Source organism: Alteribacter natronophilus (assembly GCF_006007885.1).
Classification (GTDB): Bacteria; Bacillota; Bacilli; order Bacillales; family Salisediminibacteriaceae; genus Alteribacter; species Alteribacter natronophilus.
This window is the reverse complement of sequence record NZ_VCRO01000001.1, coordinates 567337-798022: the sequence shown is the minus strand read 5'-3', so window position 1 is coordinate 798022 and position 230686 is coordinate 567337. Positions and strand designations below refer to the sequence as shown.

Here is a 230686-nt window from a genome sequence, read left to right as displayed (position 1 = left end):
TCATGCTCATAAGCCGGTCAGTGTACAGGGCCGGACAATGATGCAGATAACTAAAAATCAGGAGGCCTGTAAAATGGATCGTGATAAACTTGAAAGTATTAAAACAACCCTGGATGTTGTATGCGGTAAATGGAAGGGAATCATTCTGCTGGAACTGGTGGGCCAGACACTGAGATTCAATGAATTAAAGAAACAGCTTCCCGATGCTTCACATCAGACTCTAATCAAGCAGCTCAAAGAACTGGAATCAGATGGTCTCATTGAAAGAAAAGCTTATCCGGTGGTACCACCCAAAGTTGAATACTCTCTCACGCCTTACGGAAGAAACCTGGAGAGAATGCTTGAAGAGATGGCGGATTGGGGGAGGGATCACCAAGTAAGGAAAGAGCACCGTGAAACCTCATAACCAACCAGAAAATCCTGGACTCAGGTCCGGGTTTTTTCTAATTCACCCTGTTATATAACAGATGGCCGGAGCGAGAAAGATATATGTATTGAATTTGTATTAATGCGATTCTTGTTCTTTGCAGAGAACAGCAACCGATCGTTCTTTATTGAGGTATGAAAATGCGAGTTGCTTCAATATATACTGGCTTATTATTTGGGGCGGGGGATAGATCTGGAGTATTCAGCCTCAACATTGTTGAAATAATAACCCTTACAAATTATGATTAGTCATAGTTGGACTATGTTTATAACATAAATCATATAATTTTGAGTTACGTCGGGAGGAGATTACATGGCGCATACCCTTCATCATTCTTTGTCGCCTGACTTACTGATAAAAGCAATGGATTATACCCGTGTGGGGGTCATTATGACGGACCCGGATCTGGAAGATCATCCGATTGTTTACGCAAACAGGGCGTTTGAGGAAATGACAGGCTATTCTGCGGATGAATTTATCGGAAAAAACTGCAGGTTTCTTCAGGGGGCTGATACTGATGCAGACGAGGTAGCGAAAATCAGAGAGGCTGTAAATACGAGACAATCAGTTACGGTTACAATTAAGAATTACCGGAAAAACGGCGAGGCGTTCTGGAACGAACTTCACATTGACCCTGTTTTTGATGAGGCAAACAGTAAACGGTATTTTGTCGGAGTTCAAAAAGACGTGACGGACTACCGCACGGCTAAAGAAGAGCTTTTACTGTCAATTGATGAAGTAAGCCGGTTATCGACCCCTATTGTACCGGTGGAAGAAGGGGTATCTGTTCTGCCGCTCATTGGTAACATAACAGAAAAAAGACTCGAAACGATTCTAACAAACATTACTGCTGCTGTATCAGACACAAAAGATCACACCCTTATCCTTGATCTCTCTGGGCTGAATGATATTAACGAACATGTAATCCAGGGTATATTCAACCTGCATGATCTTCTCAGGCTTCTTGGGACTTCGCTTATTATCACGGGTATCTCCACGAAACTTGCCATAAAGGCGACAGGACTCCAGATCGATCTGTCACAGATCAGGACGTTCAGTACTGTTAAAGAGGCCATTCAGTTAAGGTGACAGGAGGAGTCGCATGACTGATACTGCGGGATAATACAGAAAGATCTTATTAGCAGGGAAGTATAAAAAAGCATTACAAAAGTGCCGCCTTTTTAAAAGAGATTACTCTTTTGGAAAGGCGGCTTTTTTGCACATATGCCCAGCCCCCTTCATATATTGTAAAGATATCCGAGTAATTTGATCAGGATAACCACGTGAAGGGAGGGTGATTGAACTGGGGATTGTAATTCGAAACGTCAGTAAAACGTTTTGCAGCGCCGAGGGAGACCGTACCTCCACAGAAGTCTTTTCTGATATAAATCTGGAAATTGGTCACGGGGAGTTTGTTACGCTGCTCGGTCCATCGGGATGCGGAAAATCCACACTGCTGAATATTACTGCAGGACTTGAAGAAGCGACTGAAGGATCTGTGACAGTGGATGGGAGGCTGGTGCAGGGTCCGGGGGCCGACAGGGGAGTTGTTTTTCAGGAGGCGGCACTGATGCCGTGGCTTTCTGTACGGGGGAATGTGCTTTTTGCAGTGAAGAAAAAGCTGTCTGCCGAAGAGGCTGGGAGAAGGGCTGACCACTACCTTAAAATGGTGCATTTGAGCCGGTTTGCGGACGCCTATCCCCATGAACTTTCGGGTGGTATGAAGCAGCGTACAGCGATTGCCAGGGCACTTGCCATGGATCCGGCAATTCTGCTGATGGATGAGCCTTTTGGGGCTCTCGATGAACAGACGAGAACTCTTTTACACAGACAGCTCCTTGAAATATGGAAACAGACTGAAAAAACAATTGTATTTGTTACACACAATATAAGAGAATCACTTCTGCTGTCAGATCGGATTGTGCTTATGGGCGCAAGGCCCGGTGGAATCAGGGAGGTTATCTCTGTTGAGTTAGGGCATCCGAGAAACCCTCTTGATAAGGAATTCGCCGCACTTGAGCGGAGGATTCTGGATCTGCTTTCGGATGAAATATCAAAAGTGGCAAAGGAGGAGTACGGAGATGCCTTTGCTGATTAAGCGACTTCTTTTCTTTGCAGCGCTGTTTGTTCTCTGGGAGTCTGTTTACCACCTGAATTTGGTCTATTCCTTCTGGTCGCCGACTCTCTTTCCATCTCCATCGGGGGCTGTAAGTCAGCTTTATATCGGTTTTTTTGAAACCGGCATTCTCAGGGTGGCTTTTTCAGAGAGTATGGGGCGTATATTCACAGGATTTATTCTTGCTGTCCTGATCGGCGGAGCGCTTGGTATTACTCTCGCCGTTTCCCGTCTCGCAGATGAGACGCTCGGCTCACTGGTTATTGCTCTCCAGCCTGTTCCGAGTATCGTGTGGCTGCCGATTGCTCTGATGATGTTTCAGGGAGGCAGTAGCGCTATTTTATTTGTAGTGGTGCTGGGTGGGACCTGGGCAATGACACTGAACATGCGAATGGGCATAAAGAATGTTCAGCCGCTTCTCATTCGTGCTGCCAGAACAATGGATTATAAGGGAGCTGAATTGATCTGGAAGGTTATGATTCCAGCATCGGTTCCTGCAGCACTTACAGGCGCCAGACTGGCATGGGCTTTTGGATGGCGCGCCCTGATGGCAGCGGAACTTATCGGGCGCGGGGGGCTGGGCCGGACTCTAATGGATGCAAGGGATTTTTATAATATGGATCTTGTTGTAGCGATCATGTTCATTATTTCGGCGGTTGGTCTGGCGGTGGAATATCTGTTTTTCAGCCGTGTTGAACGGAAAGTACTCAGAAGATGGGGGCTCCAGGAAAAGGGATCCGGGAGATAGAACAGAGGAGGTTTTATTATGAGATTGTTTGCGCTTTTGGGCAGTGCCGTACTGCTGTTTCTGTCAGCCTGCTCCGCGGGCGGAGGCGGCGGGACTGAAGAAGTGTCGATCGGGTATTTTCCAAACCTCGACCATGCTGCCGGTATTGTTGGAAAGGAAAAAGGCTTTTTTGCCGAGGAGATGGCAGGTACGGATGTTGATTTTGTTAATTTTCCAAACGGAAATGACTTCATTGATGCCCTGAGTACAGGGAATATTCAAATGGGTTACGTTGGACCGGGCCCTGCTATAAATTACTTCCTGCAGGGAGGGGATGTTGTTGTTCTCGCTGCAGCTGCCAATGGAGCTACTCTCATAGTCTCGAGGGAGGATTCCGGAATTTACACACTCGAGGACCTTAATGGCCATTCTTTCTGTACTCCGGGAAACGGATGTACTCATAATGTTCAGCTTGAGATCATGCTGGAGAGGATCGGACTCAAAACAAACAGGCTGGGCGGAACTGTTGAGCATCAGTCACGCGTTGCTCCTGCCAACATGGTGGCCATGTTTGAACAGGGGCAGATTGATGCAGCGGCGGCGCCTGAACCATGGGGGACGCTTCTGGAAATTGAGCACAATGCCAACGTGGTAGTAGAGTGGAACGATGTATTTCTCGGCGAGGATCTTGCAAGCGTAGTTTTTGTGACCACAAACGAGTACTTGCGGGAAAACAGAGAAGTTGTTGAACAGGCACTCCTTGCTCATTTAAGAAGCGTGGAGTACGCCCAGAACCATAAGGAGGAAACACTTAGTACTGTTAATGAGGCCATATACAATCTTACGCAGACCCGTCTTCCGGAAGAAGTGCTTGATAGAGCGTGGGGAAGAATGAATGTGACGGCGGAAACACATGCAGATGCACTTCAGTACTGGGCAACTGCCTCCTATGAGCTGAAGTTTATAAATGAAAGCCCGGATCTGGAAGGTTTCGCGGATACGGAAATTCTCGAGCAGCTGAAAAAGAAATAATCATCGATTCCTCATTGGCCTGCATGAAACCGCAAAAACCCGAAAAAACATCAGTATAGTCGAAATTCCCCCTAAAACACGGACATAAATAAGTTCTGAATTTTCTCATTTTAAACGATCGTTTAAAATTTGCGGTTTTTCAGCAGTTTTCTTCACTGATTCCCTCTGTTATGGTAAACTATCACCGTAATGAATGGAGTCGACCGGGGTGTTGTCATGTCTAAGCACAGAGAAAAAGCGGTTTTTGCGGGAGGGTGTTTCTGGTGTATGGTTAAACCATTCGACGAACTTCCCGGGATTGATAATGTAGTTTCAGGCTATACAGGCGGTCACAAAGTGAATCCTTCCTACGAGGAGGTTCAGACAGGTGAAACAGGCCATTATGAAGCAGTGGAAATTACCTATGATCCGGAATTGTTTTCCTACAAAGAGCTTCTGGATCTTTACTGGCCGCAGATTGATCCTACCGATGACGGCGGTCAGTTTTTTGACAGAGGGCCTCAGTACCGGACAGCAGTGTTTTACTTCAGTGAGGATCAGCGCGAAGCTGCACTGGCTTCAAGAGATGCCATCGATCAGAGTGGCAGGTTCTCAAAGCCTGTCGTAACAAAGATACTGCCGGCTCAAACATTCTATCCTGCTGAAGATAAGCACCAGAAATTCTACAGGAAGAACCCTGAGAAATACAGGCGGGAACGGACGGAGTCAGGCAGGGAATCATTTATACAGAATCACTGGAACGAAGAGTCTTCCTGACGGGGGACTTTTTGTTTTTTTGGGAGAACCATGCTGAAAGGCTTTGTTTTATTTTGGTACCTTTGAGGAATAGTAATCATATCTTTCTCAAGGAGTGGTTGGTCATGAATGAACAAAACCTGAAGGAACGTATTCTTGAAGTTCTTGACAGACATAAGATTGGAACGCTTGCCACGGTAAAAAACAATCGCCCCCATTCCCGATACATGACTTTTTTTAATGATGGGCTTGTCCTTTATACCCCTACAAACAGAAAAACGCATAAAGCCGATGAGGTGGCGGAAAATCCTTATGTCCATGTTCTGCTTGGTTATGAAGGGGAAGGCTACGGGGATACCTACCTTGAAGTTGAGGGAAAAGTTGAAATCAGGGAAGATGATGAATTAAAAGAGAAGCTCTGGCATGATCGGATGTCACGGTGGTTTGAGGGACCTGAAGATTCCGAATATGTTGTCCTCCAGATTTTTCCGACAGCCGTTCGTCTGATGAATGATGGAGAAGACACTCCGGAAACACTCGAGCTTTAAATAGACGTTATATAATCAAAGGCTGTTTTCGTATAGATTGTCTCTCTTACCTAATAATTATAGGGGAGCGAGAGGCCGAAACTCCGGCGATCGACGTATGTTTACTCTTTGAGTTATCTTTGAGCTGCATAGACTAGCCGGATTCGGAGCTAAAAGGAAAAAGCAGGAAACCTTTCCCGGCTGAGGCCCTGCCCGCGGAAAGCGTCCGCCTGCAGCGTTATAAAACAACAATCTTACAGAAAAAAATCGTAATTTAAGCTAAGAGAGGCTGGGACAGAAGTGTTTTTACAGACGAAAATCCGAACAAATAATATGCGATGCTGATAAATCGGGCCTGAAATATACGCCGCTTTCCGCGGGAAGCGGCTGAGCCTCCGCGTGCTTCGCTGCTTAAGGGGGCTCAGCTGCGCTTTTCCTCCCGCAGGAGTCTGCGAATATTTCATCCGCTTGTCAGCTTTTTGTTCGGATTCTAATCTAAATACTTTCTTTATGTCCCAGCCTCTCTTTCTATTTAAGCCCGGCCGTGGCCGGAAATCAGTTACGGCTGAAATATACGGGGATGATCACTTCGTTTTCCACCGAATTATCTACTGCACTTCGTGTAAACACTCTGATTAATCCTTCCTGTACAGCAGGAGTCCGGTCAAATTTGAGAATGGTCAGAAACGGGGCAAAGGCAGGTCCTCCTGCAGCCGCCGTTGTGAAACGCTCTTCTCCAATCACCCTTCCACCGGAATCTCTCACTTCAAAAAGCACCGTTCCTTCAAATGCCCTTGCAAAACCGCTGAGGATACTGCCTTCAGTAATTTCGGATCCTGGAAGAGGCTGAAAAACAGCAATATTTGCGGAGATCGGAAGCGGAACTATAAGCAGCGTGCCGCTATAAATGAGGTCGGCAGAAATGGAAGGTCTTCCTCTGTTGGCTTTCAGGATTGCCTCGGGAGATACCCCCATTTTTCGGGCGATACCGTAAATTGAGTCTCCTTCTTCAATTCTGTAGATGGCAGCGGGAACGATCACCTGCTGACTGGCAAAAATAAAATCGGGGTTTTGGATTGTGTCATTGATCCCTGCAATCAGTTCGGCGGAAGTACCGAATTTCCTGCCCGTCAGAGTAAGAGTTTCTCCCTGATTGACGGTGTAGAGGGTAACGGTCCGCCCTCCGGAAAGGGCAGGAACCACAAGAAGCTGGCCGGGAAAAATACGGAATTCCTCTGTAAAAGGAGGATAAAGCGCGTTAGCTGTAACAATCTGCTCTGGATCACTCTGATATCTGAGGGCAATGCCATACAGAGTTTCACCCGGGGCAACAGTGTGAAGCACAAAAGTTCCCTGAACGATAATTTTCCATCGCCTCCCCGCTTTCTTTTTGTCTGTGTTCGTATAAATTGTTGTTATTGACCAAATTAATGATGCAGCGAAAGGCGACGACTCCAGCGGGAATAGCATCAGGTGAAGACCCCGCAGGGCGTTTTTCCCGAGGAGGCTGAAGCGATGCCCGCGGAAAGCGTCCGCCTGCAGCGGAATAAAACAACAATCTTTCCGAAAACAGCTTTCTTTTTAATACTTATGATTTCCACGGCACAGTCATCCTTTTTATGTTTAAAAGGAAGAGAAAAAGTAAACATATATTCTGTATGGACTAACTAAAGGAGTGAGTGTATATGGCAGAAGTAATGTTTACATCCAAAGCAACAGCTGAAGGAGGAAGAGAAGGCCAAGTTAAATCTGCAAATGGCGTGGTTGATCACAATCTTGTAATGCCCAAAGGTGATTCCCCGACCACGGAAGGAACAAATCCCGAGGAACTGTTTGCAGCAGGATACGCAGCCTGCTTTGATGGGGCATTAAACCTGATTGCTTCCAAAGCGGAAAAGGAAATTGACTCCAAAATAACGGCAGAAGTGAGTCTGATGAAAGATCCTTCCGATGATGGTTTTAAGCTTGGTGTCCAGCTGAACGTACACATTAACGGCGTATCGCAGGAAGACGCGGAGGACCTTGCCCATAAGGCGCATGATTTCTGTCCTTACTCCAAAGCGACAAGAAATAACATTGACGTTAACTTGAATGTGGTAACCGGTTAAAAATGAAACCGCCCCCCTGAACATATGATGAACTATCCTATGTTCAGGGGGGCCTTTTATGTATAGCTACACGGTTAAACCAGGAGACACTCTTTTTTCAATTTCCGAAGACTTCCGCACACCATACCAGTCTATCCTGCAGGCAAACAGCCTGCCGGACCCGGATATGATTATTCCGGGCCAGCAGATTGCCATTCCCGGATTTCCGGATCCTGTCACTCTGCCGTATACAATTGAAGTTTCCATTGGCCGCAGGCAGCTCACCCTTCTGGAAAACGGGAGTGTGATAAAAACCTATCCTGTTGCTATAGGCAGGATGTTATTTGAAACACCGACAGGGGAGTTTATCATCGTGAACCGGGCTCCGAATCCGGGAGGCCCTTTCGGTGTGCTGTGGCTGAGTTTATCAAAAAAAGGATACGGCATTCATGGCACGAATGATCCCTCTTCGATTGGTCAGGCAGTTTCCAGGGGATGTGTGCGGATGTTTAATGAGGACGTACTGGAGCTGGGCTCACTTGTACCCAACGGCACAAAAGTGCTTATTAAAGCGTAGTGACGGATGGTGCTGCTGTTTTCAATCTGTGTGAGTAACGAACCTTTATCGGGGGTATAGGAGGTCAAGACCGAATTTTAGGAGCGTGTAACTCATGACAGAATATACAGAAGTTGAACCGATGCTAAAACAGGTGAAAACGACAAAGGAACTTTCGGAACTCGGGTTTCACTGTCTCAGCCACTTTCATGATCACAGCGGGGAGGCAGAGCCTGAAGATGAACAGTTTTCCCACTGCTGGATCTGGAGCAATGGATTTTTAAGAATTATTGTAAAAGAAAGAGATGATGCCTGCGAAATTGTAGGGGAGTTTACTGAGGAAACAGTCCAGGAAATCATTCGTAAGCAGTGGAAAAGAGCAGACCAGAAGCGCCTCATTGATGAAGCTGATTTTTCCGGGCTTGATGAAGGAGAGTTTATGAACGTAAACGTCCGTTTTGAACTGGGGGAAAAATACATCGTTGAAACAACGGTGGAAGTCTCCCATTACGACGATAAAATCACAGCCATCGATCTTGCTAAAGTAATGCTGTCATCCGATCTGGGTCTGAATGTGGACTTTATCTGCGAATCCATGAATATTAATTCCTATGATGAAAGATATGTAAAAGTTGAAAGACAGAAGGAGATGTCATCCTAAGTGCCGGCCGTGGCTCAGCAAGCCGGCTTTTTTCATTCGAATGTCATAGTCGGGGGAGGAAACGAGGGAACGTTTGTCGAATAAAATCCATTGGAGATATAACTAAAGATAACAATGAAGGAGTGCAGAGGCATGCAGGTTAAATCCAACTACATACCGAAAAGAGAAGTAAAGAACGTGCTGGAAACGATGTCCGTAAAGGAAACTCTGGACTTTATCCAGGAGACAGGATACCGATGCGTTCCTGTTCTCTCTGCTGACGGCAGGAAATATCTTGGAAATGTTTATAAAACTCACTTATATGAGCATTTGTACAGGGACGGGAAAGATCCGGCTGTATCTGTAACGGAAATTACAGTGGAAAAGGACAGGGCAGTTTCAGAAGATGCCTCTTTCTTTAATGTATTTTTTACAATTCGACAGGTACCTTATCTGGCTGTTACCGACAGTGACGGCGAATTCAAAGGTATTATGACGCACGGGAAAATCCTGGATATTCTTGAAAGTGCATGGGCAGTGGGGCACAGCAGCTATGCCATTACACTGTCTCTCGAAGAATATAAAGGCTCATTGCAGGATATCGTGACCACATTGTCAAAAGTAACGGATATCAGAAGTTTTATTACACTCGACAGTGACCGGACCTTTATGCGGCGGTGTGTCGTTACGCTTCCTGCCGAGACAACGGAGGAGGATCTTGAAAAAATCACCAGACACCTCGAGCACAACCATTTCCGGATTATTCACATTGAAAATGAAAAGTCCTTTGCCGGATAACATCGCAATACAAAAGAGGGTGCCCGCGTGTTTAGACGCGGGCACCCATTTTTTTATTACCGTTCATTACTTTCCTTTGCCTGCTTAAATTCTTCTTGAATCGTCTGAAGCAGTGAGTCGTCTTCAAGGAGTTTAACTCCGGTTACTGCCATGGCACAGGCACCCCGAAACATCCCCTCAAACCCTTCACGGCTGAGTGCGGCGTCCCTGAATTCAACTGTATGTCCGGTTATGGGGCTTCCGCTGATCTTGATATACGGATGGATGGAAGGGACGATTTGACTGACGTTTCCCATATCCAGTGAACCACCGCTTGTTTTTTCATAGATTTCACCCTCATCGGTTCCCAGTTCCATGAGAGAATCTGTAAATGAAGCTGAGAGAGTTTCGTTCGTAATCATATCATCATATGAAAATTCGTAATAGGAAATATCCAGCTCCGTTCCGGAGGCAAGTGCTGCTCCCCGTGCGCAGTTTTTAACTTTCTCAGCGACCTCGTTAACAGCCGTTCTTGTGGCAGCCCTTACGTAAAATTGGGCAATGGCAAGATCGGGCACAACATTCGCTGCTTTGCCGCCTTCGGGAATGATACCGTGGATTCGCACATCCGGTGTTGTATGTTCACGAAGGGCATTAATACTGTTAAATGTCTGAATTACGCTATCCAGTGCATTGATGCCCTTTTCAGGCGAGGCGGCTGCATGGGCTGTTTTTCCTTTGAAGGTAAACTGAAGCGCGTCCATCGCTAGGGAACTTCCGCTTTTTCTGTAATGACTGCCCGGGTGGCACATCAATGCAGCGTCCAGATGATCAAAGATGCCGTCTTCAGCCATTGTGACTTTCACCCCTCTGGTTTCCTCTGCAGGCGTCCCGTAGACGTAGACTTTTCCACCCGTTACTGAGGCAGCTTCCTTCAGGGAAATTCCAGCTGCAGCTCCCATCGTTCCGATCAGGTTGTGTCCACAGCCATGACCGAGTCCGGGGAGGGCGTCGTATTCACTCATAAATCCGATACTCGGTCCCGGCTGTCCGCTGTCGTATACCGCCTCAAACGCAGTGGGCTGCCCGCAGATCCCGGTCTTCACTGTGAAACCTGATTCCTCGAGTATTTCAGCAAGTGCAGCACATGCTTTGAATTCTTCGTTGCCGAGTTCCGGATTATTCCCTATGTATTGACTTATTTCGAAAAGCTGTTCTTTTATTTCCTCCAGTTTTGTTAATACCCGATCTTTATTCATTCGACCAAACACCTCTTTACATCAGATTATCTTTCTTATTCTATAGAAAAAAAGGTGAAATAAAAAGAGAAAAGGAGGGCGTCCCGTGAAAGTATTGCTCATACCTTCGGGGACACCCTCCTGCAGTTCTTCAGTGTGCTGGTTTCCATTTTATCCTTCCGACCTGTTCACTGCTGTTTACTTCCACTTGGAAATTATGCTTTCTGTAAAAGTGAATAAGACGGTCAATGTGATCCCAGTCTCTTTTTACCAGGTTGCCAGTAATAAAGTTTATATTCTGCTGCTGTGCTGTTTTTTTCAGGTAGTGCATGCAGACAGTACCGAAACCTTTATTCTCCTGTCCCTTAATATCGTCAATCTGAATCGTTCTGTCATCTTCATACGATGCCTGGATGGCAAAGTCCCAGTCTCCCCGGAAAGGAGCTGTACATTCATGAAGCATGATCTGACACACCCCATTTTTATCAGACCGGTATACAACAACCCAGTGATCTTCTTTCGTCTGTTCAATCCCAAGTACCTTCCAGTGCTTTGCGATCGACTTCATGTTGTCCTGCATACGGAAAAGCTGAAATTCAAGGTCGGATTTTTCACGGATAAGCTCATCTTTTGTTTTCGAGTCTTCATTTTGTAAGAGAAGCATCGAATCCCCCTGTATCTGTAATGTAAAACAGTCCTGAGGAATCAGAGTTCCGCAGGCTCCGTCATGCCAGGATGTTTTTCCTGACAGGCTTACAATTTTGCTATGATAACATCTCATGACGGACATTTCAACAGGGGAGAAGGCCTTTATTGATCAGCTGCTTCGACAACACCACAAGCTGCTCTGTCGCCAGCATCGCCGGTTCTTAACGTGTCCTCATCCGGACCGGGGCTGTCCTGCTTACTTGACTGGTACCTGTTCGGGATGTTGGCGAAGTTATCCGAATCTTCGTGAACAATCACAGCAACTCCATCTTTAAGCAATTGAGCAGGTGTGAAGCGGTCAAGGATAGCTGTTAGATATGCGGTTCCATTCTCAGTTACATACACTGAAGGCATATCACCTGCATGATGATCGTGATCCTTCTGCCCGGGGGTGTAATGGCCGCCGGCTGTCATAAAAGGTCCGTCCTCTGCTTCCGGTTCGCATACAGGATTTTCATGAATATGAAAACCTCGGAACCCTGAAGGGGAGAGGTTCTGAAGTTCGGCTCTTACCAGTACCTGCTCATTCAAAGTGTAAAATGATACTTTTCCTCTGCTTTGATTATCGCTTCCGATCATTCTGGCTTGTGCTTCAAGCCTGTCTGCATCCTGATTGGCGGCAAATGTAGTCAAAGCATCCTGATCCGTGTGCTCCTTAATTCCATGGTCCAGAGCAGTATTGCTGTTTGAGTATCCTCCGTTTGCATCTTCTCCGTCCTGATCTGCCGGTCCGCACCCGCTTGCAGACAGAATAAGAAAAGTGAAAACTGCCGAAAGAAAATAGCCTGCTTTCATATAGTAAACAACTCCTTTTTAGTTATCTCTAGCAGGATGGACAGGGAAGAAACAGTTTAATCACTGCTCAATAAAATAACATTTAGAGACAATGTGCAAAATAATTTGTAAATAAAATCTATCGCTCCAATCCGCATAAATACTGAGTTTCTCTTAAACTGCTGCAAAATAATTGTATTAAAATATAATATTTTGTTTTTCTAATATTGCTAATTGAAAGAATATTTGATAATATTAATTTTGTTCAGAGAATGTGAATGCAGCTGAGGGTTAAATCGGTTACTGCAGCAGGGGAGAAGCGGAACGATTCATTACATACTGGCCGTTTATTTCGTTTACTGAAAAAGTTCAGAATTTTCAGCATCCTTTCCTGTGTGACCATTTAATTTATTTTGATAAGGGGGTGAACGGCAGCCGGGGATTTGCATTCTTAGACGAACGACTGACATGAGAATAAGGGGGAAAACTTAAAATGAAAAAGTCTATGCTTTTATCTGTTCTTCTAACGGGGTCAATTGTTATGGCAGCGTGTGGAGATGACACAGAGCCTGCTGATGCAGATACTCCGGATGATGCCGGGGATACCGAAGAAACTGCTGACGATGACGGTGACGATGATGGTGCTGCCGAAGAGGATGATGAAGATGAGGAGGCAGCGCAGGAAGACGCTCCTCAGGGTGGTACAGTAACGTATGGTTACACGCAGCCATTTGCAGGGGTTTTTGACATCGCTCACTACGGAGGTCAGGATGATGCCCTTGCCCTCGGCCTGATGACGGAAGGGCTCGTTACAACCGATGACGAACTTATGCCGGAGCCGAACCTGGCAACATGGGATATTTCCGAAGACGGAAAAACGATTACTTTCAACATTGAGCCCGGGGTTAAATGGCATAACGGTGAAGAACTGACTGCACAGGATATGGCATATGCCTGGCAGGTTATTGCTCACCCTGACTACACTGCAACCCGTTTCTCCAATGTGGAAATGATCGTCGGTGCCCAGGAAGTTAAGGATCTCGAGGATTACGATGCTGAGGCCACTCATGAACTTGAAGGTGTGACAATTGTTGATGATCACACCATTCAGGTGGAGCTTACCGAAGCCGCACCAAACACGATTCTGAACCTCTGGACAAACCCTATCCCAAGTGCCCATTACGAGGGACTGGCTGTAGCGGATATGGAGGAATCCGATCAGGTACGTCGTGAGCCTGTTGGTCTTGGACCGTTCAAAGTAACAAACATCGTACCTGGTGAGCAGGTTGAGTTTGAAGCATTTGAAGATTACTGGCAGGGCCGCCCGAATCTTGATGGTGTAGTTTACCGTATTATCGATGGAGAAATGGCCGGAGAACTTGTACAGCAGGGCGAAGTGGATATCATCGACGTGCCGCCTTCACAGGCAGTGGACCTTGAAGGAGCAGATGGGGTGACACTGGAAGAGATCGAAGCCCTTTCCTACAGCTACATCGGATTTAAGCTCGGACACTGGGATGGCGATAAAAACGTAATGGACAATGAAAAGTTCGCTGATAAGAATGTTCGTCAGGCATTTGCACATGCAATTAACCGCCAGGGGATTATCGATTCCTTCAGTGAAGGATACGGCACGGTAATTAATGCACCTGAATCTGTAGTATCCTGGGCTTACCCGGATGAATCTACACTGACTCAGTACGACTACGATCCCGACCGTGCTGCCGAGCTTCTTGATGAAGCAGGCTACGAAGATGTAACCGGTGACGGGTGGAGAGACACTCCGGACGGTGAAGAGTTCACTGTAAACTTCATGGCCATGAGTGGAACGGATATTTCCGAGCCGCGTGCGACTTATATCGTTCAGAACCTGCAGGATGTAGGAATAAACGCCCGCCTTCAGGACGGTCAGCTGTTTGAATTCAACCTGTTCTACGACCTCGTGGAAGAAGACGATGCCGACATCGACCTCTTCATGGGTGCATGGGGACTTGCTGCGGATCCGGATCCAACCGGCCTCTGGAGAGAGCAGGACTTCTGGAACTTCCCTCGCTGGGTTAACGAGGAGTCAGAAGAACTGATTGTACGTGGACTGAGTGAAGAAGCATTTGATATGGATTATCGTCAGTCTGTTTATCAGGAATGGCACCAGCTTGTTAACGAAGAGCTGCCGCTTATTCCAATGTTTTCACCAACAACGGTTTATGCGATTGATTCCGAAGTTGGCGGTGTTACTGTTGGGGTGCGTGATGCAACGCGTGACTCACACCTTTGGTATCGCAACCAGTAATAAGTTATAACGAATAAAAAACCTCTGCGGGATAATCCGCGGAGGTTTTTTTCATTTAATTTGGCTGTGTTCTATAGATTGTTGCTAGTGGTCACATTATTAATGGAGCGAAAGGCGGTGACTCCAGCGGGAAAAGCATCAGGTGCGAGCGTTTACAGCCTGTGCTTGCTTCGAGCTGCTTCGAGGCATACAGCTTCGAAGCTTACCTTGCAGAGGAAGAAGCAGAAGCACTCCCCAGGAGGCTGAAGCGATGCCCGAGGAAAGCATCCGCCTGCAGCGCAATAAAACAACAATCTATCCGAAAACAGCTTTCCGAAAACAGCTTTTAATTTACAAAGGTGAGAATCCTCAGCGCTGAGCGGAACGCTGTAAACCAGCCTCACCGCTCATGTATAATACTTACTATTAAGGATTGCTATAATACACACAAGCAGCGGCACTAATATGAATAAGCCGGGGGCTGATCGATTGGATATCCAGGTGGATGTAACAGAAGGCAGAGGTTCACCATATAGATTCGGGGTTATGCAGGGCGAAAAAATAAAACACTCAAAGCTTTATCCCGTTCATGCAAAACGCCGGAAAAAATCCCTGAAATCCTATACCGCTGATATAAAGGAAGCGGAAAAGATGTTTATGCATTTTGCCCCTGAAATCTGGGAGGAACTTGAAGGAGCTGCCGAAGGACTCGGGTGGTCCCTCGAGGACACCGTCCACGAATACGGAGGGTATCAGCAGGACTGGGTTAAAAGCGGCTGCTCTTCCATTATGTATAACGGCTTATACGGCCGCAATTATGACTATCATCCCAAAACATATGACGGGAGATTTGTTCTCTGGCAGCCGGATAGGGGTAAAGGGTACAGCATCATCGGTTTTGCACAGAGAGTCGTGGGACGTATGGACGGCATGAATGAAAAAGGGCTTGCTGCGGGTTATCACTTTGTAAACCGTCTACGCCCGTCCGATGGCTTTATCTGCACGACAATCGCAAGGATGATCCTGAGCCGGTGCACCAATGTTGGAGATGCTGTTCACATGCTTAAGGAAATTCCGCATCGTCATGCGTTTAATTATTCTCTGATGGATTCATCAGGAGACAGGGCCGTTGTAGAAGCGTCCGGTAAGGGTGTTGAAGTCCGGAGAAACAGTTCATCCGGATGTACGAATCATTTCGAGGAGAAAAAAGGAGAGAACCGCCACCGGACAGGAGAATCTGTATCAAGACTCCACCTCCTGGAAGACTACTCAAGGGATTTTTCCGGCAGTAAAAGCCCTGCAGGAGATCTGTTTTCCGTTCTGAATGATGAAAAGCGCGGCGTTGCCAAGCGTGAATACGGTAACTGGTCCGGCACAATTCATACTGCTGTTTATGATACAGTGAACCTTTCCGCGACTGTGGGGGTGGGAATTGACTCTCATCCAGTCACAATTTCTTTTTCAGAATGGCTTAATGGTAAGCCGCTTCGGATTAAAAAGGTGAATGGTCTGCTTCCGTGGGACGGAGAAGTTACACACCTTCAAAAGCAGGGAGGAAGCTCAAGGTGATCGAAGCACCCTTTAACATCAACAGTCAGGTACTTAAAAACAGGATCATGAAAGCGGCCATGAGTGAAGCCCTCGGTACCCGTGATCACGCTCCATCGGAAAAGCTGGTTACCCTTTACCGGAGATGGGCAGAAGGGGGAGCCGGTCTTCTTGTTACGGGAAACGTAATGATTTCAGGAACTGCTATTGGAGAACCGGGGAATGTCGTGGTTGAAAACGAACGTCACCTGCCCCGACTAAAGGAATGGGCAGCTGCAGCAACAGGAAACGCCACGCAGTGCTGGATGCAGATTAATCATCCGGGGAAACAGGTGTTTAAGGGCGTATCCAATGAAGCTGTAGCCCCATCAGAGGTGCTGTTTCCAAAGGAACTTCAGCGTTTTTTTCCGAAAGCAAGAGCTCTTGCGGATGAAGAGATTTTGGACATAGCCGCTAAATTCGGGGAAACGGCCCGTATTGCGGAGAAAGCCGGTTTTACCGGTGTACAGGTTCATGCTGCTCACGGGTACCTCATCAGCCAATTCCTTTCACCGAGGCATAATATCCGGACAGACAGGTGGGGGGGATCGCAGAAAAACAGAACACGGTTCCTGCTGGAAGTTTTTCGCAGAGTGAGAAATTCAGTCAGTACAGGGTTCCCCGTTTCCGTAAAAATTAACTCCGCCGATTTCATGAAAGGCGGCTTCAGTGTCGATGAATCCCTGGAAACGATAAAACTGCTGGCCGGCGAGGGAGCAGATATGATTGAAATATCCGGGGGGACTTACGAAAGTCCGGAGATGACCGGTATTACCAGAGACCACCATGACCGGGAAGCCTATTTTCTTTCATTTGCAGAACGAGCCAGGGAAGCGGTGGATGTTCCTCTTGCTGTTACAGGAGGGTTCAGAACAAGGGATGGGATGGAGGAGGCTCTCCTGAAAGATCAAACCGATCTTATTGGAATGGCGAGACCTCTTGCTGTTTATCCTGATCTTCCTGTCAAGCTGATTCATGGCCAAACTGATGCAGTACGGATTGAAAGAAAAAAGACAGGCTGGCGCTTTATTGACGACCGCGCTATGCTGGAGCTTGTATGGTACAGTCTTCAGCTAGAGAGAATGGGCAACGGGAAAGAGACGCTGCCATCCCTGCCGGCAGGGAAAGCGCTTTTGAAGGCAGCAGTTAAATACGGTAAAGGAATTTATGCAAAACGAAGAGTATAGCCTGCTTTCAGAATAGACTAAGTATAAAAGCAATAGAAATGAGGTTTTAAGATGAAAGAAATCCCTGCAGCGTATGTAAAGGCCAATCAGACGATGCTTGTCCTCCTGACCGCATCTTCCATTCTTTTTCAGAGTGTTGTTCTTCTGGCTGTTACATTCGTTATTGCCTGTATCGTTCTTGTTTGCGGACCCAGATTCAACCCCGCGGTGATCGTTTATAAAAGCTTCTTTCGAAAGACACCGGGAACTGAAACCGAGGCCGCATCACTGACTCGGTTCAATCAGTCGATTGCAGCTGTTCTTCTTGGAACAGGTCTGCTGTTTACGGCTATAACCTCCCACTGGCTGGCCTGGCTGCCTGTCCTTGCAGTTACTTTAGCAGCTTCAGCAGCTCTTTGCGGGTACTGTATCGGCTGCGTGATGTATTATCAGTTCAATAAATTGAAATACAGAGCCGGCAGAATGAAAAGCTGACCGAAAAACGATGTGCAGCTGCCTGTCTGCGCATCGTTTTCATTTAGCAGCTGCCGGTAAATTGTGTACCTAATGAAGCTTTAGTATAATTAAAAGAATATTAAACCAATTCAGGAAATGTGGTGTAAAGAGTGTCGTATTCACCTTTTGTAGACCGGATGGACGAACGATCATTTAAAGGAAAGGAAGAGCTGGAAGAAATCCTCGCCAGTGAACCGGTTTCATCCTGTGCTGTTTCTGCAGCCGATCAGCTTGTATTCAGGTGGACCGGGAGAGGGATGGAGCTTGACACCCCTGTGAAGGTGAACTCTGTTACGAAGAGTGTTCTGTCTGCCCTGACAGGAATTGCAAGTTCGAGAGGGGAAATAGATCTTAACAGGCCTGTTTCCGACTATTTAGCAGGTAAAGATATACCGGCTCACTTTTCAAATATAACAATAGACCACCTTCTTTTAATGAGTTCCGGCTTACGCTGGCCGGGAAACAAAGCTTTCTTTGATTCCGGGAACTGGCTTTCGTTTATTCTCGGTCAGAACAGTCAGGACAGGCCGGGGGAGAAAATGTCCTATATCGAAGCCTGTTCCCATCTGTTGAGTATTATTTTAACAGAAGCAACCGGCAGACCACTCTCCCTGTATGCAGCTGAGCACCTGTTTAAACCTCTTGATATTCCTGCAAGGCAATGGGACACCGATCCGCAGGGGTATAATACGGGCGGGTTTGGTCTATCCCTTTCTCCGCTGGATATGCTTAAATTCGGAAGACTTTACGTTAATAAAGGTTGTTTTAACGGAAAAACCGTCGTTCAGGAGGAGTGGGCTGCTTCCTCCACAGAGCGTGGAATCAAAACAGGAAGAGGCCATCAGTGGTACGGAAGACACTGGTGGATAAATCCTGAATCAGGGCGTCTCCCTGAATTTCCGTATGCTGCCGGAAGTGGAGGCCAATATATATTCATTTTGCCTGAAAAGGAATTGATTTGTGTATTTACCGGCCGCTATTCCCGGAAAGAAGCTGTAAAGCCCTTCACCTATTTCACGAAGTTTATCCTGACGGCATTTGAGTAGAAAGGCGGAGACTGATGAATTTCTTTCAAGGCACGAGTGGAGAAACTCCTTTTGTGATGTTCTCAGCTGAACACTTGCTCATGATCGCTGTTCTTTTTGCCGGTATTGCAGCTATTGTTCTGTTTCGCCACAGGCTCAGAAAGAAACCTCTCAGGAAATGGGAGATTGGTACTGCCGTCACCCTGGTGCTGCTGGAAACAGGATACCATGTGTGGCTTCTTTTCACCGGCAACTGGGGTACACACCATGCGCTCCCTCTGGAACTGTGCAACATAAGTCTCATTATGATTATTGTCGTTCTGCTGACCAGACACCGTGCAACCCAGAATATTGTCCTGTTCATCGGGATCGCAGGGGCACTTCAGGCCATTATGACACCGGTACTGTCATACGGGCTTCCCCACTTCCGGTTTGTTCACTTTTTCTATACACATATTCTGATCATCTGGACCGCTGTCTACTTTGCCGCAGTAAGAGGATACCGGCCGGACTTTTCCTCTGTCTGGAAAGCCCTGCTGTTTCTCAATCTTCTGCTCCCTTTTATTTTGTTTGTGAATAGCAGAGTGGAAGGCAATTACTGGTTTTTAACAGGAAAACCGGAAGAAGGCAGCCTTCTGGATTTCCTTGGCCCTCATCCATGGTACATAGTTTCACTTGAACTTGTGGCCTTTGTGACCTTTGTCCTTATCTGGCTGCTGTTCAGGGAAAGAAAAAAAAATGAAGCAGGAGGCTGATTATGTTTGTCGTAAATGTTGAAGGAGCGGTACATAGTGATGGAAAGTGGCTGATGATCCGCAGAAGTGACAAAGAAGACCATGCATCCGGTATGATTGCACTGCCTGGCGGGAAAGCCGAACGGGAAGGAAATACTTCGGACATTCTTGAAAGAACGGTTAAAAGAGAAATCGAGGAGGAAACAGGGGTTCTTGTCCACGACAAGCTGACTTACGTACATAACACTTCTTTTGTGACGGAAAAGGGAATTCATGTCGTTGATATTGTCTTTCTGTGCAAATATAAAAGCGGCGAAGCCTCCGCTAAGGATCCGAATGAAGTTTCGGAAGTTCTCTGGATGACAGCTGAAGAGATTCTGGAAGACCCCTTCATTGAAATATGGCCGAAAAACAGTATCCGTTTTGCCCGTCAGAAGCTTTCCGGAAAAGAGGGGGAGGGGCAATGAATGGACGGTCTGTTCTGCAATCGGAAAATTACAGGCTGAAACCACTTTGCCGCGGGAATGCTTCCGAGCTTTATCCTCTTTTTTCAGACTCGGAGACAATGAGATACATCACGCCCCATCCAGTTGGGAGTCTTACCGAAATGGAACAGAAAATAGACAGGTTTACCGGGAAGAACGATCTCAGCTGGCTGATCACTGATCGCCGTTCCGGAAATTTTGTGGGGGTATTCCGCTTTCATAAGATTCATTCCTTTCACAGAAAAGCGGAAATGAACGCCGTCATCAGCAGGGATTACCGGCGAACAGGTGTGATGACCGAACTGATGCCTGTGATACTGGATTATGCTTTTAACTCTCTTCATTTAAACAGGCTTGTTGGTGATCTCTTTGAGCAGAACGAAGGTTCAAAAAGGCTGATGGAAAAGTTCGGTTTTCATCTGGACGGTGTACTCAGAGAGACGGATTTTGATGGAGCGGAGTTTCATAATACGTATGTCTATTCCCAGCTGCGAAAAGAGTATTTGCAAAAATATAAATCGCCCGGTTCAACAATCTATCTCGTAAGACACTGTGAAACAAGTGGTCAGGAACCTGAAGCACAACTTACCGCCCGGGGTCTGGCCGATGCAGAGCTCCTCGCTGATTTTTTCGAAGACAAAGAGATTACCAGGATACTCACCAGTCCTTTCAGACGAGCGGTGGATACGATTAAACCTGCAGCCGTCCGACTGAAACTGAAAGTGGAACTCGAGGAGAGACTCAGGGAAAGAAAGCTGTCAGGGACAAATCTGCCGGAATGGGAAACCTGGCTGCGCCGGTCGTTTGAGGACCCGGATCTCGTGCTGGAAGGGGGAGAAAGCGGGAACGCTGCGGCCTCCAGGGGATATGAAGTAATACAGGAGGCTGAGGGGGATGGTCCGGTGGTCATTGTCACTCACGGAAATCTGCTGGCCTTCCTGCTGCGAAACTGGCTGCCGGACTTTGGTTTTAAACAGTGGAGAAACCTGAAAAACCCGGATGTTTTTGCACTGCGGGTCAATGGAACAGAGGCATCACTGATGCCGCTGGAAATAAGGAATAAAGACTAATCGGGTAACGCCTTCAATTCATGGTACAATGGTAGCCGCAATTTATTTCTTTAGGGGAAACCTTAATGCAGAAGAAGGAGATTGAAAATGTCACAACAGAATTTACTGCTGATCGACGGCTTTAACCTGCTGAGCCGCGGTCATTTTGCAACAAGCTACGGGAGACCGGATGATAAACTGAAAAACAGTAATGGTGTCTATACGAACGCTTTGAGGGTGTTTTTCCAGAAACTGTTTAACCTTATTGACCAGCATGGCATAACCCACCTTGCTGTTGCCTGGGATGTGAAAAGAAATGAAACGACGCGAAGCCGGGAATACGACTTTTATAAATCACAGCGCGAAGACCTTCCTGCGCCGCTGATTGAACAGTATGAAACACTTACACAAATGCTTGAGACGATGAATATTAAACAGCTCACAGTCCCTTCCTATGAAGCTGATGATGTGATAGGGACACTCGCAACCCGATGGTCTGCCGAGGGGGCCGGGAACTGTTTTATTTACAGTAATGACCGGGACCTTTTCCAGCTTCTTGACGAGCGTGTCTCACAGATTATTAACCGGAAGAAAGAAGAACTTGTCTACTCCCACCAGGATTTTCAAAATGAATTCGGTATTTCATCCAGTCAATGGGTGGACGTTAAAGCACTTCTGGGGGATAAAAGTGATAACATTCCGGGGTGTCCGGGAATCGGTGAAAAGTCAGCACTGCCCCTGATCCGGGAATACGGGTCCATTGATGCGGTGTTTGAGCAGATTGAACAGCTCGATAAAAAGTATAATCGCTACAAAAAGAAGCTGGCTGCGGGCAGGGATACAACATACATTTCCAGGGATCTATCAAAAATCATCTGCGATATAGCGGAACTGGAGAATTTCCTGTTTGACTCACTGGAACTGGAAATCGATAAGGAATCGATCCTTCAGGAGCTTAATCGCATGGAAGTAAGAGTCCGGCTTTCAATATAAATTGTTCTGATCGAAGGGGAGGAGAAATATGAGTGCAACGCTGACATTATTTCATTTCTGGAGGGAACGGCTAATCCAGTCACTGGAGGCCGTTGACACTGAAACTGCTGAGCGTATTCCGCAGGGGTTCAGCAACAATATAAGGTGGCATGCCGGTCATATCCTTGTAAATTTTAACGAAAAGATCAATCCCCTGTCAGGTGAAAAGGAACATTTCAGTCCGGACCTGCATCACGCATTTACGAAAGGCTCCGCCCCCGGGGACTGGGAGGGACTTCAGATACCGGAACTGGAGGACTTAATAAGTTTATTGAAGCAGCAGAATGAATGGGTGGAACAGAATGCACCGGCCATTTTTGCCGCTCGTATGGATAATCCCTTCAGAGGAATGGAGACAGGAGAGCAGCTGGTTCAGTTTCTCACTGTTCACGACGGCCATCATCTGGGGACCATAAACAGTCTGAAAAAGGCACTGGGCATCCAGAACGTCTGGGGCTGAATAAAGCGGGGAGGAGTACGGTAACAGGATAGCGATAAAAAAATACTGAGGCTGTGACACAGGAAAATTGTTTAGATTAGGATCCCTGCAATGGTCGAACAAGCGGAGCAAATTTCAGAAGCGATTTACCGCATTGCATTATGTCAGTTCGTATTCCGGCTTTAATAACTCTTTTGTCCCAGCCTCCCTGTTATTTTAAAGCCGTTGTTCTATTGAATGGCGAATACACCACTTTCTGTAATCCGTATTTCAGGACATTTAATAGGAGTACATCTAAATTGACAAAGCCGTAAACGTGGTGTACCCTTATACTTACAAAAAGTAAGTTAATTGCATACAGTAATAAAAGTCTTAATACGGCCAATTGAAAAACAAGGAGGAGATTGAATGCATGTAAAAGGCATACATCACGTGTCTGCCCTCACAGCAGATGCACAGGAAAACTACCGTTTTTACACAGAGGTAATCGGAATGAGACTCGTTAAAAAAACGGTTAATCAGGATGACACTTCCGTTTATCACCTTTTCTATGGAGATGAAAAAGGAAATCCCGGGACTGAGCTGACTTTCTTTGAGATTCCAATGGCTGCGAAAGCGCACAGAGGTGTCAGCAGTATCTCATCAATCGGCCTGAGGGTAAAAGATGACGAAGCACTTTCCTATTGGGAAAAACGGCTTGATGATCATGGGGTAACACATGACGGAATCGTAACCAGGTCGGGCAGGAAGTATCTCGACTTTGAGGATCCCGAAGGACAGCGTCTTTCATTTGTATCCGATCAGAACAACGAAGGAGTCAGTGCAGGAACCCCGTGGGAGTTCTCTCCTGTAAGCCGGGAGGAAGGGGCGGGGGGCCTCGGACCGATCAGACTGACAGTAAGAAAACCCGAAGGGACAGTACGCGTACTTACGGAGATCCTCGGATTCAGGGAAACGGACCGTTCGTATGCCCCGCAGATTGATGGCCAGCCTGAAATAAGGGTTTTTGAATCGGGACTGGGAGGCAATGGAGCAGAGGTACATCTGGAAGGACGTACAGACCTTCCTCCCGAAAGGATGGGTCGTGGAGCAGTACACCATGTAGCATTCCGTGTCGATGACGAAGAAGAACTTCGACAGTGGGTGGAGAAAATAAACGAACTGCAGATTCCCAACTCCGGCTTTGTAGACCGCTTTTATTTCCGTTCCCTTTACTTCAGGGAGCCAAATGGTATTCTTTTCGAACTTGCTACAGACGGACCAGGCTTTGATACAGACGAAAGCCTTGACAGTCTCGGGGAAAGTCTGGCTCTTCCACCTTTCTTTGAGAACCGCCGTGAGGAAATTGAAGCGAAACTGAAACCGCTGGATACGAAAAGAAAATAAAATCAGGGCCGGCTGTCCGTTGGGGATGGCCGGCCTCTTTATGATGATGTAAGTAAGTTGGAAGAATGCAGTTTTTTAGAGGAAATGAAGTTTCTTATAGCGAAAGGACTCTAAAGAGGGATGCCCGATCAATATCCCAAACTCATATAAAGGACTGGAGATACTATGAAATCTTCGTTTCCCTATCCATTCAGTAAGGAACAGAGAACGTACAGCTATTCAAACGACGCTTATCCCATAACGGGTAAGCCCTGTATAGAAGTGAACGACTCGTACATAGAAGAGATAAGTTATAAGAGGCAGCTGATAAAAGAGCAGCCGGGCAGGTGTTTCAGGTCACTTCCCCATACACATGAGGCTCAGTATGAAGCCGCTAAACTTACTGCAGAACACCTGGTAAATGTGAGCGAAGAAGAATTCAGTATTGACGTGACAACAGGCGGTTTCACCCTTTACAACAGTATTCTAAACGAACAAGTAAGCGTGGAGGAGTTTTCCGGAGACGCTCTGAGGGTGATTGGAGATCATGTACAGGAAGACTTGATCCTAATGACGGAACGTGACCAGGATATTTATATGGATGCGGGATACGTTTGTTTTCCCGCAGGCTGGTCTCTGACATTTAACCTGGGTATGCCGTTCCTTCAAATTCATGAGCCTGTCCCCGGCTTTACTCATCAAGGCCTGGACAGAAGAATTCTCCGTTTTCTCCGTGGGCTTCATGCAGACACGCCGTATGAACGTCTGAACTGGTCGCTGTCAGCCGGCAGACGCCTTGACCATTCCCTTGAGACAATAACGGAATGGAAAAGGGAAAGACAGCTTGTGTCTCCGGATAATGCAGGAAATAAAGTCCAGCTGCGGGTTGAAAGGCAGCGGCTTTTCAGACTGCCCGAAACACAGGCAATTCTGTTCACCATACATACTCATCATTGTGCTCTGGACGAACTCGATTACCCTCTGGTGGAGCAGTTGTACAAAATCCTTGAGTCGATGCCCCGTGATATCCTGAAATATAAGGGGGTTTCAGAATATGAGGAGCCACTCAAAGAATACCTGGAGCGTAAGCTCGATTACGGGAGGGAACCTTCTTGAACTCTTTTCACTTTGCGGCAGGACATCTCAGGTATCTGCTCATTTTTGACAGCAAGGGAGCTGAACCGGCTGCCTCTCTCAGAAACAGCCTGATAAATGAGGGAGCTGAGTTTAAAGAGCTTTATGCAGGAAGCGGCCGGGACCTTAAATGGATCTCAGAGGAGATCTCCAGCCAAAAAAACGGTACGTGTCTGTATGCTGCCCTTGAAACCGGTCTTCTTGAAAAGCTGGAAACTGCAGCAGTCTGTGCAGGATACCTGCCGGAAGAGATACAGTTTATCCCCTCCGGAAGCAGAAGGAGAATCTTCTGCGCTCACTGTCATCATATCTCGATTACTGACTGTGAAAATCCCCCAGTCCAGTGCAGCAGCTGCGGACGCTATCTGAAGGTCAGCGGTTCAAGATCAGGGTACTGGCAGGCGTACCTTGCTGTTGACAGGGAGGCATTCTGATGATCAGTGCGGTGATTAAGGAAGTGATATGTGAAACGGCCACTGTTAAACGATTCAGAATCGGTGATATCAAAGGACGGCCTCTTGTCAAATTCACTCCCGGTGCCCATCTGGTAACTGAAATCGGCAGCAGTAAAAAATGGGTTAGACCTTATTCGATTGTCCGTTATACAAGAGATGGCAGCTATGAGATCGCCGTTTTAAAAACAGAACGATCCCGCGGTGGTTCAAGATACTGGCATGAAAAGGTGAGAAAGGGGGACGGACTGAAGATCAGTCTCCCCAGAAACGGAATGAAACCATCCTTTTCAGCACGTCATCATGTGTTTCTGGCAGCCGGGATCGGAATAACGCCGATAATTGGCATGGCCCGGTGGTGCAAGGAACGAGGGATTGGTTTTGAGCTTCATTACACAGCCCGCACTAAAGCTCAATGTGCTTTTTACTCACATTTGAAAACGAATTTTCCAGGACAATGCCATTTTTACTTTACGAGGGAAACGGCAGCGGAACGCCTGACACCCGAACTGCTTTATCAGTACCGGACAGGTACGGCTGTTTATATTTGCGGACCGCCGGCATTTAACCATCAGTATAAAGCGGCGGCTCTGGCAGCGGGATTCCCGGACCGGGCTGTTTACACAGAGATGTTTGTCCCTCCTTCATCAGAGGGACGGAAACCCTTTGTCTTCAGCACCAGTCACGGATCATACCGTGCCGGAGCGGAGGAGAATTTTCTTGATTTACTTCTTGAGAAAGGTTTTCAAATACCCTATTCCTGCCGGTCCGGTCAGTGCGGAACGTGTGAGATCTCGGTTAAGGGCGGGGAAGTTGATCACAGGGACCAGTTTCTTACGGCAGAGGAAAAAATGGAAGGCCGGATGCTTCCCTGTGTATCCAGAGGCAAGTCAATAACTTTCCCACTTATAATTGAACTGTGACTTATAAACTCCGTTCTTAGGGAAAAAATAATTCCGGAACAAAGAATGGAGTGATTCGATGAAAATTGCAGTTCTGTATGCCAGTATGAATGGTCACACAAAAGTTCTCGCTGAGGGTGTGGCTGAAGGCGCAAAACAGGTAAATGGAGCCGAGGTGATTCTCAGTGCCGTGGAAGAGACCGATCCGGATACCCTTAAGGAGATGGCCGGTATTATCTGGGGATCTTCAGGTTATTTCGGGGAGCCTAACCCGAAAATGAGTGAGTTTTTAGGAAAGCTCGGAGGACTTTGGTTTACAGGTGCACTGCAGGGGAAAGTCGGGGGCGTTTTCGCCACAGCCTCCACTCAGCATGGAGGGGTTGAGAATGTATGCCGTGCCCTGCAGACTCCGATGCAGCACCATGGCATGGTGATTGTGTCCAATACCGGTCCACTAAATGAAGACCGGGCAAACTACGGAAATCCATATGGGGCCAGTGCAGTAATCCCTGTGGAAGAGTCAAAGGATGCCCCAATGAATAAACCGGTGGAGGCAGAAATGAAACTCGCTTCGGAATTTGGTAAAAGAGTGGCAGAAACAGCTGCAAAAATCAGTTCAACATAACAAAAAGCGTGGACCCCTCAGGGGGTTCACGCTTTTTGTCTTTTGCTTGGTTCATATAGATTACTGCTATTGATTCCGGTCCCGGCAAGTTGTTCAGCGTGCCTTAATCCTGTAACGTCTGCCTATTCATCTTTCTGCGAAAAAAGCATTCATTTAGCAGACTTTCAAAAAAATGGTTTACAGCCCCGCTGTTTAAGGTATTTGGATACTGGAAATAAAATTTTCCATAATTCAGGCAGCTTCTGCTGCCTAAAAAGGAGAGGGACTATGAAGACAGTAAAGAAAACCGCTGCTGCCGCACTGTCAGTTTCCGTATTGTTTGCAGGCTCGGCCATGACAGGTCATGCCGGGGACAAGAGTGCCGAGGAAGTACTGAACCATGCCAACGATGCGATGGCAGACCTTGAAAGCTACTCCGCCTTAATTGAAACACATCAGACGATCAGTGATGATGTTATGGGGGAAACAGAGGCGCATACAACAACAGAGCAGGATGTCATCATGAATCCATTCAAACTGCGGGAGGTAATGACTGTTTCAGCCGAAGGTGAAGAATTTACTGTAACCACTTACTGGACGGAAGAAGGCCTGTATATTGGCGATGAAACAGGTGAGTGGATAAAGATTGAAGATGACGGTCTTTATGAGGTCATGTTTGATCCTGATCATCAGCTTGGAGGTGTAAACGGCTACGGAGAAGACCTGTCACTTTCCGAGGAAGACGGCTATTATGTGATTACATATGATGGCGATGGGGAAGAACTGATGCATCTGTTTGAAATGGGCGGCACAGGCCAGGAAGGCGAAGGTGACTTCATGGCGGAGCTTGGAGGAGATATGGAGATCAGTCATTTCTGGTACGAGCTCCAGATCGACTCGGACACTCATTACCTTACGGGGATCGAGATGGAAATGGATATTACATTTAACTTTGAAGATGAATCCCAGACAATCGAACAGTTGATTGAAGTAACCTATCATAATTTTAACTCAGTGGAAGATTTTGATGTTCCGGCAGACGTAAGGGAGCAGGCTGAGGATCTTGAGGAAGCCATTGAGGAAGAAATGGAGGAAGATGGCGATGAGCTTCCTGCCACTGCCACGAATACTCCAATGATGGCTCTTGCGGGTCTGTTAACCGCAGCCGGGGCTGCTGCAATTCTGGCCGTCCGCAGACGTTTGATTAACACATAAAACATCACTTAATTTAACAGAGGCTGTCCCTGTCAAATAAGGGATGGTCTCTTTTTTCTGTGCAGACATGCTCTCTTTTGATAAAATAAAGATTCTGAAAAAGAATTTCTGATTAGCGCAAACCTGTTTCCAAATATGTATTTAAGGGAAAACCTTTTCTGATTGGCGGCATGGCAGTGAAGTAGTATAATATTTCGAAATGAAGATTGAATACAGACATTTACAGAGGTGATCCTGAAAATGACCAGGAATCTGAAACTGTGCCCTGCACATAAAAGAAACTGCGTTTCCTCCCTTGATGATGAATCGGATAAGCACCGGACAGAGTCCATTCCCGCAGCCAAATCACAACAGCACACATACAGGACCATTATCAGCGTCCTTGAAGAAAACAGTGAGTGTACGATTGAAACAGAGGATGAGCAGTATATTCACGCAGTTTTCAGGACAAAGTGGCTTAAATTCAAGGACGATGTGGAATTCCTTTATAATGATGAGAAAAAAGCCTTTGATGTCAGATCCGCTGCCAGGGTGGGCCACTATGATTTTGAAGTTAACCGCAGGAGGCTGGAAAAACTGAGAAGCCGCATTACTGAAAAGCAGCAGGGGACAGGTGACCAGTAAAGCATGGCATGGACTTATGTGACCCGGATGTGCATACAAGTTCCCACTTCATGAAAAAAGAACGCGCCGGTAATTAATCGGCACGTTCCTTATCGCGTGAGCCGGAACCGTCAGTGGTTTCGCCCATTTCATATACGGGATGTTCATCGTTTTTCCTTACGGCCTTTCTGTTTGATCTTTTAAGAAGGAAGATCGTAAGCCAGGCAAAGAAAAACAGACCGATCATGACAAAGTAGGCGTAGGTAAAATCCTGCGTTCCATCAGGAAAAGTAAAAATATCCAACGCAAGTCACAGCCTTTCAGTAAACTAACAGCAATTTTATTATAACAGAGCTTACCCGCGTTTTCACTCCTCGGAAATTTCATCAAGAGTTTTCTCAAAACTCGGGGCAAAGTGCCGGAGGAAATAATCCACTTCCTCCATATCGAGGCGATCAAGATTTTCCTGAATCTGGTTTTTTGCAACTGCGAACTCGCGGTTTCCTGCAAGCAGTTCACTCGTACACTTTAAGTAGGCATCCAGAAGATCTGCTGCTTTAATATAGGATGCAATTGCCTCATCGCCTTTGTGCCCGATCAGACTGCTGTAGACGTCCTTCAGCTCACCGGGAGCTTTTGAAGCAAGCTTCTCAGCTGCAAGAGCTTCAATATCCCGGAAGTTTTTCAGCATATCGCTGTTATGGTGTTTGACCGGTGTGGGGATATCCCCGGTGATTACTTCCGTTACATCATGAAAAAGAGAATGGGTGACCGCTTTCTCTGTATCGATTTCTTTCCCGTAAACGTGATTCGCAATTGTACATAATGTATGTGTGATGAGGGAGACATGAAAGGAATGCTCAGCCACGTTTTCCTTCATTACATTCCTCATCAGGCTCCACCTTTCGATGTATCGGAGCCGGTAAAAATAAGCAAGCAGATGACTTTCCAAAACTTTCACTTCCTTTTCAGCACTGTATAAAGAGTCCGAAATTGATCGTACACCAGGGAGAGGAAGTAAGCAACTGTAATAAAAAGGCTGTGTTCGTCTAGAGTGCAGTTATTGACCAAATGAATTATGCAGCGAAAGACGGCGACTCCAGCGACGAGCGTTACTCCGTGATTAATCTTCGAGTTGCTTCGACGTGCCCGACTGCAGAGCTTAACTGGCAGAGGAAGAAGCAGGAATTTCTCCCGGCTGAAAAGATGCCCGCGGCATAGAAGACACCGTGAAGCATGAACGGATGTCGCACTTGTGCCTGTGGTGAAAGCGTACGCCTGCAGCGTAATAAAACAACAGTCTTTACGAAAAGAGCCAATAAAAAGGGCCGGGTTATAAGAGAAATTGTCTAAAAAACCCGATTGCGGTTGCCAATTGCCCTGAAATGCATAATACTAAAATAGTAAATTCATGAGGTAAGAGGGATCTTAAATGACATCAAACGAAATCTACAAAGCTTTACTTTCCATATGTAAAACAGAAAACGTGATGAGAAATGAACCTATGAAAAATCATACGCTGACAAAACTCGGCGGTAGCGCCGACTTTTTTGTTACACCTGAATCCTACGGTGAGATGAGTGAAATTGTACAGCTTGTAAACCGGGAGAATATTCCGTTTATGCTTCTTGGGAATGGTTCAAATATGGTCGTGAGAGACGGAGGTATCCGGGGCGTTGTTGTTCAGTTCAGTAAACTTCGCGATCTGAATGTAGAGGGAACGAAACTGATTGCCCAGGGCGGGGCAAATATCATCGATGCATCACGTCTGGCTCTTAAAGAGGAACTGACAGGACTGGAATTCGCCTGCGGAATTCCCGGGTCCATTGGAGGCGCAATGGTTATGAACGCCGGAGCCTACGGCGGTGAGGTAAAAGATGTTATAGATCATGTCAAGGTTGTTTCAAAGGAGGGTGACCTCCTTACTCTATCCAGAGAAGAGCTTGATCTGAAGTACCGTTCAAGCATTATAGGCAAAAAAGGGTACATGGTTCTCGAGGCTGTTTTTGAACTGAAGAAAGGAAACCGGGAAGAAATTAAAGAAAAGATGGATGATCTCACTTTTCAGCGTGAATCAAAGCAGCCGCTGGAGTATCCCTCTGCCGGAAGTGTGTTTAAGCGGCCGCCTGGTTATTTCGCGGGGAAACTGATTCAGGACAGCGGACTTCAGGGGAAAGGTGTAGGCGGAGCGGAAGTCTCCACTAAACATGCGGGATTTATTATCAATAAGTCAAACGCTACGGCGACAGATTACATTTCAACGATCGATATGGTAAGGAAAACAGTGAAGGATACTTTTGGAGTTGAACTTGAACTTGAAGTGAAAATCGTAGGAGAAGAACCGGCTGAAAAATAAGCCGTATACAGCAGGAGGAGCTTCATCGGCCGTTACGATGAAGCATCCTCCTGTTTTTTTATCAGTTTTCTGACGTGTGACTTCGGCTCCCAGCAGTTAAATTTGTAGTGGGGACGTGTTTCAAAACCAAGACGGCTGCATCTGTACAGCGTCCGGGCTTCACTTCGGATTACTTCAAAATGAATGCATGTTGCACAGCAGTGAAAATCCTTCATCGATTTTTCCCTCTTTTCCTAAGGATGTGTTCGTATAGATTGTTGCGATTGATCAAATTAACTGTAGAGCGAAAGGCGGCGACTCCGGCGGGAAGAGCAAATAGCGTTTACTTCGTGAATATGCTGAATTCTGCTTCGACACAGACGCTTCATAGCGTTTCGGGCAGAGGAAGAAGCATGATAACTACTCTGCCGGCTGAGGCCCTGTCCGCGGAAAGCGTCCGCCTGCAGCGGAATAAAACAACAATCTTTCCGAAAACAGCTGTTCCTAAAAAACACTCAGTTTAAGTGTAAGTGAGTGGAGGGAGAGGTTCAAACATTTTTCAATGGAGAGCTGTTTCAGAATAACAACACTCAAAATTTTAGGAGGCTTGTGTAATGAAGCTTATTTCCATTTGTCCAAGCAGCACTGAATTTCTTGCCTACCTTGGCCTCACAGATTCCATTGTGGCTGTGGATGACTTCTCAGACTGGCCGGAAGGCATAAAAACCCTGCCCCGTCTCGGGCCGGATCTCTCAATTGACATGGACAGACTTGAGGCCTATAAGCCTGATCTTGTGCTCGCATCCTTGTCTGTACCGGGTATGGAAAAGAACGTTAGAGCACTCGAAGAGAGGCGCATTCCCCATATTGTTGTCCCCGATCCCGAAAACCTTGCCGGGATATCGGGTATTATCAGATTCGTGGCGGGAAAAACCGGTGTTTCACAGAAGGGAGACCTCCTGGCGGAAGCATACGACAACACACTAAGTCAGTACAAAGAGATCAGCAGATCCATAGCGTCAAAAAAATCCATCTACTGGGAATGGTGGCCGAAACCTGTATTTACCCCCGGCCGGAAAAACTGGCTTACCGAATTAAGTGAAGTGGCAGGAGGAAGAAATGTGTTTGCAGAAAAAGATGTTAAGAGTGTCCAGACAGACTGGGAAACCGTAAGAAATTACAATCCTGATATTATTGCTCTGGTCTGGACAGGGGTAAGACAGGAAAGAATCAACCTGAAAACAGTTGAAAGAAGGCCTGGATGGGGGGGCATGAAAGCCCTTAGGAATAATCAGATTCACGTTCTGGATGAACCGCTGTACTGCAGGCCATCCCCGAGACTCCTGGAAGGACTCGTCAAGCTGAGCGCGATTCTCCATCCCGATGCTTATCCACTTTACACGGGGGAAGACCCGCTATTGTATTCATGCAGAGGGTGAGGGGCGGCAGCACTAAAACTTTGTTAACTGCGGTACGTTCACCATTAAAGCAGAATAAAAAGACAGGGGGATGAGGAGATGACCAACCGGAGAATTGTAATCGCAGGTACTGAAAGCGGAGCAGGAAAAACGACCATCACACTCGGGCTGATGGCAGCCCTTAAAGACAGGGGATGGTGTGTGCAGGGGTTCAAGTGCGGCCCTGATTTTATCGACCCCGCCTTTCATACGGCTGTGACAGGCAGAGTATCCAGAAATCTCGATACAAGACTGCTTGGAGAAAACGCTGTAAAAGAGGTGCTCGATTTTGGAAGCAGGGGGGCTGATATTGCTGTCATCGAAGGAGTTATGGGGATGTATGACGGAGCGGATCCTCTATCGGATGAGGGAAGCACTGCCCATATTGCTGCCCTTACTGGAACGCCTGTAATCCTCGTAGTCAATTGTGAAGCCCAGGCAAGAAGCGCTGCAGCTGTTGTAAAGGGGTTCCAGCTTTTTTCGGATCAGCCTCGGATAGCAGGTGTCATATTAAACCGGGTAGGGGGAAGCGGCCATTATGAACTCGTCAAGGCAGCAGTGGAAAAGGAATGCAGTGTCCCGGTTCTCGGTTACCTAAAAGCAAATACAAAACTTCATCTGCCGGAAAGGCACCTGGGTCTTGTACCTTCACAGGAAACAAAGGATCTCCCTGCATACATAAAAAGAATCAGCAGCCGTATCTCTGAAACAGTTGATCTTGAGCGCCTTGCTGAGCTGGCTGTATGCCCGGAACCTGAGTACGAGCCTGTTCTGTTTCGCAGGAGGAAAGGAGAAGAAAGAAAGGGGGAGGGAGCGAAAATTGCCGTGGCCCGTGATGAAGCCTTCCACTTTTATTATGAGGAAAACCTAGATCTGCTGAAATCCTACGGAGCAGAGTGCATTCCGTTTTCGCCCCTGCATGACAGCAGACTTCCTGAAGAAGTGACGGGAATATATTTTGGGGGCGGGTTTCCGGAGGCTTTTGCCGCCCAGCTGGCCGAGAACAGGGAAATGCTTCGTTCCGTCAGGGAAAAGGTTGAGAACAACGTTCCTGTAATAGCCGAGTGCGGCGGCTTTATGTACCTGTGCAAAAAGCTGGTGGATATGAAAGGAAAAGCCTATAATATGGCCGGGGTAATTGAGGGTAATATACAGGTTCATCATACACTTCAGTCCATCAGATACCTGGATGTGACCGGAAATGATATCTCCTGTGTGGCTCTGGAGAAAGGAGAAAGTCTTGCTGCCCACGAGTTTCATTACTCGAGTTTTTCGGGCAGGATGCCTGACCGGAATGAATTCCCCAATTTATTTGCATCTTACAGCCACCTGCATTTTGGATCCTGCCCTGAAGCAGCAGGCCGTTTCGCGGCTCTATGCAGTCCCTTAAACCGGAACAGTAATTGAAAAAGGCTGACCTGAGTGGCCAGCCTTTTATTATTAGTTATTAGAAAAACCTTCGGCATTAGCCGCGGTAGTATTTCTGTGATACCGTTTAATCGTCTGTAAATCTTTAGTAATGAAAACCCTGCCTCTTTTTCATCCTTGCGGCTCCTGGGCCGCGCCAGTGTAAAAAAGAAATACAATGTTTTCACAGATGCCATCTCATTCATCCTTACTGGATCTGATTTTTTTACAGCGAAGATTTATTCATAACCTGCCTTCCCATGGAAGAAGGACAACTATTAGTGTACACGAATTCGCGTTCCGATGCAAATGTGGCCTGCAGACAAAAAAAAGTGCTGTTAAGTTTGCAAAGTGCAAAATTCCATGGTAAGATGAAGTTAATTATTTTTAGTTCGGAAAGATTCATGGTTCAAACATCGTAAAGTGTTTACACCCTTGAGTGAATTCGAAGAGCAAAAATAGTAATACAATGCGGAAAAAGTTTCCGCGCAGGAGGATTATACCATGGTTGAAGGTACAGTAAAATGGTTTAACGCAGAAAAAGGTTTCGGTTTTATCGAAGTTGAAGGACAGGACGATGTATTCGTACATTTCTCTGCCATTCAGGGTGAAGGTTTCAAAACACTTGACGAAGGTCAGGCTGTAACGTTCGAAATCGAACAAGGTCAACGTGGCCCACAGGCGGCTAACGTTCAAAAATAAGTAACCTTAAATCCCCTCCATGGTGAGGGGATTTTTTATTACCGGATTTCCTGAAACACTGTCTTACATAACAACGATTCTTTAATAACTCGGTATCTTCAAAGGCTGGTGTTAAATAATGACGAGTGATGATCAGTTCTATCGTAAATGGTATATAACCCGCTACAAAGGAAAGAAGCGGTATATGTGGCGGACAGGAGCCATTCAGGCTGCACTGTTTTTTGCTGTACTTACTGTATTTGCCGGTTTTATTGAACACGGCAGTATAACAGTTGAGTACTTCACATCAGGAGATGTTCTTTCATATGGTATGTTTTTTGCAGTAATAGCTCCTGTATATGGGTGGAGTGCAGCGAGATCTGCCTGGTACAGAAATGAACAGCGTTTTGATGATCTTGAAAAAATACGTGAAGACTAAAAGTCGGCTGGAACAGAACCCCGCGCCGGGAGAGGGGCCTTCAGTCACTGAGATTTAAACAGCAAAGAGGCCCGAGTTATCGTATTGCGATAACTCGGGCCTCTTTCACTTACAGGAGACTGATTTATTTCAGCATTTGTCCTGATTTAAACTTTAGATGCGAGCTTTTTGCGTTTTTCCTCACGTTCACGCATGGCTTTGTTTAAAATCTTCTTACGCAGACGGATTGATTCCGGAGTTACTTCACAATATTCGTCTTCGTTCAGAAACTCAAGTGCTTCTTCAAGAGTAAGAAGTTTTGGACGCTTCATTGTTACTGTGCTTTCCTTTGTAGCAGAGCGGATGTTGTTCTGCTGCTTCACTTTGGTAATATTGACGCTCAGGTCATTATCACGGTTGTGTTCGCCGACAATCATTCCTTCGTAAATCTCAGTGCCCGGTTCAACGAACAGGGTGCCGCGGTCTTCGAGAGCAAGCATACCGTAGGAAGTTGATTTTCCGGTTTCCATGGAAACAAGAACACCCTGGCGGCGTCCGCCAACCTGGCCTTCTGCGACCGGCCGGTAACCGTCAAAGGAATGGTTCAGGATCCCATATCCTTTTGTCTGTGCCATAAATTCAGTAGTGTAGCCGATTAGTCCGCGGGACGGGACGACGAAATCCATCCTGACCTGGCCGTCTCCTTTGTTGACCATATCAATCATTTCGCCTTTACGCTCACCAAGTGATTCCATAACAGCGCCGGTATAATCCTCAGGGACATCAACCTGGGCACGCTCAACAGGCTCACTTAATACACCGTCGATTTCTTTTACAATTACTTCCGGTTTTGATACCTGAAGCTCATATCCTTCACGTCTCATATTTTCAATCAGGATGGAAAGGTGCAGTTCACCCCGGCCGGATACCGTCCATACATCAGGAGAGCTTGTATTCTCGACCCTTAGACTCACATCTGTTTCGAGCTGTGTCTTGAGGCGCTCCTCAAGCTTCCTGCTTGTAACATAGTCACCTTCCCGGCCGGCAAACGGGCTGTTATTTACAAGGAAAGTCATTTGAAGAGTAGGCTCGTCAATTCTGACAGGTTCCATTGCTTCCTGATGCTCAACAGGGCAGATCGTGTCACCGACCATAATATCCTCAATTCCTGCAATCGCAATCAGGTCACCGGCTTTAGCCTCTTCGATTTCAAGCCGCTTCAGGCCCATGAAACCAAACAGTTTTGAAATACGGAATTTCTTAATCGATCCATCGGCAGCAATGAGAGAAGCCTGGTCACCGGTACGAATGGTGCCCCGGAAGACTCTTCCCACACCAATTCGACCAAGATAGTCGTTGTAATCGAGCATTGTGACCTGAAACTGGAATGGTTCTTCGCTGTTATCTTTTGGTGCAGGAACATTTTCTATTATTGATTCAAAAAGGCAGGTCATATCATCATCCTGCTTTTCAGGGTCCTCACTGGCTGTTCCCATAATGGCAGAAGCATAGACAACAGGGAAGTCGAGCTGATTCTCGTCTGCACCTAGTTCGATAAACAGATCAAGGACTTCATCTACGACTTCTGCAGGGCGGGCAGCTTCACGGTCAATCTTATTAAGAACAACAACGGGAGTCAGCTTCTGTTCAAGAGCTTTTTTCAGTACAAACCGTGTCTGGGGCATACATCCTTCATAGGCATCGACTACGAGAAGAACGCCGTCCACCATTTTAAGAATCCGTTCAACTTCACCGCCGAAATCAGCGTGGCCGGGTGTATCCATAATGTTAATTCGCTTATCGTTATATTTTACAGCAGTATTCTTTGCGAGAATTGTAATACCGCGTTCGCGTTCGATATCGTTATTATCCATCGCGCGTTCGTCAACGTTTTCGTTTTCACGGAATGTACCTGACTGTTTGAGCAGCTGGTCCACCAGTGTCGTTTTTCCGTGATCAACGTGGGCAATGATCGCAATGTTACGCAGGTCGTTTCTAATTTCCATTATTTATCACTCACTCTCTCGTACAATTTCACCAACTGTCCTATTGTACCACACTTCTATGGGTGGTTACACAAATCGTGCAATAAGCTTTGGCACAGGGGTAAAAAGTCCAGTAATGGATGATTGATTGAATTTTCAGACGTAAAGCCACCTGATGTTCTCCATATGTTAAGATAGGGTATGTATATGAAAGCACTTACAGAGGAGGTGGAAATGTGGAGGAGTACGGACTTACCGGGCCAACAGTTTTCTGGCTGTTCGTGCCAATGATCACACTAATTATTCTGTCAGTTATCACTTATTTTACCGAAAGGAGAGAGTAATTCCGTGAATACAGCTACTTTAATAACATTTATCGTCTACCTGATCGGTCTTCTGGCCATCGGTCTTTTCGCTTACCGGATGACAAACAACCTGTCCGATTATGTACTCGGTGGAAGGCGCCTCGGAGGCGGTGTGGCAGCCTTGAGTGCAGGGGCTTCTGATTTAAGCGGCTGGCTGCTTCTCGGACTTCCCGGCGCTCTCTATGTAAGTGGAATGGGCGAGATGTGGATTGGTGTCGGCCTTGCCATCGGAGCGTACATAAATTGGCAGTTTATTGCGAAACGGCTGAGAATCTACACTGAAATTGCCGGAGACTCCATCACACTGCCGGATTATTTTGAAAACCGGTTTCACGACCGTTCAAAAATACTGAGGGTTATTTCAGCCGTTTTTATTCTGCTGTTTTTTGCGTTTTATACGTCTGCCGGACTCGTGGGTGGCGCTGTACTATTTGAAAATTCATTTAACCTGGATTACACCGCTGCATTATGGATTGGGGCAGCCGTTATTATTTCATACACCTTCCTTGGCGGGTTTCTGGCAGTAAGCTGGACAGATTTTTTCCAGGGAATCCTTATGTTTCTTGCTATTATTATCGTTCCGTTTGTGGCCGTCTCCGAAATGGGTGGATGGAGCGAGACAATGAGTCATGTAGGAAATATTGATCCGGCCTATCTGGATGGATTTTCGGGAATGACAGCTGTAGGGCTTATTTCCCTTCTTGCATGGGGCCTTGGCTACTTTGGCCAGCCGCACATCATCACCAGGTTCATGGCCGTTAAATCGTCAAGAGAGATTCCAAAGGCGAGGCTGGTTGGGATGACGTGGCTTGTCATTTCACTCACTGGTGCCATGTTTGTGGGTCTCGTGGGGATTGCGTATTTTGAAAGTTTCACAGCCAGTCCTTTAAACGATCCTGAAACCGTATTTATTGCTTTCACACAGGTACTGTTTCACCCGGTTGTAGCAGGATTTCTGCTTGCTGCCATCCTTTCGGCCATTATGAGTACAATTGACTCCCAGCTTCTCGTTTCTTCCAGCGCGCTTACTGAAGATTTCTACAAAGCCATTTTCAGAAAAGATGCTTCACAGAAAGAGCTGGTCCTGGTCGGTCGTCTCGGAGTAGTCGTTATAGCGTTTATTGCCATAGCTCTCGCCTACAATCCTGACAGTACTGTACTCGATCTTGTAGCGTATGCCTGGGGTGGATTCGGTGCTGCGTTCGGGCCGGTGATCATCATGTCGCTGTTCTGGAAACGGATGACGCGAAACGGGGCAGCCGCCGGAATTATCACCGGAGGGCTCATGGTCATCATCTGGACAAACCTGGATATAGTCGGGCTAACAGGCGGAGTCTGGGATATGTATGAAATTGTACCGGGATTTGCTGCAGGCTTAATCGCCATTACAGTTGTAAGTCTAATGGGTGCACCGCCTTCCGATGAAATTCAGCAGGAATTTGATTCCGTTAAAACATCGGACATTTAAGGGTGAATGACTGCTGTTTGCCAACAGCCTGTGCACCACGTACAATGATACTTATCACAGAAGTTGCACAGGCTGTAGGTGAACGAGATGCTTCGACGAACAATTAGGATGACGATCCTGTTTGGAGTTATCATTTTTATGCCAATTATTTTGTGGATTAATCTGACCGGTACTACTGTATTTCAGCCGCCTACAACGTGGGAGGAACACGAATCCCCGGAAGAGGCCGGCTGGGATGAGGATAAGCTGCGGGAGGCCAGGACATATTTCAACTCACTCAATTCAACTGCCGGGATCGCAATTTATAAAGGTAAAGTTCTTTTCAGCTGGGGAGACACCGCCGGCACAACAAATGCCCATTCAATCCGCAAGAGTATACTGAGCGGCATGTACGGGGAATACGTTGAAAATGGTTCTCTCGATCTTGATGATACTTTATCCAGCCTCGGCATTATTGACTTTCCCCCATTAACTTCAACGGAGGCACAGGCTGAAGTCAGGCATCTGCTGACTTCACAGTCCGGCGTTTATCTCCGGGCAGGGGAAGAATCGTGGAATATGCGGAGGCAGCGTCCGAATCGCGAGAGCCACGAACCGGGTACGTATTTTTATTACAATAACTGGGATTTCAATGTCCTCGGGACCATTTACAATAACACGTCAGGGAGCGACCTGTTCGAGGACTTCGAAACAAAACTGGCAGAACCTCTTGAGATGGAGGATTTCTCAATGTCCCATACAGAATATAAAGAAGAGCCAAGCAGATCTCTTCATCCGTCCTATCTGTTTCGAATGTCTGCAAGGGATATGGCCAGAATAGGTCAGCTCTACCTTCAGAACGGAGAATGGAACGGCAGTCAGCTGATCTCACCTGAGTGGATTGAAAAAAGCACTTCAGTGCAGGCGAGCGTTCCGGGAAACAGTATATATGATTACGGGTATATGTGGTGGGTGGCAGAGGAGGAGCCGTGGAAAAGCCTCGGCCTCTATTCCGCTGTTGGAAGACACGGTCAGTCAATCGACATCGTCCCGGAAAAGGATCTCGTATTTGTCCACCGTGTAAATTCAAACCGTCTCCTGTTCCGGCTTTTCCCAAGAGGGGTAACCCAGTCACAGAGGCTTCACCTGCTTGAATTGATTCTTGATGCAAAAATTGAGTAGGCTGCGATGCCTGAATTGCATAATTAAACCGGAAGGCTGACTCAGCCTTCCGGTTTTTCGGTTATTATACTAGGTTTTCGGTTTCAGCCTGTTTTCAGATGAGTAGCCGGAAACACCTTCAGATGATTTTCCTTTCGCATCAGCACCCAGTTTCCCCAGAATATAAACACCGTATTTCCATTTATTAGCGAGCTTTATTGTATAAATAGAGGCATAAACACTGGCAATAAACAGGGCAAAGATATAGCCTGCTCCCAGCGAGAGTCCCGTCAGTCGCACAAGTGTGTCAATCGCGTGCAGATAAAAAACATGAATAAGATAGATCCCAAACGAATACTTACTGATCGAAACAAGGAACGGAGGTACGTGTTTCATCTTTCTTCCTGCATACATAATGACCAGGATAATGGCTGTTGTATGAAGAAGAATGTCCACCCGTTTTGAACTGTGAACCAGAAGCATATTGTTGTGGTAAAAGTAGAGAAGAAGCACAGTGGAGACAACCGGTGCAATCAGAATCGGCACACGGTGCCTGGTAACCCACGCTTTAAATTCCTCATAATAGTACCCGCAGTAGTATCCGAGGGTGAAGTAGAATATCCAGCCGAAGAACGGAATCCAGTAAAAACGTTCCCACAAATAAATCATGAACGTATTTGAAAAAGGTGCCGCTGTAAGGTTAAAAAGTGCCAGATAGGCGATGTTAATGCCCAGACTGAGCAGAATCATTGTTTTAGGATCAGCCTGCCGAAGATAATTGTGCAGCAGGAGATGAAGAAGATAAAACTGAAAAATAATAAGAACAAAATAACCGTGAAAATCACCAATAACAACATTGAGGAAAAACTTGGTTCCCCAGTCAGTAAGTGATACGGCGTAGGGAATTGAATAGAAAAAAGCCATCACAATAAAAGGAATAAAAATGAATTTAAACCGTCTGCTGAGAAAGTGGTCAGGTATATCCCGGTTCCGGTAGGAATAGGCAATAATCAGCTCCGAAATAAAGATGAAAACAGGTGTGCCAAAGTAAAGGAAAACCTGGATGGAATCAAAAAGAGTGACGATAAAAGGTCCCATACCGTGAAGGTATGAGGAGCGAAGGGCTATTTCAATAGCATGCAGAAATACGATGCACAGACAGGCTATGCTTCTTAATGCAAAGATCTCATTAATCATCCTCTTCTTATCCATACAAAGCCACCCCATAAAGGTAAATGTCCTTCAGATCTTAACAAAAGGCTGTGTTCGTATAGATTGTTGTTATTGAACAGATTAATTATGGAGCGGATAGCGTCCGCCTGCAGCGAAAAAAACAACAATCTTTCCGAAAACGTCTTAATAAAAACAGTAACGGCATTATCATATGTTTTCCCTGTAAAATCAAGGAATTCACATCAATTTATATAAATTTACAAACTTCCGGGCGCAGCCCTTTCCGATTGTCAGAGGAGCTGTCTATGTGTATGATGTAAAGATGTTATTCATCCCGCATGAAGAATACGCATAGTGAAAGAGGGAACTGTCTTGTCGAGGGGAACTACATATATTACTTTATTTCTCGTTATGATTGTCTGGGGTTTTAATGTTGTAGCAGTCAAGTATCTGGTAGATCATTTCCCGCCTGTTGCAATGCAGGGAGGGAGAATTCTGATCGCTGCCGTCTCAGCTCTCATTGTTCTCTGGTTTCTGAAAGATCTCAGGAAACTCAGGCTGAGTGAATGGGGTTGGATCGCCTGTGCCGCACTTTTCGGCCAGCTTGGCCACCATTCGCTGCTTGCAATAGGACTGACCGGTACAACAGCATCGAACGCTTCCCTTATACTTGGTCTGATTCCTGTTACAACTGCCTTACTTGCAATCCTGTTTCTTAACGATCGTCTCACAAAACTGCGGGGGATCGGTATTGCCGCAGGATTTGCAGGGGTGGCGGTTGTCGTTACCCAGAACGGCGACACAGCCTATATGGCCAGAGGTGATTTCCTGGTGTTTCTTTCCATGATTTCACAGGCTGTCAGTTTTATTTTTATTAAGAAAATTTCCGGATCCGTTTCACCAAGGCAGCTGACCGGGGTTATGCTCCTTATTGGATCGCTCATGCTTCTCGGGTTGAGCTTTCTGCTGGAAAATCCGGGGTCTGAAGCAGTTACCGGTCATTCAGGCCTTGTTTGGCTGGTGTTCTTTTCTTCAGCAGTGCTGGCTACCGGTCTCGGGCATATTCTGTACAACGCAGCAATTCACCGGATTGGAGCAGGTCAGACAGCAATCTTTAATAACCTTGTTCCGTTTTTTGCACTCGTGGGAGCATTCTTTCTGCTTGGAGAAACGATCCTGTTAACCCAGATTGCAGGTTTTGTATTGATTGTTACAGGTGTAATACTGGGAACAGGCTACGCCGATATGAAAATCCGGCAGCGTAAAAAAACAGGTAAGCCCTATCAGGCATAATGTCTGACAGGGCTTTTTACTGTTCCAGTGCATGAGCATTCATATGCTGGGCTGATTTGACAGATGGAAGGCTTTGTGCGCCGGCATAGCCAGCACACGTTCTGGTTTATTTCAGCATCCCTTCATTCTGAAGATAATGCCGGATATCCTCGAAACTGCCTGCAGGAATGTAAGGGACATTCCTCTCTGAAAGGATTGTCTGAAGTACGTCTTTGGCAAATGTGATATCAGCTTCGGTGGCGGGGTGGGAATCAGGCTCACTGTCCCCTGCAAAATAAACCCTGTCATACTTCTCCTTCAGTTTTCTTACTACTTTTGATTTGTCAATCCCGTAACGTTCGTGATAATGCCAGTCGGAATCATCCGTAATCATGCGGACGTTACGTTTTTCGTAAAATCCTCTGTTCGCATATACTTCCACGTTTTTAATTCCATGTTTTTCGAGCATGTGACGAATATAGTAGTCAGAACCCGCACTTAATATGTAAAAGTCACCGCCGGAGGCCTGTACCTCCTGAATAAAGGCAGGCACGTATTTATCAATCTCCATATTATAAATATCATCTATAATTGTCTGTTCATCCTGATTAATGGAGGAAAATACGGTGGAAAGAAAATCAATATCCTTCATTCTGCCGGCTTTCCAGTCGCGATAGAGCTCTCTTCCTTCTGGATAGTACTTCTCAATTACCATCCAGTAAAAATCCTGAAGTGAAATTGTTCCGTCAAAGTCTGATACAAATGCCCAATTAGTGTTCATTTTCTTTTCCCCCTATTACCGCTGTATTACCTAATTGTAGCATGTTTGCACTTTGAGGACAGAGTTCAGGGAAAGGAGATGAAAGCCTTCTCAACAGCAGCCTGTTCCGTTATAGTAGAAAATGAAGGCAGGAGGGAACAGCGATGAATCCAGCAGTAAATACAAACGCAGAACTGAAAGCTGATGTACCGCTTACACCTGAAGAAACGAAGCGGAAACAGAAGCTTAATGAAAAGAAGAATAAAAGTATGTTTGAAGCGGCTTTCTGCGGACATTTTTCCGCAGGCAAGTCTACACTGTTAAATAGAATTACCGGTGCAGAAGTGCTTCCCACAAGTCCTATTCCGACAAGTGCCAACATTATTTCAATCCGTAATGGAGATCCAGGACTTACCGTCTACAGTGAAGACGGTGGAGAAAAAGCATGGGATGGGGAAATTCCCTGGCCAAAGGTAAGGGAATGGGGGATGGACGGTGCAGAAATAACCGGGATGACACTGACAGCACCACTCCCTTTTCTCGGTTCGCATAGTGTGATACTGGATACACCGGGTGTGGATTCCACGGACGATGATCATAAAAAAGTGACGGTCGAGCAGCTTTATACAACCGATCTGATTGTATACGTCATGGATTACAATCACGTGCAGTCTGAAACCAATCTTCAGTTTCTTAAACAGTGCTCCATTGAAAAAAAACCGATCATCCTCGTTATTAATCAGATTGACAAGCATAATGAGAATGAGCTTAAGATCGGTGAATTCAGACAGTCGCTTAATGACGTACTCACTCAATGGGATATCTCGGTCCTGGCCCTGTACTTTACATCAATGAAGGATATGGATCACCCCCTGAACGAATATGCAGCGTTTGAAAAGTCATTTAAGGCCCTTGTTTACAATTCGGAAAGTCTCCTGGACACTTCGGCACTGAGACTTGCAAAAGGATTTTACCAGTCTGTCGACCAGCGGCTGGAAGAGGAGAAACTGGAGGAAATTCAGGGTATCCGGGATGAGCTTGTGGAGAGGGGTTTTTCCTTTTCCATGCTTGAGGAAAAAGGGACCCTTGAGGCTGAGGCAGAACGCCTGAAACAGCCGGAGAAAATCATGCTGGAGGATTTTCACGATACATTCAGGAGGACGTTTGAAAATATAACTCTATTTCCCTATACAGCAACCGATCTTGCCCTTAAATACATTGAATCGGTTAAACCCGGCTTTAAAACAGGAATTCTGCCAAGCCGTCGTAAAAAGGAGGCTGAACAGCAAAAAAGGCTGACTGCTCTTGCAGATGAAGTAAGTGACAGAGGAAAAACGCTTGTTCTGTATAAAGTCAAAGACTATCTCAAACAGCTGGAACAGTCGTCACTCACCAACCGTCAGGAAGTCCAGGAAGCACTGGCTGATATTGACCTCCCTGACCTGGAAGCTCTGTTTCGTTCAAACGTAAACACCGGACATACTGATGAGCAGTATGTAAGAACGTTTACTTCACAGATGAACAAGGCAGTTATGAAGGATGTTATAACCCAGGCCGAGCATTTTATCAGGTTATATGCAAAAGGCATGGAGAAAGAAAACGATAGAAAAAAGGAAGCGGTTCAGCAGAAGCTTCAATCACTGGGGGAACTGGCTTTCTATGAGGAGAAATACCGTGCCGTGGAAGAAGACACTGCCGGGTTAAGGACATCTGTATATGAAATACTGAACAGTATGCCGGCAGATGCTGAACTTGACCGGGGATTTAATGAAGCGATGAAGAAACCATTTCCCGAAGATCAGCAGCAGAACTGGGCAGTTGAGCTTCCGGGGGCAGGAGTCATAGATACTGCCGACGACCATGAAGAAGAAGTAATGCCTGAATTTGATGAAAAGAAAGCATCGGCCCGCCTTAACGGGATCGAAAGTACCCTTCGTCAGTTTGAGAATTCTCCTGTACTTGAAAGCGAGCGTCTTCAGCTTCTGAACCGTATTGAGCGATACAGGGACCAGACGTTTATGATATCCCTTTTTGGAGCGTTCAGTGCGGGTAAATCAAGTTTTGCAAACGCACTGCTCGGGCGAAATGTTCTGCCGGTTTCACCAAACCCTACAACAGCAACGGTGAATCTTGTCAGGAAAAGCACAGCTGAAAACGCTCATGAAACAGCTCTTGTATACTTCAAAACCCGTGAAGAACTTGAAGAGGAAATTAAAGCTGTTTCTAAGGAGATTGGAGAATCTGTTAACCTTGAATCACTGTCTTCCTGGAAACGACCGGCTAAAAAAGCCGAAACGAGCCGGATTCGGACATATTCCCACTATTTACAGACAATAAAAACAAGCTTGGCTGAAGAAAAACATGAGCCGGGGAGTGTGCAAAAAGTGGCTCTGGATGATCTTCAGGTTTATGTGGCTGAGGAAAAGACCGCTTGTCTGGTTGCAAAAGCGGAAATCTTCTTTGACTGTCCACTGACCGAAAAGGGATTAATCCTGGTTGACACTCCCGGGGTAAATTCCATTCACGGCAGGCATACAAATGTGGCATTCAGACAGATGCGCGAATCAGACGCGATCTTTTATCTGACCTACTATAACCACGCTTTTTCAAGAGCTGATGAGTACTTCCTTCAGCAGATGGGGAAGGTGAACGAAAGCTTTTCACGGGACAAACTGTACTTTGTGATCAACGCTTCGGACCTTGCTTCAGGCAAAGCGGAACTTAACGGTGTAAAAAAACATGTGAGCAGCCAGCTTGAGCGGAACGGGATTCAGTCTCCGCGAATACACACCCTTTCAAGCAGAAATGGACTGAAATGGAAACAGGGAAAGCTGGAGAACGAGCACTCGTTCAGTCGTTTTGAAGATACCTTTTACTCCAGGACAGTACTTGAACTGAAAAAACTCAGCTGCAGTATTATCGAAGATGAGCTCAGGGGATATACAAACCGGGTAAGAGAAAGCATCCGCTTTATGAATGCAGAAAAAGAAGAGCAGAAAAAGGAACAGCTCAGAATACAGTCAATCACAGCACGCTGCGCCGAGCGGATTGAGCAGTCTTCCTTCACATCCCTCCGTGTGGACGTGGAAGAGCAGCTCGACCAGCTGCTCATCTACCTGAAACAGAGAATGACTTATGTATTTAACGATTACTTCTCAACTTCCTTTAATGTCACCACTATAACCGGTTCATCACGCAGGCAGCTGTTTGCGCGGTTTTCCGAGGCAGTCAGTGAATGGCTTTCCTTTGGTGAGCAGTTCCTCCGCCAGGAGCTCGAGGCCACGTCCATCCGCCTTGAACAGCGCATACAGAGAAGGGTTGAAAAATGGATGGAAGAGGAAAAAGAGAGTATAAGAAGGGAACTTCCTCATCTCTCAGCAGAAAGCAGTATTAGCGTGGGCGGTATTGATACTGCCATTCACGCAGAGCTTCAACTCTCACCTGAAGAGTATAAAGATGAGGTGAAATCCCAAAAGGATTTCTTTGAAAACGGCAGAGTGAAGAAGGTTAAGGAAACAATAACGGCAGAAGCGGCGGCAAATGCAGCACGTGTTATTGACATGAACAGTCCACGCTTCCGGAAATCACTTGCTCACGAAATATTTACCGCGGAGCAGAATGTAAAGAGCATATTCCTTGAAAGTCTTGAGCGGGAAAAAGTCAGGCTTGAGAAACTTTTTGATCCTGCTGCCAGAGAATTTCTGGAATCCGAACTTAAATCACTTGAAAAACTGTAATTGCAATGAGGCTGGAGCATAAGAAATGTGTTTAGATGAGAATCCTGACAGAGTGCGGATAAAGCGGAGTATATTTCCGCAGTGAATTACCTGCACCGCATTTTGTCTGTTCCAATTCCCGTCTGTATACAATCTCTTGTACCAGCCTCACTTTTTTTATTTTCTCTGATTTCCTGCAGTGCCCACGCGGTGCCTCCGGAATGCCATGGTAAAGGAGTGGATGGGGGAGAAGTATGGCGGCGCGGATTTTACAGATTGCACATATTTCTATTTACCGGACGCATCATTTGGCCCGGGGTCTTCCTGGAGAGGAATAGGGCATCCCGGTAACGAATTAAAGTATTGAGGACTTACATAAAAGGAGAGAAACAGATGAAAAACAAAGTTGTTATCGTAACTGGTGGAGCCAGGGGGATCGGAAAAGCAGTCTCGAAGATGCTTGCAGAGGAAGAAGGCACGAAGGTTTTAGCAGTAGCAAAACACGAAAAATCCCTGGAATCACTGAAAGAGGAAGCTTCAGGTATTTTTGGATACACATGTGACGTGACAGATAGTGAGCAGGTAAAAAACCTCATTCACCGGGTAATGGAAGATTTCGGAAGAGTGGACGTACTTGTAAACAATGCAGGTATCGGGGTCTGGGAAACAGTAGAGGAAATGAGCGAGGAAAACTGGGATCTTCAGCTAAATACCAATCTGAAAGGAGTGTTTCTTTTAAGTAAACATGTTTTTCCGGTAATGAAAGAGCAGGGAGGCGGTCATATCCTCAATGTAGCATCGGATCTGGCCTACACCAGCAGGGAAAAAACAGGAGCCTACTGTGCGAGCAAGTGGGGCCTTCTCGGTTTAAGCGGTTCGCTTCTTAAAGAAGGGGCCCCGTATAACATTAAAGTTTCAACTGTATCTCCCGGCCTGGTTCAGACAGATTTTGGCGGCGTTCCGGCTGAGCGCAAAGAAGAAAAGGGGCTTAAGCCCGAAACCGCAGCTGCGCACATTGTCCAGGCACTGAGAACAGGTGAGGAAACGGGTTCAGTTGACATTATTGTCAAGCCGGCTCAGAAATAATTACTTGCCCATGCCGCCATAGTGGCATGGGCTTTTTTCTGCCCTCATACGGTTTAGATAGAGGGGGCGTCAATCTGGTGGATAAACGTCTGATTAAACCGGTAACACAATATATCGCTTCTGTATTAAATAGTAAAAGTATGCCGCAGACAGGGGCAATGACCGACTCGACTGCATCCGGGGAGGTCTCTATCAGGAGTCTGGAAGAAAGACTTCGGAATAAGACGGAATGGCAGCCTGCTGCAGTATATGGAGACAGTCTTACGTTAGTGAAACGGATCCGCAGGGAAACAAAAGAATTCAACCGGAACAATGTAACAAGGACGAGAGCCTACCTTGACTTTTACAGTAGAAATCCGGATCTTCACTGGGCTTTTCTGGCACATATGGTTTCCCGGAACGGTGGCTGGAATATGACCGATTTAAAAGGGTCCCTTCTCAAAGGTGTCATCGGAGAAAAAACCAGGGAGAGTTACTTTTCATTTCTTGAGGCTGCAAATTATCTTATTTTTAATGATGCATATCCTCAGCTAAGGCTGTATGAAGAAAGCAGGAAATCAGGTAACTCCTTTTCTGAACTTCTGCAGGTATTTTCGGTCTCATCGTTTATGAAGCCGGTATGGGACATTTTTTCCGAGACGGGTGACCGGGCATTTTTGACCGCTGGACTCATCATTAACGAACAGCATTATATACAGAAACGGATCGTTGAAAACCCGGGTTTTATCCAGAGTGTTTTTTCCGGCTGGCAGTTTCAGGTTCAGGAGATGTTCCAGCTTACATCCGTTATATTTCCCCGCAGGAAAAGAAAGCGTGTGCCGTTGTCCGGAATAAAAGTGTCTTCCTTCACAGAGCCGGGAAGCCGGATTAAAACCGGTCTTTCTCTTTACAGTCTGCTTTTTGGTAATCGTAAACGGCGTCTGGAAACGGAGATATTCGCCAAAGGTACACCCCATACGGGATCCCGTGAGGATTACTGGCCCCATATGTTTTCCGGCAGCAGTAAGGCAGCTGCCGGCCGGGGGTGGCACAGCTGTACACGAGTGGAAAAGCCGCCATTTTTATACAGCCCTTCATTGGAACAGGCATGGGCGGACAGCATTCACGGCACGCCTTCAAGAGATGACTGGTATGCCGGACAGGAAATTATTGAGTTTTTCAGATATCCAGTCAAGACTGAAACCCCTGAGTTATCAAAGGAATACTGTCTTGATCTTCATACAATGTGGCTTTTTCAGAAAGCAAAAAACCATCTTCAGTAGGAACGCTGGCGGAGAATAGGCATTGAACAGCATCTGAAGGAACCGCCTGACTTAATTATTTCCGAAATATCTACTTCAATTACCTGATAACCTTTATCCCTCATCTTCCTGTTTACATCTTTGTTAACAGGAAGACTGATGACGGTGCCGTTTCCGAGGGAGAGTACGTTTGTCCCGAGGGTGAACTGTTCTTCCTCCGAAACCTCTATACAGTCATAACGGGAGGTTAGAAGCTCCTCATCAAACTCATCCATTACCCCTTTAAACAGGATGGCGTGCTCCGGACTGAGAATATTAAAAATGCAGTCCAGGTGCAGATACTTGTGCGGGAAGGCAATTGGAACGACGGAATGGGAGGGAAGCAGGCTTTCCAGATGTTCCACTGAAGCCCTGTTTGTCCTGTCACTGATCCCCGCATAAATGTTTGAGCCGTCAACGATAATATCTCCGCCCTCTATTGTATCGCCAAGAATATTGTAGTAACTGATTTTCTCCTTTTTCAGCCAGTCCTTTAAGTGATCTTCCTCACCGATCCTTACCTGTGCGGCCATCTCGGCAACAAAAATGGTTTTCCCCAGTGTAAATGCTATATCCCGGGTAAAAACCTGCTCCGGATGTTCCTGAAGCGGGGAAAGGCGAATCACTTCGACACCATTATCCTCCATTACCCTGCAGAACTCACCATGCTGATACATTGCCTTCTCTGTATCGATTCCTTCTTTTGTATATTGTTTCTGGGTCTCGTTAATGGGATCACGGATTTCTATATGCTCGGGTTCACAGACGGCCACCCGGATCAGCTTTCCAAATTCCGAATCACAGAACGACTGCATGATCTGATCTGTCTTATTCAACGTAATCACCCTTCTTCTGTTTTTATTACTTTTTCCAATCCCCGTCGCTTTACCCAATTGATATGAGGGTAATGTTCAGGTAAATTATTCAGTAAATGTGGGGGAGAGTTGATAATGGATCAGGAAAAGCACACAATCACAGCGATCGGATGGGATGTCGGCGGATGGATGGGCTCCAGCCATGGTATTGCTGTAATGAAAATTAATAAAGGAAAACTCACCTGGGCTATGGAGCCGGCGGAGTACACTTTACCGGCCGGAGAGCTCTGGACACCGCTCGACATGGCTCGTGGAGCCCTTGCTGAAGAGGATCTGGCTGCCACGAGGATTGTAATCGGCATCGATGCACCTCTGTCGTTTCCTGCAGCTCTGACGCGATTTTTAAATGGGAATTTCACTTTACCAGGCAAGCCTGCAAAGGAAATTGAGAATCCGCTTGCATACAGGGATGCAGAGCGTTATATTCAAAGACAGTTCCGGAAAAAGCCTCTCTCCGCAGCCTTCGACCGAATTGGCAATAATGCAACAGTTGCCATGAGTCATGTAAGGACATGGGAAAGAGAGTGGGGATTTACTGCGAGACCCTTTGAATCAAAGAAATCCTTTAAGGAAATTATCGAGGTTTATCCTGCACTTGTAAAAAAGACGAGCAGTGCTTCTGCTATCCCGTTTATCCACAGTATTATTCCGGAGACGGCAGCACCGGGGACCGATGCTTATGATGCCTGTATCTGTGCTCTTCATGCAGCCGCGTTTGCATTGGACGGTGAACACTTCCCCCGGCTTGTCCACCCGCCCGAGGGTGGAATCTGGCAGCAGGAAGGATGGATTTATCATTTCCCGCCTGAGGAAGTAATCTTTCAGTCGTGATAAACTGGGGGGAGTGTCACGTACTGCACTATAAACGACCGCGCTGCACTTGATACGACCGAACTATACTATTAACGAAAGAAGGCGTAATAAATGGATACATTCCAGCCAGGTACAATTGAAACATTAACAGTCAGTCAGGAGATCGGCGGGGACTGCATACTGAGCGACGGAGAACGGATTGTCGTTCTTCCAAAGCAGGAAACCTCCAGCGTCCCGTCACCCGGGGACGAAGTAAGAGTGTTTATCTATAAAAATAAAAAGGGAGAAACCGTAGCTACTACAGTCATTCCAAGCATTACAACGGATACATATAACTGGGCAGCCGTTGTTGATACAGTGAAAGGACTGGGGGTATTTATCGATGCTGGATTAAAGGAAGACATACTTGTTTCCTCAGACGATCTTCCGCTCCTTGAAAAAGTCTGGCCCCGTAAAGGTGATGAACTGTTTGTAACCCTCAGTACTGATAAAAAGGGACGCCTGCTTGCAAAACCCGCAACAGAAACAGCTGTGGAGTCATCCTTCAGTACGGCTCCTGCCGGCATGAAACATCAGACTGTTGAAGGAAGAGTTTACAGATCCACAAAAGTAGGGTCGTTCGTCATTACCACGGAAGGTTACAGAGGGTTTATCCATTACAGTGAACGAAAAGAGGAACCCAGGCTTGGAGAATGGCTGGACGGACGTGTGATTGGAGTAAAAGAGGACGGGTCACTCAATATCACCCTGCGTCCCCTGAAACAGGATGCTCTGGACGAAGATACAGAGGCTGTTTTTGCGTACCTCATGCGTATGGGAGGAGAAATACCGCTTACCGATAAAAGCGACCCGGAGGAAATCCGCCAGATATTCGGGATAAGCAAAGCTTCTTTTAAACGGGCGCTCGGCAGACTGATGAAGGAAGGAAAAATCAGACAGGAAGCCGGCAGAACGATTGCTGTGACGGAAAGTGGTGACGAATAGTCAGTGGGAGGGTCTGCAGTGTTTAATGAATACGCCATTGTGTTTACACTGGTCCTCGTCCTGTCTTTTATTCCGGTCATCGGTCCGTATTTCAAACTGTTCAATACACTCGTACACGAAGTAATCGGCCACGCGTTTACCGCCCGCCTCACAGGAGGACGGGTAGAATCGGTCCACCTGTTTCATGATACAGGTGGGCTGGCCCGCTTTCATCACCATAAAGCAGGCAGGATCCTCACTATTCTTGCAGGTTATCCTGCAGCCTCATTAATAAGTGTACTTTATATTTACTTTCTTAAAAGCGGTTTTGTAATGGAACTGGCGGCTGCAGTGGCCGTTTTTTTATTGATCAGTGCGCTTTTTTATATACGGAACCTGATCGGTATGCTCTGGGTAATGTCCGTGCTTGGGTTCTCCGGTGCTCTATTTTATTATACTGGTACTGATTATCTAACTTCTGTCGTAATCATCATTGGAATGATGCTCCTCATTCAGGCACCTGCAAGTGCTCTGACGGTCTGTATTTTAAGTTTCTCCCGGTCCCATCATGCAGGGGATGCGGACTTTCTTGCTGCGGAAACAAAAATTCCCGCCCCATTATGGGGCATCGTTTTTGCAGGTCAGGCTCTTGTCTGTTTCGCTGCAGGGATGATCATCTGGTTTTCCGATGATCCTGCCGGATTGATTTCCACCATAATCTCCGGCACAGCACATTCCTTTCATACAATCCTCATACTATAAAAAACAGTTCTGTGGTACGTACGGAGCTTAATGCCGGCAATGAGACTCCTGCGGCAGAAGGGGCCAGGGTGAGCCCCGCAGAGCGCCAGCCCAGTGAGGCTCACCGCACTGCCGCGGAAAGCTAACAGACGGAGTGAAGCGGAGCGCCTATTCCACAATTTGAAGGGGAAGTGCAGTAAATTAAGCTGAAACAGTAACCAGAGGAGCTGCACGAAAAAGCCTCCCAGCCCTTAAGTTACAGGGGCTGAGAGGCTTTTTCATTGCTATGAAGCCTGTCCGGCAGGTTCAGTTTCAGCAGCAGGTGTATCTGCATTGTTCCTTGCGATCCGATTTTTCAGTAGGCTGATTATAAACGAAATAACGAGAACAGAAAGGATCGAATAGAGTCCCCGGACCAGTCCTACACTAATCAGGCCTGTCAGAATAACAAGCGTATCAAAAGCAAACAGTGTTTTACCCGGATCGATGCCAAATCGTTTCTGAAGGACGAGAGACAGTATGTTAGCACCGCCCAGAGAGGATTTATTCAGAAAAAGAATACATAGACCCGCCCCAATGACAGCGCCGCCAACGAGAGCCCCGGTGAGAGGGGACAGGCTGAATGATGGAAGATACTGCATCACTTCTGTCATGAGTGACAGGGTGGTCACTGCAAATAGAGTAGAAAGCGTGAAATTCCATCCCATTCTTATCGCAGACAAAACATAAAACGGCAGATTGATAAGGAAAAACGTTACCGCAAACGACCACGGTGTCAGGTATGACATACTGAGGGCAAGCCCGGCAGTACCCCCGGTTATAATTTCAGAACTCTGCAGGATAAGTACCCCAAAACTGACGATGGCACATCCAGTCATCATATAAAGTATTCTGAGCACACAATTCACACTCCCAAGTATGGAACTCATGATGTATTTGTGCAAAAACACACAAAAAAGATTATACCGCGCTTCGGTAAAGCGCACAAACACCCACATAAACGCGTTTACGCTTTTAAGCGATGAAGTGAAGCTGCTGAATAATGAGAATTCCGGACTGACTGTGATAGAATTGTGACAGGCGAAAGAAGAGCTGTGCAGAAAAAAATCCGCCGGAACCGGCGGATCTATCATTCCCGTGAAAACTCCAGGTTTCTTCTGAAGTACCATTTTAAAAACGGGGGTACAAGAATAATAATGACCATAAGTCTTGTAAGCTGAAGGGCACTGACGACAGCAGGATCACCGCCTACAGCGGAGGCAGTGAGTACCATCTCAATAAGACCCCCGGGGGCAACACTGAGAAGTGCAGTAGCAAGGTTTAGCGTGGTGATCCATGCAAGGCCTGCCCCAAGAACAAACGAAACGGCAATCAGTGCAATGGCAATACCAAAATAAACGAAGCAGTATTTACCGCCGAGCTTCAGGTCTTCAAATGATATTCTTTTACCCAGACCTGTTCCGACTGCAATCTGTGCAGCAATAATTAATAGAACTGGCAGTGATGGCAATGGTGTTACAGCAATATTAAGAGCGGCAGTCATAACCAGTGGAATAATAACAATTCCGGCTGGAATGCGGTCCTTCAGAAGAAGGCCTCCAATGACAGGGAGGACCAGCCACAGTGCTTCAGCTCCCCACGGGACAGCTCCTTCATGAACAGGCATACCCGTACCCTGTCTGCCCATACCATCGGAAAAAGTATAAATAATTACAAAAGGAACTGTGAAAAGAACCGCAATCAGCCGTACTGTCTGAAAGATGACAACAAGTGATGTGTTGGCTTTTAAAGCTTCACTGGCAATGGCCATTTCAGAGAGCCCACCGGGAATTGAGCCGAAAACACTTGTAATTCTGTCCACGGCTATAAACCTGGAAGCAGCTGATGCGAGAATGATACTGGAAATGATAAGAAGCAGTGTTGATACCACGTAGGGTAAAAGGTACGGGACAACAACAGCCATGGTCGCAGCTGTAAAATACATACCGAAATAGAGACCGAGGGTCAGAAATCCCGCTTCTTTTAAAGGGTCAGGCCAGAGTATCTTTCTTTTTGTGATTCCCTGCCATAACATAACAAAAGCAAGGGGACCGAGTACCCACGGAAGGGGAAAATCAAGGAGGACAAATAATGTACCACCGGCAAGACCAATCAGGATGGTTTCGAGAAACCTGACTGTACGTGTATTCATGACAGGACTCCAATCTATTTAGTGAAACGAATTGTCTGATAGAAGCATTGTATCATATTTAACATGAGACGCAGGAATATTCAGTTAAAGCACAGGGAAATGAGGCATGTTCATAATGGATGGGAAAATAAAAAAGACACTCAGGAGGCTTTACAGCAGAGAGGATATAAAGAAAACACTGGAGCTGATCGAAAAAACAGCAGGATATACACTTGATGAGCAGATTGAACTTACCAGTATACCTGCCCCGACTTTCAGTGAAAGTGAGAGAGGCACCGTCTTCGCGTCAAAACTGGAAAAGTACGGGGTTGAGGAAGTGACGACAGATAATGCCGGAAATGTGTTTGGTATACGCAGGGGCAGTGATCCTGATGCACCGAAGCTCGTCATAAGTGCTCATCTGGATACTGTTTTCCCCGAAGGTACTGCTATTGATCCTGAATGGAAGGATGGTAAAGTGTACGCTCCGGGAATAGCAGACGATGGAAGAGGTCTTGCCTGTGTACTGACGTTTGCACGTGCTGTAAACAGCACAGGGCTGACTTTCAGAGGTGACTTAATAATAGGAGCGACAGTGGGTGAAGAGGGACTCGGGGATCTTTACGGTGTTAAAAATCTCTTTAATACGAGAAGTGATATAGACGCCTTCATTTCCGTGGAGCCGGGCTCTCCCGAGCGGATTATTTTTCAGGGAACCGGCAGCAGAAGGTACAGGATTTCCTTTCATTCCCCGGGGGGGCACAGTTTTGGTGATTTCGGTGTGCCAAGCGCCAATCACGCACTGGGGAGAGCCGTTGCGAAGATTGCCGATCTGAATGTACCGGGTGAGCCGAAAACGACCTTTACAGTAGGAGAGGTTTCCGGGGGTACATCCGTAAATACAATTTCAGCCGAAGCGGTCATGGTTATTGACCTTCGCTCAACAGACCAGATGGAGCTCGTAAAACTTGAAAATAAAGTGCTGAAACTGGTAGATGATGCTGCAGCAGAAGAAAATGACAGGTGGAACAGAAAAGATATAACTGTTAAAAAAGAAAAAGTCGGGGACAGACCAGCCGGCAGTCAGTCGCAGGACAGCCCGATCGTGCAGGCTGCAGCCGCGGCAGTCAGTACTCTTGGTTTGACACCGGCTTTAAGCGGACCAATCAGTACCGACTCAAATGTTCCGATCAGCCTCGGTGTCCCCGCCCTTACTCTGGGAGGCGGCGGAGATTTTGGCGGAGCCCACACTCTGCAGGAGTATTTTGATCCCACAGACGCCCATTTGGGCCCACAGCATCTTCTCCTCACTGCCGCGGCACTGGCTGGTGTTTCAGAAGGTGAAGAGACAGTCCTTAATAAAACAGCCTCGAATTAAGACCGTGGTCTTAGAGGGTTTACTGTTTTTGTCCGATGCCTGAGACTTCATGGAGTTGTAAGATAAATCTGACTATAATAAAAAGCTGGTTTCGGATAGATTGTTCCTTTTGAGCGGAAGGCGGCGTCTCCTGCGGGAAAAGCACCTGAGGAAGACCCTTCAGGGCGTTTTTCCCGGGGAGGCTGGAGCGATGCCCGGGGAAAGCGTCCGCCTGCATTGCAATAAAACATCAATCTTTCCGAAAAGAGCCTAAAAAAAAGGAGCGGGTCAGATGAATGAAGTATATGCCGGAACGCTGGAAGAACTGAAAGAAAAGCATACGAAGGTCGTAAAGGGGGGCAGGCATGGTATTGCCGTCATCTTTCATGAAGATGAGGTTTATGCAGTTGACAACCGCTGCCCCCATCTCGGGTTTCCTCTTCACATGGGAAGCGTATGTGACGGTCTTCTTACCTGTCACTGGCACCATGCAAGGTTTGATCTGAATAGTGGAGGTACACTGGATCCCTGGGCCGATGACGTTCCCGTTTATCCGGTAAAAATAAATGACGGGGAGATCCGGATTATTCTGTCCCCGAAAACACCACCGTCCGTTGAAAAGCACAAAAACAGGCTGAAAGAGGGGCTTGAACAGAACCTGAGCCTGGTAATTGCGAAGTCCGTTACAGGACTCGTTCAGGCAGGTGTTCCTCTTGCAGATATTGCAGGAATCGGTGTTAATTTTGGTGTCAGACACAGGTGGAACGGCTGGCGGTCAGGGCTGACTATACTAACCGCCATGACAAACATGCTTCCCTTTCTGGACCGCAACGGACAAATACTGGCATTGTATCAGGGACTCGTTCATGTCGCCCGTGAAAGTGAAGGAATGGGAACACGTTTCCTGGCAGGACCGCTTCCGCTCTCAGATCAGGATGAAGCTCCCTCGTTTGAACGAATGGCCGGCTGGTACCGTCACAGCGTGGAAGTACGCGATGTTCAGGGAGCCGAAAGGATTCTGCTGACCGCTGCCCAATCGGACGCTGAAAACAGTCAGCTTGCCGGAATGATGATGTCAGCTATAACTGATCATTATTATATGAACACTGGTCATACACTGGATTTTCATAACAAGGCGTTTGAAATTCTGGAGAAGATAGGCAGTGAAAACCGGGGCCTTATCCTGACCTCCCTGCTTCCTGAACTGTCAGGTGCCCAACGAAGCGAGGAACTCCACAGCTGGCAGGCACCTGTTAACCTTACTGAACTTCTCGAAAGCGCTTTTACTGATCTCGAAACTATTGAGTTTGGCACCCGTGAAGCAGAGGATCCGGATCACATACTGGAAACGATTTTAAAAGATGATCCTGCACAGACAGTTAATATACTGACGGAAAAGCTCAGGGGAGGCACCTCTCCAGTCTCACTTGCCCGAGTTGTGACTGCTGCAGCAGGAGAAAGAATTGCACGCTTTCATGTTCAGAATGAGTTCAGGGACTGGATTACCGTACTTCATACCTTTTCCCACTCCCACGCGGTTCACATGTCCCTGAAACGGTCCTTGTCCCGGCCTCTTGTAAGAGGGATTTTCCACAGTGCCATGAGTATTTATCTTGACCGTTTTCTGAACACACCAGCCGCCAGGATTCCGGAGGCAGGACTGGAAAACGCAAGCAATCCTGACGACCTGCTCGATCTTCTCGACCGGCAGCAGCAGACCGGCGAGGCTGCACGCTGGCTTGCTGCATATCTTAAACAGGGGGGAGACCGCCGGGCCCTGTTTAATACGCTCGGTCATGCTGTTCTCAGGGAGGATGCAGAGTTTCATACTTTTCAGGTTCTGGAAGCCGCAGTTGCTGAACACGAGGAGTGGAATGGATTTTCAGGTGATTTTTCAGAACGGGCAAAAGATACAATGCTGTTTGCGGCAGTGAGATACATTGCCGCACATGCTCCAACATCACGGGAAATTCCGCATACAGCTAAAATTGCCATGCGTCTTTCAAAAGGTGAAAACCTTTTTGAAGAAGAATAAAACTGAACAGATAAGAAAGAACTGTCGGCTGCTTTATATGCCGACAGTTCTTTTTTAGTTTTGCCTCTTCTGGTGGAACAAAGTTCCGTTCAATTTTTCTTCTGCATTTCAATTTGTCTCGTTACTTCAAATGCGAGATCGTCATTACCGAACATGGACAGGACGCCAATAACGGTTTCATTTCCAATCTCACCGGCCTCCTCCTTGGGAACCGTCAGCTCCAGAGCATTCCCAAGGGCAGGATTTTTCACCTGATCAGGGTAGGCATTCCGGTAAATTTGTACAGGATCAAGGTCATGATTGACGCACCACTGTGCAAATACGAGGATCATCATATTTTCATCTTTCCGGTAGTTTTCAACGATCCGGTCTTCCATTTCTTTTCTGTTCAACGCTGTTCTCCCCTGACTTCGGATTTTACGCCCATTATAGCGTAAACAGGAATTACATCCAACTGTGTTTTGATAAAACCAACAATGCTATAATTCTCTGTGGAAACAAGACGATAAAAAAGGGTGAGGCATAGTGGACTTTACAATTGATTACGCGTCATTTTTTCTTGTACAGGTGACCGGAAGCGGGGAGCAGGCGGACAAAACATACCGTCATTTTCAGACGATGGACAGCGAGCAGTACTTTACAAGTCCGCTGAAGGAGTTCCTTGACGGGGAACTGATGAAAATCGCAAAAAGAAAAGTGGAGCGGAATCCTAAGTCCGATCAGGTGCCTACCAAGATTGGACACTTTGTGGTGGAACCGGGTCACGAACTGGACACCAACCCGAATTACAATCTTTTTAACCGCATACGCACTGCAGAAACGGCCGAGGACTTCCGGAAAAACAGTGAACAGCTTGTCACAGCTTATACGAATACGAGTGCGGTCCGGGGTGGAGCACTTCTCGTGATCCGTGCAAAGCTGACAAAATATATGGATGATAAATTCGTATTTGTACTAAAGTGTGATTTTGAGCCGAAAGTCGCTTCGATCACAGATGAGACAACGCTGATTCGTCATGTTGAAATGGCGATTACGACGCGAAACATGAAATCGATCCAATATCCCTTCATGCCTGAGGAAGGAATGACCGAGGAATGGGAACTGAAAATCCATCAGTCTTCACATGCCCGCTACTTTGAAGACTTTCTGAAGTACGTGGAATACAGCCAGTCCATGCCCGAACTGGTAAAAGAACAGATGATCGAAACAGCACAGCAGCACATAGCCGAAACATACGAACCGGAAAGTGAGGAGTGGATTGCTGAGGAAGAAAGTATTGAAGCCTGGGCGAACACGGAGAGCCGGCAGCTGCAGGAAAAGTGGACAGAGGAGCAGGTAATGGAAGCATCGGCCCCTATCATTGAGCATCAGCCGGAAATGGAAATGAAGCTGAAGCTTGATCACATTGATGTTAAGGGGCTTCTTTCGGATTTTGGCGAACACCTTCATATAGCGAAAGTCAACGGAAAATATGTCATTCTGATTGAAGGGGAATCATTCTCATTTGAGAAAGGCGCTTCCCCTGTGGAGTTTCTTCAGCCGGATTCCCTTGAAAACGTGCTGAAAAAGATTGGGAGATAACTGCACATACCACTTTTAGCCCGGGAAGAAAAATACTTCCCGGATTTTTTGTGCCTGCTATATCTGAACAAAAAAGAACATATATTGAAATGCAGTTATAATTCCCTCGTTCGGTGCAGCATCCGTGTCACAGCTCAGTATGGAAAGGAGGGAACAGAGTCATGCCTGAACTTCTGCTGCTTATTGCCTGGATTGTTGTCGGTGTACGGTGTACTTTAAGATTTGCCCGCCTGCTGAACAGCTTTGCGAAAAACTGGATGGAAGTGCTGTTTCACGTGTCCGTCGTTATAATTGCTTTATCCTTTATCTTAGGGCTTATATAGTCCGAAAGAGAAGAAGCTGAAAACTCCGGAAAAGGGATTTCCATTTTCATAGGATTCAGACAGAGGCGGCCGGGCTTCTGTCTTTTTTGCTGCATCAGGTGCCTGTCCGTGACTAAGGACGCTTAATTAGTATGAACGTTCAGAAATACATACAACTTTCTGCTTAAAAAAGAAATAGAAAAGCCCCGTTCCTGAAGTTTAGACTTTTATATTTTACGGATAACTTAAATTACGTGTAACTAAATATTCAATTTCCGCACTTCCGGCGAGCGAAAACGACAAAATTTAACAAGCTGTCCCTCGATTTCCTGAAAGAAATAAACATCATGATTTACATTACTAAGCCGATTGAAATCCCTGTCGAAAACACCTTCTGGATACGAAATATTCCGTCGACTATAATGAACGGGAAATCATATTCAGGGAGGACGAGGGAATGAAAAGGAAACAGCTTATCAGTTCGGTACTTGCAGGAACACTTGTACTGTCAGCGGGCACATCAGTGCTGGCTCACGATGCATTCGAGGGTGGAAACAAAGGGGAAGGGATCGTCTTTGATCACGATGCGATCGAGCAGCTGGATTCTCCTGTTGAAGAAGGGCATAAAAATGTAAAGCATCTTCACGAAGCAGCATCTGTACAGCTCAGTGAAAAAGACGGAGTGCAGAACAATACTGCCGATGTGTATGCCCATCAGGGTTTTGCCTACCTTGGCACACATACAGCAAACGGGGCGAACGGAGGAGTCCGTATCTTCGATATGAAGGATCCTGAAAACCCTGAGGAGATCGGGGTCATTGCAGATGATATTCCTCATACATGGCAGGAAAAGGTCATTGTAAAACGGGTGAATACACCTCACTTTAACGGAGATCTTGCTGTCGTGAGTCTGCAGCAGACTTCCCGCAACAATGCTGACCGGCCGGACAGCAAAGGCGGTATGCTTCTCTACGATGTATCGGACCCTTATAATCCGGAGCGGCTCGGGTTCTATGAACTCGACCGGACGATTACCGGAACACATGAGCTTTATCTGACTCGCCAGGGAAATAAAGCGATCGCACTTCTCTCCAATCCGTATGCAGACTTCTATACTGACGGTGCAGAAGAGGATTTCCAGATTATTGATGTCAGTGACCCTGCAAATCCGGAAAAACTCTGGGGATGGGATCCACGTGAACTGGAGGAAGTAAGCGAGGACTTTAACGGGTACCACTGGGATGCTCCGGACGGTCATACAAGACCGGTGTTCAACCACAGCGTCATTACAGACAATAATGGTCACTACGCCTACGTATCCATGTGGGATCTGGGGACGGTAATCTTTGATATCCGCAACCCTGAAAACCCTGAATATCTGGGAAGAACCGAATTTGCCGACGATCAGAAAGGCGCTGCCCATTCCGCTGCACTGGCCCGGGGCGGGAATATCCTGATTGAAACACGTGAGGTGGCAAACCCGCACGGGGAAGGCTATGAAGATGCTTATGGGTATACACGGATTTTTGATATCTCGGATAAAACAGACCCACAGCTTCTGAGCGAATTTACAACGGAACTGACTTTCGATTTTATTGGCAGTACATTCGCAAATACGGTTCATGATCCTAAAGTACATGGCAACACACTCTATCTGTCCTATTATTCAGGAGGAGTTCTTGCTGTAGATATTTCAAATCCTTCAGAGCCTAAGGAAATTGGCCGCTACACCCCTGAGCAGGGCAATGTCTGGGGAGTATTTGTTGACAGGAACTATGTTCTTGCTTCCGATATGGGCCAGGGGCTGAAGGTACTTCTAAAGAATAACGGCGGAAATAATGGAAATGGAAACAATAAGGCAAGTTACTGATAAATAAGCGTTTTAATTTAACAGAATCAGAACGAGGCCACCCTCTGCGGGTGGTCTTTTTCCTTATCATTTATTTCCATCTATAATCCTTAGCGTGGTTACGGAGACTATAGGCGATTATACAATGCTAAGGAGGACATAGAAGTGAAAAAAATTATTTTACTGCCCGTCATTGCAGCGATGCTGATGATCGTCATTGCTGCATGCGGCGGGAATATGGATCAGGAAGATGATTTCGAAGGACAGGGAATGTACAGAGAGGGTCCGCTTTCCGGTTTTGATCAGGACCAGCGCAATCCATTTGAGCAGAATCCAAATCAGATGTTTGAAATATCGGCGGAAAAAACGGAAGTAAACAGTAAGGATTTCCCACACACAAAAGCCATTCAGATTCAGGAAGCAAAATTCCTCTCCGATCTGGATATGGACCAGGTTCACCCGGAAGAACTGTACAGCATTGTTCAGGAAGAATTTGATATCAATCTGCCTGAGCTTCAGCCTGGACAGCAGCCTGAACTTGAAGGCCCGCAGGAGCCTCAGAATCCTCCTGTATCAGAGCCTGAGCAGGAAGAACCTTCTCCAGGCGGGCAGCCGCCGCAGCCGGATACTCAGCCGGCTCCGGAACAGGACCAGCCGCAGCAGGAAGAAACACAGATGGATGAAGAACCTCAGGATGAGCCTGCAGGCGACGGTCAGCTGAAAGATTTTGAACGACAGGTCATTGAACTTACGAATCAGGAACGTGCGAACAACGGCCTCGGTGAACTGGATACAAATATTGAACTCTGCCAGGTTGCCCGCCGGAAATCCCAGGACATGGCTGAAAATAACTATTTCTCTCACACAAGCCCAACTTACGGCTCCCCATTCGACATGATGCGGGATTACGGGATCAATTATAACGCAGCAGGAGAAAACATTGCCCAGGGACAGCAGACACCTGAACAGGTAGTACAGCAGTGGATGGAGAGCCCAAGCCACCGTGAGAATATCTTATCAGGAAACTACAATCAGATTGGTGTAGGTTACGAAAGCAGCGGCAATCACTGGACGCAGATGTTTATCAGTCAGTAGAACGACTAAATTAATTATTCAGACAAAAACATGCATCAACACACTGGTGCATGTTTTTGTTATAGTATGTGAGGGGTAACGCCAAAAGAAACAGGGTATGGTATACACAGCAGTTTATACCTTGCCGAAGGAGGTTCATGACCATGGCAGAAGAAGAAAAAAAACAGGACAATCCCATTCAGGTTGAAGCCGGGGATCAGGTAAATGTGACAAAAGGTGAATTTAAAGGCTCGAAGGCTGAAGTGATTGCCGTTTACACGAATTCCATTGCTGTTGAGCTTGATAAAAAACTCGAGGATGGGAGCTTGGCACGAACGGTACTTCATCATACTGAATTTAAATAACAGACTCCCGAAAACACACACCTTCCTGAAGGTGTGTGTGTTTTCTTACCCCGGATATTGTATCCGTAGGTCTTCATTCCTGAATTTTCGGAAAAGTTGGCATTTTACCCTTTAATCATTTAAAATATCACCTAAAACCTTTTGTGATACATTACACATTCCGGTTGAGAGGAGTTAATACCATTGCAGACATTTAAAAAAATTGACCAGCTTATTCAAGCAGAACAGAGAGGAAATCCGGCCGAATTTCTGAGCACTGAAACGGATTTGAAGGAAACGGATGCGTATGAGTTCCAGCAGAAGCTTGTCAGCAGAAAAAGCCGGACTGGTCACGTGCCGTCAGGATTTAAAATCAGTATGACAAGCCCGGAAACCCAGGCTCTTGCCGACACAGATGAACCGGCATACGGCACTCTTTTCAACAGGAGTTTGATAAAAAACAATGCCAGCGTGTCCCTTAGTGACCTGAATGAACCATTACTGGAACCTGAACTGATCTTTACATTTACGGAAGACTTATCAGACAGTCCATCTGCTGAAGAAATTATCAGTAAGTCTCTCGTTTCGCCTGGCCTTGAAATTCCCGACTCCCGTTTTCAGAACTGGTTCCCCCGTTTTAAACTCATGGACCTTATCTGCGACAATGCTTTTACTGGACGGGTTGTAACTGGAACAAAGGCTGTTCCTGCAAATACACTTGACCTGGCAGATATATCAATGAATCTCGAACGTAACGGCATCCCGGTCGCATCAGGTCATTCCTCATCAGTAATGGGAGATCCTGTTCTGTCTGTTCAGTGGCTTGCCGGAAAGCTTTGCAGTCATGGCTGCAAAGTGAAAAAAGGGATGATCGTTTCCTCAGGCACTTTTATCCCTCCCGTGAGGCTTACAGAAGGAAAATACACAGCTCACTTTTCTTCCGGTGGATCTGTTGGTGTAAATGCCGTTCCTTAATGGATTTTTCTTTTCTGGACACCCAGGCAGGAGTACAATTAAAGCAAAAGGGATGGGGTGTGGGAATTGATTGAGGATAAGCTGCTCTCCACATTTGATAACATTCTTGGGAAGCCCGGTGAGCCGGGATCGATTCTTTTTGGAAGGGCACCTGAAAATCATGTGAAAAACAGCCCGCTACTTGTATTTGTACCCGGCTTAACCAATAATTCCTCTATGTTCTATAAAGAAAATACGTGGTATGAAAAAGCTGTTAACGAGGGCTACCAGACAGCCTTTGTAGAACTGTATGATACCGGGGGAAACCCCCGCAGCTATTGGGATAATGGGGCTATGCTTGCCTGGCAGCTAGGACAGATTCATAAACGTTTCCCGGACAGAAATATCGCAGTAATCGGCTTCAGTAAGGGGGCAGTGGACGCACAGACCGCTTTGATTCATTACGGACGTTCCGAGCTTGTGCAGAATCTGTACGCAATCGGTTCACCGCATCACGGGAGTCAACTCGCCGATCTGGCCTTCAGTGCTAAAGCTTCCTGGCTGGCAGCGGTGACAGGCATGAAAAATGAAGGGACCAGAAGTGTACAGACCGGGTTTATGGCTTATTTCCGGTCAATTACAGATTCAAGGAAAGAAATTGAGTCCACTTCCTATCAGACCATTGCAGGTAATCATTCCGGTCCTTTATTCAGCAGATATTTTCTGGGAGGTCTTATTATTCCGGGTGACAGCGATGGGGTGGTCTCGGTGGAAAGTGCATCACTTCCATATGGGGAAATGATAAAGGTCGGGAGCTGGAATCACGGGGAGCTGGCGCTTGGCCGGCATCTGTTTCCGCTCATATCGGATCACATTAACGGGAAAGTTCACGTTCATCAGACGGATGCAGCCCCTGCGTTTTCAACAGACGGGAACCGTATTGTGAGGGGAGGTATAGGCAATAGAGAGGAAATGGAGTATTTTATTGTCGAAGATGAAATCCCGGACTTTACTGCAGACTGGCTGAGTACGGAACAGTCAGAGGAGATCATACTTATGGACCCTGATGGCAAACATTTTACGCCCCATACTGTTACAGAAGCAGATGAGGAGTTTTTCAGAGGTGCATGGCATCATACGTTTCGTGTAAAGGAGCCTGAAGCAGGGAAATGGGGGATCGGCTGCAGAAATTCTACATCAGGAGCCTACCTGCTCGTCATTTCCATTAACAGTCCAGGGAACCCGGCACTCCATCTCCAGCAGTCGGACAAACACCGTTTGAAAATTAAGTGCATGGACCCGCTTCAAACCGTCTCCTCCTCAACGATGCGGTGCACTTATACTCCCTGTGTAGATGGAATAAAGGCCGGTGACAAAAGAGAGGTCCTGTCACCGGCGACTTCAGAAGCAGGTCCGACTGCTGTACTCCCGGCCTACGGAGAAGGCATATATAACCTGGCCGTTGATGTAAGCGGACATACGTCCGGGGGAACCGGCTGTGAACGGACGATTATGAAAAGTGTTTATTGTGACAATTCCGGAAAATTATACGGATTATAGCCTGTCACGTAGTTCGGTTGTACTGGAACCTCTGCAGGTTTGACTTTACAGTCAGTCCTTCTAAATTTCGGATGTTTCCCCGTAATCGAGTATTTTTACATCCACCGTGGATTCATCTTTCAGGAGATATTTGAGTTCCTCATCCCTGCCGGTCATATTTTCAACTACCGGAAAGGCTGAAATCAGTGCTTTCATTCTGGCGGGATCTGCTGCCTCCTCCGGCTTTGGGAAGGTGTGGCACGGAATAACAGTCTTTACATTCAGGAGGTTTTTCACTGCATAAGCAGCCTCGCGGGGTCCCATAACAAACTGACCTGAACTTGAAAGAATTGCTGTTTTCGGATTGTATATGTCCTGAATGATTTTCATATCAGCCATGACTGTGGTATCCCCTGACAGATACACAGTCTCTTCTGATTCCGCTTCCAGAATAAAACCGCAGGGCAGTCCTGCAAACAGAGGAGAGCCTTCCGTTTCACCAAAAGTTGACGTATGAGCGGCCTGAACCATGGTGACCCTGAAACCGTCTATCGAGTACGAACCTCCAAAATTCAGTGGGAAAACGCTGAACCCTTTTTCCATCAGTGTAAGTGCAAACTCATACTGTGCCACAACCAGGACATTGGGATTGATCCTTTGCAAATCGGAAAGCCCGGATGCATGATCAAAGTGGCCGTGTGTAAGAAGGACCGTGTCGATCGTTTTTAAGTAGTCGTCCTCCAGAAATGACTTCGGACAGGCAGGGTTTTCACCAAGAAAAGGATCTGCCATAATTCTGTGGCCGTCTGCCAGCTCAAAGACAAAACAGGAATGACCCAGACGTGTCAGTTTCATAAAAAATACCTCCTAAATTATTTTATGGCAGTACCTATTTTAACACAATAGTCTGAAAATTATGTAAAGGTGGTTTTATCATTGCGCAATATCCTCGTTTCAAAGGAATGGCTGTACAGCACCCTTCACAGTCGGGACATAGTCATAGCTGACTGCCGCTTCAATCTTGGAAATCCATCGGCAGGGAAAGTGGAGTACGAAAACGGACATATTCCCGGAGCCGTGTATTTTCATCTGAATGATGATTTGTCGGGACCTGCGGACGATCCGGGAAAAGGCAGACACCCGCTCCCGGATCCGGCGGTTTTTGCAGAGAAGATGGCCCGAAGCGGTATTGGCAATGATACCACCGTAGTTGCCTATGATGATCAGGGCGGTTCAATGGCGGCAAGACTCTGGTGGCTTCTGACCTATACAGGAAACAGTAATGCCCGTGTCCTTGACGAGTCCTTCTCAAAATGGCTGGATAAAGGGTATCCTGTGGATACAAAAGTACCCGAGATCCATGAAAAAGCTCATTACAAAGTAAATATAAATCCTCACATGACCGCCTCTGCAGAAGAGGTGAAAAGAGCAGGTGTTTCAGGAGCACAGCAGCTGATCGATGCAAGATCCCCGGAACGCTTCAAAGGTGAGTACGAGCCGATCGATCCAGTAGCAGGGCACATCCCGGGGGCTGTTAATGACAACTGGGAAAACCGCCTGGACAGTGAGGGCCGCTGGAAATCAGCAGCTGAGCTGAAGAATGATTTAAAACAGTATGAAAGGAGCGGCAGTATCGTTTACTGCGGTTCAGGGGTAACAGCATGCGCAAATATACTGGCGTTTACGGCTGCCGGAAAGAGCGCTAAGCTGTTTCCCGAAAGCTGGAGCGGATGGATTGCAGATAATGACAACCCGGTAAATAAAGGATGACCCCCCGGCTCGCAAAAAGTGAGTGTTTATATTAAACTATTACCGGACGTATTCTTTGATAGAAAGAGGTTTCTTATATGGGAAATTATATTCCTGTCCTGATCATTGTGGCTGCCGTCTGTGTATTTGCACTTATAGCCACAATAAAAATAGGGCTGAACCCCGAGGACAAAACCTACAGTAAAAACGCCAAAAAAAGGTTCAGATTCCTCTCACTGCTTTATGTTATTACCTTTGTACCGGCCCTGATCTGGACAGTGTTATATTACTATTTCTTTTAAAGCACCCGGTTCAAGAGGTTTTACAGCCTTCCCTGTCGAAATGAGAAAGTATGACAATGAGGGAGGGCTGATTTGTTATGCGTGGATTAACGAAAGAACAGGTAAAAGGAGTAAGAAAAGTAAAAACGCGCCAGAATGAAAATCAATTGCTGAACAAAGAAAATGTGACAGGTATAGGTATCGGTGAAAAAGTGGTAAACGGTGTCCCCACCGGCAAACCGGCTTTACTTACGTTTGTCACGAGCAAACAGCCTGCAGCCATGCTGAAGCCAGCCGATCTGGTGCCGGAATTCATTGACGGTGTGCCTACGGATGTCATTGAAATTGGGTCCGTATCGGTGCAGCCTGATCTCCAGAGGGAAATGCGTACACTGCCGGGTAATGCCCTGACTTCAAGAATCCGGCCGGTAAAAGGCGGTTGGAGTGTTGGACACCCTGACATAACTGCCGGAACGGCGGGAGCAATTGTCACATCAGGGGAAGGTACACAGGAGGCAAAGTACTTTATACTCTCCAACAATCATGTACTCGCAAACAGCAATGAAGCAGTCGAGGGAGACCCTGTCATTCAGCCCGGTTCTGCCGATGGTGGCAGACTGCCTGATGATCAGGTGGCTGTCCTTACAAAATTTATACCAATCGATCTTACTCCGGATGTTCCGGCTGATGATCATGATAATTTCGTTGATGCGGCGATAGCGGAAGGGTCGCTTCAGGAACTGGACAGAGAGGTTTACTGGAGTGGCTACATTAAGGGAGCAGTTGCTGCAGAAAACGTGGCAACAGGCATGCGTGTGAGAAAAACCGGCAGAACAACCGGATACACTACCGGTGAGATTACAGCCGTGGAAGCTGTTATAGACGTAAATTTTGGCGGTGACAGAACTGGTCGCTTCCGTGATCAGATTGTAACTACTCCCATTTCCGAGGGAGGGGACAGCGGATCCGTGGTAACGGACCTCGACAGCAATGCAGTCGGTCTCCTGTTTGCAGGGAGCCCCCAGGCAACCATTCTTAACCAGATTGAACATGTACAGCGCCTGTTAAATATCAGGTTTGCCTGACAATCCGGCCGGATACCCCGGCCGGATTGTTTTTACCTGTTTTCCATAAAGAGATAACGAAAAACAGGGCCAATTTACTCCTGTCTTTAGTATAATAGACGTAGACAAGCTTATGGAGTGATAAAAATGGAAAAATATAAATCCCGCAATATCTCCATTCTTGAAAAGCATCTGGACCTTGGTACACTTATTAATTCACTCCCTATAGGGGTACTGATCGTAGACGCCGAGGGGAATTTCTGTTTTATCAATGAACATGTTTATCGTGCCTGGGGCGCGGATCCCGCTTCGAATACATCTGCTTCGGTTCATGAATCATATACCGGCTGGTGGCGTGATACAGGGGAACGGGTAGAAGACAATGACTGGGCGGTTGTCCGTGCATTGACCTCCGGTGAGTCCTCCTTCGGTGAAGTAATTGATATCCTTCGTTTTGACGGCCAGAAAGGTGCCATTTTAAATTCTGCAGTACCTGTGAAGGATCACGAGGGACGTATTATTGGAGCCATCGTCACGATTTCGGATATTACTCATATTCGAAAGCTTGAACAGGAACTGGAACTGCATAAAAACTACCTTCATGACCTTGTTGAAATTAAAACACAGGAGCTTACCGAAAAAAATGAACGGCTCAACCGTGAAATTGTGCAGAAGGAACATTATCAGAAAAAAGTAAGACAGCTCGATCAGCTCCACCTGGTAGGCGAAATGGCTGCAGGATTTGCACACGAAATCCGGAATCCGCTCACAACTGTGAAGGGTTATCTTCAGCTGATGTCCGGTAAAAACGATCTGGATGAATATAAGGGTTCGGTTAATCTGATGATTGAAGAGATAGAAAAGGCAGATCAGATTATAACCCGTTTTATTAAGCTTGCAAGAGACAAAACAAATTCCCCGGAGCCATTTTATATTAAAGATTTAAAAGATGAGATTCTCGCGGAACTCAACAGTACAGCTGCCCTTAAAAATCAGAAGATTGTTACACGGTTTAACAGAGATCTTCCAAGGATTCTTGCTGATCGGAGTGAAACTGTGGAAATGATTCTCCACCTGGCTCAAAATGGCCTGGAAGCGATGGAGGAATCGAAAGTCCTGACAATCAGGGCAACCGAACAAAATGGCCGGACGGTTCTGGAAATTATTGACCAGGGAAGCGGAATCAGCGAAGAGGTAAGAGAAAAAGCAGCCACCCCGTTTTTCTCCACTAAAGATGAAAATACAGGACTGGGTATGTCCATTGCCTACAGCATAGCAGGACGTAATAATGCAAGCATCGATGTGAGGACCGGCCCTGAAGGGACAACGGTCTCCATTACATTTGATACTTTAATTGAGTAAGGTACGGAATCTTCTATCCGTAAGCCTTACTCTTAATTTTTGTACTTAAAAACATGTTTTAATAATCCGGCATACAAACAGCTGTTTATTCGTAAAGTAAGAATTGGTATGATGTTGGTAACAGGGACTGCCATGCCCGGTGCACGGCTGAATGCTGCATGCCCTTCAAGACTGAACCGTAAAGGAGAAAGGCCATTGAAACTTACACCTGAGGAGCGTATTCAGCTTCATGATTTTAATAATCTGACGAAAAGCATGAGTTTCAACATGTATGATGTATGCTACACAAAAACGAAGGAAGAAAGAAAGGCATACATACAATATATTGACGAGCAGTATAACGCGGACCGCCTTACGAAAATACTGACGGATGTTGCCGATATAATTGGGGCACACGTCCTGAATGTAGCTAAACAGGATTACGAACCGCAGGGGGCAAGTGTCACGCTGCTGGTAGCAGAAGGACCTGTTGAAGAAGCACCAAAGACCGCGTTTCAGGAATCACCGGGACCTCTACCCGAGTCAGCTGTTTTTCATCTCGATAAAAGTCACATTACCGTTCATACGTATCCTGAATACCACCCCGATGAAGGAATTTCCACATTCCGGGCGGATATTGATGTATCAACCTGCGGGGAAATTTCCCCACTTAAGGCACTCAACTATATGATTCACTCTTTTGACACAGATATCATGACCATGGATTACAGAGTCAGGGGCTTTACCCGCGATGTAAACGGACATAAGCTGTTTATAGACCATGAAATTAATTCGATTCAGAACTTTATTCCAGATGAATTGAAAACCTACTATGATATGATCGATGTGAACATTTATCAGGAGAACATCTTTCATACTAAATGCAAACTGAAGAAATTCGATCTGAATAATTATCTATTCGGATATACAAAAGAAAAACTATCCGAAGAAGAACAGAGAGAGATTACGGAAAAACTTCAGATGGAAATGGATGAGATCTATTACGGCAGAAACATAAGTCGGTCATAACGGTTCTGAAAACACCCTGCAGCAGCAGGGTGTTTTCTGTTTGTAAGCGGGTTTTTCCTGCCGGAGTGGTACTCTGTCCAGTTTTTTATTGTGCAAAAATAATTTGTTCTAATTCCACCTGTTCGTTACAGCCTCAACGCATTACAGTGCAATAAAATGGTTATATAGTCCTGGGTAAATAATATTTTACTATTTAAAAATTTAATAATTTTCTAAATAATAAATGAATTTTATATCTATTTGTCGTATATTATTAGTGTACGTTCGTACTAATTCATTATTATTGGGGAGGTAAAAAGAGATGAGTGAGAGAGATTTACAGCCCGGGGGACGAGAACAGTGGGCGACGAAAATCGGCTTTATGCTGGCTGCGATGGGGTCTGCAGTAGGTCTTGGGAACATCTGGCGATTTTCCTATGTAGCCGGTGAAAACGGAGGAGCCGCGTTTCTGGTCCTCTACATCGCCATAATTGCCCTTATTGGTATTCCAATCATGATGGCTGAATTTTCGATTGGACGAAAGGCCCAGAGTGACGCAGTGGGGTCATTTCAGAAGCTGGCTCCGGGAAGACCATGGGTAACAGCCGGATTTCTCGGTGTTGCCTCAGCGTTTATTATCCTGTCTTTCTACGGCGTAGTAGCAGGCTGGACACTTAAATACTTTGTAAGCTATCTGACAGGCGGACTCTGGAGCGAGCCGGCTGAGGGATATGGCGGTTTCTTTGAAGGTTTCATAATGAGTTCCGCCGAACCGGTCGTTTGGCAGTTCCTGTTTATGGCCATTACTGTCGGTGTTGTACTGATGGGAATCAAGAAGGGAATTGAGAAGGCAAACCTGATTCTAATGCCTACTCTGGCTATTCTCCTTATTATCATGAGTATCTACAGTCTGACACTAGGAGGGGCCCAGGAAGGTCTTTCATTCCTGTTCGCACCTGACTGGAGCGTGCTGACGGAACCTGGAATCTATCTCGCTGCACTGGGGCAGGCATTTTTCTCCCTTTCACTTGGAATGGGGGCCCTGATCACTTACGGAAGCTATCTTTCCAGTAAGGAACGTCTTCCAGGTGCCACTGCAGGTATTGCTTCCATGGATACTGTTTTCGCCATTGTGGCAGGTATTATGATTTTCCCTGCTGTATTTGCTTTCGGCATTGACCCTGCTGCAGGTCCTGGACTGGTATTTGTTATCCTTCCAAGTGTCTTTGAGGCGATCCCACTCGGGGTTGTTGTCGGTCTTGCATTTTTCTTCCTTCTGGCTGCAGCCGGGCTGTCTTCTGCCATTTCGCTGCTGGAAGTGGCTGTTGCCTACTTTATCCGTAAGTTCGGATGGACACGGAAAGCTACTGCGCTGATCATTGGAGGACTGATTTTCCTTCTTGGAATTCCTTCCTCACTCAGTATGGGTGTTATGGCTGACTTTACGATTTTCGGTAACGTATTTATGGATGCCATGGAGGGACTTTCAGATATTTTCCTTCCACTTGGCGGACTGATCATTGCCCTCTTCGTTGGTTGGGGATGGAAGAAAGCCCAGTCCCTTGAAGCGTCCGACTTTGGAGCTTCTGCAATCGGGACGATCTGGCTTTTCCTTCTCAGATTTGTAGCACCTGCTGCGATTGCAGTAGTACTTGTTGCACAGTTCTATTAATCAGCACTCGAACCCACCGCTCAGGCGGTGGGTTCTTTTTTATCTGCTGCAGATTTACAAAGAAGGGAATTCAACGCGTGACAGGAACAGAATATCTGAAGCAAAAACTTCCGAGGATACGCACCTGTCCTTGTCAGAGGTCAGCGCACCATGTAAAGTAATAGAGAGTTAACTGAAGAGGATGACGATAATTGGAATACTTATATACCTATGCGTTTACAGACGAAGAACATCCGTTATGCAAAATGGAAATGCGGGCATTTTTCAACACAGATACAACAGGACATATTCTCAATTCCCCCCGCGAAGTCGACCCTCAACGCAGTCCGTTTATTAAAGAACGGGTCGCTGTTCTGAAAAGAGAGTCCTCAATCGAAAAACTGGAACAGTTTGCAGCTTCGCTTTCACCCACGGGCAGGACCTTCAGAATTGAAGTGCTCAATGTCCAGGGGTTACAGACATTTTCCTTTCAGGAGCGTAAGGAACTGGAACGAAGAATCGGCCTGCACATGAAAGATCAGGCTGATCTTAGGAGTCCGGACCGGATCTTCGGAATTGTCTATTATAATGACATGTGGTATTTCGGTGGTATCCGCCGGGGAAAATCACCGTGGCTTGCTCATCAGAAACGGCCGCATGGTTATTCTACGGCTCTGAATGCGAGAGTGGCAAGGACAATTGCCAACATCGCAGTCCCTGATCGCGATGGGGTGAAAGTTATCGATCCGTGCTGCGGAATAGGAACCGTGCTTCTGGAAGCCTGTTCCATGGGGATTGACATAAGGGGAAGTGACAGAAATCCAAAAGTAATGAATGGATCCAGAAAAAATCTTGCCCACTTCGGTTACTTTCCTGACGTTAAACTTCAGGATATTGCCGACGTATCCGGAAAGTTTGATGCGGCCATTATCGACATGCCTTATAACCTCTGCTCTGTTATGAGCCCTGAGGACCAGGAGCATATTCTGAAACATGCACGGCGCTTTGCAGAACGGTGTGTAATTGTGACCATTGATCCGGCAGACCAGGCAGTAAAACAGGCAGGTTTTACAATTACTGACCGCTGTAAGTTCTTTAAAAACGGGTCGTTCAGCCGTGAAGTACTTTCCTGTACGTGAGGAGGAAACAGATATGCGGATTCTTGTAATGGGGGACACCCATATGCCGAAAAAAGGAGAAACATTACCTCACATTCTTACCGAGCAGATGAAAAGGACAGATCACATCATCCACACCGGCGACTGGCAGGAGAAATGGCTGTATGACGAGGTATGCAGCTATGCGCCTGTAACCTCCGTTTACGGAAACGCAGACGGGGATGAAATGAAAGCTTTTCTTAAACGTACGGAAACATTTTCGCTGGGAGGAGTTAAAATAGGGATCGTTCACGGTGACGGTGAGAAAAAAACAACCGAAAAGAGGGCGCTGGATACGTTTGATGAGACCTATGACTGTATCGTGTTCGGCCACTCCCATATTCCATATCTCCGTTATCACGGAAAAAAACTGCTGTTTAATCCGGGATCGCCGACTGACAAAAGAAAACTCCCTTACTTTTCATTTGGTTTTTTAACTGTCATCAAAAACAGCCTCCAAGCAGAACATTGTTTTTTTAACCTGGAAGGTCATTCATTCTGAATGATCTTTTTTTGCGGACTATTATTTAATGGCTTTTTAAGTGCCGAAGAAGAATGTGAAGAAATTCAGGATAATCTGAAACTGCAAGCTGATCAAAATAAAGAGAAGGATCGCTGTGGGCATAGGCAGACAGATCGCCTGCTGCTTTGTTTCTGTCAGAGGGGTGAACCTGGAGTAAGTCAAGAACCGGAGTAAACCTGCCGTCCCCCAGAGGAAGCAGGAGGCCGGTCATTATTGTTCCTTTTTCAGGAGGGGTAAAGGTCTGATTAAAAGCAATTACGGTTTTCAGCTCCCCATTAAACATGTCTTCAGCTTCAAACAGCCGGCCCGTAGTGCCTACGGATATTGAGGGATAATAAAAGCCGGGAAACACGTACTGCCATTCCGTCAGCATAAATTCCGTAAAGGGAGATAACGTGAGATTCAGTTTCGGCAGGTGATGTTCAAGAAAATACTGATAAATTGTTTTGCCTCCACGGCAGATTCCTGCGCAGAAGCGGGTCCAGGCCAGGACCTGGGGCATGGCCAGGGAGGGAGGCGCACAAAAATCAGGATATCTTTGCAGAATATGTTTCTGCATTTGCTTCATTTTTCTGTAATGCTGTTTTTCAGAGTACAAGTAAAAATGCTCGAGTACAAAAAACAGTTCCTCCAGCTCGTCGGGGTCAGCGGCCTTTCTGCGTGAAGAGGAGTAAAGCTTAATCATATTCATGTGGATGCCTCTCTTTCGGGGGAGATTTAAATAGAAAAAGGGGGGGAACTTACGTTCTAATTTTATCACAGCGTGCCTTTCTGTCCAGGATTTTTTTGCTTATAAGGTAAATGATTTACATTTTTTTATTTTCAGAGAGCAGGTTTTCAAATAACCCATACTGACTTAAAGTTACATTCCGGAACTTAAGAAGCAGGCGGATTTTATTACTGCCGGTCATGAAAATGATGGACTGGCTTTGTTCATTGAGAAGCATCTCATCAGAACGCAATCAGCATGAGGTTCCGTTCCGGAAATCAGTTCCGGAACGTTTTTTCTCTGATTGACCGATCTGCTTTTACCGTCATGAAATCCTCAGCTGCGGCTGTGTTTGGAAATATAGTAACGGCTTCATTTACAAGGGGGGCAGCATCGGTATAACGGGGGCTTATATGGTTCAGCAGGAGGGCCCCTGCTTCTGCTTTAAGTGCAGTTTCTGCAGCCTGTGCGGAGGTTGAATGGAAATATTTCTGTGCCCGGCTTTCTTCCCCGGAAGCAAAAGTCGCTTCATGAACAAGGAGATCGGCTTTGTATGCAAGTGCTGCAGCTGATGCACATGGCCTGGTGTCCCCGAGAATCGTCACTGTTTTTCCGGGCTGCGGTGGACCTGTGAAATCCTCTCCATGGACGGTTCTTCCGTCATAAAGGGTCACTGTTTTCCTCTCTTTCAGGTCTTTCAGCCAGGGTCCGGGACTGATCCCGGCTTCTTCCACTTTATCCATAAGAAGTGCTCCTGGACGATCGTCTTCTTTGATTCTGAATCCAAAACAGGGGAGCCCGTGATCAAGTTTCCCCGCTGAAACAGACATCCCGTCTTCATTAAAAATGAGCCCTTCGCCAACCTCGTGGAAATGACAATCATAGTTCAGATACGTACCGCTGATTTCCAGGGCTGATTTTACAAATTGTTCCGTACCCGCAGGTCCGTATATCGTAAGAGGGCGTTTTGCTCCCTGAAAGGAGCGTGTTGCAAGAAACCCCGGAAGGCCATAAAGGTGATCACCGTGAAGATGGCTAATGAAAATACGTTTCACTTTTCCGGGCTTTAGGGAAGTGTGAAGAAACTGCTGCTGAGTCGATTCCCCGCAGTCGAACATCCATAAATCATTCTGTTTATTTTCAAGGTGAAGGACAAGAGATGACACATTTCGTTTTTTTGACGGCACACCTGCTCCAGTACCCAGAAAGGTTATTTTCATAGTGACTCTCCTTTTTCTGTCTGCGTCGTGATTTTACTTTATAACGGAGGCAGGGGTCAGGGCAAATGCAGGGTTTCGTTGTGGCATTCGGCCCATCTGCTATATAATACAGACAGCAGAAAAGCTGGAGGGAGTCTTATGAACGGAAACAGCAGAGAGCCCGGTGACACAGAGCAGAACAGAGAGGAACCGGAACGTCCGTATTTTGACGGAGAACGCTATTATACTAAAGAGGAATTTTTTAATCCCCGGGATGAGGAGGAGGCGCCTGAAAAGAAAAAGACAAAAAGGCGCGTAAAGAAAGTGGCAGCAGCTGTCATTATTATCGCTCTTCTTGGAAACGTTTTGGCATTTATACCGAGGCTTGTTAATATTCCGGCTGTCGAATTTCTTACAGTATCCAGGGAACTTTCCCAGAGTGAGGACGTGCAGGCCTACAGGGAATCGGTTGTTGTGGTCAGAGGGGAAAATAACAAGGGGACAGGTTTTCTCTTTTCCGAAGACGGCTACATTATGACAAACGATCACGTAATAGAAGGAGAACCGTTTCTTACAGTCACGTTCGAAAACGGAGACCGTTACCAGGCGCAGGTTACCGATACTCATGAATCGCTCGATCTGGCGGTTCTTAAAATTGATGGCGAACCCGGTCAGCCCAACCTTGAATTTTCCCGGACGTGGTCGGCAGATGAGTCTGTCATTATTATCGGCAATCCCCTGTTTTTTAATTTCATTGCCAACCAGGGTGAAATTCTTGGTGAGAGAAGCGATGGAGCTGTCCTGCTCGATGCCCCTGTTTACAGAGGGAACAGCGGCAGTCCTGTTATTAATGAGGATGGCTCGGTTATCGGTGTTGTCTATGCCACCACCCGTACCGAGTTTCGCGGTGAAACCGTCCGTGCAGGACTGTTTATTCCCTTTGAGGCATTTTCCGATTTTACAGAAGACCGCTGACTGGCAGTGTTAACAGAGCAGGTTACTTTTTAGAATTATAAAGAAAAAGCAGACCGGTCTGCGGGACTCGGTCTGCTTTCACATAGGTTCCGGGAGATTCGTCATGCCTACCTGTAGATATTCAGCTTTTTTTGTTCCTGGGCGTCATATGACAGTGTTCTCCTTCTCTGTAAAATAGCGTTCATCTCGCCCCCGACTACGAGGATGATGCCGGTGAGGAAAAACCAGAGCATAAGAACGATCACTCCCCCGAGGCTGCCATAAGTAGCCGCATAGTTCCCGAAATTGCTTACATAATAGGAAAAACCAAACGAAACGAGCTGCCATGCCAGGGTGGCAAAGAGAGCGCCGGGCATAACACTCAGAATGCGATTGCGTCTGTTCGGGGCAAAATAGTAAAGAGCAGTCAGGATCAGGGTAATGATTACAACACTGACAACATATCGCAGGACCCGCATAAGCTGTTCGGTTTCAGGCGGGAGCGCCGCAGCGGAACTGACAAAAGATATGAGGATATCCCCGAAAACCGGAAGAAGCAGCACAACAATCAGAGCAATGATAATACAGACCGTCAGAACAATGGAGACCAATCTTGCCTTCAGGAAAGAGCGTGTTTCAGTCACATTATAGGCACTGTTCTGTGCCTGAATAAAAGCATTCATAGCCAGGGAGGCTGTCCACACGGTACCAAGCGCCCCGAATGTAAGCAGGCCGCCGCGTTCTGTGGAGACCACATCCACAACCGTCTCCTCAAACACAGATGCAGTTTCAGAGGGCATCACGCTCTGCAGAACTGCCACTGCGGCATCAGGGTCGAGGTTTAAATAGGGTAGAACGGACAGAAGTAAAATCATCAGAGGGACAGCAGAGAGCAGGTAATAATAAGCCTGTGCTGCTGCGAGAAGGGGTACATCGTCCTTCTGAAATTCACGGATCATTTCCTTAATAAATGTAATCAATCGGTATACCTCCAATCCCACTATGCTTCAAAAGATGTTCCTTACTTGTTTATCCCCTTTTTTGACTCGGTGTAAGCGCTGCTGTTGTTGACTTTTTCCTGTAATGCTCCTATAATTGTATATTTGTAAGTGAGTGAACCAATGATGTGTGATATAAATAAACAACTATTACGATTGAAATGAGGGTTTACGATGACTAAACCATCCATTTACGGATTGACATTCGACCAGCTCACCGACTGGCTGATTGAGCACGGGGAAAAAAAATTCCGTGCCCAGCAGGTTTGGGACTGGCTATATAAGAAGCGTATTAAAAATTTTGAGGAAATGAGAAACGTCAACAAAGAGTGCAGGCAGCTCCTTGATGACCATTTTGACATACAGACGCTTGAAGTGCACTCCAGACAGGAATCAAGAGACGGGACAATGAAATTTCTGTTCCGGCTTAAGGACGGCAACCTGATTGAAACGGTGCTGATGAAATTCAGTTACGGTCTTTCCGTCTGTGTCACGACCCAGGTAGGGTGCAACATCGGCTGCAGTTTCTGTGCAAGTGGTCTTCTTAAAAAAAGCCGTGATTTGACGAGCGGGGAAATTGTGGAGCAGATTATGAACGTTCAGCATGCCCTGGACGAGCGGGATAACGAGGAAAGAGTCAGCCACATCGTAGTAATGGGGATTGGTGAACCGTTTGATAACTTCGGCAACCTGATGGACTTCCTCCGGGTTGTGAACAGTGACAAAGGACTTGCCATTGGTGCACGTCATATTACTGTTTCTACAAGTGGTATCATTAACAAGATCTATGAATTCGCTGATCAGGATCTGCAGGTCAATCTTGCTTTATCACTGCATGCACCAAACAACGAACTGCGTACTAAGATTATGAAGATCAATAAAGGGCAGCCGATTGAGCCTTTAATGGAAGCTGTCGATTATTATCTGGAAAAGACGAACAGAAGAATTACGTTTGAATACATTCTTCTCAAAGGTGTCAATGACAGCAGGGAAACGGCACAGGAGCTTGCGGATCTGATAAAGGATAAAAAGCGCCTTTCCTATGTAAACCTGATTCCGTATAACCCGGTAGATGAGCATATTCAGTATGAACAGAGTGAGAAAAACGCGATTCTCGGTTTTTATGACACACTGAAGCAGAACGGCATTCAGTGCGGAATCCGTCATGAACAGGGATCCGATATCGACGCGGCCTGCGGACAGCTCAGAAGTAAGCAGATAAAAAAGGATAAGGAAAAAGCTAAAGCGAAAGCTTAGTATTCAGGGCTGAACCGTAAATGGTTCAGCCCTTTCCATATTTCAGGTGCTTCAGAGGAATTCACTATTCTCCTGCAGAGTTCCTTCCAACAGCCGTTTCATCCTGACGGTTTGTTTTCTGAGCCTCAGGCGTCTGCGGCATCGTCTGCTTATTTTTGTCTCTTGCTTTCTGTTTCCTTGCTCTTCCCATCAATAACCTCTCCAATCATGTTTTGTTTTTGTTTGTGATATGCTTTTTTGCAGGAAGACTGCGGCTGTGATCGCGCTGTCCCTGAGAACGGTTATTACGCTCTGTTTTTTCCTTTCTTCTGTTAAAATCCTCAACAAAAGCACTTGTATCGTCCATTTCGGAACCTCCTTTACAGAAAGGATGTTATTATTTTCCCCATTTGCTCAAGTGTTTTCCATGCAAAGAACACTAAAAGTGGATGTCGTTTCCTGCTGGAATCCTGTAGCCTTTTCGGCAAAACAAGTCATTGAAATCAGAAAAAACACGTGTGAAAATTTTAAATAACTGAATATTTGTTTAATTTAAAGTGTAAATCTAAAGGAGGAAACCCAGCGTCCTGACAAAGCCCCGGAATAAATAGAGACCGGGAAAAGGGGGAACAGGCATGCTTCCGTTTGACGTATCGGAGTACCAGGCGAGGCTGAGCCGCGTAAAAAAAGAGATGACAGGAAAAGGTATTGATGTTCTGCTGGTGACCGATCCGGCCAACATGAACTACCTCAGCGGGTTTGATGCATGGTCATTTTACGTTCATCAGATGCTTGTAGTCGATCTTCAGGAGGAACAGCCCTTATGGATCGGACGGTTCATGGATGCAGGTGCAGCCAGGGTAACCACATGGATGCAGGATGAATTCATTTCCGGATATCCGGATACGTACGTGCATTCTGATGTCCTTCATCCGATGATGTATGTCGCTGATATGCTGAAGCTGAAAGGTTTTGCCCGGAAGCGTATTGCGGTTGAAATGGATCATTATTACTTTACTGCCAAAGCGTTTATGGAGCTTCAGAGGGAACTTCCGGACGCCGCATTTACAGACGGGGGACTTCTTGTAAACCGTGTGCGAATGGTGAAATCCGACCAGGAAATCGAGTATATGAAAAAAGCTGCCCGACTGGCGGAAAATGCGATGAAAAACGGTGTGAATACGATCCGTGCCGGTAATCGCGAGTGTGATGCGGCAGCGATGATTTATTATCACATCATTGCAGGAACAAGTGAGGGGGGAGGAGATTATCCATCCATTGTTCCGCTGCTTCCGACAGGAAAGAACACGTCGATTCCCCACCTCACATGGACCGATCGTACCTTTCAGGAAGGCGAGAGCGTCATCGTTGAGCTTGCCGGCTGCTGCAGACGGTACCACGTTCCCCTTGCACGTACAGTAACAATCGGTACTCCTTCCACGCGGATGGTGACACTTGGAAAAGTTGCGGTTGAAGGAATCAATACAGTCCTTGACGGGCTCAGACCCGGAATGACCTGCGGGGAAGCAGAGGCATTATGGAGAAATTCGATCAGCAGGCATGGCTTTGTAAAAGAATCAAGGCTCGGATACTCCGTCGGCCTGAATTACCCGCCGGACTGGGGAGAGCATACGGCCAGTATCCGAAGCACCGATCGTACGGTTCTGAAACCGAATATGACCTTCCACATCATACCGGGACTGTGGTTTGATGAGGACGGAATTGAAATAAGTGAAACGATCCGGATTACTGAAACGGGCTGTGAACCGTTTACGAATTATCCGAGAGAGCTTCTCGTTAACATGCCTTCAACGATTGCCGAACAGGGAGAAATAAGCTAGGAGGGAACTATCGATGAAAAAAAACGAACCGGGAATGTCCACTAAGGCCCTTTGGGCAGGGGAAAAGGAATATCTGGCATTCGGGGCGACCCAGGTCCCCGTTGTACACAGCGTTTCCTACGGTTATGACGACATGGAGGAATGGTATGAAGTTGCGATCGGTCAAAAAGAAGGCCATATCTACGGAAGAAATACCAATCCCACCGTGAGTGCGTTCGAGGAGAAACTGCGCATTCTTGAAGGTGCCGAAGCTGCTACAAGTTTTTCAACGGGTATGGCAGCAATCAGCAATACCCTGGCTGCTTTTCTGCGTCCAGGCAGCAGAGTGATCTCCATTAAGGACACATACGGTGGAACGAATAAAATATTCACTTCCTTTCTGCCTGCCCAGGATATTCATGTGACCCTCTGTGAGACCGGGGATCATGAAAGTATGATCAGTGAAATAAAGAAAGGTTGCGACCTCGTTTATCTCGAAACTCCGACGAATCCGACAGTGAAAATAACGGATGTCAAAAGAATTGCAGAGGCAGCAGGTAAAGCCGGTGTCAGAACCGTCGTTGATAACACATTTGCAACACCTGTCAACCAGAATCCCCTGGCACTGGGGGCAGATCTGGTTATTCACAGTGCCACTAAATACCTCGGCGGCCATGCAGATGCCCTCGGCGGAGTTGTATGCGGGAATCGGGAGGATGTAGAAAAGATCTTTCATTACCGCGAAATTAACGGGGCTACAATGGATCCGATGGCAGCATACCTGATTCTGCGGGGCATGAAAACACTGAAGCTGAGAATTGACAGACAAAATGAAAATGCCATGGCTGTTGCGGAATTTCTGAAAACAGTTCCATTTGTGGAAGAAGTGTTCTATCCGGGACTGCCGGAGCATCCGGGACACCGGACTGCCCTGGAACAGATGAGGGGATTTGGCGGTATGCTCAGCTTTTCCGTTACAGGGGGAGTTCCAGCCGTACAGAAGCTTCTTCCACGGCTCGAGTATGCTAACAGAGCAGCAAATCTCGGAGCTGTCGAGACAGTGGTCGGGCCGACCAGAACGACCAGTCACGTGGAATGCACACCGGAGGAGCGGGCGGCCATGGGTATACCCGAGAGCCTCATCCGCTACTCCGCCGGAATTGAAGACGCAGAGGATCTGATTAAAGACCTTAAGCAGGCATTCAGCGCCCTTCAGGCCTAATTGCCATGAATCCGTCTTTCTGGTATAATGTTCGAGGCTGAAAAACGAACATTATGGATGGAATCAGAGGTGATTTACGATGAGTAAGGAATACCGTGTTCTTTTATACTATAAATACGTTGATATTGAAAATCCCGAGGAATTTACAGAGGAACATCTCGCTTTCTGTAAGCAGCTTGGTCTCAGAGGGCGGATCCTGATTGCTTCTGAAGGGATTAACGGCACATGTTCCGGAACGAAGGAGCAGACCGACGCCTATATGGAAAAAATGAAAGCAGATCCACGCTTTGCCGATATGGTTTATAAAATTGATGAAGCGGATGGCCACACATTTAAAAAAATGCACGTTCGTCATCGTCCGGAGCTTGTGACCTTAAGACTGGAAGACGATATTGACCCGCGTGAGCAGACAGGGAAATATCTCAGCCCGAAAGAATTTTATGAACAGATGCAGAAGGAAGATACTTTGATTATCGATGCAAGGAACGATTATGAATACGATCTCGGTCATTTTGAGGGAGCGATCAAACCGGATATCCGGTCGTTCAAGGAACTTCCTGACTGGATCAGTGAAAATCGTGAAAAGCTGAAGGATAAGAAGATCCTCACCTACTGTACTGGCGGAGTCCGCTGTGAAAAGTTTTCCGGCTGGCTCAAAGAGGAAGGGTTTGAAGACGTCTCCCAGCTTCACGGCGGGATCGTCACCTACGGTAAAGACCCGGAAGTCCGGGGCCGCCGCTGGAACGGGCAGTGCTATGTATTCGATGAGCGCATCAGTGTTCCTGTAAACCGGGATGAGCATGTCATCGTCGGCAGGGATTACTTTACCGGTGAACCGTGCGAGCGCTATGTAAACTGCGCCAATCCCGCATGCAATGAACAGGTTCTCATGTCCGAGGAAACGGAACATTTCTACCTGCGCAGCTGTACCGATGAGTGCCGGGTACATCCCCGGAACCGCTACATTCAGGAGCATAATCTGACTGACGAAGAGGTCAGTGAAAAACTCCGGAAAATTGAAGAAGTACGTGCGGAAGTTTAGATAACAGCCATGATCCATGACGGATCGTGGCTGTTTCCTTTCTTATAAGCCCTTGAACAATTTTACATATGAAAGGATAATAGAGTCAGAGAGTAATTAAAAAGGAGTGAAACTATGACGTTCCGTTTTCTGCACACAGCCGACCTGCACCTTGACAGCCCTTTAAAAGGACTGGAAAAATACGATGGAGCTCCTGTGGAAGCACTTAGAGGCGCTACAAGAGAGGCTCTGGAAAACCTTGTTGAACTGGCGGTACAGGAAAATGTTTCTTTTGTACTGATTTCAGGGGACATTTATGACGGCGACTGGAAGGACTACAATACCGGACTTTTTTTCTCTGCTCAGATGAACCGCCTCAGCAAAGCCGGCATTCCTGTATATCTGATCAGGGGGAACCATGATGCAGCAAGTCTGATTACAAAAGAGCTGGCTCTTCCTGAGAATGTACATGAGTTTCCTGCAGGTAAGGCAGGGACCGAAAAGATTGAGCCGCTTAAAACTGCCATTCACGGCAGGGGGTTCCTCAACCGTGCAGAGACCGAAAACCTTGTTCATTCCTATCCGGAGGCAGTTGAGGGCTACCTGAATATCGGTCTCCTTCACACAAGTCTCACAGGGAGGGAGGGGCACGAAAATTATGCCCCGTGTTCCCTGGAGGATCTTTCGCGAAAAGGATACGATTACTGGGCTCTGGGACATATACATCTGAGGGAGGTTGTCAGGGAACATGGCCCCGCCGTCGTTTTTCCGGGTAATATCCAGGGACGCCATATCCGGGAATCGGGAAGCAAAGGATGTACGCTCGTGACAGTTGAAGACGGGGCAGTGGAATCGCTTGAGCACCGGCCTCTGGATGTAATCAGATGGTTCGACGTGCAGGCTGACATTTCCGAACTTGCCTCGGAAGATCATCTTCTCGAACGGATCGGCACACGGATTACAGAGCTGTACAACGAAAACGGTGGACGCTTTCTTGCTGTCAGAATCCATATCACAGGGACCGGAGATCTTCACGAGACCATTTCAGTTAACAGAGATCACTTTGTAAACAATGTCCGTGCCAAATCAATGGAGGCAGGCGGGGATGTCTGGATTGAAAAAGTGAAATTTCACACTTCCGCTTCTGTGGACCGGGGAAGATTCAGAGCCGACACTCCCCTTGGTTATGTATTTGAGTACCTTGATTCCCTTGAGGCAGACCCTGTGGAAACGGGCGAAATACTGGAGGAAATAAAAGACCTTTACCATGCACTCCCATCTGCACTTAAAGACAAAAACGGTGCTTTTGATCCCGACAGTCCATCTTCATTCACCAGTCGAAAAGAACGCATTGAGGATATTCTTCTGCACAAACTTTCCGGAAAAGGGGAGGGGTAGTTTTTGAGATATAATTTTATTAACCTCAGGGCTTACGGACACTTTACCGATTATCAGCTGGATTTCTCCGCAAGTAAAGGATTTCACTTCATTTACGGCCAGAACGAAGCCGGTAAAAGCACCGTACTGCGTGCGGTCTCCAATTTCCTGTACGGATTTCCGGCACAGACCCAGGATTCCTTCCTCCATGAGAACAGAAAACTTCTCATTGAAGGCGAAATAGAAAAAAGCGATGGCACCTCTATGCATTTTCTCAGAAGGAAAGGAAGAAAGAACACACTCCTCACTCCGGACCGAAAGCCACTTGATGACGGGACAGCCGACCGGTTTCTTCAGGGACTTTCAAGAGATTATTTTCAGACAATGTTTGCTCTTAATCATATATCGCTCCGTGAGGGAGGAGAAAATCTCCTGCATGGTGACGGTGCCGGCGAAGGGCTTTTTTCCGCAGCTTCCGGGATCAGTACGTTAAGGGAAACGGGCAGGGAGCTTGAAAATGAGGCGAAGAACCTTTTTCTCAAGAGCGGGCAGAAACCGCTGATCAATAAACTGCTGCGGGATGAAAAGGACCTTACGAAGGAAGCGGCATCGGGTCAGCTGAAAATCAGGGACTGGAAAGCGCTCAGAGAACAGTTCGAGCAGGGTGTAAAAGACATTGAAGAGCTTACGGAGAAACTGAAAAGGACAGACCTGGAAGAAAAACGGACCGAACGGATTCTTCAGCTTCTTCCTAAAGCTGCTGAAAGAAGTCACCTGAAAGAACAGGTGTCACTGCTCGGTACCCTGCCGGATCTGCCTGAAAACTGTCTTCACATACTGGAAGAATGCAGAAATGCGATAGAAGCAGACAGCAGAAAGATTGAGAGACTTAAACAGGAACTGGAGTCCATCGAGGAACAGAAACAGGAGATTCATGTCCCTGATGATATCCTTGATCAGGAGGATGTCATTGTCTCCCTTTACAGAAAAAGCGAACGTTATGAAGAAGATGTAAACGAACTGCCCCGGCTTCAGGAGAGTTTTTCAAACCTGGCGGAAGAACTCGGTAACTATCTCCAGGAGCTGTTACCGGATGCGGAGGACATCAGTGAGATCAGCAGACTGCGTATTTCTGCAGAAAATAGAAAGACTGTAGCATTTCTCGCTTCCGAGGAGCCCGCTGTTCAGCAGAAAATACAGAATCTGCGCGGTCAGATTGAAGAGCTGGAGCAGGTGATAGCGGATTACGGGCGAAAGCTGGAAGAGTCCGGCGATACAGAGAATGCCGAGGAACTGAAAATGTTTTTTGAAGAGCTTTCATATAAAGGAAACACAGCAAGGGAGCTTGAAAAGGCAGAGGAGGAAATCAGACAGGTTAAGGATGAGATCCGTCAACAGACAGAGTCACTCCCTTACTGGAAAGGCTCACCGGAAGACCTCATGAACCTTAAAGTGCCTTTACTCAAAGAAACAATCAGACAGGCCGGCGAGGATAGAGCAAGGCTTTTACAGCTTACTGAAAGAAAAAACGAACAACTGGAGCAGGCAAAGGGAAAAATAAAGCAGCTCCGCGGGCAGATCAGTGATCTTGAGTCCAGTGTGAAAATACCGTCGAGAGATGATCTGGCAAAAACCCGTGAAAAACGCGACCGTGGATGGCTGATGATCCGGTCAATGCTGTTTTCCGGTGGTACCGGGCCCGTGAAAGATGATATCGACTCATATACCGGGGGCCGGCCGCTTGAACTGGCTTACGAAGACAGCGTCAGGACATCAGACGCAACAGCAGACCTCATGCACAGAGAAGCAGAAAAAGTCGGAAGAAAAGTTCAGCTTCAGACTGCCCTCCAGTCAGCTGAAACGGAAGCAGAAAAACTTGCCGCTGAGAAAGAGGATCTGGATACGGAACTCGAAAAATGGCAGGACTCCTGGGAGGAAAAGTGGCAGGATTCAGGATTCCCTTTACTGACTCCCGGGGAAATTGGCGAATGGCTTGGTGAATATGAAACAGTAACCGGGCAGATCCGCAGATTAAAATCACTTCAGGAGCAATCGGGTACCCTTACTGCAACGCTTCAGGAGCAGCGAAGGTCCCTTTGTACAATTCTTGAAACAGAAGACAGCAGCAGTACATTTGATGAACTTCTTGCAAAAGCGAGAGAACAGATGGAGACACTGCAGAATAAAGCAAATGAAAAAGAAAACCTGTTAAACAATCTGGAAAATTCCAAACGCCATCTGGAAGTAAAAAAATCCGATCTCGCCTCAGCCGAGCTGCAGGCGGAGGAGTGGAAAAAAGAGTGGACGAAAGCGGTTGACGGACTCCCATTGAATCCAGACACCAGACCCCAGGTCGTAAAGGAAATACTGGATACTTATGCCTCTGTACTGGATTCTTTTGAGGAATATAAAAAAACTGAACGGAAAATTGCCACAGTGTCGGAACGAATCGATGCATTTGAATCCAGTGTCGAACAGATTACCGAACCGGCTTCGGCCGGTCTGAAAAAAGGCCAGTACGATACAGCTGTAAACCAGCTCCACGACCAGCTGAAAAAAGCAAATGACAGCCGTCACAGGCTTGATCGCCTTAACGAGAAACTGGAAGAAACCCATGAGTCCCTTTACAGTGCCGAAAACAGCCTTGGCCAGGCGGAGGAAAAACTGAACCGTCTTCTTACCGACAGCGGCTGCAGTGACGCTGAAGAACTCATCAAAACGGAAAGCCTGTGCAGGCAGAAAGCGAAGCTTGAAGAGAAGATCGACTCTCTTGAAACTCAGATGATTGCCATAGGACATGGCCAGAGCCTTACCGAACTTCTGAAGGAAATTCCTGATTCCGACAGGGAAACCCTTTCTTTCCGCCTGGATGAGCTGAAAGCTGAGCGACAGGAGCTTGAAAGCAGGAGAACGGAGGTAGTTGAGCAGTTCGGTGTAGTAAAGCATAACTACACTTCAGCAAAAGAAGGAGCCGGCAATACTGCAGCCCGCTATGAAGAAGAGAAACAGGTGATTCTGACACAGCTTGAAACGGCTGCAGAGGAATATGTAACATATAAGCTTGCAGCTGCTGTCCTGAAAAGAGGGATAGAATCATTCCGGGAGCAAAACCAGAGTCCAATCATTAACAGAGCCGGTGAACTGTTTGCACGCCTCACCCTCGGTTCTTTTACCGGTATCACAATTGAATTCAATGAGCAGGATAAACCGATTCTGGCAGGAACAAGGGAGGACGGAAGCCGTGTTCCAATTGCGGGAATGAGTGACGGCTCAACGGACCAGCTGTATCTTGCCCTGCGAATCGCCAGTATCGAAAAATACGTGAAAAATAACGAACCTGTCCCTTTTATTGTTGATGATATTCTGGTGCATTTTGACGATGACCGCTCAAGGGAAACACTGAAAGTGCTGATCGAACTGTCTGAATTAACACAGGTTATTTTCTTCAGTCACCACCACCGTCTTAAGTCCCTTCTTGAGGAAACGGCCGATTCTGACCGGTGGCAGTTTATTTCCCTCTCATCTTCCCCCGTGTACGCTGATTAACAGTCGAACCTCCACTGCCCTGGTATGGCAGTGGAGGTTTTTCAGTGTCCATCCGGGTGCTAAGGTACAGGTGCTGAAAATAGCAGTAACTGACGGGCCTTCAGCAGATAAAAATGGTAAACTGTTCCTTATACTCATGAATAAACGGAGTGATCACAATGGATCTTAATACATATCTCAGACTGGATGCCACTGACCTTGCTGAACTCGTAAGAAAAATGGAGATGAAACCGGAGGAGCTTATAAACCTCAGCCGCAGGCGGTTTACGGAAGTTAACCCGGCCCTCAATGCGGTTACTCACCACCGGTATGAAAAAGCCGCACATGAAGCCGGCAGCAGCCGGGACGGTCTGTTAGCCGGTGTTCCGTTCCTTTTAAAAAATATCTCCCAGTCCCTGAAAGGAGAACCGATCACGTCCGGTTCATTTCTCCTTAAGCAGTGGAAGGCCAGGCAGGATTCCCATTTCGTGAGCAGGCTTAAAAGTGAAGGTCTCATCATGTGCGGGCACACAAACACTCCTGAATTCGGCCTCAAGAACATAACAGAACCACGACTTTACGGAGCGGCAAGAAACCCTGCAGATCTGCGGTATTCACCAGGAGGATCAAGCGGGGGAGCAGCGGCTGCCGTTGCTGCAGGAATCGTACCTGCAGCAGGAGCAAGTGATGGAGGGGGCTCTATTCGGATTCCTGCTTCTTTTACAGGCCTTACCGGACTGAAACCGACCAGAGGCCGTACTCCCGTAGGTCCCGGGATCGGGAGACAGTGGCAGGGAGCAGCTATCGATTTTGTTCTCACACGAACGGTGAGAGACTGTGCACTGTTTCTTGATATTCTGGAAACGGTACAGCAGGATGCCGCCTTTCAGGTACCACGGTACGGCGGGCGGTATACGGATTGTGTGAATGAAGAAAAAAACGGGCCGCTCCGCATCGGTTTCAGTGTTAATTCCCCGGTCGGTACTCCAGTTCATCCGGATGCTGAGGCAGCGGTTGTCCGCACAGCCCGCTGGCTGGAACAAATGGGCCATCAGGTTGAGGAGGCAGAACCGGATATTGACGGGATTGAACTTATGAAACAGTATTACCTGATGAACTGCGGGGAAATGGCGGCTGCAGTAAAATCACTCGGACAGCTCACAGGCAGAAATCCGGGTCGAAATGATATGGAAATGGAATCATGGGTACTTGCGAAAGCCGGAGAGAGGGTATCTGCTGCTGATTATTCCCTGAGTCTTTCAGCCTGGGATCGTGCCGCTGCAGATGCAGCCGAATTTCACAGTGTATATGACATGTATCTGACCCCTGCAACAGCCTCAACGGCTCCCGGAATCGGTGAGCTTACAATGGAAAAGAAAAAGCAGGAGGCACTCATTGATAATGTGGAGAGTGCCTCATTTGAAAGGCAGCAGGAGCTGATCTACGAGATGTTTCTGCCGAGTCTCACCTATACACCATTTACACAGCTTGCCAACCTTACAGGTCAGCCGGCAATTTCACTGCCTGTGTCAGTAAACAAAAGCGGTCTTCCACTTGGGATCCAGCTGTTGGCAGCAAAAGGGAGAGAGGACCTCCTGCTGAAAACGGCCGGCCTGATTGAAAAATCCCCGCTCTGGAAGCCGGCAGACCCGCACGCTGTCAATACTGAGCAGAGTTTTTGATCCACCGGACCGGGAAAGTTATACTACCCTGTAAAGAAAAATCCTATTTATACGGAGGTCACATGTAATGTCTCATTCGTCTCTGTCAGAAACAGCATACTCTGTACTGGACCTTGCTCCGGTACTTGAAGGGGAGGAAACCTCCCTGTCATTCAGAAATTCACTCGACCTCGCCCGTCATGCAGAAAAATGGGGATACAGCCGTTACTGGCTTGCCGAGCACCACAATATGCCCGGAATAGCAAGTTCAGCAACGAGCGTTGTTATAGGGCATATTGCCGGGGGCACAGAGACCATCCGTGTCGGTTCAGGCGGCATTATGCTTCCAAACCATGCCCCGCTTGTAATTGCGGAACAGTTTGGCACCCTGGAATCACTTTTTCCGGGCAGAATCGATCTCGGTCTCGGACGTGCTCCCGGCACGGATTTTCAGACAGGGAGGGCCCTGAGGAGAGATGAGCGTGGAGGGGCTGATTTTGAAAGCCTTGTAGAGGAACTGAGAGGATACTTTGAAAACCCGGACGGAAAAAAGGTAAAAGCCGTTCCTGGAGGGGGACTCGATATACCAATCTGGCTTCTGGGGTCCAGCGGGTACAGTGCCCGGCTTGCAGCTAAGCTTGGTCTTCCATTTGCCTTTGCCAGTCATTTTAATCCCGAACATACCCTTGATGCACTTGAGCTTTACAGAAGCAGCTTTGAACCTGGTGTGCTGGATGCGCCCTATACTGTAACAGGGGTTAATGTAATTGCGGCCGAAACTGACGAAGAGGCCGAGTATCTCGCCTCTTCTCAGAAACAGCAGTTTCTGGAGCTTGTCAGAGGGACACCAGGTAAGCTTAAGCCGCCCCGGTATGATATAGAATCCCTTATGATGCCTCATGAAAAAGCGGCCCTGGACCGTCAGCTGGCATCTTCTATTTACGGAAGCAGGGACACAGTTAGACAGAAACTTCATTCCTTCGTTAAGGAAACAAACAGCGATGAAGTAATGATCGTCGCCCAGGTCTATGATCACGAGGCCAGGCTGAACTCCTACAGAATCACCAGTGACATTTTCCGCAATAAATGAAGAAGCTGTCATGGCCCACGGGGCTGTGTCAGCTTTTTTATTCCACGACTCCTCCATGAGTGATTTTGGCGGTAACATTCACGGTCACGTTAACATCAGGATACTGCTCCAGCCTTATACTGAATCATGTGAAAATCATCCGACTGATGAAAATCATCCAGCAAAAGCTGAAAGGTTCTCCGGCTGCTATCCCGGTCTGTTTTCTGCTGGACAGGTCACCACGAATCACTCCAGTCTTTCAGGTTATGTGTATTATTTGAAAAACAGCAGAAAATATGCGGAAAGGCACACACTACAGGAGGGTTTAGGATGAAAAAAAAGTACTATATTCAGCTCAATCCAATCAGTATGGACTTTATCAGTGATGTCAGTATTGCAGACGGCTCCAACGGTTATGAATATGAAATCGAGGCAACAGAGGAGGAGATCACAGAGCTTCAGGATGCGCTGCAGCATGCACAGGCCCACGACTCCGATGAACAGAGTCTGCTTTCATTTCATCACTACCAGGATGAGTTTGCCGACCATGACCGAAGAGAGTACCGGGATGAACTGACAGACATCTTCAGAAAGCTCTATCAGCTCGGAACTCCAAAGACAAAAAAGGCGATAGAGGAAATCGGCGCACTCGATGATTAAAGACAGGAATATACACGAACTTCCGGCGGAAACCGGGGGTTCTTTTTATGAACAGACATAAAACGTCAATTATCACATCTTTACTTTTCTGAAAAAGTTTTATTTTGGCGATAATATGCACAATAACGGGAGATTTAAGGAAAGTACCAATCCTTTTATCAGGGCGGTTACAGTCATATTTCAATACCATTAAACTCGCCGGATTACAATTCTATTATTCTGAAAATTATTATATTGTAATGTCATACACTTCAAGGAGGCGATTCAGGTATGACATTAAACAGACTGAGGACAAAGTGGTTTGTCTGTCTTTTTGCAGCTTTTTCCATCTTTATGATTGCCGGCCCGCATCAGGCTGATGCTTCGAATGTACTGGGTGACAATCTTTTAAAACAGGGAGTGGAAAACGAGGAGACAGCATACCTTCAGGAGCTGCTGAATAAACGGGGATACATAGAAGAAGTGAATGGTGTTTTCGATAAAACAACTGCCGAAGCGGTAAAAGCGTTTCAGGGTGACGCTTCCATAAAGGTTGATGGCGTTGCAGGCCCGCAGACGCTTGGGGCGCTTCAGGTACTCCGTCAGGGCGACAGAGGTGATGCTGTTCTGGCACTTCAGGAGGATCTTAAGCAGCTGGGCTATTATAACGGTAAGCTTGATGGTGTTTTTGGCCCGGTAACTCACCGGTCGATAACTGATTTTCAGCGGGAGCAAGGCATTCTTACAGACGGTCTCGCTGGTCCGCAGACTTATGGAAAAATACATGGACGGCTTCAGGGGGCTCAGGAGACAGCTGTAGCATCCGCATCATCAGGATCTGAATCAGCAGGTACAACGGAAGAGGAATCAAATGGGTCTGAATCGTCAGCAGATGAGGAAAGCACACCTTCCTCATCCAGATCTTCCGCGAGCAGTGACAGCGGGGAAAACAGCAGTACCGATTCGGTAAGTGAGCCTGCCTCCGCGTCCGGGTCGGATTCTGAATCGGCGTCTGAATCCACCTCACGCAGTGGCTCAGCATCAGAGCCCGAAGGCAGAACGTTCACTGTAGAAGCAACTGCTTACACGGCCTACTGTAACGGATGTTCAGGGATCACCTTTACCGGCCTTGATCTGAGAAGCAACCCCGATAAAAAGGTAATTGCCGTAGACCCGTCTGTTATTCCGCTCGGTTCGCAGGTTCACGTTGAAGGGTATGGAACGTTCCTCGCTGCCGACATAGGCGGAGCTATAAAGGGCAACAGAATTGATATCTTTATGCCAGACAGAAGTGATGCTCTCGCATTTGGACGCAGGGATGTAGCAGTTACTGTAATCGACTGACATTCAGGCAGGAAAGTTAATATATCAGCTGCACAGGAAAACACCCGCCGGTGTTCTGATCCCGGCGGGTGCTGCATTTATACATGACAAGGTCAGCTGAAATAATCTTCTTCAAGGTTATTGATTCTGTCCAGTGCCATTTTTGCCCAGTCACTCTGATCGTTTTGGAGAGCGGCTTTTTCTTTTTCAAGGGCTTCTTTCAGTGAACTTCTGTAATCAGGTACAGTTCCCTCGTACGGTTTTACCAGAGAAGCAGGGACATTCGTTTTTTCCCGTTCACCAAGAGCCCTGCGCTCATGAAAAAGAGGCACATCCGTCTGTTTCGGGCTGTGAAGGTCACCCTGCTTCGGGTGTTTGAGTACCGCCATAACTTTAACCACATATCTGTCTTTCTTAATATCGGTAATTTCCCCAATATACTTGCCTGTTTTGTATACTCCGGTAACAACCGTACCAGGAGCGTAGTTGGAATCAGTCACAAAGGAACCCTCCAGTAAATAGTCTGTTACATTATCTTACGGATGCTGATAGCCCCTGTGCCATTTCTGGTAGAGTGAGGAACAGGAGCTGTGTGAAAAGGAGGAAAATCGAAGATGATTACCTGTACGTTTAGAAAGGACCACCGTTTCTCCGTCCAGAAAATTCTTACGATGATTCATGCCACCAGCCGGTTTGAGAGTGAGCTTTATATTCTTAACGGGGAAAAAAGCTATAACCTGAAAAGTGTGCTGGGCGTAATGAACCTGTTTTTCACCACAGCCTCCGGACAGATCCTTTCCATCAGTGCAGAAGGGCCGGATGCCGAAGAGGCGGTAAGGACGCTGAGTGTGCTGGTGGAGAAAACAGAACAATGATCAGAGGGAGGAGCCGATCAGTTCGTGAGTAAGCTCCTCCTCTAAAAAGCCGGCTTTTCCAATGCTGCTTTCAAGTTCCACAATGTAAACAGACTTTTCCTTTTTTATCCAGGAAACATACGTATCATAAAACGGATGCTCTTCCTGAAAGTATTCGTGCAGTTCAGTAAGGGTCCTGCAGACAGCAGTAACATTTCCTTTACCCACGTAACTGCTGCGGCCCTGCTTATTTACATACACAATATCTCCTACAGTAAACAATGGCATCCACTCCAAGGTTTAATTTCATTTACTACTATAGCATAAATGAAAGCGTAACTATAACCATCTGCAGGGTAATGACAAGGGGGAAAGCGGGATTATAAAGGAGAATTCCGGGAAAAAAATGAGCCGGCTGCGGGGATCACTCATCCGCGCAGCCGGCCTTCTTTGGATTTCAGGATCTGTAAAACTGACTCAGGTATCTGAAATGAGGTCTTACAATAAAGTTGTTCAGGAATGCGGAACGGCGTGAACCGGGGAAGCGTTTTTCATTCAGAAATCCGATAATGGTGCTTGCCTCAACGATTCCTATTCCGTGTCCGAAGTACATATCACCGTTCATAAGGATTGCATTTTCCCCCCGCCATTCAGGTGTTGCCCTGTTAAAGTCGGGGTTATCAAAGTACACGCAGTCACCAGGGATGTAATCGGTGCTGACATGGGCATGCATACCGAGGTTACTGTCAGCTTCCCATGAGAACAGATAAACATGGGGAAACAGCCTGTTAAACACAGCGGGACCGAGTGCATCGAGGACAGCTTTGTAAAAGACGATTACAATGGCTACCGCGCACTCGAACGCATAGAGCGTACCGTTGTTAAAGATATCGTTTATGCCCACATGCGTCGGTACACCGGGCCGGAGATAAAAACCGCCGCGGCCGGTCCGGTACCAGAGATAGTCGTTACAGTATGAAGTGGTGAAGGTGGCAAAAGAAGCACCGCTTTCATTCAGAAAGTAAGAAGCTCTAATGATATGCACACGCAGATAAAGCTCGAAGTAGAGCTCGTGGAGAGAAGCATAATCAAAAACGTCTCGGTAGCCGTCCATCAGTTTCAGAATCCGCTGCTGTTCGGGACTCAGGCTGCTGAGGTTCAGGGTTTCGATCTGCAGCCGCTGTCCGTTTATCCGGATCATCGGCAGTCCACTCCTTCCGGGCAGGATAAGGCCGGTATAGAAGATAACTATGTTCATTTACATTGAATCATTTCATTTTTTTTAACGGTTCGTGTACAGTAGAAGGGAAACACTGGTATGAACCAGTGCATGCAGAAACCGTACAGAGTATTTTTAACAAAGATAAGATCTGAAAAGGAATGATGACAACATGATGTTTCCCGAAAAGAAAATAAAACTGATCGCACTCGATATGGATGGAACGCTTCTTGGGAGTAATATGGACGTTTCACCTGAGAACGCCGAGTCAATTAAACGTGCCCATGAACATGGAATTGAAGTCGTGCTCAGCACCGGCAGGATGATGCTGACAGCAGGGAAATATGCAGAAGACCTGGGGTTGAAATCCTACCTTGTCACTGTAAACGGAAGTGAAGTATGGCATACAGACGGGAGTCTCGTGGACAGACAGCTCCTGGATGTCGAGTTTATGGAGCTCATGAGGGACCTCACTGACGAGCACAAAACCCACTTCTGGGCTGCATCTGTTGATAAAGTGTGGAATGCAGAGCTGCCTGAAAAACTGGACGAGTACGAGTGGATGAAGTTCGGCTTTGATGTGGAGGACGATGAGGTCCGCGAAAAGATCCGGGCGGTTCTTTCTGGTAAAGAGGGGCTTGAGATCAGTAACTCCAGTTTGAAAAATCTTGAAATAAACGCAGCGGGGATCAACAAAGCTGCAGCCCTGAAAAAAGTCTGCAACCGTCTTGGAATAACAATGGACGAAGTTATGGCGGTAGGGGACAGCCTTAACGACCTGGCCATGATTAAAGAGGCCGGGATCGGTGTGGCAATGGGTAATGCACAGGATTTTGTAAAGGAACATGCAGATTTCGTAACTTCAAGCAACCTCGAACACGGGGTGGCCCAGGCGATTGATCTGGCAATCAGGGCAGGACGCTGAAAAGAGCAAGCGTTCCCGCCCCGGCAAACACAAGGATGGCAGTGAGGATCGTAAGGGGAGTCACCGCTTCCTCCTTTTTCAGGAGTATTCTTGCAAAAATAACGGTCAGTACCGGGTCTGCAGCAAGGATCGCCACAGCGTAGCTTACATACGTTAAAGACACAGCAAGATAAAAGAACAGCAGGGCAAAGCTTGTAAGAACTCCTGCCCAGATAAAGTGAGTACTTCTGAAATGAAACTTTAAAAACAAAGAAACAGAATCATGCACTTTAAATATTTCAACTACCGTAAGTAAAACAAACGAAATTAAAACCCCAAGAAATACACCAAGAATGGGTTCATAAAGAACGTTCATTGCTTCTTTTGTAAGTGCCTGGCCAATCCCGTAGCTTACGGCGGAAAACAGGGCAAGTACGTAACCTGTTCTTCGTGCCGTTTCCGGATCTTCTCTGAACAGCTGTACTGCCAGAATGAAAAGGCCTGCAAAAATAAGCCCGATTCCTGTCCAGGGACCGGGCGTAATCTGTTCTCCGATTATTGTAACAGCAAACAGGACCGTAAAAACCGGCGCAGCGTTTTTGATGGCCACCGCTTTGGAGGATCCGTTCATTCTGATACTCGCGTAGAGAAGAGGCCGGCCCACCATGTTGATCAAAAATCCTGCCGCAGCAAAAAGAATAATTCCCTGCCGGTTTACGTCCGGCCATCCTTTAAAAAATGCCATAATCAGCAGTGCAGAAGCAAGAATCGCAGTATTAACAAAGGTAATTGTCCAGAGACCGTTATGAGCTGATTTCTGCATCCCCTTTTTCAGCACGATATTTGTAACCGAAAAGCAAAGGGCAGAGAGGAAAGCCAGGACAAGCCCCATTCGATCACCCGTTTCATTGTTTTAAGGCAAGTGTATGAGAACGTTTTACCTCATAACACTTCCGCCTGAGATTTTCACGGATTCACCGATCACGTTTTCCGCCGCATCCGTAAGAAGAAAAACGATGGTATGGGCCACTTCTCCCGGTTCAGTCAGCCTGCTGGAGGGAAGATTGTTCTCGATCTCTTGTTTTTCCTCTTCAAAGGACCGGTTATTGCGATCCGCTTTACGCTTTATTGCACCTCTTGCCATTTCTGTATTCACAAACCCGGGACAGACCGCGTTAACACGAATGTTATGTTCGATCGCTTCCACCGCCAATGACTGTGTGAAGCCGGTGAGTGCAAATTTAGAAGCACTGTATGCACTGTTTCCATACGTGCCCCGAAGGCCGGAGAGGGAGGAGACATTCACAATTACACCTTTCCCGAGCTCAATCATCTGCCGGTAAACAAGCTGGGTTAAGAGAAGGGTGGAGGTGAAGTTAAGTTCCATGATGGAGCGCACCTCTTCTTCTGTAAGATCCTTCATTACCGCACCGCCTGCTACACCGGCTGAATTTACAAGTCCGGTGATGGGACCGGCACTTTCAACAGCACTTTTTATAAGTGAGTGACGATCACTTTCCTCTGTAAGGTCGCACTGAACAGCTGTCACTTTGCCGGGAGGATGAAGGGACTCAAGTTCCTTTTTCAGCTTTTTAAGTTTTTCATTATTTCGGCCGGTTATGGTGACGGATGCTCCGCAGGCTGCTGCGTATTTTGCCGTTTCCATACCAATGCCGCCGGTAGCTCCCGTAATAACAATATGCTCACCTGCAAGGGCTTCTGGATGAAAAATAGTCATATTGCTGCCTCCTCTGATCAATTGTTTATACTTTCACTTGATTTCCCTGATTTCCCACTGATAAACAGATCAGTGCAACTGCTCATAAAAAAAGGAGTGTATTGAAAATGGAACAGATTAAAAACATTTACTGCATAGGCCGGAATTATGCCAGTCACGCACAGGAGCTTGGCAATAAAGTTCCCAAAAGGCCGCTGATTTTCTCAAAACCGACACACAGCCTGAGAAAAGCTGATGGAACCGTAGAACTGCCTGCTGACCGCGGAGAAATTCACTACGAAGCAGAAATTGTGCTTAAAATCGGCCGTACACCCGGTGACAGTTTTACTGTGGAAGAAGTCGTGGATGCCATGGCATTGGGCATTGATTTTACCCTTCGTGAAGAACAGACGCACCTTAAGGAAAAAGGGCATCCGTGGCTCAGGGCAAAAGGTTTCAAAAACGCAGCAGTGCTTACGGATTTCTGGGATTTTCCAGGAACGGAAACATGTGTCACAACGGAATTTTCACTGGTTCAGAATAATGATACCGTACAAAGCGGAAAAGCATCTGATATGATCTTTGATTTTCAAAGTCTCATAGCCGAATGCAGAGACTGTTTCGGGATTGGCCCCGGGGATATTATTTTTACCGGAACGCCTAAAGGTGTGGGGAAAACCCAGAATGGTGATTTATTCAGTTTATTTTGGGGGAATGAACGTAAAGGAGAATTTGATACAAGAATAATGTAGATTTCATTCGTAATTATCAGAATATTATTTGCAAACCAGAACAAATGTTCTATAATGTAATTACACCTCGTCAGACCTGAATATTTTAAAGAGAGGTGTAATTATGCCGGATAAAAGAAAAATCGAAGTCAGCGAGATGGTGAATTTATATGAAAAGGGTTATAAAACAAAGGCTGTGTTCGTATAGATTGTTGCTATTGGTCACATTATTAATGGAGCGAAAGGCGGTGACTCCAGCGGGAAAAGCATCAGGTGAAGACCCCGCAGGGCGCTTTTCCTGAGGAGGCTGAAGCGATGCCCGCGGAAAGCATCCGCCTGCAGCGTAATAAAACAACAATCTATCCGAAAACAGCTAAAACAAAAGATATTGCCTTAATGGCCGGCATTTCCATACGCCAGGTAAATAACCTTATGAATGAATTTGGTGTCGTGAGAAGAAAATTCGGGAGCTGGAAAAGGCAATATCATGTAAATGAATTATTTTTTGACACCTGGAATAAGGATATGTCTTACGTGATTGGCTTTTTTACTTCTGATGGGTGTTTAAATAGGAGTATGCAGACTATCAGTTTTTCACAAAAAGAAAAAGATATACTCATAGACATCAGGAAACTTCTTGGTTCAAATCACCCAATTGCAGTTAATCGCAGAACCGGTGTTCACTCATTAAACATCCACAGCAAACATATAAAAAGTACGCTATCCGATTATGGTTTTACTTCAGCAAAATCAACTTCATTAGACTTTCCGGAAGTACCCGAAGTTTTCCTGAGTCATTATATCCGTGGTTATTTTGATGGAGACGGTTTGATTAACGCCGGGAGGAATTTTATAACTTTTGTAAACGGATCCGGCTCATTTATGACCAGATTACATGAGATTCTTAATATACAAGGTTTTAATGTGAGAATAGAAAAATACAACAGTAAGCACTGGAGAGTTTTTATTAGTGGAAAAAATTCCATTTCTGATTTTGGAGAATGGATCTATAAAGATGCTGCAATTTATATCAGGAGGAAGAGGGAGATATTTCTCAGTTAACGCTGAGTTTGATTCTCTCATTTCTTAGTTTACATAATATGAATTATAGGAACCAATCTATAAAAACAATTTCTGGTATCAATTGATAAGTAAACTCAATATTTTGAGACGGAACAAAAAAATACCGGAACCATCGTTCGTTCCGGTTAAATCTTTTGTTCAGCTTTAGCCTTACTTGTCAGCGGGAAAATAAAATACAGCAGCAGATCATCATCCACTGAAACGTTTGATCCAGGTTTCACTGGTTCATTACGGTACATCAGACCCTGACGATCCGGCAGATACCCGCGTTTCACATACAGATGCATCGCTGTATTGTAATCTTTGTAAAGACCTACACCCAGGCCGACTTTACAATGATGTTTGGCTGCAATCCGTTCCAGTTCATCCATCAGTAATGTTGCAATTCCATTTCTTCTGAACTCGGGAAAAACGATCAAATCATTAATTTCCGGTATCTGCTGCTCCTTAAAATGCATATAACGGGATTCACAGATCATCTGACAGCATCCGGCGAGATTATTATTATAAAATGCCAGCAGAGTAATTCGTTTCCCGTAGCGGTTTTCTTCTATACACTGTTCAAAATAATCCTCATCACGGTCAATTCCCCGCGTAAGAAACGCGGCCTTAAGCATAAGAATATCTTCAGGTTCGATAGTTCGGATGATAGTTGGCTGCATCTTTCAGACCTCAGATCCTTCTTAATTATAATGTCTGATATAAACTTATCACAAATTAGGCCGAAAGTTTTGTTTGTTATCACTATGTAATCTATATGTAATTTCCCGTTGAAAAAACAGGCATTTTGGAGGGTGAAAGATTGTGAATTAAGCCTGGGATTCTACTTCCCCCCCTCCTTTCATCACACTTTCAGTCGCGTTTTCTGTTACTTTTACATACCTTTGGTCTTATGCTTCTCTTCTTAATGCCTGAAGAACGTTCACTCTCGTGGCCCTCAGTGCCGGACGGTAACCGCTGACTGTTGCTACAGCGACACTGATCAGTCCTGCGATTAAAACCAGTTCCGCCGGGATTGCTGAAAAGGTTATATTTAAGGTGTCAGTGCCGGTCGTGGCTTCGAGAATGGCCGGAATGATCACATTTGAAGCAGCACTGACAGCGTACGCAATGACAACTCCGAACAGTGTTCCCATTAACCCGATAGCACCGCTTTCCATCAGAAACATTCTTCTTATTCCCGCCGGATTCGCTCCGAGTGCTTTCATTACGCCGATTTCATGGGTCCGCTCTGTAACCGCCATGGTCATCGTATTAAATATGCCGATAGAAGCGATCAGGACCGCAATCGTTCCCACAAAAATCAGACCCGCCTTGAGGGCGTTGAAAAAGAGATTCATGCTGCTCAGTTCCTCTGATATGGAATACACACTGTATCCCTGCTCCTTCAACTCGGCAGTGACATTCTCCACATGCTCTACACTCGTCACGTGGGCATTTATTTCTGTATACATGTGTTCCTGACCCGTAAGTCCCATAAAGTGTTCCCGGAACTCACCCGCTACGTATATGTTCCCGTTCCGATTCCAGTCTCTCGATGGAGCCGCTGTAATCCCGGCGATCGTAAAGGTTTCCTCCTCGACAATTTCACCGCTTTCCTGATTGGTGAAGCTTACAGTAATGTTCTTACCGAGAACGGAACCACTGTAATCCCCTTCTTCAGGAGCAAAGTATGGATCTTCAGGATCAGTCCGCTGTTCTGCTGCTTCCGGTGATATCAGAGACTCACTGAAGTGATAGCCTACAAGAATTTCGTTTTCAGAAGCCGGAAAATCCCCTTCCGACAGGCTCAGATTTGAATCCTTTTCAGCTTCGAAATCAGTTACAATCACCTGTGCACCGGACATGTAATCTTCGAGAGTAACTGACGGTGATACATCCATATGGTAAACCATTCCCCTTGGAACAACCGTACGTATGTGTTCCAATTCTTTAATTTCTTCAATTGTCCGTTCATCGATTCCCTGCAGCTCATCACTTTCATACCGATCCCAGATCTGAATCTGCGTAAGAGGCTGATGGCTGGACGCCTCCTCCATCAGGCTGCTCTGAAGTCCAAAACCGACGGATGCAAGGACTATGAGAAAAGCGGACCCCATTGTTGTTGCAAGCACAGTCATAAATATACGCAGCTTGTTTTTCCTCATATTTCTCATGGTGAACTGAACCTGATCACTTAGCTTCACTGTACTCCCCCCTCTCCTCTGTTAACCTGCCGTCAGTAAGCGTGAGCCGTCTGTCAGCCCGGGAAGCTACTTCATGGTCGTGTGTTATCAGTACAAATGTAATATTTTTTTCCTCATTCAGAGTTCTGATTAGAGTCAGAATATCCTGCTCTGTTTCAGAATCGAGACTCCCTGTTGGTTCGTCTGCAAAAATAATGGCTGGTTCGTTTATAAGCGCTCTGCCTATGGATACCCGCTGCTGCTGTCCTCCTGACAGTTCATTTGGATAATGTGAGCTCTGATGTTCAAGTCCCACTTTCCTTAACATTTTTTCAGCTTTTTCTCTTCGCAGCCGTTGATTTTCTCCCTTTAAAACCATTGGAAGTTCTATATTCTCCAGTGCTGTTAAACCCGGTATCAATTCATAGTTCTGAAACACAAACCCAATATGTTCAAGACGGAATGAAGACCACCCCTTTTCACTGAGCCCGGTTACATCTTTACCGTTAATCGTAATCATTCCGGAATCGACAGAAATAAATCCGGACAGAAGGTTCAGTAAAGTAGATTTTCCGGACCCGCTTTTTCCTGCAATGGCAGTGATCTCCCCTTTTCTGATCTCAAAATTTACATCTCTAAGAACAGGAACGTCCGTTCTCTTCCCTTTTTTACCTATGGTATAGGCGTAATGGACATGCTTTACTTCGATCATTTTCTTTCCTCCCCCTCATTTTATCAACGGTGTAACGTGTGTATTACACTAAATAGTACACTTAAGATAATATAGTTCCTTTAAACTGTTGTCAACACATTTTTCCAGCTGGTTAACCTGTCGCACCACAAAGAGACCCGGAAGGTTTAATCCTCCCGGGCCGTTTAATATTTATTGCATCTCTTTAATTCGGAGACTGATTTTCTTTATAACAGCGATGGATCCTTTCCTGATGCAGGTTCAATCCAGGCATCGGTTACAGGACCGGTTTCTGTCGTATCAAATACGAACGATCCGTTTGTATACCGGTCACTGGCTCTTACTTTCCTTGATTCAACAGATGCTGTCTTCCCGTTTTCACCCTGAATATATACAGTGGAAGGCTCATCAAGAGCGAAGAAAAATACTGTTCTGTGAGGATGCCGTTTCAGTTCCTTCAGCATAACAACTCCCCGTTTTGCACGTGTGGTTTTCTCAAATGCAGAAAGATTCATCCGCTTATACGCCCCCCGCTGGGTAATCAGGAAAAGAGAAGGCGTACTGTCCTGACTGAAGGCGATGCCGCTGACAACATAATCATCCGGTTTCAGATTGACAGCTTTTACACCCGCTGTGCGCTGGCCGGTAATGCTGACTTCCTCCTCATCGAACCATAATCCATAACCTGTATATGTGGCAAAAAACAGGTTGCTCTGCCCGTCTGTCAAATGAACGTCCACAAGTTGATCGCCTTTTTTCACTTTCACTGCCATCAATGCTCTTGAGTATCGCTGTGCCTTATAATCAGGCAGTGGCGTACGCTTGACCATGCCGTTTTTCGTTACAAATAGAAGGTACTGCTTTTCACTGAATTCGCTGACAGGGATCGCTTTGATGATCTCATCATCACCAGCCATCTGAACGATGTTGGCTACATGCTGCCCGTTATCCTTCCAGCGGATGTCCGGAAGCTGGTGAACCGGTATATAGAGATAGGATCCCTGGCGGGTAAATAACAAAAGTGTCTCTGTTGTATTGATTTCGAATTCCCCGATCAGTCTGTCTGTCTCTTTCATCCCTGGTGGTTCGCCCTTGGAAGATGCGTGTGACCTGAGGCTTGATCGTTTCACATAGCCTTCCTTTGTTACTGTAACCATAACATCTTCTGAAGGAACGACAACTTCCAGGTTAACTTTAAGGTCTTCGATTTCCTTTTCGACAACCGAACGGCGTTCTTCAGCGTATTCTTTGCGTATAGCACGAAGCTCACGCTTAATTTCACTGATCAGCTTTTTTTCGCTGGCCAGAATGGCCGTTAGTTTTTCAATCTGTTTTTTTAATTCTTCACTTTCTTTCTGCAAAGTGGTGATATCTGTATTTGTAAGCCTGTACAGCTGGAGATTGACGATTGCCTCGGCCTGGGGCTCAGTAAACCCGAATGCCTCCTGGAGACCGCGCTTTGCATCAGCTTTATCCTTACTGGCACGAATCTTTGCAATGACATCGTCAAGAATCGAAATGGCTTTCATGAGTCCTTCAACGATATGCTGACGATCCTGCGCTTTTTTAAGGTCAAATTCCGTCCGTCTGGTAACGACTTCCTTCTGATGCTGGATGTAAGCATCGAGAAGCTTTTTCAGACCCAGCTGCTGCGGCGTTTTATTGTATATGGCCACCATATTGAAGTTGTAGGTAATCTGCAGATCAGTGTTTTTAAATAAAAAGGTGAGAATTCCTTTTGCATCGGCATCTTTTTTCAGTTCAACAACAACTCTAAGCCCGGTTCTGTCCGTTTCATCCCTTACTTCAGCAATACCGTCCACTTTCCGGTCAAGACGGAGTTCGTCCATTTTTTTGACAAGGTTCGCTTTATTTACTTCATAAGGGATTTCATCAATTACAATCTGTTCCCGGCCGCCGCGCATTGTTTCTATTTCCGTGCGTCCGCGGACAACAACTTTGCCTTTACCGGTACTGTATGCTTTTTTAAGGCCTTCAACGCCCTGAATAATGCCCCCGGTGGGAAAGTCAGGTCCCTTAATATACTCCATAAGGTCATCAACACTGCATTCCGGCTTTTCCATCTGATGGATGGCAGCGTCAATAACCTCCCCCAGGTTATGGGGAGGCAGATCCGTTGCATACCCGCTTGAAATACCCGTAGAACCGTTCACCAGCAGGTTCGGAAACCGTGACGGAAGAACAACCGGCTCGGAATCAGAGTCGTCGAAGTTTGGCATGAATTCAACGGTATCCTTTTCAATATCTTTCAGCATTTCAGCGGAAATCCTTGAAAGACGTGCTTCTGTATAACGCATTGCAGCCGGCGGGTCTCCGTCGATGGAGCCGTTGTTTCCGTGCATTTCAACAAGCAGATGCCTCATTTTCCAGTCCTGGCTCAGACGTATCATGGCCTCATACACTGAAGTATCCCCGTGAGGATGGTAATTACCAATTACGTTACCAACGGTTTTGGCAGATTTCCGGAACGGCTTGTCTGCTGTATTGCGGTCATGATGCATCGCATACAGGATTCGTCTCTGCACGGGTTTAAGCCCGTCCCTCGCATCCGGGAGGGCACGGTCCTGGATAATGTATTTACTGTATCGCCCGAATCTGTCTCCGATTACGTCTTCAAGAGGCAGATCCAGGTAACGGTCCTTTTCCTGTTCCACTTATGACTCCTCCTCGGTGACCACCAGGTTTTCACTGTCCAGAATGTTTGTTTCCTCTTCAAGACTGAAGGCCACATTCGATTCAATCCATTTTCGTCTCGGTTCCACCTTGTCTCCCATGAGGGTGGACACGCGCCGCTCCGCCCGGGCGATATCATCAATTTTGACACGTACAAGTGTGCGCGAATCAGGATTCATGGTCGTTTCCCACAGCTGGGTGGCATCCATCTCACCGAGCCCCTTATATCGCTGGATTGTATAGCCTTTACCGACTTTTTTCATCGCACCCTTTAGCCCATCTTCATCCCAGGCGTATTCGGTTTTCTCTTTTTTCCCGCTCCCTTTGCTTACTTTATAAAGCGGTGGCAGGGCAATGTAAATCTTCCCTGCTTCGATGAGCGGGCGCATATACCGGTAGAAAAAAGTCAGCAGAAGCACCTGAATGTGCGCACCGTCTGTATCTGCATCGGTCATAATGACAATTTTATCGTAATTGATATTATCAATATCAAAATCAGGTCCGACGTCCCCGCCGATTGCATAAATGATTGTACGGATTTCCTCGTTTTTCATAATATCAGCGAGCTTGGCTTTCTCTGTATTGATCACCTTTCCGCGCAGGGGCAGAACGGCCTGAAATTTACGATCTCTTCCCTGTTTTGCAGATCCTCCGGCCGAGTCGCCCTCAACAAGGTAAAGTTCGTTTTTCTCGCGGTTTTTTGACTGTGCAGGCGTAAGCTTCCCGCTCAGCATGGCATCTTTGCGCCTGTTTTTCTTCCCGCTCCGGGCATCCTCACGTGCTTTACGTGCAGCTTCTCTTGCCTGGGCCGCTTTAATGGCTTTGCGGATCAGGGTGTTGCTGATTTCCGGATTTTCCTCCAGGAAAAAGCTCAGCTTTTCACTCACAATGGAATCGACCGCAGAACGCGCTTCAGGGGTGCCGAGTTTCCCTTTCGTCTGTCCCTCGAACTGGAGTTTTTCCTCGGGCACCCGAATGGAGACGATCGCTGTAAATCCTTCGCGTATATCGCTGCCATCCAGGTTTTTATCCTTATCTTTAAGAAGATGAATTTTTCTTGCATGCTCATTAATACTCCGGGTTACCGCAGTCTTCGCTCCAAACTCATGTGTGCCTCCATCACGGGTGCGTACATTATTTACAAACGAAAGCATGTTTTCTGTGTACGCATCACTGTACTGAAAGGCGAAATCCACTTCAATTTCCTGCTGGACACCGGTGAAGGCAACAACAGGGTGAAGAATCTCTTTTTCCTCATTAAGGTAATCCACAAAGGCTTCAAGGCCTGTATCGAACTGGAACGTCTCCAGAACCTTTTCACCTGCAGGCCTTTCGTCTGTCAGGTCAATACGCATGCCTTTAATTAGAAATGCAGCTTCCCGCAGCCTTTCAGCAAGCGTTTCATAATTAAAATGGACCGTGCTGAAGATCGCAGGATCCGGTTTAAAGTGAACAGCCGTTCCGCTTTTGCGGGTGGTCCCTGTTTTTTCGAGGGTGGTTACCGGTTTACCACCGTTTTCAAAACGCTGTCTGTGCACTGAACCATCTCTGTAGATGGTAACTTCCAGAAACTCGGAAAGGGCATTTACGACAGAGGAACCGACCCCGTGCAGACCCCCACTTGTTTTATAACCTCCCTGACCGAACTTCCCACCTGCGTGCAGGATCGTAAATATTACTTCGGGTGTTGGTTTGCCTGTAGCATGAATACCGACAGGCATACCCCGTCCTTCATCCTGGACGGTTATACTCTCATCTTTATGTATGGTTACTTTAATATGATTGCCGTGACCTGCAAGAGCCTCATCCACGGCATTATCTACAATTTCAAATACAAGGTGGTGCAGTCCCCGATGGTCTGTACTGCCGATATACATCCCCGGACGCTTTCTTACTGCATCAAGACCTTCAAGTACCTGAATCGCTTCATCGTTGTAGGAAAAACCAGTATGCTGCGTCAATCTTGTAACTCCTTTCTTCTGTACCGGTCATAACATCGTGTGCCGACCACGCCGTTCTCTTCTATCATAACATAAGAACGCCCGTTCTCCGTTTATCTATTCTATCGGATGGACCAGAATTTGGAGAGCGTCTTTTGTACTATGTTAAATGTAGCGATTCATGTTTGATTTTTCAAGCAGTTTTGTGAATAAATCTCATTCGCACGGATTCCATGCGATCACAGCTTATATTAGCGGGAAATAGTCACTGCTGCTCGCAGGACTATTTCATTAATAATACAGGTTTTTTTCTTTTAAAAAAAGGATGCCTGAACACTGCGGCCGGTTCAGAACATCCTTTTCACCATTATTTTGTAATCGCATGCTCCACTTTTATACAACGGTCCATAATAACGGTCATGCCTGCCTCTTTTGCAATACGTTCCGCTTCGTCGCTGTAAAGCCCCAGCTGGGCCCAGAATACTTCTGCATCGATCTGTGCTGCTTCTTCGGCCACTTCCGCCAGGTATTCACTTCTTCTGAAGACGTTTACAATATCAACAGGTTCTTCAATTTCGGATAATGTCCGATAGGATTTTTCTCCAAGAGTCTCATCACAGTTTGGATTAACCGGAATAATCTTATACCCTGCCTGCTGCATCGCTTCTGATACCTGATAGGAAGTTCTTGCCGGATTATCCGAAAGCCCCACAACTGCAATTTTCTTTGCCTTCTTAAGAATTTCCCCAATTTCATTTCGGTCAGGATTGTTCATCTTTATCCCTCCTGAGAAAAGACTTGTTTTTATCATCATTTCACAATTTCTGTTCAATTAAAACATATACGGCTTATCAAATGTTTTTTGAGTACATTAAAATGTAACGGATTACGGTACGTGAAATATTAATCCGGACAGGTTCATTATTCGGTAACTGAAAGAAGATCATTCATCCACTGTCCTGCAAAGTCCTCTGCATCTTTAAAATGCTGCTCCCATCCGGGAAGTATCATGTCAGACATAGCGGAGGCAGGAAGCAGGCTGCCGTGATCCGCGTCCGAATAAGCGGTAATAAACCGCGGGTCATCAAGGATCAGGTTACTGGCGGGACCAGCTGCCACATCTTTAACGGTTATGCTTGCCATTCCGCCAATATCGTGCTTCTCCACTAGTCCTTCAGCAGGCATCTTACCCAGTGAATAAGCCGTAAAAACCTTGCGGCCGTCCCTCGTATTCAGCCATTCCAGCGGATGAAGGGTACCCTGCCTGTGGCCAAATATAATATCGGCACCCGCCTCTGCTGCCATGGACGCTACAGATGTCTGGGTACCATCAGGATAATCCCCTGATTCCGTGAGATAGTGGAGATTAAGTATGACGATATCACTTTTTCCGGATGCTTCCCGGATTCGTTCTGCAAGGCTGTCTTCCTCCACTCTTGAAACGATGTATTCACCGGCAGGGACCTCCTTGTCCGCCTCTTCAGGTCCATAGGTAAAAGACAGGAAAGCAAACGTGATACCGTTAATTTCCTGTGTGCGCAGTCTGTTCTTATCCTTATCTGAACTGTAAACACCCGTATAGGTAATTCCCGATTTTTCAAGTGACATTAATGTCTTTTTGATACTGTCCGTCCGGTACGGGGTTCCGGAAAGACTTACCGCATTAAATCCGGCATCCATCAAGGTCTTTACTTCCCGTTCCTCAGCTGATTCCACACTGCTGCCGCCCAGCACAGCAATATCAGCGGCACTGATATACGGGCTGACATATTCATAATGATTTTCGGGTTCAGGAACTGAACCGCTTCTTTCACCGGCACCGAGAACGGTTGCCTGTCTTTTAATCTTAATTTCTCTATGTATTTCTGAAAACCCGCGTTCCGAATGGGTGTGATAAATCTTTTTACTGCTCTGGCCGGCAATTGGATCCGGGGCATATAATCCGTATAGCGACAAACCTGTAACACCAAGAGCCAGCAGAATAGAAAGTGCATATTTCATATGACAGGTCCTTTCGGTAAAATAATCCCGTTAACTTACAGGGGATCAGGCGTTTCAGTCAAAAAAACACTGAACATGTCATATTCTATCAAAAATTTTTCCGTTTTGTAACGGTTTATGACAATTTCATGACATAAATCGAGTAGGCATTCGTAATTTTCGACAATATACGACCATAAAAATTCCGGAGGACTACCATCCCCCGGAATCACACATAACACCTTCTCAATTATGTCAGTCTGTAAACGTCGCGGTACTTGTTTTCAAGATAGCTGATCAGACAGTCCGGGTTGACACCCTCCCCTGTAATATCCCGAAGAATTTCCAGAGGCTGCTTTGATTTACCAAACCGGTGAACATTTTCCGTCATCCATTCCTTCACGGGCTGAAGGTTACCATCGCGCAGAAGGTCTTCAAACGGTACTTTGAGATCCTTTCTGAGCGCCTCCATCATCTGGGCTGCATAAACATACCCGAGAGCATAGGACGGGAAGTAGCCGAAAGCCCCACCCGACCAGTGTACATCCTGCAGGACACCCTCTCCGTCATGAGAAGGCCTGATTCCGAGATATTCTTCCATCTTATCGTTCCATGCTTCCGGAAGATCCCTGACCTCAAGATCTCCGTTAATGAGTGCTTTTTCAAGCTCATAGCGGACGATAATATGAAGGGAATACGTCATTTCGTCCGCCTCTATACGAATAAGAGAAGGGCCGGCTACATTGATCCCCCGGTAGAAATTATCAAGACTCACATTGTCAAACTGCCCCTTTGAATGAGACTTGAGGAGTCCGTAATTTTTCTCCCAGAATGCTCTGTTTCTTCCTGCGAAGTTTTCCCAGAACAGGGACTGGGATTCATGAATACCCATTGAAGTTCCCGAACAGAGAGGAGTGCCAATGAAACGTTCGTCAATATTCTGTTCGTAAAGGGCATGACCGCCTTCGTGAATCGTTCCGAAAACAGCCGTTCTGAAATCCGTTTCATCATATTTCGTCGTTACCCTCACATCCCCCGGATTCAGTCCCGAGGCGAAAGGATGTACGGTCTTATCAAGACGGCCTGCATCAAAGTCATAGCCCATTTGTTCAAGTAGATTTATGCTTACTTTTTCCTGACTGCTTTCGGGAAAATGCTGAAAAAGAAAATCTGTTTCCGGTTTATTTTCAGCTTCCTGTACAGCCCTGACCAGGGGAACGAGGCGATCACGAAGTTCTTTAAAAACGCGGTCAAGCGTTTCCACTGTGAGCCCGGGCTCGAAAGTATCCAGCAGAGCGTTGTACCTGTTTCCTTCGTAACCGATCCAATCTGTTAATTTCCGGTTAAAGTCCACGATTTTTTCAAGGTACGGCTGGAACATGGAGAAATCTCCTTTTTCCTTCGCTTCCGGCCATATGGATTCCGCTTTCGAAGTCAGGATCACGTATTCCCTGAATTCCTCCTCCGGCACGTTTTTCCGTTTATCGTAGGCTTTTTTACATTCAACGAGAGAAGCGAGAGTCACTTCATCGAGTTCTTCCCGTACCCCCTCTTTATTGAGTTCATTAATAAAACCCGCCATCTCATCTGAAATGGACATTTTAAAGACTTCGGACGAGAGTGTTCCGATTACTTCAGCACGCTGTGAAGCGCCTTTTTTCGGTGCCCCTGTCCGCAGATCCCAGCCAATTACTCCGAGAGCTTCTTCATAGTTGCTCATTTTTCTCAGGTAATCCCTGAATGCAGCCGCAGTTTTCTCTGTGTGTGTACCTGTCACATCTTCCACTCCTTTTTTACTAACCGGTCTTATTCCCTGAAAGCCCGCCGATGGCAGCATCTTTGCCTGAATGATTATGTAAGGCATACCTGTACCGGCCAGAGTCTTTCCCTACATTTCGTATTCTAACTGAGACGGCCGATTTTGACCATCCCGGCACACATACAATTAACAATTTTCCGATTAATTCCCGTCCCTGTGCTTTAGTTGCCCTCTGTGTAAAATTGGCGGTAGAATAATAGAACGGACATGTAAGGAGGTATTTCAGATGAAACTGAACGTAACCCGAGAAGCAGCGGATCTTTATAAAAAGGAAATGAACCTTCGGGAAGAGGACAGTCTCAGACTGTTTGTAAGAGTCGGAGGGGTTGGTTCAGGCGGATTTTCAGCGGGGGTTACCAGGGACATTCCCGGCGGTCCCTGCCACTCAGTTGAAGTTAGCGGCATAACGTTTTATGTAACCGGGGATGACCTCTGGTATTTCGATGGCATGACCGTTGATTATGACGAAGACCTTGACGAAGTAACCTTCACAAACCCTGTGATCGGAGACGTAAGTAACCCCGAGGCAAAGTAGGCAGTATCAAGTGAATTCCGTTTTACTGTTATGATCGTTATGATAAGCTCCGGGCCTTTCTGCCACCCTCGTATACCGGAGGATCCGGATGCCCCGAAAGTCCACTTACAGGATGAAGCGGCGTTCATTGGACAGTAAAAAAGGCAGGCTGCCGGTTATCTGCGTGCAGCCTGCCTTTCTGCTATTCTTTTGCTTCATGGAGCTGATGTTCCAGTTTTGTGATCAGATCACGGGAGTAGGCCCCCAGCTCACCGCTCATTTCATATTTAGCGGCATCCTGAAGCTGTGCCTTTGCATCGTTCAGAGCGTTTGTTGCTGTTTCAATCTGCTCGGGATTCATGCTTTTAGTGGCCTGTCCGACCATCTTCTGTGCTGCTCTGATCGCCATTTCCACCTGTTGAATATCATTAAACGGTTGTGACATCTTCATCCCTGCCTTTTTAAAATCTTCTCCTGAATATTTGTTATCCTCATTTTATGAATCGGTTCGCTGATGTATGTTCTGTTTTTTCGATCTTATCCCGAAACAAGAAAACTCAGGCCGAACAGGATGATGCCAAACACAGCAACATAGATCAGCCAGCGTTTCTCAATGCTAAGGGTTTCTTTTTTCATTGTGCTGCCACTCCTTTTCCACGGCCTTCAGCAGTTTCACTACCTAGTGTTGACGATCCTCACCAAATTATTCAGTGGAGGGACAGGGCAGTCTGTATTGTTGTTTTATTACGCTGTCTTTAGAAATAGCCATAAAAAAAAGCTGTTTTCGGATAGATTGTTGTTTCATTGCCTGCAGGCGGATGCTTTCCGCGGGCATCGCTGGAGTCACCGCCTTTCGCTCCATTAATAATCTGACCAATAGCAGCAATCTATACGAACACAGCCTAAAAAAAAAGACCCGAAAAGGCGGTTACTCCTTTTCAGGTCTTGGTTTCAGTCTTTTTTTCTCGGCGGGCGCGGTCCCCAGAACTGATAAAAATCTGTCTTAATGTTACCGTTATACAACTTCCGTTTCTTCGTTGCTTTCTTTCCGTAGAACAGTTCGAACTTTTCGTGGGAAGTTATCACGTAAATGCTCCAAGTAGGGAGATGCTCTCTGTACACATCCCCGATTTTTTTATATAGGGCTTCAACTTCTGCTTTTTCCTGCATTCTTTCACCATATGGGGGGTTACCCAGTACCACACCATACTCCTGCTTTGAACGCAGGTCGGCTGCCTGCATCTGTTTAAAGGCAATTTGATCGGGGAAGCCCGCTTCTGTGGCATTGTTTTTTGCAAGGTCAACCATTTTATGATCAATATCCGTCCCGAAGATCGACAGTTTTCTGTCGTAATCAGCCAGGTCTTCTGCTTCCTGGTGGGCCTGATCGAGCCATTCCTGCCTGTACCAGTCCCAGCCTTCAAATGCAAATTCCCGGTTAATTCCGGGAGCAATATTCTGGCCGATCATGGCTGCTTCTATCGGAATTGTGCCTGATCCACAGAATGGATCCACTAAAGGTCTGTCAGGATGCCAGTTCGTCAGACGGATCAGTGCAGCAGCCAGCGTTTCCTTAAGCGGGGCTTCGTTATGGAGATAACGATACCCTCTCTTGTGAAGCCCTGTACCGCTTGTGTCGATGGTAAGGGTGGCTACATCTTTATGAAGAGCCACTTCGATACGGTAAAAGCCGCCACTTTCCTCGAACCAGCTTTTTTTATACGTCTGTTTCAGCTTTTCAACAACCGCTTTTTTAACGATTGCCTGACAGTCCGGCACACTGTAAAGTCCTGATTTTACCGAGCGGCCGATTACCGGAAATTCCGCATCTTCAGGAAGAAACCGGTCCCATGGAAGCGCTTTGGTCTGCTCGAAAAGAGAGTCAAATGTAACAGCCTTAAACTCACCGACCATTATTTTCACGCGGTCAGCACTTCTGAGCCACAGATTGGCTCGTGCAATCCCTTCAGGATCCGATTTAAAGATGACCTTACCGTTTTCAACCTGAACATCCTCGTAGCCCAGATCTTTTACTTCCCTGGCTACGATCGCTTCAAGTCCCATCGCCGCAGTGGCAATCAGGGTTAATGACTGTTTCACAAATCATGCTCCTTTCGCTTATGAGGTTCTCTTATCTGTATTTAGGTGTGTCTGCTGCGGAAAATGCTGCTCCCGCGGTGCGAATATCTTTCAGTCTGACTCTTTTCGAAAATCTGTTAACGGAAAGATTGTTGTTTTATTATGCTGCAGGCGGACGCTTTCCACGAGAGAGACGGCGCCTTTCGCTCCAAAACTTCATTTGCGAATAGCAGCAATCCATCCAGAGCCTTCAGTTATGTAAAAAACCCCACAGACAAATGCCGTGGAGTCCAGTTCAATTCATAAAAGATGCGCCCGGTGCGCTCTGTAAGCCATGTTCTGTTCCTTCGTACTGCAGACGGGCCAAAAGCCCTCGTACTCCGGTGGTAACCATCTGTCTCCAGGTTTTTAAAAAACCTGCCCCCTTCTCCGTTCAGTTCCTTTGAAGGGATGCCCCTACCATATTTTGGGTTTCTCGCTCGTGGGGTTTACCGCGTTCCACTCTGCCCGTTTCCAGGTCAGACTTCGTCACTGTGGCACTTTCAAGGGTACTGGACCATATTCCAAAGGAACGTAGGCCGTTTCCCTGCCGTCAGCCAGTATGGCTGCCCTGACTTATGAATTGGTCAGGCACGATCACTACAGTCATCGCAGACTGTGCGAGCATGGACTTTCCTCTGCGCGTTCAGGACGCACAGCGATTACCCAAGCACTCCGGACACATCAATATTATGAAGTTCTCTTAAGCGACAAAATTTATTATACCACAAATGAAAAACAAAAATCAAGTTTCATCGTTATCCGCTTCTATGCTCATCTGTACGGCTTTTTTAGACAGAGAATCAGCTTCCCTGTTCTGCTTTGATGGAATCCACTTTACAAAGCAGAGGTCAAAACCGTTCATCAGATCAAGAATTTCTTCAAGGTACCGCGCGAACTCACTGCGTTTTACGTAACGCTTTTCCACAGCGTCGGCAACTATCTGTGAATCGGTCCGGATGGACAGGGCCTTGAGCCCCCGGCTCCGGCAGATTCTGAGCGCTTCACTGAGAGCGGCAAATTCGGCATGATGGTTTGTCATGGTTCCCAGCGGTACGGGCACCCTGATCTGACCACTGTCAGCCTTGATATAAATTCCTGCACCGGAGGGGCCGGGGTTCCCCCTGCTGGCACCGTCGATATATACTTCAGTAATCACAGTAGACAGCCTTTTTATTCACTGAGCTTGCTTCCAAATACATGTTTTTCAAGATTTGACAGGCGCCTTAGAATATCATAGTTGGTACTTCCGGTGTTGGCCTGCGGCTGCTGGCGTGTCTCCTGCTGGGGAGTGACCGGCTGATGGCGCTTTGTCTGCTCACTGACTGCTGTTGAATTAGTTTTGAGTTTCTCGGTTTCTTTTTCCAGAAGAGCGATTCTCTTTTCAAACGCATCATAATCCTTAATGATCTGATCAAGGAACTGATCAACTTCGTCCTGGTTGTATCCGCGCATACTCGTTTTAAAATCTTTTTCCAGAATTTCCTTTGGCGTAAGACGTGCAACCTTGTTTTGCATTGCGCTCACCTCATAAATTTAAGATAATTTCTATTCCTGACTCCATTCGTCCTGTTCCTCACGGATCGTATCTTCAATTTCCTCCGGAGTAAGATAATAGACAGGATAGTCGGACGCCTGCTGTTTTTTCTTTGCATAGGAAAGATAATAATCAGGCGAACCGGGTGTTGCTTCATCATATAATACAAGAAAAGCACTGCTTTTTTCCACTATAAATTGATTTTTCATCTTCAGCTGGGCGGGATTGTCATAGGGACGCTTTGTAATGTAGTCCGCATAATCACTGTTTGCCCATATGTTTTCATATGAAGCTTTCCAGTCTTCCTTCCATCGCTCCTCCTGGCTGTGGAATGGGGCGAGCGTGGCAAGGTTAAGATCGGGATATACAGCTTTCAGCTGGAGAACGGCCTCCGCAGCCCACTGTTCAATCCCGGGCTGTCCGCTTGTAAGAAGCCACTTAAAATCAATCTCTTCCTTCAGGGACATGAGCTTTTTTTCAATCGCCTTTTTCAGAAACGGCAAATGGGGATGCTTTCTATTAAATATGCCCAGTTCGTGAGGCTTGTACCCGGTAACTCCAAGAACTTCGTACATATGTACACTCACCTTTCACCTTTATATTACCACATAACAATCAGGATAAAGTAAGGTAAACTGAAATTTTGGAAACTCTCCATACTTTTCTTAAGGAAGGTGCCAAAAGTGACTGAGCACCATGAAACACCTGCAGAAACTCTGCTTTCCCGGCAAGATCTTTTTCCGCTGCAGAAAATAAAAAAGCGGACCAGGAAAACCTGCTCCGCATGCTGCAGCCTAACAGCCGCATCCCTTGCCTTTACCTTTCATCTGCATGCCTGCAACCTGGCCTGGAAAACCCATGTTCGGCTGGGCCTGAGCCCCGGCTACCTGACCAGGAAACCCCATGTTAGGTTTAGCCTGGGCTCCTGCTACCTGACCAGGGAACCCCATGTTCGGTTTAGCCTGGGCTCCTGCCACCTGGCCCGGAAACCCCATGTTCGGCTTAGCCTGGGCTCCTGCCACCTGGCCCGGAAACCCCATGTTCGGCTTAGCCTGGGCTCCTGCTACCTGACCCGGGAAGCCCATGTTCGGCTGGGCCTGGGCTCCTGCTACCTGACCCGGGAAGCCCATGTTCGGCTGGGCCTGGGCTCCTGCCACCTGCTGACCAGGTCCTGCCTGGAAGTGCTGGTGGGAAACCTGATCCACCTGGGAAAAAGTCTGCGGATAGCTGTGAACATGCTTATATAGGTGATGTGCCACATTGGTTGTGTGAGTAGGGTGAATCTCAGGGACAATGTACTCACAGCACTGGTGTGTCATCTGCTGTTTTGTCGGATGAACCTGTGCCGGCATAACCTGACAATGACGACGTGGACGTTTAAACATTCGCTGTATTCCTCCTTTTTGATTCGGTACACTATCAACCTATGTCAGGGGCCGGATACATGTACTAGTTATAAAACCTATTTTTACCGAGCCGGGAAAAACACGCACGAAAAAAGGGTCTGATTCCAGACCCCTACATCATTAACAGCGGCAGCTCCACTGCACCGTCCCTCGCTTCTGTCATGAACCAGACTGTCATTCCAATTACTGCGAAAAACATAACTAAAATCATCTTTCTCATTCCTATTCCCACCTTGAATCCGAATACATATTATATTGTAAAAATTAACCGGCAAAAAAACAACAGCTAAATTGCTGAAAATTGTTTTTTTCGTCCGTTTTCGTTATAATTTTTTTGTAATCGGTTACATAAAGCGAAGCTATTTGTCGAACATTCTGTCTTTTTGCGCTCACCCGGGAAATATTCTGATGGTTTATTTCCCGGGTGCAGGGGAAATGTAACAACAGAACTACAATCTCTGGGAGGGATAGTACACCATGCCAAAAGTTGAAGTACCCGGCTTTGAACCATTTGAGACTCAGGAAGGCACCAAACTCGTCCTTGCACTTGAAGACAATGGAGTAGACGTTCTCCACCGTTGCGGAGGGAAAGCAAAATGCACAACCTGCCGTGTGGAAGTCATTGAAGGTGATTTCGAACCTGCCGGAGAAGCTGAACTTGCCAAGTCACTGGAAGAAGGCTGCCGCCTTTCCTGTCAGGTAAGAGTACAATCCGATGTCAAGGTCAGTCCTAAAATGACCGTATCCTCCACTGGGATGGATCCGGGGCCAAGACCCGAAAAATAAACGTGCAAGTGGCGACTGGGATTAGACAGTCCCTATTATTAAGGCTGTGTTAAAGCTTAATACTGATTTTTAGTGAAAGTTGATTGGAGCGAACGTCCGAGACTCCTGCGGTAATAGCACCAACGGAAGACCCTGCAGGGTGGTTTTCCCGAGGAGGCTGCAGTGGTGCCCGCGGAAAGGGAGGGCAGTGAGCGGAAATCAACAATGGGCTTTAACCTATTATTAAAAGAGGTTCCCCTTATCGCAGGCCGATAACGGGAACCTTTTTTTTATCGGACAGAATGCCCCGGCGGTTTTATCTGTTTTCACGGGCGAATCACCGGGTTTCTAGGGACGGTTATAATATCCGAGAGCTGCCGGTAGGTGGTGATATTGCGTTTTTTCAGCTCTTCTATAAGATAAAGAAACACGTCGGCGGTCATATGTGCATCGTTCAGAGCGTGATGCCGCTGGCGGTTTTTCACCCCCAGTCTTGAAATAATTCTGTCAAGGCTGTTCTTTTCGTTTGGATACAGGTAATCAGCGACTTTCTGTGCATCAATATAGTACGGTGTAAACTGTTTTAAGCCCCAGCGCCTCGTCAGCTCCTGCAGGAATACCACGTCGAAACTGGCCGGATAGGCAACGAGGACGGTGTTTGAGGCAAATTCGACAAACCGGAAGAAACTGATCAGAAATGCCTCTCCCTGCCTGATTTCGGCCGAAGTGAGGCCTGTAAGTTTAAGCACATCATCCGGTACGGGCTTAAACGGCCGTACCACTTCGTAAAAGTGCTCCGGAAAGCGGATGTGATTGGCATTGACTTTCATGGCACCGATGGATATCACTTCATCCCCCATCCTCGGATAGAATCCGGTTGTCTCAAGATCGAATACGGTATAGGTAAGATCGTCCAGAGACGTGGTAATCACGCTTTCATCCGGCTTCATTTCCTTCAGCTCATCAATCAGAGCCTCGTACAGAGGCCGGTTATTCCTGATCCAGTGGAGCTTCATGGAGCGGAAAAGATGTGTATCCATCATGACGTAGCGGAGGTAATGAAGGATCGAAACCCTCATTTGTTACAGCCCCCTGTTTCTTGCAAAGCTCAGTTCACTCATCTGCTGCATACGTTTTGCCACAAGCAGCGATTCCCTCAGCTGTTTTCTTTCCTCTTTTGTCAGAAGGTGAGGCCGCAGTTCATTATTCAATGGCTCTCCTGAACGAAGCTGGCTTACATTTTCCCTGATTCTCAGCTGATAAAGATAATCGAGAGCAAGCTTGGCGTTTGCCGCATCCCGGGGATGGAACACTTCTTCCTTCCTGAGAGCGTACAGCCGTTTAAGTGTGCTCACTTCCTCGATTCCGTACCGGATGGCAAAAATGCGGATATTATTTACGATCTGCATAATGGCCCCTTTTTTCAGATCGATTGTCCGCCGTTTCCCCCTCGTGCTGATTCTTCCGAACGGCTGGACAGGAACACGGAACCGGATGGTATCTTTCATCAGCATCGCCTGCAGAATACGGCCTTTCTGGATAGGCGGGGTGATCCGCTCTCTCAGTTTTTCAGCGAGGGTGAAATCCCCGAAAAGAGGCCGGTAATCAATGAAAATCGTGAAATCCCTTACTTCCTGTGAATCGGTTTCACGAAGCCACCTGAGAACTTCACGCTCCCACTCGTCTATACTCCTGCGCCATTTTGGCTCTTTTGCCATAATACCACCGGTACATTCCGGAAACCCGCAGGCAGCGAGTCCATCATTGATTTTCGAGGCAAACCTGAAGAAATACTCCTCTACTTCCTTCCGGTTTTCCAGGTGTCTGTAATTATCCAGAATCAACCCGTTATCCTGATCGGTACTGAAGGCCTGCTCCCCGCGCCCCTGGCTTCCCATTACAACAAAGCAGTAGTTTACAGGCGGATTCCCATAGCCTTCCCTCTTCATTTCCTTCAGCGCATAACGGATCACCTGTATATGAATCTGGTCGTTATAGCGGGAAATAAATTCACTCATTTCCGTCCCGTACGTCTGTTCTGTCAGAAGCTCCTCGGTGAAGGAGAGAAACTTCTCGCTGGATTTCGGTGACAGGGCAATCAGCTGGTCCAGTTCCCTTGCATGGCTGACATTGTAGTAAAGATTCAGGTATTCCGATTCATGAAGTCGGAGGAATGATTCCGCCGTGAGGATTCCTACAGCCTTTTCCCCGTTTAACACCGGCACAAGGTTAATTCTGTCCTCTTTGAAAAACGTCAGTACTTCATAACTGAACGCATCAGCCTGAACACAGACGGGATCGTGAATCATCCATTTATAAACCGGATCCTGAGCCCCGTCACCTGCCAGTGCTTTCAGAAGCTCGGTCTGGGTAATGGTTCCCTTGATGAAATGATCCTGATCGACAACAGTCAGTCCCTGGCCGCCCCAGTCCGAAAGGGTGCCCGCTGCCTGGGTAATTGTCTGGTCAGGAAAAATAAAACGCGGTTTATCCATAATAGTATGTACTCTTGTTTTATAAAGAGCCACGTTTTCCGTATCCGAAGTAGAGTGATCCCGCTTCATCTCATCGTAAAGAGACTTCATCCTCTGGCCGATTCCCGTAAGAATCGTATCGGAAAAAGACTGGTTGTCCGTCATCACTCTGAGAAGGGTATGCTTTTTCAGCCTGACTGTCTCACAGTTCTCAAGTGCCTGCACAGAAAAGTTCATCTCGCCGCCGGAAAGGAGGATCATAAGTCCGATCAGGTCACCAGGGTAATAAAAACGGACGGAAAACTGTTTTCCGTCTTCCCTGTGAAGAACATTTTTTGCGAGTCCCTGGAGGAGGAAATACACTTCCACTTCCTCTTCCTCCTCGTGAAAGAGGAACTCATTTTCCCTAAATGACAGCCTTTCTGCGTCTCCTGTAACCATGTCAAACTGTTCGTCTGTCAGAAGATCAAAAGGAAAAGCATTCCTCATCACTTCTTTAAAACCCTGTTCACCGCTCATCTGTGCGTCACTCCTCTGTCCAGTTTCGTCTCCAGCCGTTGGACTCTCTTTTCGAGAGACGGATCCTTTTTACCGGTACTGCGGACAGTACGGGCTGCCCGTTTTGCTTCAAGCAGGGCCCGTCCGGCAAACTCCAGCGCCTGCTCATAGGATTTATACTGGTGTTCGTACAGCTTGGAGAGCTCCGTAAGCGCCCTGACAGCGATGGCGGATTGTCCCCCGGCGGAATCGGCGGCCTCCTTCAGAAGCTGCTCGCTTTCTCTGTAGTTTTTCTTTTTCTTGCTCAGCAAAGCAAGATTTACCGCAGCTTCCGGTGACCTGCCCGCTGTCAGTGCTGCCCGGTAATGCCATTCGGCTTTTTCATAAATTTTGAGTTTTTCAAACCAGCGGCCCATTTCAGCGTGTTCCCGCGTTCCGGATCCATCCAGTGATAAAAGCTTTCTGCTCAGTTCAATATAAAGCGAAACAAGAGACAGCAGGTCCTGCTCATGGTGGCGTATAATCCCCTCCAGTTCATCCGGATTACGGTGCTGAAGGTATTCAAAGTAAAGAATGGGAGCGAGACTACCGGGAGTTTCATTGACTCTTTTTATACCCAGCTTTTTCTCTTCAACTATAGACAGACGGCACGACGGCAGTTCCTGTTTCCACAGCCTTCTGGCAGCGTGCAGAAGATCAAAATGGCCGAATGGGGGAAGTTTCGGCACTTCCTCCCTGACAAACGCATGACGGGATTTCACATGGGGCCAGTCGAATGCTTTGCCGTTGTAGCTCACAAGGCTGTGATCGGCACTGAAGTCGGAGAGAAACCCGTGAAAAAAAGCCGCTTCTGAGGCAGGGCCGGGCATAAAGTGCTGAACAACTTCCAGTTCACTGCCGCGGATCCTTGCATAACCCATAAGAAAAATTGTCGTTCCCGCTCCGCTTGAAAGTCCTGTTGTCTCTGTATCAAAAAACAGGAGATTCTCAACGTCCGTATTCGCAATGCTCAGAGGATGCCCCTTTACCTCGGTCCATTCTTCCCGCAGTGAAAGAAGCTCACGAAAAGCCCTGTTTCCATGACGGTGGTCAACAGGATAGGTTTTTCTTCGAATGAGCGAATGTTCACCATCGAAATGATACGGTTTAAAACCCATGGTCTCCCACGGATTCTCACTGCTGTCTTTTTCCCGGTCACCCGGCCTTACATCCCTCTCCTTTTCTTCGGTGCTTATGTAACCCTTCATACGGCTCAGCTTTCCTTTCAGGCTCACAGTCTCACCTCCTGCTCGTTTCTGCTCACTTCATTGTATATGAAAAAAGATGAATAGAAAACTGCCCTGCTCCTTCATACTAACTACATGAATCTGCAATTGGGAGCGAGTCCAGCCATGAAAAAAAACAGGGAACACTCCCGCTCATTTGAGGAAGTCCTCACACTATGCCGGGAATCAGACGATTTCATTAATGAAGAGCTACTCGGAAAAGAAAATAGCATCTATTATCTCAGTTATTTCAGCTCTCTTTGCGACAGCACGCCATTAAATGAGTTTGTCTTCAATCCCCTTAAGAAGAAGCAGTGTTACTCCCTTGAAGATATTAAAGAAGCCCTGCCTCTCAAAGGGGTGAAAGCTGTTTCATCAGGAAAAGAACTAGAAGAGGGCCTTAACCAGGGACAGGTCCTGATCAGGTTTGAACAAGGGGAACCTTATGGCATTCTTGCGTCAGTGCGTTTGAACGAGAACCGTCAAATATCGATTCCGGAAATGGAATACACCGTCATTGGACCAAAAGAAGCGTTTGTTGAGAATCTCGACGTTAATCTCAATTTGCTTCGCAACCGCCTCCCGACTTCTTCCCTGTGTGTGAAAAAGGTGACGATCGGCACGATATCCAGGACAGAAGTGGCTGTTGTCTATTTAAAGGACATAGCGAACAAGGACAACGTGCAGACCATGATTCAGCGGATTGAAGCAATTGAATACGACGAAATCAGCGATACCTCCTATATTAATCAGTTTATCGAAGACAATAGTAACTCTCCGTTTCCACAGCTCATCGACACAGAGCGGCCTGACCGGGTAGCAGCGCAACTTACAGAAGGTAAAATAGCCGTCCTTTCCAAGGGGTCTCCCAGCGTAATATTAGCCCCGACAACAATGGTTGAATTTTTTTCCGCCTTTGAAGACTATTATATTCCCTGGCACCTGGCATCAGCTTTCCGGCTGATCCGGCTGTTCGCTGTACTGTTTTCTGTATTTTCAACTCCGATGTATGTAGCGGTCCTTACATACCATGCGGAACTGATTCCCCAGGATCTCCTGGCAACACTCATTATGTCACGAAGTATTATTCCGTTTCCGCCGATCTTTGAAGCGATCTTTCTTGAATTAACGATCGAGCTGCTCCGGGAAGCCGGAGCAAGGCTGCCGACTAAAGTTGGTCAGACAATCGGTATCGTAGGCGGGATTGTTATCGGGACAGCGGCAGTTGAAGCAGGGCTGACAAGTAATGTCCTGCTTATTATCGTCGCACTCGCTGCTCTCGCTTCGTTTACAACACCAATATACCGCATCGGCAATACGATCCGTCTCATTCGGTTCCCTTTCCTTCTCATGGCGCAGCTGTGGGGGTTACTGGGCATAAGTCTTCTCGGTTCTTTTTTACTTGTTCATATTATCACCCTCAAATCACTTGGCAGACCGTATCTTGAACCGGTTTATCCGTTTCGTTTCCGGGATTTCAAAGACGCTTTTATCCGGGTACCGTTTAGTAAGCAGTACGAGCTCCCGGAACTGACCCAGACTGCAAAACCGGAGCGGTTCTCAAAGAAGAAGGCAAAGAAACACGCAGATATTGACGAGCACATCCGGTAAGGAGGTATGCTGATGAGCGTTCAGAACATAAAATCCATGTCCCACGTTTCCCCTTTTTACGTATTTTTTCTTGTCCACTCCATGCAGATCGGTGTCGGCATATTTGGTTTTCAGCGCTACATTGCAATGGATGCCGGTTATAATGCGTGGATCACGGTTATTTTGACTGGACTTCTGATTCATATTCTGATCTGGATGCTTTACCGGATCCTGCTCGACGGTGGAAAACCGAGAGATATCATTGATGTTCACAGACAGTATTTCGGAAAGTATATCGGAAATCTGCTGAGCTGGGCTTTCCTCGTTTATTTTCTGTTCATGGGCATTACGGTGCTTCGCACATACATCGAAGTCATTCAGATCTGGATGTTTCCTACACTGATCACGTGGCCCGTTGCCCTGTTCTTTATTCTAATTGTCACATACGGTATTTTTAACGGGTTCCGCGTGGTTACCGGGATTGCCTTTCTTGGGGTTGTCCTGCCGTTTGGCCTGATTCTTACTCTTATTTCCCCTCTTGAGTTTGCAAACTATGACCGGATTCTCCCTGTGGAGTTTATTCTCGGTGAACAGACAGCAGCTGTAAAGACAATGACACTCAGTTTTATCGGCTTTGAATCACTGGCTTTTTATCTGCCGTTTATTAATGGAGCACAAAAAAGCCAGAAGTGGGCGCATGCGGGACACGGACTTACAACGCTTATGTACCTTGCAGTAACTCTAGTCACTTTTTTTTATTACAGCCGTCTTCATCTGGAGCGGGTTATCTATCCTTCTCTCAGTTTGTGGAAAGTACTGGAACTCCCTGTTATTGAAAGGTTTGAGTACGTTGGGCTTTCCATGTGGCTGCTCGTCGTAATGCCAAATATTATAATCAGTGTCTGGGTCGTAAGCAGGGGGATGAAAAAGCTTCTTCGCACTAAACAAAGACACACTCTTTTTTTCACCGCGGGAACATTATTTCTGTTTACCATCGCCTTTGAAACACGAGAAGCCATTGACAATTTAAATAACCATGTTTCAACGGTTGGTTTCTATATTATTTTCTGTTACGTGCCAGCACTTTTCATCCTAACTGCCATTATAAGGAGGTTCCGGTCAGATGGTAAAAAAAATTCGGGTCCTTCTGTTTAGCTTTCTGTCAGGCTGCCTCCTTCTGACCGGATGCGTGGAACCCCATATTCTCGATGAAGTACAGATTGTCCATGCAACAGGTTATGATTTTGTGGATGAAGGTCACATACGCGGTACCATCAGTATTCCTGTGTACCCTCCGGACGAAGCCATTCACAGTGAAACCCTTACAGCGGTTTCAAGTGCGACGAGGGAAATACGGCTTTTGCTTGATGCACAGTCAAACAAACCTCTGCATACGGGAAAAGTGACTGTCGTACTTTTTGATCGGAAACTGGCGGAAAATGGGCTCATGCGCATTATAGATACATTTGTTCGTGATCCCCGGATCGGCATGAGGATTCAGCTGGCTATTGTAGAAGGATCCAGTACAAAAAACCTGCTTGAAACAACATATCCAATGGAAGTAGATACGGCTATGTATATCAGTGAACTGATCGAACAGAATATTGAACGACAGAATATACCCCAGTCGAATTTCCATGTCTATCTTTCCAATTTCTATGGTCAGGGGCGTGATCCGTTTCTGCCTATCCTGCGGCAGGAAGGAAACGCTGTAAGGGTTACCGGTCTGGCTCTTTTAAAAGAAGACCGATATGTTGCCACCCTCCCCCTTAAAGACTGCTTTCTTCTGAAGATTCTTCTGGAACGGTTCGGAGAGGGGTCGTACCAAGTTAACCTGAATCAAGATGAACATGCTATGCTTAGAAACCTTGAATCCGATACAGACTGGGAAGTGGAAAATGCATCGTCGAACCCTGAATTTAAAGTAAATGTATCGCTTTCCGGAAGAATCAGCGAATATTCCGGCGATACACTTGGAGATCCAAAGATTGAGGAGATTCGGGCAGCAGCTATAACCCAGCTTGAAGAAGATCTGAACAACCTCATAAAACACTTTCAGGAACTGAACGTAGATCCGGCAGGCTTTGGGGATCAAGTCCGTCAGCGCGATCCGGATTTCAGTGACGAGGAATGGGATAAAATATTCCCGGACGTCCCGGTTGAATTCAAAGTCAACCTCACAATAAAAGAAACAGGTATTGAAGAGTAGCGGTAGACGATTTTTACCTTTCGTGTACTGCTAAGGTGCCATACGCGGAGCCGCTTCACGCTTTTCCGTTCGGCCGCTGCTCTTTACGGTCGGACTGAAGCGGGCGGAGCCATGGCTCTTTTAATTAGGCAGTGTTCTTATAGATTGTTGTTATTGACCAAGTTAATTATGCAGAGGAAGAAGCAGAGGTTCTCCCCCGGCAGGCTGAAGAGCTGCCCGTGGAAAGCGTCCGCCTGCAGCGGAATAAAACAGCAATCTTTCCGAAAACAGCTTTAATGAACGAAAGGTCGTCGCCCCTATTTCTTTCAGTGCCTCTCTTCCCGTTTCCCTTTGAGCAGTTTCAGAACCATGGCTTTCGGTGACGGTAAATCATCTTCAAACCCCACCGAAGCTGTCCCTGTACAGGTTGGACACCCTTTTTCACACCGGCACGAGCGGACAAAGGCCTCGGCCTGAGCCAGGGTCTCATCAAGGTTTTTGTATACCTGTTCCGAAAGCCCGATCCCTCCGGGGTACCGGTCATAAAGGAAAACAGCAGGGCGTTCAGAATGAATGGCTTTAATCTGCGGAACAGCGTGGAGGTCATTTTTGTCACACATTACGTTCACACACGCTACGTGCTGCCAGACATGGGCAAGACCGCCAAGTGCCTCTTCAAGAGTTTTCTCTCCCCACTTGTGCACAAGGTCATCTGAAAACGAAAGCCAGACAGCCTGGGTGTGCAGTTCCTGTTCCGGAAGGTGAATGGGGCCGGAGCCGATGTTCTCAAACGTTTCCAGCTTGATCTTTTTAAAGATTGTTGCCATGGCCGTTACCATTACGTCACCGAATTCGGCCGTTCCGTACTCAGCTTCCTTCTCGTGATCGGCTTCGAGCACTTTCAGGTTAACTGCAAGGTTCGCATCAGTGAAGTACTCCACATCCACTTCCCGCACAAAAGCTTTTTTCTCGTCCCAGTCGAGCATTTCAACCTGAAACTGTGTGCCTTCATGAAGGTAGATTGCTTCCTCGTGCAGCAGTGTCAGCGCACTGAACGTATCCATTTCCCCGATCACGCGGTGATTTGCCACCTCACTCTGATCGATAATGACCACATTTTCCTGAGCTGCTGACCTCAGGCTGATATTGTGGGCCGGAAAGGAATCGTTCATCCAGTAAAAGCGGCTTTTCTGAGCATGAAGAACCCGCTCGTCCACAAGGAATTCAAGAATCTCCTCCACGTCGGTTCCATCAAACTGCTCGCCTCTTGAAAAGGGAAGTTCGTAGGCCGCACATTTGAGGTGGTCAACCAGAATAATCAGGTTATCCTTGTTGATCCTCGCTGTTTCAGGAGAACCTTCAAAGAAAAATGAAGGGTTTGAAAAAATATACTGGTCGATCGGCGATGAACTGGCGACCATGAGTACGACCGATTCATCCTGACGCCGCCCTGCCCGGCCTGCCTGCTGCCAGCTGGAAGCCACCGAGCCCGGATAACCGGTCATAATACAGACCTGAAGCTGACCAATATCCACCCCAAGCTCAAGGGCATTCGTACTGACAACCCCGAGGGTATCTCCTCTTCTCAGACTCCGTTCAATTTCCCGGCGCTGATTGGGAAGATAGCCGCCCCGGTAGCCCCGGATTCTGTTCTGATCGAGACTGTATTTTGTGAGCTCCTGGAGATGGCTCAGAATAATTTCCACGCGCACCCGGCTTCTGGCAAACACGATTGTCTGGATATTCTGCTTCAGAAATTCTGCAGCCAGCCGGTTTACAGCCTTCGTGGCTCCTTCCCTGAGATTGAGCTGCCTGTTAACGACAGGAGGATTATAGAAAATAAAATGTTTTTTGCCTCTTGGAGCACCGTTGTTATCAATCAGCGTAATATCCTCCCCGGTAAGTTCACGGCTCAATTCCTGAGGATTTGCAATCGTTGCTGACGTACAGATAAACTTCGGATCACTTCCATAATAGGCACATATCCGTTTTAACCTTCTGATTACGTTTGCCACATGCGACCCGAAAACACCGCGGTACGTATGCAGTTCGTCAATTACAACGGTTTCCAGATTTTCAAACAGGCTGATCCACTTGGTATGGTGGGGGAGGATCGCCGCATGAAGCATATCAGGATTTGTAATGACAATATGACCGGATTTACGCACCATCTGTCGGATGTTTGCGGGAGTATCCCCGTCATATGTATAGCTGTTTACATTTACATCTATATCATCGATCAGTTCATTGATCTCGCTTTTCTGATCCTGTGCCAGCGCTTTGGTAGGAAACAGATACAGCGCTCGGCTGTCGGGGTTCTCCAGCTGCTTCTGGAGCACAGGAAGGTTATAGCAGAGCGTTTTACCCGATGCTGTAGGAGTGACAGCCGTAACGTTTTCCCCCCGTCTGACAGCCTCAAACGCCCTCGCCTGGTGGGTATATAACCGTTCAATCCCTTTTCGTCTGAGACCCTCTTTCAGCCTCGGATCGATGGACTCGGGAAAAGGAACCGTCCTTGCCCGCTTTTCTTCAATTTCATGCCAGTAAGTGACGTTCTCGTCTGCTTTAAGTTCACTTAACAGGGCATGCAGATCTTTTTTTCCAAACATGTTCGACCGCTCCTCTCTTGAATTTCAGTATAGCGAATATGTGTTTGCATGAAAAGATTCAAGGTCCTGTCACCCTGTCATTACCTCTCCAATTTGGGAACAGAAAAGAACCGGACGCTGCCGGTTCGCCTCATTTACTATTACCGTGCTGACCACCGCGGGTACGAATGTTCAAGTTTCTGTGCAATCAGAGATTCACTGACACATAGTCCTGTCCCGTAGGCAACAGGGGAAAAACAGAGTGAGCTGTGATCCTCAAGGTCAAACAGAACAGCCGTATCAAGCGTCTGTACACCTTCTGCTTCTTCATTGCCGAATGCGTATACCGTTACGTTCAGAATCGTCTTAAATACCATAATGCCGCTTATGTCTTTTTTCTCATGGTTCCCGTATTCGTCTGTTTCAAAATTCAGCGGAGCAGGATTATTCCGGCTGGCCACCGTCAGCACCCGATCCTCGTTTTCATCCTCGCCGGGTTCAAACATCAGATAATCCTTTTTCCCGAAATGAAGTATCACAGGAGAGAAAAAGTTATAGTCCTCTCCGTAACTTCTGCTGTGAAAACATGTAATCTGGCGTGCGTCCACAGAGATGAGCGTTTTTCCTGCACAGGCCTTTAACACAGCAAGATGAGCATCATCAAATGAACTGCGGGCTCTTTTCATCAGTCGCTCCTCCTTGTGATGGAATAGCTGATTTTCAGAAAGGATATGCCGAAAAGGGTCATCTCATGCAGTGCTCTGAGACCGCTGCCGCAGCGATCCACCTTAATCTCTTCCTCCACAGGCAATTTAACTGTCATTTTTCCCAGTGTAAAATATAAACCCTCATCCCCGCTGCCGTGCTGCCTTCTCCTGCCCGTAAGAATGAGAGCCCCGGCCCGGCTGTTCCCGGGTCTTAATACACGTGTAATGACTCCACACCTGAACGGATTGGCAATGTTCATATAAGCGATACCGGCTGTTTCATGGGTGGAATAAAACAAAGGAGCAGACAGCGGATACCCGGAGTCCTCATCCCACAGTGCCAATCCTCTTACATTTTTCCTCCCATCTTCACTGTCATTAACATCACATATACTTCCTTTTATTGTAAATACCCCTGAGTGAGGCAGTGAAAACTGTCTCTTCTCCCCCTGAAGAAAGCGTACTGCATGCCTCATCCACTCTTTATTCCACTTAATCCGCGCATAAAGGCTGTAATCGACAGTTGAAGTGTAGAACTCCCTGATCTTTCTGTCAGTCCGCTCCGCTTCAAAAACACGGCTCTCAAGGTCATTCCAGTTGTGGAGGAGACCCGGGGCCTTTACGGCCTTGTCCAAGCGGATTTTCTGAACAGTTTCCTGACGGACGAGATCTTTCATCCTCAGCCGGCTGATCGGGAACCCTTTTTCATCAAATCCAGGTTCAGGTTTTGCGAAAAACCAGGCTAACGTGCCGAATACCGAAAATCCGAACGCATTGAGCGCTCCGTGCCAGCGCAGCATGCCGTCCACCGGGATGAATGCTGTATTTATAAAAAGTCCGAGACTGAACAAAAATGAATACCCCATGGTCATCATGAGCGTAATGGAAGCAGCTGCTGCAAATGTACCTGCCGCCCCGCCGATCCGTCTGCAGTTCACGATCACCCACAGACACAGCCAGTAAATGAATACAATATAAAGGGCAACGGTTATTCTTTCAAGAGGCTGGCCCTGTGAAATACCAAGAGCCACAAGGGGGGATCCTCCCGCAATTCCGACTGCAAGAACCGTAAACCTCCCACGTCTTCCAGCGTGGCGGTCGGCTCCCGAAGTTAACAGCCACCTGCCAAACAGACCGGCGAACAACGGAAGAACAAAAGCGGAGTAATGGTAATGCACAGCAGTAAGATCCACAGTCAGCGCGGAATAGGGCATCAGTTCAGCAGCACCTGCCCTTGCCAGAACGAGCCAGACTCCTCCCACTGCCAGAAAAGTCAGTCCCACGTCTATTAGTGCTTCGTCAGGCTGTGCAATACCACGGTTTAACAGACGCATAATTCCGTTCCCCGCCACCCAGAGGGTGAATATCAGCCAGATAAAAGCAGCAGCTGCTGCAGTGAGGCCCGGTTCATGCACGAGAGAAATGGCGCCGGCAAGCGCAAAAGGGAAAGAATACGCCGCTGCTGCATGGAGGTTTTTCCGGAACACTGACCGCGGCCGATCTGTCGCCACAAGATAAAGAAGAGAGGGGACGAGGATGAGAAAGGCGAAGGACAGCGCCGTGTCGACGATTCCGGGACGTGCTGCAGACCAGACCACACACATCAGCACCCCAAGCAGTAAATTGTATCTGACTTTAATCGCTTGCCCTCCTTCCAACTCTCTGCCGGCCGCTTTAATTCCTTCATTCTCCCAACAGTACTGCACTTATTTAAGGCATGTTGACGACGCTGCAGAAACGGCATATTGTCCGATTGCGTCGTGTATGTGCCTTTTTCCCCAATACAGCAGAAAAGACACCCGGCAATGACCGGGTGCCCGCTTTTACTGTGCTTCTTCCATTGTGGCAGGAACGTTCAGCAGCTCAGATACAGTTACAAATTCATACCCCTGCTCACGAAGCTCAGGGATAATTTCCCGCAGTGCCTCTGCTGTCTCTGTTCTGTCCGCCTCGGGTGCCCCGCCGTCATGCATGAGAATAATGGATCCCGGCTCCACGTTCGGAGTAACATTCTCCGCAATCTGCTCCGGCGTCAGATCTTCCCAGTCAAGGGAGTCGACATCCCAGGCAATAATGGAGTAATCAAGGGTTCCGAGCTCCTCAACCAGTTCCTCGTAAAGAAACCCGTAGGGCGCTCTGAACAGGCGTGTGCGAAACCCGAGAATATCAGCAATCGTTTCCTCTGTCCGCTGCACTTCATCTACAAGGATCTCCACATCCCCTTCCTCCACAAGGTCGGGATGCCAGTAAGTATGGTTTCCGATTTCATGTCCTTCTTCAGAAACACGCCTTGTAAGATCGGGATTTGCCGTTGCCCGGGCTCCCATAAGAAAGAATGTTCCCGGAACATCAAACTCATTAAGAACATCAAGAATGAGCGGTGTGTAATCAGGATCTGGTCCGTCGTCAAAAGTCAGGGCAACCCGGTTCTGATCACCGGGTCCTTTGACAAACACAAGGTCCGGATACTGTGCTGCCAGCACGTTGTTGTTAACCGGGGTGAGATCCCGAACCTCTTTTTCAGGTCCCCCTCTTAACGGAGGCTGCTCCGAAGTACGGTCTTTTTTCCACCACCACTCAGGGCTTTCTGCATGTGCCCCGGACCCCCAGGTTCCGGCGGCTGACAGAGCCGCCAGCAGTAAACATAAGCATAACAGTAGTCGTTTCAAAACGTCAGCTCCTCCAAAATAACATAATCCCTGTTAGTTTCTAACTGAACAGACATATTATTCGCTGGAGCTGAAACAGGAAAAGACTGCCCTCAATAAAGGACAGTCTCCTCACGTTACACCCCGCGCTGGTCAGGGTGCCAGATTATTTTATGAAGCTGCAGGCTGACTTTCACCTGTGAAAGCTTATGTTCAAGCACTTTTTCCACCAGTTTCTTCGGAGGCATCGACTCCCACACCGGGCTGAAGAGGACGTGCCCCTTTTTGTGCTCGGATTCTACAACTTCCTTAGCTTCTGAAAAATCCTCATCGCCAGCTATTACAAATTTAACTTCATCACGGCTTTCCAGGAGAGGAAAGTTACTGTGAATCATCCGGTTTCTTTCACCGGAACCGGTCAGCTTGTAATCCATAACAAATCGGGCTTTACTGCCGACTGCCTGATCTGACTGCCGAAGCGCCTGAAACGGTTCCAGATCGATTCCGCCGTTTGTTTCGATGTGAATATCCTCAATTCGGGGAATGTCTGCCATGGCTTTGAGCAGGGCAGCTGATTTCCTGCCGTGTATGAGCGGTTCTCCCCCGGTAAAGCAGATATAACGGCTGTCAAACTCGTTTATCCGATCAATGATCTCGCCAATTTCAGCTTCAAACTCCGGTTTGGCAGGAGCATAGCTGTATGGAGTATCACACCAGTGACAGCGGAGGTTGCAGTGAAACACACGTACAAAAACAGTAGGGTAACCTGCTGCAGTCCCTTCACCTTCGACTGTTTCAAAGATTTCGACCATGGGAACCTTCCACCCGAGGTATTCTTCTTTATCCGGAAGCGCGAAGTTAGTCATGATCTTCCATCCACTCCCTTTTCAGCGAGGCATAACTTGTCGGTGTTTCATATAAAACGAGCTCTTCCAGACGCTGCCCCTGTGCTTTCAGGCCTTCTCTTTCAAGAGAAGCATCGAGCTCTTCCCAGATCCAGACAATCATGTTTTCCGCTGTCGTGTTCATGTTCGGCAGCACTTCATTTAAATAACGGTGATCGAGCCGGTCCTTGATCGTATATTCATAAATGCGCTTTACATCGCCAAAATCAACGCTGATTCCGACCTCGTTTACGTACCCGCTGATCGTAACAACGAGCCGGTACGTGTGACCGTGCAGGTTTTTGCATTTCCCTTCGTAGCAGTGCAGGTGATGGGCGGCATCAAAAGTAAATTCCTTTGTTATGCCCACCCTTTTCCGGTGATACCGGAGTTCATTTTTCTGTATATCCTCTCCGAGCTTTTCGACCCGGTCAGGTATTTTGAATTCCATTTTCATCACTCCCTAGTTTTTTACAGCGAGGGGAGGGAATTTCGAACCCTCGTGTCAACTGCCCTATTCTAACATGTTTTTACTTCAGGCAAAAGGTCTGTTTGCTTCTGCACTTTCTGCCTGTCCAGCCTGAACGATTTTTTCTTTACACAGGTAAACAGGGAGAGTAGTATAAACGGGTCTGCTGTTACAGACGATATACATAGTAAAGATAAGTAAGTCTGGAGGAAGTGTTTTGAATAACAAATTACGTTTTGACTGGCCTGTTACTTTAATCAGTGGAGGACTGCTGTTTTTATTCGTGGCTGCCGCGCTGATTGATGTGGATTTTGTTGCCGGTATGGTGGACGCAGGGTTTGGGTTTGCTGCCGGCTATTTTGGGGCTTTCTGGCAGATTCTAATGCTCGCTACTTTCGCAGTAGCTGTTGTGCTGGCATTCAGCTCTGCCGGCAGAATTCGCCTTGGTAAGAGGGAAACACCTGAAATGAGTACATTTAAGTGGATTTCCATTATCATGTGTACGCTCCTTGCCGGCGGTGGTGTTTTCTGGGCTGCTGCTGAACCGATGTATCATTTTATTGATACACCGCCTATGTTTGGAGGAATCGAGCCGGCAACTCCGGAAGCCATTGCACCGGCCCTGTCCGTTTCGTTTCTTGACTGGGGTTTTCTGGCATGGGCCATTCTCGGTACACTGGGTGCAATTGTTCTCATGTATGGACACTATCACAGGGGAATGCCGTTAAAGCCCCGCACTCTCCTGTACCCTGTTTTTGGTGAAAAGCTGATGAAAAACAGCCCGACCGGCACAATGGTTGATTCGTTTTCCATTATAGCTGTCGCTGCAGGTACAATCGGACCAATCGGCTTTCTCGGTCTTCAGGTTGCCTACGGGCTGGAATCGCTTTTCGGTATTCCAAATACGTTTCTCACCCAGCTGCTGATTGTGGTCGGTCTGGTGGGAATTGCGGCCGTATCTGCTGTTACCGGTATTCACCGGGGAATCCAGATTTTGAGCCGTTTCAATGTTATTTTCACCTTTGTCCTCATAGTCGCCATCCTTATTCTTGGTCCCGGCGGATTTATCATTGACCAGTTCATCGGTTCCTACGGGGTTTACCTGAGAGAGTTTCTCCCGATGAGCCTTTACCGTGAGGATACCGGGTGGCTTGCTTTCTGGACCGTGTTTTTCTGGGGATGGTTTATAGGGTACGGGCCAATGATGGCAATTTTTATCAGCAGAATCTCAAGAGGCCGTACTATAAGAGAGCTCGTTACAGCTGTGGCCATCATCGCCCCTGTTGTGACGAATTTCTGGTTCACTGTCGTCGGAGGAACAGGCATTCACTTGGAGCTTGCGAACCCGGGTTCGGTGTCCGGGCCGCTGAATGAAAGCGGTCTTCCCGCTTCCATGATTGCCATCGTTACCCAGCTTCCGCTCGGCTGGATACTTGCGCTCGCCTTTATTATTGTGACAGTCATTTTTGTGGCGACAACAAGTGACTCGATGAGCTACACGATTTCCATGGCGGTTACCGGTACCGGGGACCCTTCGAGTGTTCTCCGTGTATTCTGGGCAGTCATGATGGGGGCTGTAGCTTCGGTGCTCCTTTATATCGGAGAAGGAAGTGTTGATGCCCTTCAGTCCTTTATCGTTGTTACCGCTGTCCCTGTGTCGTTTATCCTTCTTCCTCTGATCTGGCTTGCTCCGAGAGTTGCCTCTGAACTTGCCGTGGAACAGGGAATCCGTAAGCCGAGGGAAAAACGGGGTTCTGCCGAATCGTGACCTTTTAAGCTGAACCGAGACTGGGTAAAACCAGGCTAATTAGAAAGGCCCTCACCATCCGGTGAGAGCCTTTTTTGTATTGGCGCTGTTAAAGTTTGTTGTTGTTTTTCGCTCACTGCGCTCCCTTTCCGCGGGCTCCACTGCAGCCTGCGCAGATGTTAGCGTGCTTCTTCCTCTTCCAGTATCGCTTCGAAGTGTCTGCGTCGAAGCAGCTCGTAGTGGACTCACGATGTAAACGCTCGTCCCTGCGGGGTCTTCCGTCGGTGCTCTTCCCGCAGGAGTGTCACGCGTTCGCTCCAAGCAAAAACATTAAGCTTTAACATAGCCTTTGTATTAAGTATCCTAACGGTTGATTGTTCAAAAATCACGAGACGCCTGCGGGAAAAGCAAGAGCTGAAGATCCACCGGGGCGATCTTCCCCGGTTAGCTGAAGCCTTGCCCGCGGCAAGCGAGTGTATTTTTGAACAATCAACGAAAAACCGTCTTACTCTAAATTAAATACAAAAAGTTGTCGAACAATAGGACTCTCCGAAACCAGATTAGGTGCGAAAAGAGGGTTTTGTCCCAGCCGCACTTCAATTCTCTCCCGGTCTACCTTTCCAGCAGTTCAAGTAGCAGATCGGGTCTGTCGGTAATTATTCCATCTGCCCCGAGATCAATCAGCTTCTGCATCGTTTCCTGGTCATTGATGGTCCAGTAGTGCACATCCATCCCTCTTTGATGAGCGCCCCGGATGAGTGAGCGGTCCGCCAGGTTGAAAATACTTTCTTCAACCGGGATCTGGACCGCATCAACCTGCGGAGTGTAGAGGCTGTTCAGAAACAGTTTATGAAATACCACAAACCTGGTGACTTCCTGCCTGCCCCCGCTCACAGCGGCTCCACCGGACAGCTCCTGAAAACTGTCGATCAGATCCTGCTCAAAACTGGCTACAAGAACATTGTTCTCCATCCCGTACTCTGCTATCAGCTCCCACACACTCTGAACAAGCTCTTCGTACCGGTCACGATCGTTCGTCGCCTTGAGTTCAATATTCATTTTCATATGGCCGAATGCCTGAAATATTTCCTCAACAGAAGGTATAATGACTCCCTGGTCCCTGAAACTGTGCTCCCCTTCAAGGTCCCTGAAGTAGTAGCCGGCATCCAGGGACTGAATGTCCTCCAGTGTCAGGTCATTCACTTTGCCGCTGCCATCTGTTGTCCTGTCCACTGTGGAATCGTGAATGGCAACCGGCACACCGTCAGAAGTAACATGTACATCAAATTCAATAACGTCCACTCCGAGCCGGTCTGCGTTCTCAAAAGCCTCCAGTGTATTTGACGGTGCCAGATGTTCACCGCCCTGATGAGCAATCACTGCCGGACGATCCAGACCTTCAAAGAATGGCTTCGTCTCCCGCTCTCCTGCAGGAAAAAGCCATATTAAAAACCAAACAGACAGGATGGCAAATAAAAAATACAGGACCCTTCTCCCTCTTTTTTTAAACGTGTTCTTTCTCTCACCCACTGCCCAATCCCCCGTTTTCTTTAGCTGTTTTCAGAAAAATTGTTGTTTTATTCCGCTGCAGGCGGACGCTTTCACCACAGGCACAAGTGCGACATCCGTTCATGCTTCACGGTGTCTTCTATGCCGCGGGCAACACTTCAGCCTCCAAAGAATTCCTGCTTCTTCCTCTCCCAGTTAAGCTCCGGAGCCTGCTCCGTCGAAGCAACTCGAAGATTAGTCACGGAGTAAACGCTCGTCGCTGGAGTCGCCGCCTTTCGCTGCATAAATAACTTGGTCAATAACAACAATCTATACTAACACAGCTTTTTCTTTTGAATTAACCGTGCACGTGTGTACACAAAAGGATCACTCTGTGCGTACGGTGAGTGATCCTGAATTATTAGGTCCCTGTCAGAAAGCGTTTAATAGCTTCCTGGGCAGAATGAATGCATGTCATTTTTAATTCTTCTTTGTATATTTTCATCTGCCTTGCGTGGTGAGGCTGTATGCCGATTAATATGACCGTTACACCCATATAATCCAAGGTAAGAAAAATTTCCTTAATAGCGTGAATTCCGTCTTTTTCGATCGCGCCTACACCAGTAAAGTCAATGAGGACCTTTTCATAGTCCCCTTCATATACCGCGTCATAAATGTTTTCCTGTACGGCAAGGAGTTTCTCCTCATGAAGGTCCCCGTAAACCGGCACAAGGGCCACCCTGTCACTGAGAGTAATAAATGGCGCTGAAAGTCTGTTGTTGCGGGCGATCGATTCTTCAAGCTCTTCATTTTTTTCGTAGAGTTCAAAGTTTGTATTCCGGAGTCTTTTCTGCAGCGTAAGCAGCTGGGATTCGACTTTTTCCATCCGGCTGTCTTTCAGAACTGTAATGATATGAGCTTCTTCTCCGTTACCGTTCCAGTGACCATAGACATCATAGAGCGTCAGAGGGCTGTTTTTTGTCTGCAGATTGAGCTCAAGGGTAAAATTGTTTATACGCCGCTCAAGTGTTTTTTTTGCCTTTTCCCGGCTTTCCCGGTCAATGATATCCAGAAAGGAGTTCACAGTCGGGAATTCTTCTTTTGCCCTGTCTGAAACGTGAAGGATATCAAACCGGGAATTTATTTTAATGTAAGGAAGAGGTATTTGGTTGAGCATTTATTCCATCCCGCCTGTTTTGTTTTTTCACTTTCAGCCAGCTGTTTAATTCAGGTAAGTCTTTCATCACCATCGTATTGCCGGGAATAATGGAAGATAAGTCGTAACTTGACATCACCCTGCCGCCTATCAGAATTGTGGGTCTGGATGGAAGCTTATTAAATGCTTCAATATATTCAGGCAGATCCGGTGCACGGTAAGCCAGGGAAATCGACATGCCGATCACTTCCGGTTTCCAGACTTTGGCGTTGTTCAGTGCGTGGTCCAGCGGCAGATTTGCGTTCAGATAGCGTACATTCCATCCGTGTTCCTTAAATAAAATGGATACCATTTTAATACCCAGCTGGTGCCACTCATCCTCAATGGAGAAGAACATGGCTTTCGGTTTACTGCTGCTGAGAGGCTTCTGTAAAAGATCAAATTCAGTCTGGGAAAGTACAAAATCACACACACCTGTAGCCAGATGCTCGTCTGCCACTGTAATTCTGTTTTCCTGCCACAGTTTTCCGATTTCATACATTGCCGGTGTTATCAGGCTGTGATAGATATCGAGACGGGAATGTTTATCCCTGAGTCTCCTTACAATTTCAAAAGACTTTCCCTGATCTCCGTCAAGGATCGCTTCCACAAAGTCCGGCAGTTCATTTCTCACTTGATCACCTACCTGGTGTAGTCTGTGTATGTTTCTGTATGCTGATTTTCGGTTAAATGACTCTCAGTCATTCAAATCTGCTGGACTAATTATGATAGATTCTTTTATTCTAGCACATATTTACCGGTTTTAATAAGGGCTGACCTATATACTGTAAAAAAACGGCACCACTGGCGCAAGTGTGGCCGGTGGTGCCCGTGGGAAATAACACAGTTCAGTCTCCTGTTTTCTCTGCAGGTAATTGCCTTTGATCGCGGACTGTCATGGTCATAAATGTTTCAATACGGTCAAATACAAGCTCTCTGATCGGTTTTTTTTCGTTCAGAAGCTGGTGGCCTGCCCCTTCAAAGAGGGCCACCTGAAGATCGTCACATTTGTCACTGAAGAAATCAACATTTTCCTGCCACTGCACAGTCGTGTCTTTCGTCCCCTGAAGGAGATAAACCGGTACTTTTACATTGGAACATGAAAGAATGTCCTTCTGCCATTCTGTCAGTGCCATCAGCCATGAGGTGGGGAGTTCCTGTACCTGAAGAGGGTCGTGTTTTAGAAACTGATGATATCTTTCGTCTTTCGAGTTCTGTTTAAATCGGCGCTTTTTCCTGGTAATCCATCTGCTGGCAACAGGTAAAAGCAGCCTTACCCATTTCCACTGATAGGGATGGTACAGTGGTCCTGCCATCATAAGTGCTTCCAGCTGAATCACGTTTTCGCTGACTCCGTGAAAGAGGACAGCACCACCCGTACTGTGCCCGAGTCCGAAAACAGGACCCTGCGCACGGTAATCGGCAGCAGCCTCCCACCCGCTCCTGATGGCATCCACGTAATGGGAAAAGTCGCGTATCGCTCCCCTGTCCCCGTCGGAAAGGCCGTGTCCGGGCAGATCCACAGAGACCACTTCATAGTTCTGTTCCAGAAACCCGTTCACAGTGGTACTGAGTCCACCCGAGTGGTCCATATATCCATGGACGAGCAGGACAGTGCCCTGTGGATTCGGCGGGGTTAGAATCTGTACAAAAACAGAGGAGCGGTCAGTGTTAACCAGGCCGCACCGGTAAGCTGCTGTCCGGCTGATATTGTACTGATAGTAATCAAGGTAACTTTCGAGTTCCGGCTGACCTTTATGCGGGTCAATTACACTGAGATCGGGAAGATTCGATTTCAGGGTACCGGTCCAGTCTGTATCACGTTCCCAGGACATGTCAGCCCTCCTTTCGGCAGAGGATGAAATCAGCTGTATGAATAATATTTTACCGTTCTGCCAGAGCATCTGCAAAAGCCCTGGCGTAGGCCGGAAGGTCAGGAGGACGCCTGCTTGAAATAAGATGCCCGTCTGTTACTACGCCTTCGTTCACCCATTCGGCCCCTGCATTCATCATATCGTGTTTGATTCCGGGAGTACTGGTCACTTTCTTTCCTTTCAGAATGTCTGCCGAGATCAGGACCCACCCTGCATGACAGATCTGTCCGATCGGTCTTTTTCCTTCTTCCATAAAGGTAACCATATCAAGAACTTCATCGTATCTTCGCAGTTTATCAGGTGCCCATCCGCCGGGAACCAGGATGCCGGAATACTCTTCAATCTGGATCTGATTAAAACTGTAATCGCTCTTGGCAGGCACACCGTATTTTCCCTTATAGGTATGGTCTGCCTCCATACCTGCAATGTGTACGATTGCGCCTTCCTCCTGAAGCCGGTAAATCGGATACCACAGTTCCAGATCTTCAAATTCATCATCCACAACAGTCAGTACTTTCATATCCTTTAAACGCATGGAATGCACCTCTTTCGTCTATGTATTCACATCAGGCGGACAGGGGTTTTCCTTTAATTCCCTACTTACTATGCTGTAAATCCGCTCTGACTATGTATTTCCCCTTGGATTCGACCGGATAAACGTGTACCGTTCAACTTTTCCCTGCTCTTTTTGGCGCCCACAGCCCTGCAGACGCTGTTATTTCTTATGAAAAGACAGATTATAAACAGCATGTTCGGCATTTCTGTATGCTGCTTCCCAGCTGCCGGCATCCTTCACGTCTTTTCCTTCCACATATTTATACGGAATATAAATGTTGAAGCTGTTCCGGCAGAATGGCCAGGGTGAAACTGATACCTCACGGGGTGAAAGAAACTCAGCCGTCACTTTTTCATCACCGAGCCTTTCGAGCTGCTGCGGAAAGCCGTCTTTAAACCAGGGGATCTCGTCCTCTTTCGCTGTTCCCCACCTGTTCATGCAGATATACAGGCTCAGGTTGTCACAGAGCTGGAGTAAATCAAAGTGAAACCTGCAGGCTGTCCTGTCTCCGGGTCCGAGCTGAAGCTTTTTACGAAGCCGAAACTGCCGCTCCTTTTCCTCATGAAGGAATTCACGTCCATGGGGATCTCCTTTACCTTCAAAAAAAGAGGCATAATGACAGCTTACAAGAAATGCACTGTACGGATCTGTTTGTTCAAGATCATCGACCCCTTTTCTGTAGGCGCTTATTTTCTTTTTAAGCGGGTAATCCGTAAACGATAAAGGAATTCCTTTTTCCCTGCCGGTAACGAGTTCCCGGTCCAGTTCAGCCCACCCCCGGTCGTGCTGGGTGACCGCAAGAATCACACTGTCCCTTCTTTCTTTGTTAATAAAAAGGTCATCACGCCAGTACCCGGCAAATATACCCGAGATATGCGCATGTCTGTCCTGTTCAAAAAAAGTCAGTCCTTCCGGTTCTTCCCGTACAATCATGATCGTCACTCCCTCCTTTTACACTATTTCTTCCCTCCATGTCCTGATTCCTTTAACCCGGCAGCTGTTAAGCCCGGCGACGGGACGGGAATCTGCAGGGAGATTTTAAAGGAGAGCCCCTTTTTGTCCGGACGGCTTACAGAAAAAAATCCATCCCGGCTTTTCGCGGAACGGATTTTCTGATTCGTTATTTTACTTCCTTCAGGCAGTCATCACACTGATGGTAATAGCAATCGGCCATTTCCTCAATTACGGTACCGCATTTAGAGCACTCTTTAGGCGGAAGATTCTGAAAAAAATCCTTGCTCGGTGTAATCAATGTAACCCCTCCTCATGTAATTAATTTGATTGTACTATAACAACAACTGTTTTACAACAATTATTATGGAACAGTTATTAGCTGTTTTCCTCAAAAATCCGGTTAATAAACCTCTTAAGGATAATTTTCATCAAAACAGCTTCCTTATTTACTATTGTTATATGACAGAGAGGATATACTGTTACGGTTTCCGCCCGCCAACACCGAATTTTTTTCCGTTTTCCAGACATCCTTTGCCTTAAACGGGCGTGAGGGCTATAATAAAATAGATCCCATGAAAAGTCCGATGAGGAGGTAATCAGAATGACGCTGAAAAAGTGGCTCTCATCCATGATTGTTTTTGCGGTTGCCCTTCTTACTCCTGTCATTACCGCCGCAGCTGCCGGTAACGGTGGAGATAATGGAGAAGAAGAAGCAGTACACTGGATCACCCAGCTTCCGCTTGCGGTAATGGCTTTTGCAACAATCATTGTTATGATCTATTACACGATCCGAGATTAACAGCCGAATGAAATGCAGTACATAAAACAGGTGCCCCCGCCCAGGGGGACACCTGTTTTTTTTTGGAAATACAGAACTGCCGCACTTCCTTAAATCTCCGCCTTCTTATCAAAAAGATAACAAATGACATAAAATACTGCTGCCAGTAAACCCAGTTCAATGAGCGTATGTCCGAGATAAATCATCTCCAGCGTCTGACCACTTTCGTTAACCGAACCGTGGGCATCCGATAAATCAATATTAAACTGATCCGGAATCCCTTCCACTCTGAGCATCGGACCCCAGTGGGCAACGGATGCATAGAGCTGTGTATCTGTAAATTCGGACCACAGCCAGCTTAAAGCAAACGTGACGGCAATTCCCACGAGCCAGCCGAACGGACGAATAACTTTGTTAATGACAAAGATAAACAGCCCCGCAAGAGCAAGCTGTATACTGCCGAACATAATCCCTGCAAACAGCCAGCCTGCATAACGGACATATAACTCCCCCAGACCGTCTACTGCAAATACAGCAAGCTGCGAATCGGCTGTATGAAGAATCAGGCCGAAAGAAACCATCGTGACGGCAAGGAACATAGCGCCGGCAAAAACAGCCGCTGCCAATTTTGCCGAGAGAAGCGTGAAACCCGAATGGGGAAGGTTCATCCAGATGAGAGCAGTCCTTTCTTTCCATTCTCTGCGCATGGAAGCCACAATGTAAATCAGAACTGCAATCAGGTGTCCGGCAATGAGAGGAATACCGATAAAAATCATCGACAGATTGAGACGCCCAACGTGATACGTAATAAATGCAAACACAGCGAGGAGCAGGGCGCCGTGCAGCCCCATCAGGAACAGATTCTGCCTGACTTCCTTACGAAAAAGAGCCATCCATGTCATGAGAGCACCTCCCTCATCACTTCAACAACACTTTTTCCTTTCGTTTCCCGGAGTTTTTCCACGTTTTCAGAGAGAAGGATTTTCCCATTCCTGATAAATACCACGTGATCGAGAAACGGTTCGACTTCCGCCACTTCATGAGTGGAGATAACCGCTGCCTGACGGCTGATGTCTATACAACTGATAATCATTCCGAGTATTTCCTCTCTCACAATCGGATCCAGCCCCGATAACGGTTCGTCCATCAACAGAAGCGGTACATCCCGCGCCAGTGTAAGCGCAATTTTCACCCGGGCCCGGCTGCCCTTTGACAGATTTTTTATTTCGGTTCCACTGTCGATTTCAAGCTTTTCCAGAAGACTGGCGGCTTTCTCACTCGAAAAATCCGGGAAAACCCTGCTGAAAAACGTAACCGCTTCTTCCGGAGTCTGGTAGCCGTAAAGTGAATCCACCTCTGCCAGCAAGGAGACTCTGGACGCTACTTGTCTTGAAACCGGTTCCCCAAGCACAGTCACACTTCCCTTTCCGGGCCGGAGGAGACCTGCAGCCGTTTTTAAAAGAGTGGATTTACCGCTTCCATTCGGGCCGATCAGGCCGGTAATTCCAGGCCTGTCGATGGATACAGTTACATTGTCCAGAGCCTTCTTTCCTCTGTATGATTTTGAAAGTCCCCCTGTTTTAATAAATGGTTCATTCATTCCGGCTGCTCTCCTTTCACATGAATCTCGGTCTTAAGCAGATTAATGATTTCATCATCCTTATATCCGTACTGTCTGAGCACGTTCACAAGTCTGCGTGTTTCTTCTTCCGCCGCGGTCTTTTTCAGGCTGGTGATGACATCTGAATTCTCCGTTACAAATGTTCCCTGTCCGCGCCGGGATTCCACTGCCCCTTCCCGTTCCATCTCCATATAGGTCCTCGAAACCGTATTCGGGTTAACCCCGGCCTGAACAGCCATTTCCCTCACCGAGGGAAGGCGGCTGCCCGGCAGCAGCTCGCCGCTGCAGATATCCCCATACATCTTCTCCTTCAGCTGAAGATAGATCGGACGATTATGATCAAATGTTATCGCCACACTGCCACGCTCCCTTACAAGAGGAAATAATTCCATCTACATTGTAGCAGAACTCATCAGTCCACCACATCTCTTCCTGTGAACACGTTAAAGGTCACAGCAAGAAACAAAACGAGGTATGCAGCAAGGACGATGACTGAAAAAGCTGCGGACATGCCGGGAACCAGCGGATCTCCCTGCAGGTACTGAAGTAAATACGTATTGGCGAAAAGAATGTATTTCGCCCATTCATACCCGCTGAGGAGAAAAACAATCTGACTACCCATAAACAGTGCCGTCAGTGAAATCCCCACCGAAAGGGCCTGATTTTTAAACACAGTGCCAATCATAAAGGCAAGCGCAGCGTAAATTATGACCTCAATAAACTGCAAAGCATAAACAGTAAGCCCATAAAAAGGTGCGTACCAGTCACGAATCTCTCCATTGACGACTTCAACCCATCTGTCGGCAGAAAGCCCTCCGGGAAACAGCACGGTGCCAATAACGAGTGTCGCAGTGATAAACACGAGAAGCATCACAGAAGCAAACAGCAGAACTGCCAGCCATTTGGACAACAGTATTTTCCACCTGTTTACCGGCCTGGCAAGCAGCAGTTTGATCGTTCCTGTACTGTGCTCACCCGATACACTTCCGGCGGCCGCAATAACTGTAAAAACCGTTATTATGCTGAGAACCATGCCGTTATCGCTGAAAAAGGACCACATGTGCTGTGAAGTAAGGGGTTCGACCCCTGAATCAAGGTGATACTGATTTACGAGCAGCTGTTCTTCCAGACGTGCCGCCCCCTGTGTTTCCTCTGCGGCAAGTTCACTTTCCAGAGCCGCATTTTTCTGGACCAGGCGCTCCTCCCATCCCCCGGATGGCTCTTCATGCGGAATCAGGTACTTCGTAATCAGCCCTCCTGCAAGTACAATGGCAACAAGCAGAACAAACATAACTTTTGTTCCCGTTCTTTTGCGGAGTTTCATCCACTCGTTTCCTGTAAGTCGTATGAGCTGTTTCATGAGACAACCCCTCCGGTAATTGACAGGAATTCCTCTTCAAGTGTCGCTTTTTCGTCGGCTCTGACCTCGAAAACGAGTATCCCTTCACCAATCAGCCGTGAAAGACATTCCGGTATTTTCTCTCTGTCAGCAGAAACCCTGATCCCACCCGCAGCCGTTTCATACGAATGCACAAGATCATTCAGCAGTTTCTCTGTACGTTTCAAATCCCCTTCTGCAGCAATAAACCACTTCTGTCTTCCGTTTTCATCAGGGCTTTTCAGTTCTTCCATCCGGATGCACTCCCCCCTGTGAATAATAGCAACCCGGTCACACATTTTTTCCATCTCTGAAAGCAGGTGACTGGAAACAATCACACAGATGTTCTCCTCCCGGGCAAGTTTTCCGAGGTATTCTCTCATTTCCCGGATCCCTGCCGGATCGAGTCCATTTGTCGGCTCATCCAGAATAAGAACCTGAGGACGGTGAAGCAGGGACTGAGCAAGACCAAGCCGCTGCCTCATTCCAAGAGAATACGTTCTGACTTTATCCCCGATTCTCTCTTCCAAATCAACAAGTCTGAGAATCTCCCTGATCCGGTCCTCTGACACACCCCCGTGCATTTTCGCACAGTGTATCAGGTTATCCCACCCGCTCAGGTAACCGTACATTTCAGGGTTCTCAACGACAGCCCCGGTTAATGAAGCCGCCTTTTCAAACTCATCCTTTACAGAATATCCGCAGATTTCCACTTTGCCGGCAGTCGGCCTGATGAGTCCTGTCATCATTCTGATAATGGTTGTTTTGCCTGCCCCATTTGGCCCCAGGAGGCCGAAAACCTCTCCTTTACGGATTTTCAGACTGATATTATTTACAATGATCCGTTTTTTCATCTGTTTGGTCAGACCGTCTAATACAACAGCTTCCTCCACTTGTTTTCCTCCTTCAATACCGTTGTTCTAGTGTACTAATCAAATAGTACACCAATACAATGTGCAGGTCAACGGATTTTCTCTGTTGAAGGAGCTGCCGGCTTCTTTTAAGCTTAAATTACAGAGATAGTGCAATCGTTTGCACTGTCTTCATAATACAAAAAAAGCCGGATTCCTGATCATTGAAAATGGAATCCGGTCTTTTTTCTGTTCGCTCTTTTCGGAAGGCTCTATTTTGTTGTTTCATTACGCTGCAGGCGGACGCTTTCCGCGGGCAGGGCCTCAGCCTCCTCGGGAAATTCACCCTTCGGGGTCTTCTGCTCCTGCTTTTCCCGTTGGAGCCGCCGCCTTTCGCTCCATTTAGTACCTGGTAAAAGCAGCAATCTATGCCTTTCTGTTTTCCCTTACAGTCAGTCGAGGACTTCAATCTCCTCAATCACAACGTCTTCATCCGGCCTTCCCTCCTGATCCACATCCACGGCTGCGATGTCATCAACAACGTCCATTCCGTCAATGACGTGGCCAAAGACCGAATGTCCGTTATCCAGGTGGGGTGTACCGCCGTACTCTTTGTAGGCCTCTGCAACCTCTTCATCAAATTCACCGCTCTCCACGAGCTCATCGATCTGGGATTCCAGTTCAGGTGCAAGGCTGTCTGCCTGTACAATGAAAAACTGGCTGGAATTTGTATTCGGACCGCTGTTGGCCATGGACAGGGCACCTCTGAGGTGGACAAGCTCCGGATCAAATTCGTCTTCAAACGGTTCCCCGTAGATACTGTCTCCACCCATGCCGGTTCCGGTCGGATCCCCGCCCTGGATCATAAAGTCTTCAAGTACCCGGTGAAAAATGATTCCTTCATAATAGCCGTCTTCCGCATGAGTAAGAAAGTTTTCCACTGTTTTTGGTGCCTGTTCGGGAAACAGCTTTAAATGAATCTCCCCCATTGAAGTCCGCATGATGACTTCCCGTTCATCCCCGGCTACCGTGTCAGTCAGCTGGGGCAGTGAAGAAGTGCCATTGTCGCCGGAAACGTCTGTCTCCCCGTTTTCCCCGGTATCATTCTCCCCGCAGGCAGAAAGCAGCATCGCCGCTGCGGCAAATCCGCCCAATGCCATTCGTGATGATCTGTTCATATGAAAAACTCCTTTTTCCACTTATGTACGTGCCTGTCATTATTATTAATGACTTTGTGCCAAAAACGCAAGCAGGAATCTTTTTCTTCTTGACTCATTTTTGAAAATAAGGGTAATATAATTAACAGAACAAACGTTCGCTTTTGTGGCGGAAGGAGTAAAAGGGGGACAATGTGATGGCAAGACTCACTGTTGAGGAAGAACGGCTGAGTGAAACCTGTATTCTCTACGAACTTTCACGAAAAGTGCTCGAAAACGACCTTGCCCGGATGGAGGAGGCACCGCTAAAGCTCAAGGATCCCTACATCCGCCTCCTTGAACGCACGATTCATATGATCGGCCGGGAACTCAGTCTCACAAAAATGCGTATGAAAAAAATCGGTCTTAAAGTGGAACTGAACAGCCGTGACGATACCTTTTCCGAATACACCATTTTCTTCCGGGGCTACGCCATGACGGCCAAGTACATGAACGCCCATCTTAAAAACCAGGTTGCCGAAACAATCGAATCCTGCTTTTTCAGACATCCGCAGGGACCGGCAGGCTAATCTGGAATAAGAGGCCTGATTTTCGGAAATACCCGGAGAGCTGTATTGTAAAAAACATCGTCGTGATATTTTGCAGGAATCTTTGAAGCAATAAAATCGGCGTAGGGGCGTACTTCCACGAGCGGCCAGTCGGTGCCGAACAGCAGTTTTTCGTAATGATCACAAAAAGCCAGTGCATGATTAAAATGATCAAAAAAGTGCGGCGTTCCGGAAATACGTTTTACTTCTCTTTCATCTCCCACAATCAGGCCGGAAAGATCGGCAAAGACGTTCGGGTTTTTGTAAACCACTTCGGCAGCATCAAGCATCCAGGGGTCTCCGAAGTGGGCCATTATAAATGTAACGTCACGGTTATACACTGCTGTTTCATCAATGGTCAGGGGGTGGGCATATTTAAGAAGACCGCGCTCGGAATATGTATCACCGGTGTGAAGCACCACCGGCAGCCTGTAGGCCGCCGCCAGTTCGTATACAGGCCCGTACACCCGGTCGTGGGCATAGAAGGGATAATACCCGAGGTAGATTTTAATGCCGGCTGTTTCGGGTCTGAGCAGCTCTTTTTCCAGCCTGTCCAGATCCTTTTTTCCAAGCCGGTAGGGATTGACCCCCTGGCAGACAGCCATACGGCCGGGAATTGAAGAGCTTAAATCCACTCCCATGGGCGTGGATGGAGTCCTGTCCGGAAACCCTTCTCCTCCTTCGATTTCCCTGAGCCCCATCGCAATTGAAAACACCACACCGGCATCACCAAACTCCTTCTCAAAGCCTTTAAATGAATAATCCACCAGTGAGAGATCATGGGCTGTCCGGTGAAAACTTCCGATATGGGAAAAGTGAATATGGGCATCGATGATCTTCATAACAATCCTCTCTTCTGCGGGGGGAATAGACAGGCTTAGCCGGACGCCGGGGAATTACCCGTTTTCCTTCTTTGTGTCCACGTAGCCTTTTTCCTTCACTTGCTCGTACGCTGTTGTAAGAATTCCCTGGATCGCCTGACCCCGGTCCCTTTTACGTTTCTTGAATTCTTCGTAAAGACTCTCTCCCTGATAGCCTTCCTTCACGAGCGTCTGCAGCAGCATATCGGAAAGGTCATCCTTCTTGGCCACAATGACGCCGTCAAGATGCACACTCAGGTGACTGCTCAGATCGTTGACTGATTTCACGGAGCAGACAAGCGTCGCAGGGTCATTCGTTTTCTTTGTAATCGTCACTTCAGCCATGAAGTGCTGATCCGCTTCTTTGTATTCCTCAAAAAAACGGCGCCATTTTTTATCCAGCACAGCTTCAACGAGCCAGTTCTTATTCGCTTCCTCCTTGTTGATTATAAGCCCGTCCACAAGGGGAATCTGTTTTCCATCGAGTTCCTCCTTCCCATGTTCATCATCAAACAGAACGGCAAGGGAGCATAATTTAAATGTCTTCATCTTTTACCTCCTTATTTTAAGAAGCGGCTCTCCGGATTCAGGTTAATGCTGTGATAAAATAAACGGGATTGCGTTTTCCGCGGAGTAAGCCGGTTTCGATATAACACTATATGATTATTTCATGTCCTGATCCTGAAACAGGAGACGGAAAGGAGTACTGCCTATGAAAAGGGACGCACTTTTGACCAGCCTGCATCCGGCATTTTTCCGAAACTGTCCGGCTGAAGTTACCGTACTGAGTGCCTGTAAAGAAATACCGTCAGGCTCCGCGTTTCTCCCGGGTGATCCTGTACACCTGGCAGATGCTGCGGAGAGGTTCGACCGGATATTTCTGCACACAGATCCATACCCGGCAAGTGGCAAAGTCAGAGGGACTGAAGCGTTCAGCTGCTATGTAACGGATTATCTTGCTTCACTTGAACGCCAGTTTAACACAGAGTTCCTCTTTCTCCCCTCCTGTTCCCGGAGCGCGGCACAGAATGGAAGATCGTTCACATCCGTCCAGCTTTACCTTCAGAGCTGTGCGATCACCGGTAGAAAAGCTGCCTCAGAATATGCTGCGTGGCTGGAAACAGCATCCTGTAACACCATCCGGACCGAGGTGGACTGCTCCCGGTTTATTATTTCGGCTTTCGGGATCCCCCTTATCAAAATGAGACATGCCGGTGTTCCCGGAGAGGCAGGAGAAGGGCTCTACCGGATTACCGGCGGCATGCTTGCAGGGGAAGGCAGCACTCCCGGTTATTTTCATTTCCTCTGCGAGAGGAAAAAAGGCATCGTCTATACCGCCCTGACTTCTTTTACACCTGCCCTCCTGCGCCCGCTGTACCGGATGACCCAGGCTCCTCTGCACGAAGCCGTTATGAAGCGTTACGTGCAGAGAGCCTCGTGGAAAAGCCGGTGATGAGAGTCGGTCAGTCGAGTCCATCAGGGAGGTCACTGTCACCCATGGCAACCGGTGCATTTTCAACACGGTCAAAACTCTGCTCCAGTTCCTCATACATCCGCACCCCTTCAGCGGAGAGAACGACCGAACCTGCAGGAGCAAAATAGTAAAGAGGAAACGGTTCCTCATTCACCTTCAGTTCATCTGCCTCCCTGACAGGAAACGCTGTGTAAAACCGGTCAAGTACTTTAAAGGCAATAGCATAAATGAAGGAAAGAGATAAGTGTTCACGATCCAGTCTTCCTGCTTCCTCACTGCTGAGAAGCTGGTAGTATGATCGCCACCTCGATTCCTCCATTCTTCCCGCTGCTGTGTGGGGGGAAACAAAATAGATCGCAGCGAGACCCGCAAGGCCGGCAAGGAAAACTGCGGCACCGGTAAAAGGCTGGAAAAATACGAGTACACTCCCGGCGAGGGTGCCGACAGCCCCTCCCGCTAACACCAGCATCCTCGGCAGCCCCAGCGGCCGATACAGGTTAAATGCTTTAAGAGAGGAAACGGTCCGCTGTTCCCACGTGTAGAGATCATGAAGATACTGCTCCATTTTCCCCTTATCATCAGTATAGCGGGCCAGATCTCCGATACGGAATACCCCATTACTTCCGACCCTGTATAATAACCACTCCAGCAGAAACTGTTCATCTTCCGTGAGAGGTTCCCCGGGCAGCTCCTTTTTGCGCTCCACAAAGCTGTGGTTATCGGCACTGTTGTCATATTCCAGCCTGACTGCCCCTTTTAGAGCCAGATGAAGAAGCCCGGCAGTAACGTCATTTGATGACAGGCCGCGCCTGGACATAAGTTTTACGGTCATGGCCGGACTAAGCCGGGTCTTTTCCAGACTTTGAAGAAGCTTTTCTTTTTCTCCTTCAAATGAAAAGGGATCGGCTTTTTTCATTTTTTCCATCTTCAGGACTGTCACTGTCAATCCTGTAATTAACGCAAACAGAATCCATCCGGTTATGATCAAGCAGATCGCTCCTTCCATAGACTGCTTACTTCTATGTTACTAAACTGCAGGCAGGAAAAAAAGCACCGGCGTCTGCAGGTGTCATGATACATCTGCTCTGCGAACGGTCCGGATTTTCCTTCTCTCCACTTCCTGCCTGATAAAAAAGACAAGAAGTCCGGCGCAGTATAGAACATAACCGGCAAATAGCCAGGATACGAGTGAAGCATGCTCCTCCCCCGCCCATACCGGTGCACTCAGGAGAGACAGCAGCCAGACCATGGACAGGTTACCGAACACACAGGACCAGAAATACGCCCCGCTGCGGATCGGTGTAAAGGCTGCTGCAGCAGAAATGATGTTGCTTGGAAAAACAGGTATACTTCTGAGCAGAATGATCATCATCACTCCGTATCTGCTGATCCACCTGTAGTACCTTTCAAACTTCTGCTCATGTTTCTCCTGTATTTTCCTTATAAATCCCACGTTAAAGTATCTTACAAGATAAAAACAGGCCAGTGCTCCGGCCAGCGTGCCGGTAAAACTGATCAGTGCCCCTCCCGCAAAGCCGAATGCCAGGTTATGCACAATGATGATGATCAGAACCGGAAAAAGCGTAAAGATGTTCTGGATAACCAGCAGGGGAATGGTGACAAGCGGGAGAAACATGCCCCATTGGCTGAAAAGCGTCTCCGTAAAAAATGCGGTATCACTGTTTCTTGCAGCCTTAATAAAATCAGTCTGCCAAAGAAGGACCAGTGCCGCCAGTATTGAGATAAGCAGAAGCCATTTTTTCACTGTAATCCCCCTTTCGGCCTGAATCCGGGCTGTTCCCGAAAAGCCGCACCCGGTTATTTCATCACCGGACAGTAAGCACCGTATCAGACCAGCCAGTCTTTGTCATATAAAAAAGACGGGGACAGATCAATAAAAATAAACTCGTCTTCGCGCAGCGGATAGGAATAGGTTCTGATCACATCATTGGTGTCGATATCCCGGTACGTATCAGAAAGGATGCCTGCCCTCCTCCCTTCCATCTGTGCAAGGTTTTCAAGGAAGTAGGAACGCCAGCTCCAGTTTTTCCCCTTCGCTTCCTCATCGGCACTCCAGTTTTCCCCGGCGTCTTTAATCCAGTTGCTTGTAAGCTGATAGCCGAATCTGTCGCAGCTGTATACCCGGAAGGTTAACGGGCCCAGTTCCTTTGCAATCCGTGCTGCCCGGGCATCGTTTCCCGCTTCATCCGGCAGTAACTTTTCCAGACGTGCCAATTTCGCATCGAGATCAAGTACAAAGGCAATCTGCTCCTGCAGTCTTTTGTTTTCACGGTTAATAAAAGACTTCATCTTCTCCCTGAGAGAGGACGTCATACTGTTTTTATCCACCCATGTTTCAGCCGGCGCCAGAAGATATTTCCCCTGCATGAACTGGCCCCCGTGACGCCATGCAAGATAAAGGTGGTGAAGGTCCTCGATACCCCTGAACATGAGGGAGGCACCGATTTTTCTTGAAAACAGTGCGAGGGACTCAAGCACATTCCGGTAGTCAAACGCTGAATCGTGGTTACCTATTTCACTCAGGTCAACCTTCAGCAGATCCGGCTCGAGTCTGGAAATGAGATCAAGATCACTGCCGTCCCTTCCCAGATCATCCACCGCCACCCTGATCCCGCTTGCAGTGAAAAATTTAAGCAGATGGCTCAGACTCTCCGGGTCCCCCGGGAAGTCCGCCTGCCTGAACTGGAGAATGATTTTATGCCTGGGCAGTCCCAGTGAGAAATACTTTTCGGCTAGAGTAAGAAAACGTTCGTGAAGATCACCTTCGTAGAGAACCCCTGCATGGACGTTAACAAACAGCCATGGAGACTCTTTCTGCTGCAAATAATATGAAAAGGACCTGTCGTAGATTAACCGGCTCACTTCCCACTTATCTTCAAGTGCTGCAGCAGGGTCATCGAGCAGAGGGCGGACAGGGCGGTATTTGTCCCCATCCCGGTACATACCTGTTACCTCATAACCGTCAACAACCTGAACTTCGGAACTTAGGACGGGATGAAAGATTACTTTAACCTGTTTTTCATTTTGTACTGCATCGTGTGTGTCCATCTGCCATTTCCCCTTCGCTTACCTTTACTTTAAAATTATATCACGCTGAGGGGAAAGTTGATCAAAAATGCGGCAGGGCCTCCATATTTAACTATGGAAGCCCGCTGCTGCTTTATAGTAACTCCATCATTTCGAAAGTGACTCAATAATCTTCTTCGCCTCCCTGACCGGAAGCTTGGTGACGCCGATTTCCTCTCCTTCCCTTCCGAAGGATTCGTGGTGGAAATCAGATCCTCCGGAACGGAGCAGACTGCGTCCGGACTTTTTCTCTATCCGGTCCGCCAGCTCCGAAAAACGGGCGACAGCTTCTTCCGAGTGGTCACGGTGATAGACTTCAATTCCATCCAGTCCGGCATTCTCAGCCCAGTCGGCAATCTCCCCGTCGAGATTGTAAAAAACCGGGTGCGCCACAACAGCCAGTCCGCCTGCCTTCTGAATGACACTGATCGCCTGCTGGGGTGACAGCTCCTCTTTTTTTGGTACGTAAAGAGGCTTATTGTACCCTATATAACGATCGAAGGCATCCGCAACAGTCTCGGCATAACCCTTGTCAACAAGTGCCTTTGCCATGTGCGGCCGGGAGTATGTATGGCCGGTAACATGGACAAGAACGTCCTGCCACTCAATATCAAGTCCGAGTTCATGACACTTGCGGATCATCTCTTCCATACGGCCTTTCCGCATACTGCGGTAGTAGGCTATGGTTTTCTGAAACTCAGCATCTTCCTCGTTGAAACCGTAACCGAGAATATCCACGCTTCGTCCCGTCTTTGATCTGGTACTCAGCTCAATACCCGGAATAAAATGAATCCCGTATTTTTCCGCCTCTGAAGATGCCTCTTTCAGCCCGCCTGTCGTGTCGTGATCGGTAAGGGATACGGCAGTGAGGCCTGCATCAGCACACTTTTTCATCAGAGCAGCCGGGTCATAGCTGCCATCCGAGTAGGTGGAGTGCATATGAAGATCTGCTTTCATTTCTCTGTTTACTGCCACCACTTATCATATACCGTAACCGGCAGCTGACGCTTATGCTCCGTCTGATCGTACCGCTGTTCAAGATTCTCGCGGCTCTCACTGCTGATTTCCTTTCCTTCGAGATAATCATCGATCTCATCATAGGTAATACCGAGGGCTTCCTCGTCAGGCAGAAGCGGCTGGTCATCCTCCAGGTCAGCTGTCGGTTTTTTCAGATAAAGACGTTCTGGTGCACCGAGGGCTTTTAACAGCTCTTTTCCCTGCCGTTTGGACAAACCGAACAGCGGTGCCACGTCACACGCACCGTCCCCGTATTTTGTATAGAAGCCCGTAACAGCTTCAGCTGCATGATCGGTGCCTGCAACAAGGCATTCGTAGTGGGCAGCAAGATCGTACTGCACTTTCATACGCTCCCTCGCCTTTGTGTTCCCTTTGACGAAATCACTCATTTCCTCACCGGTGGCTTCTCTGAACTGTCCGTAGGAGGCATCGACAGCAGGCTTTATATTTACGGTCTTAATATGATAGGGCTCAATAAATTCAAGGGCCATCTGCGCATCGTCCTCATCCATCTGCGTCCCGTGTGGAAGACGTACGGCATAAAACGTATAGCGGTCCGTGGATTCCTCTTCATTCAGCTCGGCCATGGCAAGCTGAATAAGCTTTCCCAAAAGGGAGGAGTCCTGCCCGCCGCTGATCCCGAGCACATATCCCTTAGTCCCTGATTTTTTTGTATAGGCTTTCAGAAAATCAATTCTCTTTCTCTTTTCCTCTTCGAGATCGATTTCGGGTTTTACTTTTAATTCATGAATAATTTCATCCTGTTTTTTTATCATTTTCCACCCTCCAGTTAATGTATTTCACCAGCTCAGGATGACGGACTGAATGCACCTTTGAAACGCTCGAGCTGGCTGTTTCTGCCTTCCTGCTTAAGGATTCTCCTGGCGTCTTCCCCGAGCAGGTCAAAGTGGGGAAGACCTTCTCTGTAATGAATCCATTCCTTTTTCAGTCCGTACTGCTGTCCCCATTCAATCAGTCGGCTTACATCGCTGCAGCCTGCCTTCGTTACCGTTTTGTACTGCGGGAAGCGTTCATCGTACCAGTAGTGGGTAATCAGAGCCACTTCACCGGCTTGGGCCCGCTTTTTGAAATTCTCCAGCTCATCCCTGCTGATTCCAAAAGCCATCCAGGTCGCCCTCCTTTACTTTTACGGTCTGCTTTTATTTTAGTTTGTCCCGGCGGAAAGAATCAATGAATATGGGATGAATGCACCTCCGACCATTGAAAAATGGAGGGAATGCCGACTGCCGGGATCAGCACAGAACAGAAAAAAGGCAGGGTTTATGCCCCTGCCTTTCTGTTACCCTATTATGCGGATTATTAAATCTCCCCGCGCTCTCTGGCAGCCTTCTCGTCCGCGATTTCAGCCTGAAAGCTCTGAATGCTTTCTTCGCGGCGGCGGTTTTTCTCCTCGATATCCCGGCGGTCAGAATCTTTTAGATCCACATTGGCTGCTGTTTCCTTTGCTGCTTCCATGTTTTCACGGGTGTCTTCCACCATTTTCTCAAGTTTTTCCACGTTGTCCTGACGATTATCCGGCTTAGCTTTCATCTGTAAATTCCTCCTTGTAAAAAGTACTGTCTTATTCTGCAGGAGAAATAATGATTTTATTCATCAGACGAGCGATGGCCGGTATACATCGGTCAAGTCGGGCTCGGATTTTTCAAGAAGATCTTCAAAAGCCCCCCAGCCGTACTTTTCTGCATATTCGGCTTCCGGCGCAGTAACAGGGATCAGCCAGAGGATCCTGTACGGAGTGCCATCGGCCGTTCTGTAGCTGTGGAACGTATTCTCAAAATAAACAGGGACCGTTACGTAAAACGCCTCCATATCAGCGTCGTCAAACATCGGCCCGAACGGCCCGATCACGTCCCCTCTGAAAAAAGGGCGATTGCTGTTTACGGCAATCAGTGCCGTGTTCTGAAGAATGTAGGGGATATGGGGATGCTCAAAATCTCTGCCCGTTACAAATATAAGTTCCTGCCTGACAGTTTCGCCGGACTCCTCATCGGAAAAACCATCACGGCTCAGTCCCAGAGTGGAGTATGTGACTGTCTCCGGGAATGGGCCGCCATTAAACTTTACGATCTGGAACGGCAGTGTTCTTCCCTGCTGATCCAAGTGCCAGCCGCAGTCGATCGTCCCCATATGTTTTTCTAGAAAGTCCGTAAAAGCCGTCATGTTACTCCTCCCGGGAATTATGATTTCTTTTTTTTGCGCTCATAGGCCTCGTGCCAGGCCGGAAAATGCTTTTTCACAGAAACGGGACGAAAACTGTCTTTTTTCACGCACACGTGCTCACTGTAACCGGACACGCACACGCGTCCTTCGCTTCTGATTTCATAGCCGTATGTAACCCGGATTCCTGTATATTTTTCAATCCACGTATATACGGTCACATCCTCCCCGTAACGGGCAGGCGATTTATAGGAAAGGTTTATGTTCGTAACCGGAGACAGAATTCCTTCTTTCTCCATATCCGCATAGCGGAAGCCGAGTTCCTCGATCAGCTTTGTCCGGCCGATCTCACACCAGACGAGGTAATTGGCATGATACACTACCCCCATCTGGTCGGTCTCGGCATATCTTACGGTAATCGTTGATTCAGTGGTAAGCATCTTTGTCACGACTCCTTATCGGTTAATACGGTAAAATCACTGGCGGATAATGTTGTAAGCGCCTGTTCGTCCAGGGAGCTCTCATCCTGAGAGAGCACGCGGAAAGCATGATGCTGAATGGCATCCTCCACCGCATCCTTCATCGCCCGTCCATTACCTTCGGGCCTTTTTATACCAATGCTTTCTCTCAGCCGGTCTGCCGCGCCTTCTTCAAGACGATACCCGAACTGATCTGTATAAAAAAGGAGGATGTCAAATAGCTCATCCGGTGAATAATCAGGAAACAGAATCGTCTTTTTAAATCTTGATGAAAGTCCCGGGTTGCTGCTGATCAGCCGCTTCATTGGTTCAGGATAGCCTGCAAGAATTACGACAAGGTTTTCCTCATGCTTCGTCATTTCCTCAACAAGCGTATCAACCGCCTCCTTGCCAAAGTCCCCGGGTCCCCCCGCCATGAGACTGTAGGCTTCATCTATAAAAAGCACCCCGCCGAGGGCCTCGCGGATTTTCTTTTTCGTTTTGCCTGCAGTCTGGCCCGTATAGCCGCTTACAAGATCGCTCCTGCCGGCAACAACCAGATGGCCTCTTTTAAGAAGGTCAAGCTCGAAAAGAATTTCCGAAAAGATCTTGGCCACCGTTGTCTTACCGGTTCCGGGATTGCCTGTAAACAGACTGTGAAGCTGAACCGGGACGTCCGGAAGGTCTTTTTCCCTTCTGAGTTTCTGAACTTTAACAAAAGAGGCCAGAGTCCGGACTTCCTGTTTTACACTTTCCAGTCCTACCAGCTCACCGAGCCGTTCCTCCGGTTTTTTCCGATCCGCAGCGTCATCTTCATTCCCGCTGCTGAAATCCTGTTTTCTCAGGATGGTAAAGTCTTCCCTGCTGTATTCCTCCTGTTCGGCAGCTTTGGCTCCTTTATTGAAGATCGCATTCAAAACGATGTTCTTGGCCGAGCGCGCATTGCCGAAACTCTCATCCACCTGTTCTTTTTCCAGCCGCTGCTTCAGTGCGGGCAGGGCGTCTTCTGTGAGGGAGTAATCATTGTCCAGTGCCACGTGCTCCCCAATTTCAAGAAGTTCATCGATCGAGTAATCGGGAAGGTGAATGTGATTGCTTTCAGGAAACCGGCTGCGCAGACCCGGATTGCTCCAGAGAAAACGACGCATTTCCTCAGGATACCCTGCAAGAATGACAGCAAACGAGCCGGCATATTCCCCGCCTGTCATTGCCGAGACTAGTGTATCGACCGCGGTCTGTCCATAATCCGTCCCGCTCGCCCCATCCCGTTTAAGACTGTAGGCTTCGTCTATGAACAGAACTCCTCCTGCAGCCTCCTTAATCACGTTCATCGTTTTCTCCTCGGTCTGTCCGAGATAGGAGCCCACAAGGTGGGAGCGGTCCACTTCGGTGACATCCGGACGGGGAAGTACACCAAGTTCATGGTAGATTCGGGCAAGGAGCCGGGCAATCGTCGTTTTGCCTGTACCAGGGTTTCCCGTAAGAATCATGTTCAGACTCTGTTCGTCCTGAAAATGGAATCCTTCCTCCTTGCGCTTTTTCTGATATACAAGGTAGCGGTAATACCTGCGGACACGCTCCTTTACTTCCCTGAGACCGGTCATTCCGTGAAGGTCCTTCAGCGCCGTAGGCTCGTCCCCTTTATTTAATGCCTCTTCCTGTATTCGGTTCCATTCCTCCGATAGTTCTTCAATAGCAGCGATCACGGCGTTTACCCGTTTGAGCTGTTCTTTTGAATGATAGATACCGGATATACTTTCCCGGAACGAGCGGGATGCTTCCTGAAGTTCTGCTGCAGCCTCTTTTGCCTGTTCCAGGATGGATATAACCTTCCCGCTGAAGGCGTATGCCTCGTAATCACTGATAATCTGGGCGTTGTCATCCAGACGCTTTGCGCGTCTTGTCAGTTCCGGCTCACGTTCCAGAAAATCCCGGGCTGTCAGAAGGTAGTTTTCCACCACTGCTTTTTTTGCATGGCTGTGATCCGTTTCCCGGATTCTCTGAAAACGTGTGTCAAAGAGCCCGGTTAAAAGAGCCGTGTAATCGAGGTTACGGAACAGTGCGGCAACGTGGCTGTCGCCTTTCAGAGTGAGAGCGGCTTCTTCGGCCCACGTACGGATTTTCCCGTCCTCCTCCTGTTTCCTGGCAAAACGGGCCCTGGCAGCAAGAGTGTAGAGGTAGGCCATCTGAATGCGCTTCTGTTCACCGTTCTCCTCTCCTTCAGTATCCTGCTCCCGCACCTGCTGAATGAGCCTGACTATTTCCGTTTCCCTGAGGAGATGGTCGGGCTTCTGCAGCAGTTCCTGTATAACTTCCTCTGCCGTTGGCCGGCCTGATCGTTCACGTTCCATTAACAAGTCCCCCGCTTTCTTATCCTCGTTTATTGTATCACTGTTTTTACTGAATTTCTAAACGGGACAGTCGCCTGAAACTCTCTGCCGCATATGATAAATCAACATTCGGAGAGTAGGGATTATAATGGGTAAAAAGAAAAAATACAATAAGTCAGATGCTGCACTGAAATTCCAGCATACATTAAAAATAGTACTGAGCGATAAATGTGAAGCGTGCACGCAGCAGTGTGCAAGGGGCATTGCCTATATGGAAAAAATGCGTAAGCCCGGTGCCATAGGAAAAGGAGTTCCCTGCCATCTGACAAAGGGAAAAGCCTCAAAATAGAGTGGCATGGTTCACGAAAACAGGGCAGCCGGTTCCTGATCAGGAATGGCTGCCCATGTTATATCAGTGCCGCAGACGTCGGATGTATCTTCTGATTTCCTCTTCAAATTCCCCCGCATCGCAGGAAACGTTCTCGGACCGGGCTTTTTCCTTTAACGATTTGAGGATCAGTTCAAGCTCCTCTTTCAGACCATCCGCTCTGAAGCCATCGTCAATATATTTCTTCACTCTTGTATAATAGGCTGTAAGCTCCCGGAAGTTCAGGCATTCGTATGACATTCATTCTTCACACTCCGGCTTTTTGAAGATGATATGATTTCAGTGTATTCGTTCATCTTCAAATGGTGACCTGGATCAGGCTGCCTTTTTTCTCCTGTGCATCCAGAGCGGCCTGGTGTAGGTACCGATTGTCACACCCGTAAGAACAAACAGGGCACCTGCAAGGTGAGCCCACATCAGAGGTTCACCTAGGAATATAACAGCAAGGATCACAGCAGAAACCGGCATCAGGTTAATAAACAGAGATGCTTTTGCCGCACCGATGATTTTGATCCCCTGGTAATACATAAGGAAACTGACAACGGTCACGATCACACTCATATGCAGAATGGATGACCATACAACCCAGTCTGCTTCCTGCACCTGCGTCCAGGTTGTCTCCCACAGAGCAAAAGGGAAAAGCATAATCGTCCCGAACACAACGGCGTACGTGGTACAGACAAGTGTAGAGAATGATTTAAGGGCTACCTTTCCGAGCACGCTGTACAGCGCCCAGCAGACGACTGCAAACAGAAGGACAGTGTCAATCGGCTGCAGACCATGGCGCAGTGCCTGCACAAGGTCGCCTTCTGTAATAATAATCACCGCTCCTGTCAGTGCCAGGACAAGTCCGGTTATATTCCGTTTTGTTATGGTTTCTTTCAGAAACAGACCCGACAGAAGAATAATGAGTACGGGATTCGAAGCGATAAAAAGTGAGCTTTTTGCAATAGGTGCATACTTTGCCGCTGTAAAAAAGGCAATGTTGTATACAGCAATACCGGTGAGACCCAGGAGGGCAAGCAGCCCCCACTGCTTCGCTGTAGGTCTGGGCCTCTCTTTTTCAAGTATCAGCATAAGGGGAACAAGGATCACTGCGGCAAAGAAAAATCGCAGAAATGCAACCGTAACCGGATCAAATGATTCTGTTGCAAACCGGCCCGCCACAAAGGCACTTCCCCACGTGCTTGTGGAGAAAGCCAGCATCAGATAAACCGGCCACAGGCGGAGTTTACTGTCTTTAGGCTCCATTCTACCAACTCGTTTCGTTGTGATATTTCGATATACGGAATATACACGATAATTCCCCGTTTGAACAGGCCTGTTCTGCTGTTTTTACAGAATAACGGCGGTTTTTTATTTTACAGCCCGCAAACTCATAGTATACTGGAGTCACTGAACGTAAAGGAGTCGCCTGATTTATGATTCGAAAAATATCAGTTACCCTGTTTTACCTTGGTATAGCATTTGTTATCTATCTTGTACATGAACCTCTTCTAACGTGGATTGGAAACACCGATCGTGAGTATGCGGCCATTACTGCACTTGCTGCAACTCTTATGTCGCTGTTCCCTGTCATTCCCTATCCAATTGTCGGGGGTGTAATAGGCGCTGCGTACGGTCCGGCACTGGGAGGACTGATTATCTGGATCGGATCCAGCCTCGCTTCGGTCATCATGTTTGCCATAGTCAGGTACGGCTATCAGGACTGGGGAAAAAAAATTCTGCACAAGTACAAATATCTTGAAAAGCTCACTGTTCTGTTTGAACGGAACGCTTTTGTTACGATTACACTCCTGAGGATGATCCCGGTCATCCCTTCCATTATTATTAACGTCTATGCCGCCCTCAGCCGTGTCCGTTTTCTTTCCTATGCAGCAGCTTCCTCTCTGGGTAAAATACCGAGTATGATTCTGTTTGCACTTATTGGTCACACGATTGTCACTGACCCCGGCGAACTGCTCGTTATGGCCGTTGTTTACGGTACATTCCTTGCGGTTATGTATGCAGCATACAGGTTCTGGCAGAAACGGGCCGAGCAGAAATTCAGCGCAGAACACAGGGAAGCCCCGCGATCCCCTTAAGTTGGTAATAGAGGGAATGGCCAGTCAAAAGTACGCCACACAAAACTGTTTTGAACAAAAATAAGGCGCCGGTTATCACAAACGATAACTGGCGCCTTATTCATATAGCAGATTGTGCCTGCCTCTTTACGATCTTTTACGTTTCACATAGAACATATTCATCCGCCTCATCAGATCATAGATGACTGCACCAATCAGTCCACCTGCAGTATTCAATATAACATCATCCACGTTGGCTACTCTGTATGTGAAGAAGTACTGGTTTACTTCAATTGCAACGCTTGCCATCAGTGCAATAAATGCTGTAGGGAGAATACCGAGATAGCTTCCCCGCCAGCGGCTGTAAACGAGGGGGAGAAGAAAACCAAACGGAATGAACATGACGATATTTCCAAGCAGAATTCTTATCGGTACCATGATGTCAGTGCTGTAGGTATATATGTTATGGATACTCAGAAACGGAACAACATTAAGGTTTCTTCCATCCTCACCTGCAGGCGAATATGAGGAACCGTAATTCCAGGCAAGAAACGTTACAAAAAAGACTGCTCCCAGGTAGAGGATAAACAGAGCAGTCACACCCCACCTGCCTTTGTTTCTTTTTTTATAGGATTCCGTTTCCGGTGCTGTTTTGGTCTCTCTGGCTGCCATTGTCTCACTCCCTGCACGTTTTCCATTCTTACATTATCTTATGAGGGGACAGCCGTGACAAGCCATTTATTTTTACGTTTTGACTACAGATTTATCACAGAATAAAAGCGGCAGGACTGCTGATTCGAGGAGTCGCAGCCGGTCAGAAGCCAAAAAAGACCTGCCGTTGACTCGGCAGGCCTTTTGACTATTTCCCTTTAGGCGGGGCATAGTCCGGCTGTTCGCTGCTTTTGTTGTTCATCTGTTTGCCTTTATTGGAATCACTCTTACGCGGCTGAGTGCCCAGATGGTTTGGCCGGTACTGATCGAATTTATGACTCATACTCAGTCAGCCTCCTTCCCTTCTTAATATGTGCAGGGAAGGCTCATCTATACAGTCAGAGAGCATCTCCAAGACGATCCTGATGACGTTTATCCAGCTTCAGTTCAATCCGTTCCATTTCCTTTGGATCGCTCATGAGCTGGCGTTTATTTTCGCTGATCAGGTCCTCAAACCGTCTTTTCTTCGTTTTTCTCATTCGACTTCACCTCTGTGATCCATTATTGACCTCTACACCCCTCTTCCATACCTGATTATTGTGAATTCCCGAGAATGTGGTTCTGCTGTTCTTCTGAGAGCCTTTCACTTATAAACACAGTACCGGCTTCATCAAGTGTCATGAGAAAGCAGTCTTTAGGCTCCTTTATGCCTTTTTTCTCCAACTGATCGAGCAGCCATTTTTTTGATCGGGTTCTGTTGTGGAGGTTTGTTTCAACTACGTGCCCGTCCTCAATGAGAACAGTCGGGTACCCCTTTGAAGGCGGGGACAGGCCCACATCCTCTGCAGTGGCCGAATCTTTAGCGGACTTTTTAATTACACTGATCTGTCCGTTCGATTCGAGAACCGCATAGTCCACTTCGGTCAGATCGATGGCACTGCGCAGCCTGAGATCCATCATCAGTGACTCGACCGTTATTTTGTTTTTGGAAAGCTGCTCATGAATGATCTTACCGTTTTTAATCAGGACAATCGGTTCATCTTCAATTACTCTTCTGAATCTCGGAAGCTTGAGGGCAATCCATGAGAGAAACAGGTGAAGTCCTGCAATCAAGGCTGCTGCTGCAAGCGGTCCCGGAAGAGGCACATCCCCTGCTGCAAGCGGCTCTCCCACCACATCACCAATAATAACCCCGAAGAGAAAATCCAGTGGGTTAATGGCGCTGATTGAACGCTGACCAAGTATCTTGAGAAGGATAAATATATAGGTATAAACGATAGCAGCCCGGATGAGATAGCCGTATATCGGCAGCTCTTCGGCTCCCTGCCAGAAATCGAGCATGGTTATCACCTGTTATGTACAGAATAAAGGAACCCCTGGACGTAATAGATCTGCTTCCAAGGGTTCTTTTTTTATTACTGCCCCCGCTGAGGCTGGTCGTTTCTCATCTTTTTCACTTCATAATCTGCAAACGTTTCAAGTTCAGAAGCATGGTTTTCCTTGCCCTGCATTTTGGCATTGTTGTTCCGCTGTGCATTGGCATTGCCTTTTTTCTGACGTCCCAACTTAATCACTCCTTTGCTTGATTTTAGTATGTCTGTTTTAACGGTTGTTATGTGGTTTTATGTTTTTAACTACGGTACGTGAAATATTCACCCTTATCCTGCACGTCTGCCTTGATCAGTTTTATTAACGGTAACGCAGAAAAGCCTTCCTGCAGTTAAGCAGAAAGGCTTTCGTTTTTTAAAAATTATTTAGCCTGCTTTGTTTTCTGAAGGGAACGGCGCAGTACCATCGGGAGGATGCCTCCGTGACGGTAGTAGTCAATTTCCACTTCACTGTCAAAACGTACAAGCGCTTCGAACTGAGTTTCTTTCCCTGTTTCAGGATGCTTCGCTGTTACATTCACGTAACTGCGCGGCTGTACTTCGTTTGTAAGATCAACATCAAACTCCTCTTCCCCTGTAAGGCCGAGGCTGTCTGCTCCTTCGCCGTCTTTAAACTGAAGCGGCAGCACACCCATAAGAGCAAGGTTACTGCGGTGGATCCGCTCAAAGCTCTGTGCGATAACCGTTTTAATACCAAGAAGGTTTGTACCTTTGGCAGCCCAGTCACGTGATGATCCCATACCGTAATCATTCCCGGCCAGAACTACCAGTCCTGTATCCTGCTCTTTATACTTCATGCAGGCATCATAAATGGACATGACTTCATTTTCAGGCCAGTAAGTTGTATATCCGCCTTCTGTACCTGGAGCAAGCTGGTTCTTGATGCGGATGTTTGCAAACGTACCGCGCATCATTACCTCATGGTTACCACGGCGGGAACCATAGGAATTAAACTGTGCAGGGGTAAGTCCTTTTTCGATCAGATATTTACCGGCAGGACTGTCTTTTGCAATGGAACCTGCAGGAGAAATATGGTCAGTTGTTACAGAGTCACCAAGTTTGGCTACAGCACGGAGACTGTTCAGCGGCTTCACATCCTCAGGCTCTTCACTCATGTCCTCGAAGAATGGAGGGTTCTGAATGTAAGTGGACTCACTGTCCCACTTGTAAAGATCTCCTTCGCTTGTCTGAAGCTTGTTCCAGCGTTCGTTGTCATCGAACACTTTTTCGTATTCACGCTTGAACAGCTCAGGTGCAACAGCATCTTCCATGTATTCCTTAATTTCATCATGGCTTGGCCAGATGTCCTGGAAGTATACATCCTTGCCGTCTTCAGTCTGGCCGAGCGGCTCGGAATGAAGATCAATATCAACAGTACCTGCAAGAGCGTATGCCACCACAAGAGGTGGTGAAGCCAGATAGTTGGCTTTCACGAGGGGATGAATACGTCCCTCGAAGTTACGGTTTCCACTCAGTACGGAAGCAACTGTAAGGTCATTGTCGGCAATTCCCTTTTCAATTTCCTCCGGAAGCGGACCACTGTTTCCGATACACGTAGTACAGCCGTAGCCGACAAGGTTAAAACCGAGTTTATCCATGTATGGCATGAGGCCTGCATCTTCAAGGTAGCCGGTAACAACTTTTGATCCCGGCGCAAGACTTGTTTTAACGTACTCAGGTACCTCAAGTCCTGCTTCAACGGCTTTCTTCGCCACAAGACCTGCACCGATCATAACGTGCGGGTTGGACGTGTTGGTACAGCTTGTAATCGCTGCAATAGTGACGGCACCCGTTTTGAGGACACTCTGTTTACCGTTTGGATGATCAATTGGAACGGACTTATCAATTTCCTCAGGGCTCAGTCCGAATCCCTGGTTGCCAACAGGCGCACTGAGGGACTTTTTCCACTCCTGCTTCATCTCTGACAGTGGAATAAGATCCTGCGGGCGCTTCGGTCCGGACAGGTTCGGCTCGATAGCATCAAGATTGATCTCCACTACATGGGAGAAGCGCGGATCTTCTTTACCAGGCTCGTAGAACATATCGTTTGCCTTGCAGTAAGCCTCAACGAGCTTGACCTGCTCCTCGGAGCGTCCTGTAAAGCGCAGGTAGTTAAGTGCTTCGTCATCCACCGGGAAAAATCCGCACGTAGCACCGTATTCAGGAGCCATGTTGGAAATGGTCGCACGGTCTGCAAGAGGCATGGAAGCAAGGCCGGGGCCGAAGAATTCCACAAACTTGCCGACTACCTTCTGCTCGCGGAGAAGCTGCGTTACTTTAAGAGCAAGGTCTGTAGCGGTAGCACCTTCAGGAAGGGCACCGGTAAATTTAACACCGACAACTTCCGGTACCGGGAAATAGGACGGCTGCTGCAGCATACCTGCTTCAGCTTCAATACCGCCGACGCCCCAGCCGAGAACACCGAGACCGTTGATCATTGTCGTGTGGGAATCAGTTCCGACGAGCGTATCCGGGTACGCGACCTTTTCACCGTTATCGTTTTCATTTTCCTGAACGACGTTTGCCAGGTACTCAAGGTTCACCTGGTGAACGATTCCCGTTGCCGGAGGTACGGCACGGTAGTTATCAAGGGAGTTCTGAGCCCAGCTCAGGAATTTATAACGTTCTTCATTACGCTCAAATTCAAGTTCCATGTTGCGGAGAAGGGAATTTGCAGCACCGAAGTCATCAACCTGCACAGAATGGTCCACGACGAGATCAACCGGAATTGCAGGGTTGATTTCCTGCGGGTCGCCGCCCATATCCGCCATTGCCTTACGAAGGGAAGCCAGGTCCACTACGGCAGGAACCCCTGTGAAGTCCTGCAGAATAACCCGGGCAGGCTTAAAAGGAACGTCAACCGTTTTCAGGTCGCTCGTACCCCATTTTGCAAGGTTTTCAACGTGCTCTTCTTTAATGACTCTTCCGTCATGCTGGCGTAAAACGCTTTCCAGAAGAACCTTAATGGAGTAAGGCAGGCTGGAAACGGTTGCAACGCCGGCATCTTCAATTGCTTTTACATCATAATAATGATACGTTTTACCATTTACTTCGAATGATTTCTTGGAATTGTATAATGTGTTTTCTTTCGACATATGTATACCCTCCTTCATGTACTATCATAATACAGATTTTCTTAATTGTCTAAAACCTCGGGCAGGTTTGTGAAAACAATTACTTTACTACAATACCATGCATCTGCCGCGCCGGGAATGGAAACGCTTCAATTTTCTCCATACTTTTTTTACCCTTTCAGGAAAGCCCTGAAACCCTCCTCCACAAAAAGCCAGCTATAAAACCCTGATGTAGGCGGAAACTAAATAACCGGAGGTGAAGACATGACTAGAGACAAGGCAAATCACGTTCGTCCGGGTATGAACGACGCCAAGGCACAGGGAAAAGGTGCCGGATACAATGAGCGCTGGGATGATGCTCCACTCTCTGCGGAGGAGAAACAGTTTAACAAGAAAACAAAGAAGCGCCAGTAAAAAAAACAGCACCCCCGGCGGGGGCTGTTTTTTTACTGATCTCGCAGCTGCTGTTCGTACTGCTTCAGTTCCTCTTCGTAGTGTCTCAGCTGTGTCTTCTGGTGTTCCGAGGCAGTAATGTAGGCTTTCTGAATAACCTGAACCGCCTCGTTGTATTCCTGTTCAGCCTGTTTGTGATGATGTCCGTAATCAGCGCTGCTGGGATTAAGATTTTCCATGGCGTCCTGTAGCTGGACAAACGACTGCTGTGCGGCCTGAAAAGCCTGCTGCTTATTTTTATCAAACGGCATCGTGATCCCTCTCTTTTCTTTACGGACCGGGTTACTGAACCGGTCCGGCATTTTCTTATGTAGTTTCTTATAAAAACGTACTTTTTATGCTTTCTGTTATAGGGGTTGGGTTCCTTCTGGAAGAAAAGCGTATTTCTTCACAGTGTTAAGGCTTATGAAGAGGGGAAACTAAGCTCGAAGGGAGTGAGGATTATGGAACGGAATACATTCAAAAGCCAGCGCAGAAACCAGCCGAAAAATAACCGCACAAATCAGCCTAAGGCGCTGTCAGGGTCACACAAAACAAAAAAGGCCAACCATGTAGGGGCCACCGACGGAGAAAGCTGAAAAAAGCCGGACTGATTCGCGACAATGCGGGCCAGTCCGGCTTTTGTTCTGTTTCCACCTTTGCCTCCACGGTAAGTTCCCGGTAAATGCGTAAATCAGGAGAGGTGATTCAGTATTTCAGCCAGTTTTTCTGTTTCAGCATCGGTAATTGTTCTGAAATCGAGAAAAAACCGGTCGTTTTTTATGCGGCCGACTACAGGGAGCCGCTGGTTAAGCAGTTTCCGCTTCAGCTGTGAAGCGGTGTGATCCTCCATTATGATGTCCGCTGCATAAGAAGGGATTCTCACTCCCGGCATCGTTCCTCCGCCTATATCAGATTCAGCAGGCACAACTTCACAGGATATGAGGCTTGAATTAAGCAGTGACGTGAAGTGTGTCACCCGGCTCCTGATCTCCTCAGGCGAAGCGAGTATATCCCTGACAGCCGGAAGATCGGTTTCTTTTTTCATAAGATAGGCTTTACACGTTTCCTCAAGAGCTGCCAGTGTCATCTTATCCACCCTGAGTACGCGGGCCAGAGGGTGTTTTTTCAGTTCCTGTATAATCTGTGAGCGGCCGGCAATAATTCCCGCCTGTGGACCGCCCAGAAGCTTATCTCCACTGAACGTTACAACATCGACCCCTTCTTTCAGCGACTGACCGGGGTCTGCCTCTTCACCGATTCCTCTGTCACTGAATGGATACAGTGCGCCGCTTCCGAGATCTTCGTAAACCATAATATCTTTTCTTTCCTTTACGAGTGAAGCAAGTTCTCCTGCAGACACGTCCGCCGTAAATCCAATTGTTTTGAAGTTGCTCGTATGTACTTTCATAAGCAGCGAGGTGTTTTCGGTAATCGCACCGGTGTAGTCGAAGGCGTGGGTTTTGTTAGTAGTCCCCACTTCCTTTAATACAGCACCGCTTTCCTCCATGATTACGGAAACTCTGAATGAACCCCCGATTTCCACCAGTTCCCCCCGTGAAACAACGACTTCTTTCTGGAAAGCCAGCGCTTTTAATACCATATACACGGCTGCTGCATTATTGTTTACCACCATGGCATCTTCTGCTCCGGTGAGTTCTTTTAGAAGTTCACTGACCAGATCATGGCGTGAGCCTCTCTCCCCTTTTTCGGGATCGTACTCCAGAGTACTGTAACCTCCGGCTATCTCTGCCACTGCCCTGATGGCTTTTCCGCTCATTCTCGCACGCCCTAAATTTGTGTGGAGGACGGTACCCGTTCCATTAATAACCCGTTTCAGTCTTCCGGGACTTGCGTGTACGGACCTGGTTTCAACATCCTTCAGAATCGTCCTTATATAATCTTTTTCATTTTCCTTCGGCTTTTCCGATCCGTTAAGAAGTCCGTTACGCAGGGAATCGAGTTTTTCCCTCGCCCAGTTCAGGAGAATCGGAAGCGGAATGTCAAACGTCTCACACCATCCAAGGCTTTCTATTTCATCCTGCAGCCTTTTTACTGAAGGCAGGCTTTTCAGATTCATATTCTCTTCCTCCAGAGGTAAACATTTCATGTGTATTTCAAAAGCATCCGGCCATACTAATTATTGAAGAGGAGGTCATACACTTTCTCTTCAGGGAGATACAGATATCGAGCACCATCGGCGTAAAGTGTGAAACGAATCAATCCTTAAGTCGTCTTGAGGGGTGGTAAGCTTGTACCATTAACAAGCGGACGTAGCACACGTTCAAAGTAAACATCACATTACAAATGAGGTGTTTCCGAAGGACAAACATCGATAGTACCCCATTATTCTGTATCTATCCTTAAAAAGGGCGGTCACATTGCTGACCGCCTCTTTTTTTGTTCTTTTAGTAAAGCTTCTTTCGTAAAGATTGCTGCTATTGGTATTATTAATTTCGGAGCGAAAGGCAGCGGGAAAAAACAGCCAAAGACCCCGCAGGGACGAGCGTTTACATCGTGAGTTAGCTTCGAGCTGCTTCGACGCAGACACTTCGGAGCGATTCCGGCAGAGGAAGAAGCACGACAACTACTCTGCCAGCTGAGGTGCTGCCCGCGGAAGCGTCCGCCTGCAACGAAAAAAACAAAAATCTTTCCGAAAACAGCTTTCTGTAAAGATGCGCTGCCGGCGCACGCCTGCCGGTACAAAAGATAAGCCATCCCGGGAAGGTTCAGCATTCACCTTTTTTTACGGTCGGCGTGCAGCCTGCGCTCTTCGTCAATCTTCATACGCTCCCTGTAATCCATCAGCAGCCCGGCAGCATATACGGTCAGTCCTATACCTGCTCCTGCGGCAATAAGTCGTTTCAAAATCATTCCTCCCTGCTTAAGTAAAAACAGGGCTGTTCACACGGCGAACAGCCCAAAAACCTATCCGGATTCCTCCATTGATGCGATGAAGCGGTCTGCATCGGGAAATTCACCGCTGTCCAGTTTTGAATACAGTTTTTTCCCGTTTACGGTGACCTCGAATGCACCGCCTGAAGCCGGAATGAGTTCCAGCTTTTCTACGTCATGTCTGAAATGCGATAACAGCTGTTCTGCGAAACTCGCAGCTTTAGGTGCGTAGTTTCACTGCATGCAGAATTCAATACTCACTTTGTAACTCATGGGAAAAACTCCTTTATCAGAATTTTTTTCAAATGGTTAGTGCTTAGTTTATACTAAGGTGGCAGGCACTTCAACTATACTGCCAAGGAGGTGGCCTTTTATGACCGACGAGCGAAATCCAGCTGATGATCAGCTTAAACTGACTTCCCTGTCCACAAAAGCCGGCTGAGGATGCAAACTTGGTCCCGGCGACCTGGCGCAGGTTCTGCGCCGTTTACCTGAAGAAAAACCACATCCCGACCTTCTGGTGGGGCATGAAACATCGGACGACGGCGGTGTAGTCAGACTGAATAAAGATCTTGCAATTGTTCAGACTGCAGATTATTTTACCCCAGTCGTTGACGATCCATACGCATTCGGCCAGATTGCTGCCGCAAATGCACTCAGTGACGTGTATGCCATGGGCGGCAAACCTGTTTCGGTTCTGAACCTTGCAGGATTTCCCGTTAAAAAACTGTCCCCGGACATACTGTCGGAAATTCTTGCCGGTTCCCAGAGTAAAGTGAAAGAAGCCGGTGCTGTAGTGGCCGGCGGCCATTCGATTGATGACAGCGAGCCGAAGTTCGGTCTCAGCGTAACAGGCACCGTGCACCCGGAACGAATTTTCCGTAACCGCGGCGCCAGACCCGGGGATCTGCTCGTCCTCACAAAACCTGTTGGAGGCGGCATCATTACAACCGGGATAAAAAAAGATATTGTTACTGGAGCCCAGATTGAAGAAGTGATCTCTGTGATGGCCCGGCTGAATAAACAGGCATGCGAGCTTCTGGAAGACTTTACGCCGCATGCTGTTACGGATATTACAGGGTTTGGCCTTCTCGGTCATGCCTATGAAATGGCACAGGCGAGCAGCGTGACTTTTGAGATTCATTCCGATGCAGTCCCTGTTCTCAGTGGTGCAGAAAAGCTGGCGGAAAAAGGCGTCATACCCGGAGGTACGAAAGCGAACCGCAAGTGGCTGGAGGACATGCAGGCAGTTTCTGTAAGCAATACAGTCCCGGAAGCCGTGCAGTGGATCCTTTTCGATGCCATGACATCCGGCGGTCTGCTCATCTCCCTTTCCCCGGAGGAGGCACGGTCGTTTGAAGAAGCGTTCAATAAGCTTCCCGGCTGTGAATGCTCCATCATCGGCACTGTAAAAAAGGATAGTGAAACGAAACTGAATGTGCTCTGAAAAAAGAAAGAGGCTGGGACATAATTTCAGATGAGAATTCGAAGAAAAGCTGACAAGCGGATGAAATATTCGCTGACTCCTGCGGGAGGAAAAGCGCAGGTGAGACCCCTTAAGCAGCGAAGCACGAGGAGGCTCAGCCGCTTCCCGCGGAAAGCGGCGAATATTTCAGCAGCGGTTTACGTGCACCGCTTACAGATTGTTCGGATTTACCTCTGAAAACACTAAGTCCCAGCCTTTTTTCACTTCAGTGCGGCCCCGGTTAAATCACTTCCACACTCTCCTGTTTTCCCTTCTTTCCGTCACCCCGGCATTGTCCAGCATTTCCAGAAAAGGAACAAGGTACTTTCTCGTCACCTGAAGGACTGACTTTGCTTCCTGGAGCGTAAAATCCCCTTCTGTACCCGATCGCATCTTCGTGACAGCCCTGTCCACCTCGTCCGGTGGCAGTACATGTTTTTCATCCAGGATATAATAACCTTTTTCCCTCACAAGAAACTGCTGAAAATCCTCCGAAAGATCCGCCGGGATTCCCGCGTCTTTTATTACGTCGTCCCATGGAGGCACCTCAAGGCCTGCATTTTGGAGGCGGGCTTCTGCCTGCTCCATTCTCTTCTGCCAGCTCGGTGGATAGCCGGGTTTAAAACCCTGCGTTCTGATCGTGTCATTTTCCTGAATGAGACAGCCGTTTTCAGCACCGTAGGCCGTCACCTCCTGCTGCAGCCTGGTGTCCAGGCCGTTCAGACGGGATTCCAGCGTGATTTTAGGGATCCCTTTCCTGAGTGGATACTGTTCGTGATATTTCTGTGTTTCCTCAGTAAGCTGACGAGTGAGCAGATCGAATGTCTCCTTCAGAACAATCCGCTGTCCGAACCGGAGCACACCATCAAGCCGATCTGTCTGCTCCGGAGTGATTCCGGCCCTCACGGCAAGCTCGTCCCTTTTGAGCCCCGGGAATTTCCTGAGTGTGTTTTCGGCCCTTTCCCCAGGTGAGCCCTCCATCTTCTGCCGCAGCATTCCGACTGTTTCGCTTCCGAAACGGTAACGGCTTCCGTTTGCGTCGATAATGGTGCCGCCGCCAAGGGTGAGGGCAGGTGAAGGACGCCGTATAATAAAGCGGTCGTCCCGTCCTGCAGTAACAGGGTGCTCGAGACGGATCTGGCAGTAAACCCGCTCTCCTTCCACATCTCCTGAAAGTTCATTCCGGTCAAAAAACACAATTTTTCCATACACTTCAGCGGTTCCGGTATAAAAGAATACCTCCGCCCGCTGTTTCATCGTAAATTCCGCACCGGGTGCAGTCCAAAGTTCCACATCGATAACACGTGATGTCCTGAGCCTGCCCGGGTGGGAAAGGACATCGCCTCTCTGCACCTCTTCTGCAGATATTCCGGACAGATTAACAGCAGCACGCTGTCCCGCTACTCCGGTGCCCGATCTTTCATTATGGATCTGGATCTGTCTGCACCTGACTTTCTTTCCTGAGGGGAGAATTTCAACTTCATCCCCTTCCTTTACAGAGCCTTCAAAAATCGTTCCTCTGATAATGGTCCCCTGACCGTGAATGGAAAATGCCTGATCAATTGGCATCCTGAACAGCCCCTCCGGATTTCTCTCCTTCATTTCCTCCAGTTTTCCGGCAACTGCCTTCCTCAGATCCTCCACCCCGGTTCCATCCACGCTGTCCAGGGAATACACCGGAGCTTTACCGAAAACAGTGCCTGCCAGCTGATCGCGGATATCCTCTTCAGCCAGTTCAAGAAGCTCCCTGTCAACACGTCCGGCTTTCGTAATTGCCACCATACCAGTGGTGATCCCGAGCAGCCCCAGAATTTCAGCATGCTCCCTTGTCTGGGGCATGACCCCTTCATCGGCAGCTACAGCCAGTACGACAAGATCAATGCCCGAGGAACCGGCAATCATCTGACGGATAAAACGCTCATGTCCGGGAACGTCAATGATCGAAGCGTGTACTCTGCTGCTCAGCTCAAGTGGCGCAAAACCCGGTTCAATGGAAACCCCTCTTTCTTTTTCCTCCTTTAGACGGTCCGTATCGAATCCCGTCAGTGCTTTCGTAAGTGCCGTTTTTCCGTGATCAATGTGACCGGCCATGCCTATAGTGAAATGACGCTTCACGATTCAATCCACCTCCCCGCTTGCCAAACTTCTCATATAATACTAATATTATGTAGTGTAAACTATCCTGTAAAGCAATGGGACCGGTTGTAATGCTGGTGCTTGCCGGGGTCTTCAAAACCTTTGGGAGGCGCGTGCCGTCTCCGGTGGGTTCGATTCCCATACGGTCCCGCCAAAACAAGGTCTTCCCTTGCACTTACATAATTGACTGCCAAGGTTTTATCGCAGGTGCAGCCTGTGACCTGGGCAGACCTCTTGCCGAAACCTAAATGGTCTTTCATCTTTAGCCTTCTACAAATAAGCAGGAGGTTTTTTTTTATGCTAAAAAACCAGTAAAACGCATGCAAGGAAGATCCACTGCGACAAATTAAATTAAAATTCAAAGCAAGTTATGAAATGTCGCCTACAGCAATATTTGAACGATTGATGCTTAGCCAGAAGGATTAGAGTCCCACGTAACGAATAGAAAGCATTCACAGCCAATGTATTCATATCTTTACAAACAGAAAAAAAGCAAGAGGTCCATCCCCTTGCTTTCTGCTCAATCACCAGCTATTGTTAACCCGCACATTTTCCTTTAACGTTTGACTCCAAATCCCATTCTTCATCTGTCGGTGGATAGGTTTTCTGAACTTTAAAGGAAAGAATTAATGCCACTAATGTCAGTACACCAATCATCCCAAACGCGATGATTGCTCCGAATATATCCGGGCGGCTGACTTGCAGAAGACCGGCTCCAGCCCTTTCTGCCGTTGTCATCGTTGTCACAAGTAATCCGGTGCCAATAGATGCTGAAACCTGACGCACGGTATTTGTAACCGCTGATCCATGGGGAATCAGTTTTTTCGGTATTTGATTCAATCCTGCTGTATTGACTGGCATCATGACCATTGAGAAACCAAACATACGAATCGCATACATCACAGTTAAATACAAAATAGATGTAGATGTATCTATGAAAAGAAACGCAAAGGTTGAGATGGTCATGATGATCAGACCAGGAATGGCCAAAACACGTGCGCCGTACCGGTCAAATATCCGCCCCGTAATCGGAGCCATGAAACCTGTAATCAATGCTCCAGGGAGCAGAACAATCCCTGCCTCTACAGCGGTAAACCCACGCATGTTATGCATATACAGCGGGATTAGAGTTTCCAGCCCAATGAGGCCAAGAAAGCCGATACTGCAAATAATCGTGGAAAGTGTAAACATACGCGCCCTGAAAACACGAAATTCAAGCATCGGATGGCTCAAACCAAGCTGCCGCTTTACAAAAATGAAAATCATCAGCGCTCCCAGTAACAGGAAAATTATCGTCTGCGGACTCCCCCAGCCATTATTCCCCGCACTGGTAAACCCGTAAAGAAGACCACCGAAACCAAATGTAGATAACATAATCGATACTGGATCCACTGTCCGGTTTTTCAGTTCCGTCACATTCCTCATTTTAAAAAATGCTAAAAGCAGCATCAGCAGTGATAAAGGGATAATTCCATAAAACAAATAACGCCATTCATAATTCGTAACCACCCACCCGGACAGCGTCGGACCGATCGCCGGTGCGAACGAAATCACTAGCCCAATATACCCCATAGCCGTTCCACGGCGTTCTACTGAGAAAATGAGTAAAAAAACCGTCTGCATTAATGGGATCATAACTCCTGCTCCTGCAGACTGAATAACCCTTCCTGCAAGCAGGACAGGAAAATTAGGCGCCATGGCTGCGATCACAGTTCCAATCGTAAAGATACCCATTGCCGACATGAAAAGCTGCCTCGTTGTATATTTCTCAATTAAAAAAGCAGAAATGGGTACCATGATGCCCATGACAAGCATGAAAACAGTCGTTAACCATTGCCCCGTATTCGCAGTGATATTCATTTCTTCCATTAGCGGAGGAATGGCTGTAATCATGAGCGTCTGGTTCAAAACAGCAATAAACGTTCCAATGAGTAATAATCCCGCAATCAAAACTCTGCTATAACTCTCTTTATTTTCCATCCAAGAACTCCTAATATAGCCTATCTTCTTCAAACTTTTAAACTCTCAGTTTTTATTTTAGTAAAACATTACTTAACCTTGTATTTCTGACCCTGGATATAATTATATCGCAATAGTTATATTTCGCAACACGAAGGATATACTTTTTTTCTTGGACATCGGGAACCATACGTTCTACGCTCTTTTTTCGATTTTGCAATTATGCCACGGAAAGTATTATGTATGACCCCACAGGCCTTTTATTAAAATTTATTACAAAACCGCTGAAACCCTTTACACTTTTCAGGGCATCTCTGTTATACTAAAAAACAGACAGCGGGGCAGCCTCAATGCCCCGCTGTCAGACCAGAAAAAAAGCTATTTTTCCCATTGAGTAATCCTTTGCCGAGGGTTACTCTTTTTCATTTTTCGGAACCAGACGGATCAGCTGTATCATTAGCCCGACCAGCAGCACGACGAAGGTACCCGTGGCCACATCCATCTGTCTGCACCTCCCTTCAGGAGACTAGCATATTTTACCTTTTAATATGCTCTTTCTATCATACACCACTATTTGCCACCAAACAATATATAGTGCCAAACATCTTTGATAAAACACAATATATTGGGCTTTCGGCGGACATCCATACATCTTCGGCTGCGGAAAACTAGTCTATATAAACCATGATGAAAGATTCATGTTGATTTATTTTTATACAACTCGCGAATTTAAAAGACATGAACAAAGGTGACCCGGTTTTCCATTAAGGAAAATAAGGTCACCTTTTTTACCTAGTCCAGTGCAATGGCATGGATTCTGCCGCCGCGGCTGGCAAATACCGCTTTATTATTGAATACTGCAGGGCTGGCTTCAATGTTAAACCCGAAGTTCTGCCGGGTGATCGTTTCCCCGGTCGTCCCCTCCAGGATCCGCACGTCACCGCCGAAATCCGCCTGAATCAGATAACCATTCCCCTCTTCATCGTAGACGTCAACGGCCGAGCTCCACGCATAGTGCGGCATATCATGACGCCACACTTCCTCACCAGTTTCCTTGTCCAGGGCTGCCATAATCCCGCTGTAGCGTCCCCCGTGTCTTGCGACAGTGAAGACGACAAGCCCTTCCATATTTTTCTTTCCGAGAACCGGCGTAGCCAGAACACCACCGACGACGCCGGGATAGTAATAGGCAGAGTAGGTCTTCTCCCAGAGCACTTCGCCTGTCAGCCCGTTAATTTTACGGATATGGCAGTCGCCATCCTCACCAATATTGTCCACTTCGGTGGCTGTATAAAGGTAGGGAACATCATCGATCACGTCAAGAACAATGGTGGAGTCAGTATCGTCCAGAGGAGGCAGGGAAAAGAACGGCTCCATCGTTCTTATATCCACCCCCAGAATGGACCCTCCGTTATCGGAAAAATACGCCAGATTTCTGTACACAGCCACTGAACTTTCGATACCCTTATACTCATTTCCCTCCACCCTGTAGCGGAGCTTCGTTTCCTCAGGGTTCAGGCTGATTGTACCTGCTTCCCTGTCATAATCGGTGTTAAGTTTCAGGTGGTAAAACATGCCGTTTTCACCACCGACAATTAACGTATCAGTTTCCCTGTTAACAATAGCCGAACTGTCGAAAGCGCCCCACTCACGAAGAGCAAGTTCATCACGTCCGTCAATATGATGAAGGAGATCGCCGTCAATAAGGCTGTATATATTAAATCCGAACGGCTTGTCTGCTCCTGTCGGAACCCCGTCCCCGACATAGAGAACAGGGTATCCCCTGGGATCAATTGCCACGCTCCCTTTTACAGGGTTACGGTTTTCAATTGGCGGTCTGGACTGCTCTCCGGTATCCAGATTAAGAAAATAAATCTTTCCATCGAGCGAACCCTGAATCACTTCTGTAAAGGAATCATCTTCTTTCAGATGCGAAGCAAGATTCATATGCTTTTTCGCTTCACTGTCCCACTGCACGATAACAGGCTGGCCGGTCCACCCAGCACCTCCGCCCCAGTCGGGGTCTGCACCGGTTGTAAATGACCACATTTCCTTTATTCCCGGTTCCCCGCCGGGAAGCGTTCCATAAGCCGGACGGTCCCTTAACGGACCTCCACGGAACGTTGTTACACCCGAAACATCGGTATAGTCTTCCGGGAACCACTGATCCTCGTTCACGGATAAGGAAGATTCATCGTTATTTATGTAAAGATCGGTAGAAATGTTTTCCGGAAACTCTGCTTCAGGCTCAACAGGACCATAGCGGACGAGGTTCTCATTTACAGAAGGATCTTCCGAAACGGCCGGTTTCTCCCGTTCAACCTCTTCCACAATGCTCGTATCTGCCTCGGAAACATTCACACTTCCTCCTGCCGAAAGACTGTTTTTCGTTTCCTCCATAAAACCGCATCCGCCCATAAAAAGCAGAACACCTGCTGTGACTGCCAATTTTCCCTTCATACCCCCACGTCCTTTCAAACATTTTCACCATAACACAAAAAGAATGGAATTATTGTCAAAAAAACGGAGCTGAAAAGAAGGGAATTCGACAAATATTTAACCGTTGCCAGAATTCTTCTTACAATATTGTTACATTTCTATATTTCGACTATTCAGAATATAATTCTGGTGTAAAATTAAGAGATTAAGGCGAAAAGGAGTGACGCCTATGACTGTCCAGATTGAAGAATTATCAGAAAGGGCGGGAAATGAACTTCTTGCATTCGAACAGGAAAACCGGGCGTTCTTTGCTTCTGTCGTTCCTGACCGGGGAGATGCATACTTTGTTTACGATACGTTCATGGAGAATCTGAAGGCCCTTATCGAAGAAAACGGTGCAGGAAATTCCTACATGTACACTGTGAGATGCGAGGATAACGTAATCGCCGGCAGGATCAACCTGGTCAATGTCAGGACAGACAGTTCCGGATCAAAAACTGCCGAGCTTGGCTACAGGATAGGGGAAGCTTATAAAGGAAAAGGCTACGCCACCGCTGCCATCCGCCTGGCACTTGCTGAAGCAGAAAAACACAGAATCGTGAAGGTCGAGGCCATGACCGCTTCTGACAACATCGGTTCACAGGTTGTGCTGATGAAAAACGGTTTTCAGCAGGCCGGAATCAGACATGGTGCCCTGCATTTTGAAGGAAATGCTCTTGACGGTATCGTTTATGAAAAAATACTTCACGAATCATTAAAATAATATAAAGAGGCTTACAGGCTCTTAAAAAAATGGGGCTGTGACAAAACTCAGCTAAATAGAAGGGCCCTCACTGTCAGTGAGGGCCTTTTGCTGTAGGCAGTATTATGACGGTTGATTGTTCAAAAATACACTCGCTGCCGCGGGCAAGGCTTCAGCTAACCGGGGAAGATCGCCCCGGTGGATCTTCAGCTCTTGCTTTTCCCGCTGGCGTCTCGTGATTTTTGAACAATCAACGAATATTTACACAAAAAGATACCTTCTGATAAAGTTAAATCACCACAACATAACAGAATATCGTAAAGAAAAAAAACATATAAGAACAACACATTCAACATAAGTAACTGGATCTTTGACCAGGAGGCTGATTCTTTTACCTGCCCAAATGATAAGAAACTGAGCTTCAAGAATTGATCGACAAGAACAGATAAGTCAGGATTTGACCTTCGGATTTCTGAAGGCTAATTTGCGTTTCACCCGGAGATCGGTGAGGCAAAGAGCAAGTTAAAAATGAAATAGGATTTGCCCTGATGGCAGTGAACTTGAGAAAGTACACCGACCGACAGGCTTATCAAACATTTTTAAACAAACAAAACGGTGCCAACGATCGAAAAGCGATCATTGGCACCGTTTTTTAATTAGAGACTGTTTTGACCCAGCCCCATCCTGTACAGGACTGCTTGAAATACCCGGACCGCTGGTCAGGGATTCAGCACCGGGGAAGCCCCCGGCAGCTCTGCGTCTGTTTTACCGGAACTCTCCGGCCTTAGGCGTGAACCGGCCCACGGCAGTAGCTGTTAATCATGTGGCTGAGGAGTGGTTCATCAACGTAAACCGGCTCCTTTCCTGCTTTTTTCAGCAGGGCTCTTGTATTGCTGTCATCGAACGCCACCTGTTTACTAAGGTAAGTCTGGAACACTGCCAGAGGCTCGTTGAAACGAAGTTCCTCCTGTGTGAGCGTACCAATTTCCTCTTTCGGTTTCAGCATGACGTTTGTGAGACCGAGTGTCTTTTTAATAATGGAGAAGATTGCTCCGTTTGTGAGTTCATAGCTGTTCGTAATGTGATAGATTTTCTCTTTTTCCCCAAGCTCTGCAGCCTCCGTCAGGACGTCAGCCACATAGTCGACAGGTACGAAGTTTGACGGGCTTCCTTCATCACACAGAAAAGCAAACGTTCTCGCCAGTTCAGCCGGCCTTCTCTCCATTCTCTTTTTAAACAGCTGAAAACTTCTGAGCATGCCGTAAAGTGCGAAGGTTGTTTCCGCTTCTCCGCTGACAGAATCCCCGATGATAATGGAAGGTCTGAAAATACTCACATCAAGGTCGTCCTTATAGGAGAAGACGAGATGCTCGGCGTGGCACTTGCTTTCTTCATAACTGTTAACAAACGGGCCCTTTACATCATGGAGCTGCTCTTCTGCATAATCCTTCATGCCAAGCGTATAGGCTGTACTGACGTGAAAGAATCTTTTAACACCGATTTTTCTGCTGAATTCAAGAATATGGCGCGTGCCCTCCACGTTCACATCAAAGGAAACCCCGCGCTCACGGTCGTCAAATGACAGATAGGCTGCGCTGTGATAGACAAGGTCAATTCCGTCCTGTTTAAGCTCTTTCAGTTTATCATTGTCCAGACCAAGCGATGCGTCTTCCAGACTGCCGAACACAATGGAAAATCGGTTCTGCAGATTTGCCGGAATCGCCTCGATCAGCTCTTTTTTCTTACGTTCGCTACGGACAAGCGCATATACGGCATGTCCTTTTTTCAGAAGGCTTTTCGTAAGTTTTTTACCAACGAAGCCTGTGGCTCCTGTGACCAGAATTTTCATATGACCACTCCTTTTTATACATAAAACGAGGCTGTAAAATAACACTATATTGAAAAAACGGCCAATCGGTATTTTCCTAATCTGGTAAATACCTCCTGAGTTTTTCAAAACTCGTAAAATATTCGCTTATAATCTGATAATAACATTGTTTTACCCTAAATAATATTGTATATTTGTAGTCAATGTACAGCTTGAATAATACAGCCTTTAAATGAGGGTACTATAATGTTACTAAACTTTCAAACTTACGAATCAAAACCACATCATGACTGGATGGTCCTCTTTCACGGTATGGGAGGAAATTACTCCATTTTCTATAAGCAGATTGAGGAATTCAGGGAAAACTATAACCTGCTCTGCATTGATTTTCCAGGACACGGGGATTCTCCATCCTTTGAGAGCAGTGATTATCTGACATTGACTGCAGAAAAAGTCATTGAGCTGATGGATCACCTTAAAATCGAGGCTGCCCATTTCCTCGGGGTTTCCCTTGGCACCATTGTGATGCAGAAGATTTCCCTGACTCACAGCCACCGGATTCTTTCCATGGTTCTCGCAGGAGCTGCCTCAAGATGGCTTCCGTGGGGGGAAATGCTTGGAAAACTGACCCTTTCCCGCCCTGTAAGGAAACTGCTTCCATATATGATTCCTTACACAGTCTTTGCTTTTCTCCTTCTTCCTAAAAAGAACCACCGGAAATCAAGAGCGATTTTTATCAGGGAAGCGTGTAAACTCGGCCGTAATGACTATCATAAATGGGCATTTGTCGGCCGTGATGCCTATAAAACGTATGACCGGATCCGCCGGAAAACCAACAGGATTCCAAAGCTTTATATCTCGGGATCGGAAGACCATATGTTTCTAAGAGGCATCCGCAGTCACGTAAAAAAGGAAGAGCTGGCCGATCTTAAAATTATTGATAATTGCGGTCATGTCTGCAACATCGAACAGCCGAACGCATTTAACAGTATGACAATTGATTTTCTTGAGCAGCTGCGTGAAGGGACCAGACGAAAAGTGCAGGTTATTTAACCTTCCTGCCCACCGGTTTGTGTGGCCAGCCGCTTTTTGGAAACAGCTGAACATAACAAAAAGAAAGGGACTTACCGGATAGCAGCTTTTCCGGTAAGTCCCTTTTTCAGTGCAGATTATACACTCTCGAACCCTATTCGCAGCCGGCCATATCACCGTCCGTTGACCCCTGTACAGTGTTATCCAGAAAATTTTTCAGCAGAGCATTCACTTCTTCGGATTTATCCCTGTTTGTCGCATGATCCGCACCATCAACGACCACAAGCCTGGCATTTGGTATGGTTTCTGCCATAAACTGCTGCTGATGCCTGATCATCAGGTCGTGTGCCCCCTGAATAATCAGTACAGGACATTTGATTCCGCTCATCCCTTCACGGCAGTCCATATCAGTAATTGCCTTCCAGATTCTGCTCCAGTCCTGTCTTGAAAGGGACTGAACGGCATCCTCGATAAATGTGCGGTTTTCCGGGTTGAAACGGGAAAAATAATAACCCTGGGCTTTAGCAAATGTTCTCATTGGCATGACCATGCTGAGAAGTCTCTGGGCAGGAACAACTGTCCTTTCATAAAAGTTAAATCTGAATGTACACGGTGATCCAATCAGTACAAGACCCTCCACCCGTTCAGGGAAATCTATGACGGTCTGCATGGAAATGATGCCTCCCATGGACAGTCCCGTGAGCACTGCACTGTCTATATTAAGATGGTCGAGAAGGTCCGTCAGATCCTCTGTAAAAACTCGGCTGGTGAGGATGCAGGAATCTGCAGGGGTACGTCCATGGCCCCTGACATCCCATGTAATCACCTGGTATTTCTCCGAGAGGGCCTTCACCTGCGGCTCCCATAACCGATGATTCCATGAGGCGCCGTGGGTAAATACAACCGGCGGTCCTTCCCCGTGGATCCGGTAATAAAGCGGGCCGTTACGTACATTTACCAGTGGCACACTAATCCCGCTCCTTTCTGTCTTATTAATTGTCCACCATTTTACCTTATAATGGTAATAAAGAAAAGCCTAATGTTAAGTTTACATAATTAAAATATGGAAAACTTTGAGTGAAATGCTTATAAATACGTTATTTTCCTGCACTCCATTTCTTTACACTGGATTTCAGGCCGGTTGAACATACATATAAAGGAAAAAAACCACACCTTTCCTCCTGTTCCGAAATGCGAACACACGTTTTATGATATTTTCAGGTGATGAATATGAAAATGATAAATCATTCCTATCTGAAGCGCAGAGCAATGAAGGCCTGGTTCGATGAATTCCCCAATTCTCCTGTTATTTTCAGGGTTATCGGTCATTATTACTTTGTTTACCGTGTACTCTGGTCAGAAGAAGATCCTCTTGTTGACAGAGCAGCGCTGATCGAAATGGAGCTGCTGCTGAATAAAAAAATGGGTACCGAAACGGAATATCTTTCACGCAGACGAATGGTATAAAAACCATTCTTTTTTTCTCTCTGGAAGGAGCCCTTTTCACGGGAACAGGATTATCGTAAAATAGAAGTAAGAATCAAACGAGGTGAAGGCCTGTGCCAAATGATCTGTTTATGTGGTTCATATTCTTCTGGACGATTTTTCTGGCCGTAACAATGTTTATCGGCGGTTACTTCATGTTCCGGAAGTTTTTGAAACGGCTGCCGAAAGAAGACGGTAAATCCATACTCGACTGGCAGGATTATTATATCGAAAAAACCGTACACCTCTGGTCTGACGAGGACAAAGCGTTTTTAAACGAGCTTGTTGAACCTGTCCCCGAACTGTTCCGGGATGTGGCTAAAGGAAAAATTGCGGGCAAGATCGGTGAATATGCCGTTGAGGAAAAAGCCGAGACGATGACGAGGGAATTGATTATCAAAGGATATATTGCTGCGACTCCAAAAAGGGATCATAAATTCCTTATCAAAAAGCTGAAAGAAAAGCAGATTGATCCGGACAGATACGAAACCTACTTCCAGCAGCAGTAATATTACAGTCAGCCAGACCGGACAGCTGAAAACAGTAAAAACCCGGCTCCTGTTTAAGGGGCCGGGTTTTCCTGACTTACCGGAATGGGGCCGGCAGTTCTCCCTGCGAGTTCACGCTTCATTCTGTTGAATTTGACAAGCATGGCAATCCGCCACGGCAATATCATACCGAAAGCCAAAACGAAAAACATACCTGCGAGCTCCTCAACCTGGATGGCATGGCCGAAAACGAGCTTGAATGTTACTCTGAGAGCGAGCAGCCCGATCAGGATAAAGGCAAATGCCTTTGTACGAACCATATAGATATCCTGATCCCTGATTTCAAACTTTGATGTTTTAATAAGTAACAGGGAAAAAACAACCCCTACTGCAAATGCCTCTGCAAACTGCAGGGAGGTTATTCTGGCCGGTTCATAGACGAACATAAGAAAACCTGTGCTCATGGCTACAGGGGGAATAATAATTTTTTTTGTATTGGCCGGCTTTTTCATGGCTTTCATGCGTATGAACAAAGCTGCAAGCCCCATTACAACTGCAAGCAGTGTAAAAACAATTCCGAGCATGGGGCAACCCTCCTGATTCAATCTTACTTCAGTATAGCATTATCTCTTCCCTCATGCCATACTGCGGCAGCAGAATGCTTTTAACCTTTCCTGATAAGTTTACACAGAATGGCCTGAGGAACGAGGTTCTATTATATTTTTGTTTGTATTTCAGCTGATGGCTTTTACATGAAATCAGTCTTCCACTCCTGCGGGGAAAGCAGCAGTCGAAGACTCCGCAGGACATAGAAAATCCGGAAAGCATACGCCTTCCGGATTTCATATGGACATTCAGCGGGCGTCAAACCCCTGATCGTCAATTTCCTCTTTTAAAGCAGCAAGTTCCACAGCCGCTTCATCGTATTCAACTGTTACCTGTTTGTCGTCGAGGCTTACTTCAGCACTCTTTACACCATCCAGGCTGTTCAATGCACCTTCAACAGATGCCTTGCAGTGGCCGCACGTCATCCCGTCCACCTTAATAACCTCTTTCTTCATTACAAGTCCCCCTGTTTGTTTGGAATATTTTAGCAGCACTAAGAGCGTGAGAACTGCTGAATTACTTTCATCAGCTCGTCAATTGCCTCGTCTCCTTCGCCTTCGTGAACGGCTTTTGTTACACATCCGCGTGTATGATTTTCGAGCATCGTATACCCTACTTTTTTCAGTGCTGCATTGATTGCGGAAAGCTGTACAAGTACATCCACACAGTAGCGGTCTTCTTCAACCATTCTCTGAATTCCCCTTACCTGTCCTTCCACTCTTTTCAGGCGGTTTAACAGTTTTTCCTTATCTGCTGACAATTCGGGAGATTTATTCTCCGCGGTTGGGACGAGTTCAATATCCAGCTTGTCTTTCACAGTTCTCACCTCGTTTCGTCTCTGTCTACCATACCCCCACAAGGTATATGATGTCAACTTTAAAGCTGTTATTCCGGTAATTCGTTTCTTTTTTCAATGGCGTTTTTAAGGCTGACCAGATGCTCTCCGTCTTCTTTTTTCAGCATTCTCACCATAAGAGGCCTCATCATCTTCATTACAAAGCCCCTGGTAGTGACGTTTCCCTCAAAAATGATTTTTGTCTGCCCGTCTTTCTCGGCAAATGTATAAGTATATGTAACCAGGAGGCCCCGGTTCTCACTTTCAACCGCATACCCGGATGGGGGATCGTATGATTTCACCTTAATTATTGATCCGACACGCCGGTTCCTGAACTGGCGCACTTCCTCAAATTCAGTACCTTTCTCTACAGGCCCGTCGGTGAGCTTGTTTACCTCCACTACATTTGCCAGCACTTCAGGACTGTTCTGCAGATCGGAAGCAAAAGCAAACACTTTCTCCCTTTTCTCATTTACCGTTATTTCCTCATACAAATCCGCCATCTCGATCCCCTCCGAATACTGCTCTGTTTCTTTCTATCATACCAAAACAGAAAAACATGGAAAAGGGTACTGGAACACAGAAAAAAAGACCCCTGCGGGCCTTTACCATGACTATGGATTCTCTTCAGGCCGTATAACGATAAACGGACGCATCATTTCATAGTCTTCATGTTCGAGAATGTGGCAGTGCCAGACGAACAGACCGCTGAAGGGTACAAACCGTGCTTTAACTCCTGTAACTTCACCGGGGTTCGCCCGAACGGTATCCTTCCACCCCTCTTCTTCCCGATCTGCCGGCTGCGTTGGCCCGGTATATTTCAGTTCGCCTTTCTCCTTGAACCATTCGGTGTCAATTGCTCTGCGGCCGGTAATCTGAAAGTCCACAAGGTGAAGGTGAATCGGATGCGTGTGCCCGGTAAGATTAATAAAGAACCAGATTTCCGACGTCCCGAGAACCGGCAGTTCCGTAACGGGATCGTCCCAGGTCAGCTTATTAAGCAGCATGAGATCCCTCCCAAAACGGTCTGCAGCCGAATCAAGTGTAAGATACCTGGTGCGACATACATCGTTTATCGAAACCGGAGGGACTTTATTCAATTCTTCAGGTATGGAAAAATGGTCTATTCCACCCGGATCTCCCTTGACACGGAAAGCCATGACCGTGCCGGTACTTTCATCCGGCAGTGGACCAGCAGGAAACGGTGCAGGCGCTGAATTACGCAGAACCACCTGGCTGCCTTCCATGTTCGCAAAGTCCACGATCACCTCGGCACGCTCTGCAGGCGCCAGAGTCAGATTCCTCAGTAGTGCAGGTTTTTCACGGTAGCCGCTGTCTGTTGCAATCTGATACATAGGCTGTCCGGTGTCCAGATAAAGGGTATATACTCTCGAATTGGCACCATTAAGAAGTCTGAACCGGTATTTACGCGGCTTCACTTCAAGATAGGGCCACACTTTTCCATTGACAAGATTTGTGTCACCAAAAAACATATCAACAACGGTTGTTTCAGGCCCCTCCACAGGGGAACCTTTCTGTGCAGTGTAATACAGTGAACCATCCACATTAAAGCTCCGGTCCTGAATCAGTAAAGGGATGTCATATTCTCCGGACGGCAGATTAAATCTCCTGTCTTTGCTCCCCGGTTCGATAAGATAAAACCCTGCCAGTCCTGCATAGACATTCAACCGCGTAATTCCGAGCGCATGATCGTGGTACCACAGCGTGCATGGCTGCTGACGATTCTCATACCGGTAAATTTTACGGGTGAAAAAAGGGCCGGTCTGTTCAAAGTTCTTTGTAAACCATGCTTCCGGATACCCGTCACTGTCCGGATGCACACTTGCTCCGTGAACGTGTGTGACAGTCCTCACCACCGGAACTCCCGTGCCGGCTCCATGCACTGTATGATCAACAGGAAGCAGATGATGTTCAGGCAGCGCATTGTTCCATTGTACAAACACGAGTTCGCCCTCTTTCACCCTAATTGTGGGACCAGGGTAAGTTCCGTCAAAGCCCCAGACCGCTGTTTCAGGAAGTTCGGAGTGAAGGGACTGTCTGAACTGGCTCATTGTGAGGCTGTAATAACTTTTCCCCCTGCTTCTGTAAAAAGGTTTTTTCTCCCGGGGCACAGGGAGAGGATCCCTGAACCTGGAAAGCGTTCCGGCTGAACGGAGCGATCCACAGCTGCAGTATCCTCCTCCTATGCAGTGATGATCATCACACCATGGATGCACGCAGCGGCTGAAGCAGAAAGCTCTGAACATGGGAACACGCCCTTCCAATTTGAAGACGAATTTAACAGACCCTATGCCGGAGCAGGCTTTCATATGACGTTTTCTGTGGCAGGACTCCCACGTTGTAGACAAAGTCAAAAAAGACCACTCTTCCCATAGGGGAAAAGCGGTCTTTCATCTGCAAGCGGAAATCTGCTTTTATTTCTGATTTTCCATTGCTTTCATCATCTGGTTAATCTTTTTCTGTGACGGGTTCATCCCCATCTGCATCATCATAACACGAAGCATTTTTTCATTGATCGGCGGATTTTTTTTCATATAGCTCATCATATATTGTCTCGCAATAAAGAAACCGATTGCGATCCCGCCCAGCAGGCTGAGCACACCGATTAAGATATTTACCCACATAAAACGGTGATCCTCCTTCTCTCTATGTTGTCTTCCATGTCGCCATTTTCACGTTCGAATGGAACCTCATTTATTATAACGCAACGAAGTGGACAATGAAAGAGAATGGGAAAGAAATCCTGCCTTATCCGGGCTCGACTATTCTGAAGGACTTCAGGGGCTTGAGCCAGCCGTACCTTGCATTATCATAATCAGCTGCAAAGAAGAAGTCGTCGTACTCCCTGAGGGTATCAAAAATCGCAGTCTCCAGTTCAAAGGAACCTTCGGATTCGAGTGTCATCGCATGTTTCCCGAGGGTGAGGACCGCACGGCTTTTTCTGTCTTCGGATGTAAAACAGTGTACGGCCTGTCCGTTTTTTTCGTAGCCTGCCATATCGGTGCAGGCCCTCTGAAGCCAGGTGCTGATTTCAGCTTCATCAATGGGTTTTCTGATATAACGTACCTGCCTGCCTGTAATTTCCTTCAGCTCGCTGTTGGCATACCGGTGTTCACGGAAGAGATGAAACAGCTTCGATTCAAACCCGTAGTACACCAGAGCGACTTCCTCATTTATAAGAAATAAATCATAACTTCGCATGAACGGTTTCCCTCCTGCAGCACTCCCGGATCCTCCCGTGCAGTCTCGTGCGGGACTGCAGATTAGTACAGGAGCCCTTTTTATCATCCTACACGAATGTATGTTCAATGCTTGTCTTTTTCTGCTGAAGAAAACCACTCTTTTTGTCGAAACGGCTTTTGCATTCTCAGCACTGCAAGGTACCTGCACGGCAGTCACCGGAGAACATCTTGACAGAAAAAACGCGGTATATATATACCGCTGTTTCTTTAATTAAGCGGGAGCAGAAACACGGGGAAACCGCAGGAAAATGTTTATATGGCTAGGCCTGGAACTCCTCGTTTAACAGGTGGATTACCTGGGGGGAATCTTCTTTCGTTCCCCTCATTTTCGTTTTTTCCACCAGTTTCCTGATGGACGAACTGGCCTGCCTGGCCCCGATAACGAGCAGAGGAAAGCCGATTGCGTTTATGCCAAGCCCCCGGGCAAAGAATCCCCCAAAGGTCATTGCCAGAGGAACAGTGGGGGAGGTATGTGAAAAGACCACCTTTTCTGTCAGCTCCCTCTTCCCTTCCAGAATATGAATAAAATTAATTAGTGAGGGGACAACCAGTTTCTCACGTCGCTTCCCGATCGTATAAACCTCATTACCTCCTTCGTCTGTACCACGGAAAATAAATTCTCCTGCATCCTGTTTTTCAAGTTTATTAAAATAGGGTATTGCCTCAATCTCCTCTTTCGTAAGTTCATCCCCCGTACGATTAAGCAGCCCCAGGTGATACGCCGCCGCCATTGAAGTGGAGTGTGTGCCGCCAAAGTCATAATAGATGTATATCATAGGATATTCCTCCGTAATTTTACGGTTAGGTTATCCAGAGTAGTATATATTATCAGCAATAGTAACCTGCCAGTCTCAGGCAGACAATAAAAAAAGAAGACCACGCGAGCGCGGTCTTCCGGATTTATATCATTATTTTTCAATAAGCTGTCTGAAGTTTGCAGCTACGTTTTCGGCTGTAAATCCATACTCTTCCATCACTTTTGGTCCTGGAGCGGAAGCACCGAAACGGTCGATTCCAAGTACGGCTCCGTTGTCTCCGGTGTAGCGTTCCCAGCCCAGACTTGCCGCCATTTCTAAAGCAAGACGTGTTTTTACATCTTTAGGGATGACGGAATCTTTATATTCTGCGGTCTGCTTTTCAAAGCGGTCCCAGCTTGGCATACTTACCACGTTGACATGCAGGCCTTCTTTTTCCAGAAGCTGCTGAGCTTCCACTGCAAGGGAAACTTCAGAGCCGGAAGCAAGAAGAATTCCGTCAAGGTCACCATTAGCTTCGGATACCACGTAGGCACCTTTTTTCACGCCTTCGTAGGCATTTTTGTCAGTCCCCTCGAGAGTCGGAAGCCCCTGGCGGGTAAGGACAAGTGCAGTCGGTTCATTTTTGCTCTCCATGGCCAGTTTGTAAGCTGCAGCTGTTTCGTTTCCATCAGCCGGACGGATGACGCTGAGTCCCGGAATGGCCCGCATTGCAGGCAGCTGTTCCACAGGCTCATGAGTAGGGCCGTCCTCACCTACAGCAATGCTGTCATGGGTGAAGACATATGTTACCGGAACCTGCATAAGTGCGCTCAGGCGTGCAGCAGGGCGAAGGTAATCTGAAAAGACAAAGAAAGTAGCAGCGTATGGCTTCACTCCACCGTGAAGAGCCATTCCGTTCACAGCAGAAGCCATGGCAAATTCCCGGACACCGAACCAGATGTTACGGCCGCTGTAGTTTTCACGGGTAAAATCTTCTACCCCTTTGAGCATTGTGTTGTTTGAGGAAGCAAGGTCAGCAGATCCTCCAAATACGTAAGGAACGTTTTTGCCGATCGCATTCAGGACTTCCCCGCCGCTGGCACGGGTGGCGAGTTTGTCATCTGTTGAATAAACAGGCACATCCTTGTCCCATCCTTCAGGAAGGTCTCCCTTCATGGCAAGCTCAAGCTCTGAAGCAAGCTCAGGGTAGGCTTCTTTATACCCTTCGAACATATCGTTCCACTGCTTTTCCTTTTCTGCTCCGGTCTCCTTTAATTCTGCGTAATGATCACGAACCTCGGCAGGTACGTGGAAATCATTTTCAAATGTCCACTTGTAATATTCCTTCGTTAATTTGGCTTCTTCCCCACCAAGAGGTTTTCCGTGGGACTCGTTTGAACCGCTGCGGTTAGGCGAACCGTAACCGATCGTTGTTTTAACCTCGATCATGGAAGGACGGTCATCTTCCTTAGCCGATTCAATGGCACGGTTAATTTCATCGAGATTGTTTCCGTCTTCAACGCGGATTACCTGCCAGCCGTAGGCTTTATAACGGTCTTCCACACTTTCGCTGAACGACTTGTCCAGATCACCGTCAAGGGAAATATCATTGGAATCATAAAGGACGATCAGACGGCCGAGCTTCAGGTGACCGGCAAGAGAAGCAGACTCGGAGGAAACACCTTCCATCAGGTCTCCGTCACCGCAGATCGCGTATGTATAATGGTCAACAATATTATAGTTTTCACGGTTGTAGGAAGCAGCCAGATAGCGTTCAGCCATTGCCATACCTGTAGCCATAGCAAGCCCCTGGCCCAGTGGACCGGTTGTGGCATCCACTCCTGCTGTATGTCCGAATTCAGGGTGTCCAGGTGTATTGGATCCCCACTGACGGAAGGATTTCAGGTCGTCCATTGAAACAGCATAGCCGTGCAGATGAAGCAGGCTGTAAAGGAGCATGGACCCGTGACCTGCAGAAAGTACGAAACGGTCTCTGTCAAACCATTCCGGGTTTTCAGGGTTATGGTTCATGTAGTTTGCAAACAGAGTGTATGCCATTGGCGCAGCACCCATCGGCATGCCCGGGTGTCCGGATTGTGCTTTTTCAATACTGTCAATAGCAAGCGTACGAATGGTGCTGATTGACAGATTTTCAACTGTGTTAGACATTTACGTTCATCCTCTCGATATTCATACTTTCGGACTTCATGTATCATGATATACCTTCCTGTGCCATTAGACAACCATAAAGGAAGTAAGGAATAAAGCGATTTCAGCACAGATTAGTTTCTGCCGCGGCTCTTCTTTATATACTTTATCCTGCTTATTATTATGGATAATGTATTAAAAATGTCCACCCTGCACCACGGCATTTTTAAAAAGGCGCTTACCGCTTCATTCTCCGGCAGTCCAGTACTACAAGGTGTTTTAAAAAAACTCTTTTCGAAAAAGGTTGTTGTTTTTCTACGCTGCTGGCTGACGCTTTCCGCGGGCATTGCTTCAGCCGGCAGAACAGTTATCATGCTTCTTCCTCTGCCCGAATCGAACTCACGATGTAAATGCTCGTCCCTGCGGGGTCTTCAGCTTATGCTATTCCCGCTGGAGTCGCAGCCCTTCGCTCCGTAATTTCTTTGAAAAGCAACAATCAATCCAAAAACAGCGTTTAAAAAAAGACTGCCGGGCACCTGTCCCGGCAGTCATTATGAGTTACTGTTCTTTCTTTTCCTCACTTGCTGTCTGATTTTCTTTATCTTCGTCTGAGGCTTCCTTTTCACGGCCTGCAGCAATTTCACCTGTCAGCTGATCGATACTTTCCTTTACATTCCCTTTTCCTGCAAAACTCTCAATCAGCTCTTTCATATCAAGCCCCGATGAAGCTTTCAGCGACTCCTGAAGGCTGCCCATCAGATTCGTAGCATAACCTGTAACTTTGTTGGCTCCGCCATTTTCACCGCTTCCGCCTGTGTCCACTACTGTAATCTTATCGATATTGGACAGCGGCTGTGCAGCCTGCTTGGCATACTCAGGAAGCATCTCCGTAATCATATCAAGCATGGCAGCCTGACCGTATTTACTGAAGGCTTCAGCGATTTTCTCCTTGGCCTCGGCTTCTGCAAGACCTTTTGAAAGGATGACATCGGCTTCCGCTTTACCGCGTTCCCGCTCGGCTTCCGCTGCACGCAGTTCCCTTGCCTTCTGGGCTTCTGCCTCCTGCTCCACCGCATAACGCTCTGCGTCGGCTTTTTTCTTCACTTCAGCATCATACTGCTTCTCCCGGCGCTGTATTTCCTTTTCCTCTAGTTCGATCTGCTTTTGCCGTTCGATGATGTTAACCTGCATCCGCTCTTCTGTAACTTTCTGCTGAGCTCTGGCCTCCTGGAGAGAGTACGCCTGGTCAGCCTGGGCTTTTGCCTCTTCCTGCTGACGGCGGTACTCGGCTACTTTCAGCTCTTTTTCCTTCTCGGAATTTGCAATTTCAGCATCTCTTGTATACTCTGCCGCTTTGGCTTCCTGTTCAGCACGGGCATTTTCGATTCTTGCTTCTTTTTCCCTCTCTGCACGTGCAATTGCAGCGTCACGCTTTACTGCAGCGATCTGCGGCTGACCGAGGGCATCAAGATAGCCGTTTTTATCACTGACTTCGTTCGTTGTAAAAGAGAGAATCCGAAGTCCCATCTTACTGAGGTCTGTTGCAGCCACTTTCTGTACTTCTTTTGCAAAAACTTCCCTGTCGGAGTTAATCTCCTCCACCGTCATGGAACTGAGGATCGCACGGAGATGACCTTCAAGTACCTGACGTGCTTCGGTTTTGAGGTCCTCATACTTACCGATGTACTGCTCTGCGGCTGTGGAAATTTCCTGTACGCTTGATCCGATTTTAATGATCGCGTTACCGTTTACTGAGACAGGAACCCCCTGCTTGGAGTAGACATTGTTGGCCCCTACTTCAAGTTTATGGTTTTCCAGGCTGATTTTCTTCGCCTGCTGCATGACGGGGATAATAAATGCCCCGCCCCCGTGAATGATTTTCACTTTTTTTCCTTCATCATCAGCGACGACACTTTTACCGCTTCCCAGCATGCTGCCTGTTACAATAAGCGCCTCGTTTTTTCCGACTGTCGTATACTTCGTTACAAACAGAATAACAAGAACAAGTACAATGGCGATGACAACACCGCCGATAATCATCGTAAAATCAGTCATTAATTCGTTCCTCCATCATCAGCTTTTTCTCTTCCCTGCTTACAATCAGAATCTGGTTTTCCTCGTCCACATCCACAATCTGTACTTCTTCTCCTCCTGGAATGGAGTCTTCTTCGACTGATCGTGCAGGATAGCCTTTAATGGAAAACGTTGTCTTGACAATGACTTCCCCAATGTCATCGCCTTTGCCGATGGAAGCCGACACTTCCCCGTAGTCACCGATCAGGTCCTTCAGATGAAAACCTACACTGGATTCCGCTCTGGATAGGGGCGCGAGAACGAGCATATGTAATAGCGTTACAAGCACAAACGCAATTCCCGCAGACAAACCGAAAACAGCAAGGCCTGAGAATGGGAAAGCAGTATCCAGAATAAGGGCTGACCCGCAGAGCACGGCAATAAAACTCAGCACCACAGTCGGGTTGAGAAAGCCTCCTGGTGCAGACTCAAAAAGTCCATCCAGAATGTCGCCGAAAAGGGCATTTAATAATGTAAGCGATCCTGCAGCAATGAGACCAATCAGGTAGACAGTATTTAAATCCACAGAAGCTTCACGTAAGCATTCATTACGTTTTCCTCCTTTCAGTCGCAGTCGTACAATTCCAGGAACCGTTTCCCCTCCTGTTCTCTGACATCTTCTTAATACTATTTTAGCAGACGAAAAACACCTTTTGTTAAATAAAGGATTGTTTTCCTTCCTGTTTTCTTTACGGAAAGGCAGCGTATAAGGTTTCACTGTTACGTGTAAATGAACCTGTCCTGTAAGCCTTTCACGGATTTTCCCGGTGGAAGCGGAGGAACATAGGAATGCTTTTGGAATCTGATTTCTGTCAGTGGAAAAAAGAAAAACCTTTCGGAAGCAGCTTCCGAAAGGCATCTGGTAGTCCCTGTACAGTTTTAATGAAGGGAACTGTTGTTTTTCTGTTTACTTTCCTTCAGCTTGTCCGGAGTCACATCGTTGCCTTTTTCATCAACGACTTTTACGGAATGGAGCTGATTTTTAAACGAACTTCTTACACTTTTCAGGTATTCCTGCCTGAGATCCTTCTGCTCTTTTGACTCTTTGAGGGAAAGGCCCTCTCCCTTCGCTTTTCGGGCAAGTTCATTTATACGGGCAATTTTATCTTTACTGAGCATAACCAATCATCCCTTTTCACCAATCTTGATGTGCCTTTATGGTACAGGAGAACGGCCGGCGTTTCAAGCAGGGAGCCTAATCACCGGCACTGTTTATGTATTCTCTGTACCTTCTGTGGGCTGTGGCCTTGGAAAGATCGAATCCAAGCCCCCTGAGTGTTGCCGCCAGCTCATGAAAAGTAAGCCCGTTGTTTCTGAGGCGAACGATTTCCTCAACCGGCACTTCTTTTTTCCTTCGCCCCCCTTTGCCTCCTCCTTTTAAATTCCGGGCCGGTCTGTATCCATTTTCAACAGCCTGCCTCATTCCGCGCCGGATTTTCAGGTTATGGAGCTTCCGCTGGTGCTCTTCAACAATGGAGACGATATCAAGAACCATGGAATCTGTTTCGGAAAGAACAAGCTTCCCCTGGTCCTGAACGGTGCACACAGTGACACCAAGTTTATGAAGCTGATGGATTAACGCCATTTTTGCATTGCCTCTGCCAAGCCGGGTATCGTCCTGTATAAGGAGGGTATCTGCCTGCTTTTCACTGAAGACAGCGAGCATCTCAAAGATCCCGTCCCGGTCGATTTCATAGCCGCTTTGCTGTTCTTCGATCACCTTTACAACCCCGAGACCATACTTTTGGGCCAGGCCTTCAAGTTCGGACCTCTGCCTTGCCAGAGAGGATTCCTGTTCCTCTTTTTTCGTACTCACCCGTGTATATATCACTGCTTTTTTCACTTTATTCGGCTCCTTTTACGGGTACCGTCAGCTCCTGTCCTGCATAAATGACGGACCCTTCGAGTTCATTGTGGACCGTGATCCAGTGAATCACATTTTCCTTATTTGTATCAAGGTCATGATGCAGCTGGGATGCAATCGTCCAGAGAGTTTCACCCGGGGCAACCACGACATTTTCATGTTCATCCACTTCAAGCCCCCTGCTTTCTGTAGGCATTGTTGTAACGAGTATAAATAATAGGATAATACCTGCTGTAAATACATGCGGTCCATACTGTTTCATAAGTTTATTCATGACAGACACCTCTTATTGGGAATGTATGTTCGTATACAGTATAAAGGGAACAGCTGTTCCGGTCAAGGAAAAAGAGAACGGATGTTTGCACGAACATATGAACCGTGGTATAATGTTCCTGTACAATAAAGCAGCAGATGAAGTTTTATTCATACATAGGGGAAGTTTCCGGAATTTTCAGAGACATAAAATCGAAAGAGGTGCTCACATGACAAAGCTATCAAGACGCCAGCAGGATATACTGGATTACATTAAGGATGAGGTTAAGAAGAAAGGGTATCCCCCTAGTGTGAGGGAAATCGGGGAGGCCGTCGGTCTTGCATCCAGTTCCACTGTACACGGCCATTTATCCCGACTGGAGAAAAAAGGGCTGATCCGCCGGGATCCGACCAAACCCCGTGCCATAGAAGTAACGGGTCTTGAAGAGGAGAGTGCCGTTCCTCAGATATCGGAAAGTCCTTCCGTATACGTCCCTGTGATCGGTAAAGTAACCGCTGGTTCACCGATCACAGCGATCGAAAATATTGAAGAGTATATTCCTCTTCCATCCCGTATGGTTCAGGATGAAAAATCATTTATTCTTGAGATTCAGGGTGACTCCATGATCGAAGCCGGCATTTTTGACGGCGACATGGTGGTTGTGCGTCAGCAGCAGAGTGCTGATAACGGGGATATTGTCGTTGCCATGACAGAAGAGGACGAAGCAACCGTAAAACGTTTCTTCAGGGAGAAAGACCATATCCGCCTCCAGCCTGAAAACGAATCACTTGATCCGATTCTCCTTACAAACGTATCCATACTGGGAAAAGTAGTCGGCGTCTTCCGCACCGTTCATTAAAATATACAAAGAGGCTAGGACAAAACTCAGCTAAATAGAAGGGCCCTCACCGTCGGTGAGGGCCTTTTGCTGTAGGAAGTATGATTACGGTTGGTTGTTCAAAAATACACTCGCTTGCCGCGGGCAAGGCTTCAGCTAACCGGGGAAGATCACCCCGGTGGATCTTCAGCTCTTGCTTTTCCCGCAGGCGTCTCGTGATTTTTGAACAACCAACGAATATGTACACAGAAAGGATCCCTTCTGATAAAGCTAAATCGGAGGTATCCTTATGTTTAAGGATTAGAACATGAATCAAGTTGTTCTGTCGATAGACTTGTCCTATAAACTCCAGGAAAATGATGTTGCTTTTGCCGTCAATGATCTCGTTGAAGCCATACCCGATGAAGCCTTAAGTGGCTTCCTGCGTTCAACAGGCTGTCCAGCCTACCATCCAAAAATGATGATGAAGCTGATCCTGTACGCTTACACCGAAAGCCTCATCAACCATTTTCTGATCAACAAAAAGGTGCCAGCTATCGAAGATAGATAACTGACACCTTTTTTACTTTTCAGAGACTGTTTTGTCCCAGCCTCTTTTTCTGTACCTCAATGTTTATGAACGGGAATACCTTTTCATTCTTTTGTCCTGGTTTCTGTCAGCAACGATAAAACAGGCATGGATTGCCCCGGGCAGCCAGAAAAACAGAGTCAGAATCAGGTTAAGTACAGCCTGAAAAGGCCTTCCTGCCAACAGAACTGCCACCGGCGGCAGCAGGACAGCAAGCAGATACATCATAGCGCAGCTCCCCTTTCCTCTTCATACTTTTTAATATCCCCATATGAAGATGCTCAAACCGGTACCCGCTCCCGCAGGTCAGGATTTCTTGTAGCTCACTTCACCGCTGTCGTCCACAAACCCCCATCCACCGATGATCTGTTCTTTCACCTCGATCACATAGCCAACCTGTTCCCTTGCGAGCCGGAACGCTTCGTCCCGGTCTTCGATCGGTGTTCCATGGCCCTGTCTGTATTCCGGCAGGGTGTTGTGCGAGGAACCGCTGTCCCCTCTTAAGAGCAGTTCTTTTTCTGCATTCTGTGCCGACTTTACTTTGTAGTAGGTTCTGTTCATCATATCCCTCTCTTCTGTAACATTGGATCTCCCCAAAGATAAATTCGGCACGCACGCAGGTTCTCTGACTGTAATACATGAGAAAACCCCTTAACCGGAGGCTTAAGGGGTCTGAAAGCAGGTTTTAGTAAAGACTCATGTACTGCTCGCGCTCCCATGGGTGCACCTGGGTACGGAACATATCCCATTCGATTTCCTTTGCTTCCACAAAGTGCTCTAGAGCGTGACCACCGAGAGCCTTCTTCATTACTTCGTTCGTCTGAAGGTTGTTGATGGCTTCTTTAAGCGTCGCAGGGAGGGAGTCAATGCCTTCCTGGTCGCGCTCATCTTTATCCATTGCATAAATGTTGCTGTCCGTTGCAGGAGGCGGCGTCATTTCGTGACGGATGCCGTCAAGACCGGCTGCAAGCATGGATGCAATCGCAAGGTACGGGTTTGCTGCCGGGTCCGGACTGCGGACCTCAATACGCGTGCTCAGGCCGCGTGAGGAAGGAATCCGTACGAGCGGGGAACGGTTCCGCATGGACCATGCCACGTAACAAGGTGCTTCATAACCCGGAACCAGACGCTTGTAGGAGTTTACTGTCGGGTTCGTAAGAGCAGTAAACGCAGTGGCGTGAGTCAGGATGCCGCCGAGGAACTGCATTGCTGTTTCACTGAGCTGTCCTTCTGCATTTTCATCGAAGAAGGCATTTTCCTTGCCTTTAAACAGACTCATGTTTGCGTGCATTCCGTTACCGTTAACACCGAACAGAGGTTTCGGCATGAACGTGGCGTGAAGTCCGTGCTTACGTGCGATCGTTTTTACAACGAGCTTAAACGTCTGGATGTTGTCGCAGGTCGTGATCGCGTCAGCATATTTAAAATCGATTTCGTGCTGGCCGGGTGCCACTTCGTGGTGGGACGCTTCGATTTCAAAGCCCATGTCCTCAAGTTCTAGAACGATATCACGGCGGCAGTTTTCACCAAGGTCTGTCGGTGCTAGGTCAAAGTATCCGCCTTTATCATTCAGTTCGAGCGTTGGCTCGCCTTTTTCATCATTTTTAAAGAGGAAGAATTCCGGTTCAGGACCGATATTGAAATCGGTAAAGCCGAGTTCCTCCGCATCTTTAAGTACACGCTTCAGCACGCCGCGGGGATCACCCTCAAACGGGCTGCCGTCGGGATTATATACGTCACAGATCAGACGGGCAACTTTCCCTTTTTCCGGAGTCCACGGGAAGATGACCCATGTGTCGAGATCCGGGTAAAGATACATATCCGATTCTTCAATACGCACAAAACCTTCGATGGATGAACCATCAAACATCATCAGGTTGTCGAGTGCCTTTGGCAGCTGATCCACAGGGATCTCCACGTTCTTGATAATACCAAGCAGGTCAGTAAACTGCAGTCTGATAAATTTTACATTTTCCTCATCAGCCATTCTCATAATATCTTCTCTGGCAAATCTGCTTCCCATAAAAGTAAGTCTCCTCCTTGAAATTCCCCGTCTTCATTTCACCGGGATATAAATTTACTTGTACCACAATACTCTCTCTAATAAGGATGAGCCTGAATCTTTGTTTCTATCCTGGTGAGTTTGACTCGCATCCTTCTTTTATAACTGCTGAAAGTTCAGATGGACGGCCGGTCGAAACACCTCGCTCTCCTTTGATAATTCCATCCTATACAAAACCTGACCCGTCGTGTGCAAAGTTGTCAGATAATCTGACATACAAATTAAAAATCATACCCGGCCTCCAGAAAGCCGGGTTATGTATGTAGATGTCTGCACATAAGAAAAAAGGCAGGGACACTTTCCCCTACCCTTTTTAAAACCTGTTTAATCCTTTTTATCAGGCTGATGCAGAAGATTTTTCCCTGCAAGTGCCTCAAGGGCACCGGTTACGCCGATTTTCACATGTTCAAAGGTAAGGCCCCCCTGCACATAGGCTCTGTATGGAGCTCTCAGCGGTCCATCGGCAGTGAGTTCTATGCTCGCACCCTGAATAAATGTGCCGGCAGCCATGATCACATCATCCTCGTAGCCCGGCATATAACTGGGCTGCGGCATTACGTGGGCATCGACCGGAGAGGAAGCCTGAATGGCCTGGCAGAACGCGATCATCATTTCTTTTTCCGGAAAAGTGACCGCCTGGATGAGATCGGTCCGGGGCTCTCTCCAGGATGGCTCTGTATCCATGCCTGCCAGTTCAAGCAGCCTTGAAGTGTACAGCGCTCCTTTAAGAGCCTGATTTACTACGTGGGGTGCAAGGAAAAATCCCTGATACATCTCGAGGAGAGAATAAAGTGAGGCCCCTCCCTCTGCGCCTATTCCCGGGGCTGCCAGCCGGTTGGAGCAAAGGGCAATCAGATCCTCACGGCCTGCTATGTATCCACCGGTCTTCACTATACCCCCGCCCGGATTTTTAATCAGAGAACCTGCAATAAGATCTGCCCCGGCGCTGCAGGGTTCTTCGGTTTCAACAAACTCTCCGTAGCAGTTATCCACGAAAATAACAATATCGGGGTGGCTCTTCTTAATTTCCTGTACAGCCTCCCTGATTTCACGGATGAAAAGAGACGGCCTGTCGTCGTACCCCCGTGAACGCTGAATGCCGATCACCTTGACTGAGGGACTGATCCGGCTGACAACTTCCCCGGTATCAATCCTGCCGTTACGCAGGGGAACAGAACTGTAGGAAATTCCAAAGTCCCTTAGTGACCCTCCACCCGAACCACGGATTCCGATTACTTCCTCCAGGGTATCGTAAGGATCACCTGTAATATACATAAGCTCATCACCGGGTCTCAGGACACCGAACAGCGCAGTGCTGATTGCGTGTGTGCCTGAGACGATCTGGGGGCGGACAAGCGCTGCTTCCGCCCCGAAGACCCTGGCGTACACTTTTTCAAGTGTGTCGCGGCCTGTATCATCATAACCGTAGCCTGTGGAGCCGTTAAAATGAAAATCCGAAATGTTAAACTCCCTGAAAGCCTGCATTACTTTACGCTGATTGTATTCACTAATACTGTCCCGTTTTCGAAACAGCTCCTGCAGATCCGTGACTGCTTTTTCCGCCAGCTCATGTACCCAGCCGGTTTGAAGTGTCTGATTATCCATCTGTTACTCTCCTTGCTGTTCTGTGCTTTTCTGCTTCAGTTCATGGTAAACAGAAGATTCGGGAGAAGCGTATCCCCTTACCCGGTACCGTTCGTTTTCCTCATCAAACAGCCGCTCCAGAAGGATTGTTTCCTTCTGTAGACGGTGAAGCCATTTCCCTTCCCACGGTTCAATGTAAACAAAATACGGGGCGAATTCATTCTGCATAACAGCCTCGATCTTTTCCCTGAGCTTGTCCAGGTCCTCATTGTCAAATGCGGAAATAAGCGTTGCCGGACTGTCTGATGCGGGAAAGAAATTACTCTGAAGCATGTCCCGTTTATTATACACCTTCAATACCGGAATCGTCGACGCATCCAGATCCTCCAGCAGCTCCCGCACCGTCTGTTCATGATTGTAGTAATCAGGATCCGATGCATCCACCACGTGAAGAATCAGGTCCGCTTCCTTCACTTCCTCAAGAGTGGAACGGAAGGCGGCAACAAGAGTGGTTGGAAGCTGCTGAATAAATCCGACAGTGTCCGTCAGCAGCACGTTCATGCCGCTTGGAAGCCTGAGCTGTCTTGTAGTGGGATCAAGAGTTGCAAACAGCTGGTTTTCTGCATATGTTTCGGAGAGAGTGAGCTTGTGAAGCAGCGTACTCTTCCCGCTGTTTGTATATCCGATCAGGGCAATCTGAAAGGCTTCGTTACGTTTACGGCGTTCGCGGTACCGGGACCGGTGGGAAACAACCTGCTCAAGCTGGCGCCGGATCTCCGTCATACGTCCGCGGATATGCCGCTGGTCGATTTCAAGCTGTGTTTCACCGGGTCCCCTTGTACCGATCCCCCCGCCAAGCCGGGATAGGACGTGCCCCTGTCCTCTAAGGCGGGGCAGCAGATAGCTGAGCTGCGCGAGTTCCACCTGCAGTTTACCCTCCCGTGATTTAGCCCTGCCTGCAAAAATATCGAGAATCAGCTGGGTCCGATCCAGTATTTTCATATCAGTCTCAGCCGTTAAGTTACGTACCTGGGAAGGAGTGAGTTCATCATTAAAGATAATAACCGCTGCGTCCCTCTCTTCACAGAGCATTTTGAGCTCTTCCACTTTCCCTTTGCCGAGATAGGTGGTTCTGTCAGGTACTTCCCTGTTCTGTACAAGAATGTCTTCAACGGTGCCTCCTGCAGTTTGAACAAGAGCCTCCAGTTCATCCATTCTGTAGACAAAATCCTCTTCGTTGACACTGCCTGTTTTTACACCAACAAGTACAGCCTTTTCCTTATTTACACTATGCTTTTCCGACATAGACTCTCCCTCACTTCCTGCGGTGTCCTGAATAAGGGTACGGCAGAAAACCATATTTCTGCCGCCTCAGCCCGAATTCAGTTTATTATAGGACTTTACGAGATCTTCTGCCATGAGAACCTGAAGCGACTCCCTTCCGTAGTCATCTGCTTCAAGGAGTCTGACCGCCTGATGACGGATGGCCTTCTCAAGTACGTTTCTGATAAAACGTCCGTTGCTGAAATGCGCGCCTTCCCTGTTTTTCTCATTGTAAAGTATTTTTTTCAGCTGCTCGGCAGCCTGCCCGTTCAGCCGGTACTGCCACGTTTCCAGCATTCTTCCGGCGATCTGGCTGAGTTCACTGACCGAGTAGTCCGGGAAGTCAACTTTCAGTGGAAACCGGGAGGGCAGTCCCGGATTAAGGGCAAGAAAACGGTCCATTTCACGGGGGTATCCTGCCAGGATAAGAACAAAATCATGCTGCTGGTCCTCCATTGCCTTAACGAGTGTGTCGATGGCTTCCTTGCCGAAATCCTTTTCCCCGCCCCTTGCCAGGGAATAGGCTTCGTCTATGAAGAGAATTCCCCCCATTGCTTTTTTAATCAGCTCACGTGTTTTCTGGGCAGTATGGCCGATATATTCCCCCACCAGATCCGCACGCTCCGCTTCAATAAGATGGCCCTTCTCAAGTACTTCCATCTCTTTTAGCATACCTGCAACAATACGGGCCACGGTTGTTTTACCGGTACCCGGATTTCCCTTAAAGACCATATGAAGTGTCTGTTTATTTGCTGACAGACCGGCTTCCTGTCTCTTTTTATTCAGATAAATCCACGCATATACTTCTTTCATGAATGTTTTCATTTCACCAAGCCCGACAAGGGAGGACAGGGATTTTTCCACCTGCCGGAATGGAGCATGAACCTCATCTGTAAGAGGCAGGCCGCCATAGGAGCCTGCATCTGCGTTTTCCTGCTGTTTTTTTAAAACGATGTTGATCTGCCCTTTTTTTCTTATGCTGCTGTCTGCATGATGCAAAGGGGTCACCACCCTTGAGCGTTAAATTAACATTACTGCTACTGTAATATACGCAATCCGGCTCCGATCGTGACAGCCGCCTAATTCAAACCGCTGTTTATTGACAATTCTGAACATATGTTTTTATACTCGGATTAAACCAGCCGCATTACGGCAGGAAAAGAGGGATGCAGATGGCGGACACGGCAGATCATACTGACATCATTACCCCATTTCTTACAGAAGCATGTGAAGGTAAACAGGAAAGTACAATCAGACGCTATAAATATGACCTTGAACTGTTTACAGGCTGGTGCGGGGAAAACGGAACGCCTCCCGGCAGGTGTTTCAGCCCGGAACATGCAGATGCTTTCTTCCTATACCTATGCAATGATAAAGGGTATTCAATCCTGACAATCAGAAGAATTCTGTCGGTTTTAAAACAGTGCTTCCTGTATCACCGTCCATCGCGTACCGTCAGTCCATTTGACCGTCATCTCAGCAGCCAGACTGCTGAACACAGAAAAAACAGTCATAATTTCATTTCCACAGACGATATACAAAGACTTCTGAAAACAGTTCAGAGCAGCAGGGGTCTTTCCGAACATCAGCTGAAGAACTGGCATTTTTACCGGGACAGAAACCAGGCCATTATTCATCTGATGCTGTTTTACGGACTCAGTGTACAGGAAGTCACAGGCCTTGTCATGAATCAGGTGCACTTCCAGTCAGGGGTTATTGAACTGAGAAGCAGAAAAGGAAAACCCAGGTCCATAACACTGGACGATGGGGACAGAATTCTTCTTCACCGCTATTATCAGACTGTACCGGAACCGGTTCGTCCCCGATGGCATACCGGTGACCCCCTGTTCGCTGCATTTGATTTCCAGAGAGGAACGTACCGCTGGAATTATGAGGATGAGTCTCCAAAGCGGCTCACACCTGTGTCCGTTCAGAAAATGATCAGACAGGAAGTCAGAAGAGCCGGAATTCGCCGTGGAATAAGTGCACGCATGTTCAGGAGCACCTATATTCTTCACCGGCTTCTGGAGAACGCCACTGCTGAAGAACTGAAAGAGGAACTTGCCTTTACAACGGTACAGCCTCTCGATCCGTATAAAAACTATCTCATGACCTTCCCGGAGGAGACAGGGGCTTTTACTCCAATACCGCCGGAGCAGAGAAATCACCTCAGTTCCGGAAATGCGCTCAGGGAAGATAAAAACACATCCATCCTGTAAAAAGGGTGTCCGAAAAGACCTTCCGGTACTTTTTTGGACACCCTCTTTTTAACTTCCTGTATATTGACAGTATTGATTGTTCCGGCTATTACTGTCAGCTTTCCTGGTTAAGCTGAACGTTACGCTGCGGGGAAAAAGTTGAAATGGCATGTTTATAAACGAGCTGCTGCTTTCCGTCTGTATCTAAAATGACGGTGAAATTGTCGAAGCTTTTTACAAATCCTCTAAGCTGAAATCCGTTTAGCAGAAACACCGTCACCGGAATACTTTCTTTTCGTAACTGATTGAGGAACTGATCCTGAATATTTACTGTTTGCTGCTTCATTGTTTTTGTGCCCTCCCTGAAATGACATTATTATATTTATTCGCTGTTTAAAACAGCTTTCCTTCTATAAATTGTTTTACTTCCTGTTCCTTCTGGTCTGCTCCGTCCGTCACATCAAACCAGCGGACATCCATTTTGTTTCTGAACCAGGTGAGCTGCCGTTTGGCAAACCGCCTTGAATTCTGTTTGAGGCTGATGATCGCTTCTTCAAGTGAAATCAGCCCGTCAAAATACGCGTACATCTCCTTGTATCCGATGGCCTGGACAGACTGACAGTTCCGGATGTTCATGTCGTAGAGGTGCCTTGCCTCTTCCACAAGCCCCTCGTTCATCATAACATCCACTCTTTGGTTTATTCTCCCGTAAAGACGCTCCCTCTCCATCGTCAGTCCTGCCAGAGCTGTATGGTACCGGGGCTCGGAACTTTGCGGAGTATTGGGGGATAAGTCACTGAAACTGGCAACTTCAAGTGCCCTGATTACTCTCCTGACGTTATTAGGGTGAATGGACTCGGATGCTTTCCTGTCCTTTTTTGCCAGTTTCCGGTGAAGGGCCTCGTTGCCGAAACGCGCTGCATATGCTTCCATCTCCTCGCGGAATTCGGGATTCCCCTGTACTTCAGTAAAACTGTAACCGTAAATTACGGCATTCAGATAAAGACCGGTGCCACCGACGATAAAAGGAAGCTTCCCTCTTGAATGGATTTCATCAATCAGAATCCGGGCTCTATCCTGAAACTCCTGAACGCTGAAAGCCTCCCGGGGATCTTTTATATCGATGAGATGGTGCGGAACCCCCTGCTGTTCCTCAGGAGTAATTTTGGCTGTCCCGATATCCATTCCTCTGTACACCTGCATGGAATCACCGCTTATGATTTCGCAGTCAAGTGCTTTGGCAAGTTTTATGCTTAGTGCCGTTTTTCCCACTGCAGTCGGGCCTGCCAGTACGGCAAGTGGTTTTTTTGTCATGAGTCATCACCTGTCTGTTAGTCCATTATTGCGCTATCCTGCTTATTCCATACCCCGAAATGGTATGTTGCAGAAGGTCTTACTTCAACAGAGAAGCCCCCTTCCTGAAAACGCCCGGATCTGAAGTGGTCTTTCAGGACCACCCGTTTCCGTGCCACACGTCTGGCTTCACGCACTGCCTGATGAAATTCAGCTGTATCAGAGACTGTAGATACGAGATTTTTTAACGGTGACAGTCCGTCCGCGCCACTTACCTGCTCAGTAAACATCGGATCGAAATAAACGACATCAACAGAAGACTCAGGCATGGTCTTCAGCCATTTCAGATGATGATGCGCGAAAACCCGGATCCGTCTCATAGCCTCGTTAACTGACGGTACACCGGTCTCAAATTCCCGGAGACCTTCCTTGACGATGTGGCTCAGGACAGGATTGTGTTCCGTACCGAAAACTTTCCCACATTTTCCAACCGCTAAACTTGCAACCAGGGCATCAGCCCCGAGACCCAGAGTCATATCAGCAAAACTCATGCCCTGCTCAAGCCCTGCGGCCCCAATCATCGGGTCTTCACCGGTTTTCAGAAACACCTTTGCCCGGATCATTGCTGCGTTTGGATGATAAAAAAGTGGGCCGGTGCCTGGATTATGTAATGTAAGACGACTGGACTCGGCGACGAGAACGGGGCAGCGCCACTTTTTCTGAAGACCTGTAACTGAAAAGCGCCCTCTTTCCACGTAAGGAATTGAGAGGGCGGATGAGGCTTCTTCAGCACGTCTGAGCATAACCGGAGTTGCTTTCGGGGCTGTCGTTACAATCATGTTCGCTTCACTGCTTTCACTTGTTATTCAGGAAAATGTTTTCCTGTGTTTCAAATGTGCCGATTATAAGCTCAGCTTCATGCCGTACGTTCGCTTTCCGCGGCGGTGCGATGAGCCTCCTCGCGCTTCGCACTGCGGGGTCTCATCCGGCCCCCTGCTGCCGCAGGAGTCTCACTCCCGGCGTTCCGCTTCGCTTGTTACAATTAGACTCCGGGAGACGGCCAGTTACGACTGATTACCTGCCCAGACAGAATCCTGTACTACATTACCCGCTTAAACATCCGTTCCATTTCATATGTGGTAAAACGGAGTACTACCGGTCTGCCGTGTGGACAGGTGTACGGCTCTTCACAGGTTCGAAGTGTTTCCAGCAGCCGGTGCATCTCATCCTGACGAAGATAGCGGTTTGCTTTGATTGCTGCTTTACACGACATAAGGATCGCTGCTTCTTCTCTCATCTTTTTTACATCGGGAGCACGGCCATCTATAGCCAGATCTATCATTTCTCTGATCAGGGATTCCTCTTCCCCTTTAGGGAACCAGAAGGGATGGCTTCTTACAATGTAGGACCGCTGACCAAAGTTCTCAAGTTCAATGCCAACAGCCTGCAGTTCTTCATTTTTTTCAAGAACTGCATTTTCCTCTCTCTGTGTAAAATCAAATGTAACAGGTACGAGAAGATCCTGCTTCCTTCTCTCGACTTGTCCCACCTGCTCCCGGAAATACTCATACTTGATCCGTTCCTGAGCAGCATGCTGGTCGATGATAAAAAGACCCTCGTCGTTCTGGGCAAGAATATAGGTCCCGTGAAGCTGCCCGATTGGATACAGAACAGGCATAAGTCCCTCTTCCTGAGATTCAGCCGATTCACCAGGCCCATTTACCGGTTCGGTCCCAGCAGGTTTCTGATCAGCAGTATACGTACCTTCTTCAGAGCGCTCACTTTTCTCCCCACGCTCAGGTGCCGGCATTTTCCCCTGTTCCGGGCTGGTACTGACCGGGCCCGGGGCAGGTTCATGGACAGCGTTTGCCCCTTCTGCAAAGTCTGTTCCAGTTTCCTCTTTTTCCGGAGCAGCGTCCTGAAAGACCGGCCCTACAGCTTCCCTTTGGGGAGATGGCTGCTTCTGTTCGGAAATAATCGTGTCTTTACCGTTATCCGGAGTCAGATTAAACTCTGTCTGTTCGGAGTACTGTTTCTTTTTCCGGACAGGTGCACTCACTTCCGGAATTAGTTCGGTTTCCCGGAATCTCGCTTTTATCGTTTCCCGGATCAGATCAGTGAGCTCCTGCTCCTTGCTCAGCCTCACTTCCAGCTTTGATGGGTGAACGTTGACATCAATCAGGACAGGATCCATCGTGACACTGATAACAGTAACAGGATGCCTCCCGATCGGCAGCAGCGTATGGTAGCCTTCGTGAATCGCCCTTGTGACTGCAAAGTTTTTTACGAACCTGCCGTTTATCAGAAGTGAGATGTAGGAGCGGTTGGAGCGCGTTACCTCCGGTTTGGCAATAAAGCCTTCCACGGAAAAATCAAGAGAGCGGTTTTCGATTTTCATCATTTTCCGGGCCGTGTCTCTTCCATAAATGGCTGCGATTACTCTTAACCGGTCCCCGGCCCCGTTCGTTCTGAGGAGTTCTTTTCCGTTATGGTAGAGCTCAAATGATATTTCCGGGTGAGCAAGTGCAAGACGGTTTACAGTATCCGAGGTATGACCCAGCTCGGTATGAATGGTACGGAGATACTTCAGACGTGCCGGCGTGTTGAAAAACAGGTCCTCAACAAGCACCTCTGTCCCTTTCCTTGCCGCTGCCTTTGTTACCGCACCGGATTTGCCTCCTTCTATGACGATCCTGCTCCCATCCTTTTCACCGATACTGGTGGTAAGGGTCAGCCTGCTTACAGAGGCAATACTCGGGAGAGCTTCTCCCCTGAAACCAAGAGAGGTGATCCGGAACAGATCCCGGTCAGTTTTAATCTTACTTGTGGCGTGCCGGTAGAAGGCAGTCTCCACGTCGTCTGCTTCCATGCCGCTGCCGTTATCAAGCACCCTGATGGAGGAGAGTCCGCCTTCACTCAGGTCAACCCGAATCCGCGTGCTTTCGGCATCAATGGCATTTTCAACAAGTTCCTTCACTACCGATGCAGGCCGTTCCACTACTTCACCGGCAGCAATTTTGTTGGAAAGCTGATCGTCGAGTTTTCTGATAATACCCAAAGGTTTCCCTCCTTTTTCCGGCTATCTGCGGAGCTTTTTCTGAAGTTCGTGCAGAGTCTGAATCGCTTCAAAAGGTGTCATATGAAGAGGATCCAGCTCACTGAGTTCCCTGATGGCCTCTTTTTCCCCTTTTAACAGTCTGTCTTTCCCTCCGCGGACTTCCTGACCCGAAAACTGTCCAGGATCAAACAGGCTGAGCTGACCTTCTCCGTCGGGGCTCCTTTCATCCCCGGACTTCCCGGTTTCTTCAGGCGCCCCCGCTGTTACGGGTACTTTTACTTCTTCAGGTTTTTCCTCATTCCCTTTTTCCAGCTGCTCGAGGATGACACCTGCACGGCTGATGAGTTCCTCCGGAAGCTGTGCCAGTCGGGCCACGTAAATGCCGTAGCTTTTATCCGCTGCTCCTTCAATTACTTTGTGAAGGAAAACGACTTCTCCGTTCTCCTCGGCAGCTGATACATGCACGTTTTTCAGCTTCGGAAGTTCCTCTTCCAGCCGGGTCAGTTCATGATAATGAGTTGAAAACAGCGTTTTTGCTCCGATGTTCCGGTGGATGTATTCCATGATCGCCTGCGCCAGAGCCATTCCGTCATAAGTGGATGTTCCCCTGCCGATTTCATCAAGAAGAATGAGACTGCGGGCTGTCGCTCTGGTAACGGCGTGTCTTGTTTCCATCATTTCAACCATAAATGTACTCTGGCCCTGGGCGAGATCATCTGCCGCCCCGATCCGGGTAAAGATCTGATCAAAAACAGGAAGAACAGCATGCCCTGCAGGTACGTACGCCCCGCATTGAGCCATTACCGCACATAGAGCGAGCTGACGCATATACGTACTTTTACCAGCCATGTTCGGGCCCGTAATCAACAGCATTTCACGGTCTTTTCCGAGCCTGATATCATTAGGCACGTAGTCCCCTTCATCAATCATCTTTTCCACAACAGGATGACGGCCATCTGCGATGTCAACAGCGCCTTCGTTATTCATTTCCGGCTTAACATAATGATTCGCTTCGCTCACTTCAGCGAGACTCTGGAGGCAATCCAGCGTACTCAGTACTTTGGCAAGATCCTGAAGCCTGGAAATATAGGCAGCCACCTGTTTTCTGAGATCAAGAAAAATTTCGTATTCAAGCTTTCCGATCTTTTCTTCAGCTTCCAGAATCAGCGCTTCTTTTTCCTTAAGTTCAGGTGTTATGAAACGCTCTGCGTTTGCAAGCGTCTGTTTGCGCTCGTAACGGCCCTCCGGAAGGGATGCAAGATTTGAGCGGGTGACTTCAATATAATAACCGAACACTTTATTAAAACCGACTTTAAGAGATCGGATGCCGGTCTCTTCCCGTTCGTTTTTTTCAAGCTGGGTGATCCATTTTCTGCCGTTGCGAATGGCATCCCGGTACGTATCGAGCTGGTCATTGAATCCGTCCTTAATCATATCCCCTTCCGTCACTGAAACAGGCGGGTCGTCCCTCAGGCTTTCCTCCAGAAGCTCCCTGAGCGGTCCGCATCGGTCGACTCCTTCCACCAGCCGTGAAGCATAGGGATCGTCAAGCTGCAGGGCCGTTTCAAATATGGCCGGTACCCTTTCAAGTGAACGTCTCAGCTGTATAAGATCACGGGCATTTACCGTTCCAAACGCTACTTTTCCCGAGAGCCTCTCAAGATCATAGACATCCCTCAGCTGTTCTTTAAGCTCCTCGCGTTCAAAAAAGCGGTCCATCAGGCTTCCAACGGCACTGTGGCGCTCTCGGATTTTATCAGGATCAAGAAGAGGCCTGTCGATCCACTGTTTAAGCAGTCTGCCTCCCATGGCCGTCACCGTTTCATCAAGCAGCCATAAAAGGGATCCGTATTTCTTTTTTTCCCTGATCGTTTCGGTAAGTTCCAGGTTTCGTTTCGAGTGAACATCCATTTTCATATAATCGCCGGCAAAATAATAGACAGCAGGCTGAAGATGATCGAGGGACCGCTTCTTTGTCCGGTAAAGGTAGTTAAGCAGGCGGATGACCGTTACAGTAAGACTTTCATCCTGAAGACCGTCCACAAGCTCCCTCATCTCTGCAGGAAGGGACGTTTCATCCTCCTCTGAAAACGTTACGTTCAGTAATGAATTCAGATGGCGGCGCTTTTCGCCGGGGAACGATGAAGCTGCCACGATTTCCTTCGGGCTGTATGAGGCCGCTTCGTGCATAACAGCAGTCAGACCGTCCTGAAAGGAAGTCACTTTGATTTCCCCTGTTGTCAGATCCGCTGCTGCAAGGCCGTACCTGTCCCCGCTGAATTCAGAAAGAGCGAGCAGGTAATTGTTCTCTTTTTCATTTATGGCTGCTCCATCCATAACGGTTCCGGGTGTAATCAGCTGCACCACTTCACGCCTGACCACTCCTTTGGCCTGGGCAGGATCCTCTGTCTGCTCACAAATGGCCACTTTATACCCTTTTTCAATCAGTCTGGATATGTAGCCCTCACAGGAATGGTAGGGAACGCCGCACATAGGGATCCGGTCCTCCCCTTTTCCGCGGGCAGTCAGGGTGATTTCCAGTTCTTTCGCTGCCTTTACGGCATCCTCAAAAAACAGCTCGTAAAAATCTCCGAGCCGAAAAAATAAAAAGGCGTCCGTGTAGTCGGCCTTGATCTTCTGGTACTGCTGCATCATTGGGGTTTTCATCTGTTTCGACATCATCTTCCTCCACCTTGCATCTTTCGTGCCGTTTCTCTTATTGTGAGATTCATTATAACACAGACCACCTGTTTAGGAGAGGAGGCTGAAGGAAAAACAAAGCACCGGAAAGTTAAAATCCTGACATGTTTCTTTTGATATAATTTTTAAAACCCGTGATTGCTGCCCGGTCTCCCTCTCCTCTGAAAGTCTGCAATAATTTTATAAAAACCTCCTCAGTGTACTGAAGAAGTTCCTCACGGTCGTCTTCGGCAAATGCAGCGAGGATCCGGTCGGGAATTTCCGGAGATGGTAGATTTCCCTGTTTCACGAGCCATGCCATGTAGGTGAAAAGCGGCCTCGCACCGGGTATTTTTCCGGCCCAGGAGGAAAGGGTACGGTATTCAAACCCTCCGAAGCGGTTTGACCTTACATTACCGAGACACCCCCAGGTGCTTTTTCTTCTCCCTGCTTCCTGCCGGTTTTCCGTAAGGGCCCAGGGAATCGCAAGAAATGCATCAAGTTCCTTTGTTTTCCTGAATGAAGGCTGGAGACTCCCGAAATGAAAGTGCCCTCCGAGCATAAAGCGCCCGAAAGGATTGGCCCCTCCTCTGATCTCAGCGCTTATAAGTCCTGCCTGCCGTACCGCTTTGCTGTACAAGCTGAGCAGGTTTGAATGCAGTTCTTCACCTGAAGAGGCCGGGGATGGACGAAGCTCAAATACCGGCTTGTAAAAATTGTATCCTTTACGTATGAGGGCGTCGTCTGTATCCGCTTCCGCCCTGCCGGAATTAATCTGTACTGCTTTCGGTCTCTCCGTGCCGGTTCCGAAAATCATATATTCTGCGTCAGCTCCGAATGTGACAGAGTTTTTCGGGACTGTTTTCTCTTCAGGTACTTCACCGGGCTCATCGGGACGGATGGAGGTGAGATAAATATCCTTACCTCTTCGCTCAGCTTCCGCCGTATAGTTTGTCAGACCCAGTGCAAGGGCAGCACGCTGAATCATTTCAAGCATTTCATGCCCTTTATAAAAAGAGGAGACACCGTCTCTTGTAAACTCCTTGCCTGTCTGACTCTCCGGGAGATGAATCGTGATCCGGTGAATATTGTACTCTGCCGCTGATAGACCAATCCGCAGCATTCCAGTTCTGCCTGTCTCTGTTTTTACGCCATAGGCAGTAAGACGATTCAGCTTACTTCCACTCCTTCTTTAAGGGTTTATTTGGATAACACAGAGTCTTCAGCCTCTGCAGTCCTGCTTTTCTGCCGCAGCAAAAAAATAAAGGCAACCTCTAAGACTTGAACGGTCTCGTAAGGTTACCTTCATATGTTTATTCTTCCAGGTCTCCCATCAGGAAGTTTGGATCCAGGTCCTCGAAAGCTTCATCCTCCACATCGTAATCCCAGACTTTAGCATCCCAGTCATCGCCTGAGAAGTCCGGATTACAATAGACACAGACTTTCGTTTCGCCGATTACCTCTACAACAAATTCCCGCTCCACCTGTACGTTTACATCTGATCCGTTTCCGGCAATGGTCGCTTCCAGCGTATTCGGCTGCTGGATGGCTCTTGCCAGCACATCGATGTCATCCGACAGGACGTTTTTGTCCTGCATTGCCAGCGGCACAATGTCAGTGTAGGAGACCGTTTCTGTTGCCACATTCGTTTTCGTATTGTTGCTGTAGGAATACCAGATATTAATGTCGTATCTGCCATTTACCTCCACAGCATCTCCCTTTTTCCCTGCGTCATACTTGTGATTGATGATCCAGCACCCCAGGATACTCGTTGGTGTATGGGACGGTGTAATGTCGTGGCTCGCCTGGGAGAACTTTCTCCCTTTTCCGCATACAGCCTTCGTAATAATCTCTCTGTAATTTAGATCTTTGTCTGCTGGTGACATGCAATTCCCTCCTCAAACAATTGATTGACTCACAGCAAATCAAACTGAAAAATCATAACAGTTCCATTGGCATCGTATGCAGGACATCCGGCCATTGTGATAAAAGAATTACTGCGTTACTTCAGCCTATGTGAACAAACATCCGATTGTTACTGAAACCGGGCGGAAAGAATGAGAGACGCAGAATCGCTGTAATCTTTCCACCTCCGTTTTAAGAGTGTTCAGTGGACTGCGTTTATTCAGACCTTTACGTAAGTTCATTTATTTATATGAGAGGTTTTTCTTGTTCATGCCATCATAATTGAGATTGATATTTTTGAAGGAAGTATAGGTCGGTTTTTAATACGGTACGTGAAATATTTAATCCGGACTTGAAAAAAGACCACCCTTGTACGGGTGGTCTTCGGGGCCGGTCAGCAGCCTGAGCCGAACGGACTTTTCGTTGTTGTGCCTTTCAGTACGTCACCGCCGGTTGATTTAATAATCTCATCGGTGACCGCATTTGAAATTGTCGTTGAGACAAATTGAAGGAGACTGTTCACTTCAGTCTGGGACTGCTTGAACTCTTTTACAATTGGAATCTCATCGAGCTCATCCTGAAGAGCGTCAATTTTTGCCTCGGTTTTTTTGAGGGCTTCTGTTTTATTGTAGTGCTGAAGGTTAACCGCTTCTTTCTGCAGCGCCTTAATTTTTGCGATAATTTCCTGGACACGGACGTTTTCATTGATTTGAAGTTCCGCGCGCTTGAAAAAATCAACTTCTTCTGTGTCCGCCATCACTTTGGCAAGCTCCCTGGCTTTTTCGATAACTTCTTTTTTTGTATGTGCCATTTTATGATTTCACCTCTGCAGTTTCGACTGTCTGGCCATTGAGTGACCAGGTTTTCGCTTCTGTTATTTTAACGTTCACAAGCTCACCGATGCAAGACTCGGGTGCCTTGAAGTTTACAAGACGATTTGTTCTTGTACGTCCTGCAAGTGTTTCAGGGTCTTTTTTGCTTTTTCCTTCAACCAGAACTTCAACGACTTGGCCTTCCAGCGGCTTGTTCTTTCTGGCCGACAGTTCATTTACAAGCTCATTCAGGCGGCGCAGGCGGTCCCGCTTCACATCATGGGGAACGTTATCCTCCATCTTTGCAGCCGGTGTACCGTCCCTCGGGGAATAAATGTAGGTGAAGGCGCTGTCGTATTCCATTTCCTCTACAAGAGAGAGAGTATCCTCAAACTGCTCTTCCGTTTCATTTGGGAACCCTACAATGATATCGGTTGTAAAGGAAGCATGGGGAATCGCCTGTTTAATCTTCTTCGCAAGCTCCACGTATGACTCACGGGTATACTTTCTCGCCATCAGCTTGAGAATCTGATTATTTCCGCTCTGAACAGGCAGATGAATGTGCTCCACAAGGTTTCCGCCCTTGGCTAGCACTTCAATCAGATGGTCATCAAAGTCACGCGGATGGCTGGTTGTGAACCGGACTCTCGGAATGTCAATCTTCCTGATTTCATCCATCAGATCACCAAGCCCGTAATCCATATCCGCCAGATCTTTTCCGTAGGCGTTAACGTTCTGACCAAGAAGGGTGATTTCCTTGTAGCCGTTTCTTGCAAGGTGCCTCACTTCTTCGATAATATCCTCCGGGCGGCGGCTTCGTTCTTTTCCTCTCGTATAAGGAACGATGCAGTAGGTACAGAACTTGTCGCAGCCGTACATAATGTTCACCCAGCCCTGAATCTGTCCTTTCCGGGCACGGGGCATGCTTTCAATAATGTCCCCTTCCTTGGACCAGACTTCCACGACCATTTCCTTGCTCATAATGGCGTCCTGAAGCAGGTTCGGAAGACGGTGGATATTGTGGGTCCCGAAAATAAGATCCACCTGCTGGTGCTTTTGCATGATCCGGTTTACAACGGATTCTTCCTGTGACATACAGCCGCAGACACCAATAACCAGCTCGGGACGCTCCAGCTTCATGTTTTTCAGGTTTCCGATTTCGCCGAAAACCTTGTTTTCAGCGTTTTCACGTATGGCACACGTGTTGATCAGAATCACGTCGGCTTCATCTGCAAGCGATGTTGACTCAAAACCCATGTTGAGCAGGATTCCGGCCATATTTTCGCTGTCATGTTCATTCATCTGACAGCCGTAAGTGCGTATCAGGAATTTCTTTCCTTTTCCGATTCCGCGCATCTGTTCCGGTACTTCAAAATCGTAATGAATCTCTACATTTTCCTTGCCCCTCTTCTTTGCCTGTTTCAGGTTTGGAGGAACATATGTGGTCTGGAAATACTGGGAGTAATCCTTTTCCTGTACGGATTTTTTGTCCGGGGAAGAAGGACGGTTTCCAGTCTGCGTCTGAAATTTGCGCTGTTCTTCATTCATTTGGTCTCTCGACTCCTTTACGGACCATATTGGCTGTATAAACTCTTCCAACCTCTTAGTATAAAGGGTTTTTGTCCGCTTCACAACTGACATTTCCAGGTTTCATCTGTCCGTTTCCTTTTTTTGCACATAAAACCATTCCCTGCTACACTGGAAGGCAGACATGCCCGAAAATTCGAACAGCAATTTTCCATTTTGAAAGGATGTTTAAATGAACAGAAAAGCAGTCGCAGGAAGTACCGGAGCAATTGCGGTACTGGCTATGGCCGTTTTAATCACAAAACCGTGGGAGAGTGCTTCCGTGCCTGGGGATTCCTCACCGGACGACGGGGAGGAAATTTCATTTGGAGACCGTGATTACGGAGAGCTTAATGAAAGCACGGAAGACCTTCTTGCACAGGCCCGCTCTCTTGAAGGGACTCCGTTTCAGTCGGGTGGAAATGACCCGTCTGACGGTTTTAACACTTCAGGATTTGTACAGTTTGTCTACCATGAAAGCAGCGGCATCCGTATGCCGAGAATTGCCGGTCACCAGTACGATCTGGGTCAGCACGTTTCCCTTTACGATCTTCACCCCGGGGATCTCGTATTCTTTGAAGGAGAAACACTGATGAGCGGCATTTATATAGGGCACGGGGAATTTATGACGGTTTCACAGTCAAACGGAGTTGAAACACTCTCCTTTGAAACTGATACGTTCTGGTCCGACCGGTTCATCGGCGGACGCCGTCTGAGCAGTGAGGAAAAGACCGCTCTTCACCCCTCCACCTATTCCGATCATGATCACCCTGCCGTCAGACATGCGATCCAGTACCTGGATACACCCTATGTCTTTGGCGGAAACAGTGTGGAAGGCTTCGACTGTTCGTTTTTTGTACAGCAGGTATTCCGTGAAAGCATGGACGTTTATCTTCCCCGCGTTACCCGTGATCAGTTCCGCGTTGGCAGTACGGTAAGTGAAGCTCATCCCGAGCCGGGTGATGTGCTTTATTTTTCCGGAATTGAAGCTGAATCTGACGCGGATGAAGAAGGCGCGGAAGACCCTGTTACCCACGCAGGCATATATCTGGGCGGGAATTTTATGATTCATGCAAGCAGAACGGAGGAGATGACCCAGATCTCCTACATGAACGATTACTGGCAGGATGCGTTTACCGGTATTAAACGTTTCGACGAACTGTCACTTGGCGGGGAATATCCGGTAGTGCAGGCCGCAGCCGGCTATCTGTTCAGGGACGATTTCACCACCTCCGGTTTTGTAAGCCGGGTGTTTTCGGACAGTAACGGAACGGAACTTCCTTCCACCGCCAACGCACAGTTTGAGAGCGGCACACCGGTTGAACGGGAGGATCTTGAAATTGGGGATCTTGTTTTCTTTGAAGGGGAGGAAAGCTATCTGAGCGGCCTCTACATTGGACACAGCCAGTTCATGATTTCAAGTGTCTCCTCCGGAGTGACGACCCGTCACCTTGACTACGCCCCCTATTTTTCCGAAAGATATGCAGGCGCAAGGCGCTACTGACCCTTTCCGCAGAGGACTTTTACTCCTCTGCGGTTTTTCTCTGCAGATTAAGTTTACATAATAAAAATATAATAAACCTACCCCTGCAATGGAAAAGGCATAATGGGATCAATCAGAAGGTTGATTGTTCAAAAATACACTCGCTTGCCGCGGGCAGGGCTTCAGCTAACCGGGGAAGATCGCCCCGGTGGATCTTCAGTCCCTGCTCTTCCCGCAGGCGTCTCGTGATTTTTAAACAATCAACCAGGATAAAAACAGAAAAAATGACTCTTACATGCAGTAAGAGCCATCAGTCTGGATAATGTCCAGGAGCTAAATAATACCTAGTTCTTTCCCTGCCTTTTCAAATGCATCGAGTGCTTCCTGAAGCAGTTCCTCGGAATGCTGGGCGGTAACGATTGTCCGTACACGCGCCTGCCCTCTGGCCACTGTCGGGAATGCAATGCTCTGGGCAAACACACCGTAATCACGGAGCTTGTCGGAAAGCTGATGCGCTTTTGCTTCATCTCCCACAATTACCGGTGTAATTGGTGTATCGCTCTTTCCTGTATCAAAACCGAGTTTTTCCAGTCCCTGCTTAAAGAACTCTGTGTTTTTCCAGAGACGGTCAATCAGATCCTCCTCCTCGAGAAGGACATCCACCGCTGCTGAACATGCCGCAGTTACAGCCGGCGGGTGGGATGTACTGAAAAGGAATGGACGGCCTTTATGAATCAGGTAGTCTCTGACTTCCTGTGTACTTGCCACATATCCCCCCAGGACGCCGATGGCCTTTGAGAGCGTACCAACCTGAATATGCACCCTGCCGTTAAGTCCGAAATGGTCCACAGTTCCACGGCCGTTACTTCCGAGAACACCGCTGGCATGGGCATCATCAACCATGATGAGGGCATCATACTTTTCGCAGAGCTCAACAATTTCCTTCAGAGGTGCAATATTTCCGTCCATGGAGAATACACCATCCGTTACTACGAGGCGTTTACGGTAGTCAGCGCTTTCCTTCAGCGCTTCTTCCAGGCTCTCAAGATCAACGTGTTTATAGATCTTACGGGCTGCTTTGGTCAGTCGGATCCCGTCAATGATGGAAGCATGATTTAATTCATCTGAAATGACCACATCGTCTTTCGTCAGAATGGAACTGAGAATTGCCTGATTGGCTGTAAAACCTGACTGAAGCACGAGCGTCGCTTCTGTATGCTTGAATTCGGCGAGTTTTCTCTCAAACTCTTCATGCATTGTAAACGTACCGGCAATAGTACGGACGGAGCCTGTACCGGCACCATATTTCTCGACAGCTTCGATCGCTGCTTTCTTCATTTTAGGATGTCCGGTAAGGCCAAGGTAGTTGTTCGATGAAAGCTGAATCATTTCCCTGCCGTCAATGACTACTTTTGCTCCCTGGTCGGACTCCAGAGGTACAAGAGAGCGGAATGTGCCTTCGCCTTTCATGTTCTGAAGCTCTTCTTTCAGGTATTCAAATCCTTTCACAGTCAATCCCTCCAACTGGATAATGTAGTATAAAATGGCTGTTCATATTTCTATAGAGTTCCCCGGCCTGCAGAGTTCATGCCCGAAATGAGGATGTACAGCGAAAACATCCGGGCGCGCATGTGCGGTCAGCTTAAGGATGAAGTACCACTTTTCCGCATCTTCCCTCGATCATCAGATTGAACCCTTTTTCAAACTCCTCTAGTGGAAAGTGGTGGGTAATCATCGGTTTCACATCAACCCGGCCCGAGCCGAGAAGACCTGATACCTGCTGCCACGTATCATACATTCTCCGGCCTGTAATTCCCTGAACAGTAATACCTTTAAACACAATATCGTTTGTTACGTCTATTTCCACCGGCCGGACAGGCAGACTGAGTATGGAAACGCGTCCGCCGTTTGTAACCATTTTAAATCCCTGGTTCATGGCAACCGGGTGTCCGCTCATTTCACAGACTACATCCACTCCGTTACCTCCGGTCAGCTTGTTCACCTCTTCAAGAGGATCTTCAGTGGAGGAGTTGACGATCGTATCTGCCCCCATCTTTTTTGCAAGGTCCAGTCGGTAGTCGTTTAAGTCAAAGGCGATAACCTCGGAAGCCCCGCATGCTTTTGCGACTCCGACAGCCATAATCCCGATTGGACCGCAGCCGATTACAGCCACTGATTTTCCTGCCACATCCCCGGCCAGGACGGTGTGGACACCATTTCCCAGCGGCTCCTGCACACTGGCAACGTCGAACGGCAGATCCGGATCGTTTTTCCACATATTTTGTGCCGGCAATGCCACGTATTCTGCAAAGCAGCCGTCACGATCCACCCCGATAATCTGTGTATTGGCACAGATATGAGCCTGACCTGTCAGGCACTGGGAACATTCACCGCACACGATGTGGGTTTCGGCACTTACGTGGTCACCAACTTCCACGTTTGTAACGTTTTTTCCTTTTTCCACAACGATACCGGCAAATTCATGTCCAAAAACATAAGGTGGGTTCACCCTGCTCTGGGACCATTCATCCCATGCATAAATATGGACATCTGTTCCGCAGATACTCGTTGCTTTTACCTGAATAAGCACTTCCCCGTCACCGATTTCGGGAATCGGGACCTGCTCAAGCTTCGCACCGGGGGAGCGTTCCGCCTTCACAATTGCTTTCATGGTTCCTTTCATTATAAGCACCCCTTCTGGTATAACGTAATATGAAAACGTACTGTCTGTCGCTGTCGCGCTGCGCCTGAATGGCCGTCAATCCCGGAGTGGTTCACTGCTGGTGATTGACCCTCCATTCAGACGCAGCCTTCTTAAGTTTAGCACGCTCTGCTGTATGCGTAAACAAAACTGTTCACAGGAGAAGGACAAATGAGCACCTCGGAAATTTTTTTTCGTAACCTCGGATTCATCGGGTTTTTCTCTGTCCAGGTCAGGTGGAAGAGAAGCTGTCCCAGACCCCGGAGTTAGTCACATATGTAAAGCCGGCAGAAAGGAAGACCCTCTTTACCGGCTTGAATACTCGTTTTCAGCTTAAAAATATCCGGCAGCAGTACCGCCCGCTTTACATAAATTCTGCTGTAAGCTTATCAAACTGCTCTTTTCCGAGAGTTAAGGACTGATGTGCAAGTCCTTCGTCACGGAACCCTTCAACCAGTTCCTCGTATGGAGGCTGGGACGTGTTCCGGTAAATGAGCCCTGTTACAAGTCCATTATGTTTCATGAGCACATTCATAGCAGCACCGCGGTCTGAAGGATCGTAATCTTCAATATCCGACAGCTTCGTCAGGTTCTCCTTGAACCAGTCGTATGTGTTCACTTTATTAAATGTGACGCATGGACTGAATACGTTAATCAGGGAGAAACCTTTGTGGGCGATGCCCTGCTCAATAAGAGACGTAAGTTCCTTTAAGTCAGTGGAGAAGCTCTGGGCGATAAATGTGCCTCCGGCCGAAAGAGCCATTTCCATAACGTTAAGTGCCGACTCGATGGAACCGCCAGGTGTGCTTTTTGTTTTAAAGCCCATATCACTGCGTGGTGAGGTCTGACCCTTTGTAAGGCCGTATATCTGATTATCCATTACGATGTAAGTTACATCAATGTTTCTCCGGATTGCATGAATGGTGTGACCCATCCCAATGGCAAAACCGTCCCCGTCACCCCCGGAAGCGATGACTGTGAGTTCTCGGTTTGCCATCTTCACTCCCTGCGCAATCGGCAGGCTTCTTCCGTGAATGCCGTGAAAACCGTAGGATTTAATGTATCCGGAAATTCTTCCTGAACAGCCGATCCCGCTGACGACAGCCATATTCTCCGGAGTAAGATCCGCGTTTGCAGCAGCCCGCTGAATCGCCGCCTGTACTGAGAAATCACCGCACCCCGGACACCAGTTGGGCTTTACGTTATTTCTGAAATCCTTAAATGTCGCCATTTAAAACAACTCCTTGCACGCGTGGTGAAGTTCTCCAGGTAAAAACGGATTTCCGTCGTATTTGAGTACCGTCTCCAGATTCCCTGCTCCTGTTTCCATCCTGATGAGCCTGGCAAGCTGACCGGTGGCATTGTTTTCCACTACAGCCACTTTATCCGCCTGCGCCATCAGTTTCCGCACTTCCTCTGCCGGAAACGGGTGCATAAGCCTTACATGGGCGTGGTTAACCTTCAAACCGTCTTTTTCAAGACGCGGAATGGCTTCCTGAATCGTTCCCCTAGTGGAATTAAATCCGATTATCAGCAGATCCGCTTTTTCATGACGGGTATCAGCATATACAGGTTCAGGGAATGTTTCGTGAACGGTTTTCAGTTTTTTCATACGCTTATTCATCTGGTAACGTCTGTTTTCCGGACTCTCGGAAGGTTTTCCCTGTTCGTTGTGTTCGACTCCGGTAACGTGATGAATGGCATTCTTCATTCCGGGTATGACCCTTTCCGAGATGCCGTCTCCGGGATCGGCGTACCGCTTGAAATACTCATTTTTCTCAAGTTCCGGAAGCTCACGTCCGGGATCGAACTTCCCCCGGCGAATCTCGATCCGGTCATAGTCCAGCGGTTCAACGGTCTGCTTTCCGAGACTCAGTGCAAGATCCGAAAGTACAATTACCGGACACTGATATTCTTCTGCAAGATTAAATGCTTCGATCGTATCGTAAAAGGCTTCTTCCACAGTTGAAGGAGCCATTACAATTTTCGGGATTTCCCCGTGACTGCCATATATCATAGCCATCAGATCGGACTGTTCCTGCTTTGTGGGAAGACCCGTGCTCGGGCCTCCCCGCTGGGTATCCACAATAACGAGCGGTGTTTCCGTGATCCCGGAGAGGCCAATGGATTCCATCATGAGGGACAGTCCCGGTCCCGCCGAGGCCGTGAGAGAGCGCACACCGGCATAGTTCGCTCCGATTGCCATCGTACATGCAGCAATCTCATCTTCAGTCTGGATGACTGTCCCGCCGTAATCGGGCAGTTTCTTAATAAGGTATTCCATTATTTCGGAGGCCGGTGTGATCGGATAGGCAGGCATAAATCGCGCACCGCCGGCAAGCGCCCCAAGCGCAATAGCATCATTACCGATCATAAACATCCGTTTTTCGGGCTCTACAGGTGCAAGCTTAAAGGAAATACCGGTGCCGGCTGCTTCCTTTTCAAAATAAGCAGCCCCTTCCCGGACAGCATCCATGTTTTTCTGGACTACCGCATCCCCTTTACGGCCAAAGATCTGTTTCACGACACCCTCGAAATTCTCCGGCTTCAGACCGAGGAGGGCACTGGAAGCTCCGATAGCCACCATGTTTTTCATCAGGGAAGTGCCGAGACTGTTTGCAATTTCGGTGAACGGAATGGAAAACAGGTGGGCATCGGAATGTTCGGGCTTTGACGGTTTGCATTTGCTGTCTGCCAGAATTACGCCTCCTGAGATGAGCTCCGGCGCGTTAACGTCGATCGTCTCCTGGTCAAACGCAACAAGTATATCCAGATCATCCGATATGGCATTGAGCGGATTCGTGCTTACACGGATTTTGTTGTTCGTGTGTCCACCCTTGATCCGCGAGGAAAAATGGCGGTAGCCATAAAGATAATAACCAAGACGGTTCAGGGCAGAGGAAAAAATCTCCCCGGTACTTTCGATACCTTCCCCCTGCTGTCCGCCAACTTTCCAGGACAAATGTGTAATCATCTTCCTGCACCCCTTTATTGACGGCCTGTATTCGGCCTGTAAGTAGTAAACATCACATCGGGAGCCCGGCTGACGCACTGGCACCCGGGAAAACCCGCGGACTGTAAAATTGTGGTACGCGCTCTAAATCTCTTATATTGTAACATATTTTGCTTGTACCAGAAGTAGAATCTAAGATTATAAACGGTGTTCCTGTCCCTGTATTATGTAATTTGTGCAACCGCACGAAAAAACTGCCTGGCTCAAAGCAGGCAGTCCTTTGTTATCTCGGCTCAATAATAAGTTTAATAGCTGTCCGTTCGTCTCCGTCAATCTGAATGTCTGTGAAAGCAGGGATGCAGATCAGGTCAATTCCACTGGGAGCTACAAATCCTCTGGCAATGGCAATCGCTTTGACTGACTGATTTAATGCACCTGCACCGATTGCCTGGATTTCAGCGGCACCGCGTTCGCGAATAACTCCCGCAAGGGCACCGGCTACAGAGTTTGGGTTGGATTTTGCTGAAACTTTTAATACTTCCAATTTAGGACCTCCTTAGGATGATAAATAGGATCGAATGGAGCAGGTAACTTAACGGCCAATCAGCCGTGAAAACACACGGACCAGCCGGCGGGTCTTCGCACCCTTAAGAGGGTTTTTAAGTGATTTACCTCATTTTGTATATATTCGAAACCTACAATTATATTCCTGTCGGAAGTATTGCCAGGTTCGGGTTAATCGAAGAATGGCTGATCGTCGTTAATCATAATGGATCTGATTGAATCCGCCCGGCCGCTTTGCCTATTCAGCGTCACGTAGACTCCGTTTAACTGTTCCCTGCCTTTTGTAACTTCAAACCTGGTTGGAAGATTTGTCAAAAACCTGTGAAGTACCGCTTCTTTTTCCACTCCGAGGATACCGTCGTAAGGTCCTGTCATTCCCACATCGGTAATAAAACCGGTTCCCTCCGGAAGAATTCTTGCATCGGCAGTCTGCACATGTGTGTGGGTCCCCACTACAGCCGACACTTTGCCGTCAAGATACCAGCCCATTGCCTGTTTTTCACTCGTAGCTTCAGCATGAAAATCCACGAAGATAAAATCGGATTTCCCTTTCGCTTCCTCCACCATCTCGTCTGCTTTCCTGAACGGACAGTCGATCGGAGGCATGAACGTTCGTCCCTGAAGGCTGATGACAGCGATTGTCTGACTGCCGGATTTATGATAGGCAATACCGGTACCCGGGTTGTCCGGCGGGAAATTTCCCGGACGGATCATTTCGGGTTTGTCTTCAATAAAATCAAAGATCTCTCTTTTATCCCACGTATGGTTGCCGAGGGTAATAATATCGGCTCCTGCTTCTTTTATTTCATGAAATACTTTTTCAGTAATACCCTTGCCGGATGCAGCGTTCTCACCGTTTACAATTGTTACGTCCGGCCGGTACTTGCCTTTCAGCCGTTTCAGGTATTCTTTGAGCATTTTTCTGCCGGGTGATCCGACAACATCACCAATAAACAGTACTTTCATATATAAAACTCCTTACTATTATGCTTTTTGCCGGATGGGAGTCCTGGTGTTACCGAAGACAGTCCTGATAAAAGAACTGTGTTCTGACTCCTGACGTCCGCTTTCCCGGGAGTCTGCAGCGGGAATCCGCAAAAAGCATCCGCCCGCAGCAAAATTCCCCTCCGGCTAATATGATTTCTTTTGTGTATGTACCCTAAAAGTATGGCCATTTTTCCTGTACATAAAAATAAAGTGGCAAAATGCCACTTTATTTCGCATACTCAACTGCTCGCGTCTCACGGATCACGGTCACCTTAATATGGCCGGGATAATCGAGTTCATCTTCAATTTTTTTCGTGATTTCACGGGCGAGACGGTACGAATCATCATCATTGATCGTATCCGGTTTCACCATGATTCGAACTTCACGGCCTGCCTGAATCGCAAAAGTCTTCTCGACTCCGTTAAAGGACTCGGAAATCTCCTCAAGCTTTTCCAGACGTTTAATATAGGTTTCAAGCGTTTCCCTTCTTGCTCCCGGACGGGCTGCAGACAGAGCGTCAGCTGCCGCGACGAGAGAGGCAATAACGGAAGTGGCCTCCGTGTCTCCATGGTGGGAAGCGATACTGTTAATTACAACTGGATGTTCTTTGTATTTCGTGCCGAGTTCAACCCCGATTTCAACGTGACTTCCCTCAACTTCGTGATCAATTGCCTTACCGATATCGTGAAGCAGTCCTGCACGGCGGGCCAGCGTTACGTCTTCTCCCAGCTCGCTTGCCATGAGGCCTGCAAGGTAGGATACTTCCATTGAGTGCTTCAGCACGTTCTGGCCATAGCTGGTACGGAACTTTAAGCGTCCAAGGATCTTTATAAGATCCGGATGCAGTCCGTGTATGCCCACTTCAAAGGTTGTCTGCTCTCCGTATTCACGGATAAGTTCATCCACTTCACGGCGGGATTTTTCCACCATTTCCTCAATCCGGGCCGGATGAATCCGTCCGTCCTGAACGAGTTTTTCAAGTGTGGTCTTGGCAATTTCGCGGCGAATCGGATCAAATCCCGATAGGATAACAGCCTCAGGTGTGTCATCAATAATAAGGTCGATACCAGTCAATGTTTCGAGAGCACGGATATTCCGTCCTTCCCGGCCAATGATCCGGCCTTTCATCTCATCATTAGGCAGTGACACAACGCTTACTGTTGTTTCTGCCACGTGATCCGCTGCGCAGCGCTGTATGGCGGTGGATAGAATCTCCTTGGCCTTTTTATCAGCTTCATTCTTCGCATTGGTCACGGCTTCCTTGATCATAATCGCTTTTTCGTGTGTTAATTCATCCTCGACGGACTTCATGATAATATCCCTGGCTTCCTCTTTCGTAAAGCCGGAAATTCGTGCAAGTTCGTCTTCCTGCTTCTGAAGCAGTTCCTCAACTTTGCTATTCATTTCATCGATGTTCCGCTGACGTGCCGTCAGCTCTTCTTCACGTTTTTCCAAAGATTCTTCTTTTTTGTCCAAGGTTTCACTTTTACGGTCTAAAACTTCTTCCTTCTGTCCCAAGCGGTTCTCCGTTTTGGAAATTTCATTTCTTCGCTCCCGTGCTTCACGCTCGGACTCGATCCGGAGTTTGTGGGCTTCATCTTTAGCTTCAAGAATTGCTTCTTTCCTGCTCGAATCCGCTTCACGCTTTGCTTCTTCGGTGATTTGTTTTGCCAGTTGTTCCGCACTGGAAATCTTGGCTTCTGCAATGGATTTACGTACGAAGTATCCGATGACGACACATACTGCAGCAGTGATTAGCAAAATGAGGATGAGAACGACTGTGTTGTCAGTCATGACTGATTCACCTCCTCATGCTATTCATGTTGTTCGTTTTTTTGTTTCGTGTCATTGTTTCAATGGTTCGGTATTAGCGCACATCCAGCACAGGTCAAACAAAATTGAGTATGAGGTATTACGGTATTCTTTTTAATTGTATGTCCCAGTTACCACATTGTCAAGCTTTGGTAGAGTTGGATAAGTGAAAATCAGCCTGCAGTGACGGGTGTTATCAGAAGATAAAAAGCCTGCAGGAAAATCCGGTTCCCTGCAGGCTTGTAATCATGTGACTGATTTTCGGCTGATGTTATAATTCCGCCTGCTGCACCCGCCGTCCGCAACGGTGCGGACCGGCTCCAGGCAGCTTACAGCCGTACTTTATTTAAGGTCCAGTGGCAGGTCTTCTTTTTCACCTTCGAAATCGGCTTCTCCCGGCGGAACTTCCTGCGGCTCGAGAAGGCCGTGGTATTCACGGATCCGGGTTTCAATCTGCCGGGTCACTTCATCATTTTCCTTCAGGAACTGTTTCGCGTTCTCTCTTCCCTGACCAAGACGCTCCTCATTAAAGGAGTACCAGGCACCGCTCTTCTGCACAATGTCGAGATCCGAACCGATGTCCAGAATTGAGCCTTCTCTTGAGATCCCTTCACCGTACATAATGTCCACTTCCGCTGTTCTGAACGGCGGAGCAACTTTGTTCTTCACGATTTTGATCTTTGTTTTGTTACCAACCATATCATTCCCCTGCTTCAGTGCTTCTGCACGGCGCACTTCAAGACGGACAGAGGAATAGAACTTAAGGGCCCGGCCTCCGGGAGTCGTTTCCGGATTACCGAACATAACACCGACTTTCTCACGGATCTGGTTGATGAATACGGCAATCGTCTTGGACTTGTTTACGGCACCTGAAAGTTTACGAAGTGCCTGGGACATGAGCCGGGCCTGAAGACCAACGTGGCTGTCCCCCATCTCTCCCTCGATTTCGGCTTTCGGTACAAGGGCAGCAACAGAGTCCACCACGATCATATCAATAGCTCCGCTTCGCACAAGCGCCTCGGCAATTTCAAGCGCCTGCTCTCCTGTATCCGGCTGGGAAAGAAGAAGTTCATCTATGTTGACACCAAGTTTCTGGGCATAAATCGGATCGAGGGCATGCTCGGCATCGATAAAGGCAGCCTGTCCACCCTGACGCTGTATTTCAGCAATGGCGTGAAGCGCCACAGTCGTTTTACCGGAGGATTCCGGGCCGTAAACCTCGATAACACGGCCTTTCGGGTAGCCGCCGACACCGAGTGCAATATCAAGGGCGAGTGTACCGCTTGATACGGTGGAGACGCGCTGTTCAGCCTGTTCCCCCAGTTTCATAACAGATCCTTTACCGAATTGTTTCTCAATCTGACGCAAGGCCATATCCAGTGCCTGTTTGCGGTCTGACATATTATATCTCTCCTTTTACGCGGCCCCGTTTCTATCTGTACAGTGGGCAAGCGTTTATCGTTTCAATTGCATAACCCTATTCTACCTTGTTTTGAGACGTTTGCCAACCATTTTGGCAAACATTCGTTCGTATTTTTTCCAGGATTGTTCTGTCTCCATTAAATGCCCTGTTTAATGGCAGTAACTGAGTCCCAGAGGATCGAACTGTCCCGTTACGTCGAGAATAAGTGCTGTCTCATGACGATTTTCCATTCTTACAGCCGCTTCATATTTTTCTCCGCCCGGACCTGTCACAGTGACAGCAAAACGTTCCGCCTCCAGGGAGTATTTGGTCTCCCTGACTGAGAGAGTCTCTTCCTCTTCCCCGTACTGCTGGGCAATAAAAGATTTTGCATGCCCGGCTGCGGCTGCGTGCATCCACGGTGTTCCCTTCACGTGCCAGTAGAGAAAAACCATGGCTGCAAGCAGAACTGCTGCTGCGGTACCGGCAAACCACCTGTTCATTTTTCGTCCCCCCGTCTGCACCTGTTACTGTACTATACGGAAAGACAGGAAAAAGTTTAACCGGAAATATAAAAAGCAGGATTTTCCGTTTTGATGGACGGAAAACCCTGCCTGCCGAAAAACAGAGTATGGCCTTATCTCTGGCGCCGTTTCGGACGCGGTTTAGCGGGTTCAAGGTTGACTCTTGCGCCGTTCAGGCGGGAATATTTAATCGCCTCATATACAAACGGGGCAGCTTCCTCGGGAACCTCAATAAACGTAAAGTTTTCAAAGATATCGATCTTGCCGATCGTACGGCCGGGTATGCCGGCCAGGTCCGCCACTTCCTCCACCAGTTTCTTCGGTGTAAGCTCAACGTTTCTTCCTACATTAATGAAGAAGCGGGTCATGCCTTTCTGGGCACCGGTATCACCGAAATCATATGCCGCATCATCAGAAAGATTATCATGACCGTAGAAAGCAAGTTTCAGAAGTGAAGTGACTACCTTTTCCGGGGGATAGTCTTTTAACAGATCCGTGACGATCGTTTCGTAAAGATCCGTTTCATCGTGAAGTTCCATAAGGTCGACGATCTGTTTTTTCCACGTTTCCTGCTGCTTTTCCACCACTTCCTCAATAGATGGGAGGTTCTGTGATGGGATCTGCATTTTAATTTCAACTTCAATGGAGCGAAGGTGCTTCATTTCCCTTGGTGTCACAAGTGTAATTGCAAGCCCTTCCCTGCCTGCACGCCCTGTTCTGCCGATCCGGTGAACATAGCTTTCCGGATCCTGTGGGATATCGTAGTTAATAACGTGGGAGACATTTTCCACATCAAGGCCGCGTGCAGCAACATCGGTTGCAATTAAAAATTCAATAGTTGAATCCCGGAATTTTTTCATAACCATGTCGCGCTGGGACTGAGTCAGATCACCGTGGAGGCCGTCTGCCATGTATCCTCTGGCCTGAAGGGCTTCCGTAAGTTCGGCAACACCCTTTTTCGTGCGGCAGAACACAATACCCAGATCGATGTGCTCGCTGTCAATGACACGGCACAGGGATTCAAGCTTATTTTTCTCGAGCACTTTATAGTAAACCTGTGAAATGGAAGGAGCGGTCATTTCTCCCTTGCTGATCGTTATCTGTTCGGGCCTGTTCATGTATTTATTTGAAAGCTTGCGGATCGGCGGCGGCATTGTGGCCGAGAAAAGCATCATCTGTTTATCCCGGTTTGCCATTTTCAGTACCTTTTCAATATCTTCAATAAAGCCCATATCAAGCATTTCATCGGCCTCATCAAGGATAAAAGTGTGAATTTTTCCCAGCTGGAGAGTTCTCCGGTTAAGATGATCCAGGACGCGTCCCGGCGTACCTACCACAATGTGAACGCCCCGTTTTAATGATTTAATCTGCTGACCAATGGACTGGCCGCCGTAAATCGGAAGGGTACGGACATTTTTATGGCGGGAGAGTTTCTGCAGCTCTCCGGCTACCTGGATCGCCAGTTCCCGGGTTGGCGTCAGTATAATGGCCTGTACGTGATTATCAGATGTTATTTTTTCGATGAGCGGTATGCCGAATGCTGCTGTTTTCCCGGTCCCTGTCTGGGCCTGTCCGATGACATCACTGCCATCCAGAATAACCGGAATGACTTTTTCCTGAATTGGGGACGGGGCTTCAAATCCCATGTCTGTGATCGCACGTCTAATCGGTTCCGATATTTGAAAGTCTTCAAATTTCATAAACTATTCATCCACCTTTTACTCTTTCGTTGATTCCTCTTCATTGAGCTGTTTCAGTAAAAAATAACAGCCGAATTTGGCTGCCCGTTCACGTACGGCAGAACGGCTCCCTGCAAGCGACAGCCTCTTCACTGCTGTTCCTCTGCTGTCTGCTATTGCAATAAAGACCAGACCCGGTTCTTTCCCTTCCAGGGAATCAGGCCCTGCCACACCGGTAAAGCTGATGCCAATCGTGCTTTTCATTAACGTACGTACGTTTTCGGCGAGTTCTGCTGCACACTCCCTGCTCACGGTTCCGTACGTCCTGATCGTGTCCTCTTTTACATTCAGGACGTTCTGCTTTACGTTAGCATCATAACAGATTACGCCGCCGGTATAAAAGGATGATGCCCCGCTTTCTCCTGTAAGCATGGATCCGAACATCCCTCCCGTCAGACTCTCTGCACATGCAATGGTGGAGCCTGATTTACCGAGCGCGTCAGCTGTAACCTTCGCGAGTGTATTTGTATCATATCCGTAGAACCAGGTGCCGGCACGGGAAAGGATTGTCTTTTCCATCCGATCCAGGGCCTGTACGTTCTGATCCGGCATCCCCTTGGACGTAAGTCTGATGGTAACCTCACCGTCGGATGCAAGAGGAGCCACTGTAGGGTTGCTCTGATTCGCTATAATATCATCAATTTCCCCGGCAAGCTGCGCTTCCCCAATCCCGAAAAAGCGGAGTACCCGAGACGTAATGGCCTCGCCCGTACCTGTCATCCGGGCAAGCCAGGGGAGCAGGTCCCGCTGAACCATCGGCTCAAGCTCCCCCGGGGGTCCGGGCAGGAGTACAATCACTGTTTCACCTTTTACTGCCATACCGCAGGCCAGTCCGTTATAGTTTATAAAAACGTCTGCCCCTTCGATCACGGCTGCCTGTTTTCTATTATTTTCTGTCATCGGGAGATCCCGTTTCCGAAAATAAGACTCAATACGGGACAGTGACTCGGAATCCATAACCAGGTTTGTTCCGGTAAACTCTGCAACTGTTTCTTTCGTAAGATCATCCCTGGTTGGACCGAGACCACCTGTCAGTATGATCAGATCTGAGCGTTTTTCTGCAGCTGAAAGGGCTGCTGTAAGCCTGCTCCGGTTGTCTCCGACTGCTGTATGAAAGTGAACATCCACGCCCACTTCAGTCATTTTCCCGGAAAGAAACCGTGCATTCGTATTTGAAATCTGGCCGAGCAGAAGCTCGGAGCCTACTGCGATAATTTCTGCCTTCATACTGTGCCTCCAGATATTCCGTCACTCAGAGCCGGAAAGAACGTGTTTATTTTTAACGAAATAATCCCATCCGGAAAAAAGAGTCAGAATAACAGCCACATAGATCATGATTGTATCAAACGGAATCGACAGAAGCGTAAAAATCGTATTATGTAACATAATCGCCGATGCCGCTACGATCTGGCTGACTGTTTTCCATTTTCCCCAATTGCTTGCTGCAATCACATCCCCGCCGGCTGAAGCAACGAGGCGCAGGCCGGTTACTGCAAATTCCCGGCTGAGAATAAGTACCGCTGCCCATGCAGGAAACATTCCCAGTTCCACGAGGGCTACAAATGCTGCGGTAATAAGCAGTTTATCTGCAAGGGGATCGAGGAACTTCCCCATATTTGTAACCAGGTTGTATTTTCTTGCATAATACCCATCGAGCCAGTCAGTGGAAGCAGCCACAATAAAAATAAGTGCAGCAGTAAAATGCGCTGCAGGAATGTCAGCGCCGAAAAGTCCAATCTCTCCCCAGTTAAAAGGTACGAGAAG

The 230686-nt window shown here is 47.4% G+C and carries 225 protein-coding genes, 1 tRNA gene, 1 other RNA gene and 3 pseudogenes (1 of these 230 cut by a window edge); 98 read left to right on the top strand and 132 right to left on the bottom strand.

Translation table 11 applies throughout. The features are described from left to right. Positions 1-73: 73 nt before the first annotated feature. From FGB90_RS04005 to FGB90_RS03975, 7 genes are all read left to right on the top strand, one after another. Complete coding sequence (locus FGB90_RS04005) at positions 74-406, top strand: winged helix-turn-helix transcriptional regulator (RefSeq protein WP_138809258.1); 333 nt, start codon at positions 74-76, stop codon at positions 404-406. A 333-nt stretch (positions 407-739) separates the two neighbouring features. Then, positions 740-1516 (top strand): YtvA family blue-light photoreceptor, encoded by a 777-nt coding sequence (gene ytvA / locus FGB90_RS04000; protein ID WP_138809257.1) that lies wholly within the window; start codon positions 740-742, stop codon positions 1514-1516. 214 nt (positions 1517-1730) lie between these two features. Beyond that, positions 1731-2525 carry an ABC transporter ATP-binding protein gene (locus FGB90_RS03995; protein ID WP_138809996.1) on the top strand — a complete coding sequence of 265 codons (795 nt, stop codon included), beginning with the start codon at positions 1731-1733 and terminating at the stop codon, positions 2523-2525. Continuing rightward, a complete protein-coding gene (locus tag FGB90_RS03990; RefSeq protein ID WP_138809256.1) occupies positions 2509-3291 on the top strand; it encodes an ABC transporter permease in 783 nt (260 codons plus the stop codon). The genes FGB90_RS03995 and FGB90_RS03990 overlap by 17 nt, the downstream gene beginning before the upstream one ends. 18 nt (positions 3292-3309) lie before the next feature. Next, positions 3310-4302 (top strand): aliphatic sulfonate ABC transporter substrate-binding protein, encoded by a 993-nt coding sequence (locus FGB90_RS03985; protein WP_138809255.1) that lies wholly within the window; start codon positions 3310-3312, stop codon positions 4300-4302. A 216-nt stretch (positions 4303-4518) separates the two neighbouring features. Continuing rightward, the gene (gene msrA / locus FGB90_RS03980) at positions 4519-5058 is read left to right on the top strand and encodes a peptide-methionine (S)-S-oxide reductase MsrA (protein ID WP_138809254.1); all 540 of its coding nucleotides are present in this window, start codon (positions 4519-4521) and stop codon (positions 5056-5058) included. 104 nt (positions 5059-5162) lie between these two features. After that, on the top strand, positions 5163-5585 hold the full coding sequence (locus tag FGB90_RS03975; RefSeq protein ID WP_138809253.1) for a pyridoxamine 5'-phosphate oxidase family protein: 423 nt from the start codon (positions 5163-5165) through the stop codon (positions 5583-5585). Positions 5586-6119: 534 nt separating this feature from the next. Here the strand turns inward: FGB90_RS03975 and FGB90_RS03970 are convergent. After that, positions 6120-7034 carry a LysM peptidoglycan-binding domain-containing protein gene (locus FGB90_RS03970; protein ID WP_138809252.1) on the bottom strand — a complete coding sequence of 305 codons (915 nt, stop codon included), beginning with the start codon at positions 7032-7034 and terminating at the stop codon, positions 6120-6122. Between the two features lie 215 nt (positions 7035-7249). On the opposite strand from FGB90_RS03970, the gene FGB90_RS03965 reads away from it, so the two are divergent. From FGB90_RS03965 to cbpA, 4 genes are all read left to right on the top strand, one after another. Further along, entirely contained in the window at positions 7250-7672 is a 423-nt protein-coding gene (locus tag FGB90_RS03965) for an organic hydroperoxide resistance protein (RefSeq protein ID WP_138809251.1), read from the top strand. A gap of 58 nt (positions 7673-7730) precedes the next feature. After that, positions 7731-8228, top strand: coding sequence for a L,D-transpeptidase family protein (locus FGB90_RS03960; RefSeq protein ID WP_138809250.1), 498 nt, complete (start codon positions 7731-7733; stop codon positions 8226-8228). Between the two features lie 94 nt (positions 8229-8322). Then, positions 8323-8868 carry a hypothetical protein gene (locus FGB90_RS03955; RefSeq protein ID WP_138809249.1) on the top strand — a complete coding sequence of 182 codons (546 nt, stop codon included), beginning with the start codon at positions 8323-8325 and terminating at the stop codon, positions 8866-8868. Between the two features lie 132 nt (positions 8869-9000). Beyond that, positions 9001-9645 carry a cyclic di-AMP binding protein CbpA gene (cbpA, locus tag FGB90_RS03950; protein WP_171051689.1) on the top strand — a complete coding sequence of 215 codons (645 nt, stop codon included), beginning with the start codon at positions 9001-9003 and terminating at the stop codon, positions 9643-9645. A gap of 56 nt (positions 9646-9701) precedes the next feature. Here cbpA and FGB90_RS03945 read toward each other — a convergent pair whose 3' ends face one another. The 3 genes from FGB90_RS03945 to FGB90_RS03935 all read right to left on the bottom strand — a co-directional run bounded on the left by FGB90_RS03945 (position 9702) and on the right by FGB90_RS03935 (position 12365). Continuing rightward, complete coding sequence (locus FGB90_RS03945) at positions 9702-10883, bottom strand: M20 family metallopeptidase (RefSeq protein ID WP_138809247.1); 1182 nt, start codon at positions 10881-10883, stop codon at positions 9702-9704. 130 nt (positions 10884-11013) lie between these two features. After that, on the bottom strand, positions 11014-11526 hold the full coding sequence (locus FGB90_RS03940; RefSeq protein WP_138809246.1) for a hypothetical protein: 513 nt from the start codon (positions 11524-11526) through the stop codon (positions 11014-11016). 146 nt (positions 11527-11672) lie between these two features. Continuing rightward, positions 11673-12365 carry a superoxide dismutase family protein gene (locus FGB90_RS03935; protein WP_246056047.1) on the bottom strand — a complete coding sequence of 231 codons (693 nt, stop codon included), beginning with the start codon at positions 12363-12365 and terminating at the stop codon, positions 11673-11675. A 472-nt stretch (positions 12366-12837) separates the two neighbouring features. Between FGB90_RS03935 and opp4A the strand changes: the two genes are divergently transcribed. The 17 genes from opp4A (at position 12838) to FGB90_RS03850 (ending at position 28942) form a co-directional block, all read left to right on the top strand. Then, positions 12838-14634 carry an oligopeptide ABC transporter substrate-binding protein gene (opp4A, locus tag FGB90_RS03930; protein WP_138809245.1) on the top strand — a complete coding sequence of 599 codons (1797 nt, stop codon included), beginning with the start codon at positions 12838-12840 and terminating at the stop codon, positions 14632-14634. A 468-nt stretch (positions 14635-15102) separates the two neighbouring features. Next, complete coding sequence (locus tag FGB90_RS03925; RefSeq protein ID WP_246056046.1) at positions 15103-16182, top strand: C45 family autoproteolytic acyltransferase/hydrolase; 1080 nt, start codon at positions 15103-15105, stop codon at positions 16180-16182. Next, positions 16179-17387 carry an NADH:flavin oxidoreductase/NADH oxidase family protein gene (locus FGB90_RS03920; protein ID WP_246056045.1) on the top strand — a complete coding sequence of 403 codons (1209 nt, stop codon included), beginning with the start codon at positions 16179-16181 and terminating at the stop codon, positions 17385-17387. The genes FGB90_RS03925 and FGB90_RS03920 overlap by 4 nt, the downstream gene beginning before the upstream one ends. Positions 17388-17438: 51 nt before the next feature. Further along, a complete protein-coding gene (locus FGB90_RS03915; protein ID WP_138809243.1) occupies positions 17439-17861 on the top strand; it encodes a DUF4395 domain-containing protein in 423 nt (140 codons plus the stop codon). A gap of 131 nt (positions 17862-17992) precedes the next feature. Next, the gene (locus tag FGB90_RS03910; protein ID WP_138809242.1) at positions 17993-18928 is read left to right on the top strand and encodes a serine hydrolase domain-containing protein; all 936 of its coding nucleotides are present in this window, start codon (positions 17993-17995) and stop codon (positions 18926-18928) included. A 14-nt stretch (positions 18929-18942) separates the two neighbouring features. Then, a complete protein-coding gene (locus FGB90_RS03905) occupies positions 18943-19662 on the top strand; it encodes a YwaF family protein (RefSeq protein WP_138809241.1) in 720 nt (239 codons plus the stop codon). A 2-nt stretch (positions 19663-19664) separates the two neighbouring features. After that, a complete protein-coding gene (locus FGB90_RS03900) occupies positions 19665-20108 on the top strand; it encodes an NUDIX hydrolase (RefSeq protein ID WP_138809240.1) in 444 nt (147 codons plus the stop codon). After that, positions 20042-21196 carry a GNAT family N-acetyltransferase gene (locus FGB90_RS19565; protein WP_306419217.1) on the top strand — a complete coding sequence of 385 codons (1155 nt, stop codon included), beginning with the start codon at positions 20042-20044 and terminating at the stop codon, positions 21194-21196. The genes FGB90_RS03900 and FGB90_RS19565 overlap by 67 nt, the downstream gene beginning before the upstream one ends. A gap of 87 nt (positions 21197-21283) precedes the next feature. Further along, the gene (locus FGB90_RS03890; RefSeq protein ID WP_138809239.1) at positions 21284-22168 is read left to right on the top strand and encodes a 5'-3' exonuclease; all 885 of its coding nucleotides are present in this window, start codon (positions 21284-21286) and stop codon (positions 22166-22168) included. Between the two features lie 28 nt (positions 22169-22196). Beyond that, positions 22197-22667 (top strand): DinB family protein, encoded by a 471-nt coding sequence (locus FGB90_RS03885; RefSeq protein WP_138809238.1) that lies wholly within the window; start codon positions 22197-22199, stop codon positions 22665-22667. Positions 22668-23054: 387 nt separating this feature from the next. Further along, entirely contained in the window at positions 23055-24032 is a 978-nt protein-coding gene (locus FGB90_RS03880) for a ring-cleaving dioxygenase (RefSeq protein WP_138809237.1), read from the top strand. Between the two features lie 165 nt (positions 24033-24197). Next, positions 24198-25127 carry a heme-dependent oxidative N-demethylase family protein gene (locus FGB90_RS03875; RefSeq protein ID WP_138809236.1) on the top strand — a complete coding sequence of 310 codons (930 nt, stop codon included), beginning with the start codon at positions 24198-24200 and terminating at the stop codon, positions 25125-25127. Continuing rightward, the gene (locus FGB90_RS03870) at positions 25124-25579 is read left to right on the top strand and encodes a hypothetical protein (RefSeq protein ID WP_138809235.1); all 456 of its coding nucleotides are present in this window, start codon (positions 25124-25126) and stop codon (positions 25577-25579) included. Before FGB90_RS03875 ends, FGB90_RS03870 begins: the two co-directional genes overlap by 4 nt. Next, a complete protein-coding gene (locus tag FGB90_RS03865) occupies positions 25579-26520 on the top strand; it encodes a PDR/VanB family oxidoreductase (protein ID WP_138809234.1) in 942 nt (313 codons plus the stop codon). Before FGB90_RS03870 ends, FGB90_RS03865 begins: the two co-directional genes overlap by 1 nt. A gap of 58 nt (positions 26521-26578) precedes the next feature. Next, the gene (locus FGB90_RS03860) at positions 26579-27124 is read left to right on the top strand and encodes an NAD(P)H-dependent oxidoreductase (RefSeq protein WP_138809233.1); all 546 of its coding nucleotides are present in this window, start codon (positions 26579-26581) and stop codon (positions 27122-27124) included. A gap of 267 nt (positions 27125-27391) precedes the next feature. Further along, positions 27392-28318: a DUF6612 family protein gene (locus FGB90_RS03855; protein ID WP_138809232.1), complete on the top strand. Its 927-nt coding sequence runs from the start codon at positions 27392-27394 to the stop codon at positions 28316-28318. 240 nt (positions 28319-28558) lie between these two features. Further along, positions 28559-28942, top strand: coding sequence for a DUF1499 domain-containing protein (locus FGB90_RS03850; protein WP_138809231.1), 384 nt, complete (start codon positions 28559-28561; stop codon positions 28940-28942). A 73-nt stretch (positions 28943-29015) separates the two neighbouring features. Here the strand turns inward: FGB90_RS03850 and FGB90_RS03845 are convergent, their stop codons facing one another. Together FGB90_RS03845 and yfbR are read right to left on the bottom strand one after the other, a co-directional pair. Beyond that, positions 29016-29225, bottom strand: coding sequence for a hypothetical protein (locus FGB90_RS03845; RefSeq protein ID WP_138809230.1), 210 nt, complete (start codon positions 29223-29225; stop codon positions 29016-29018). Positions 29226-29288: 63 nt separating this feature from the next. Continuing rightward, positions 29289-29873, bottom strand: coding sequence for a 5'-deoxynucleotidase (yfbR, locus tag FGB90_RS03840; protein WP_138809229.1), 585 nt, complete (start codon positions 29871-29873; stop codon positions 29289-29291). Positions 29874-30353: 480 nt separating this feature from the next. Here yfbR and murB point away from each other — a divergent pair, with 480 nt between their 5' ends. The 5 genes from murB to FGB90_RS03810 all read left to right on the top strand — a co-directional run bounded on the left by murB (position 30354) and on the right by FGB90_RS03810 (position 35240). Then, on the top strand, positions 30354-31277 hold the full coding sequence (gene murB, locus FGB90_RS03835; protein ID WP_138809228.1) for a UDP-N-acetylmuramate dehydrogenase: 924 nt from the start codon (positions 30354-30356) through the stop codon (positions 31275-31277). Between the two features lie 593 nt (positions 31278-31870). After that, positions 31871-32695, top strand: a complete 825-nt coding sequence (locus FGB90_RS03825; protein WP_138809227.1) for a cobalamin-binding protein — start codon at positions 31871-31873, stop codon at positions 32693-32695. A gap of 78 nt (positions 32696-32773) precedes the next feature. After that, entirely contained in the window at positions 32774-34120 is a 1347-nt protein-coding gene (locus FGB90_RS03820; protein WP_138809226.1) for a cobyrinic acid a,c-diamide synthase CobB, read from the top strand. A 504-nt stretch (positions 34121-34624) separates the two neighbouring features. After that, complete coding sequence (locus FGB90_RS03815) at positions 34625-34822, top strand: cold-shock protein (RefSeq protein WP_110518134.1); 198 nt, start codon at positions 34625-34627, stop codon at positions 34820-34822. Between the two features lie 118 nt (positions 34823-34940). Further along, positions 34941-35240 carry a hypothetical protein gene (locus FGB90_RS03810; RefSeq protein WP_138809225.1) on the top strand — a complete coding sequence of 100 codons (300 nt, stop codon included), beginning with the start codon at positions 34941-34943 and terminating at the stop codon, positions 35238-35240. Positions 35241-35386: 146 nt separating this feature from the next. On the opposite strand, the gene typA is transcribed toward FGB90_RS03810, so the two are convergent. Continuing rightward, positions 35387-37225 (bottom strand): translational GTPase TypA, encoded by a 1839-nt coding sequence (gene typA / locus FGB90_RS03805; RefSeq protein ID WP_171051687.1) that lies wholly within the window; start codon positions 37223-37225, stop codon positions 35387-35389. A 327-nt stretch (positions 37226-37552) separates the two neighbouring features. On the opposite strand from typA, the gene putP reads away from it, so the two are divergent. Together putP and FGB90_RS03795 are read left to right on the top strand one after the other, a co-directional pair. Beyond that, positions 37553-39037: a sodium/proline symporter PutP gene (gene putP, locus FGB90_RS03800; RefSeq protein ID WP_138809224.1), complete on the top strand. Its 1485-nt coding sequence runs from the start codon at positions 37553-37555 to the stop codon at positions 39035-39037. Positions 39038-39175: 138 nt separating this feature from the next. Further along, entirely contained in the window at positions 39176-40198 is a 1023-nt protein-coding gene (locus tag FGB90_RS03795; RefSeq protein WP_246056043.1) for a serine hydrolase domain-containing protein, read from the top strand. Between the two features lie 69 nt (positions 40199-40267). On the opposite strand, the gene FGB90_RS03790 is transcribed toward FGB90_RS03795, so the two are convergent. Further along, on the bottom strand, positions 40268-41389 hold the full coding sequence (locus FGB90_RS03790) for an acyltransferase family protein (RefSeq protein WP_171051686.1): 1122 nt from the start codon (positions 41387-41389) through the stop codon (positions 40268-40270). Positions 41390-41722: 333 nt separating this feature from the next. Here FGB90_RS03790 and FGB90_RS03785 point away from each other — a divergent pair, with 333 nt between their 5' ends. Continuing rightward, a complete protein-coding gene (locus FGB90_RS03785) occupies positions 41723-42643 on the top strand; it encodes a DMT family transporter (RefSeq protein ID WP_138809221.1) in 921 nt (306 codons plus the stop codon). 106 nt (positions 42644-42749) lie between these two features. Here FGB90_RS03785 and FGB90_RS03780 read toward each other — a convergent pair whose 3' ends face one another. Next, positions 42750-43403: an MtnX-like HAD-IB family phosphatase gene (locus FGB90_RS03780; RefSeq protein ID WP_138809220.1), complete on the bottom strand. Its 654-nt coding sequence runs from the start codon at positions 43401-43403 to the stop codon at positions 42750-42752. 143 nt (positions 43404-43546) lie between these two features. On the opposite strand from FGB90_RS03780, the gene FGB90_RS03775 reads away from it, so the two are divergent. The 3 genes from FGB90_RS03775 to FGB90_RS03765 all read left to right on the top strand — a co-directional run bounded on the left by FGB90_RS03775 (position 43547) and on the right by FGB90_RS03765 (position 49446). Beyond that, positions 43547-47119: a dynamin family protein gene (locus FGB90_RS03775; RefSeq protein ID WP_138809219.1), complete on the top strand. Its 3573-nt coding sequence runs from the start codon at positions 43547-43549 to the stop codon at positions 47117-47119. Positions 47120-47491: 372 nt separating this feature from the next. Further along, entirely contained in the window at positions 47492-48184 is a 693-nt protein-coding gene (locus FGB90_RS03770; protein ID WP_138809218.1) for an SDR family oxidoreductase, read from the top strand. A gap of 77 nt (positions 48185-48261) precedes the next feature. Next, the gene (locus FGB90_RS03765; protein WP_171051685.1) at positions 48262-49446 is read left to right on the top strand and encodes a DUF2515 family protein; all 1185 of its coding nucleotides are present in this window, start codon (positions 48262-48264) and stop codon (positions 49444-49446) included. Here FGB90_RS03765 and FGB90_RS03760 read toward each other — a convergent pair. After that, positions 49440-50300: a dimethylarginine dimethylaminohydrolase family protein gene (locus FGB90_RS03760; protein ID WP_438502671.1), complete on the bottom strand. Its 861-nt coding sequence runs from the start codon at positions 50298-50300 to the stop codon at positions 49440-49442. The two genes, FGB90_RS03765 and FGB90_RS03760, sit on opposite strands and share 7 nt — an antisense overlap. A 114-nt stretch (positions 50301-50414) precedes the next feature. Here FGB90_RS03760 and FGB90_RS03755 point away from each other — a divergent pair, with 114 nt between their 5' ends. The 3 genes from FGB90_RS03755 (at position 50415) to FGB90_RS03745 (ending at position 52877) form a co-directional block, all read left to right on the top strand. Next, complete coding sequence (locus tag FGB90_RS03755; protein WP_138809216.1) at positions 50415-51170, top strand: DUF429 domain-containing protein; 756 nt, start codon at positions 50415-50417, stop codon at positions 51168-51170. Between the two features lie 93 nt (positions 51171-51263). Continuing rightward, positions 51264-52136: a CvfB family protein gene (locus tag FGB90_RS03750; protein ID WP_138809215.1), complete on the top strand. Its 873-nt coding sequence runs from the start codon at positions 51264-51266 to the stop codon at positions 52134-52136. An 18-nt stretch (positions 52137-52154) separates the two neighbouring features. Next, positions 52155-52877, top strand: coding sequence for a M50 family metallopeptidase (locus tag FGB90_RS03745; protein WP_171051684.1), 723 nt, complete (start codon positions 52155-52157; stop codon positions 52875-52877). A gap of 263 nt (positions 52878-53140) precedes the next feature. Here FGB90_RS03745 and FGB90_RS03740 read toward each other — a convergent pair whose 3' ends face one another. Beyond that, positions 53141-53755, bottom strand: coding sequence for a YitT family protein (locus FGB90_RS03740; protein WP_138809213.1), 615 nt, complete (start codon positions 53753-53755; stop codon positions 53141-53143). Between the two features lie 230 nt (positions 53756-53985). Further along, the gene (locus FGB90_RS03735) at positions 53986-55047 is read right to left on the bottom strand and encodes an AbrB family transcriptional regulator (protein ID WP_138809212.1); all 1062 of its coding nucleotides are present in this window, start codon (positions 55045-55047) and stop codon (positions 53986-53988) included. Between the two features lie 115 nt (positions 55048-55162). Between FGB90_RS03735 and FGB90_RS03730 the strand changes: the two genes are divergently transcribed. Both FGB90_RS03730 and FGB90_RS03725 read left to right on the top strand, forming a co-directional pair. Further along, a complete protein-coding gene (locus FGB90_RS03730; protein ID WP_246056042.1) occupies positions 55163-56404 on the top strand; it encodes a M20/M25/M40 family metallo-hydrolase in 1242 nt (413 codons plus the stop codon). 271 nt (positions 56405-56675) lie between these two features. Next, positions 56676-58418 (top strand): Rieske (2Fe-2S) protein, encoded by a 1743-nt coding sequence (locus FGB90_RS03725; protein ID WP_138809210.1) that lies wholly within the window; start codon positions 56676-56678, stop codon positions 58416-58418. Between the two features lie 89 nt (positions 58419-58507). Here FGB90_RS03725 and yxiS read toward each other — a convergent pair whose 3' ends face one another. Next, the gene (gene yxiS, locus FGB90_RS03720; RefSeq protein WP_138809209.1) at positions 58508-58810 is read right to left on the bottom strand and encodes a protein YxiS; all 303 of its coding nucleotides are present in this window, start codon (positions 58808-58810) and stop codon (positions 58508-58510) included. Positions 58811-58943: 133 nt separating this feature from the next. Between yxiS and FGB90_RS03715 the strand changes: the two genes are divergently transcribed. The 7 genes from FGB90_RS03715 (at position 58944) to FGB90_RS03690 (ending at position 66082) form a co-directional block, all read left to right on the top strand. Then, positions 58944-59999, top strand: a complete 1056-nt coding sequence (locus FGB90_RS03715; protein WP_138809208.1) for a DUF3900 domain-containing protein — start codon at positions 58944-58946, stop codon at positions 59997-59999. 161 nt (positions 60000-60160) lie between these two features. Next, on the top strand, positions 60161-60322 hold the full coding sequence (locus FGB90_RS19560) for a hypothetical protein (RefSeq protein WP_171051683.1): 162 nt from the start codon (positions 60161-60163) through the stop codon (positions 60320-60322). Between the two features lie 436 nt (positions 60323-60758). Beyond that, a complete protein-coding gene (locus FGB90_RS03710) occupies positions 60759-62171 on the top strand; it encodes an LVIVD repeat-containing protein (protein WP_138809207.1) in 1413 nt (470 codons plus the stop codon). Positions 62172-62315: 144 nt separating this feature from the next. Then, complete coding sequence (locus FGB90_RS03705) at positions 62316-63245, top strand: CAP domain-containing protein (RefSeq protein WP_246056041.1); 930 nt, start codon at positions 62316-62318, stop codon at positions 63243-63245. A 143-nt stretch (positions 63246-63388) separates the two neighbouring features. Beyond that, complete coding sequence (locus FGB90_RS03700) at positions 63389-63589, top strand: DUF2187 domain-containing protein (RefSeq protein ID WP_138809206.1); 201 nt, start codon at positions 63389-63391, stop codon at positions 63587-63589. A gap of 183 nt (positions 63590-63772) precedes the next feature. Next, positions 63773-64543, top strand: coding sequence for a 2-keto-4-pentenoate hydratase (locus FGB90_RS03695; protein ID WP_138809205.1), 771 nt, complete (start codon positions 63773-63775; stop codon positions 64541-64543). A gap of 66 nt (positions 64544-64609) precedes the next feature. Continuing rightward, complete coding sequence (locus tag FGB90_RS03690) at positions 64610-66082, top strand: esterase/lipase family protein (protein WP_138809204.1); 1473 nt, start codon at positions 64610-64612, stop codon at positions 66080-66082. Between the two features lie 60 nt (positions 66083-66142). Here FGB90_RS03690 and FGB90_RS03685 read toward each other — a convergent pair whose 3' ends face one another. Further along, entirely contained in the window at positions 66143-66916 is a 774-nt protein-coding gene (locus FGB90_RS03685) for a metal-dependent hydrolase (protein WP_138809203.1), read from the bottom strand. An 81-nt stretch (positions 66917-66997) separates the two neighbouring features. Here FGB90_RS03685 and FGB90_RS03680 point away from each other — a divergent pair, with 81 nt between their 5' ends. The 8 genes from FGB90_RS03680 to FGB90_RS03645 all read left to right on the top strand — a co-directional run bounded on the left by FGB90_RS03680 (position 66998) and on the right by FGB90_RS03645 (position 74814). After that, complete coding sequence (locus tag FGB90_RS03680; protein WP_138809202.1) at positions 66998-67831, top strand: sulfurtransferase; 834 nt, start codon at positions 66998-67000, stop codon at positions 67829-67831. A gap of 77 nt (positions 67832-67908) precedes the next feature. Continuing rightward, the gene (locus FGB90_RS03675) at positions 67909-68112 is read left to right on the top strand and encodes a hypothetical protein (protein ID WP_138809201.1); all 204 of its coding nucleotides are present in this window, start codon (positions 67909-67911) and stop codon (positions 68110-68112) included. A 77-nt stretch (positions 68113-68189) separates the two neighbouring features. Continuing rightward, positions 68190-69176: a hypothetical protein gene (locus FGB90_RS03670; RefSeq protein WP_138809200.1), complete on the top strand. Its 987-nt coding sequence runs from the start codon at positions 68190-68192 to the stop codon at positions 69174-69176. 126 nt (positions 69177-69302) lie between these two features. Further along, a complete protein-coding gene (locus FGB90_RS03665) occupies positions 69303-70517 on the top strand; it encodes a two-component system sensor histidine kinase NtrB (protein ID WP_138809199.1) in 1215 nt (404 codons plus the stop codon). A gap of 195 nt (positions 70518-70712) precedes the next feature. Then, positions 70713-71525 carry an adenosylmethionine decarboxylase gene (gene speD, locus FGB90_RS03660; protein ID WP_171051682.1) on the top strand — a complete coding sequence of 271 codons (813 nt, stop codon included), beginning with the start codon at positions 70713-70715 and terminating at the stop codon, positions 71523-71525. A gap of 301 nt (positions 71526-71826) precedes the next feature. Beyond that, positions 71827-73176 (top strand): sodium-dependent transporter, encoded by a 1350-nt coding sequence (locus FGB90_RS03655; RefSeq protein WP_138809198.1) that lies wholly within the window; start codon positions 71827-71829, stop codon positions 73174-73176. A 191-nt stretch (positions 73177-73367) separates the two neighbouring features. Then, positions 73368-74294, top strand: a complete 927-nt coding sequence (locus FGB90_RS03650; protein ID WP_246056040.1) for a TRM11 family SAM-dependent methyltransferase — start codon at positions 73368-73370, stop codon at positions 74292-74294. A 13-nt stretch (positions 74295-74307) separates the two neighbouring features. Next, positions 74308-74814: a metallophosphoesterase family protein gene (locus FGB90_RS03645; RefSeq protein WP_138809197.1), complete on the top strand. Its 507-nt coding sequence runs from the start codon at positions 74308-74310 to the stop codon at positions 74812-74814. A 25-nt stretch (positions 74815-74839) separates the two neighbouring features. Here FGB90_RS03645 and FGB90_RS03640 read toward each other — a convergent pair whose 3' ends face one another. Both FGB90_RS03640 and rnz read right to left on the bottom strand, forming a co-directional pair. Then, entirely contained in the window at positions 74840-75526 is a 687-nt protein-coding gene (locus tag FGB90_RS03640; protein ID WP_138809196.1) for a hypothetical protein, read from the bottom strand. 296 nt (positions 75527-75822) lie between these two features. Further along, a complete protein-coding gene (rnz, locus tag FGB90_RS03635) occupies positions 75823-76764 on the bottom strand; it encodes a ribonuclease Z (RefSeq protein ID WP_138809195.1) in 942 nt (313 codons plus the stop codon). A gap of 138 nt (positions 76765-76902) precedes the next feature. Here rnz and FGB90_RS03630 point away from each other — a divergent pair, with 138 nt between their 5' ends. Next, positions 76903-77718: a S1C family serine protease gene (locus FGB90_RS03630; protein ID WP_138809194.1), complete on the top strand. Its 816-nt coding sequence runs from the start codon at positions 76903-76905 to the stop codon at positions 77716-77718. 107 nt (positions 77719-77825) lie between these two features. On the opposite strand, the gene FGB90_RS03625 is transcribed toward FGB90_RS03630, so the two are convergent. Continuing rightward, on the bottom strand, positions 77826-78656 hold the full coding sequence (locus FGB90_RS03625; RefSeq protein WP_138809979.1) for a YihY/virulence factor BrkB family protein: 831 nt from the start codon (positions 78654-78656) through the stop codon (positions 77826-77828). Between the two features lie 213 nt (positions 78657-78869). Between FGB90_RS03625 and rlmN the strand changes: the two genes are divergently transcribed. Beyond that, the gene (gene rlmN, locus FGB90_RS03620) at positions 78870-79952 is read left to right on the top strand and encodes a dual-specificity RNA methyltransferase RlmN (protein WP_138809193.1); all 1083 of its coding nucleotides are present in this window, start codon (positions 78870-78872) and stop codon (positions 79950-79952) included. Between the two features lie 64 nt (positions 79953-80016). Here the strand turns inward: rlmN and FGB90_RS03615 are convergent, their stop codons facing one another. Both FGB90_RS03615 and FGB90_RS03610 read right to left on the bottom strand, forming a co-directional pair. Further along, positions 80017-80142, bottom strand: coding sequence for a YfhD family protein (locus FGB90_RS03615; RefSeq protein WP_138809192.1), 126 nt, complete (start codon positions 80140-80142; stop codon positions 80017-80019). A gap of 15 nt (positions 80143-80157) precedes the next feature. Further along, a complete protein-coding gene (locus FGB90_RS03610) occupies positions 80158-80298 on the bottom strand; it encodes a DUF4023 family protein (RefSeq protein ID WP_138809191.1) in 141 nt (46 codons plus the stop codon). Between the two features lie 268 nt (positions 80299-80566). Here FGB90_RS03610 and FGB90_RS03605 point away from each other — a divergent pair, with 268 nt between their 5' ends. The 9 genes from FGB90_RS03605 to FGB90_RS03565 all read left to right on the top strand — a co-directional run bounded on the left by FGB90_RS03605 (position 80567) and on the right by FGB90_RS03565 (position 93609). Continuing rightward, the gene (locus tag FGB90_RS03605) at positions 80567-81772 is read left to right on the top strand and encodes a M24 family metallopeptidase (RefSeq protein ID WP_138809190.1); all 1206 of its coding nucleotides are present in this window, start codon (positions 80567-80569) and stop codon (positions 81770-81772) included. Positions 81773-81785: 13 nt separating this feature from the next. Further along, complete coding sequence (locus FGB90_RS03600; RefSeq protein WP_138809189.1) at positions 81786-82973, top strand: cystathionine gamma-synthase family protein; 1188 nt, start codon at positions 81786-81788, stop codon at positions 82971-82973. Between the two features lie 79 nt (positions 82974-83052). Continuing rightward, positions 83053-84015, top strand: coding sequence for an oxygen-dependent tRNA uridine(34) hydroxylase TrhO (trhO, locus tag FGB90_RS03595; RefSeq protein WP_138809188.1), 963 nt, complete (start codon positions 83053-83055; stop codon positions 84013-84015). 114 nt (positions 84016-84129) lie between these two features. After that, positions 84130-85392, top strand: coding sequence for a metallophosphoesterase family protein (locus FGB90_RS03590; RefSeq protein WP_138809187.1), 1263 nt, complete (start codon positions 84130-84132; stop codon positions 85390-85392). Between the two features lie 3 nt (positions 85393-85395). Next, entirely contained in the window at positions 85396-88917 is a 3522-nt protein-coding gene (locus FGB90_RS03585; protein WP_138809186.1) for a YhaN family protein, read from the top strand. Positions 88918-89075: 158 nt separating this feature from the next. Beyond that, entirely contained in the window at positions 89076-90578 is a 1503-nt protein-coding gene (locus tag FGB90_RS03580) for an amidase family protein (protein ID WP_138809185.1), read from the top strand. A gap of 67 nt (positions 90579-90645) precedes the next feature. After that, positions 90646-91647, top strand: a complete 1002-nt coding sequence (locus tag FGB90_RS03575; RefSeq protein WP_138809184.1) for an LLM class flavin-dependent oxidoreductase — start codon at positions 90646-90648, stop codon at positions 91645-91647. Positions 91648-91956: 309 nt separating this feature from the next. Beyond that, a complete protein-coding gene (locus tag FGB90_RS03570) occupies positions 91957-92286 on the top strand; it encodes a hypothetical protein (protein WP_138809183.1) in 330 nt (109 codons plus the stop codon). Positions 92287-92556: 270 nt separating this feature from the next. Further along, a complete protein-coding gene (locus tag FGB90_RS03565) occupies positions 92557-93609 on the top strand; it encodes a peptidoglycan-binding protein (RefSeq protein ID WP_138809182.1) in 1053 nt (350 codons plus the stop codon). 92 nt (positions 93610-93701) lie between these two features. Here FGB90_RS03565 and kapB read toward each other — a convergent pair whose 3' ends face one another. Next, positions 93702-94088 carry a kinase-associated lipoprotein KapB gene (gene kapB, locus FGB90_RS03560; RefSeq protein WP_138809181.1) on the bottom strand — a complete coding sequence of 129 codons (387 nt, stop codon included), beginning with the start codon at positions 94086-94088 and terminating at the stop codon, positions 93702-93704. Between the two features lie 114 nt (positions 94089-94202). Between kapB and FGB90_RS03555 the strand changes: the two genes are divergently transcribed. After that, positions 94203-94463 (top strand): HPr family phosphocarrier protein, encoded by a 261-nt coding sequence (locus FGB90_RS03555; RefSeq protein ID WP_138809180.1) that lies wholly within the window; start codon positions 94203-94205, stop codon positions 94461-94463. Here FGB90_RS03555 and FGB90_RS03550 read toward each other — a convergent pair whose 3' ends face one another. Both FGB90_RS03550 and FGB90_RS03545 read right to left on the bottom strand, forming a co-directional pair. Continuing rightward, positions 94464-94724: a hypothetical protein gene (locus FGB90_RS03550; RefSeq protein ID WP_138809179.1), complete on the bottom strand. Its 261-nt coding sequence runs from the start codon at positions 94722-94724 to the stop codon at positions 94464-94466. A 175-nt stretch (positions 94725-94899) separates the two neighbouring features. Continuing rightward, positions 94900-95643, bottom strand: coding sequence for a protein-glutamine gamma-glutamyltransferase (locus FGB90_RS03545; protein ID WP_171051681.1), 744 nt, complete (start codon positions 95641-95643; stop codon positions 94900-94902). 190 nt (positions 95644-95833) lie between these two features. On the opposite strand from FGB90_RS03545, the gene FGB90_RS03540 reads away from it, so the two are divergent. Next, on the top strand, positions 95834-96586 hold the full coding sequence (locus FGB90_RS03540) for a Cof-type HAD-IIB family hydrolase (RefSeq protein WP_138809177.1): 753 nt from the start codon (positions 95834-95836) through the stop codon (positions 96584-96586). On the opposite strand, the gene FGB90_RS03535 is transcribed toward FGB90_RS03540, so the two are convergent. Further along, positions 96570-97457, bottom strand: coding sequence for a DMT family transporter (locus FGB90_RS03535; protein WP_138809176.1), 888 nt, complete (start codon positions 97455-97457; stop codon positions 96570-96572). The genes FGB90_RS03540 and FGB90_RS03535 overlap by 17 nt on opposite strands. 45 nt (positions 97458-97502) lie before the next feature. After that, positions 97503-98303, bottom strand: a complete 801-nt coding sequence (locus FGB90_RS03530) for an SDR family NAD(P)-dependent oxidoreductase (protein WP_138809175.1) — start codon at positions 98301-98303, stop codon at positions 97503-97505. A gap of 107 nt (positions 98304-98410) precedes the next feature. On the opposite strand from FGB90_RS03530, the gene FGB90_RS03525 reads away from it, so the two are divergent. Next, the gene (locus FGB90_RS03525; protein WP_138809174.1) at positions 98411-99034 is read left to right on the top strand and encodes a fumarylacetoacetate hydrolase family protein; all 624 of its coding nucleotides are present in this window, start codon (positions 98411-98413) and stop codon (positions 99032-99034) included. A 252-nt stretch (positions 99035-99286) separates the two neighbouring features. After that, positions 99287-100075, top strand: coding sequence for an LAGLIDADG family homing endonuclease (locus tag FGB90_RS03520; RefSeq protein ID WP_138809173.1), 789 nt, complete (start codon positions 99287-99289; stop codon positions 100073-100075). 146 nt (positions 100076-100221) lie between these two features. On the opposite strand, the gene FGB90_RS03515 is transcribed toward FGB90_RS03520, so the two are convergent. The 8 genes from FGB90_RS03515 to FGB90_RS03480 form a co-directional block, all read right to left on the bottom strand. Then, entirely contained in the window at positions 100222-100758 is a 537-nt protein-coding gene (locus tag FGB90_RS03515) for a GNAT family N-acetyltransferase (protein WP_138809172.1), read from the bottom strand. A gap of 228 nt (positions 100759-100986) precedes the next feature. After that, positions 100987-102282, bottom strand: a complete 1296-nt coding sequence (locus FGB90_RS03510) for an ABC transporter permease (protein WP_138809171.1) — start codon at positions 102280-102282, stop codon at positions 100987-100989. Further along, the gene (locus tag FGB90_RS03505) at positions 102269-102973 is read right to left on the bottom strand and encodes an ABC transporter ATP-binding protein (RefSeq protein ID WP_138809170.1); all 705 of its coding nucleotides are present in this window, start codon (positions 102971-102973) and stop codon (positions 102269-102271) included. The genes FGB90_RS03510 and FGB90_RS03505 overlap by 14 nt, the downstream gene beginning before the upstream one ends. Positions 102974-103179: 206 nt before the next feature. After that, on the bottom strand, positions 103180-105627 hold the full coding sequence (gene parC, locus FGB90_RS03500) for a DNA topoisomerase IV subunit A (protein WP_138809169.1): 2448 nt from the start codon (positions 105625-105627) through the stop codon (positions 103180-103182). Further along, positions 105628-107607 (bottom strand): DNA topoisomerase IV subunit B, encoded by a 1980-nt coding sequence (parE, locus tag FGB90_RS03495; protein ID WP_138809168.1) that lies wholly within the window; start codon positions 107605-107607, stop codon positions 105628-105630. It abuts the gene before it with no gap. Positions 107608-107953: 346 nt separating this feature from the next. Beyond that, positions 107954-108367 carry a CoA-binding protein gene (locus FGB90_RS03490; protein WP_138809977.1) on the bottom strand — a complete coding sequence of 138 codons (414 nt, stop codon included), beginning with the start codon at positions 108365-108367 and terminating at the stop codon, positions 107954-107956. A gap of 140 nt (positions 108368-108507) precedes the next feature. Next, the gene (locus FGB90_RS03485; RefSeq protein WP_138809167.1) at positions 108508-109587 is read right to left on the bottom strand and encodes a CapA family protein; all 1080 of its coding nucleotides are present in this window, start codon (positions 109585-109587) and stop codon (positions 108508-108510) included. A 229-nt stretch (positions 109588-109816) separates the two neighbouring features. Beyond that, complete coding sequence (locus FGB90_RS03480; protein ID WP_138809976.1) at positions 109817-111403, bottom strand: carboxypeptidase M32; 1587 nt, start codon at positions 111401-111403, stop codon at positions 109817-109819. A 208-nt stretch (positions 111404-111611) separates the two neighbouring features. Between FGB90_RS03480 and FGB90_RS03475 the strand changes: the two genes are divergently transcribed. Then, a complete protein-coding gene (locus FGB90_RS03475) occupies positions 111612-111920 on the top strand; it encodes an iron-sulfur cluster biosynthesis family protein (RefSeq protein ID WP_138809166.1) in 309 nt (102 codons plus the stop codon). A gap of 181 nt (positions 111921-112101) precedes the next feature. Here FGB90_RS03475 and FGB90_RS03470 read toward each other — a convergent pair whose 3' ends face one another. The 7 genes from FGB90_RS03470 to FGB90_RS03440 form a co-directional block, all read right to left on the bottom strand. After that, positions 112102-112344 carry a DUF2564 family protein gene (locus FGB90_RS03470; RefSeq protein WP_138809165.1) on the bottom strand — a complete coding sequence of 81 codons (243 nt, stop codon included), beginning with the start codon at positions 112342-112344 and terminating at the stop codon, positions 112102-112104. Between the two features lie 506 nt (positions 112345-112850). Continuing rightward, positions 112851-113999 carry a THUMP domain-containing class I SAM-dependent RNA methyltransferase gene (locus FGB90_RS03465; protein WP_438502670.1) on the bottom strand — a complete coding sequence of 383 codons (1149 nt, stop codon included), beginning with the start codon at positions 113997-113999 and terminating at the stop codon, positions 112851-112853. A 302-nt stretch (positions 114000-114301) separates the two neighbouring features. Continuing rightward, positions 114302-114691, bottom strand: an RNA gene (rnpB, locus tag FGB90_RS03460) — RNase P RNA component class B. A gap of 71 nt (positions 114692-114762) precedes the next feature. Next, positions 114763-115173, bottom strand: a complete 411-nt coding sequence (locus FGB90_RS03455; protein ID WP_138809972.1) for a reverse transcriptase-like protein — start codon at positions 115171-115173, stop codon at positions 114763-114765. A gap of 17 nt (positions 115174-115190) precedes the next feature. Then, positions 115191-115535, bottom strand: a complete 345-nt coding sequence (gene gpsB / locus FGB90_RS03450; protein WP_138809164.1) for a cell division regulator GpsB — start codon at positions 115533-115535, stop codon at positions 115191-115193. Positions 115536-115565: 30 nt separating this feature from the next. Then, entirely contained in the window at positions 115566-116129 is a 564-nt protein-coding gene (locus tag FGB90_RS03445) for an SLOG family protein (protein ID WP_138809163.1), read from the bottom strand. Positions 116130-116348: 219 nt separating this feature from the next. Next, entirely contained in the window at positions 116349-116939 is a 591-nt protein-coding gene (locus FGB90_RS03440; RefSeq protein WP_138809162.1) for a spore coat protein, read from the bottom strand. Positions 116940-117437: 498 nt separating this feature from the next. Here FGB90_RS03440 and FGB90_RS03435 point away from each other — a divergent pair, with 498 nt between their 5' ends. Then, positions 117438-117746: a 2Fe-2S iron-sulfur cluster-binding protein gene (locus FGB90_RS03435; protein ID WP_138809161.1), complete on the top strand. Its 309-nt coding sequence runs from the start codon at positions 117438-117440 to the stop codon at positions 117744-117746. A 305-nt stretch (positions 117747-118051) separates the two neighbouring features. On the opposite strand, the gene FGB90_RS03430 is transcribed toward FGB90_RS03435, so the two are convergent. Genes FGB90_RS03430 through FGB90_RS03420 form a run of 3 tightly spaced genes read right to left on the bottom strand, consistent with a single transcriptional unit; the run spans position 118052 to position 121971 of the window. Further along, positions 118052-118804 (bottom strand): 3'-5' exonuclease, encoded by a 753-nt coding sequence (locus FGB90_RS03430; protein WP_138809160.1) that lies wholly within the window; start codon positions 118802-118804, stop codon positions 118052-118054. A 3-nt stretch (positions 118805-118807) separates the two neighbouring features. Then, positions 118808-120718: a DUF294 nucleotidyltransferase-like domain-containing protein gene (locus FGB90_RS03425; protein ID WP_138809159.1), complete on the bottom strand. Its 1911-nt coding sequence runs from the start codon at positions 120716-120718 to the stop codon at positions 118808-118810. Further along, positions 120715-121971 (bottom strand): ribonuclease H-like domain-containing protein, encoded by a 1257-nt coding sequence (locus FGB90_RS03420; protein ID WP_138809158.1) that lies wholly within the window; start codon positions 121969-121971, stop codon positions 120715-120717. Before FGB90_RS03420 ends, FGB90_RS03425 begins: the two co-directional genes overlap by 4 nt. A 117-nt stretch (positions 121972-122088) precedes the next feature. Between FGB90_RS03420 and FGB90_RS03415 the strand changes: the two genes are divergently transcribed. The 3 genes from FGB90_RS03415 to FGB90_RS03405 are packed head-to-tail and all read left to right on the top strand — an operon-like array spanning position 122089 to position 125761. Beyond that, a complete protein-coding gene (locus FGB90_RS03415; RefSeq protein WP_138809157.1) occupies positions 122089-123573 on the top strand; it encodes a spore germination protein in 1485 nt (494 codons plus the stop codon). 12 nt (positions 123574-123585) lie between these two features. After that, the gene (locus tag FGB90_RS03410) at positions 123586-124707 is read left to right on the top strand and encodes a GerAB/ArcD/ProY family transporter (protein ID WP_246056039.1); all 1122 of its coding nucleotides are present in this window, start codon (positions 123586-123588) and stop codon (positions 124705-124707) included. Beyond that, on the top strand, positions 124676-125761 hold the full coding sequence (locus FGB90_RS03405) for a Ger(x)C family spore germination protein (RefSeq protein ID WP_138809155.1): 1086 nt from the start codon (positions 124676-124678) through the stop codon (positions 125759-125761). The genes FGB90_RS03410 and FGB90_RS03405 overlap by 32 nt, the downstream gene beginning before the upstream one ends. Before the next feature lie 305 nt (positions 125762-126066). Here FGB90_RS03405 and FGB90_RS03400 read toward each other — a convergent pair whose 3' ends face one another. From FGB90_RS03400 to queD, 6 genes are all read right to left on the bottom strand, one after another. After that, positions 126067-128349 (bottom strand): DEAD/DEAH box helicase, encoded by a 2283-nt coding sequence (locus FGB90_RS03400; RefSeq protein WP_138809154.1) that lies wholly within the window; start codon positions 128347-128349, stop codon positions 126067-126069. 140 nt (positions 128350-128489) lie between these two features. Beyond that, entirely contained in the window at positions 128490-129014 is a 525-nt protein-coding gene (locus FGB90_RS03395) for a hypothetical protein (RefSeq protein WP_138809153.1), read from the bottom strand. Continuing rightward, the gene (locus FGB90_RS03390) at positions 129014-130633 is read right to left on the bottom strand and encodes a YndJ family protein (RefSeq protein ID WP_171051680.1); all 1620 of its coding nucleotides are present in this window, start codon (positions 130631-130633) and stop codon (positions 129014-129016) included. Before FGB90_RS03390 ends, FGB90_RS03395 begins: the two co-directional genes overlap by 1 nt. 225 nt (positions 130634-130858) lie before the next feature. After that, positions 130859-131704, bottom strand: coding sequence for a polysaccharide deacetylase family protein (locus FGB90_RS03385; protein WP_138809151.1), 846 nt, complete (start codon positions 131702-131704; stop codon positions 130859-130861). A 116-nt stretch (positions 131705-131820) separates the two neighbouring features. Continuing rightward, entirely contained in the window at positions 131821-132549 is a 729-nt protein-coding gene (locus FGB90_RS03380; protein ID WP_138809150.1) for a 7-carboxy-7-deazaguanine synthase QueE, read from the bottom strand. Then, entirely contained in the window at positions 132542-133018 is a 477-nt protein-coding gene (queD, locus tag FGB90_RS03375) for a 6-carboxytetrahydropterin synthase QueD (protein WP_138809149.1), read from the bottom strand. The genes FGB90_RS03380 and queD overlap by 8 nt, the downstream gene beginning before the upstream one ends. 235 nt (positions 133019-133253) lie before the next feature. Here queD and FGB90_RS03370 point away from each other — a divergent pair, with 235 nt between their 5' ends. Continuing rightward, positions 133254-134804, top strand: a complete 1551-nt coding sequence (locus FGB90_RS03370) for a BCCT family transporter (protein WP_138809148.1) — start codon at positions 133254-133256, stop codon at positions 134802-134804. A 591-nt stretch (positions 134805-135395) separates the two neighbouring features. Here the strand turns inward: FGB90_RS03370 and FGB90_RS03365 are convergent. From FGB90_RS03365 to yhfH, 7 genes are all read right to left on the bottom strand, one after another. Then, the gene (locus tag FGB90_RS03365; RefSeq protein WP_138809147.1) at positions 135396-136313 is read right to left on the bottom strand and encodes a glycerophosphodiester phosphodiesterase family protein; all 918 of its coding nucleotides are present in this window, start codon (positions 136311-136313) and stop codon (positions 135396-135398) included. 379 nt (positions 136314-136692) lie between these two features. Continuing rightward, positions 136693-137448 (bottom strand): STAS domain-containing protein, encoded by a 756-nt coding sequence (locus FGB90_RS03360; RefSeq protein ID WP_138809146.1) that lies wholly within the window; start codon positions 137446-137448, stop codon positions 136693-136695. Continuing rightward, a complete protein-coding gene (locus FGB90_RS03355) occupies positions 137417-138100 on the bottom strand; it encodes a cobalamin B12-binding domain-containing protein (protein WP_138809145.1) in 684 nt (227 codons plus the stop codon). Before FGB90_RS03355 ends, FGB90_RS03360 begins: the two co-directional genes overlap by 32 nt. Positions 138101-138314: 214 nt before the next feature. Further along, complete coding sequence (locus FGB90_RS03350) at positions 138315-139301, bottom strand: alpha/beta hydrolase (RefSeq protein ID WP_171051679.1); 987 nt, start codon at positions 139299-139301, stop codon at positions 138315-138317. A 49-nt stretch (positions 139302-139350) separates the two neighbouring features. Continuing rightward, entirely contained in the window at positions 139351-139875 is a 525-nt protein-coding gene (locus FGB90_RS03345; RefSeq protein WP_138809143.1) for a type 1 glutamine amidotransferase domain-containing protein, read from the bottom strand. 180 nt (positions 139876-140055) lie between these two features. After that, a complete protein-coding gene (locus tag FGB90_RS03340) occupies positions 140056-140829 on the bottom strand; it encodes a DUF3891 family protein (protein WP_138809142.1) in 774 nt (257 codons plus the stop codon). 187 nt (positions 140830-141016) lie between these two features. Next, positions 141017-141148 carry a protein YhfH gene (gene yhfH, locus FGB90_RS03335; RefSeq protein WP_138809141.1) on the bottom strand — a complete coding sequence of 44 codons (132 nt, stop codon included), beginning with the start codon at positions 141146-141148 and terminating at the stop codon, positions 141017-141019. A gap of 303 nt (positions 141149-141451) precedes the next feature. Here yhfH and FGB90_RS03330 point away from each other — a divergent pair, with 303 nt between their 5' ends. Beyond that, a complete protein-coding gene (locus tag FGB90_RS03330; protein WP_138809140.1) occupies positions 141452-141649 on the top strand; it encodes a hypothetical protein in 198 nt (65 codons plus the stop codon). 89 nt (positions 141650-141738) lie between these two features. Here FGB90_RS03330 and FGB90_RS03325 read toward each other — a convergent pair whose 3' ends face one another. The 6 genes from FGB90_RS03325 to FGB90_RS03300 all read right to left on the bottom strand — a co-directional run bounded on the left by FGB90_RS03325 (position 141739) and on the right by FGB90_RS03300 (position 146656). Then, positions 141739-142530: a hypothetical protein gene (locus tag FGB90_RS03325; protein WP_138809139.1), complete on the bottom strand. Its 792-nt coding sequence runs from the start codon at positions 142528-142530 to the stop codon at positions 141739-141741. Beyond that, positions 142527-143228, bottom strand: coding sequence for an ABC transporter ATP-binding protein (locus FGB90_RS03320; RefSeq protein ID WP_138809138.1), 702 nt, complete (start codon positions 143226-143228; stop codon positions 142527-142529). The genes FGB90_RS03325 and FGB90_RS03320 overlap by 4 nt, the downstream gene beginning before the upstream one ends. Then, entirely contained in the window at positions 143225-143605 is a 381-nt protein-coding gene (locus FGB90_RS03315) for a GntR family transcriptional regulator (protein WP_246056038.1), read from the bottom strand. Before FGB90_RS03315 ends, FGB90_RS03320 begins: the two co-directional genes overlap by 4 nt. A 56-nt stretch (positions 143606-143661) precedes the next feature. After that, complete coding sequence (locus FGB90_RS03310) at positions 143662-144609, bottom strand: DUF2705 family protein (protein ID WP_138809137.1); 948 nt, start codon at positions 144607-144609, stop codon at positions 143662-143664. Further along, positions 144606-145520, bottom strand: coding sequence for an ABC transporter ATP-binding protein (locus FGB90_RS03305; RefSeq protein ID WP_246056036.1), 915 nt, complete (start codon positions 145518-145520; stop codon positions 144606-144608). The genes FGB90_RS03310 and FGB90_RS03305 overlap by 4 nt, the downstream gene beginning before the upstream one ends. A gap of 410 nt (positions 145521-145930) precedes the next feature. Next, a complete protein-coding gene (locus tag FGB90_RS03300; RefSeq protein WP_246056034.1) occupies positions 145931-146656 on the bottom strand; it encodes a peptidylprolyl isomerase in 726 nt (241 codons plus the stop codon). A 176-nt stretch (positions 146657-146832) separates the two neighbouring features. On the opposite strand from FGB90_RS03300, the gene FGB90_RS03295 reads away from it, so the two are divergent. Continuing rightward, positions 146833-147204: a YhjD family protein gene (locus FGB90_RS03295; protein ID WP_138809136.1), complete on the top strand. Its 372-nt coding sequence runs from the start codon at positions 146833-146835 to the stop codon at positions 147202-147204. Here the strand turns inward: FGB90_RS03295 and FGB90_RS03290 are convergent. Then, on the bottom strand, positions 147201-148064 hold the full coding sequence (locus FGB90_RS03290; RefSeq protein WP_138809135.1) for an amidohydrolase family protein: 864 nt from the start codon (positions 148062-148064) through the stop codon (positions 147201-147203). The genes FGB90_RS03295 and FGB90_RS03290 overlap by 4 nt on opposite strands. A gap of 54 nt (positions 148065-148118) precedes the next feature. Beyond that, the gene (locus FGB90_RS03285) at positions 148119-148631 is read right to left on the bottom strand and encodes a YwpF-like family protein (protein ID WP_138809134.1); all 513 of its coding nucleotides are present in this window, start codon (positions 148629-148631) and stop codon (positions 148119-148121) included. 163 nt (positions 148632-148794) lie between these two features. On the opposite strand from FGB90_RS03285, the gene FGB90_RS03280 reads away from it, so the two are divergent. Then, entirely contained in the window at positions 148795-149535 is a 741-nt protein-coding gene (locus tag FGB90_RS03280; RefSeq protein ID WP_138809133.1) for a hypothetical protein, read from the top strand. 10 nt (positions 149536-149545) lie between these two features. Here FGB90_RS03280 and FGB90_RS03275 read toward each other — a convergent pair whose 3' ends face one another. The 10 genes from FGB90_RS03275 to FGB90_RS03230 all read right to left on the bottom strand — a co-directional run bounded on the left by FGB90_RS03275 (position 149546) and on the right by FGB90_RS03230 (position 158647). Beyond that, the gene (locus tag FGB90_RS03275) at positions 149546-150544 is read right to left on the bottom strand and encodes a DUF2207 family protein (RefSeq protein ID WP_171051678.1); all 999 of its coding nucleotides are present in this window, start codon (positions 150542-150544) and stop codon (positions 149546-149548) included. A gap of 81 nt (positions 150545-150625) precedes the next feature. Next, positions 150626-151321 carry a TVP38/TMEM64 family protein gene (locus tag FGB90_RS03270; RefSeq protein ID WP_138809131.1) on the bottom strand — a complete coding sequence of 232 codons (696 nt, stop codon included), beginning with the start codon at positions 151319-151321 and terminating at the stop codon, positions 150626-150628. 83 nt (positions 151322-151404) lie between these two features. After that, positions 151405-152625: an EAL domain-containing protein gene (locus tag FGB90_RS03265; RefSeq protein WP_138809130.1), complete on the bottom strand. Its 1221-nt coding sequence runs from the start codon at positions 152623-152625 to the stop codon at positions 151405-151407. A gap of 126 nt (positions 152626-152751) precedes the next feature. Further along, the gene (locus FGB90_RS03260) at positions 152752-153600 is read right to left on the bottom strand and encodes a PHP domain-containing protein (RefSeq protein ID WP_138809129.1); all 849 of its coding nucleotides are present in this window, start codon (positions 153598-153600) and stop codon (positions 152752-152754) included. Positions 153601-153608: 8 nt separating this feature from the next. Then, entirely contained in the window at positions 153609-154436 is an 828-nt protein-coding gene (gene nadE, locus FGB90_RS03255; RefSeq protein WP_281280010.1) for an NAD(+) synthase, read from the bottom strand. 32 nt (positions 154437-154468) lie between these two features. Next, a complete protein-coding gene (locus tag FGB90_RS03250) occupies positions 154469-154786 on the bottom strand; it encodes a hypothetical protein (RefSeq protein WP_138809128.1) in 318 nt (105 codons plus the stop codon). Positions 154787-154980: 194 nt separating this feature from the next. Continuing rightward, positions 154981-155211 carry a small acid-soluble spore protein Tlp gene (gene tlp, locus FGB90_RS03245; protein ID WP_138809127.1) on the bottom strand — a complete coding sequence of 77 codons (231 nt, stop codon included), beginning with the start codon at positions 155209-155211 and terminating at the stop codon, positions 154981-154983. A gap of 63 nt (positions 155212-155274) precedes the next feature. Continuing rightward, positions 155275-155841, bottom strand: a complete 567-nt coding sequence (locus tag FGB90_RS03240; RefSeq protein ID WP_138809126.1) for a suppressor of fused domain protein — start codon at positions 155839-155841, stop codon at positions 155275-155277. Positions 155842-155858: 17 nt separating this feature from the next. Next, entirely contained in the window at positions 155859-156278 is a 420-nt protein-coding gene (locus FGB90_RS03235) for an acyl-CoA thioesterase (protein WP_138809125.1), read from the bottom strand. A 5-nt stretch (positions 156279-156283) separates the two neighbouring features. Then, on the bottom strand, positions 156284-158647 hold the full coding sequence (locus FGB90_RS03230; protein WP_138809124.1) for an AAA family ATPase: 2364 nt from the start codon (positions 158645-158647) through the stop codon (positions 156284-156286). A 127-nt stretch (positions 158648-158774) separates the two neighbouring features. Between FGB90_RS03230 and FGB90_RS03225 the strand changes: the two genes are divergently transcribed. After that, positions 158775-158975, top strand: a complete 201-nt coding sequence (locus tag FGB90_RS03225; RefSeq protein ID WP_138809123.1) for a hypothetical protein — start codon at positions 158775-158777, stop codon at positions 158973-158975. 63 nt (positions 158976-159038) lie between these two features. On the opposite strand, the gene FGB90_RS03220 is transcribed toward FGB90_RS03225, so the two are convergent. Next, positions 159039-159254 carry a hypothetical protein gene (locus FGB90_RS03220; protein ID WP_138809122.1) on the bottom strand — a complete coding sequence of 72 codons (216 nt, stop codon included), beginning with the start codon at positions 159252-159254 and terminating at the stop codon, positions 159039-159041. 75 nt (positions 159255-159329) lie between these two features. Continuing rightward, positions 159330-160265 carry a DMT family transporter gene (locus FGB90_RS03215; RefSeq protein WP_246056031.1) on the bottom strand — a complete coding sequence of 312 codons (936 nt, stop codon included), beginning with the start codon at positions 160263-160265 and terminating at the stop codon, positions 159330-159332. Positions 160266-160435: 170 nt separating this feature from the next. Between FGB90_RS03215 and FGB90_RS03210 the strand changes: the two genes are divergently transcribed. Beyond that, positions 160436-161098 (top strand): TVP38/TMEM64 family protein, encoded by a 663-nt coding sequence (locus FGB90_RS03210; RefSeq protein WP_138809121.1) that lies wholly within the window; start codon positions 160436-160438, stop codon positions 161096-161098. A 126-nt stretch (positions 161099-161224) separates the two neighbouring features. On the opposite strand, the gene FGB90_RS03205 is transcribed toward FGB90_RS03210, so the two are convergent. The 6 genes from FGB90_RS03205 to acnA all read right to left on the bottom strand — a co-directional run bounded on the left by FGB90_RS03205 (position 161225) and on the right by acnA (position 166211). Then, positions 161225-161749, bottom strand: a complete 525-nt coding sequence (locus FGB90_RS03205) for a VanZ family protein (protein ID WP_138809120.1) — start codon at positions 161747-161749, stop codon at positions 161225-161227. A gap of 187 nt (positions 161750-161936) precedes the next feature. Continuing rightward, positions 161937-162071, bottom strand: a complete 135-nt coding sequence (locus tag FGB90_RS03200) for an acid-soluble spore protein N (protein ID WP_171051677.1) — start codon at positions 162069-162071, stop codon at positions 161937-161939. 55 nt (positions 162072-162126) lie between these two features. After that, on the bottom strand, positions 162127-162267 hold the full coding sequence (locus FGB90_RS03195; protein WP_110517908.1) for an FbpB family small basic protein: 141 nt from the start codon (positions 162265-162267) through the stop codon (positions 162127-162129). Positions 162268-162322: 55 nt separating this feature from the next. Further along, positions 162323-163069 (bottom strand): DUF421 domain-containing protein, encoded by a 747-nt coding sequence (locus FGB90_RS03190; RefSeq protein ID WP_138809118.1) that lies wholly within the window; start codon positions 163067-163069, stop codon positions 162323-162325. A 74-nt stretch (positions 163070-163143) separates the two neighbouring features. Beyond that, positions 163144-163293 (bottom strand): protein YpzF, encoded by a 150-nt coding sequence (ypzF, locus tag FGB90_RS19555; protein WP_171051676.1) that lies wholly within the window; start codon positions 163291-163293, stop codon positions 163144-163146. Between the two features lie 185 nt (positions 163294-163478). Then, entirely contained in the window at positions 163479-166211 is a 2733-nt protein-coding gene (gene acnA, locus FGB90_RS03185) for an aconitate hydratase AcnA (protein WP_138809117.1), read from the bottom strand. 243 nt (positions 166212-166454) lie between these two features. On the opposite strand from acnA, the gene sspO reads away from it, so the two are divergent. Further along, complete coding sequence (gene sspO, locus FGB90_RS03180; protein ID WP_138809116.1) at positions 166455-166604, top strand: small acid-soluble spore protein SspO; 150 nt, start codon at positions 166455-166457, stop codon at positions 166602-166604. A gap of 32 nt (positions 166605-166636) precedes the next feature. On the opposite strand, the gene FGB90_RS03175 is transcribed toward sspO, so the two are convergent. Next, positions 166637-166894 carry a hypothetical protein gene (locus tag FGB90_RS03175; RefSeq protein WP_138809115.1) on the bottom strand — a complete coding sequence of 86 codons (258 nt, stop codon included), beginning with the start codon at positions 166892-166894 and terminating at the stop codon, positions 166637-166639. A 192-nt stretch (positions 166895-167086) separates the two neighbouring features. Here FGB90_RS03175 and FGB90_RS03170 point away from each other — a divergent pair, with 192 nt between their 5' ends. Next, entirely contained in the window at positions 167087-167221 is a 135-nt protein-coding gene (locus FGB90_RS03170; RefSeq protein ID WP_138809114.1) for a small acid-soluble spore protein P, read from the top strand. Between the two features lie 95 nt (positions 167222-167316). Here the strand turns inward: FGB90_RS03170 and selA are convergent, their stop codons facing one another. The 3 genes and pseudogenes from selA to FGB90_RS20065 form a co-directional block, all read right to left on the bottom strand. Continuing rightward, positions 167317-168702: an L-seryl-tRNA(Sec) selenium transferase gene (selA, locus tag FGB90_RS03165; protein ID WP_138809113.1), complete on the bottom strand. Its 1386-nt coding sequence runs from the start codon at positions 168700-168702 to the stop codon at positions 167317-167319. Between the two features lie 656 nt (positions 168703-169358). Beyond that, positions 169359-169490 carry a hypothetical protein gene (locus FGB90_RS20070; protein ID WP_281280009.1) on the bottom strand — a complete coding sequence of 44 codons (132 nt, stop codon included), beginning with the start codon at positions 169488-169490 and terminating at the stop codon, positions 169359-169361. Positions 169491-169550: 60 nt separating this feature from the next. After that, a pseudogene (locus FGB90_RS20065) lies at positions 169551-169739 on the bottom strand (Rdx family protein); the annotation flags it as partial. A 151-nt stretch (positions 169740-169890) separates the two neighbouring features. Between FGB90_RS20065 and selD the strand changes: the two are divergent. Next, entirely contained in the window at positions 169891-170964 is a 1074-nt protein-coding gene (gene selD / locus FGB90_RS03155) for a selenide, water dikinase SelD (protein ID WP_138809112.1), read from the top strand. A 264-nt stretch (positions 170965-171228) separates the two neighbouring features. Here the strand turns inward: selD and selB are convergent, their stop codons facing one another. Then, the gene (gene selB / locus FGB90_RS03150) at positions 171229-173097 is read right to left on the bottom strand and encodes a selenocysteine-specific translation elongation factor (protein WP_138809111.1); all 1869 of its coding nucleotides are present in this window, start codon (positions 173095-173097) and stop codon (positions 171229-171231) included. 79 nt (positions 173098-173176) lie between these two features. On the opposite strand from selB, the gene FGB90_RS19550 reads away from it, so the two are divergent. Further along, positions 173177-173272 (top strand) — tRNA-Sec (locus FGB90_RS19550). Positions 173273-173655: 383 nt separating this feature from the next. On the opposite strand, the gene FGB90_RS03145 is transcribed toward FGB90_RS19550, so the two are convergent. After that, positions 173656-175098 carry an MDR family MFS transporter gene (locus tag FGB90_RS03145; protein WP_138809110.1) on the bottom strand — a complete coding sequence of 481 codons (1443 nt, stop codon included), beginning with the start codon at positions 175096-175098 and terminating at the stop codon, positions 173656-173658. 771 nt (positions 175099-175869) lie between these two features. Further along, positions 175870-177537 carry an outer membrane protein assembly factor BamB family protein gene (locus FGB90_RS03140; RefSeq protein ID WP_138809109.1) on the bottom strand — a complete coding sequence of 556 codons (1668 nt, stop codon included), beginning with the start codon at positions 177535-177537 and terminating at the stop codon, positions 175870-175872. A gap of 208 nt (positions 177538-177745) precedes the next feature. Here FGB90_RS03140 and FGB90_RS03135 point away from each other — a divergent pair, with 208 nt between their 5' ends. Then, a complete protein-coding gene (locus tag FGB90_RS03135; protein ID WP_138809108.1) occupies positions 177746-178279 on the top strand; it encodes a GNAT family N-acetyltransferase in 534 nt (177 codons plus the stop codon). Between the two features lie 300 nt (positions 178280-178579). Then, a pseudogene (locus FGB90_RS03130) lies at positions 178580-178833 on the top strand (IS5/IS1182 family transposase); the annotation flags it as partial. A gap of 209 nt (positions 178834-179042) precedes the next feature. On the opposite strand, the gene FGB90_RS03125 reads toward FGB90_RS03130, so the two are convergent. Further along, positions 179043-180107 (bottom strand): SDR family oxidoreductase, encoded by a 1065-nt coding sequence (locus FGB90_RS03125; RefSeq protein WP_138809107.1) that lies wholly within the window; start codon positions 180105-180107, stop codon positions 179043-179045. A gap of 225 nt (positions 180108-180332) precedes the next feature. On the opposite strand from FGB90_RS03125, the gene FGB90_RS03120 reads away from it, so the two are divergent. Further along, entirely contained in the window at positions 180333-181139 is an 807-nt protein-coding gene (locus tag FGB90_RS03120) for an alpha/beta fold hydrolase (protein WP_138809106.1), read from the top strand. 133 nt (positions 181140-181272) lie between these two features. On the opposite strand, the gene FGB90_RS03115 is transcribed toward FGB90_RS03120, so the two are convergent. Continuing rightward, positions 181273-182085: an alpha/beta fold hydrolase gene (locus FGB90_RS03115; RefSeq protein ID WP_138809105.1), complete on the bottom strand. Its 813-nt coding sequence runs from the start codon at positions 182083-182085 to the stop codon at positions 181273-181275. Positions 182086-182348: 263 nt separating this feature from the next. Between FGB90_RS03115 and FGB90_RS03110 the strand changes: the two genes are divergently transcribed. Continuing rightward, positions 182349-182585, top strand: coding sequence for a protein YuzH (locus FGB90_RS03110; RefSeq protein WP_138809104.1), 237 nt, complete (start codon positions 182349-182351; stop codon positions 182583-182585). Positions 182586-182695: 110 nt separating this feature from the next. Further along, a complete protein-coding gene (locus FGB90_RS03105; protein ID WP_138809959.1) occupies positions 182696-183112 on the top strand; it encodes a DUF2621 domain-containing protein in 417 nt (138 codons plus the stop codon). 53 nt (positions 183113-183165) lie between these two features. Here the strand turns inward: FGB90_RS03105 and FGB90_RS03100 are convergent, their stop codons facing one another. The 15 genes from FGB90_RS03100 to yneA form a co-directional block, all read right to left on the bottom strand. Continuing rightward, positions 183166-183675, bottom strand: coding sequence for a CcdC family protein (locus FGB90_RS03100; protein ID WP_138809103.1), 510 nt, complete (start codon positions 183673-183675; stop codon positions 183166-183168). 270 nt (positions 183676-183945) lie between these two features. After that, complete coding sequence (copZ, locus tag FGB90_RS03095) at positions 183946-184152, bottom strand: copper chaperone CopZ (protein ID WP_138809102.1); 207 nt, start codon at positions 184150-184152, stop codon at positions 183946-183948. Positions 184153-184190: 38 nt separating this feature from the next. Next, a complete protein-coding gene (locus FGB90_RS03090) occupies positions 184191-184457 on the bottom strand; it encodes a metal-sensitive transcriptional regulator (protein ID WP_438502679.1) in 267 nt (88 codons plus the stop codon). Positions 184458-184582: 125 nt separating this feature from the next. Beyond that, positions 184583-185035 (bottom strand): SRPBCC family protein, encoded by a 453-nt coding sequence (locus FGB90_RS03085; protein WP_138809101.1) that lies wholly within the window; start codon positions 185033-185035, stop codon positions 184583-184585. Positions 185036-185146: 111 nt separating this feature from the next. Continuing rightward, positions 185147-186739, bottom strand: coding sequence for a multicopper oxidase family protein (locus FGB90_RS03080; protein ID WP_246056084.1), 1593 nt, complete (start codon positions 186737-186739; stop codon positions 185147-185149). A 228-nt stretch (positions 186740-186967) separates the two neighbouring features. Then, entirely contained in the window at positions 186968-187177 is a 210-nt protein-coding gene (locus FGB90_RS03075; protein WP_138809099.1) for a YneF family protein, read from the bottom strand. A 124-nt stretch (positions 187178-187301) separates the two neighbouring features. Continuing rightward, positions 187302-187754 (bottom strand): sporulation inhibitor of replication protein SirA, encoded by a 453-nt coding sequence (sirA, locus tag FGB90_RS03070; RefSeq protein ID WP_171051675.1) that lies wholly within the window; start codon positions 187752-187754, stop codon positions 187302-187304. Positions 187755-188055: 301 nt separating this feature from the next. Beyond that, a complete protein-coding gene (locus FGB90_RS03065) occupies positions 188056-188571 on the bottom strand; it encodes a DUF3189 family protein (protein WP_138809097.1) in 516 nt (171 codons plus the stop codon). Between the two features lie 132 nt (positions 188572-188703). Then, positions 188704-190701 (bottom strand): transketolase, encoded by a 1998-nt coding sequence (gene tkt, locus FGB90_RS03060; RefSeq protein WP_138809096.1) that lies wholly within the window; start codon positions 190699-190701, stop codon positions 188704-188706. A 113-nt stretch (positions 190702-190814) separates the two neighbouring features. Next, positions 190815-191054, bottom strand: coding sequence for a hypothetical protein (locus FGB90_RS19815; RefSeq protein WP_210237224.1), 240 nt, complete (start codon positions 191052-191054; stop codon positions 190815-190817). Between the two features lie 184 nt (positions 191055-191238). Continuing rightward, positions 191239-192735 (bottom strand): flotillin family protein, encoded by a 1497-nt coding sequence (locus FGB90_RS03055; protein WP_171051674.1) that lies wholly within the window; start codon positions 192733-192735, stop codon positions 191239-191241. Next, complete coding sequence (locus tag FGB90_RS03050; protein ID WP_138809095.1) at positions 192728-193279, bottom strand: NfeD family membrane protein; 552 nt, start codon at positions 193277-193279, stop codon at positions 192728-192730. Before FGB90_RS03050 ends, FGB90_RS03055 begins: the two co-directional genes overlap by 8 nt. A 353-nt stretch (positions 193280-193632) precedes the next feature. Next, the gene (locus FGB90_RS03045; protein WP_138809094.1) at positions 193633-193872 is read right to left on the bottom strand and encodes a DUF896 domain-containing protein; all 240 of its coding nucleotides are present in this window, start codon (positions 193870-193872) and stop codon (positions 193633-193635) included. A gap of 76 nt (positions 193873-193948) precedes the next feature. Further along, positions 193949-194596, bottom strand: coding sequence for a YneB family resolvase-like protein (locus FGB90_RS03040; RefSeq protein ID WP_138809093.1), 648 nt, complete (start codon positions 194594-194596; stop codon positions 193949-193951). Between the two features lies 1 nt (position 194597). Then, complete coding sequence (yneA, locus tag FGB90_RS03035) at positions 194598-194891, bottom strand: cell division suppressor protein YneA (RefSeq protein ID WP_138809092.1); 294 nt, start codon at positions 194889-194891, stop codon at positions 194598-194600. A gap of 208 nt (positions 194892-195099) precedes the next feature. On the opposite strand from yneA, the gene lexA reads away from it, so the two are divergent. Continuing rightward, complete coding sequence (lexA, locus tag FGB90_RS03030; protein ID WP_138809091.1) at positions 195100-195729, top strand: transcriptional repressor LexA; 630 nt, start codon at positions 195100-195102, stop codon at positions 195727-195729. A gap of 286 nt (positions 195730-196015) precedes the next feature. Further along, positions 196016-196213, top strand: a pseudogene (locus tag FGB90_RS03025) (transposase); the annotation flags it as partial. Between the two features lie 108 nt (positions 196214-196321). On the opposite strand, the gene FGB90_RS03020 reads toward FGB90_RS03025, so the two are convergent. From FGB90_RS03020 to spoVK, 6 genes are all read right to left on the bottom strand, one after another. Next, positions 196322-196504: a YqaE/Pmp3 family membrane protein gene (locus FGB90_RS03020; RefSeq protein WP_138809089.1), complete on the bottom strand. Its 183-nt coding sequence runs from the start codon at positions 196502-196504 to the stop codon at positions 196322-196324. 78 nt (positions 196505-196582) lie between these two features. Continuing rightward, complete coding sequence (locus tag FGB90_RS03015; RefSeq protein ID WP_138809088.1) at positions 196583-196840, bottom strand: hypothetical protein; 258 nt, start codon at positions 196838-196840, stop codon at positions 196583-196585. Positions 196841-196961: 121 nt separating this feature from the next. After that, the gene (gene glnA, locus FGB90_RS03010; protein ID WP_138809087.1) at positions 196962-198299 is read right to left on the bottom strand and encodes a type I glutamate--ammonia ligase; all 1338 of its coding nucleotides are present in this window, start codon (positions 198297-198299) and stop codon (positions 196962-196964) included. Between the two features lie 363 nt (positions 198300-198662). Next, positions 198663-199943, bottom strand: a complete 1281-nt coding sequence (locus tag FGB90_RS03005; protein WP_138809086.1) for a methionine gamma-lyase family protein — start codon at positions 199941-199943, stop codon at positions 198663-198665. A gap of 3 nt (positions 199944-199946) precedes the next feature. Beyond that, positions 199947-201227, bottom strand: coding sequence for a GTPase HflX (gene hflX, locus FGB90_RS03000; RefSeq protein WP_138809085.1), 1281 nt, complete (start codon positions 201225-201227; stop codon positions 199947-199949). Positions 201228-201293: 66 nt separating this feature from the next. After that, positions 201294-202244, bottom strand: a complete 951-nt coding sequence (gene spoVK / locus FGB90_RS02995; protein WP_138809084.1) for a stage V sporulation protein K — start codon at positions 202242-202244, stop codon at positions 201294-201296. Between the two features lie 173 nt (positions 202245-202417). Between spoVK and FGB90_RS02990 the strand changes: the two genes are divergently transcribed. Next, on the top strand, positions 202418-203464 hold the full coding sequence (locus tag FGB90_RS02990; protein WP_171051673.1) for a tyrosine-type recombinase/integrase: 1047 nt from the start codon (positions 202418-202420) through the stop codon (positions 203462-203464). Positions 203465-203558: 94 nt separating this feature from the next. Here the strand turns inward: FGB90_RS02990 and hfq are convergent, their stop codons facing one another. The 9 genes from hfq to miaB form a co-directional block, all read right to left on the bottom strand. After that, positions 203559-203789 (bottom strand): RNA chaperone Hfq, encoded by a 231-nt coding sequence (gene hfq, locus FGB90_RS02985; protein ID WP_138809082.1) that lies wholly within the window; start codon positions 203787-203789, stop codon positions 203559-203561. 47 nt (positions 203790-203836) lie between these two features. Continuing rightward, positions 203837-204757: a tRNA (adenosine(37)-N6)-dimethylallyltransferase MiaA gene (gene miaA, locus FGB90_RS02980; RefSeq protein WP_138809081.1), complete on the bottom strand. Its 921-nt coding sequence runs from the start codon at positions 204755-204757 to the stop codon at positions 203837-203839. A gap of 17 nt (positions 204758-204774) precedes the next feature. Further along, positions 204775-205575, bottom strand: a complete 801-nt coding sequence (locus tag FGB90_RS02975; RefSeq protein ID WP_138809080.1) for a class I SAM-dependent methyltransferase — start codon at positions 205573-205575, stop codon at positions 204775-204777. Between the two features lie 260 nt (positions 205576-205835). After that, positions 205836-207794, bottom strand: coding sequence for a DNA mismatch repair endonuclease MutL (mutL, locus tag FGB90_RS02970; RefSeq protein WP_138809079.1), 1959 nt, complete (start codon positions 207792-207794; stop codon positions 205836-205838). 21 nt (positions 207795-207815) lie between these two features. Next, entirely contained in the window at positions 207816-210473 is a 2658-nt protein-coding gene (gene mutS / locus FGB90_RS02965) for a DNA mismatch repair protein MutS (protein ID WP_138809953.1), read from the bottom strand. 112 nt (positions 210474-210585) lie between these two features. Next, positions 210586-211596, bottom strand: a complete 1011-nt coding sequence (locus FGB90_RS02960; RefSeq protein WP_138809078.1) for a putative amidoligase domain-containing protein — start codon at positions 211594-211596, stop codon at positions 210586-210588. 190 nt (positions 211597-211786) lie between these two features. Continuing rightward, the gene (locus tag FGB90_RS02955; protein ID WP_138809077.1) at positions 211787-212359 is read right to left on the bottom strand and encodes an outer spore coat protein CotE; all 573 of its coding nucleotides are present in this window, start codon (positions 212357-212359) and stop codon (positions 211787-211789) included. A 413-nt stretch (positions 212360-212772) separates the two neighbouring features. Beyond that, positions 212773-213189, bottom strand: a complete 417-nt coding sequence (locus FGB90_RS02950) for a YlbF/YmcA family competence regulator (protein WP_138809076.1) — start codon at positions 213187-213189, stop codon at positions 212773-212775. Position 213190: 1 nt separating this feature from the next. Then, positions 213191-214738 (bottom strand): tRNA (N6-isopentenyl adenosine(37)-C2)-methylthiotransferase MiaB, encoded by a 1548-nt coding sequence (gene miaB / locus FGB90_RS02945; protein WP_138809075.1) that lies wholly within the window; start codon positions 214736-214738, stop codon positions 213191-213193. Positions 214739-214949: 211 nt separating this feature from the next. Here miaB and FGB90_RS02940 point away from each other — a divergent pair, with 211 nt between their 5' ends. Then, positions 214950-216260 (top strand): C40 family peptidase, encoded by a 1311-nt coding sequence (locus FGB90_RS02940; protein ID WP_138809074.1) that lies wholly within the window; start codon positions 214950-214952, stop codon positions 216258-216260. 312 nt (positions 216261-216572) lie between these two features. Here the strand turns inward: FGB90_RS02940 and FGB90_RS02935 are convergent, their stop codons facing one another. The 12 genes from FGB90_RS02935 to pgsA form a co-directional block, all read right to left on the bottom strand. Next, complete coding sequence (locus tag FGB90_RS02935; protein ID WP_138809073.1) at positions 216573-217748, bottom strand: glycine C-acetyltransferase; 1176 nt, start codon at positions 217746-217748, stop codon at positions 216573-216575. Positions 217749-217881: 133 nt separating this feature from the next. Further along, positions 217882-218922, bottom strand: a complete 1041-nt coding sequence (tdh, locus tag FGB90_RS02930) for an L-threonine 3-dehydrogenase (protein WP_138809072.1) — start codon at positions 218920-218922, stop codon at positions 217882-217884. Between the two features lie 382 nt (positions 218923-219304). Beyond that, complete coding sequence (locus FGB90_RS02925; protein ID WP_138809071.1) at positions 219305-220171, bottom strand: 2-oxoacid:ferredoxin oxidoreductase subunit beta; 867 nt, start codon at positions 220169-220171, stop codon at positions 219305-219307. Next, entirely contained in the window at positions 220172-221914 is a 1743-nt protein-coding gene (locus FGB90_RS02920; protein ID WP_138809070.1) for a 2-oxoacid:acceptor oxidoreductase subunit alpha, read from the bottom strand. A 262-nt stretch (positions 221915-222176) separates the two neighbouring features. Then, on the bottom strand, positions 222177-222437 hold the full coding sequence (locus FGB90_RS02915; protein WP_138809069.1) for a stage V sporulation protein S: 261 nt from the start codon (positions 222435-222437) through the stop codon (positions 222177-222179). Between the two features lie 191 nt (positions 222438-222628). Beyond that, entirely contained in the window at positions 222629-223423 is a 795-nt protein-coding gene (locus FGB90_RS02910) for a TIGR00282 family metallophosphoesterase (protein ID WP_138809068.1), read from the bottom strand. 247 nt (positions 223424-223670) lie between these two features. Next, positions 223671-225239, bottom strand: a complete 1569-nt coding sequence (gene rny / locus FGB90_RS02905) for a ribonuclease Y (protein ID WP_138809067.1) — start codon at positions 225237-225239, stop codon at positions 223671-223673. Between the two features lie 360 nt (positions 225240-225599). Then, complete coding sequence (gene recA / locus FGB90_RS02900; protein WP_138809066.1) at positions 225600-226658, bottom strand: recombinase RecA; 1059 nt, start codon at positions 226656-226658, stop codon at positions 225600-225602. A gap of 171 nt (positions 226659-226829) precedes the next feature. Continuing rightward, positions 226830-227162: a YfjL-like protein gene (locus FGB90_RS02895; RefSeq protein WP_138809065.1), complete on the bottom strand. Its 333-nt coding sequence runs from the start codon at positions 227160-227162 to the stop codon at positions 226830-226832. Positions 227163-227296: 134 nt separating this feature from the next. Next, positions 227297-228883, bottom strand: coding sequence for a DEAD/DEAH box helicase (locus tag FGB90_RS02890; RefSeq protein ID WP_138809064.1), 1587 nt, complete (start codon positions 228881-228883; stop codon positions 227297-227299). Positions 228884-228901: 18 nt separating this feature from the next. After that, entirely contained in the window at positions 228902-230149 is a 1248-nt protein-coding gene (locus FGB90_RS02885) for a competence/damage-inducible protein A (protein ID WP_138809063.1), read from the bottom strand. Positions 230150-230170: 21 nt separating this feature from the next. Beyond that, positions 230171-230686, bottom strand: the 3' portion of a protein-coding gene (pgsA, locus tag FGB90_RS02880) for a CDP-diacylglycerol--glycerol-3-phosphate 3-phosphatidyltransferase (protein WP_138809062.1). The gene runs 63 nt beyond the window's last position; only the last 516 of its 579 coding nucleotides appear in the window; its start codon lies off the right edge, out of view; its stop codon occupies positions 230171-230173.

Excerpts from the sequence above, each read along its gene's own strand:
- FGB90_RS04005 (WP_138809258.1), top strand. The coding sequence starts at position 74 with ATGGATCGTGATAAACTTGAAAGTATTAAAACAACCCTGGATGTTGTA.
- ytvA (WP_138809257.1), top strand. The coding sequence starts at position 740 with ATGGCGCATACCCTTCATCATTCTTTGTCGCCTGACTTACTGATAAAA.
- FGB90_RS03990 (WP_138809256.1), top strand. The coding sequence starts at position 2,509 with ATGCCTTTGCTGATTAAGCGACTTCTTTTCTTTGCAGCGCTGTTTGTT.
- FGB90_RS03985 (WP_138809255.1), top strand. The coding sequence starts at position 3,310 with ATGAGATTGTTTGCGCTTTTGGGCAGTGCCGTACTGCTGTTTCTGTCA.
- msrA (WP_138809254.1), top strand. The coding sequence starts at position 4,519 with ATGTCTAAGCACAGAGAAAAAGCGGTTTTTGCGGGAGGGTGTTTCTGG.
- FGB90_RS03975 (WP_138809253.1), top strand. The coding sequence starts at position 5,163 with ATGAATGAACAAAACCTGAAGGAACGTATTCTTGAAGTTCTTGACAGA.
- FGB90_RS03970 (WP_138809252.1), bottom strand. The coding sequence starts at position 7,034 with ATGCTATTCCCGCTGGAGTCGTCGCCTTTCGCTGCATCATTAATTTGG.
- FGB90_RS03965 (WP_138809251.1), top strand. The coding sequence starts at position 7,250 with ATGGCAGAAGTAATGTTTACATCCAAAGCAACAGCTGAAGGAGGAAGA.
- FGB90_RS03960 (WP_138809250.1), top strand. The coding sequence starts at position 7,731 with ATGTATAGCTACACGGTTAAACCAGGAGACACTCTTTTTTCAATTTCC.
- FGB90_RS03955 (WP_138809249.1), top strand. The coding sequence starts at position 8,323 with ATGACAGAATATACAGAAGTTGAACCGATGCTAAAACAGGTGAAAACG.
- cbpA (WP_171051689.1), top strand. The coding sequence starts at position 9,001 with ATGCAGGTTAAATCCAACTACATACCGAAAAGAGAAGTAAAGAACGTG.
- FGB90_RS03945 (WP_138809247.1), bottom strand. The coding sequence starts at position 10,883 with ATGAATAAAGATCGGGTATTAACAAAACTGGAGGAAATAAAAGAACAG.
- FGB90_RS03940 (WP_138809246.1), bottom strand. The coding sequence starts at position 11,526 with ATGCTTCTCTTACAAAATGAAGACTCGAAAACAAAAGATGAGCTTATC.
- FGB90_RS03935 (WP_246056047.1), bottom strand. The coding sequence starts at position 12,365 with ATGAAAGCAGGCTATTTTCTTTCGGCAGTTTTCACTTTTCTTATTCTG.
- opp4A (WP_138809245.1), top strand. The coding sequence starts at position 12,838 with ATGAAAAAGTCTATGCTTTTATCTGTTCTTCTAACGGGGTCAATTGTT.
- FGB90_RS03915 (WP_138809243.1), top strand. The coding sequence starts at position 17,439 with ATGAAAGAAATCCCTGCAGCGTATGTAAAGGCCAATCAGACGATGCTT.
- FGB90_RS03905 (WP_138809241.1), top strand. The coding sequence starts at position 18,943 with ATGAATTTCTTTCAAGGCACGAGTGGAGAAACTCCTTTTGTGATGTTC.
- FGB90_RS03900 (WP_138809240.1), top strand. The coding sequence starts at position 19,665 with ATGTTTGTCGTAAATGTTGAAGGAGCGGTACATAGTGATGGAAAGTGG.
- FGB90_RS19565 (WP_306419217.1), top strand. The coding sequence starts at position 20,042 with ATGGCCGAAAAACAGTATCCGTTTTGCCCGTCAGAAGCTTTCCGGAAA.
- FGB90_RS03890 (WP_138809239.1), top strand. The coding sequence starts at position 21,284 with ATGTCACAACAGAATTTACTGCTGATCGACGGCTTTAACCTGCTGAGC.
- FGB90_RS03885 (WP_138809238.1), top strand. The coding sequence starts at position 22,197 with ATGAGTGCAACGCTGACATTATTTCATTTCTGGAGGGAACGGCTAATC.
- FGB90_RS03880 (WP_138809237.1), top strand. The coding sequence starts at position 23,055 with ATGCATGTAAAAGGCATACATCACGTGTCTGCCCTCACAGCAGATGCA.
- FGB90_RS03875 (WP_138809236.1), top strand. The coding sequence starts at position 24,198 with ATGAAATCTTCGTTTCCCTATCCATTCAGTAAGGAACAGAGAACGTAC.
- FGB90_RS03865 (WP_138809234.1), top strand. The coding sequence starts at position 25,579 with ATGATCAGTGCGGTGATTAAGGAAGTGATATGTGAAACGGCCACTGTT.
- FGB90_RS03860 (WP_138809233.1), top strand. The coding sequence starts at position 26,579 with ATGAAAATTGCAGTTCTGTATGCCAGTATGAATGGTCACACAAAAGTT.
- FGB90_RS03855 (WP_138809232.1), top strand. The coding sequence starts at position 27,392 with ATGAAGACAGTAAAGAAAACCGCTGCTGCCGCACTGTCAGTTTCCGTA.
- FGB90_RS03850 (WP_138809231.1), top strand. The coding sequence starts at position 28,559 with ATGACCAGGAATCTGAAACTGTGCCCTGCACATAAAAGAAACTGCGTT.
- murB (WP_138809228.1), top strand. The coding sequence starts at position 30,354 with ATGACATCAAACGAAATCTACAAAGCTTTACTTTCCATATGTAAAACA.
- FGB90_RS03825 (WP_138809227.1), top strand. The coding sequence starts at position 31,871 with ATGAAGCTTATTTCCATTTGTCCAAGCAGCACTGAATTTCTTGCCTAC.
- FGB90_RS03820 (WP_138809226.1), top strand. The coding sequence starts at position 32,774 with ATGACCAACCGGAGAATTGTAATCGCAGGTACTGAAAGCGGAGCAGGA.
- FGB90_RS03815 (WP_110518134.1), top strand. The coding sequence starts at position 34,625 with ATGGTTGAAGGTACAGTAAAATGGTTTAACGCAGAAAAAGGTTTCGGT.
- FGB90_RS03810 (WP_138809225.1), top strand. The coding sequence starts at position 34,941 with ATGACGAGTGATGATCAGTTCTATCGTAAATGGTATATAACCCGCTAC.
- typA (WP_171051687.1), bottom strand. The coding sequence starts at position 37,225 with ATGGAAATTAGAAACGACCTGCGTAACATTGCGATCATTGCCCACGTT.
- FGB90_RS03795 (WP_246056043.1), top strand. The coding sequence starts at position 39,176 with ATGCCAATTATTTTGTGGATTAATCTGACCGGTACTACTGTATTTCAG.
- FGB90_RS03790 (WP_171051686.1), bottom strand. The coding sequence starts at position 41,389 with ATGGATAAGAAGAGGATGATTAATGAGATCTTTGCATTAAGAAGCATA.
- FGB90_RS03780 (WP_138809220.1), bottom strand. The coding sequence starts at position 43,403 with ATGAACACTAATTGGGCATTTGTATCAGACTTTGACGGAACAATTTCA.
- FGB90_RS03775 (WP_138809219.1), top strand. The coding sequence starts at position 43,547 with ATGAATCCAGCAGTAAATACAAACGCAGAACTGAAAGCTGATGTACCG.
- FGB90_RS03770 (WP_138809218.1), top strand. The coding sequence starts at position 47,492 with ATGAAAAACAAAGTTGTTATCGTAACTGGTGGAGCCAGGGGGATCGGA.
- FGB90_RS03755 (WP_138809216.1), top strand. The coding sequence starts at position 50,415 with ATGGATCAGGAAAAGCACACAATCACAGCGATCGGATGGGATGTCGGC.
- FGB90_RS03750 (WP_138809215.1), top strand. The coding sequence starts at position 51,264 with ATGGATACATTCCAGCCAGGTACAATTGAAACATTAACAGTCAGTCAG.
- FGB90_RS03735 (WP_138809212.1), bottom strand. The coding sequence starts at position 55,047 with ATGAATACACGTACAGTCAGGTTTCTCGAAACCATCCTGATTGGTCTT.
- FGB90_RS03730 (WP_246056042.1), top strand. The coding sequence starts at position 55,163 with ATGGATGGGAAAATAAAAAAGACACTCAGGAGGCTTTACAGCAGAGAG.
- FGB90_RS03725 (WP_138809210.1), top strand. The coding sequence starts at position 56,676 with ATGAATGAAGTATATGCCGGAACGCTGGAAGAACTGAAAGAAAAGCAT.
- FGB90_RS19560 (WP_171051683.1), top strand. The coding sequence starts at position 60,161 with ATGCCTGAACTTCTGCTGCTTATTGCCTGGATTGTTGTCGGTGTACGG.
- FGB90_RS03710 (WP_138809207.1), top strand. The coding sequence starts at position 60,759 with ATGAAAAGGAAACAGCTTATCAGTTCGGTACTTGCAGGAACACTTGTA.
- FGB90_RS03700 (WP_138809206.1), top strand. The coding sequence starts at position 63,389 with ATGGCAGAAGAAGAAAAAAAACAGGACAATCCCATTCAGGTTGAAGCC.
- FGB90_RS03685 (WP_138809203.1), bottom strand. The coding sequence starts at position 66,916 with ATGAAACTGACACGTCTGGGTCATTCCTGTTTTGTCTTTGAGCTGGCA.
- FGB90_RS03675 (WP_138809201.1), top strand. The coding sequence starts at position 67,909 with ATGGGAAATTATATTCCTGTCCTGATCATTGTGGCTGCCGTCTGTGTA.
- FGB90_RS03670 (WP_138809200.1), top strand. The coding sequence starts at position 68,190 with ATGCGTGGATTAACGAAAGAACAGGTAAAAGGAGTAAGAAAAGTAAAA.
- FGB90_RS03665 (WP_138809199.1), top strand. The coding sequence starts at position 69,303 with ATGGAAAAATATAAATCCCGCAATATCTCCATTCTTGAAAAGCATCTG.
- FGB90_RS03655 (WP_138809198.1), top strand. The coding sequence starts at position 71,827 with ATGAGTGAGAGAGATTTACAGCCCGGGGGACGAGAACAGTGGGCGACG.
- FGB90_RS03645 (WP_138809197.1), top strand. The coding sequence starts at position 74,308 with ATGCGGATTCTTGTAATGGGGGACACCCATATGCCGAAAAAAGGAGAA.
- FGB90_RS03640 (WP_138809196.1), bottom strand. The coding sequence starts at position 75,526 with ATGAATATGATTAAGCTTTACTCCTCTTCACGCAGAAAGGCCGCTGAC.
- rnz (WP_138809195.1), bottom strand. The coding sequence starts at position 76,764 with ATGAAAATAACCTTTCTGGGTACTGGAGCAGGTGTGCCGTCAAAAAAA.
- FGB90_RS03630 (WP_138809194.1), top strand. The coding sequence starts at position 76,903 with ATGAACGGAAACAGCAGAGAGCCCGGTGACACAGAGCAGAACAGAGAG.
- FGB90_RS03625 (WP_138809979.1), bottom strand. The coding sequence starts at position 78,656 with ATGATCCGTGAATTTCAGAAGGACGATGTACCCCTTCTCGCAGCAGCA.
- rlmN (WP_138809193.1), top strand. The coding sequence starts at position 78,870 with ATGACTAAACCATCCATTTACGGATTGACATTCGACCAGCTCACCGAC.
- FGB90_RS03615 (WP_138809192.1), bottom strand. The coding sequence starts at position 80,142 with ATGGGAAGAGCAAGGAAACAGAAAGCAAGAGACAAAAATAAGCAGACG.
- FGB90_RS03610 (WP_138809191.1), bottom strand. The coding sequence starts at position 80,298 with ATGGACGATACAAGTGCTTTTGTTGAGGATTTTAACAGAAGAAAGGAA.
- FGB90_RS03605 (WP_138809190.1), top strand. The coding sequence starts at position 80,567 with ATGCTTCCGTTTGACGTATCGGAGTACCAGGCGAGGCTGAGCCGCGTA.
- FGB90_RS03600 (WP_138809189.1), top strand. The coding sequence starts at position 81,786 with ATGAAAAAAAACGAACCGGGAATGTCCACTAAGGCCCTTTGGGCAGGG.
- trhO (WP_138809188.1), top strand. The coding sequence starts at position 83,053 with ATGAGTAAGGAATACCGTGTTCTTTTATACTATAAATACGTTGATATT.
- FGB90_RS03590 (WP_138809187.1), top strand. The coding sequence starts at position 84,130 with ATGACGTTCCGTTTTCTGCACACAGCCGACCTGCACCTTGACAGCCCT.
- FGB90_RS03580 (WP_138809185.1), top strand. The coding sequence starts at position 89,076 with ATGGATCTTAATACATATCTCAGACTGGATGCCACTGACCTTGCTGAA.
- FGB90_RS03575 (WP_138809184.1), top strand. The coding sequence starts at position 90,646 with ATGTCTCATTCGTCTCTGTCAGAAACAGCATACTCTGTACTGGACCTT.
- FGB90_RS03570 (WP_138809183.1), top strand. The coding sequence starts at position 91,957 with ATGAAAAAAAAGTACTATATTCAGCTCAATCCAATCAGTATGGACTTT.
- FGB90_RS03565 (WP_138809182.1), top strand. The coding sequence starts at position 92,557 with ATGACATTAAACAGACTGAGGACAAAGTGGTTTGTCTGTCTTTTTGCA.
- FGB90_RS03555 (WP_138809180.1), top strand. The coding sequence starts at position 94,203 with ATGATTACCTGTACGTTTAGAAAGGACCACCGTTTCTCCGTCCAGAAA.
- FGB90_RS03545 (WP_171051681.1), bottom strand. The coding sequence starts at position 95,643 with ATGATCCGGATAAACGGACAGCGGCTGCAGATCGAAACCCTGAACCTC.
- FGB90_RS03540 (WP_138809177.1), top strand. The coding sequence starts at position 95,834 with ATGATGTTTCCCGAAAAGAAAATAAAACTGATCGCACTCGATATGGAT.
- FGB90_RS03535 (WP_138809176.1), bottom strand. The coding sequence starts at position 97,457 with ATGGGGCTTGTCCTGGCTTTCCTCTCTGCCCTTTGCTTTTCGGTTACA.
- FGB90_RS03530 (WP_138809175.1), bottom strand. The coding sequence starts at position 98,303 with ATGACTATTTTTCATCCAGAAGCCCTTGCAGGTGAGCATATTGTTATT.
- FGB90_RS03525 (WP_138809174.1), top strand. The coding sequence starts at position 98,411 with ATGGAACAGATTAAAAACATTTACTGCATAGGCCGGAATTATGCCAGT.
- FGB90_RS03515 (WP_138809172.1), bottom strand. The coding sequence starts at position 100,758 with ATGCAGCCAACTATCATCCGAACTATCGAACCTGAAGATATTCTTATG.
- FGB90_RS03505 (WP_138809170.1), bottom strand. The coding sequence starts at position 102,973 with ATGATCGAAGTAAAGCATGTCCATTACGCCTATACCATAGGTAAAAAA.
- FGB90_RS03485 (WP_138809167.1), bottom strand. The coding sequence starts at position 109,587 with ATGAAATATGCACTTTCTATTCTGCTGGCTCTTGGTGTTACAGGTTTG.
- FGB90_RS03480 (WP_138809976.1), bottom strand. The coding sequence starts at position 111,403 with ATGCTGCCATCGGCGGGCTTTCAGGGAATAAGACCGGTTAGTAAAAAA.
- FGB90_RS03475 (WP_138809166.1), top strand. The coding sequence starts at position 111,612 with ATGAAACTGAACGTAACCCGAGAAGCAGCGGATCTTTATAAAAAGGAA.
- FGB90_RS03470 (WP_138809165.1), bottom strand. The coding sequence starts at position 112,344 with ATGTCACAACCGTTTAATGATATTCAACAGGTGGAAATGGCGATCAGA.
- gpsB (WP_138809164.1), bottom strand. The coding sequence starts at position 115,535 with ATGCAAAACAAGGTTGCACGTCTTACGCCAAAGGAAATTCTGGAAAAA.
- FGB90_RS03445 (WP_138809163.1), bottom strand. The coding sequence starts at position 116,129 with ATGTACGAAGTTCTTGGAGTTACCGGGTACAAGCCTCACGAACTGGGC.
- FGB90_RS03440 (WP_138809162.1), bottom strand. The coding sequence starts at position 116,939 with ATGTTTAAACGTCCACGTCGTCATTGTCAGGTTATGCCGGCACAGGTT.
- FGB90_RS03435 (WP_138809161.1), top strand. The coding sequence starts at position 117,438 with ATGCCAAAAGTTGAAGTACCCGGCTTTGAACCATTTGAGACTCAGGAA.
- FGB90_RS03430 (WP_138809160.1), bottom strand. The coding sequence starts at position 118,804 with ATGAGGGTTTCGATCCTTCATTACCTCCGCTACGTCATGATGGATACA.
- FGB90_RS03425 (WP_138809159.1), bottom strand. The coding sequence starts at position 120,718 with ATGAGCGGTGAACAGGGTTTTAAAGAAGTGATGAGGAATGCTTTTCCT.
- FGB90_RS03415 (WP_138809157.1), top strand. The coding sequence starts at position 122,089 with ATGAAAAAAAACAGGGAACACTCCCGCTCATTTGAGGAAGTCCTCACA.
- FGB90_RS03410 (WP_246056039.1), top strand. The coding sequence starts at position 123,586 with ATGAGCGTTCAGAACATAAAATCCATGTCCCACGTTTCCCCTTTTTAC.
- FGB90_RS03405 (WP_138809155.1), top strand. The coding sequence starts at position 124,676 with ATGGTAAAAAAAATTCGGGTCCTTCTGTTTAGCTTTCTGTCAGGCTGC.
- FGB90_RS03400 (WP_138809154.1), bottom strand. The coding sequence starts at position 128,349 with ATGTTTGGAAAAAAAGATCTGCATGCCCTGTTAAGTGAACTTAAAGCA.
- FGB90_RS03395 (WP_138809153.1), bottom strand. The coding sequence starts at position 129,014 with ATGAAAAGAGCCCGCAGTTCATTTGATGATGCTCATCTTGCTGTGTTA.
- FGB90_RS03380 (WP_138809150.1), bottom strand. The coding sequence starts at position 132,549 with ATGACTAACTTCGCGCTTCCGGATAAAGAAGAATACCTCGGGTGGAAG.
- queD (WP_138809149.1), bottom strand. The coding sequence starts at position 133,018 with ATGGAATTCAAAATACCTGACCGGGTCGAAAAGCTCGGAGAGGATATA.
- FGB90_RS03360 (WP_138809146.1), bottom strand. The coding sequence starts at position 137,448 with ATGCTCAACCAAATACCTCTTCCTTACATTAAAATAAATTCCCGGTTT.
- FGB90_RS03350 (WP_171051679.1), bottom strand. The coding sequence starts at position 139,301 with ATGTCCTGGGAACGTGATACAGACTGGACCGGTACCCTGAAATCGAAT.
- FGB90_RS03345 (WP_138809143.1), bottom strand. The coding sequence starts at position 139,875 with ATGCGTTTAAAGGATATGAAAGTACTGACTGTTGTGGATGATGAATTT.
- FGB90_RS03340 (WP_138809142.1), bottom strand. The coding sequence starts at position 140,829 with ATGATTGTACGGGAAGAACCGGAAGGACTGACTTTTTTTGAACAGGAC.
- FGB90_RS03330 (WP_138809140.1), top strand. The coding sequence starts at position 141,452 with ATGACGCTGAAAAAGTGGCTCTCATCCATGATTGTTTTTGCGGTTGCC.
- FGB90_RS03325 (WP_138809139.1), bottom strand. The coding sequence starts at position 142,530 with ATGACATGGATGGCTCTTTTTCGTAAGGAAGTCAGGCAGAATCTGTTC.
- FGB90_RS03320 (WP_138809138.1), bottom strand. The coding sequence starts at position 143,228 with ATGAATGAACCATTTATTAAAACAGGGGGACTTTCAAAATCATACAGA.
- FGB90_RS03310 (WP_138809137.1), bottom strand. The coding sequence starts at position 144,609 with ATGAAACAGCTCATACGACTTACAGGAAACGAGTGGATGAAACTCCGC.
- FGB90_RS03300 (WP_246056034.1), bottom strand. The coding sequence starts at position 146,656 with ATGAACAGATCATCACGAATGGCATTGGGCGGATTTGCCGCAGCGGCG.
- FGB90_RS03295 (WP_138809136.1), top strand. The coding sequence starts at position 146,833 with ATGGCAAGACTCACTGTTGAGGAAGAACGGCTGAGTGAAACCTGTATT.
- FGB90_RS03290 (WP_138809135.1), bottom strand. The coding sequence starts at position 148,064 with ATGAAGATCATCGATGCCCATATTCACTTTTCCCATATCGGAAGTTTT.
- FGB90_RS03285 (WP_138809134.1), bottom strand. The coding sequence starts at position 148,631 with ATGAAGACATTTAAATTATGCTCCCTTGCCGTTCTGTTTGATGATGAA.
- FGB90_RS03280 (WP_138809133.1), top strand. The coding sequence starts at position 148,795 with ATGAAAAGGGACGCACTTTTGACCAGCCTGCATCCGGCATTTTTCCGA.
- FGB90_RS03265 (WP_138809130.1), bottom strand. The coding sequence starts at position 152,625 with ATGGACACACACGATGCAGTACAAAATGAAAAACAGGTTAAAGTAATC.
- FGB90_RS03260 (WP_138809129.1), bottom strand. The coding sequence starts at position 153,600 with ATGAAAGCAGATCTTCATATGCACTCCACCTACTCGGATGGCAGCTAT.
- nadE (WP_281280010.1), bottom strand. The coding sequence starts at position 154,436 with ATGATAAAAAAACAGGATGAAATTATTCATGAATTAAAAGTAAAACCC.
- FGB90_RS03250 (WP_138809128.1), bottom strand. The coding sequence starts at position 154,786 with ATGGCTTTTGGAATCAGCAGGGATGAGCTGGAGAATTTCAAAAAGCGG.
- tlp (WP_138809127.1), bottom strand. The coding sequence starts at position 155,211 with ATGAAAGCTAAGCCGGATAATCGTCAGGACAACGTGGAAAAACTTGAG.
- FGB90_RS03240 (WP_138809126.1), bottom strand. The coding sequence starts at position 155,841 with ATGACGGCTTTTACGGACTTTCTAGAAAAACATATGGGGACGATCGAC.
- FGB90_RS03235 (WP_138809125.1), bottom strand. The coding sequence starts at position 156,278 with ATGCTTACCACTGAATCAACGATTACCGTAAGATATGCCGAGACCGAC.
- FGB90_RS03230 (WP_138809124.1), bottom strand. The coding sequence starts at position 158,647 with ATGGAACGTGAACGATCAGGCCGGCCAACGGCAGAGGAAGTTATACAG.
- FGB90_RS03225 (WP_138809123.1), top strand. The coding sequence starts at position 158,775 with ATGGGTAAAAAGAAAAAATACAATAAGTCAGATGCTGCACTGAAATTC.
- FGB90_RS03220 (WP_138809122.1), bottom strand. The coding sequence starts at position 159,254 with ATGTCATACGAATGCCTGAACTTCCGGGAGCTTACAGCCTATTATACA.
- FGB90_RS03215 (WP_246056031.1), bottom strand. The coding sequence starts at position 160,265 with ATGGAGCCTAAAGACAGTAAACTCCGCCTGTGGCCGGTTTATCTGATG.
- FGB90_RS03210 (WP_138809121.1), top strand. The coding sequence starts at position 160,436 with ATGATTCGAAAAATATCAGTTACCCTGTTTTACCTTGGTATAGCATTT.
- FGB90_RS03205 (WP_138809120.1), bottom strand. The coding sequence starts at position 161,749 with ATGGCAGCCAGAGAGACCAAAACAGCACCGGAAACGGAATCCTATAAA.
- FGB90_RS03200 (WP_171051677.1), bottom strand. The coding sequence starts at position 162,071 with ATGAGTCATAAATTCGATCAGTACCGGCCAAACCATCTGGGCACTCAG.
- FGB90_RS03195 (WP_110517908.1), bottom strand. The coding sequence starts at position 162,267 with ATGAGAAAAACGAAGAAAAGACGGTTTGAGGACCTGATCAGCGAAAAT.
- FGB90_RS03190 (WP_138809118.1), bottom strand. The coding sequence starts at position 163,069 with ATGCTCGATTTCTGGCAGGGAGCCGAAGAGCTGCCGATATACGGCTAT.
- acnA (WP_138809117.1), bottom strand. The coding sequence starts at position 166,211 with ATGTCGAAAGAAAACACATTATACAATTCCAAGAAATCATTCGAAGTA.
- sspO (WP_138809116.1), top strand. The coding sequence starts at position 166,455 with ATGACTAGAGACAAGGCAAATCACGTTCGTCCGGGTATGAACGACGCC.
- FGB90_RS03175 (WP_138809115.1), bottom strand. The coding sequence starts at position 166,894 with ATGCCGTTTGATAAAAATAAGCAGCAGGCTTTTCAGGCCGCACAGCAG.
- FGB90_RS03170 (WP_138809114.1), top strand. The coding sequence starts at position 167,087 with ATGGAACGGAATACATTCAAAAGCCAGCGCAGAAACCAGCCGAAAAAT.
- selA (WP_138809113.1), bottom strand. The coding sequence starts at position 168,702 with ATGAATCTGAAAAGCCTGCCTTCAGTAAAAAGGCTGCAGGATGAAATA.
- FGB90_RS03145 (WP_138809110.1), bottom strand. The coding sequence starts at position 175,098 with ATGGAAAATAAAGAGAGTTATAGCAGAGTTTTGATTGCGGGATTATTA.
- FGB90_RS03140 (WP_138809109.1), bottom strand. The coding sequence starts at position 177,537 with ATGAAGGGAAAATTGGCAGTCACAGCAGGTGTTCTGCTTTTTATGGGC.
- FGB90_RS03135 (WP_138809108.1), top strand. The coding sequence starts at position 177,746 with ATGACTGTCCAGATTGAAGAATTATCAGAAAGGGCGGGAAATGAACTT.
- FGB90_RS03125 (WP_138809107.1), bottom strand. The coding sequence starts at position 180,107 with ATGAAAATTCTGGTCACAGGAGCCACAGGCTTCGTTGGTAAAAAACTT.
- FGB90_RS03120 (WP_138809106.1), top strand. The coding sequence starts at position 180,333 with ATGTTACTAAACTTTCAAACTTACGAATCAAAACCACATCATGACTGG.
- FGB90_RS03110 (WP_138809104.1), top strand. The coding sequence starts at position 182,349 with ATGAAAATGATAAATCATTCCTATCTGAAGCGCAGAGCAATGAAGGCC.
- FGB90_RS03105 (WP_138809959.1), top strand. The coding sequence starts at position 182,696 with ATGTGGTTCATATTCTTCTGGACGATTTTTCTGGCCGTAACAATGTTT.
- FGB90_RS03100 (WP_138809103.1), bottom strand. The coding sequence starts at position 183,675 with ATGCTCGGAATTGTTTTTACACTGCTTGCAGTTGTAATGGGGCTTGCA.
- copZ (WP_138809102.1), bottom strand. The coding sequence starts at position 184,152 with ATGAAGAAAGAGGTTATTAAGGTGGACGGGATGACGTGCGGCCACTGC.
- FGB90_RS03085 (WP_138809101.1), bottom strand. The coding sequence starts at position 185,035 with ATGGCGGATTTGTATGAGGAAATAACGGTAAATGAGAAAAGGGAGAAA.
- FGB90_RS03075 (WP_138809099.1), bottom strand. The coding sequence starts at position 187,177 with ATGTGGGTAAATATCTTAATCGGTGTGCTCAGCCTGCTGGGCGGGATC.
- sirA (WP_171051675.1), bottom strand. The coding sequence starts at position 187,754 with ATGCGAAGTTATGATTTATTTCTTATAAATGAGGAAGTCGCTCTGGTG.
- FGB90_RS03065 (WP_138809097.1), bottom strand. The coding sequence starts at position 188,571 with ATGATATACATCTATTATGACTTTGGCGGCACACACTCCACTTCAATG.
- tkt (WP_138809096.1), bottom strand. The coding sequence starts at position 190,701 with ATGTCTAACACAGTTGAAAATCTGTCAATCAGCACCATTCGTACGCTT.
- FGB90_RS19815 (WP_210237224.1), bottom strand. The coding sequence starts at position 191,054 with ATGATAACTGTTCTGCCGGCTGAAGCAATGCCCGCGGAAAGCGTCAGC.
- FGB90_RS03055 (WP_171051674.1), bottom strand. The coding sequence starts at position 192,735 with ATGACTGATTTTACGATGATTATCGGCGGTGTTGTCATCGCCATTGTA.
- FGB90_RS03045 (WP_138809094.1), bottom strand. The coding sequence starts at position 193,872 with ATGCTCAGTAAAGATAAAATTGCCCGTATAAATGAACTTGCCCGAAAA.
- yneA (WP_138809092.1), bottom strand. The coding sequence starts at position 194,891 with ATGAATAAACTTATGAAACAGTATGGACCGCATGTATTTACAGCAGGT.
- lexA (WP_138809091.1), top strand. The coding sequence starts at position 195,100 with ATGACAAAGCTATCAAGACGCCAGCAGGATATACTGGATTACATTAAG.
- FGB90_RS03020 (WP_138809089.1), bottom strand. The coding sequence starts at position 196,504 with ATGATGTATCTGCTTGCTGTCCTGCTGCCGCCGGTGGCAGTTCTGTTG.
- FGB90_RS03015 (WP_138809088.1), bottom strand. The coding sequence starts at position 196,840 with ATGATGAACAGAACCTACTACAAAGTAAAGTCGGCACAGAATGCAGAA.
- glnA (WP_138809087.1), bottom strand. The coding sequence starts at position 198,299 with ATGGGAAGCAGATTTGCCAGAGAAGATATTATGAGAATGGCTGATGAG.
- FGB90_RS03005 (WP_138809086.1), bottom strand. The coding sequence starts at position 199,943 with ATGGATAATCAGACACTTCAAACCGGCTGGGTACATGAGCTGGCGGAA.
- hflX (WP_138809085.1), bottom strand. The coding sequence starts at position 201,227 with ATGTCGGAAAAGCATAGTGTAAATAAGGAAAAGGCTGTACTTGTTGGT.
- FGB90_RS02990 (WP_171051673.1), top strand. The coding sequence starts at position 202,418 with ATGGCGGACACGGCAGATCATACTGACATCATTACCCCATTTCTTACA.
- hfq (WP_138809082.1), bottom strand. The coding sequence starts at position 203,789 with ATGAAGCAGCAAACAGTAAATATTCAGGATCAGTTCCTCAATCAGTTA.
- miaA (WP_138809081.1), bottom strand. The coding sequence starts at position 204,757 with ATGACAAAAAAACCACTTGCCGTACTGGCAGGCCCGACTGCAGTGGGA.
- FGB90_RS02975 (WP_138809080.1), bottom strand. The coding sequence starts at position 205,575 with ATGATTGTAACGACAGCCCCGAAAGCAACTCCGGTTATGCTCAGACGT.
- mutS (WP_138809953.1), bottom strand. The coding sequence starts at position 210,473 with ATGTCGAAACAGATGAAAACCCCAATGATGCAGCAGTACCAGAAGATC.
- FGB90_RS02960 (WP_138809078.1), bottom strand. The coding sequence starts at position 211,596 with ATGCTGCGGATTGGTCTATCAGCGGCAGAGTACAATATTCACCGGATC.
- FGB90_RS02955 (WP_138809077.1), bottom strand. The coding sequence starts at position 212,359 with ATGTCACCAGCAGACAAAGATCTAAATTACAGAGAGATTATTACGAAG.
- FGB90_RS02950 (WP_138809076.1), bottom strand. The coding sequence starts at position 213,189 with ATGGCACATACAAAAAAAGAAGTTATCGAAAAAGCCAGGGAGCTTGCC.
- miaB (WP_138809075.1), bottom strand. The coding sequence starts at position 214,738 with ATGAATGAAGAACAGCGCAAATTTCAGACGCAGACTGGAAACCGTCCT.
- FGB90_RS02940 (WP_138809074.1), top strand. The coding sequence starts at position 214,950 with ATGAACAGAAAAGCAGTCGCAGGAAGTACCGGAGCAATTGCGGTACTG.
- tdh (WP_138809072.1), bottom strand. The coding sequence starts at position 218,922 with ATGAAAGGAACCATGAAAGCAATTGTGAAGGCGGAACGCTCCCCCGGT.
- FGB90_RS02925 (WP_138809071.1), bottom strand. The coding sequence starts at position 220,171 with ATGGCGACATTTAAGGATTTCAGAAATAACGTAAAGCCCAACTGGTGT.
- FGB90_RS02920 (WP_138809070.1), bottom strand. The coding sequence starts at position 221,914 with ATGATTACACATTTGTCCTGGAAAGTTGGCGGACAGCAGGGGGAAGGT.
- FGB90_RS02910 (WP_138809068.1), bottom strand. The coding sequence starts at position 223,423 with ATGAAAGTACTGTTTATTGGTGATGTTGTCGGATCACCCGGCAGAAAA.
- rny (WP_138809067.1), bottom strand. The coding sequence starts at position 225,239 with ATGACTGACAACACAGTCGTTCTCATCCTCATTTTGCTAATCACTGCT.
- recA (WP_138809066.1), bottom strand. The coding sequence starts at position 226,658 with ATGTCAGACCGCAAACAGGCACTGGATATGGCCTTGCGTCAGATTGAG.
- FGB90_RS02895 (WP_138809065.1), bottom strand. The coding sequence starts at position 227,162 with ATGAACAGGTGGTTTGCCGGTACCGCAGCAGCAGTTCTGCTTGCAGCC.
- FGB90_RS02890 (WP_138809064.1), bottom strand. The coding sequence starts at position 228,883 with ATGAAATTTGAAGACTTTCAAATATCGGAACCGATTAGACGTGCGATC.
- FGB90_RS02885 (WP_138809063.1), bottom strand. The coding sequence starts at position 230,149 with ATGAAGGCAGAAATTATCGCAGTAGGCTCCGAGCTTCTGCTCGGCCAG.